The sequence below is a fragment of the Pseudonocardia sp. CA-142604 genome (assembly GCF_050948475.1).
Lineage (GTDB): Bacteria > Actinomycetota > Actinomycetes > Mycobacteriales > Pseudonocardiaceae > Pseudonocardia > Pseudonocardia alaniniphila.
This window is the reverse complement of the sequence record NZ_CP192045.1, coordinates 5,570,754-5,796,032: the sequence shown is the minus strand read 5'-3', so window position 1 is coordinate 5,796,032 and position 225,279 is coordinate 5,570,754. Positions and strand designations below refer to the sequence as shown.

Sequence of the window (225,279 nt, the reverse complement as noted above, 5' to 3'; positions counted from 1 at the left end):
CCTCCTCGTCGGCGAAGTTGTGCAGCGCGACGATCGTGACGCCGTCGGCATCGCACCGATGGGCGAGCACCGGGCGCGCATCCTGACCGGGATCGAGAATCGTGTACCGACCCCACGCGAGCTCCGGGCAGGCCCGGTAGCACTCGACGAGCATCCGCATCCAGGACAGCAGCGATCCGGGGTCGGACTGCTGCTCCCGTGCCGCCGCCCAGTCCATGTCCGAGCGCACCGCGAACCGGCCGGGAAGGCTGAGGTCCTCGGCCATGCCGATCTCCTCGCCGTAGTAGAGCACCGGGGTTCCGGGCAGGGAGAACAGCAGGCTGTAGACCATCCGGATCCGCCGCTGGTCGTCGTCGAGCATCGGGGGCAGCCGCCGGCGCAGCCCGCGGCCGTAGAGCTGCATGTCCTCGTCCGGCCCGAAGGCGTCGAAGACCTCCTTGCGCTGGGCGTCGGTGAGCTTGTCGAGGGTCAGCTCGTCGTGGTTGCGCACGAACGTCGCCCAGTGCCCGTCCTCGGGCGGGGTGGGCCGCTGCCGCAGCGTCTCGGCGAGCGGCTCGGCGTCGGCCCGGGCCAGCGACAGGTACATCTGCTGCATCCCGATGAAGTCGAAGCACATCGTGAGCTCGTCGGTGGAGCCGCCGCCGTCGCTCGCGCCGAAGAACGTCATCGTGTCGGGGTAGGGCAGGTTGACCTCGCCGAGCAGTACGGCCTCGCCGTTTCGCCTGCGCAAGAACGCGCTGAGGTCGGCGAGGTAGTCGTGCGGGTCGGGAAGGGCGGTCGCGTCGTCCTGGCCGTCGGTCTCCAGCAGGAAGGGCACGGCGTCGACCCGGAACCCGGACAGGCCGAGCTCCATCCAGAAGCCCATGATCCGGGCGATCTCGTCGCGCACCTCGGGGTTGGCGACGTCGAGGTCGGGCTGGTGCTTGTAGAACCGGTGCAGGTAGTACTGCTTCGCCTTCTCGTCGTACTCCCAGACGCTCGTCTCCTGGTCGGGGAACACCACTCCCTGCGGCCCGTCTGCCGGCGGTTCGTCCTGCCAGACGTACCAGTCGCGGTAGGGGGAGTCGGGGCTGCTCCGGGCGCTCTGGAACCAGGGGTGCTGTGCCGAGGTGTGGTTGACGACGAGGTCCGCGATCACCCGCATTCCGCGGTCACGGGCGGTGCGGATCAGCTCCACCATGTCTCCGAGGGAGCCGAGCCGCTCGTCGACGCCGTAGAAGTCGGTGATGTCGTAGCCGTCGTCGCGGTCGGGCGTGGGGAAGAAGGGCATCAGCCAGAGGCAGGTGACGCCGAGCCGGTCGAGGTGGTCGATGTTCTGGATCAGGCCGGGGATGTCACCGCACCCGTCGCCGTTGCCGTCGGCGTAGGTCTCGATGTCGAGGCAGTAGATGACTGCGGTCTTCCACCACAGGTCCGAGGTGCGGGTGAGTCTCACATCGCCTCCCGCAGCTGGGGGAGGACCTTGGCGCCGAACGCGTCGACGAACGCGTCCTGCTCCTGACCGACGTGGTGCAACGCGATCTCGTCGAAGCCCAGCGCGGCGTACTCGGCGAGCCGTGCGGTGTGCCGCCCGAGGTCGCTGCTGATGTGCACCGACCTGCTGACCAGTTCCAGCGGGACGTGCTCGGAGACGGCGTCGAACACCTCGGCGGAGTCGATGTCCCAGCAGACCGGCGGTGGGAAGACGTTGCTGCGCCACTGATCCAAGGCGATCGCCTCGGCCGTGCTCTCGTCGGGGTCCCAGCAGAGGTGGACCTGCAGGTGCAGCCGCCCGCGTCCGCCCGCATCGCGGTAGGCGTGGATGATCTCGCGCAGCATCTCGACGGGCTGGTTGATCGTGATGAGGCCGTCGGCCCACTCGGCGCACCATCGCGCGGTCGCGACGCTCACGGCGGCCCCGACGAGTGGCGGGGGCTTCTCGGGCAGCGTCCAGACGCGGGCCCTGTCCACGGTGACGAGTCCGTCGTGGCTCACCTCCTCGCCGCGGAGCAGGGCCCTGATCACGTCGACGCACTCGCGCAGCCGGGCGTTCCGCACGTCCTTGCGTGGCCAGCCGCCACCGGTGATGTGCTCGTTGCTCGCCTCGCCGGTGCCCAGCGCCGCCCAGAACCGGCCCGGGTACATCGCCGCGAGCGTGCCGATGGCCTGCGCGATGATCGCCGGGTGGTAGCGCTGGCCGGGCGCGTTGACCACGCCGAACGGTAACGACGTGGCCTGCATCGCGGCCCCCAGCCAGGACCAGGCGAACGCGGACTGGCCCTGCCGCGCGCTCCACGGGGAGATGTGGTCCGACGACATCGCGGCGTCGAACCCCGCGTCCTCGGCTCGGCGTACCGCTGCTAGCAGGACGCTCGGATGTATCTGCTCGTGCGAGGCGTGGAAGCCGAAAAGGGTCATTCCGACCTCTACCCGCCACAGCGGGCCGTGGAATCGCGCAGTTCGTCCGGTTCAGCTCGGAGCTGGTCGCGGAGAAGCGATTTTTCTGGACTTGCGGGTCCAATTTCTGCGCTGAACGATGACTGGACCGCTCGATCAAGGGCGGTTTCCACAGCAACGGAAGCGAGCTTGATCGTGAGTCTGGACGCGTACTACCTGCTCGGCCGCTCGGGTCTGCGGGTGAGTCGGCTCGCCCTCGGCACGATGAACTTCGGCACGAGCGGTTTCCACGCGCCGTACGGGAAGTCGGAGGACGACTCCCGGGCCATTTTCCAGCGCTACGTCGAGGCAGGCGGCAACTTCATCGACACCGCCGACTTCTACACGGCGGGGGAGAGCGAGACGCTCCTCGGCAGGTTCATCGCCGACGCCGGGATCCGCGAGCGGATCGTGCTCACCACCAAGTTCACCAACAGTGTCGAACCGGGCAACCCCAACGCCGGTGGCAACGGCCGCAAGCACATCATGCGGGCGGTGGAGGACTCACTTCGCCGGTTGGGCACCGACTACATCGATCTCTATCTGCTCCACACATGGGATCGGATGACCCCCGTCGAGGAGGTCGTCCGCACGCTCGACGATCTGGTGCGCTCCGGCAAGGTCCGCTACACCGGCCTGTCGGACGTCCCGGCGTGGTACGCCGCACGGGCCCAGACGTACGCCGAGGCGCACGGGATGAGCCCGATCATCACGGTGCAGCTGCCGTACTCGCTGCTCGCCCGTGGCATCGAACCCGAGTTCGTGCCGATGGCACAGGCCCTCGGCATCGGCATCACCGGTTTCATGCCCGTCGCCAGTGGCCTGCTCAGCGGGAAGTACCGCAGGGACGGGTCGGGCGAAGGCCGCCTCACCCTCGGCGCGGCCGGCTCCACCGGCCCGCGCGACGATCGGGAGTGGGGCGTGATCGCCGCACTGGAGGACGTCGCGAAGGAACTCGGCCGCAGCATGGCGCAGGTGGCGATCAACTGGGTGGCGAACCGGCCCGGGGTGGGGGCCACGATCATCGGGGCGAGCAGCAGTGCGCAGCTCGATGGCAACCTCGCCGCGCTCGACTTCGAGATCCCGGCGAAGGCCCAGCAGCAGCTCGAGGAGGCCGGCGCGGTGCCGCTGCCGATGCCCTACTCGATGTTCGGACCGCAGTACCAGGGCTGGCTGGTCCATCCCGGGGTCAGCCTCGGTGACAAGCCTGCCGGGTACGCGCCGCCGATCTGGCACGGGCAGCGGCAGAGCGCCGGCTGAGCAGCGGCCCGGTCCGGCTCCGGCCGATGCTCCCCATCGGCCGGAGCCTCCCGGCGGGGACTATGCGGGCGTGCCCTGCTGCGGGGTGACCTCCTCGACGCGGACCCTCGCCACGCGTCTGCCGTCCATCTCGGTCACCGTGAACCGGTGCGGCCCGAACCGCACCGCGTCGCCCGTCCGGGGAACCTGGCCCAGCCGTGCCTGCACGAACCCGCCGAGCGTCTCGTAGGGGCCGGTGGGGAGCGCGATCCCCGTCCGGTCGGCCACCTCATCGCGGTGCAGCAGCCCGTCGAGCTCCGACTTGTCGGCGCTGGGGCTCCGCTGGGGGTCGTACTCGTCCTCGATCTCGCCCACCAGCTCCTCGAGGATGTCCTCGAGCGTGACGATCCCCGCGGTGCCGCCGTACTCGTCGACCACGACGGCCAGGTGCGCACGCTGGGCGCGCAGCTCCGAGAGCGCTTCGAGCAGCGGTTTCCCGCTCGGGAGCAGCGGCACGGGACGCGCGATCTGGCGCAGCTTCCGACTCTCCGCGTCGGGGTCGGTGAGCAGCACGGTCAGCAGGTCACGGACGTGGACGACACCCAGCACGTCGTCCACGTCCGCGCTGATGACGGGGTAGCGGGAGTGGGAACCGCGCAACACGGCACGCGCGGCGTCGCCGACGGTCATGTCGGCCTCGCTGAAGTCGACCTCGGTGCGCGGCACCATCACGGTGCCGACCGAGCGGTGGGCGGCGGCGAAGACATCGCCGAGCACGCGCCGCTCCTCCGGGCCGAGGCTGCGGTGCGTGCGCACCATGTCGCGCAGTTCCTCGGTGCTCACACCGCCGTCGCTCGCCTTCGGGTCGAGGCCGAGCAGGCGCACGACGGCGTTGGTGGAGACGCCGAGGACCCAGATCAGTGGGCGGCTCAGCCTGGCGACGCGGTCGAGGATGGGGGCGACGGTCCGCGCGACGATCTCCGGCCGCTGCAGCGCGAGGCGCTTCGGGACCAGCTCGCCGAGGACGAGTGACAGGTAGGAGATCGCGATCGTCACGACGATGAACGCGATCGTGCCCGCGAGTCCCGGAGGAAGCCCCCATCCGCTCAGCACGGTCGCGAGCGGCTCGGACAGCGTCGAGCCGCCGTAGGCCGCGGAGAAGAACCCGGCGAGGGTCACGCCGATCTGCACGGCGGACAGGAACCGGTTGGAGTCCTCGCGCAGATGCGCGACCCGCTCGCCGCGCCGGTCCTCCGCCGCCATGCGGCGCACCTGGGCGTCGCGCAGCGAGACCAGCGCCAGTTCCGACGCCGAGAAGAACCCGCCGATCAGTACGAACAGCAGGACGAGCGCCAGGCTGAGCAGGATGTCGTTCACAACGTACAAGTTTCCCAACCAGGCTCGTTCGACGCGCACACCGGGATAGAGCGGGTGGGTCAGCGGCGCCGGTTCGCCGCCGCCGCGACGGGGCTCGCCATCAGCTTCTCCAGCAGCGCCGTGAGCTGGGCGGCCTCGTCGTCGGTGAGCGCGGAGGCCCAGGTCTGCTCGCGTTCGTTGTGCGCGGCGAACGCGTCGGCGAACACCTGCCCACCGTGTGTGGTGAGCGAGAGCTCGACCGAGCGGCGGTCGCGGCCCGCCTTGCGCCGGGCCACCAGGCCGTCCCGTTCGAGGGTGTTGACCAGCGCCGACACCGCCGCCCGGCTCATCCCGGCCAGCTGTGCCACGCGCTTGGCCTCCAGCGGTCCGGCGAGCCAGAGCACGAACAGCACCCGGAAGCCCGCAAACGACCAGCCACGTGGCCGGTGCACCGCCGACTCGAGGTCGTAGACCATCGCGTTCGAGGCGCGGTAGAGACTCAGCATCAGCCGCATCGCACGCGCATCCACCGCCGGCAGCGCGCGAGTGGTCCGCTCCACCGCGATGGCGACGAACGACCAGTAGTCCACGCCGTCGGGAGCGAGGTCCTCGTGCGCCGGCTCGCTGGGCAGGGGAGCGTCGGACACAGGCGCAGCGTATGCGCGACGGAGGGCTGTGACCCGAGGTCAGCGGCGGACGTTCATTCCACCGCGACGATCGTGCGCCCGGTGCGGTCCGGCACCCCGAGCGCGAACGCCGCCGCGAGGACCGGCCCGACCAGACCGAGCGCGAGAGCCAACGGCACCGTGCCTGCGACGCTGAGCGCGACCAGCGGGAAGAGCCCCGCGCCGATCCCGCGTCCGGCGTAGTAGCTGGTGTTGGATCCGGCCGAGCGGATCCGGGTGGGGAAGTACTCGGCCATCCACACCCCGAGCACGCCGAACCCGCCGCTGCCTGCCGCGCACAGCAGCACGGCCCAGAAGGTCTGGTCGGTCCAGAACTGTGAGCTCACGTGCGCCGACCCGGTGGCCACCAGGAGCAGCAGCCAGCCGAACCCGGCCACCCCGACGAGGGAGGCGACGAAGAAGGCGTACCGGCGCTTGATCACGTCCGACAGCGCGCCGGTGAGCGGATAGGTGACGGCCGTGATCACCAGCGCGATCAGCACGATCACGCTGGCCGTGCCCAGCGGCACCTTCTCGACCTGCACGAGGAACGTGGTGAGGTAGGCGATCATCGAGTTGGTGCTGATGAACATGGCACTCGCCAGCACGATGAACAGCACGGTGCCGCGCACGTGCTCGCGGCGGAAGAGGTCGCTCAACGGCACCTTGGCCGGCCGCATGCGTTCGGGCACCCGGCCGGCCGCGAGCTCGCGCCGGTAGTGGCGCCACTGTTCCGACTCGGGCAGCGTGATCGCGGACAGCAGGCCGATCACGAGCGTGATGGCGCCGATCACGATGTAACCGCCGCGCCATCCGTCGGACTCGCCGAACTGCACGGTGCAGAAGTACACGACGCCCTCGGTGATGATCTGACCGGCGAAGTACATCGCCTGGATCGACCCACCCATCGCCCCGCGCTTGCTGGTCTTCCAGCTCTCGGTGAACATCGAGTACGCCAGCCCGAACAGCCCGCCCATGCCCACGCCTGCGACGAGGCGCGTGACCAGGAACAGGCCGTAGGTGGGCGCGAGCCCCCCGAGCACGGCCGCCACGCCGAAGATCAGCACGGAGCCCGTGTACGTCCAGCGCCTGCCGTATCGGTCGCCCAGCCAGCCGCAGACCAGTCCGCCGAGGATCGAGGCGAACCCCTGCAAGGTGGTGACCTGCACGATCTGGATCGTGCTGACGTGGAGGGTGCCGGCGATGTATGCCATCGGGTAGCCGACGAGGTTCAGCTCGGCCCCGTCGAAGAGGGTGCCCAGGAAGGCGAACGCGAGGACCACCCCGGCTCCGCGGGGGATCGCACGTGTTGCGGTCTCGGAGGTGGATGCGGCATTGACGGTCGACATCTGGTTCCTCGGTGCGCGGGGAGGCACGGACGTGGTGGGGAGGAGCGGAGCGTCACTCGGGGAGCGGACGCCCTCGGGTCTCGGGGCAGAACGGGGCGACGAGCAGTCCCACGATGTAGATCAGGCCGACCACGGTGGCGGCGACGCCGTAGCCGCCGAGCCTCGAGATGATCGCGCCCGAGAGCAACGGTCCGAGGAACGCGACGAACCGGGCGGCGTTGAAGACGAACGCCACGCCCGTCGCCCGTAGGTGCGTGGGATAGAACTCCGGGAGCCACACCGGCATCCAGGTGTACTGGCCGAGGGTGAAGAAACCGTTCACGACGAGGACGACGGCGATGATCCGCAGGTCGTGCGTCCAGAGGAACAGCACCGGCGTGAGCACCAGCGATGCCGCGAAGTACAGCAGCACGGCCGGCTTGCGGCCGAACCGGTCGGCGAGGAAGCCGAACGCCACGTACCCGGCGATCGCGCCGACGTTGTAGATCATTCCGGCACCGCTGGCCCAGCTCGAGGCGCTGTGCCCGGCCTTCGCCGCCACGTCGGAGACGTAGAGCGGCACCCAGGTCGAGATGCCCCACCAGCCCAGCGTCGTCACCAGCGACATCACCGAGCCGAGGATCGTCAGCCTGCGTAGCTTCGGGTCGAGGAAGATCTGGCGCAGGGTGAGCCGCGTGTAGGCCTGCTCGCGCTCGGTCAGCTCGCCGGGCGCCCGGTCGCGCAGCTTCTTGCGGTGGTGTTGCGCCTTCGTCCACTGCTCCGACTCCGGTACCGACCGGCGCAGCCAGAGCGCGAACAGGGCGGGCAGCACGCCGACCAGGTACATCAGGCGCCAGGAGTCGGGGCCGATCGGTGCGATGAAGTACCAGCAGAACGAGGCGATGAAGAAGCCGAGGCCGAGGCCGCACTGCATCAACCCGGCGGCCTTCGCCCTGGCGTTGCTCGGCCACATCTCGGCCACCAGCGACGTGCCGGTTCCCCACTCCGAGCCGAGCGCGAACCCGGTGATGAACCGCAGTACCAGGAAGGACTCCCACGACCAGGACAGCGCGCTGAGCCCGGTGAACGCCGCGTAGAGCACGATCGCGGTGATCAGCGTGCGGCGCCTGCCGAAGTAGTCGGCGAAGACGCCGCCGAGGATGCCGCCCATGCCCCAGCCGAGCAGCGTCACCGCGATGGTGGCGCCGGTGAGGAAGGCGACGGAGCTGGCGGGCTCGCCCGGCGCGAGCCGGTGCAGCACGGTGCTGGCGGTCAGGATGAGCGCGTAGGTCTCGAACCCGTCGAAGAGCCATCCGAGGTTGGCGGCGAACAGCGAGCGCCATTGGGAGCGCCCCAGTCCGCTGAGCCAGGTTGTCCGTGCGACAGCGATGTCGTGCACCGAGGTCCTTCCTCCGGTCGCCCGCGGCATAATGCGCCTGTCCGCTGGACGAGTTGTCCTACATGCAGGACATCTGATCTGTGGTCGGACGGTATGACAGAGCGAGAGTGCCGTCAAGGCGCGCGCAGCCTCGCCGGGGCGCGGCGGGAACGGGGAGGGGTGCGGTGGGTGGGGCCTGGTCAGCGAGGCGGGAGGGTGCCGCCGGTGCGCTCCGTGATGCGCGCGGCGCACTCACGGATCAGCTCGCCGGCCTCTGCGACCGTCGAGTGGTCGAGCTCGGAGGAGAACGCCAGCGAGCACAGCGCCATGGTCACGCGGCCGCGCTCGTCGAACACCGGTGCGGACACGCCGGACTGTCCGAGGTCGTACTCGCGGATGCTGATCCCGTAGCCGCGTCGCCTGGTCTCGGCGAGCTCGGTGCGCAGCTCGTCCCGGTCGGTCACCGTCTCCGCCGTGAAGGCGATGAGCTCGTTCTTGTCGATCACCCGGTCCGCCTCGGCGGGGTCCGACCAGGCGAGGAAGGCGCGCATGATCGCGGGTGCGGAGAACGGGAAGCTGTCGCCCAGGCCGACGGTGATCCGTACGCCCTGTCCGCGGTCGGCCTTGGCCACCACGGCGTACTCGGCGGAGCCGTGCCGGCGCACGGCGAAGACCAGGTAGCCGAGGCGCTTGCTGAGGTCGTCGAGCTCCTGCTGTACGACCTCGCGCATCCAGTCCTGGGACGCGTCGACGATGGCCAGCAGGCGTGGGCCCAGCCACCATCCGGAGCGGTCGCCCCTCGTGGCGGCCCAACCGGCCCGCTGCAGGGTGCCCAGGATGTTGTAACAGGTGCTGCGGTTGAGATCGAGGTCGTCGATCAGCACGCCGGACGGGACGGGTTCGGGCCAGTCGCGGGCGATCCGCTCCAGCAGCCGTACGGCGTTCATGACCGCGGGCACATCGCTCGCCATGACGCTCTCCTGTCTCCGATTCGTGGGCGCGCCGACCGTGTCGATCGCGCCGAATGCGCCGACCGGGCGGCGGCCACGCTCTGCGACGAGACGGTAGCTGAGGCGTTCGGTGCGACCGCGGGTCGGGTTGACGGCCCTTCCGGGCCCGGCCTAGTGTCCTGCATGCGAGATAACTAGTCCAGTATGGTGGTCAAATGAAGCTCAGCTCCTCGTTCTGGGTGCCTGCCGCCCCGGAGCGCGTGTTCGCCCACTTCCTCGATCCGGACTCGATGCGGGCCTGCGTGCCGGGCTGCCAGGAGCTCGAGAAGGTCGACGACACGCACTACCGCGGCACGTTGGTCAACGAGGTCGCGCATGTCCGGTTCAGCGCCGGATTCACGGCCGAGATCACCGAGCAGGCAGGGCCCGGACAGGTCAAGGCGTTGCTCCGCGGTGAGGACCGCCGGCTGGGCAGCTCGATCAAGATCGAGGCCGCTCTGGCGGTCAACGAGGACGGGTCGGCGGACAGTTCGCGCGTCGAGTTCGGCCTGGACGTGGCCCTCTGGGGCAAGATCGGGCGCCTCGGCGAGTCGATCGTGCGGCGGCGCACCGAAGAGGTGGAGCGCCAGTTCGCCGCCGACTTCTCCCGGGTGTGCGCCGCGGGGCCGCCGGGACCGGGCAACGCCGTGGCGCGCGAGCTGCTCGATGCCCGCGGCGCGGACCAGCGAGCGAAGGCGCCGGTAGCCGTCGGCGCGGCCGGCGCCTCGGCGTCCCGGCCGGCCGTGGCTCTGGCAGGCGACGGGGCCACTCCCGGTCGCATCTCGTGGTGCCGCCACCTCGGCGGCCTGCTCACCGGCCGCAGGGTGCTCGTTCTCGCTGCGATCGCCGTCGCGGCCACCGGTGGTGTGATCGCCGGGTTGTCGCGGATCGCGGCGGCCCGGCGATGACCGCCGACGCCTTCGTGGCGGCGGCTCCCACCCTGCACCGGCCGCGGAGCCTCGAGGAGGCCTGCGCCCTGCTGGGGAGCCTCGACCAGCCCATGGTCTACGGCGGCGGCACCGCCGTGCAGATCCTCATCAAGCAGGGCGTCCTCTTCGCCTCGGACCTCGTCGACCTCTCGCTGGTGCCGGATCTCTCCGGGCTCGAGCGGACCAGCAGCGGCCTGCGCGTGGGCGCGATGGTCACGCTGCGCCGGATGGAGACCGACCCGCTGGTACGGCGCGTGACCCCGCTCGCGGCCCACGTCTACGGGCACGTCGCCAACCCGCGGGTGCGCAACACCGCTAGCGTCGGCGGCAACCTCGCCCACGGCGACTACCGGCTGGACCCGCCGACCGCGCTCATGGTGCTGGACGCCAGGGTCGAGCTCCGCAGCAGCGAGGGCACCCGTCAGGTGGCGCTGCGGGACTTCTTCGTCGCCTTCCAGGAGACGGACCTGCGCCGCGGTGAGCTCGTGACCGCGGTCGAGATCCCCGGTCAGGCCGGATCCACGTGCGGTTTCGCCAAGCTGAGCAGCCAGTCGGTCAACGACTGGCCGTGCGCGTCGGCGGCTGTGCTCGTCACCTCGCCGGTGCGTGGACAGCGGGAGATCCGGATCGGGCTCGGCGCCCTCGCCGAGGTGCCCAAGTACGTGAGCGTCGAGGTGCCGAGCGACGCGCCGGTGGACGACGTCGTACGGGCCGGGCGGTCCGCCGCCGACCCGGTGATCGACCCCATCCCGGACATCCGCGGCTCCGCGGACTTCAAACGCCGACTCGGCCTCGTAGCGGTCGAGGACGCGATCCGGGCGGCCTGGGGCCCGGCGGGCAGCGTGCCCGCCGAGGCTGCGGCCGCCCCTGCAGGACCGACAGGAAAGGAGGGCTCGGATGCTCGGCGAGAGTCCCGCAGGCGCTGGTGGCGCCGTCGGTGAGCGGTGGACCCGCACCGATGCTCGGGCGAAGGTACGCGGTGAGCTGCTCTACGCGGCCGACGAGCCGTTGCGCCCGTGCCTCGACGTCGTCGTGCACCGCAGCACCCGTCCGCACGCCCTGATCGACTCGATCGACACGCGGCAGGCCCTGGCGGTGGACGGCGTGGTGGCCGTGGTGACCGGCGCGGAGCTGCACGCCCGCTTCGGTGACAAGCTGTTCACCGGCCCGGCGTTCTCCGACCAGCCCTGCCTCGCGGTCGAGCGGGTGCGCTACATCGGCGAGCCGGTGGCCGCGGTGCTCGCGCACGGTCTCGCCCCGGCACGGATGGCGGCCGACGAGGTCGTGGTCGAGTACAGCGAGCTCGACCCGGTGCACGACGTCGACAAGGCCGTCGCCGGCGCCCCCTTCGTGCACGACGTGTTGCGGCCCTCGATCGTCTTCGGCGACCTCAAGCACCTGCGCGGCAAGCGGGACACGAACGTCAACTACGAGTTCAACCTCCGCCGCGGCGACGTGGAGGAGGTGGCGGGGACACCGGACGGCACCACGGTGCGCGAGGAGTTCTGGTGCCCGCCCACCCACCACGTGCCGATCGAGCTGCCGTTCACGGCGGCGTGGCGCGACGGGGACCGGCTGGAGATCCTCTCCACCACACAGACGCCGTCCTACGTCCGCCAGTCGGTCGCCGACCTGCTCGGCCTGCCGTTGAACAAGGTGCGGGTGCGCAGCGCCCCGCTCGGCGGCGGCTTCGGCGCCAAGATGTACGACCGGCTGGAGCCGCTGGCCGCCGTGCTCGCCTGGACGCAGCGCACCGCCGTGCGCGTCACCGCGTCGCGTGAGGAGGCGTTCCTGCTCACCACGCGCCACGGCGCCGCGGTGACGGGCAGCATGACCGCCGACAAGGACGGCCGGATCGTCGCAGCGACGGCCGACGTCCGCTACGACACCGGCGCGTACGCCGACGTCGGGCCCCGGATCACCGCCAAGTCGGGCATGGTGGCCACGGGCCCGTACCGCATCGAGAACGTCTCGGTCCGCTCGCGCTGCGTCTACACCAACAAGCCGTCGGCGGGCCCGTTCCGCGGCTTCGGCGTGCCTCAGGTGACGTGGTCGCACGAGTCGCTGGTGGACGAGCTGGCTCGCGTGCGCGGGGAGGATCCGGCCGAGTTCCGGCGCCGCAACCTGCTGCGCGAGGGTGACGTCGCCCCGGTCGGCACCCCGATGCACAGCGCCGACTTCGTGGGCTGTCTCGACGCGGTGACCGATGCCATCGGCTGGGACACGCCGCTGCAGCGAACGGAGGGCCGGCTGCGCCGTGGCCGCGGTGTGGCCGTCGGCATCAAGGCCGTGCTCACGCCGACGATCTCCAACGCCGTGCTCCAGCTCAACCAGGACGCGTCGGCAACTCTGATGATCAGCACGGTGGACATGGGCCAGGGCAGCGACACGATCATGGCGCAGATCGCCGCCGAGTCGCTGTGCCTCGGCGAGGGTCAGGTCCGGGTGGTGGCCACGGACACCGACGTCACCCCCTACGACACGATCACCGCAGGCAGCCGCTCCACCTACCACACCGGCAACGCGGTGCGCCGCGCGTCGGACGCGATGCGCGACAAGCTGGTGGAGATCGCGGCGGAGCGCTTCGGCGTGCCCGTCACCGATGTGAAGCTGACCGGCGACGGCCTGGTCAGCACCCAGAGCCAGGAGCGCGCCTCGATCTCCGAGTTGCTGCACGGTCACTTCGGGGCGCGCGGCACGACGCTGACCACCGAGGCCGAGTTCACCACCACGTGGATGCCCTACGACCACGAGACCGGGCAGTCGGAGAAGGTCACCGAGCACTGGTTCGCCGGTGCGGTGGCAGTGCAGCTCACGGTCGACACCGCGACGGGCCGCGTGCACGTGGAGCACCTTGCCGCGGCGGGTGACGTGGGCCGCGCGATCAACCCGAAGCTGGTGGAGCAGCAGCTCACCGGAGCGGCGATCATGGGTGTCGGCCACGCCCTCTTCGACCGGCTGGTGTTCGACGAGGGGCAGATCGTGAACGGCACGTTGCTGGACTACCAGCTGCCCTCGGTGCTCGACGTGCCCGACAAGATCACGCCGATCATCGTGGAGAACCCGCACCGCACCGGTCCGTACGGCGCCAAGGGCGTGGGCGAGACCACGATCATCCCGCTGGCCCCGGCGGTGGCGAACGCCGTGCGCGACGCCATCGGCATCCGCTTCCCGGAGCTTCCGCTGACGCCGGAGCGGATCCTCACCGCACTCGCAGAGCAGGAGGAGGCCGGGTCATGAGTAGCGACGTCGTGCTTCAGGTGAACGGGGTGCGCCACCGCGTCACGGTGGCGGACGACGATCTGCTGCTGGAGGTGCTGCGACGCACCGGTTACACCAGCGTGCGCGAGGGATGCGGGGTGGGGGCGTGCGGTGCGTGCACCGTGCTGGCCGACGGGCACAGCGTGAGCAGCTGCCTCGCCCGTGCCGTGCGGTACGACGGCGTCCCGCTCACCACCGCCGACGGCCTGCCCCAGGACGACGACGTCGTCGACGAGTTCGTCTCAGCCGGAGCGATGCAGTGCGGCTACTGCATCCCCGGGTTCGTGCTGATGGGCCACGAGCTGCTGGCGGAGAACCCCGACCCGACGCGCGAGGAGATCGCGGCGCATCTGGAGGGGAACATCTGCCGCTGCGGCACCTACGAGGAGATCTGCGCGGCGATCGAGGCCACGGCCCGGCGCCGCAAGGCTGAGCAGGAGCGGAGGAGCGCGTGAAGGTCGACACCGCACGAGGCGGTTTCGAGGTGGCCCGCACCGGAGACGGTGGCCGCCCGCTGGTGGCGTTGCACGCGCTGGCGCTGTCCGGTCGGGTGTGGGACCCGATGGCCGCGGCGCTCGCCGGGAGCCACCAGGTCTTCGCCCCGGACGCGCGCGGGCACGGTGGCTCGGACTGGGACGGCGGCCCGTTCAGCATCGCCGACCTCGCCGACGACGTGGCCGCGATCGTCGAGACGGTGGCCGACGAGCCGGTCGACGTGGTGGGCCTGTCCATGGGCGGCAGCACGGCGATCCTGCTCGCCCAGCGCCACCCCGACCTCGTCGCGCGGCTGGTGCTGGCCGACACCACCGCTGACTACGGTCCCGACCGGGTGGCGCAGTGGACCGAGCGCGCCGAGAAGGCCGTCGGCGTGCCGCGTGAGAAGCAGGTGACCTTCCAGGTGGACCGCTGGTTCTCGCCGTCGTTCGTCGAGGCGCACCCCGACGAGGTCCGCCGCGTCAGCGACATCTTCGTGGCCACGAACTCCCAGGCGCACGCCGCCGCGTGCCATGCGTTCGCGGGCCTGGAGGCCGAGGCCGGGCTGGGCGACATCCAGGCCCCGACGCTCGTGCTCGTGGGCCGTGAGGACTACGCCACGCCGCCCGCCATGGCCGAGACGCTGGCGTCCCGCATCCCGCACGCCCACCTCGAGGTGCTCGACGACACCCGGCACCTGAGCCTGATCGAGCGGCCCGACATCTGGCCGGTCGTCGAGAAGCACCTGAGCTGAGGTGGGCACAGCCAGGATGACCACACCCGGTGACGAACCACTGTTGAGCCTACGAAGCCACATCGACGCGGTGCAGAAGATGGGCGAGCTGCGTCACGTCCACGGCGCGCATTGGGATCTGGAGCTCGGCGGTATCGCCGAGGTGAGCTACCACCTTCCGCATCCGCCTGCCGTCCTGTTCGACGAGATCACCGGCTATCCCGCCGGCATGCGGGTGCTCACCGGCAGCACGGGTTCGTCCCGCCGCTTCGGGCACACCCTGCGTCTCGGCGACGACCTGGACGACGCGGGCCTGGTGGACGCGCTCCGCGGCAAACCGTCGCAATGGACGACCCGCGCGCGCGACTTCCCGGTCGTGCCGGTGGACAGTGCACCCCTGCTCGCCAACGAGGTCCCTGGCGACCAGGTCGACCTACTGGCGTTCCCCGTCCCGCGCTGGCACGAGCACGACGGGGGCCGGTTCGTCGGCACCGGGTGCTTCGTGGTGACGAGCAACCCGGAGACCGGCGTGCACAACGGCGGCTGCTACCGCATGGAGGTGCAGGACGACGGCCGCAGCACCACGATCGCGGCCGTCCCCGGCAAGCACGGGGCGCAGAACATCGAGCGGTGGATCGCGCGCGAGGGCCGCGCCCCGGTGACGGTGTCCTTCGGGCACGACCCGCTGCTGCTGGCGCTCGGCGGCACCGAGGTGCCGGGCGGGGTGTCCGAACTGGAGTACGCGGGCGCGGTGCTCGGGGAACGGGTCCCGGTGGTCATCGCCCCGGACACCGGCCTGCCGATCCCGGCGGGCAGCGAGATCGCCGTGGAGGGCTGGCTCACCCCCGGCAACATGCGCGACGAGGGCCCGTTCGGCGAGTGGACCGGCTACTACTCGGGCCGCCGCAGGCCGTGCCTGAACCTGGAGATCACGCGGCTGTACCACCGGGACGACCCGATCCTGCTCGGAGCGCCCCCCGGTCGTCCGCCGCACGACTACTCCTACATGCGCACCGTGATGAAGTCGGCGATGATCCACGACGAGCTCGTGTCGATGGGCGTGCCCGGCGTCACGGCGGCGTGGGCGCACGAGTCCGGCGGCGGACGGCTCTTCATCGCTGTCTCGCTGGAGCAGCGCTACCCGGGCCACGCGCGGCAGGTTGCGCACCTCGCCGCACAGTGCCCGGCCGCGGCCTACATGAACCGGTACGTGGTGGTGGTCGACGACGACATCGACTGCTCCGACCTGGAGCAGGTGATCTGGGCGATGTCCACCCGCAGCGACCCGGACCGCGACATCGAGATCATGCGCTACGGCTGGGGCAGCAAGCTCGACCCGATGCTCCCGGAGGGCGCGCCGGCCTACAACAGCCGGGCGATCATCGACGCGTGCCGCCCCTTCGAGCGTCGCGCCGACTTCCCCCGGGTGGCGGAGAGCAGCCCGGAGTACCTGCGCGGAGTGCGTGAGAAATGGGAGCACGCGCTGCGCTGACGGCCCCCGTGCCGGACGAGCGGCACGTTCGTGCGTACCCGGTGGACGAGGGGGACGCTCGTCCGGCGCGGGGGTGTTCCGGGGGCGGGAGGTAGGCAGTTCACGCCGGGCGGCACAGTCGTGCGGATCTGTCGGACCGGCGTGCCGTCCGTTGCGCTGCGCTCAGGCGTGCTCGGCCAGCACATCGCGGAGGATCGAGAGGCCCGCGTGGACCTCGGTGAAGCTCGTGCTGAGCGGGGCCAGGCCGAGGCGGATGCCGTCCGGCTCGCGGAAATCGGGGATCACGCCGCGCTCCCACAAGTGGGGGAGCAGGTCGCGGAAACCGGGCCGGCGAATTGTCACGTGGCCGCCGCGGCGTGCCGGGTCGCGGGGTGAGGCCACCTCGACGCCGTGGGGCACGAGCCAGGCGTCCACCAGTTCGAGTGCGAACTCCGTGAGCGCCACGGACTTGGCCCGCACGGCGGCGATCCCGGCCTCCTCCAGCTGCTCCAGAGCGGCCAGCAGCGGCACCATCGCCAGGATCGGCGGCGTTCCGCTCACCACGCCACGGACGCCGTCGGCCGGCACGTAGCCGGGCCCCATCAGGAACGGGTCACGCCTGCCCATCCAGCCCTGGATCGGCTGACGCAGCACGTCCTGCAGATCGCGGCGGACATAGCCGAACGCGGGGGAGCCGGGGCCGCCGTTCAGATACTTGTAGGTGCATCCGGCGGCGAGGTCCACGCCCCACGCGTCGAGCTCCAGCTCCACCGAACCCGCGGAGTGGCAGAGGTCCCACAGCACGAGCCCGCCGGCGTCGTGCACGACGCGGGTGACGGCGGCGGCGTCGGCGAGCCATCCCGACCGGTACGCCACGTGGCTGAACAGCACGAGCCCCGTGGCCGGGCCGACGACGGCCGCGACCTGCTCGGCGGTGACGCCCTCGGCGGGGTCGGTCTCGATCCAGCGCAGGACGCAGCCGCGCTCAGCTGCGATGCCCTCCAGCACGTAGCGGTCGGTCGGGAAGTTGTCGGTGTCGAGGACGATCTCGCGACGCCCGACGCGGGCCTGCGCGTCGACCGCGGCCCGTGCCAGCTTGTAGAGCAGCACCGTCGTCGAGTCGGCGACGACGGTCTGACCGGGGGCCGCACCGAGCGCGGCGGCGGCGATCCGGTCGCCGACCCATCCCGGCCAGTCCATCCACGGCCGGGCCGAGCGCGAATCAGCGGGCCCGTCGCCGGTCCAGCCCCGGATGAGCCCGCCGCCCCACTCCTGCGTGACGAACCGGTCGAGCCGTTCGGCCATGCCGGCCAGCGGACGGCCGAGGGAGTTGCCGTCGAAGTAGGCGACGACGTCGGGGCTGGGCACGAAGCGGTCGCGGTGGGCGGCCAGCGGGTCGGTGGCGTCCAGCTCGGCGGCGCGTGAGGCCAGGCCGACGGTCTCGGCGGTCATGCTCCGATCTCCGTACGGACGGCGTACAGCTCGGGGAAGAAGGTGAGCTCCAGCGCCGCCCGCAGGAACTTCACGCCGCTCGACCCGCCCGTGCCGCGCTTCACCCCGATCGTCCGCTCGACGGTCTTCAGGTGCCGGAACCGCCAGAGCTGGAAGTTCTCCTCGAGGTCGACGAGCTCCTCGCAGGTCTCGTAGGCCTCCCAGCACTCGTGGGAGTGCTCGTAGATGCGGCGGAACACCGGCAGGAGCTCCGGGCAGAACGTATGCGGCTGCCGGACGTCGCGCTCCAGGATCGATCGCGGAACGTCATGGCCGTGGCGGGCCAGATAGCGCAGGAACTCGTCGTAGACGCTCGGCTGGTCCAGCAGTTCGGTGAGCTGCGCGCGGGCCCGCTCGTCGTGGCCGAACAGCTCGATCATCGCGGAGTTCTTGTTGCCCAGCACGAACTCCACGGCCCGGTACTGGTCGGACTGGAAGCCCGACGACGTACCCAGGAAGCTGCGGAACTCCGCGTACTCGGACGGTGTGAGCGTGGCCAGCACCGACCACTGGTCGGTCAGGGTGCGCTGGATGTGCTTCACCCGGGCCAGGCCCTTGAGCGCGGGCCGCAGGTCGTCGGCCGCGAGGTGGGCCTGCACCGCACGCAGCTCGTGCAGCACCAGCTTGAGCCACAGCTCGGACGTCTGGTGCTGCACGATGAACAGCAGCTCGTCATGGTGCACCGGCGTGCTCACGGGGTGCTGCGCCGACAGCAGCTCGTCCAGGTGCAGGTAGGCGCCGTAGGACAGGTTCACCCGGCCCGGACGAGAGCTGTCCTCGCCGAACTCCCGGACGATCCCGTCCTCGAGCGGACGCAGCCCACCGGTCTCGCTCATACGGAAACTGTAGGGCTCGCCCCGGAGGGGAAGCCCGTGGTGCCACCCGCATGCGGCCCGCCTGCCGGTCAGAACCCCGTGCCGTGCTGCGGGAGGCACTCGGCCTGGAACGCGAGGTCGACGCTGTGCAGGGCGGTCTTGTCCTCCGTGGCGAGCAGCCCGGCGCGCGCGAGGGTGGTGGCACGCTCCCCGCCGAACAGGAGTGGGCCCAGCGCGGCGACCTCGATGGCCACGGTCGGCCCGCCCATGTCGACGCGCACGCACTCTGCGCCGTCCGGGCCACCGCGCAGGCGGAACCGGCCGCCGCGGCCGAGGAACGGGTCGTGCACGTCGAGCACGACGTCGACCTCCGAGGCGTATCGGCGCGCGGACAGTGCTGCGGGCACGTCCAGGACCCGGGCCCACATCCCGTCGCGGATGCCGGTGGTACGCACCTGCCTCGGGTCGGTGAGCAGGTACTGCAGGGGGTCGTCGAGCGGATGGGACCACACGGTCACCGTCTCCAGGAGATCCATGGCGAGCAGCACCCGCCACAGCGCGGCGTGCGCCTCCTCGGTGACGGTCACCATGTCCACGACCCGGCACGTCCGTTCGCCCTGGTCGATGCGGTAGGAGGCGTATCCGTCGGCGTGCACGAGGTGGAAGAGCGCGGTGCCGCCGTTGCGCTGCCATTCGCGGTCGAGCAGGACGTTGTCCCACCAGGCGTCGCTGCGGCTGAGCGCCCCCGGGACGGTTGCCACCCACCTCCGGTGGATCTCGGGGAAGAGCTGCCGCGCCTCGGTGGTGTCGATCTCACGGACGCCGCCGGGGTCTGGTGCTCCGCGGCGGAACGTCGCGCGTCGGCGGGTGATCTCCACGGATCGGTGCAGAGTGGCGATTCCGTAGCCGAAGCGGCCGTAGATCGAGCCCTCGCTCGCGGTCAGCAGCGACACGGCGGAGCCCTCGGCCACGAAACCGCGGTGCTGCTCCTCCATCAGCGCCCGCAGGATGCCGCGGCGGCGGTGGGTGACCGCCACGGAGACCCAGGTGACGCCGGGTGCGGGCAGCGTGGCGCCCCCGGGGAGCGTGACGTGGAACGGGAACGATCCGGTGACCCCGACGATCCGCCCGTCGTCCTCGGCGAGCAGGAACCGGTCCGGCTCGAACAGGGGACGGAAGGCCTCGATGTCCTCGTCGCGGTAGTGGAAGCCGAAGCCACGCCCGTCCACCGTGGCGATGGCGGGGAGGTCCTCGGCCCTGGAGCGGCGCAGGGCGGCAGGTGGGGGATGGTCACCGGGCTCGGATTGCTGCAGCACGATGGCGGATTCTCGCTGCCCGGACCGCGTGGCGTCGACGGGTTTGCGCGGATCCGTTCAGGATGCGGGTGGCCGCACGGGCGTGGCCCGGCCCGGCACCAGCACGTCGCGGTAGAGGTCGTGCAGCCGCCGGGCCCAGCCGACGGCCTCGTACTCGGCGAGGAACCGGGCGCGCGCCGCGGCTCCGAGCCGCTGCCGGCGCGCGTCGTCGTGGGTGAGCGCGACGAGCGCGTCGGCGATGGCGGCGGGGTGCAGCGACACGAGCATTCCGGTGTCGTTGGTGACGATCTCCGGAACGCCACCGACCCGGCTGGCGACGGCGGGTACGCCGGCCGCCATGGCCCGCAGCAGCGCGGTGGGGGCGGCCCCGGAGCGGGCGTTGTGCAGGACCAGGTCGGCCACCCGGAGCAGGGCGGCGGGCTCCTGGTGGCGGTGGACGAACCGGACGTGCCGCATCAGGTCGTCGCTTCCGTCCACACGCGACTCCAGCCACGGACGCAGCGGTCCGTCGCCCGCCATGGCGACCACCAGCGGCAGCCCGTCGGGCAGCGAGTCGAGGGCGTCGAGCAGGAGTTCGTGGCCCTGGTCCCGGCGCATCGGTGCCGTGCTCACGGCGAGCACCTCGCCGTCGGCCACACCCAGGGCGGCGCGGCGGCGCTCCCGCTCGGCCTGGTCGACCGGGCCGGGATCGGTGACGCCGTTCGGGAGGAGCACGAGGTCCTGCGGGGTGTCGGAGCCCAGGCTCCGGTACCACTCCACCTGCGCCTGTGAGATCGCGATCGTCCGGGACATGAACCGCTGCCGGGCGAGGATCTTGGCCGTGCGCTTCAGCCGGTCGACCCGGTCGGCCGGCAGGTTCTCGATCCGGTGCAGGGTGGACACGGCCGGGATGCGGTTGCGCACGGCCGCCGCCGCTCCCACCACGTCGGCGGCCGGCAGGTGGGTGTGCACGAGCTGCACGCCCTGCTGGCGCATCAGCTGGGCGGTACGGGTGACCGCGCGCGGATCCCAGGGGCCGAGCCCGAGCTCCTTGACCGGGACGCCGAGCCGGTGCAGCGCGCTGACCTGGCTGGTCTCGGAGGTGGACGCCAACGCGATCACCACGATCTCGAGATCGATCTCCCGCGCCGCCCCGGCGAGGTCGACCAGCCCGATCTCCGGGGCGTCGGGATGCAGGGTCTGGACGAGATGCGCGATCTTCACGGGCCCTCAGGGTACTGACGCGCGCCCGTTCCGCCCTCGGGGACACGGGTGGTTGTTCAGATGACCCCGAATCAGCCACGACCGACCACGTCCCGGCCGCAGCGGGGCAGGATGGGCCATCGACGGAAGGTGGGCGGATGGACGTGCACGACGGGGCCCCGCTGATCCTGCTGGTGGACGCGACGACCGGTGTGGAACGCAGGCTCGTCGAGGACTGGGTGCGGCAGGAGGGGCTGCATCCGGTGGCTGTGCTGCCCGTCGAGGGTGCGGCGCTGGCCCCGTCGGTGGCGCAGCACGGTGACGAGGCGGTCGTCGCCGCGGTGCGCGTGGCGTGGCTGCCGCGGGAGCGGGGCGGGCAGCGTCGCGTGCGGTGGGCCGACGTGGCGGCGCTGCGCAACCCGCGTCATCCCCTCCCGGTCGAGCAGGCCCGCATCGTCAGGCGGGAGCCGGACCGGGTGGCGGTGGTGGTGGCCGAGCCGGCCACCGTCGGCGACCTGGAGGAGCGGTTCACCGGCAGCCGCCCGTCGCTCCGTACGGGCGCCTTCGGTGACTTCGTCGCCCGGCAGGCCTCGCTGGCGCTGGACCGGGCCGAACGCGCGCTGGTCGGGCACCGGTACAAGGTTCCGCGCCAGGTCGCCGAGGCGATCGAGGAGAGCCCCGAGTTCCGCCGCGAGATCGCCGAGCTGGCCGCGAAGCTCGGCCGGCCCGAGGCGGACGTCGCCGCGAAGGCGAGGGCCGACCTGGACGGCCTCGTCGCCTCGATGAGCCCCGTGGCCGTCGACCTGCTGACGTCCGCACTGCGCCCGCTGCACGCGAGGGCATGGGACGTGCAGGTGGACAGCGCCGGGCTGGAGAAGCTGCGCGAGCTGAACCGGCGCTACCCCCTGGTGTTCCTGCCGAGCCACCGCTCCTACGCCGACCCGCTGCTGCTCGCCGACGTACTCGCCGAGAACGACTTCCCGCGCAACCACGTGCTCGGGGGCGACAACCTCAGGTTCTGGCCGGTCGGGCCACTGGCCAAGCGGTCAGGAGTCATCTTCATCCGGCGAAGCTTCGGCGACGACGAGATCTACAAGCTCGCGGTCCGCGAGTACTTCGCGTTCCTCCTGGCCAAGCGGTTCAACCTGGAGTGGTACATGGAGGGCGGCCGCTCCCGCACCGGGAAGCTGCGCCCGCCCCGCTACGGACTGCTCGCCAACGTGGCGGAGGCCGTGGAAACCGGCCGTGTGGAGGACGTCCACCTCGTGCCGGTCTCGATCACCTACGACCAGCTGCGCGAGGTGTCGGCGATGGCGGCCGAGCAGGCGGGGGTGCCGAAGAAGGGGGAGGGGCTGGCCTGGCTCGCGCGATACGCGAAGGCCCAGTTGCACCCCATCGGCACCGCGTACGTGCGGTTCGCCGAGCCGATCTCGCTGCGTGCGGCGCTGGGCACCCCGCAGGACGAGGCGGCCCACCGGCTGGCCCTGCAGAAGGTCGCCTTCGAGGTCGCCGTGGGGATCAACCGGGTCACGCCGGTGGTCGCGACGGCGCTCGTCACCCTGGCGCTGCTCGGCGTGCGCGACCGGGCGCTGACGCTCGGGCAGGTGCAGCGCGTGCTCGAGCCGGTGCGCAGCTACGTCAAAGCCCGCGGCTGTGCCGTCGACCCCGACCGGCCCGACCCGCTGGACACGGAGGCCGGCCTGAGCCTGGTGCTCGCCGCCCTGGCCGACTCCAAGGTCGTCACGGTGTACCGCGGCGGTGAGGAGCCGGTCTACGCGATCGAGCGCGGACAGCACCTGATCGCCGCCTTCTACCGCAACAGCGCCATCCACCATTTCATCGACCGGGCGATCGCCGAACTCATGCTGCTCAGCGCTCCGGGCGGTCGCTGGGACGAAGCGATGCAACTGCGCGACCTGCTGAAGTTCGAGTTCTTCTTCCCCGACCGTGACAGCTACCGGGCGCAGCTGTCGGCCGAGCTACGCGGGCTCGACCCGGCGTGGGAGAACGCCGAGGGCGAGCGGGTTCTCGCGGGTGCCGAGTTCCTCATCGCGCACCGGGTGCTGCGGTCGTTCCTGGACGCTCAGCTGGTGGTGGCCGAGCGGCTGGCCGCCCGGCCGCCGGGAGAGCCGATCGTGGAGAAGGCGTTCCTCGACGAGTGCAGCGGCGTCGGGCAGCAGATGCTGCTCCAAGGACGGCTGCACGGTCCGGAGTCGCTGTCCCGTGAGCTCTTCGGAAGCGCTCTGAAGCTGGCAGGCAACCGGGACCTGCTGCGTCAGGCGGACAGCCCTGCGGAGCAGGAGGCGGTCGCACAGCAGCGGCAGGCGTTCGCTGCCCAGCTGGGCGACGTCGTCCGCCGGGTGATCCGGATCGACGAGATCGATGCCGCGTCGCGGCGAGAGGCGGTAGGTGTCGAGCCATGACCCAGGCGAGCACGGGCACAGCGGGATCCGCTGCCCAGGTCTGGAGCGAGGAGCAGCTGATCGCCGACGTCGAGGCGGGTCCACAGGGACCTCGCGTCGGCGCCTTCTTCGACTTCGACGGCACCTTGATCGACGGCTACTCCCTCGCTGCATTCGCGCGCCACCACCTGCGTTCGGGGCACGTCACCCCCGCCGACATCGGACGGATGCTGCTCCTGGGCATGCGCGGGCTCACCGTGATGTTCTCGGAAGAGGACTTCGAGGACTTCTTCCTGCTCGGCATGCGGGCGTGGGCGGGTCGCCACGAGGACGAGCTGACGCAGCTCGGTGAGCGGCTGTGGATGCAAGGCGTCGCCGGGTCGCTCTATCCCGAGGCGTGGCGGCTGGTGGAGGCGCACCGCCGGGCCGGGCACACCGTGGTGCTGGCGTCGTCGGCCACGAGGTTCCAGGTGGAGCCCGCGGCGCGTGCGATGGGCGTCGACCACGTGCTCGTGACACCCGTGGAGTTCGAGAACGGGCTCGCGACCGGCCGTCCGGGTGGCCCGCCGCTGTGGCGTGCGGGCAAGGCCACCGCCGTGCGGACGTTCGCGCAGGCCCACGACATCGATCTGGCCGCGAGCTACGCCTACTCCAACGGCGACGAGGACGTGCCGTTCCTCGGCATGGCCGGGCGGGCGCGGGCGCTGAACCCCGGACCGGGGCTGGCGGCCGAGGCGATGCGGCGAAACTGGCCGATCGCCCGCTTCCGTCACCGCGGCCGTCCGGGCGCCCGGGAGATCGCCCGCACGGTGGGGGCCGTCGGCGGCACGCTCGGCGGGTTCGCCGCGGGTCTCGCGCTCGGGGCGCTCAACAGCATTGCCGGGGAGGGCACGCGGCGCGAGGCCGTCGATCTCGGGCTGACGCTCGCGGGCGAGCTGGGCACCGCGCTGGGCGGGGTGCGGCTCGACGTCCGCGGCGCCGAACACCTCGTCTCCGCCCGTCCCGCCGTGTTCCTGTTCAACCACCAGAGCCAGCTCGACGTCCTGATCCTGACGAAGCTGCTGCGCACCCGATTCACCGCCGTCGTGAAGAAGGAGGCCGCGAGCGTGCCCGGGTTCGGGCTGGCGTTCCGGCTCGCCGACGTGGCGTTCGTCGACCGCGCCGACACCGGCGCGGCGCGGGCGGCACTGGAGCCCGCGGTGCAACGGCTGCGTGAGGGGATCTCGCTCGTCGTCGCACCGGAGGGCACACGGTCGGCCACCCCGGCGCTGGGCCGGTTCAAGAAGGGCGCGTTCCACGTCGCGATGCAGGCGGGCGTCCCGATCGTGCCCATCGTCATCCGCAACGCCGGCGAGCTGATGTGGCGCGGGGCGTCGACCCTGCGTGAGGGCACGGTGCAGGTCACCGTGCTCCCGCCGATCCCGACCGGCGGGTGGACGGTGGAGGAGCTGGACCGCCACATCGCGGAGGTCCGTGACCAGTACATCGACACCCTCGCGCACTGGGACGGCCGCAGCGGTCCGTCCCGCGTGCCGAACGGGGAGGTCACCGTGACGGCCGGCCCGTCCGGTCCCGTGGGCGCGCCGCTCGACGCGCGCCCACTGCGATGGGGAACCGCGCGCGAGATGAACGCGCTGGAGACGGCCATGTGGCGCGGCGAGGCGGGGGACCCGCGACTGCGCTCCAACGTGACGCTGCTGGAGCTGCTCGACCCGGCGCCGGACTGGGAACGGCTCGTCGCCGCGCACGAGTGGGCCTCGCGGATGGTGCCCCGGATGCGCCAGCGGGTGGTGGAGCCCGCGCTGGGAATCGGCACGCCGACCTGGGAGGCGGTCGACCATCTCGACCTCGTCCATCATCTGTCCCGGGTGCGGCTGCGGCGCCCGGGTTCGACGCGCCAGCTGCTCGACGTGGTGCAGGAGTTCGCTGCGGCCCAGTTCGACCGCGACCGGCCGCTGTGGCGGGCGTTGCTGGTGGAGGGCCTCCAGGGCGGTCGCGCCGCCTACGTCGTGACCACGCACCACAGCGCGACCGACGGCCTCGGTGCCGTGCAGCTCATGGGCATGTTGCACAGCCGCTCACCGGAGCACGACCCGCACCGGCCCGAGCCGCCGGAGCCGCACCCCGAGCCGCCCGTGTCCCCGGTCGAGCTGCTGACCGAGCAGGTGGGGCGAGCGGCCCGCGGGGTGCCGGGTGAGGTGGTGCGCCGCGGTGCCGAGGTACTCGGCGCGCTGGCCAGGCCGGAGGCGGTCGCCACGCGGGCCGTCGAGACCGTCCGCTCGCTCGGCAAGACCGTCGCGCCCCCGACGACGGGCCACTCCCCGCTGCTCGCGGAGCGCAGCGGTCAGTGGCACTTCGAGGTGATCGACGTCGGTCTCGACGAGCTGAAGGCGGGGGCGAAGGCCGCAGGCGGGTCGCTGAACGACGGGTACCTGGCCGCGGTGCTCGGCGCCTTGCGCCACTACCACCAGCACTTCGGCGCCGAGCTGGGCACGATTCCGATCGGCATCCCGATCAGCCTCCGTACGCAGGACGACCCGCAGGGCGGCAACCGGTTCACCGGCGCCCGTCTTCCCGGGCCGCTCGACGAGCCCGACGCCGTCGCCCGGATCCGGGCGGTGCGGGAGTTCGTGCTCACCGCGCGGTCGGGCGCCGGCGTGGACGTGGTGGGCCTGCTCGCCCCCGCGCTGCCGTGGCTGCCCGGAGCCGTGCTCGGCCCCGCATCGGCCCGGCTGACCTCGGCCAACGACGTGCAGGTCAGCAACCTTCCGGGGGTGAGCCACCCGGTGTACATCGCCGGTGCCCGGATCACGCGCATGTACCCGTTCGGCCCGCTGCCGGGCGTGGCGGCGACGATCACCCTGCTCTCCCACGACGGGACGTGCTGCATCGGCGTCAACCTCGACCCGGCGGCGATCACGGAGCCTGCCGTGCTGATGGCGGGGTTGCGGGCCGGCCTGGACGAGGTGGTGGCGCTGGCGGGCTGACGGCGACGCCGGAGGCCGGGCCTACTCCGCGAAGGTGGTGGCCACGGGCTGATGGTCCGATGCCTCGGTGTCGGTCAGGACCTCGGCGCTCTTGACGTGTTGGGCGAGGTCGGGCGTGGCGAGGATGTAGTCGATCCGAATGCCGCGCTTGGTGTCCATGTCGCGGTAGAGGGTGGGCCCGTCCTCCTCGCGGTTGCCCGCCACGGTCCAGGTGTCCACGAATCCGTCGGGCCGAACGAGCCGCCCGTATCCCGAGCTCCGCGGTCCGGCCAGAAGCGAGTACGGGGGGTCGTCGGGGGTGAAGTTGAGGTCGCCCATCAGGATCGCGCTCGGGGGCACGGCGGGCGGCGGGGATTCGTTCCACGACGGGTCGATCCGGGCGTTGTCCGTGATGGCCGTACCGGAGTTCACGGTTCCGTCGGCCGCTGCGCGCCGATGAATGTCGAGCGAGAGCTGGGCGTGCTGTATGCGTTCCTCTGTGCACAGGTGCGAGAAATGGCTGGTGTACACGCGGACGACACCCAGTGGCGTCTCGATCGTCGCCTCGGTGAGCCCACGTTGAATGGAATGGGCGTTGAGCGGACTGAGCTTCGGAAAGAGGAATGTCCGAGTCGTCAGGATCGGCCACCGCGACAGGACCGCATTCCCGAACTGACGACGACGATGCACTCCGGCCACCGTCTTGTGGATGTCGATGGTGGCGCCGTAGACGAAGTGGTAGTCACCGAGAGCGCCGGCGATGTGCTCGACCTGGTGGATGTTGCCCGACCTGTCCCAGTACGCCTCGGCCTCCTGGAGACCGACGATGTCGGCACCTTCCAGCGCCTGCGCAGTGCGGTCGATGTCGTAGCGGCCGTCGCGGCCTCTGCCGAACTGAATGTTGTACGTGACGACACGCATTGCGGCTGCATCCCCCGTCTGTCGGCGCGGAGCTCCCACGACAAGAGGTAGGCCGATGACCTTGCACAGGCGTGTCGGGCGTGTGGCCGGCTCGCGGCGCCTCGGCCAACGTCGACGGGCGCGCCGGGGGTGTGGCGTGGGCCATGCGCCCGACTCGTCAGCAGGCCGCCGGCTGCGGCGGCGGGGGATGATGCGGTTGTGCTGCCCCTGGACGGAATCCTCGTCGTGTCCTGCGAGCAGGCCGTGGCCGCGCCGTTCGCCACCCGCCAGCTCGCCGAGCTCGGAGCCCGCGTGATCAAGGTCGAGCGGCCGGGCGACGGCGACTTCGCCCGTGCCTACGACACCACGGTGCGAGGCCTGTCCAGCCACTTCGTCTGGCTCAACCGGTCGAAGGAGAGCCTGGCGCTCGACCTGAAGGCCGACGCGGGGGCGGGCACGGACGCAGTGCTGCCCCGGCTGCTCGCCCGCGCGGACGTCTTCGTGCAGAACTTCGCGCCCGGCGCGGCGGAGCGGCTCGGGCTGGGTCATGAGGAGCTGCGGGCGAGGTTCCCACGGCTGATCACGTGCTCGATCTCCGGGTACGGCCCGTCGGGCCCGTACCGTGACGCGAAGGCCTACGACCTGCTGATCCAGTCCGAGGCGGGTCTCGTCTCCGTCACCGGCACGCCCGACGAGCCCGCGAAGAGCGGGATTCCCGCCGCGGACATCGGCGCGGGCATGTACGCGTTCTCCGGGATCCTTGCGGCCCTCTACGACCGTGAGCGCACGGGCGTGGGCACGCATCTGGAGATCAGCCTGTTCGACACACTGGTCGAGTGGATGGGGTTCCCGCTGCAGTACACGGCGGGTAGCGGCACACCGCCGCGGCGGGCAGGGACCAGCCACTCCGCGATCGCGCCCTACGGCACGTTCGCGGTGGGAGACGGCACCGAGGTCGTGCTCGGGATCCAGAACGAGCGGGAGTGGGTGGCGTTCTGCGGGGTCGTGCTGCAGCGACCGGGGCTGGCCGCCGACGAGCGGTTCCGTAGCGGCTCACTGCGGGTGGAGCACCGCCCGGCGCTGCACGCCGAGATCGATGCCGTGTTCGCCCACCTCACCGGCGCCGAGGTGACGCAACGGCTCACCGAGGCCCGGATCGCCCATGCCCGTCGTCGCGAGGTGGCGGAGGTGCTCGAACACCCCCAGCTCGCCGCACGGGAGCGCTGGACCGAGGTCGGCTCTCCGGTCGGTCCGCTTCGCACGCTCCTGCCACCGATCACGCTGCCGGGCCGCCCGCCCCGCATGGACCCGATCCCGGAGGTGGGCGAGCACACGGCGGCAATCCTGCGCTGGCTGGAGGAATGAGCCGGTGTCAGCGCCGGCCCGTCACTCCAGGCCGGCCGCCGCGCGCAGTCGCGCGAGCTTCGGTTCCATCTCCTGGTCCGGTACCTCCGCCATGACCTCGGCCCCCACCGGCACGGACGTGGTCAGCAGGCCGTCGGCGAACAGGTCGATCCGGCTCACCGACGGCGCCGCGACCGTGCGGAGCGCGGTCCCGGGCGTGGAGACGTCGATGGTGGTGGCGATCGGCCCGCCGGTCCAGACGGGGATTCCGCGGAGCGTCCCCGCGCTGGCGACGTGCGTGTGGCCGGCGAGCACCACGCGGACGTCGGTGCCGGCGATCGCGTCCCCGAGCTCCTCACGGTTCAGCAGGGGAATGGACGCGGCGAGCGGAGAGGCGCTGGGCAGGGGCGGGTGGTGCAGGGCGAGCACCGTGCCTGCGGGGACGGGTTCGGCCAGCTCGGCGCGCAGCCAGGCCAGCTGGCCCGGGCGCAGGGATCCGTGGGCCTGGCCGGGCACCGTGCTGTCCAGCACGATGATCCGCAGCGTTCCCACGCGAACGACCTGGTCGAGCGGTTCCCGGGACGGCGCCTCACCCAGGAGATGCGCGCGGAACGCCTCGCGGTCGTCGTGGTTGCCGGCGGCGTAGACCACCGGTATCCCGAGGCGGTCGGCGACCGGTTCCACGAGCGCGCGCACCCGCCGGTACTCCTCGGGGCGTCCGTGCTCGGCGAGGTCGCCGGTGACCACGAGCGCACCGGCCGCGGCTCCCACATCGAGGACGGTCCGCAGAGCACGCTCGAGGAGGGCCGCGGTGTCGACCCCACCGGGGAAGTCGTCACCCTCGCCCACGAGATGCAGGTCGGTGAGCTGTATCAACGTATGGGTAGCGGTCGTCACACCCCCATCGTGGTCCGGGGCTACGGACGGCGCCACGTCACACCGAACCCGGCTGATCCACCCGGCGCGAACGACGGACCCGGCCGCCCCGGGATCGGGACGGCCGGGCCACGGCCTGGCTCACGACACCCGCTACTTCCTGCGGGTCACCTCGCCACCAGGTAGATGCCGTAGGCGACGATCGCCACCGACGCCAGCACGCACACGCAGGCCATCGTCATGCCGATGGCGGGACTGATCGCGCCCGCACCGCCTTGTGGACGCGTCACGTCGCTGCGCGCGGCGGATACGCCGACGAGCGCCAGCGCCACGAGCACCACCACGGCGACCGCCGCCGCCAGCGACACGAGAGCCACCAGCAGCAGGGATCCCCAGTCGATGTTCACGTCCGTTACTCCTTCGTAGGACCGTCAGGCACGAGCCGCAACGGGCTCGGGAACGCTCGGTACGTCGTTGACGTTGTGGGCGGTGACCGGGCGGCGGCGCGAGGCGACGTAGATGCCGGCCGCGACGCCGACGCCCACCACCGCTACGACCACGGTGCCGACCGTGCCGCCGTCGTTGACGGCCCATGCTGCGACCGCTCCGACCACAGCGGCGGCCGGCAGCGTCACGATCCAGGCGATGGCCATCTGTCCGGCGACACCCCACTGGACCGACGCGAGGCGACGACCCGCCCCGGCCCCGAAGATCGATCCTGTGGCGACGTGGGTGGTGGAGAGAGCGAAGCCCATGTGCGACGAGGTGAGGATGACAGCAGCGCTGCTGACCTCGGCGGCGAATCCCTGCGGGGTCTGGATGTCGCTCACCCGCTTGCCGAGGGTCTGGATGATCCGCCAGCCGCCGAAGTACGTTCCGAGTCCGATGGCGAGGCCGCAGGTCAGGATGACCCAGACGGGCGGGCCGGCGGAGGAGGGCAGTGCACCCGCGGTGATCAGCGTGAGGGTGATGACGCCCATGGTCTTCTGTGCGTCGCTCGTGCCGTGGGCGAGCGAGACCAATGACGCCGACACGATCTGGCCGACCCGGAACCCGCCGCTGGTGGTGCTCTGGTCCACCCGCGCCGTGATCTTGTATGCGAGATAGGTCGCGATCAGCGCGATGATCCCGGCGACGAGCGGGGACGCCACCGCAGGCAGGATCACCTTGCTGAACAGCGCTCCGAAGTTGATCGCTCCGGTTCCGGCGGCCGCCCACGTCGCTCCGATCAGCCCGCCGAACAACGCGTGCGAGGAGCTCGACGGCAGGCTGAGCAGCCAGGTGATCAAGTTCCAGAGAATTGCGCCGACGAGGCCGGCGAATATCACGACCGGTGTGATGCGGGCCTCATCCACCAGTCCGTTGGAGATCGTCTTGGCCACCTCGACGGAGAGGAAGGCGCCGACGACGTTGAGTACTCCTGAGATCAAGACCGCGATCTTCGGGGGAAGGGCGCGGGTGGCGATCGAGGTCGCCATGGCGTTGGCCGTGTCGTGGAAGCCGTTCGTGAAGTCGAACGCCAGGGCGGTTATTACCACCACCACGACGATGACCGAGTAGTTCATATGCGCAGGTCCCTTCGGGTTACGGCCACGCGCACCACGCTACGGACCCGTACGTGAACGGCACATGAACCATTAAGAAAACATACACGTGGTCCCGTCGGAGTTGATGGCGGATAGCATCCATCCGCGTTGTCCGAAATGTCAAACGCTACCAATGCGTCGGGAAATAATCCTTCAAGAAACAGCCGTGCAGATCTTCGCCGGCCTCGCCGCGAATGATCGGGTCATACACCCGTGCCGCCCCGTCGACAAGGTCCAGCGGGGCGTGGAAGCCCTCGTCGGCCAATCGCAGCTTCAGCGGGTGCGGTCGCTCGTCGGTGATCCAGCCCGTGTCCACGGCCGTCATCAAGATGCCGTCTGTTGCGAGCATCTCACCCGCACTCGTGCGGGTGAGCATGTTGAGGGCGGCCTTGGCCATATTGGTGTGGGGATGGCCGGGGCCCTTGTAGGCGCGGGTGAACTGGCCCTCCATCGCGCTGACGTTCACCACGTACTTGCGCCGGGCGGTCGAGGCAGCCAATGCCGGCCGCAACCTGCTCACCAGAAGGAACGGTGCCGTCTGGTTGCACAGCTGCACTTCGAGCAGCTCGAGCGGATCGATCTCCTGCACGTGCTGGGTCCAGCTGTTCACCGGTGCGGTGTCCGGTAGCAGTCCGCCTGCGTCGATCGCGGTGCCGGCTGCGATCCGCTCGGGCGAGGCACTGCCTGCGGTGAGGGCCAGTTCGGTGAGGGCGGCCGGGGTGCGCTGCAGCCCGCCTGTGATGGCGGCCGGACGCTCGCCGCGCACGTGGTCGAAGGTGAGGATCTCGACCAGCTCGGCGGTGGCGCCCGGACCGGCCTGCTCCGCCTCGAGCAGCGCGGCGTAGGAGCCGGGGGAGCGCCGCACGGTCTGTGCGGCGTTGTTCACCAGGATGTCGAGCGATCCCTCGGCGGCCACCGTGTCGGCGAGGCCGATGACCTGGGCCGGGTCGCGCAGGTCGATGCCGACGACCCGCAGCCGGTGCAGCCAGTCGGCGCTGTCGGGCATGGCGGTGAACCGGCGCACGGCGTCGTTCGGGAACCGGGTGGTGATCGTCGTGTGCGCCCCGTCGCGCAGCAGCCGGAGTGCGATGTACATGCCGATCTTCGCCCGCCCGCCGGTGAGCAGGGCGCGACGGCCCGTGAGGTCGGTGCGGGCGTCCCGCTTGCTCCGGTTCAGCGCTGCGCAGGACGGGCAGAGCTGGTGGTAGAAGGCGTCGACCACGTGGTAGCGGTTCTTGCACGTGTAGCAGGCCCGGGAGCGCAGCAGCGTGCCCGCTGTGGCGTCGGGGGCGGTGGAGACGAGCGGGATGCCGCGCGTCTCGTCGTCGATCCGGCCGGGAGAGCCTGTGGCCGTGGCTGCGGTGACCGCGTTGTCGGCGGCGAGGACGGCCTCGCGCTTCGCTGCCCGGCGCCGCAGCCGTACCGACTTGTAGATGCCGGCGGTGGCCCGCCGGATTCGGACCGCGTCCGGGTGCTCGGGAGGCAGCTCGTCGACCTCGGCGAGCACCCGGAGGCAGGTCTGCAGGTCGGCGGGGTCGATACCGGACACGCCCGAAGGGTACGGGTGTCAGTCGGTGATCTCTGCCAGTGCCTTGCGCGCCTGCTCCAGCTCTGCCTCGAGAGCCGCGACGCGGGCGGCGCGCTGCTCCCGGGCTGCGCCGATCACGGCCTCGATGGGCCCGGCCAGCTCCTCGTGCAGCTCCTGTGCGGCGCGGGTGACCGCCGCGGCGGTGACCGGGAGGCCGCGGCTGAGCCACGTGGTGCCCTGCTTGAGCTCCGCCTGCCAGTCGCCGTCGGCGGTGCCGCTGACCGTGAGGGTGAGCTCGATCGTGCGGGTGGTGCGCGCGCTGGAGCCCTTCGGACGGCCGCGGCGGGGCTTCTCGCCCCCGGCGTCGGCGTCGGCGGGCTCCGGAGCTGCCGGGGCGTCGGACGGCGCCGATGCCGATTCCGTGGGTGCCGACTCGGATGCCGGGCCCGCAGCAGACTCGTCGGATGCGGTTTCCGGGGCGCTGGAACCGGCGGGTCGCCGGGGGGCGGTAGTGGCCTGGGGCGTGCTCATCGGTGTGGCGTGCTCCCTCTCGTGATAGTGCGGCGAACCAGGTTGATCGTAGAACATCCGTTCGAAATGTCCGGGGGGTGGGGTTGCCCACGCCCTGTACAACTGATTAGCAAAGCTATATAAACTGGGCCCGTGAAGATCAGGTCGTATCGGCCGCGAGGAACAATCCGATGAAGAACCGCTTCGAGCTCGGATGCGACGGCCCGATGACGCTGGTCGTCGGGGTGGACGGCTCGGACACCGGATGGCGTGCCTTCCATTACGCCCTCGGTCAGGCCCGCCGCCAGGGCGCACGGGTTGTCGCCGTGTTCGCGGAGAGCTTCCCGGCGGCGTCGTTCGCCGGCGCAGGGGCGCTCGCGCTCCCGATCGCCGAGGACTCGGCCGACGAGCTCCGCGAGGAGTTGCGCACCGACATCGAGAAGCTGGGACGCGAGCACGGGGTGGACGTCCGCTTCGTCGTCGCCACCGCCGACCCGGTGCTGGCGCTCACGCAGGTGGCCGAGGAGGTCCGCGCCGACGCCATCCTGGTCGGCGCGAGCACCCACGCGGCCCACAAGCTGTTCGGGTCGGTTGCCGTGCGTGCGGTGCGGAGCGGACGCTGGCCGGTCACCGTCGTGCCGTAGGGGTCGGCCCCAGGTCACCCCGCCGCGCGGGAGACGGCGGACGGTTCCTCCTCGCCGAGAATCGACCCGATCCGGCCCACCGCCTCGGGCCTGCTGACGCGCAGGAGGCCGAGGGCGAGGAAGCCGAGGACGATCGCGGCCAGCGTGATGTACGGCGTCATGTCCAGCGGCTCGGGCGGTGTCGGGTAGACGGAGCCGTACAGCGCCGCGGCGAAGATGATCACGCCGACCGCGGGTACCACGAGGTGGCGGACGAGGCAGTAGCGCTCGACGGTGCGCCGGAAGAACACCGCGCCGCCGATGCACAGCCCGATGTAGACGAGGATCACGCACAGCGTGCCCAGCGTCGCGAAGAAGTAGTAGACCGTGGTGGGTTCGCCGCCGAGATCCTTCGTGCCCAGCCCGAATCCGACCAGCGCGGCCAGCACGGTGGCCACCGCCGCCACGGTGAGTGCGGCGTTCGCGGGCGTCCGGAAGCGGGAGTGCGTGCGCCCCAGCCACGGCGGAAGTGCACCCTCGCGTCCCATCGAGAAAAGGGTGCGGGTGGCAGCGGTGGCGCACCCGACGCAGACGAAGAAGGCCGACAGCAATGCGCCGATCTCCACGAGAGACGCCAGCGTGTCACCCACGAATTGGGCCGCGATCGTCTTGAGCGCGAACGAGTCCGCGCCGAACGCCGCTCCGTTTTCCACGCCGAATCCGATGGACATGCTGTACGTCGTCCAGAGATAGAAGATGGTGGCCAGGCCGACTGCCGCGATGACGGCGATCGGAATGGAACGGCGCGGGTTCTTGGTTTCCTCGCCGAAGTCGGCGGCGCTCTCGAAGCCGATGTAGGACGTGATACCGAGAATGATTCCGTAGAAGACCCCGGAGAAGCCGCCCTTCTCGGTGTGGGCGAATGTGAACGGCTCGGCGGTGTTCCCCTGGGCGCCGCCCTTTGCTGTGACCGTGATGTCGACGACGAGGATCACGATGATCGTGATGGCCGCAACCGCCAGTTGCAGTCGGCTGGTCACCGCGATCCGGATGATCGACAACCCCACCAGAAGGGCCATTCCGAGCAGGAAGATCGGGAACCACCAGACCTGACCCAGGCCCAAGAGATCCGACGTGAGGTAGGCGACCGCGGCCATCGTCATCGGCACGAAGCAGACCAGGCCGAACGTGTACAGCCATCCGGCCATGAAGCCCATCGTCGGGCCGAGGCTGCGGCTGACGTAGGTGTAGGCGTAGCCGGCGGCGGCCATCCGGCGGGTGAATCCGATCACCACGGCGGCGAGGGCGAGGCAGGCGATGCCACCGAGCACGAATGCCAGTGGCGTGGAGCCGCCGGCGATCACCGCGACGCCGGGGACGTTGAGCAGCATCGCCATCCCGGGCGCCAGGATCGTCACCGAGATCGCGATCACGTCCCTCGTCGAGAGCGAGGCGGTTGCGAGGCCGGGGGACGGGATGAATGGGTCGCGTTGCGTGCTGTTCATCAGTAGAACTCGAAGTACTCGCGCTGCTGCCAGTGGGCGGCAGCTGTGTCGGGGTCGTCAGCGGTGTCACGGGCCGACTCGAAGCGGGCGTACTCGGCGCGTTTCATCAGCAGGTAGGAGTCGACGACCTCGGGGCCGAACTGCTCGCGGTAGAGCGGGTCCTTGTCCAATTCGCCGATCGCGTCGAGCAGGGTGGTGGGCAGGGGCGGGGCCGGGTTGGCGTAGGGATCGCTGATGACCGCCGGTGGGGGTTGCAGCCCTCGGGCGATGCCGTCGCGGCCTGCGGCGAGGTCGGCGGCGAGCAGGAAGTAGGGGTTGGCCGCCGGTTCGGCGAGGCGGTTCTCCAGGTGCGTGCCGGGATCGCCGGGGGCGCCTTGGACGCGCACGAGGACGCCGCGGTTCTCCACGCCCCAGGAGATCCGGTCAGGGGCGAACGAGTAGGGGGCCAGCCGGGAGTAGCCGTTCACGGTGGGGATGGCGAACGCGGCCATGGCGGGGGCGTGGGCGAGCTGTCCGGCCAGATAGCCCATCCCGGTCGGGGACAGGACGGCGTCGGAGGAGCGGAAGACGTTCTCGCCCGCGGCATCGGTCAGCGAGGCGTGCAGGTGCCATCCGCTCGCGAAGAAGTTGGGCAGCAGCGGCCGGCACATGAACGTGGCGTGCAGCCCCTGCCGGGCGCTGATCTGTTTCACCGCCGAGCGGAACAGGATCATGGCGTCGGCGGAGTCCAGACCGGTCATCGGGCTGAAGCTGATCTCGAGCTGTCCTGGCCCCCACTCGTCCTCGATCGCCCGGGGCGGTAGACCGATCGCGGCCAGCCCGTCGCGCAGTGCGGTGATCGGGTCGTGCAGGGAGTCCAGGCGAACCTCGGAGAGGTACTGGTAGCCGAGCTGGACCGGTTCCACCGCGAGCGCCGCGGGGGGCTGCGTGGTGTCGTGCATGCCGATCGCCGGGGAGTGCCTGCGGGTGAGGTAGAACTCGACCTCCAGCCCGGTGGTGTAGGTCAGGCCCTGCTCGGCCAGTCGCTTCAGTTGCGTGCGCAGGACGTGCCGCGGGTCGAGCGGTACGGGGCTCCCGGTGGAGAAGTAGGCGTCGCACAGCATCCAGGCCGTGCTGTCGGCCCAGGGCAGCACCCGGAACGTCGTGGGGTCCGGGACGATGACCACGTCCGGAAACCCGGTGAGCTCGTCGATCCCCAGCCCGCCGCCGGCCGCGAACGCCGCGGGGTAGACGAAGTTCGCCGTGTCCATGCTGTAGATCGCGCCCGAAAAGTCCACTCCACTGCTCAGTGCACTGATCGCCGCGTGGGGGGACAGGAACTTCGCCCGCGGCGTCCCGTGCTGATCCACCACCACTGCCCGGATGGTTTTGATTCCCAACCGGTCGATCTGCTCAGCCACGGCAGCGGCCGCGGCCTGCTGGTCGGCGGTGTGCAGGCCATGCTCGGCGACGAATCCCTGCCGGCCGATACCGGAGGCAGCCGACACGAAATTCGCTGCAGTCATTCGAATTGTCCACCTTTCCCCTGGGGTCACCCAGTGCCGTGTGGCGTGGCCATTCTTCCGAGGCCGTGTGAAATCCGTGTGAGTTGTCAGAACGGCGCCGAAAGTAAGGAAAGAGAAAAGAGTAGTAATAGTGCGGGGAATCAGTGCCGGCGGGGCCGGCGGGTCGGTGTGGCGGTCAGCGGGTCCTCCGGCCAGTCGTGTTTCGGGTACCGGCCCCGCAGCTCGGCCCTGACCTGGGGATAGCCGGTGGCCCAGAACGAGGCCAGGTCGGTGGTGACCGCGGCCGGTCGGCCTGCGGGCGAGAGCAGGTGCAGCACCACCGGCAGCCGCCCCGCGGCAACGGTCGGGCCGGCGGTCCAGCCGAGCGCCTCTTGCACCCGCACCGCCAGTACCGGTCGCTCGCCGGAGTAGTCGAGCGCGATCCTGGAGCCGGACGGCACTGTGATCCGTTCGGGAGCGAGCTCGTCGAGGACGGCGGCCTGCCGCCAGTCCAGCATCGAGCGCAGGATCGCGCCGGCGTCGATCCGGCCGAGGTCCGCGCGGTTGCGAGCAGTGGTGAACGGACCGGTCCACCACCGGTCTGGGTCGGAGAGAATCGCCCCGTCCGATACGTCAGGCCAGTCGTCGGGCAGCACGCGGTGCAGGGTGTCGAGACGGTCACGCAGCCGCCTCGCGGCGTCGGTCCAGCGAAGCAGTCCGGTGCCCTCGACCCGCAGGCCCTCGAGCAGCGCCTCGCGGAGGGCCGCCGGATCGGGACGGGCCACCCGGTGCTCGTCCAGGACGATCGCGCCGAGCCGGCGGGCGTGCCGGGCCACGACGTCCCCGCCCGTCCGGCCGGACGCGTGCCAGACCACCTCGTCGGCCTCGGAGAGCAGCGCGGGTGCGGCGAGCTCGGCCAGCTCCCGGTCGGCGGGGGCGGCCAGCCGCACCCGGCCGTTCTGAGCGCCGGGCGTGCGGTCGGCGACGGCGACGGCGAGCCATTCGTGACCGTCGAGGCCACTGCCGGGGGCTAGCTCGACGGCGGTGCCGCCCGCCATCAGGTAGAGCGACGAGCCCGCCGCCCGTCGGCGGGCCAGCCGCTCCGGGTGGGCGAGAGCCACGACGAGCGCGGCTCGCCGGGCGCGTTCCTGCGGGCCGTCATCAGCGCCACCGCTTCCGCTCCTCGCGTCGGGCAGCAGGCGGGCCAGGCGTGTCACCTCCGCGCGCCAGCGGCGCGAGCCCGGCGCCTCACCCGAGCGCAGGCGGGGCAGCTCGCCGTCGACCTCGGCCCCGGAGGCGAGAGTGTCGTCGTCGAGCAGGGCCACCACCTCGGCCGCGTTGCGTGCGCCGACGAGCGCGGCACCGTCGAGCAGGGCCCGGGCCAGGCGAGGGTGCAGGCCCAGCTCGGCCATTCGTCGCCCACGCTCGGTGGCGCCCGTCCCGTCGAGGGCGCCGAGCGCACGCAGCACGTTCTGGCCGGCGAGCAGCGGACCTTCCGGCGGCGCGTCCCACCACCGCAGGGCGGAGCCGTCCGGGGTGCCCCAGCAGGCCAGGTCGAGCGCGAGACGGCTGAGGTCGGCGGTGCGGATCTCGGGTTCGGGGTAGCGCGCCAGCAGCTCCCCCTCGGGCCAGCAGCGATGCACGCTTCCGGGCGCCTCCCGGCCCGCCCGGCCGGCCCGTTGCTCGGCAACGGCGGCTGACACGCGCACGGTGACGAGCCCCGCCAGGCCGCGGCGGTGGTCCACGCGGGGCACCCTGGCCCGCCCGGCGTCCACGACGATCCGGACCCCGGGCACGGTCAGGCTGGACTCGGCCACCGCCGTCGCGAGCACCACCCGGCGCCGGGGACCGGGGCGAAGCGCCGCGTCCTGGTCGGCGGCCGGCATCCTCCCGTGCAGCGGCAGCACGTCGGCGTCCACATCGGAGAGAGCGGATGCCGTGCGCCGGATCTCGGCGACGCCGGGCAGGAACGCGAGGACATCGCCGTCGTCCCCGGCGAGCGCGTCGCGCACCGCCCTGGCCACGCACGCCTCGATCCGCTCCCCACGCACCGGCGGCGTGTGCCGCACCACGACGGGGAAGGTCCGCGCCTGCACCTCCAGCACCGGGGCAGGCGCGCCGGAAGCGCCGAGCAACTCGGCGAGCCTGCCGGTGGCGACCGTGGCCGATGTGGCGAGCAGACGCAGGTCGGGCCGCAGCCCGTCGCGGGCGTCGAGGAGCAGGGCGAGCAACAGGTCGGCGTCGAGGTGCCGTTCGTGGGCCTCGTCGAGCACGACCGCGTCCACCCCGGCGAGCTCCGGGTCGCCGATCAGCCTGCGCAGCAGCAGGCCCGACGTGACGACCTCGATGCGCGTGGCCGCCGACCGGCGTGCGTCGCCGCGCACCGCGTAACCGACGGTCTCGCCGACCGCCTCGCCCAGCAGCGCCGCCATCCGGGCGGCGGCGGCCCGAGCCGCGAGCCTGCGCGGCTCGGCGACCAGGACCTTCCCCTCCGTACCCGCCGCGAGCGCCAGCGGCACGAGCGTGGTCTTGCCCGTGCCGGGCGGCGCCACGAGCACCGTGCTGCCCTGCGTGGCCAGCGTGGCCGTGACCTCGTCGAGCACGCTGCGGACGGGTAGGTCGGGTAGGTCGAGCGGCAGGATCATCCCCGCCAGTCTGCCGGGGCCGCTGTCCCGGTGGGCGGGTGCTCGTTCTATGACGCTCTATCCAGCGCGGGGGCGTCGGGGAGGGGGTGGAGCAGCGCGGAGCGGTCCTGCGCCCAGCGCTCCAGCAGCAGGTCGCCGAACCGGTCGGCGAGGAGGCTGCTCGCCCGGATTCCGAAGACGATGTCCGCGGCCAGGGTGGGTTCGGCCGCCAGGAGCGGGGCGATCACGCCTCGCCGCACGGTCTGTTCGTGCACGGCGTCGGCCTCGACGTGCTCGGCGTAGAACTCGACCGCCGCGTCCGGCAGTTCGAGCCGGCGCATGGCGCGGACGAGCCGGTCGGAACCGGGGGAGGAGGTGAGCTCCACGGTGGCGAACTGGCCGACGAGCGCGCCGCGCAGCGCCCGGTGCAGCCCGCACACCGACATGAGGTTCACCTCGGCCAGCGTCTGGGCGGGCGCCGCGTCCAGGTACGCGCCGTACGAGGCGTCGAGTTCGAGCGCGCGCATCATCTCGGCGAACAGGTACGCGTGCATCCGGTCCGGATCGCCCGCGCCGTACTCGTCGTGCTCGACGCTCACCAGCGCGGCCTTCGCCGGCCCGTCCAGCCGCGGGATCACCCAGGCCTGCGGGTCGGCCTCCTTGAGGTGATAGAGCGACCGGTGGGCGACGTACTCCCGCACCTGCCACCGCTCGCCGTCGCGGCGCAGGTGGTGGGAGACGCCGTGCGCGTCCACCGGTTCGACGAGCAGTGACTCCAGTTCGGCATCGACCGCGTCGATCGAGCCGTCGGATGGAGCGACGTCCGCGCGCAGTGCGCCGAGGAAGATCCGTTCCATCTCCGCCCGGACCGTGAGCAGCGCAGGGTCCCACTCGAGGTCGTCCTCCACTCCTGCGAACCCGCGGTAGTGCAGCTCGTAGAGGCAGTACAGCGCGAGCTGCAGGTCCTCGCCGTAGGGATCGGCCGGGTCGACGGGCGGCAGGATCTCCGGCCCGCGGCGCAGCGATCCGATCACCGCCGCCGACAGTGGGCCGCGCGGCTCCGGCAGCGCGGGCGGCTCAACGAGCGTCGGTCGGCTTCTGCTGAGCACGGTCCTCCCCTTCGTCGTGGCGCACCTTGCGCCGGTGGCTGGTGTCGCAGAACGGCTGACGGCGGCTGCGCCGGCACATGCACAGCGCGGTGACCGGACGATCGGAACGCACCCGCCGCCCGTCCGGCAGCACCACCTCGACGGGTCCGGACACGAGGAGCGGGCCCTCGTCGGTGAGCACGACCTCCCGTGCGGCGTCACGCATGGCGCGCCCCGACGACCACGAGCTCTTCGAACCTCTGCCCCGGGTGGATCAGGCCGCGGGACTCCAGGAGCGCTGCCCGGGAGCGCATGACCGGGCCGAACGGGACGGTGGCCCGGGCGAGCAGGCCGGACGAGAGCCCCGCCCGCTGCAGCGCCTCGACGGTCGCGTCGGCGTCGCACACCGCCGAGTGCACGATCAGCACGTGACCGTCGGGCGCGAGGACATCGGGCACGCCCGCGCAGATCCGATCGAGCAGCGCCCGCCCGTCCGGCCCGGCGTCCCAGCAACGGGCCTTGCGGTGGCGCGGCAGGACGGCGGTCGGTGCGGGGACGTAGGGCGGGTTGGCCACGACCAGCCCGAAACGCCGTCCGGCCACTGGGGCGAAGAGGTCACCCCGGTGGACCGAGACGGGCGCTCCGTGCAACCTGCTGTTGAGCCAGGTCGCGATCACCGAGCGCATCGACAGATCGACCGCCGTGACGGAGGCGGCGCCCGCGCGGGCCGCCGCCACCGCCAACGCCCCGCTTCCCGTCCCGATGTCCAGAACGTGGCGACCGTCGACGAAATCGCCCTGGCACATGACGTCGATCAGCAGTCGGGAGTCACCCTCGGCCCGGTACACCCCGGGTGGCCGCAGCAGCATCACGTCGGATCTGTGCCCGCTGACGGGAATGCCAAACGCGGCTCATTCCGCGCCGGTCACGTCCTTCGCGAGCGCGGCGTAGCGCGTCTGCGCTGCTGAGATGACGCCCGAGCGGTTCTTGTGGCCCTTCTCGAACACGATCATGACGTTCACGTCGGACGGGGTGGTCAGCTCGCGCAGCGCTGCGATCGCGGCCTGCGCCGTCATCTCCTCGTAGTGCGGGATGGGCAGCTCGGAGGCCTTGCGGCCGCCCAGCTCCGCTCGCGTCCCGTGCACCACGCCGGCCACGGCGTCCGCGCCTTCGCGTGCTGCCACACGCTCGGCCCGCCGGAGGGCCGCGTCCCGGCCCGCGGCGGCGACCTCGCGGGTGCCGTTGCCGAGCCGAACGACCTTTCCGGCCACGTCGCCGACGACGTCGAGCGCCTGCTCGCCCGTGCGGTAGGCGATGTCGACGGCGCGGTTGACCCGGTCCATCGCGAACCGCGCCGGCATGCCGACCACGTGGACCATGCCTCCGGCCACCCGCTGCAGCGGTGTGGGGGCGAGCGCGGCGGGCCCGCCGAGTGCCTCCTCGGCGAGCACGGTGGTCAGCCATTCGACGGTGGCGGTGTGGGCGGCGACCAGGTCGTCGGCGAGCTTCTCGACGGCAGGCAGATCGGCCCGGTCGGCGAGCACGCGCAGGTAGCGGGCGCGGTCGAGCAGTTGGTGTTCGAGAGCGAGGTCGCCGAGCAGCGCCTCGTCGATCGGCTGGACCTGCTCCATCGTGCTCGTGATGAACGCGAGCACCCGGCCGAGGGCGGGGGTCACCACGTCGGGCACGGCGTCGAGCGCGCGGAGCTGGTCGGCGATGCGGCGGGCGCGCCGCACCGCGTCGTCACCGTTCTGCCGGAGCTCGCGCCTGACCGCGTCGGTACGGGCCTGGGCGATGCGAAACCTTGCGACCTGGGCTTCGGTGTTCGTGAGCTGATCGAGTGCGCGCAGCTGCGAGACGATCGTGTCGATCACGATGTTCTGGGTGGTGGGGTTCGGGGCCGTCGCGGTGCTGGGGCGTGCCATGGCGGCGATCAGTCCTCTCCGTGTCGGGGCGGTATGTCGGGGGTGCCCGCCTGCCGGAGTGCTCATCCGTCGCCACCGCGTGAGCACGCTCTCGGGTGGGTTCGGTGATCGGCCGATCGCCTGCGATCAGAGCTCGTCGAGCCGGGCCCGGGCCCGCGCGGTCCGCGTGGCGGCGGCGCCCGCTGCTCTGGCGGAGGCCCGTGCCGCGGTCTCGGCGTCGCGCGCCGAGGCCGTGGCGGTGCGCTCCCGGTCGCGTGCCGCGTCCAGCTCCGTGATCAGCTCGGCAACCCGGTCGCGGGCGGTGTCGCGGGCTTCCACCGCCGCGTCGCGGGCGTCTTCGTCGGCGTGCTGCTGTGCCCGCGCCGCGTCCTCCTCGGCCTCGGCCTCGGCGACGGCCCGTTCCCGCCGTTCCCGCTCGGCGCGCGCCCGTTCGGCCTGTTCGCGTTCGGCGCGCTCGATCTCGGCAGGGTCTGCCTCCACAGCGGGCGCCGGAGCCTGCGGAGAGGGCGTGATCCCGGCAGGGGGCGCCTCACGTCCCGCGGGCATGGGCCGGGCGTCGGGATCGGCTTCGGGCCCGAAGCCGGTGTAGCTGAGGGTGCGCGTGAGCCTGCCCGAGCGCACCTGTTCCGCGATCTCGGGCCGGGCCAGCGCGGCGTCGAGGATGCCTTGCAGCTCCCGCAGCACGCTCTCGGCGGCCGGGTCGCCCGCTTCCATCGCGAGCCTGCCCGCTTCCCGGGCCATGGCCGCGACGAGCTGATTGCGCGTGCTCGACAGCCGGCGCAGCGCCGCACCGTCGAGCGTGCGCTGCGCATCGGCGAGCCCGGCGGCGAGCGAGAGCAACCCGTCGAGCTGCTCGCGGCGGTGCCGTGCGAGCAGGTTGGCCAGCCACGCGGCGCGGGTGGGCCGGCGCAACCGGCCGATCGCCTTGGCGAGCTCGCGATCGCCCCGTTCCCGGGCGCGGGCCGCGGCCGCGTCGCGCTCGGCGACGAAGTCGTCGGGCAGCACGCCGTAGAGGTTCTCGGCGACGGCGTCGAGATCGGCGTCGGTGGCCACGGTGGCCTCATCCGGATCATCCGGCACGAGACGACCTTAGTGTGTGGCGAACGCGACATCAGACGACTCGGGCGATCCCGATCTCCACGGTTGCAGGCGCAACGGTTACCGTGGGGTAGCGCGAAGACGAGGCGGAACCCCGAGCCGCCTCTCGCGCCCGGCGGCCGCTTCCCCACCCCTCGAGAAGCGGCCGCCGGACCAGCACGAACGCGCTACCGTTCGCGAATGAGCGGGTCGGAACCGCAACCCGAACTACCGCAGCCCGTGGCCCCGATGCTGGCCACGCCGGGCCGGCCACCCGCGGGTCCGGGCTGGGCCTTCGAGTTCAAGTGGGATGGCGTCCGCGCCGTCACCGCCGTGGCGGGCAGCCGCGTCCGCGCCCACAGCCGCCGCGGCAACGAGATCACCGGCGCCTACCCGGAGCTCACCGATCTTCCGGGGCTTCTCGACGGCCGCCCGGTGTTGCTCGACGGAGAGGTCGTCGCTCTCGACGCCGCGGGACGGCCGGACTTCGGGCTGTTGCAGCACCGGATGCACGTCCGCTCGCCGGCGCCCGAGCTCGTCGAGCGGATTCCGGTGTCGTACGTGGTGTTCGACCTCTTGCACCTCGACGGGCGGCCGCTGCTGCGCGAGAGCTACGACCGGCGCCGCGCCCTTCTGGAGGAGCTGGGGCTCGCCGGTGGGCGGGTGCAGGTGCCCCCGGCCACCTCGGGCGTCGACGGCGAGCATCTCCTGGAGGTGGCCCGCTCCCACGGGCTCGAGGGCGTGATCGGCAAACGGCGCACGGCGCAGTACGAGCAGGGCCGCCGGTCGCCCGCGTGGATCAAGACCGCCCTCCTGACCACGCAGGAGGTCGTCATCGGCGGCTACACGGCGGGGGAGGGGCGGCGCAGTGCCAGCCTCGGCGCGCTCCTGCTCGGCGCGTACGACGACGACGGCAGGCTGCGCTACCTCGGCCATGTCGGCACCGGGTTCACGGAGGCGGCGTTGCAGCGCCTCCTGGGAGAGCTGCGCCCGCTCGAACGTCCCTCCAGTCCGTTCGACGAGGAGGTGCCGCGCGACGAGGCCCGCAAGGCGCGCTGGGTGCATCCCCATCTCGTGGGCGAGGTGGTCTACCGGGTGCTCACGGCCGAGGGCAGGCTGCGTCACGCCGCATGGCGCGGGCTGCGCACCGACAAGACCCCGGAGGAAGCCCGCCTGCCCTGAATGCGGCGGGGGTCACCGGTCGGGCGAGGACACCTGCCGGTCGGGCGCGAGCTGCCGCCCTGCCGCGAGCAGCGCGGGCGCTGTCACGAGCTCCAGCACCGTCAGCGCCCGGAAGAGCGGGTGGGGCGGGCCGCTGTGCCGGGCGGCGAGGAGCCGGGCGAGGCCACCCACGAACGTCGCGGCGGCGACCGCCCGCACCGCTGCCGGGTGCCGTTCGGGCGCAGCCGCGAGCCGCCACATGAGAACACCCGACCCGGCCCACCAGGTGGCGTAGAAACGCAGCACGCTGTCGGTGCTGGGCGAGACGGTGCCGCCATCGGGCACGGCGGCACTTCCGCGGGCCACCACCCAGGTCCCGGTGGCGACCGCGATCAGGCCGGACGCGCGCAGCACTGCCTGCACCGCACGCCGGGCCGTCGCCGGGGGGAGAGTGATCACCGCGCCACCCTGCCAGGCGAACCGCTGGTTGGCGACGGGCCACGGATCTCACGCCGCGATCTCGTGACCACCCTCCGACGTGCACCCGTGGTGCACCGGGTACGCCCGGCCCTCGGCCGCCGAGGCACCCGACCGGTCAGGCCATGTCCTCGCGCTTCCAGTCGTTCGCGACAGCCATGTCGTGCTGGGCCCGGCGCATCTCGTCCTCGTCCGGGACGGCCCCGGCCGCGGGTGACCCGGTGTCCGACGAAAGGTCGACGCGAGACGGCGGGTCGTCGTCAGCCGGGGGCTCCGGATCGACCCACTCCTCGCGGTTGGAGCCGCCCGGACCGAGCTGCCCGGCCAGCTCCTCGGCGAGCGCGTCGTCTTCCCGGGGGCTGTGCTTGGAGCTACCGCGTTCCATTTTCGTCCCTCCCGATCACTGGGATGTCCGCTTCGGCGCGTGCGGCCTTACGCCGCTGCTTGCGCCGGCGCATCCGGCTGACCAGCAGGTAGCTCAGCACGAGCGTGATCACGGCGATGAGCGTCCGCTGGTCGCGGACCGCGGCGTCCACCGTAGGCGCCTTCTCCGCGAGCACGGCCCTCGCCTGCGTGACCTGTTCATGCACCCGGGCCGTGGTCTCCTCGCGCTTGGCGCGCACCCGGGAGGGGACGTCGACGCGGTGCGCGAGTTCTTCGACGGTGTCACCGAGCTCGGCGCGCAACGTGCCGAGGTCCTGGCGCAGCTCTTCCGGAGTGCGTGAAGCGCCGGACGTCGCCCGGTGCGGCGGGTCGGCGGAGTGTGGGCCTGTCATCGCTGCACCGCCTGCCTCACGGTCTGGACGTCCTGTTGGACGCTGTCGACGACGTCCTTGGGAACGGGCGGGGCGGCCTGGCGGAGCTCCTTGCGGCCGACGAGCGCGAGCACCCCGGCCACGATCAGCAGCACCACCCCGATCACCAACGCTGCCAGCCACAGGGCCAGCACGATGTCCAGCGCAGCGATCGCGGCCGCGATGAGGGCACCGATGCCGTAGAGGGCCACCACCCCGCCGGCTCCGGCGAGGCCTGCGCCCGCCCCGGCGCGCTTGCCCTTCTCGGTGAGCTCTGCGCGGGCGAGCTCCAGCTCGCCCCGGACCAGTTCGGAGACCTGCGTCGACATCCGTTTGACGAGCTCGCTGGTCGACGCGGCGGCGGGGTCGGTGGCGTGCGCGTCGCTCCGGATACTCTGCGCGTGCTCGGATCCGGCCTCGCTGCCGCCCTGCCCAACAATCTGCGGGGTCATGCACCGGGCTACCCGCAGACCGAGCGGGCCTAACGCCCGCCCGCCGAACCCCGGGCAGCAGCGCAGCGGTGGATGTCTATCCGGATGTTTCGGAACGATTCGGACGTATTGGACGGACCGCAACCGGTGGCCGCAGGCGTGTACGCCGAGTGGTCTGCTCTGCGCGTCGGGTGAGCGGGCGGGATTGCCGCGACGACGATACGGTCACCTTGTCATCTGTGCCGGCAGAACGGGCCAACCTCGCCGGGCGCTCCGCAGGCGAGCTGCGGGGCGCGGGCGGAGCTGGAGAGCGAGGATCATGGATCAGGACGTCCCCGGGCACGTGGAGTTCGTGCACCGGAGCTGGCCTGCCGACCCGGACCAGCTCGTTCTGATCCGCCGTGAGCTGGGGAGTTGGCTCGCCCCGCTGGCGCTGACCGAGGACGAAGTGGCCGACGTCGTGCTCGCCGTCGACGAGGCGGCGGCCAACGCGGTGCGGCACGCCTACGGGCCCGATGAGTCCGGCGCCGTCGAGCTGACCCTCTGGACCGAGCCGGGCACACTCAGCATCGAGGTGGTCGACCACGGCAGCTGGCGCCCGCCCGTGGAGGAGCCCACGCATGGCGGCCACGGCATCCCGCTGATGAGCAGGATGTCCGAGTCGGTCCTCATCCATTTCGACGGCCGCGGGAGCCGGGTGCTCCTCCGCCACCGCATCGCCGCGCCGGAGGATGCCGCACCACAGGGAGCCGCAGCGCAGGCGGAGCCGGGGGCACCGAAGCACCATTTGCCGGACGAAACCGAGCACGGCGATCCGTGAGTCCGGCAGGCGTGCGGGGTACCCGTGCGCATGGCCGCCAGTGAGGACCCGGGTCGCCGGAAGCGTTCCGACTACGAGCGCGGGCTGCCCGGATACCACGATCCGACCGCCGGGTACGGCGGTGCCACGCCCGCGCGCAGCGCACTGACACTGCGCGCGGTGCTCGCCACGTTCGGTGTCGCGTTCGCGGCGGGTGCGGCGTGGCTCGGCTTCGCCGCCGGACTGCCGGTGCTGGGCTGGGTGATGGTGGTGATCGCCGTGATCGCCCTCGCCGACCTGGGTGTGGTGCTGTACCGCAAGCGCCGGGGCGAGCCCGGCTAGCAACGGCGTCCGGCGAGCAGCGTCTGGTCGAGACGTTGCAGCAGGTCCTCGGGCGAGTCGAACACGTCCTCGGCGCCGGCCGCGCACAGCTCCTCCACGGAGAACCCGCCGCTGCGCACGGCGTAGCCCGGTGCCCCGAACGCCGCCGCTGCACGGAAGTCCCACACCGAGTCGCCCACCAGCACACCCGCGGTTCCGTGGACCGCTCGCAGCGCTGCTTCCAGCAGGTCGGGCGCGGGCTTGGTGCGTCGCACGTCGTCGGAGGTGGTCCAGGCGTCGGCGAGCTCCTTGCCGTTGAAGAGGCTGAGGTAGTGCTCGACGTGCTCCTGTTTGCCCGAGCTGGCCAGGGCGATCCGGAAGCCGCGTTCGCGCACCTCGCTGAGCAACGCCTCCACGCCCGCGAACGCCTGCACCTCCTCCAGCATCGGCGCGAACTCCTCCGCCCATGCGCCGCGAAGGTCGTCCCCGTGGCTGGTCTCCACGTCGTCGTCGGTCACGGCGGCGACGAGCTGGTCGCCTCCCATCCCGATCGCCCGGTGCAGCCGCCACACGGGCACCGTGATCCCGTAGCGCCGGAACGCCCGGAACCATGCGAGTGCGTGCTGGTAGTTCGTGTCGACGAGCGTGCCGTCCACATCGAACACGGCCGTATCGAACACAGCTGTGTCGAGGTCATGGTCGTGGGTCACGCGAGCCGAGTACCCGATGGGCGACGGAAGCACCGGCCGCGACGGCTCGGATGTCGGGTGCGGCCGACCGGCGGCGCGTCAGGCGGTGGGGTGTGAGGTGAGGTAGCCGCCCATCCTCGTGAAGTACTCCGCGGCCGCGTGCTCGTGGCCGTCGTCGGTGCGGACGCGGCGGATCACGAGACCCGGGTTGCGGCCGCGGCGGGCGTCGGCCCCGGCCACCACCACAACGCCACCGGCGCCGTCACGGATGAAGATGCGTCCGGGCGTGCCGCCGTAGGGCGTGTCGGTGACGCCGGCGGCGAGCACCCGCAGCCTGGTCGAGCCGTGGAAGCAGTAGGCGTTGGGATAGGGGTCGACCTGCGCGCGCACCAGATTGGCGATGTCCCGGGCCGGCCAGCTCCAGTCGATCCGGTTGTCCTCCTCGCTGCGCCGGTGGAAGTAGCTCGCCCGGCTGCGGTCCTGCGGCTCCCAGTCGGTGCGTCCCGAGGCCAGGAGCTCCAGTGCGTCCACGGTGATCGGCCCGAACATGGCCAGAGTGCGGTCGAACAGCTCGACGATCGTGTCCTCGTCGCCGACCGGGGTGGCGCGCTGGAGCACGATGTCGCCGGCGTCGAAGTCGCCGTCCATCATGTGGGCGGTGACCCCGACCTCGGGCTCCCCGTTGATCAGCGCCCAGTTGAGGGGCGCGAAGCCCGCGTAGGCGGGCAACAGGGCGTCGTGCACGTTGAGCGTGCCGAGCCGGGGGAGGGAGAAGACGGCGGGCGGCAGCCACGTGCGCCAGTTCGACACGACCATCACGTCCGCGTCAGCGGCGCCGATTCGCTCCGCCACCTCCGCGTCGTCGGCCCGGGTGCGCACCAGCACGGGGATGCCGTGCTTGGCCGCGAGCTCGGCCACGGAGTCGTTGAAGATCGTCTCGTACGGGTTGTCGCTCTCCGGGTGTGTGACGACCAAGGGGACCTCGTGCCCGGCCGCGAGTACCGCGTCCAACGTCCGATGGCCCCACGTCATGTAGCCGAACACGACGACGCGCATGCAGCACTCCTCCCCGCCCGATGTGTGATCGAAAAGGAGGATAGCTGCTTGTTAGGTTTGCCTGTCCAACGTCGCCGGGATCGGGATGCTCAATCCGAGCTGCAGGCGGAGGCCCCCGTGCCGAGAGCCAGGTCGCCCACGACCCCGAGGGGATCGTGGTCGCGCGGGTCGGGCGTCGGCACCCACCGCCCGTCGACACGTCCGTAGGTCCAGTCCGGGCCCTGCGTGACGAGCTGCCGGAGCGCCTCCACCAGCCGATCCACGTGTTCCTCGGTGGTGCCGATCCCGATGCTCGCGCGCAGCGCCTCGCCGTTCTCCCCGCAGAGCCTGAGCAGCAGCGGGTGGGCGCAGAAGCGGCCGTCCCGGACGCCGATCCCGTGCTCGGCGGACAGGTACGCGGCCACCCGTCCCGATGGGTGCTGCGCCGGGAGGGAGAAGCTCTGCACGGCGACGCGTTCGGTGCTGTCCGACCAGATCCGCAACGTCCGCACCTCCAGCACGGTGGCGAGACCCGCCGCGAGCCGGTCCGAGAGCGCGCGCTCGTGCGCGAGCGCCGCTCCGTCGAGTACCGGGGCGAGCGTGCGGCAGGCCTGTGCAAGCGCCGCCGCGCCGAGCACGTTCGGCGTGCCGCCCTCGTGCCGGTGCGGGGCGGAGGCCCAGATCGTGTGGTCCACCTCGACCTCCCGCACCGCGCCACCACCCGCGAGGTACGGCGTGCCCACGTCGAGCCAGTCACGCCGGCCGACGATCACGCCCGCACCGTAGGGGGCGTAGAGCTTGTGGCCGGAGAGAGCCACGTAGTCGATGCCTGTTTCGGCGATGTCGATGCTGCGGTGCGGCGCGAGTTGGGCGGCGTCGACCACCACCCGAGCGCCCCACCGGTGGGCGATCTCGACGATCCGGTCCAGCGGCAGGACCTCACCGGTGACGTTGGATGCGCCCGTCACGGCGACCAGGGCCACGGACGTCGATGCAAGGGCGGCCTCGAGGCCCGCGAGGGTCTCCTCCACGGTGTCGGCGGCCCGCAGCACCTGGTGGGCGCCGGTCTGCCAGGGGAGCAGGTTCGCGTGGTGCTCCACGTCCAGGCACAGGACGGTGCCCGGCACGCACCCGGCGAGCAGGTTCAGCGAGTCGGTGGTGTTGCGGGTGAACACCACCACGTCGTCCTCGGGCCGGGCGCCGACGAACTCGCCGACCGTGGCGCGCGCTGCTTCGAGGAGCGCGGTGCTGACCTGGGAGGCGTAGCCCGCGCCGCGGTGCACCGACGCGTAGTAGGGCAGCAAGTCGGCGACGTGGGCGGCCACGGAGCGCAGGGCAGGCGCGCTGGCGGCGAGATCGAGGTTGGCGTACGCCACGTTCCCGCCCGTGACCAGCGGCACCCGGAGGTCGTTGCCCACCACCGGGGGAAGCTCGCGTGACGTGGTGGACGAGATGTCGGAGGGAGCAAGAACGAGCGACAACATGGTCTCCTCATGAGGGGACCCGGCGACGCAGGCGGGTCCGCGCTTGCCACCGGACACCCCGCCCGGCGGCCTGGTCGTCACCCGGAGCACCCCACCGCGGAGGAGGGTTGCCGGCCAGCGAGCCGGGGCTTGGTGCTGGCACTCATGACCTGTCACCGACGCTACGTCGGCGTTCGATCGATCGTCAAGCCGCCCGTTGCCGCCGCCACAGGAGGATGGCGGCAACGGGGACGCGGCCCGCTAGACGTGCGTCGATTCGGAGTGGCCGGGATCGCGACGATCGTCCGGATCGTTCGCGAGGACCTTCGCCGCCTCATCGCGAAGTGACTCCCACAACGCGTCGACGTGCGAGGACTCCGTGAGCAGCGATCCGATGGCGACCCGGATGACATAGCGGCCGCCCACCGTGGTGTGGGTGAGGAACGCGCTGCCCGAGGCGTTGACGCGCTCGAGCACGGTGCGGGTGGCGCGATCGTCCGCCTCCGGCCCGTCGCCCGTGACGACACGCAGGCACACCAGTGCGAGCGACGGCTCGGCCGCGAGCTCGAACGTGGGGTCCTCGCGCACCTGGCCGGCGAGCTTCTCGGCCAGTGCGAGGTGCGAGCGGATGTGCGCCCGAAGACCGGACAGCCCGTGGCCGTGCACGACCGCCCACAGCTTCAGCGCACGGAAGCGGCGACCGAGCGGCACCTGCCAGTCGCGGTAGTCCACGACGAAGCCCGACTCCGAGGCGGCGTTGCGGAGGAACTCGGGAGTGATCGAGAGCGCGGCCGGGAGCGCGGCGGCGTCCCGCACCCAGAACAGCGACGCGTCGAACGCCGTGAGCAGCCATTTGTGGGCGTTCGTGCAGAACGAGTCGACGAGTTCGACGCCGTCGAGCAGGTGGCGGAGTTCGGGACACAGCGCCGCCACACCGGCCCACGCGGCGTCGACGTGCACCCAGGCTCCGTGCTCGGCTGCCGCGTGCGCGATCTCCCGCACCGGGTCGATCGCGCCGGTTCCCGTCGTGCCGATGGTGGCGCAGACCAGAACCGGCCGCAGCCCTGCCTCGGAGTCGGCCCGGAGCGCGGCGGCCAGGGCGTCGGGCGACATCGCGAGCGAGCCCGGCGACGGCTCGATGATCCGCAGCGCTTGTTTGCCCAGCCCGACGACCCGCACGGCCTTCGCGAGTGCGGAGTGCGTCTCGGCCGTGGCGTAGACGCGCTCCGTGCCGTCGACGCCGCGTTCCCGCCAGTCCGGGTTGCTGCGGTGCAGGGCCGCGAGGAGCGCCACGAGCGCAGCCGACGACGCGGAGTCCTGGATCGACCCGCCCCCGCCGCCTGCGAACGTGAAGGACGGGTCCAGTCCGAGCGCGGCCGCCATGGCGTCGAGCAGCACCTGCTCCACCTCGGTGGCAGCGGGCGAGGTGGCCCAGAGCATCCCCTGTACACCGAGACCGGTGGAGAGCATGTCGCCGAGCAGCGAGTGCAGCGAGGCGTTGGCCGGGAAGTAGCCGAAGAAGCCGGGGTGCTGCCAGTGGGTGGTGGCAGGCACCACCACGCGGTCGATCTCGTCGAGCAGGCCGGCGAGCGGCTGCGGCTCCTCGGGCAGGCCTGCGGCCAGCAGCGTGGGTGTCAGCTGCTCGCGCACCCATCCCGGCTGGACGTCGGGTAGCACGGGCCGGTCGGCGACGCCGGCTCGGTAGTCCGCGATCCAGTCGACGACGGCGTGACCGAGCCTGCGGAACTCCTCAGGGTCGACGTCGGGCATCAGAACCTCTCGCTCATCCAGTTGGTGACCAGGTTGAGCACCTCGGAGTCGATCGTCGTATCGATCGTCGGGTACTCGGTGATGGCGCCCGTGGTGGCCGGCTGCATCAGATGGTTGAGCTCGGCGAAGGTGCGGATCGTCACGTCCGGTTTGCCGGCGAGCAGCGTCCGCAGCGCGGGTTCACTCTGGGTCGGTGGCACCTGGAGGTCCTTTGCGCCGAAGATGGCGAGCACCGGCACCTGCAGCGCCCGCAGGGCCGGCGCGGGGTCGTAGGTGAGCACAGCGCGGTACGCGGGCGTTGCCGGGAGCTGGGCCTCGAGCTCCGCGGCGCTCGGACGCTGGTCCTCGGGCAGCGCAGAGGTCTGCTGGGCGATGCGGTCGCGGGACAGCTGCCGGGCGGCGTCGTAGTTCTGCGCCCGCAGCAGCCCACTGAGATTGCGTACGTAGTCGATCTGGGCCTGGACCTGCTCCGGGGGCGCGCCTGCCTGCTGGAAGAGCAACCGGTTCTGCAGGACGAGCACCTCCTCCCCGGTGACGGCCGGGGCAGCCATGAGCACGACGAACGCTACCCCGCCCGCGCCGGCACGCTGGGCGACGAGCGGCGCGAGGTAGCCGCCCTCGCTGTGGCCGAGCAGCCCGATCTTCGCGGGGTCGATCTCGGCACGGGTCTTCAAGAACGCGAGCCCGGCCAGTGCGTCGCCGGTGAGGTCGTCGTAGCTCGACTGCTGAAGATCGCCGGTCGAGCCCCCGACGCCGCGGTCGTCCACCCGCAGGACGGCGTAGCCGGCGCGGGTGATCGCGTCGGCGAGCACCAGGAACGGCTTGTGTCCCGCGATCGTCTCGTCGCGGTCCTGCGCGCCGCTGCCGGTGATCAGCATGACCGCGGGAAACGGTCCTTCCCCCTCGGGGAGAGTCAGCGTCCCGGCCACGGTCAGCGGACCGCTCGGGTACGTCACGTCCTCGCTGCGGTACGGGAAGGGCGGCTGCGGCTCCTGCGGTCGTCCGACATCGGGCAATGCGCCTGCGGACAGCGTGAACGGGGCGGTCTGCCCGCCTTGGCTGTAGCTCCCGGCGATCGTGCCGTCCTGGTTCAGGGTGCCGTCGAAGGTGGCGCCGCCCGGGACGTCGGGCAGGTGGAACGAGACGGCGTCGCCGTCGAGGCGCACGTCCTTCAGCGCGAGCGCACGCAGCCCCTGGGCCGGGAGGTCGAAGGTGCCGGTGGTGCCGGCGATGCGTACGCCGATCTGCAGCGGGTTCCCCGGGGTGTTGATGCTGCCGTGCCAGTCGCCGCTGAGATCCCGCGGTGTGTCAGCTCCCGGTCCAGTACACGCGCTCAGGAGCAGCAGCGCGATGAGCCCGAAGATCGTCCGTCGCATTGGCACACCGTAGTGAGTCGGTTTTGTGGCCCTTGACCGGCGCGGAGGTGTCGTTCGCACCCCGTGCGCGTCTCGGCCGGATGGTCGGTAGTGACCGTTCTCACCCCGTTTCCATGCAGCGTGAGCGGCCATGACGGACGATGGTCGTCGGGTGACCACGGAGGTGCGCCCCAGCGTGGGGGAGCGAGGGAGGCTGCGGCTGCTGCAGCTGGCCGCCCTGACCAGTACCTGTGACCGCTTCGCGATCGCCCCGCTGCTCGTGGTGATCGGTCTCGACATGGACGCACCCCTGTCGGCCGTCGCAGCCGTGGCGAGCGCGTACTTCCTGGCCTACGGCCTGATGCAACCGGTGTGGGGGATGATCAGCGACCGCATCGGCCGCGTCCGCGTGATGCGCCTGTCGCTGCTCGGTGCGGCGGTCGCCGGGATCGGGTCGGTGCTCGCCCCGAACCTGCTGGCTCTTGGGATCTGCCGCACGGTGGCGGGCGGTTGTTTCGCCGCGCTCATCCCGTCCACGCTCGTCTACGTCGGTGACATGTGGCCTGCCGCGGTGCGTCAGCGTCCGTTGGCGGACGTACTGGCAGCGTCGTCGCTCGGCATCGCGGTCGCGACAGCGGGCGCGGGCCTGCTCGCCGACCTGATCCACTGGCGCGTGGTCCCTGGTGTGACGGCCGTGGCAGCGGCCCTGCTCTGGGTCGCCCTGTCCCGGCTGCCGGAGCCGGACCGCAGCCCCGCCACGGGCAACCCGCTGCGGTCGGTCGTGCGGGTGCTGCGCGATCGGTGGGCACTGGTGGTGTTCGCGCTGGTGTTCGTCGAGGGCATGACGGTGCTCGGTGTGCTCACCTACCTGGCCCCGGCCGTGCAGGCGCTGGGGTCCTCGGCCGCCCTCGCCGGCCTGGTGGCCGCGTCGTTCGGCGTCGGGGCGCTCGGCTGGTCGCGCCTGGTCCGCATGCTGGTCGGGCGGACCTCCCCGGGCGGGCTCGCCTGCATCGGCGGCGTGCTGCTGATCGTCGGCTGGTCCGTCCCCGCGATCACGGTCAACGTCGCGACCGTCGCAGCGGCAGGCCTGTTGCTCGGCGGCTCATGGGCGTTCCTGCACACGACGTTGCAGGGCTGGGCCACCGAGGTGGTGCCCACGGAGCGGGCCACCGCCGTGGCGCTGTTCGCCGCCCTGCTCTTCCTGGGCAGCTCGGCCGGCACCGCTGCGGCCGGCCCGCTGGCCGACACGGGCGCCTTCGGGACGCTGTTCCGGGTGGCCCTCTGCGTTGCGGTGCCACTCGCGGTGGCGGCCGGAATCGCCCGCATCCGCTACAGCGCAGCCCGGGGCAGCAACCAGCCGGACGCGGCAGCCACCACCCCGACCCCGGACTGACCGCGAATCGCCGCGTCTCATCGGCAGCCGGGCAGAATCGCGGCGTGCACACGGCCTCGGACGAGCTCGGTCGCGGCCCGGTCGTGCTGCGGCGGTGGCGACGCGGGGACGCCGAGGAGCTCTACCGCGCCGTGCGCGAGTCGATCGAGCACCTCGCGCCGTGGATGGCGTGGGCGGCACACGGCTACGCCACGGCGGCCGCCGCAGCGCTCACGTCGGAGGCGTTCCGCATCGGCGCCGACCGGGTCGAGATCGTCCACGACCTCGCCAACGTCGCGAGCGGTGCGAACCCGCGGCGCCTGGGATTCCGGGAGGTGGACCGGCGGGCGCCGCAGGAGGAACGCACGGCGGGCGAGGTGGGCGTCGACGTGGTGTGGCGCCTGTGCGCCGCCCGATCAGGCGATGGTATGACGGTTCCCGGCATGAACAGTCACCTCTGACGGTTCGGACGGGAGCAGGATCTGTGGACATCTCCGACAGCGTCGCGGTCGTCACCGGGGGCGCATCCGGCCTCGGGCTCGCCACGACGAAGGCGCTGGTGGCCGCCGGAGCGAAGGTCGTGATCATCGACCTGCCGGGCTCGCCCGGGAAGGAGCGGGCCGCCGAGCTCGGAGACGCGGTGCGGTTCGCGCCCGCGGATGTCCGCAGCGAGAGTGAGGTGGCGGCGGCGCTCGACGTCGCCGACGCCCTGGGCCCGCTGCGGGTGGCCGTCAACTGTGCCGGCACCGCCAATGCGATCCGGGTGATCGGGAAGAAGGGTGTCTTCCCGCTCGCCGACTTCACGCGGATCATCGAGATCAACCTGATCGGCACGTTCAACGTGCTGCGGCTCGCCGCCGAACGCATGGTGGCTCACGATCCCGTGGGTGAGGAGCGCGGCGTCATCATCAACACGGCGTCGGCGGCCGCGTTCGACGGCCAGATCGGCCAGGCGGCCTACTCCGCGTCGAAAGGCGGGGTGGTGGGAATGACCCTGCCGATCGCCCGTGATCTCGCCTCGATGTACATCCGGGTGGTCACCATCGCGCCGGGCCTGTTCGACACACCGTTGATGGCCGGCCTTCCCGAGGAGGCCAGGGCGTCGCTCGGCGCGCAGGTGCCGCACCCGTCCCGGTTGGGCGACCCTGCCGAGTTCGGGGCACTCGCGGCGCACATCGTCGCCAATCCGATGCTCAACGGCGAGGTCATCCGGCTCGACGGCGCGATCCGGATGGGCCCGCGCTGACAGCGGTTCCGGCCGGCGGGGACGGGCCGGCATCCTGTGCCGAGTGCCGGCCCGTCCGGGTCGATCACGCGGGTACGCGGTCCAGGAAACCGTGCACGGTGGTGACCCTGCCGTCCGCCGCCACCGCCACGACGTCGAAGCCGATCACGAGCGGCTCGGCCCCGGCCGGACCGAGGCCCCACTGAAAGCGGCACACGTCGTGGTGTGAGTCGACATCCCCGATCTGCCGGAATTCCATCCCGGGGAATTGTTGCTGTACTCCGGCGATCAGGGCATCGAGCCCGTCGGTGCCGCTGACGTCGGCGAGCGGGTCGACATAGCGTGCGTCAGGCGTGAATGCGGCATCGATCGCGGCCTTGCGGGCCGCAGGGTCGGTCTCGTTCCACGCGGCCAGGTAGGCCTGGACCAGATCGGTGCCGGGAGTAATGGTGGCGGGCATCGGGAGCCTCCGGTGTTCACGGTCGGACATGACACGAAGACCTTCGCCCGGCCACGGTGGGCCGGTCGATCACCTCGGAGGTAATGCTCGCGGTCAGAGCACCTGAATTCGCTTACCGCCGGTGCGGACCACGATGTCGCGGAATGTGGCCCGGCCGGTGCCGTGACCGAAGTGGCTCACCGCGACGAGTCGCAGCGACCGGATGCGGGCCGGGGCAGGACCGATGAACCGCTCGTGGTCGGCCTGCACCGCGCGCGACTCCCGTCGCCACCGGCCGAGCCCTGCCGGCCCACGGCGCACGGGAACATGCGTCTCGGTCCAACCGGGGACGGGGCAGTCGAAGGCGTCGTCCTCGGGCTGCAGGGAGGTGCTCCAGAACCAGTTGATGCTGGGTTCGGGTCGGCCCTTCGCCGCGGGCCCTGCAGCGAAGACCGCCGCGATGCCGAGGAGGTCGTGGGTCCAGACCGTGTTCTCCGGGACCCTGCCGGGCAGTGCCTCGACCCGCCAGCTCCACTCGATGATCGTGTCGTCGCCCAGGACGACGTCGACGTCCTTCTCGATGACGCCGGCGTCGTCATCGCAGACGACCTCGATCATCGGCCTGCCCTCGGCGACGGCGTGCCGGTAGATGTCGGCCGGTCCGGTGGCCAGGAGGTAGGACCAGCCGGCCGGTGGTACGACGGGGTGGAGCAGCCGCCGCCGCTCCGCCTCGGCGAGCCGGGGATCGGTGATGCCGGGCGGTAGTGCGGCGAGGCCGTCGACCGGATCGACACCCCGCGGCCAGCGCAGCACTGTGACCGCCAACGACCCTGGGTCGCATCCAGGGGAGCCGCAACCGTCGGCGCACGTCATCGGGGTGAGCGTGCCGGACCGGTCGGCCCAGGCGCCGAGGTGGACACAGAGCTGCAACGGCCCCGAGTGGTCGACCACGACGGTGGTGGTGTCCTGGGTGCAGCCGAAAACGTCTCCACCCGGGACACGGCCCCAGAGGTGATACTTGGGGCCGCCCCAGTGGCTTGCCGACCACGTGATGCGACCCGACCCGAGCAACGTGACGCGGTCGCCACGATCTACATGGATGCCGGTGCCGGTCCAGGATGGATCGTTTCCCGGCAGCACCATGTGCACGGCAGCCGGTTGGATCATCGACCCAGCCTGGCATACCGCGACGCCCGAAGGGCGCTAACAGATGTTCAGCTTCTGTGTCAGTGGCTCTGGTGGTAGGCCTCGAGCACGTTGGACGGGATGCGGCCCCGCTCCGAGATCTTCATGCCCTGCGTCTGGGCCCATTCCCGAATGGCCTGGTTCTGCTCACGGTCGGTGCTCGGGCGGGCCGGAGCCGCACTGCCGCCCGAACGACGGCGGCCACCGGTGCGGCGGGCAGCGGAAACGAACGGCTCCAGCGCCTCACGCAATCTGGCGCTATTGGCCGCCGAGAGGTCGATCTCGTAGGACCTTCCATCCATCGCGAACTCGATCTGCTCCTCGGCCTCGGTGCCATCGAGGTCGTCGACGAGCGTGACCGTCGTCTGCTTGGCCATGTGCGCTGCCTTTCAGGGGGCTCCGGGTACACCGAGGTGCCCTCGATGTCCTACGAGGGTTCCACGGTTCCGAACAGGGGTGGGTGTCAATTGCGAGCACGATAATAAAGGAGTGAGGTGCCCATTGTCGATCGGGGTCGGAAGGTTCCTTGGCGACCGGGTCCATCCTCGCCCGGGCCGCCGGGCCATTCCGGCCGAATGGGATCGCCGGGTGCCGGAAAAGGCCCGGTCAGGGCCACTACTGCCGAGGTGTGGGTCGACGTGACTAGGCTCGAGGCGTGGCTGTGACGGTCGAGCGACGAGCACGAATCCTGCTGGTACGGATGGAGCGCGCGGCCAAGCGCAACGCGATCGACGCGGGTATGACGGCCGCACTCGACGCGGCGCTCAACGAGCTCGACGACGATCCGGAGCTGTGGGCCGGTGTGCTCGCCGGATCGCCGGAAGCCTTTTCCGCAGGTACTGATCTTGTGGCCGGAGCGGGTGGCCCAACTGCTCGGGGCGGCAACTACGGCGTCGTCCGGCGTGATCGTTCGACCCCTCTGGTCGCTGCTGTGGAGGGCATCGCCTACGGCGGCGGATTCGAGCTCGTTCTGGCCTGCGACCTCGTGGTGGCCGCGCGGACCGCACGATTCGCGCTGCCGGAAACCGCACGCGGACTCGTGGCCAACTGCGGTGCCCTGTTCCGGGCGCCCCGGGCCCTGCCGCGCAACGTCGCCAACGAGATGCTGCTGACCGGCGAGCCGCTGGGCGCGGAGCGGGCGTGGTCGCTGGGGCTGGTGAACGCGCTGGTCGAGCCCGGTGAGGCGGAGGCCGCGGCGCTGGCCCTCGCGGAGCGGGTGTGCGCCAACGCCCCCGTCGCCCAGCGCGCCACGCTCGGAGCGGTCTCCGAGGTGGTGGCCGATGAGGAATCGCGCGGATGGTCTGCCACGGAACGGGCCCAGATCATGGTGAACATGTCGCAGGATGCCGGCGAAGGGGTGGCCGCGTTCCGTGAGAAGCGCGCGCCCCGCTGGAACGGGCGGTGAGAGGACTGATGCAAATAGTGCGCCCGATGATGGCGTGGCGTCGAACCATGGGGACCGTCGGAAGATGACCGTCTCGGGATGACGGTCCCGAGAAGACGGTGTGCGTGGCACTCCTCTGCTGCGTCGGCGGCGAGAACTGATGTCCCGAGATGTGGTGTCGGAGTGCGGTGTCGAGCCTGTTACCGGCCCGGGTCCGGGTGGGCGGTAGGGGGCGGTCAATGGGAGTCACGCTCTCGTTTGTCACAGGAGATTCACAACCGCCCGACCCGGATGAGCAGATGCCGGGAGAGTTGCGACCCGGCCCCGCCGCCCCGGCAACCGGACACCGTTACGGGACGGTGACCCAGCCGAGACGGCAAGGATGCGGGATGTGGGAGCGGGCATGGCAGTGGGCCGAGCCGGAATGCCCGTCGCCCGGCCGCTATCGACGGGCGGAATGGGTGGAGGGCGCAGCAGAACCACCGGGGCTTTCCCGTTCTCGGGTGCCGACCCGACGCTCGAACCCGCCCCGGCCGGAGCTCCTTCGACGATCATTCCCGCCGGATCAGCCGGGCAAGCACGGTATGTACCTCGTCCGCTTCCGGCGGATCGGGTGCGCAGAAACAACGCAGGAAGAGTCCGTCGACAGCCGCGGCGACCCCGGCACGCTCGATCGGGTCCGCCACGTACGGAGCCAGGAATGCGTCCAGACCCTCGGTCCACCGCACCGCCTCCGGCTGGAGGGCCGGTCGCCGCCCGGCCATGAGGAACAGTTCGTACTCGGCCGCGACGTGGGCCCGGCGCGAGCCGGTGCTCTCGGAGATCAGGTGGGCGAGCTGTGCCAGAGGGTCGGCGGCCGCAGCGCACTCCTCGAGCCGCTGTATGTAGTCGTCGTTGGAGGCGGTGAGCGCCGCGACGAGCAGATCGTCGACGGCGGGGAAGTAGTAGGTGACGGTGCTGGGCGGTACGTCGGCCTCCTGCGCCACCACGCGCTGGCTCGCCGCCGCCAGCCCGTCGCGCTCGATCACCCGCATCGTCGCGTCGATGAGCAGGCGCCGCCTGCGCTCGCCCTTGCGTCGTCGGCCGTCGGTGGACTCGGGGAGGGTCATTGCTGAGCTTGCGGATGGTGGGCGCCGAGCTCGAGGGCGAGTACTCCGGCGATGACGAGTGCGATCCCTGCAACCTGCACCCACGTCATGCTCTCACCGAGGAACACGGCGCCGATGATCGCCACGAGCGCGACGCCCACGGCCGCCCACACGCCGTAGGCCACGCCGATCCCCATGCCGCGGGTGAGTGCCTGGGACAGCATCGCGAACGCCGTGATGTAGCCGATCACCACGACGATCGACGGCACGAGGCGCGTGAACCCCTCGGACAGCTTGAGCGCCGTGGTGGCGGCGACCTCCGTGAGGATCGCGCCGGCGAGGAACAGCCACGGCACCGCCATCACCTCCATGAGAACCCTGAGCGTCCAGGCTAGCAGAAACCTGATCGAACGCTCAGGTTGTTGCTCGGCGTGCGGCGGAAGCGGGAGGGCACTGGCGGGCACGCGATCGCCGCCGAGCGGTGCTCTTCTCGCCGGACCTCAGGCCCTCGGCCGTCGCCCGAGCCGGCGGGCCGGTCGCCGGGTGGCCTCGGCCGGGACGCGCGGGGCGGGCGGCAGCGTCACCGCGATCTCCCCGCCGAGCCGGAAACCGGGTGCGAGATCCAGCTCGTCACCGCTCCAGAAGCGCCCGGGGTCGTACCAGCTGGGACTGCGCGGCTCGGCCAGGAGCCCCATCTCCTCGTAGGTGACGGCGACGACCTCCGCGCAGTAGGCGGTCTCCAGGCCCGGCGACGGGTCCCGGCCGTCGCGCCGCCGGAGCAGGTGCGGTGCCCGGCCGCGCAACCAGCGGCCGGCGAGGCGTGCCATCGAGGGGAACGGTGTGCCGTCGAGCCGCGCGACCGTGCGCAGCGCCGCGTCCTCCATCTCGCGGGTCAGCGGGCCGTCGAGCTGCCGCAACCAGGCGCGCTGGCCGTAACGGTGGCCCCAGACCAGCACTGCGTCACGGAGGTCGTGCAGCTGTACCCCGCGCTGGTGCGTGCCCGACCACAGGTCCGGCAGCGAACGGCCGAGCTCGGCGTGCCACATGAGGGGCGGCAGGTCGTCGACGACGATGGCCATGCCCACATGGTTGACCGGGGCATTCGTCAGTCCTCGGATGGCGCGGTCGGCCGGACTGCTGCCCCGGAAGATCCAGACGTCCCCGGTCCGCGCCAGCTCGCACGCCCGGTCGAGAGTGATCACGCTGGCCGGCACGGCCGGTAGGTTATCCGGATGCGGTGGTGGAAGTGGCTGGGCCTGGCCGGGCTCGCGGGAGTTGCGGCCACCGGGGTGGTCACGGTGCGGGCCGAGCGGCGCCGGCGGGCCTACTCGCCGGAGGAGATCAGGTCACGGCTGCACGAGCGAGTGGCTGCGGCCGCCGACGTACGCTCCGACCATGGAGAAGAGGAACGCGCGACGACTCGGTCGTGAGGTCGGCATCGTCGGGCTCGGTTGCTGGCAGCTCGGCGCCGACTGGGGCCGGGTGGACGAGTCCGATGCCCTCGCGGTACTGCATGCGGCGGCCGACACCGGCGTCACCTTCTTCGACACCGCCGACGTCTATGGGGACGGTCGCAGCGAGACGCTGGTCGGCCGGTTCCTGCGGGAGCGCGACGACGAGCGGTTCGTGGTGGCCACCAAGATGGGCCGGCGCGTCGAGCAGGTGCCGGAGAACTACACGCGCGAGAACTTCCGGGCCTGGAACGACCGTTCGCGGGCCAACCTCGGCGTCGACACGCTGGACCTGGTGCAGCTGCACTGCCCGCCCACGCCCGTCTACTCGCGCGACGAGGTCTTCGACGCGCTCGACGAGCTCGTGGCCGACAAGCGGATCGCGGCATACGGCGTGAGCGTCGAGCGGGTGGACGAGGCTCTCACGGCGATCGCGCGGCCCGGCGTGGCGAGCGTGCAGATCATCCTCAACGCGCTGCGACAGAAGCCGCTGGACCAGGTGCTTCCCGCGGCGGACGAGGCCGGCGTCGCGATCATCGCCCGGGTGCCGCTCGCGTCCGGCCTGCTCTCGGGGCGCTACACCGCGGCCACCACCTTCGGTCCCGACGACCACCGCACCTTCAACCGGCGCGGCGAGGCGTTCGACGTGGGTGAGACGTTCGCCGGGGTGCCCTACGAGGTCGGGCTCGAGGCCGTCGAGCGGCTGCGGCCGCTGGTGCCCGCGGGGGCGACGATGGCGCAGTTCGCGCTGCGCTGGATCGTCGATCTCCCGCAGGTGACCGTCGTGATCCCCGGCGCGCGGAACGCGGAGCAGGCGCGCGGCAACGCCGCCGCGGCCGACCTCGCCCCGCTGGACGAGCAGGCGCGCACGGCGATCCGCGAGGTCTACGACGAGCTGATCCGCCCGCACGTCCACGACCGCTGGTAGGTCGGCGCCCGGGCTGCCGACGCACAGGAAAGCGTGTGCGGCTGCCTGCGACGACCGGGACCGGCCGTCGCAGGCAGGGTGCCGGGGATTCGGGGTGGACGGGCCGGACAGCGCTACGTTCCGTTCCTCAGGGATCGGTCGGGCTGATCAGGCGGCGTCGTCGCAGGCCGTGGCGGCGGATTTCCGGTCTGCGCCGGGAAGAACTCGCCCGGCTGGCCGGGGTGAGCGTGGACTACTACACGCGCCTCGAACAAGGCCGCAGCCGCAGCGCCTCCGCGGAGGTCCTCGACGCGCTCGCCACCGCCCTGCGCCTGGACGACGCCGAGCGCAGCCACCTGCATACCCTCGCCCGACCCCGGCCCGCCCAGCGCCGCCGTCCCCGCCCTCAGCGCGTCCACCCCGCCACCTGGGACCTGCTGGACACCCTCCAGCAGACCTGCCGCCCCGGCTTCGTCCTCGGGCGGCGTCTCGACGTGCTGGCCAACAACCCGCTCGCCGGACGGCTGATCACCGACTTCCGCGCGCTCCCCGCCGCCGAGCGGAACCAGGCCCGCTTCGTCTTCCTCGACCCGCACGCCCGCGAGCTGTACCGGGACTGGACCCGCGTCGCCACGGAGACGGCCGCCATGCTCCACCTCGACGCGGGCCGCCACCCCGACGACCCGGCATTGAGCGCCCTGATCGGTGACCTGTCCATACGCAGCGAGGAATTCCGAAGCTTCTGGTCGGACAACAAAGTGCACCGGCGCACGACCGGCACCAAGGACTACCACCACCCGCTCGTCGGTGACCTCACCGTCACCTACCAGGCCCTCACCCCCGGAGACGATCCGGACCAGATCCTCATCGTCTACGGCACCGAACCCGGCAGCCCGCCCGAGACCTCCCTGCGCTTGCTCGCCCAATGGAACAGAGCGGCAGCAGGTACCGGCAGTGTCACAGCGCAAGCCCCGGTAGCGCACGACTGACGCGAGCCTGCTCGGGTCGGGGTGCGCTACAGGTTCGCGGTTGCTTCCTCCAGGTACTGGGCGAACTTCTTCCGGGCCGCTTCGGTGCGGGTGGGGACGTGCTCGGTGGGCACGTCGGTGGGGGTGTAGCCGCGCAGGATCCGGCGCGCCACCGTGCTCTTGTGCACCTCGTCGGGGCCGTCATAGATCCGGGCGGCGCGGGCCGCGCGGTACATCCCCTCCAGCGGCAGGTCGCCGGAGAAGCCCAGTGAGCCGTGCACCTGGATCGCGCGGTCGATCACGTCGTGGAGCACCTTCGCGCCCCAGTACTTGATCATGGCGATCTCGACGCGGGCGTTCGACGCGCCCACCTGGTCCATCGTCCACGCGGCGTGCAAGGTCATCAGGCGCGCGGCCTGCATCTCCGCCGCGGACGTGGCGACCCAGTCCTGCACCATCTGCTTCTCGGCGAGGACGGAGCCGTGGGTGTACCGGCTCACCGCCCGCTCGCACAGCATGTCGAACGCGCGCTTCGACTGGCCCAGCCAGCGCATCGCGTGGTGGATGCGGCCGGGGCCGAGGCGCTGCTGAGCGAGCCGGAAGCCGTCGCCCGGGTTGCCGACCAGGTTCTCCTTCGGCACGCGCACGTCCGTGTAGAGGATCTCGGCGTGTCCGCCGTAGAGGTCACCGCCGACCGCCGGGTGGTCCATCACCGGGATGTCGCGGACGATCTGCACGCCTGGCGTCTCGACCGGCACGATGATCATCGACGAGCCCTGGTAGGCCGACACGTCGGGGTCGGTCACCGCCATGACGATCAGGAAGTCGGCGTGCGAGGCGTTCGACGAGAACCACTTGTGCCCGTTGATCACGTAGTCGTCGCCGTCGAGCACCGCTCGCGTCGAGAGCAGCGTCGGGTCGGCCCCGGCCCCTGGTTCGGTCATCGAGAAGCAACTGCGCAGCTCTCCGCGCAGCAGCGGGTGCATCCAGCGCTCCTTCTGCTCGGGGCTCCCGCCGATGGCCAGCAGCTCCGCGTTGCCGGAGTCGGGCGCCTGGTTGCCGAAGATCCCCGGTGCGTAGCGGCATTGGCCGAGGATCTCGTGCATCAGCCCGAGCCTGACCTGTCCGAACCCGCCGCCGCCGAGCTCGGGCGGCAGGTGAGCCGCCCACAGGCCGCGCTCCTTCACCTGCTCCTTGAGTGGTGCGGTGATCCGCGCATAGGTCTCGCGGTCCAGATCGAGGGTCTCCAACGGAATGATCTCCTCGCGGACGAAGCCGCGCATCCATTCGAGCTGTGCCTCGAACTCCGGTTCCGTCGAGAAGTCCCACGCCATCGTCCGCGCCTCCGCATCGTCGCCGGGGGATCGGCTCGTCCCCTCCAGGGCCATCGTGCCCCGGGGCCCCGGCCCGGCGATAGAACTGTTTTGGAGCGGTGCTCTAGAGCCGGGCGTCAGTGGGCCGCGCGATGGCCGAGGGGTGTACGGGCGGTGGATACGGTGATCAGGCAGCGCGGGTCCGCCCGGCCGTCGACGTCAGGACGCGCCTGCACGCCAGGCGCGCACCCGGTCCTCGGCCCGCCGTGCACTCCGCGCCGCCGCCACACGGTCGGCCTGCTCCGGTGAGGCTGCGTGCTGGGCGACGGCGCGCTCGGCCTCGGCGAGCTCCCGGGCGGCGACCACGTCCGCCGCGTCCCGGAAGACGGTGGGCAGGGGCACCTCCGGCTCACTGCGGGGATGGCGTTCCGCGTAGTACGGGTTGTCGTCGGGCAGCCCGCCCGTGTACCGGCCGTACGCGCCGAGGAACAGCAGGAGCGCGCCCGCGATCAGGCTGAAGATCACGTTGGGCATCCGGAACGCGAGCAGGTTCATCGGGGTGTTCAGCACGAGCACGTTGCCCAGGCCGGAGAGGATGAACGCCACCCCCACGATGACGGTCACCGTGGAGGCCGTGCGGCCGCCGCGCATGGCCGCCGCGATCAGGATCGCGCCCACGACCAGCGAGATCACCGAGAGCAGACCGTTGGACGAGAGCCCGAGCACGGGGGTGCCGTTGGTGGTGAACGGATCCAGCCGGTTGACGAGGCCGAGGATGCCGAACACCCACAGCCCGAGACCGAACAGCACCGCGCCGACGCGGTGCACGGCGTCGAGACTCCCGTGAGATTCGCGCCATACCCTGTTCATGACGAAATGGTGCGACGACCCGGACGCGGGCGCGAGTCGATCTCGCCCTGGCGTGGTCCGAGCGCTGCAGGGTCGGCCGGGACGTCGTGCGCAGCGCCTCCTCAGGAGGCTCAGTGACGGACGCGGCTGCGCACCGAGCTGGAGATGAGCGCGATCCCGCCGATCAGCACCAGCAGCCCGATCACGAACCACGTGCGGGACCCGGTCATGAAGCTGCCGCCCAGCAGGTCGGCCCCCTGCAGAGTCCACACCCCGCCGATGACGAACAGGAGCACGCCGAGCGCGCCGAGCACCACAGGAAGCCACCGGGTCATGACGCTGATACTCCACCTGATGTACGTGCGAGGGGATAGGTGTTGTCCGGCTCACGGTCGCCTCGGCCGGACGGCAGCAGGTCGAACAGGTTCCACACGGGCGTGAGCAGGTCCATGCCACGCGGGGTGCCGTCAGGGAAATCGGCGGCCTGGGTGAGGACATGACGCACTGAACCGGCGTCCCGGTCGCGGACGTGCACGCTGAACGCCGGGAACAGCGCCCCACGGGAGCCGGCCACCCCGAGGTCGTCGAGGAATGTGGTGCCGGCAGCGGAGACCAGTCGCACCCGTGACCAGCCCCGGACGCGCGCCCAGCCGCGAAGGGCGGGGAGCGGGGCGGGAGCCATCACGGCGAAGGCGGTGCGCTGGGCGATGTGCCGCTCCACCCCGTCGAGGCCGTCGACGAACATCGAGCACGCCGCGCAGGCGGCGTTGTCCTCGGGATGCAGCATCAGGTGGTAGATGACCAGCTCGTCGTGGTCGCCGAAGAGCTCGTCGAGCGTGACGGGGCGCTCGGGCCCGTCGGCGGCGAGGTCGGCCGGGCCTTCGAGGAACCGGTGGTTCTGCACGGCGGCCCCGAGTGGCAGCGCGCGGCGCATCGCGGCCACGGCCTCGATCCGGTCCCGCAGCTCGGCCTCGGCCCGGCGCAGCTCCGATCGTGCCCGGCGGTACTCCTCGCTCGCGCCGGCCGGCCAGAGCCCGGGCGCCTCGCCCTCGACGTGCAGGGTGATGCTCTTGAGCTCGGTCCACCACGGAGCGGGGGTGCCCGATGTCGCCGTGTTGCTCGATGTCGCCGTTTCGCTCGGTGTCACTGATCCTCCTCGGCGATCGCCTTGATGTCGGCCAGCCGGGCGTCCCAGAAATCCTCGACGAACGCGCGCAGCTCGGCGAGAGCATCCGGGCGGGCGCGGTAGAACCGCCGGGTGCCTTCACGTCGTTCGACGAGCAGTCCGGCACCGCGCAGTACCCGCAGGTGCTGCGAGACGGTGGGTCGGGCTACGTCGGGGAACTGCTCGGCGATCGCGCCCGCCGGGAGTTCCCCGTCGCGCACGAGCCGGAGGATCTCGCGCCGTCGCGGTTCGACGAGGGCTTCGAGGACGGCCTGCATTCGAGGAGCGTAGACCATCACTTACGTAAGCGCCAGGCTACTTTCTGGCTAGGCCTTGTCCTCGTCGGTGGCCGGGCGACCGGGTTCGGGATCGGTCGTCGCAGGCGCGGTGCCGGCCCGCAGTTCCGCCTGCAGGATGCGGGCGGAGCGGCCGAGGCCGCGCGCCGCGTCGGGCAGCTTCTTGGCCCCGAAGAGGAGAACCACCACGCCGATCACGATGAGCCAGTGCCAGGGGCTGAGTTCGCCCATTTCTCCACCCTTTCGCAACGCTGTTTCCGCAGTGCCGTCCTGTGGTGCACTGGAGGGACCTCTCGAGTGTGCTCCTGTCGGGAAGCCGGGGAATGTTCCGCACGCCGATTTGTCGAACAATCCCGCGCGTCCCTCCGGTCGCTTTTCTCCGATATGTGTACTGATCATCCGGATTCTGCGTGGAGGTGGGCGCACTGGTAGATGTGTTGCGTGGTGGTTCTCCGTAAGTGCGCGCGGCTGGCGGTGCTGGGGCTGGTGGCGGCCGTGGTGCTGGCAGTGATGAGCTTTCCGGTGGTCGGTGGCATCGGAGCGTTGGCTGCGCAGGTCAGCAACGGGGCGGTCAACGTCGCGCCGGCCTCCCTGCTCGCGGGGAACACCCCCGACGTCACCACTGTGACCGACTCCACCGGGAAACCGATCGCGTTCCTCTACGACCAGTTCCGGACCCCCGTCCCGAGCGCCCAGATATCGGCGGCGATGAAGGCGGCGATCGTCGCCATCGAGGACCGGCGGTTCTTCGAACACGGCGGCGTCGACCCGGTCGGCACCATTCGCGCCCTGGTGAACGACGCGGGCGGCGGGGCTCAGCAGGGTGGTTCGACCCTGACCCAGCAGTACGTGAAGAACTACGAGCTCTATGTGGCGGCCACCAACGACGCGCAGCGTCAGGCGGCAGTGGCGCCCAGCCTCGCCCGCAAGATCCACGAGGCCGAGCTGGCGGTCACGGTCGACCACAACCTGAGCAAGGAAGACATCCTCACCCGCTACCTCAACATCGTCTACTTCGGGCACGGTGCGTACGGCGTGGCCGCCGCGGCGCGGGTCTACTTCAACACCACCGCCTCGGCGCTGACCGTCCCGCAGGCGGCTCTGCTCGCCGGGATGGTGCAGAGCCCCACCCAGTTCGACCCGATCGAGCATCCCGAGGCCGCCAAGGCGCGCCGCGACGTGGTGATCGCGCAGCTGCGCCAGCTCGGCTCGATCACCCCCGCGGATGCCGCGACCGCCACCGCCGCGCCGCTGGGTGTGGTGGACGAGACGTCCGTGCCGCCCGAGGGCTGCACGGGTGCGGGGGACGACGGCTACTTCTGTGCCTACGTGGTGCGCTACCTGGAGCAGGCCGGCTTCACCGGCGAGCAGCTCCTGTCGGGTGGCTACACGATCCGCACCACGCTCGACCCGATCGCGCAGGAGAAGGCCAAGTCCGCGGTGGACAGTCAGGTGCCGCCGAGGACGCCGCACGTCGCTGACGTGCTCTCGTTCGTGCAGCCCGGCCAGACCCTGCACCCGATCACGGCGATGGTGGCCAACCGCACGTACGGCAACAAGCCGGGCCAGTCCAGCTACGGGCTGCCCTACCAGCCGGAGAATCTCGGTGCCGGTTCGGTGTACAAGATCTTCACCGCCGCCACGGCCATGGAGCAGGGCCTGATCGGTATCGACTCGGTGATCGACGTGCCGCCGAGCGGGTACCTGAGCCCGATCTACAAGGACGCTTCGGGCCATGACATCCCGGTGCACAACGCCGAGGAGACACTCGCGCCGCAGCTGACCCTCACCGAGGCGCTCGCCGAGTCGCCGAACACCGCCTTCGTGAAGCTCGAGGAGAGCACCGGGATCCCACCCATCGTGGACATGGCGCAGCGGCTCGGCATGACCTCGCTCTCCAACCCGGTGAGCGACAAGCCGGGAGCCATGTCGATCGCCGACACGGTGAAGGCGGAGCGGCAGGCGTCCTTCACCCTCGGTGTGACCCCGACGAGCGACCTCGAACTGGCCAACGTCGACGCGACGCTGCAGAGCCACGGCATGTGGTGCCCGCCCACGCCGATCCTGTCGGTGACCGACCAGAGCGGCAAACCGGTGCCCGTGAACCAGGCCCCGTGCCGGCAGGCGGTCGCTCCCGCTCTGGCGGACAGCCTGGTCAACGGCCTCAGCCAAGACGACCAGCCGGGTGGTACGTCAGCGGCTGCGGCGTCCGCCGAGGGCTGGTCACGACCCGCCTCGGCCAAGACCGGAACCACTCAGATCTTCCAGTCCGCGGCGTTCGTGGGCGCCACGCCGCAGCTCTCCGGAGCGGCGATCGTGTTCGACGACTCCCGGAACCCGCGGCCGATCTGCGACGGGTCGCCGCCCAGCACCTGCTCGAGCGGCACGCTCTTCGGTGGTGGGGCGCCGGCGCGAACGTTCTACAAAGCGGCCAACGACATCCTCGGGGACGCCCCGGTGGTGCCGCTGGCCCCGCCGTCACCCCGGTATCTCCGGGGCCGGCTGTCGTAGGCGGGTTACTTTCGACACCCGGTAGAAGCTACGGAACGATGGTCGGGCAGAGTGGCGCACATGGCTGCCTTCCCCTCCCCGACCACGGCTGCTCTGGTGTTCCGCACCATCGCGATCGCTGAGGCCTGCTCCTGGGCCGGCCTGCTGATCGGGATGTTCTTCAAGTACGTCGTGGTGCGCAACGACATCGGCGTCACCGTGTTCGGGCCGATCCACGGGGTGCTCTTCATCATCTACGTCGTCGTCACGCTGGTGGTGGCGCGTGATTTCCGGTGGAGCGTCGGAACGACCGTGGTGGCACTCGTGGCCAGCATCCCGCCGCTCGCCACGTTGTGGTTCGAGCGCCGCGCCCGCCGCACCGGGTTGTTCTCCGGCGTTCCCGCGGCGGCCGACCAGGCGGCGTGAACGGCCCGGTCAGCTGCTGAGCTCGGCCTCCAGTCCGGTGATCTCGGCGGTGAACTGGTCGAGGAACCCGCGCCAGGAGGGGATCGTCCCGGCGGGGCGGACGACGAACTTCGTCAGCCCGACGTCGACGAAGCGGCGCACCTGCTCGCGCGCGGCGTCCCAGCCGTGGGCCACCAGCAGCTTCGGGTCGAGGTCCGGGCGGCGCCGCGCGATACGGGCGATCGCGGCGTCGGTGACGGTGGCGCCGGGCGGGATCACGGCGATGTTCGTGCCGTAGTGGTCGGGTTCGATCTCGCGGCCCGCGTCCTTGGCCGTCTCCTCGATGAGCGACCTGGCGACGCCGGCCTCCTCCGGGGTGACGGCGCTGCCGAGCCAGCCGTCGGCCAGCCGTCCGATCCGGCGTAGTCCGGCCGGCGCGCGGCCACCGAGCCACAGATCGAGCGGCCGCGCAGGTAGCGGCGCCACCGACGCGTCGTCGAGGTGGAAGAACCGGCCGTGGTGGGTCACGCTCGGCTCGGACAGCAACCGGCGCACCACGACGAGGGACTCGTCGAACAGAGCGGCCCGCGCGCCGTCGGGTGCCGGGAACAGATCGCGCTCCGCGGGCGTGACCGACCGCACCCCGAACGCGGGCAGGATCCGCCGGGGAGCCAGCGCGGCCAGCGACGCAAGCTGCGCGGCGACGAGCGCGGGGTTGCGGCCGGGGAGCACCAGGACGCCCGTGCCGAGCTTCAGCTCACGGGTACGGCCCGCGGCGAACGCCATTCCGACGACGGGATCGATCGTCGGGGCCGACGCCGTGTCGGCCAGCCAGAGCGAGTCGATGTGGCGGGCCTCGAGCTCGTCGATCAGTTCTGCGAGCTCGGGCCCGGGGCCCGGACCGGAGGCGAGAGGCACAGATCCGATACCGATACGAACCTTCACACCTCGACGCTACCCCCGCGTGCCGCGCGTCCGGCCGCCAACGGGTGGCGTCAGGAACCGACGGCGTCGAGGGCGCGGGACAGGTCGGCGATCAGGTCTCGGGGATCCTCCAGGCCCACCGAGAACCGCAGATGGCCGTAGCGGCGGAACTTCTCGGGGTAGTACCGGGCCCGCTCGTCGTCGCCGGAGACGTGCACGATCAGCGACTCGTCGTGCCCGAGCGAGACCGCCGAGGTGATCAGCCGCAGCGCCGCAACGAACCGGTTCTGCGCAGCGGAGTCGCCGTCCACCGCGAACGCGAGCATCCCGCCGAACCCGCCGTCGAGCGTGCGGACGGCCAGCGCGTGCTGCGGGTGGGACGGCAGCCCCGGGTAGGCGACGTAGGCGATCCGCGGGTGCTCCTCCAGGAACCGGGCCACGGCCATCGCCCCGGCGCAGTGGGCCCGCATCCGCATCGGCAGGGTCACCGAGCCGCGCATGATCAACCAGGCGTTGAACGGGCTGATCACGCCGCCCACGTTGACCATGGCCTCGCGCCGGATGTCGGCCACGAGTGCACTGCCCGCCTCCCCACCGCCGATCACGGCGCCGCCCATCGCATCGCCGTGGCCGTTGATGTACTTCGTGAGCGAGTGCACGACGACGTCGGCACCCAGGTCGAGCGGGCGCTGCAGCACCGGCGTGGCGAACGTGGCGTCCACCGACAGCAGCGCGCCTGCGCCGTGCGCGATGTCCGCGACCGCGGCGACGTCGGTGATCCGGGTGGTGGGGTTGGCCGGCGTCTCGATGTGCACCAGCCGGGTCTCCGGGCGAACAGCGGCGGCCACGGCGTCGAGGTCGGAGGAGTCGACGAGGGTGGCCGTGATCCCGTACTTCGCCGGGAGCAGGTCGTGGAGCAGTCGATAGGTGCCGACGTAGGTGGTGTCGGAGCAGACCACGTGGTCGCCGGAGCGCAGCGCGGCGAAGAACACCGCGTGCTGTGCGGCCATCCCGCTCGCGAGAGCCACCGCCGCCGTACCCTCGTCGAGGGCGGCGAGCTTGTCCTCCAACCATCCCTGGTTGGCGCCGCCGTTGCGGGTGTAGAGCGGGGTGTCGGTGCCCGACCAGGACAGCTCGGACGGGTCGTCGGGCAGCGCGTAGGAGTTCGCCATGACGAGCGGGCGGCGGATCGCTCCGCTGCCGGAGTCGACGGCGTTGCCGGCGTGAACGGCGAGCGTGGCGAGATGAGGGATGTCGGGCACCCCGTCTTCGTACCCGCCGCGCACCGCCAGGGGGGATCTGGCCCAGGGGCGGTACGGATCAGCCTGTCGTGTCGATGTCCACGCGGCGGCGACCGGTCGCCCACGCGTACCGTTTCGACTCATGATCCGTACGGCGGATGAGGTGGCCGCGGGAGTGCGGGCGGGAACGCTGGACCCGGTGCGGATCACCGAGGAGGCGTTGGAACGGATCTCGGCCCGTGACGACACGATCGGTGCGTTCCGGCGGGTCCGCGCGCAGGAGGCGCTGGCCGAGGCCCGAGCGATCGGTGCGCGTCCCGACCGCGCTGATCTCCCGCTCGCCGGCGTGCCGATCGCCGTCAAGGACGTCGTTGCGGTCGCCGGCGAGTTCGCGGAGTGGGGATCGCGAGCGGGGTCGCGGCAGGTCGCGAGCGCTGACGGCGAGATCGTCGCCCGGCTGCGCGCGGCCGGTGCGGTGGTGGTCGGGCTGAGCCGGGTGCCCGAGCTGTGCTCCTGGCCGTCGACCGACACGGCCGAGGGGATCTCCCGCAACCCGGCGGCGCCGGAATACGTGGCCGGTGGATCGTCCGGGGGGAGTGCGGCGGCGGTGGCGGCGGGCATGGTGCCGCTCGCCCACGGCACGGACGCCCTCGGCTCGATCCGGGGTCCCGCCGCGATCTGCGGCGTGCTCGGCATCATGCCGGGCGCGGGCGTCGTCCCCGCGTCCGACTCCGGCCTGTTCTGCGGGCTCTACCGGCACGGTGCACTCGCGACGACCGCGGCCGACGCGGCTCTGCTCCTCGCCGTGCTCGCCCAGCGGCCCGACCTGAGCCGGATCACCGAGCCGGGCCCGCTGCGGGTGGCCGTGTCCACGCGGGTGCCGGTCACGGGGGCATCGGTGCCGAAGGCGATGACGGCGGCGGTCACGCAGGTGGCGAAGCAGCTTCGCGACGCCGGGCACAGCATCACGGCGGCCACGCCCCGGTACGGAACGGCCGTACTGACCGGAGCCGCGGCCCGCTGGTTCGCCGGGCCGGCGGAGCACGCCACGGAGTTCGCCCCGAGCCGCCTGCAGCCGCGGACGCGCACCCATGTGCGGATCGGGCGGTTCGTGACCAGGGCAGGGCTCGTCCGTGAAGGCCCCCGGCGGGAGTGGATCTCCCGCGCAGGCGAGTTCTTCGCGGACCACGACGTGCTCCTCACACCCGCGCAAGCGGCGCTGCCGGCGAAGGCGCAGCTGTGGAGCCGGAAGTCGTGGCTCGCCAACCTGCCGCAGGCGCGGGCCAACGGGTTTCTCACGCCCTGGAACCTCGCGGGCTACCCGGCGCTCTCCGTGCCTGCCGGCCGGCATCCTTCGGGGGTGCCGATCGGCGTGCAGCTGGTGGCCCCGCCCGGCGGTGAGCCGCGGTTGCTCGCCCTCGCCGGGCAGCTGGAGAAGCTCAGGGCCCGGTGATGAGCTCGGCGTCCTCTCCGGCCATGGCGCGGTAGGCGGGTCGCAGCAGGTCGGTGACCTGCTCGCCCCGAACATCGATCGCGAAACGCGGCACCTGGTCGAGCAGCGCGTCGGGCGGCGTGTGGGCACCGGCCAGCCGTTCGGGGAGACCGGGGCCGGCGTGCCAGTAGGTGTCCATGACGTCGGCGAGGGCGCCGCTGCTCGCCGCCGGGTCGCTCGGGAGTGCCGCGGTGCGGCGGGCGCGCAGATCCTCCAGGAGCGTCTCGCGGTCGCGGCCGCGCAGGGCGAGGATCTGGAAGGGATCAGCGTCGAACCACTCGGCGAGCACGTAGAACACCGCGGCGAGGTGCTTGCACGGGACGGCGAAGTCGGGGCAGGTGCAGTCCATCGAGAGGTCGCGGTTGCTCGCCGGGAAGAGCGACAGACCGACTGCCTCGAAGACACGCTCGATGTCGCGCGGCATCTCGCCACCCAGCAGCACGGCGGCGTAGGAGGCGTCGTCGACGAGCGCCTGCGCCACCGCGGCCCACTCCGCCTTGCCGAACGCCGGGACGCCGATCCGCACCTTGTACGGCTGCGGCCGCGAGCCCTGCACCTGCGCGACGGCGCCGCCGGCGTCGACGTCGAGGGAGACGATCTGGCCCGCACGCGCGTAGCTGCGCCCCCGCGAGAGCCGCCCGCCGACGCCGAGCGACTCCAGAACCGAGAGGAACCGCTGCGACCACCACGACCGCGCCACCGGGCCGCGGGTGCTGTTGATCTGGATGCCGCCCTCGACCTTGCGAGCCTTCGCGGGTTCGGCGTCGCGCCACCAGAAGGGATCGGGATCAGGCATTCTCGCCCCCCTCGATCGTCTCCTCGAGGGCCTCCGAGCTCAGGGTGAACAGCTCGCGCAAGGAGTCGGTGGACAGTTCGGTGAGCCAGCCCTCGCCGTCGCCCACCACCATCTCCGACAGCGCACGCTTCTTGGTGATCATCTCGTCGATGCGCTCCTCGACGGTGCCCGGGCAGACGAACTTGCGCACCTGGACGTTGCGCCGCTGCCCGATGCGGAACGCCCGGTCGGTGGCCTGGTTCTCGACGGCGGGGTTCCACCACCGGTCCAGATGCACCACGTGGTTGGCTGTGGTGAGGGTGAGGCCGGTGCCACCCGCCTTGAGCGAGAGCAGCATGATCGGTGGCCCCTCACCTGCCTGGAACCGCGTGACCATCTCGTCGCGGCGCTTCTTGGGCGTGCCACCGTGGAGGAACGCGACGTCGGTGTCGAAGCGCGCTGAGAGATGCGGCACGAGCATGTGGCCGAACTCGGCGAACTGCGTGAAGCACAGCACGCGGTCGCCCTCGTCGAGGATCTCGGAGAGGATCTCCTCGAGCCGGAGGATCTTGCCGGAGCGGCGGCCGACCGGTGAGCCGTCGTGCAGCAGCTGGGCCGGGTGGTTGCAGATCTGCTTGAGCTTGGCCATCGCGGCGAGAACGTTGCCGCGGCGCTCGATGCCCTGCGAGTCGGCGATCTTCTCCATCATGTCGTCGACGACCGTGCGGTAGAGCGAGGCCTGCTCGCGGGTGAGCCGGTAGTGCTGCGTGATCTCGATCTTGTCGGGCAGGTCGTCGATGATCGTGGGATCCGTCTTCACCCGCCGCAGCAGGTACGGGCGCGTGACGCGGCGCAGCAACGCGGCGGCCTCGGTGTTGCCGTGGCGCTCCACCGGGATGGCGTAGCGGGCGCGGAACCTGTCGGCCGAGCCGAGCAGCCCGGGGTTGAGCACGTCCATGATCGACCACAGCTCGGCGAGCCGGTTCTCTACTGGCGTGCCGGTGAGCGCCACGCGGTGCTCGGCGTCGAAGCGCCGCACAGCGCGTGCGTGCGAGGCCCGGCTGTTCTTCACGGCCTGTGCCTCGTCGAGCACGAGCCGGCGCCAGGCGAACCGGGCCAGCTCGTCGCCGTCGCGGGTGGCCGTGGCGTAGGTGGTGACGACGAGGTCGGACTCGCGGACCCGCTCTGCGAGCTCCTCGTCGTGCAACCGCCCGGGGCCGTGGTGCGCGAGCACCCTCAGATGGGGAGCGAAGCGCGCGGCCTCCCGCTGCCAGGTGCCCACGAGCGACATGGGGCAGATCAGCAGGGTGGGGCCCTGCTCCTGCTGAGCCCGCTCGTGCGTCTCCAGGGCCAGCATCTGCACCGTCTTGCCCAGCCCCATGTCGTCGGCGAGGCAGGCGCCGAGCCCGAGCGCCGAGAGGAAGGCGAGCCACGAGACGCCGCGCTCCTGGTAGGGGCGAAGCTGCGCCTGGAAGCCCGGAGGCGGGGGGATCGGCGTGATCGCGCGCTCGGCCTCACCGGAGAGCAGCTGGCCGATCCAGCCCTCGGCGTGGATGGCGGTGACGGGGAGCGGGACGCCGTCCTCCTCGCCGCCGGCCGCCCAGTCGTCGGGATGGCGGTGGGCCAGTGCGAGCACCTCGGCGGCGGTCGGGGCGCCCGCGGCACGCCGCTGGCGGGCACGGCGCAGGAACTCCAGACCTTTCTGCAACCGCTCGGCGTCGACGCTGACCCACCGGCCCCGCAGCCGGACCAGCGGCGCCTTGGTGGCCACCAGGTCGGTGAGCTCCTCCTCGGAGAGCTCCTCGTCGCCCACCGCGATGGACCAGCGGAAATCGGCCAGCTCCTCGCGGCCCAGTCCGCTGCGGGTGAGCACGCGGTCGGCCGGCGTGCTGCGCGCGCTCAGGGCGAGCCCGACGCGGCGCGCGCCGTCCCACCCGGACGGCAACTGCACGCCGAACCCGGCCTCGACGAGCAGCGCCGCGCCCGCCGTGAGGAAGTGGTGGGCGCCGTCGAGGTCGAGATCGAGCGAGGACGGGTGGGCCTGCCGCAATGCCGGGGCGAGCGCCGGGAGCACCAGCGACGCGCGGCCGAGCTCGGCGAGCAGCAGCTCCTGCGGCTCCGTGATCAGCCGGGCGGCCCCGCCGGCCCAGACCTGTTCCGCCGGGACGAGCAGGCTCGGGTCGGCGGTGGACTGCAGGAGGAACTCGAGCACCCAGCGCGTGCCGTCGCCGGTCTGGTCGAGAGCGTCAGGGGCCGGGTCGGCGGGGTCGTGCAGGGTGCTGATCTCGGAGAGCCGGAAGCAGGCACGGCCGGCGCCGGTGGGGGCCGTGCCGAACTCGTCCCATTGCGCCACCGCGTCGGCGAGCGCCGCCAGCTCGGTGGCGGGCAGCTCGGAGGAGTCGCCCCCGATCCGTCCGTCGGGCGTGAGCAGAGCGGCGAGCCACGCCTCGGTGGCCGCGAGCCTGTGCGGCGTGCCCGTGCGCGGCGGGAGCACGGTGACCGGCTCGGGCGCGCGGGCGAGCAGGTCGCGGACGGCGGCGTCGGTGAGTCCGGCGAGCGCGTCGGTGACCAGCTCCTGGGCGTCGGTGCCGGTCTGCGGGCCACGCGCGGGCCCCACGGCCTCCGCCCGCCCGACCGGCGGAAGCGCGGCCACCAGCGCGTCGAACGTGACGGCGTCGAGGCCCTGGACGATCGGGCGCCATCGCGCGGTCGCGAGCGCACCGGTGCGGACCAGGGTGGGCAGCACACGGCCGCGGGCGGCGAGGTCGGCCGCCAGCTCGGCCACGGCGCGCAGGTGGGCCACCGACGCGCCGTAGCGCACCTCGTCGACGGGGTCGTCGAGCTCCGCGACGTCGACCAGCAGCGCAGGCACCGACCACGGCCGCAGCGTGGGCCCGCCCCGGGGCGGTGCGGCGCGCCCGCCGCTCCGCACCAGCTCCGGAGAGGCGAGCGGGCCGCCCGGCCTGGACGGAAGCAGCAGCGTGAGGGTGGCGGGCTTGCCGGGGTGCAGCGCCACGAGCGCCGATGCGGGGGCCGCGAACGGGTGGGGTCGGGCGGAGCGCAGCGAGCGGCTCGAGGAGGTGGCAGGCCGCTCGCCGTCCTCGGCCCAGAGCAGCACACCGCGGCCGGGCGACCAGACGGCGTGGACGGCAAGCACAGGTCAAGGCTACGGAGCCGCCCCGACACGCCGCCCCGCGGCTGCGGGACGAACGGGCCGGACGTGCACGCTCGCGGCCTCGGCCCCGCGCTCTCCGTTGCCGGAGCGGCGTCAGGGCTTCGGGGGGCGGCTCTCCAGCGCGCCCAGGCGGCCCTCGTCCCAGCGCACGAGTGTCATCCGGTGGCCCACCTGGCTGCCGTCCTCGGCTGCGACGGCGAAGTCGCCGAACATGGTCGACGTCCGCAGGTGGGTGGCTGCCGCCCACAAGGCCTCTCGGTCGCGGCTACCGGCGGCCTCGGCGCAGTGCACAGCCAGCGCGGCCGCGGCGGCGGCCTGAACGGCCGGGTAGTCGGGCGTTGTGCCGCGGGTGAACGTCGCCAGGAAGTCGTTCTCGGACGGGCCGATCTCCGCCCGGCGGTGCCCGCCCGGGAACCACTGGGCGACCCCCAGGACCCCGTTGCTGTCCGGAACCGCGTCGGCGAACTCCCGTACCCCGGCGGCGACCGCCCCGATGATCCTGGGCCTGCCGGGCGCGGTGCGGGCGGCCGTGACGGTGTCCACGTCCTCCTCGAAGGTGCCGGCGGTGAAGAGGTCCCACGGCCGGTCGCGCGTGAACGGGGCGTCGGCGCGGACGGTCGTGATGCCCATGTGCTCGGCGTGCCGCTGCGCCCCGGCGATGACCTGGCGTGCGAAGCGACCCCGCCCCTGGGCCAGCAGGAGCGGAACCTTCTCCTCACGGTCGGCGAGATGGCGGACGAACGGCTCGGCGTAACGGCTCGTGGGCGACAGGACGGAGATGACATGGCCGGGTGCCGCCGCCTGCACGTCGTCGCCGGAGCCGCCGTGGTTCCAGATCAGCAGGTCCTCGGCGGACGCCACCTCTGCCGCGCCGCGTGCGAGCAGCGTGGAGTACGGCCCGAGCAGGAGATCACAACGGGCGGCGAGCCCGTGCAGCCGAGCGCGCAGCGTCCGCGGATCGCTCTCGTCGTCCTCGACGACGACCTCGACGCCGTCGGTCAACTCCCGCCAGCTGTGCAGACCCTCCGCGGCCTGCGCGCCGAAGCGTGCGAACCGGCCCGTGACCGACAGCGCGACTCCGACCCGCAGGCAGCTCATCAGAGGCCGATGTGGGCGCGCTCCGCCTCGGGCACCAGGTCCAGGTAGTCCTCGTGCTTCTGGATCCAGCCGCGCACGAACGGGCACAGGGGGATGACCGCGAGGCCTCGGGTCCGGGCGGCGTCGAGCGCTGCCCGGACGAGCGTGCCGCCCAGGCCCTGCCCCGCGAACGCGTCGTCGATCTCGGTGTGGATGAAGCTGATCCGGCCGTGCCCGAGCCGGTAGACGGCGAAGCCTGCGAGCTTGTCGTCGACGTGGATCTCGAATCGGGACGACTCGGCGGCGTCGAGGATCTGCGGCTCTGTCATGACTCCGCCTCCGCGGGAGAAAGTACGTCGGCGGTCATGCGTTTCCTCCTGCGGACCCGTGCGGGATATACGTGGCGGGGACGACTCCCAGCTTGCCCTTCTGGTAGTCGTCGAACGCCTGCAACACCTCCGCCCGGGTGTTCATGACGAACGGACCGGCCCAGGCGACGGGCTCCTGGATCGGCTGTCCCCCGAGGATGATCACATCCAGGCCCGACAGACGCGACTCCTGCTTCTCGTTGCCCGAGACGGTGATCGTGTCGCCCGGTCCGAAGAGGGCGGCCTGTCCGGTGCGCACCGGGCGCTTCTCGGCGCCGACCGATCCGGCCCCGGAGAGGACGTAGACGAGCGCGTTGAAATCGCGGCGCCACGGCAGCCGGACGGTGGCGCCGGGCGCCACGGTGGCGTGCATCATCGCCATCGGGGTGTGGGTCGATCCCGGGCCGGTGTGCCCGGCGAGCTCACCGGCGATCACCCGGATCAGCGCCCCGCCGTCCGGAGTGGTGACCAGAGCCGACTCGCCGGCCCGCAGGTCCTGGTACTTCGGCTCGAGCCACTTGTCGGCCTTCGGCAGGTTCACCCACAGCTGCAGGCCGTGGAAGAGCCCGCCGCTCATGACGAGCGACTCCGGCGGGCGCTCGATGTGCAGCAGCCCGCCGCCCGCGGTCATCCACTGGGTGTCGCCGTTGGTGATCACTCCGCCGCCGCCGTGCGAGTCGGCGTGCTCGAACGTGCCGTCCATGATGTAGGTGACGGTCTCGAAGCCCCGGTGCGGGTGCCAGGCCGTGCCCTTCGGCTCGCCGGGCGCGTACTCGACCTCGCCCATCTGGTCCATCATCAGGAACGGGTCGAGGTCGCGCAGGTCGATCCCCGCGAAGGCGCGGCGCACCGGAAAGCCCTCGCCCTCGAACCCGGACGGAGCCGTGGTGACGGAGCGGACGGGCCGGTCCTGGGCAGCCGCTCCCGGTTCGGGGACGCGGGGGAGCAACGTGACATCGGCGACGGTGACGGCGGGCATGTGAGGCCTCCGGAAGTTGATTCTGCAACTACCGGTCCGAACGGTACCGGGGGTCGTTCTCTTCCCCGGTACGGGTGTCCGATTCGCGTGGCCCTACCGGGCCCGCTGCCCCTGCATGGAGAGTGCCGCGGCTCAGGAAGCCGTCGGGTGCGGTTGCGTCACCCGCGGGAGCAACACCGGCGAGTCGGTGCCGGGCGCGGGCTCGATCTCGCCGCCGCGGTACTCCGCGACCGACCGCCGGACGTCCTCGGCGAGGTCCTCGAGCCGCACGACGACGCGCTGCTGCTCGGGGGTGAGGCGATCGAGGTCTAGCTCGCTCACCAGCAGGCTCACCGCGTCGAGAATGCGGCTCAGCTGCAACCCGTAACTGCCGACGTTGCCGAGCACGTGCTCTTCGAGCTCGGCGTCGTTGGAGTTGAGGTTGATCGTGAAGTTGTCGAACCAGCTGGTCACCGGCCGGTAGTCCCACGTGCGCAGGAAGTTCCCGAACGGGTTCACCAGCCAGCCGACAAGGCTGCGGGATGCGTCGACGGCCATGCGCCCCTCCCAGGTCGCGCGATCCGATCACCATCGACGCTACCCGCGGGTCGTGCCCCTTCCGGGTTACTGATGGCGAGGGTCACCAGACCCACATCGTGAACGTTCCGCCGCCCCGGAGGCTCGGGTCACTCGCCTCCCGCCGGGACCGGCGCGGCGCCCGCGATGCGGACGTCCGGCCCGGATCCGTCGTCGGCCACCAGGTGGCAGGCCACCCGGCCGATCGGGGTCTGCCGCAGCAGCGGCACCTCGGTGCGGCACCGGTCCTCCGCAACCGGGCATCGGGTGTGGAACCGGCAGCCCGGGGGAGGGGCGGTCGGCGACGGGATGTCACCGGTGAGCAGCACGCGCCGGCGCGCCCGCTGTTCGCGCGGGTTCGCCAGCGGCGCGGCCGAGAGCAGCGCCTGCGTGTAGGGGTGCGCGGGCGAGCCGAACACCGCGTCCCGCGACCCCTGCTCCACCAGTGTGCCCAGGTACATCACGGCCACCTCGTCGGCCAGGTACTCGACGGCCGAGAGGTCGTGCGTGATGAACAGGCAGGCGAACCCGAGGTCGCGCTGGAGGTCGGCGAGCAGGTTCAGCACCGACGCCTGCACCGAGACGTCGAGTGCGCTGGTGGGCTCGTCGGCCACCAGCAGCCGCGGTGAGGAGACCAGTGCCCGTGCGATGCTCACCCGCTGCCGCTGGCCGCCGGACATCTCGTGGGGGTAGCGCTGTGCGACCTGGCGGCGCAGCCCCACCTGCTCCAGCACATCTCCGACGCGCTGTTCGCGGTCGCGCCGTGACTGTGCCAGGCCGAGCAGCCGCAGCGGCTCGCCCACGATCTCGCCGACCGGCAGCCGCGGATCCAGCGAGCTCGCGGGGTCCTGGAACACGATCGAGACCTCGCGCCGGTGCGGCCGCAGCCGCCGCCTGCTCAGCGTCGTGACGTCGGTGCCGGCGAGGCGCACCGTGCCGGACGTCGGCTGGAGCAGCCGCACCACACACCGGCCGACGGTCGACTTGCCCGATCCGCTCTCGCCCACGAGGGCGAGCACGCGGCCACGCTCGATCCGCAGGCTCACCCCGTCGACGGCTCGCACCGGGCCGAAATGCATCACGAGGTCGTCCAGCTCCAGAGCCGCCTGCGGGGCCTGGGAGGCGGACTCCTCCATGAGACCAGTGATAGTCCTACCGTCCCTTCACGAGGAGTGCTTCGGCCGGATGCCAGCAGGCGGCCCGGTGCAGGGACCGTTCGTCGTCGGGGTCGGCCGGGGAGTCGGATTCCTGCACCACCAGCGCCGGGGCCGACGCGCGGCAGCGCTCGTCCGCGGCGGGGCAGCGCTCGGCGAACGTGCAGGAGTCGGGCTGCTCCTGCAGCACCGGCACCAGCCCGGGGATCTCCTGCAGCCGCCCGCCTGCCGCGCGCCTGCCCGCGGTCGGGACCGCGCCGAGCAGGCCCAGCGTGTAGTGGTGGCGGGGAGCGTCGAACAGCTCCTGTGTGGGAGCGGTCTCGACGACCCGGCCCGCGTACATGACGAGCACCCGGTCGGCGATGTCAGCCACCACACCGAGGTCGTGCGTGATGAGCACGATCGCCGTGCCGAGCCGCTTGCCGAGGTCGCGCAGCAGGTCGAGCACGGCGGCCTGCACGGTGACGTCGAGAGCGGTGGTCGGCTCGTCGGCCACCAGCACCGCGGGGTCGCAGGCCAGCGCCATCGCGATCATGACGCGCTGACGCATGCCGCCGGAGAACTGGTGCGGATAGGCCCCCACGCGGGCGGCGGGCGACGGGATCCCGACCAGCCCGAGCAGCTCGACGGCCCGCGCGAGCGCCTGCTTGCGCGAGAGCCCTTGGTGGATGCGCAGCGTCTCGGCGATCTGGCTGCCGACGGTGAACACGGGGTTCAGCGAGGTCATCGGCTCCTGGAAGATGTAGGCCACCTCCGCGCCGCGCACCGTGCGCAGCATGGGCTCGGGGGCCCCGACGAGCTCGCGGCCGCGGAGCTGGACCGAGCCGGTGACGGTCGCCGAGCCGGGCAGCAGCCCGGCGATGCTCATCGCGGTGACGCTCTTCCCGCACCCCGACTCACCGACCACCGCGAGCACCTCGCCCGGACGGACGTCGAACGACACCCCGTCGACGGCGGACACCCGCCCGTCGTCGGTCCGGAACGTGACCCTCAGGTCGCGCACGTCGAGCACGGCGTCGCCTGCCTGGGCCGTCACCGGGAGCTCCTCGGGTCCAGGGCGTCGCGCAGCGCGTCGCCGAACAGGTTGAAGGCGAGCGCCACGAGCATGATCGCCAGGCCGGGGATCACCGCCGTCCACGGTGCTTTCGCGGCGTACTGCTGGGCCTCGGAGAGCATCGTGCCGAGGCTCGGGGAGGGCGGCTGGATACCGAGCCCGAGGAACGACAGCACCGACTCGCCGATGATCACCTGCGGCATCGCCACCGTGGCCTGCACGATCACGGCGGAGAGCGCGTTGGGGAGCACGTGGCGGCCGAGCACCCACACGTCGCCCGCCCCGTCCACGAGCGACGCGGAGACGAAGTCGAGGTTCTTGAGCCGGAGCGTCTCCGACCGGACGACGCGGATCATGCTCGGGATCTGGGAGATGCCCAGCGCGAGTGCCGCGTTGCCGAGGCTCGGGCCGCGGATGGCGGCGAGCCCGACGGCCAGCAGCAGGAACGGGAAGGCGAGCATCAGGTCGGTGAAGCGGGAGATCACCGCGTCGAGCGCCCGGAAGTAGCCTGCCGCAAGACCCAGCGGTACCCCGACGGCCAGGATGAGCGCGACGGCGAGCACACCCACCTCCAGCGAGGCCCGCAGCCCGTACAGGATGCGCGACAGGATGTCGCGGCCGAGGTCGTCGGTGCCGAGGGCGAAGCCCACGGTGCCGGGGATCTGGAACGGGGCGTCGAAGTGCACCTGTGCGGGGGCGTAGGGCGCGAGCACGGGGGCCAGCACCGCGGCCACGACGGCCACGGCCAATACGGTGAACCCCGCGATGCCCAGTGGGCTCCGGCGGAGCCTGCGCAGGGCCGCGCGGCGCCGCGGCGGTTCGACGCCCGGCTCCGGTGCCGGAGGGGTGACGATCTCGGTGGCGGTCATGCCGGCGCTCCTGCCACGCGGATCCGCGGGTCGATCAGCGAGTACGCGAGGTCGACCAGGAAGTTGATGACGATGTAGGCCGTGGCCGTCACGAGCACCACCCCTTGCAGCACGGGATAGTCACGCTGGAACACCGCGTCGATCGTCATCTTCCCGAAGCCGGGCAGGCTGAAGATCCCCTCCGTGACGACGGCACCGGAGATGAGGATGCCCAGCTGGAGCCCGACGATGGTGATCACCACGACGAGGCTGTTGCGCAGCGCGTGCCGCCCGATCACCCCGCGCGGCGAGACGCCTTTGGCCCGCGCGGTACGGATGTAGTCGGCCCCGAGCGAGTCGAGCATCGCCGAGCGGGTCTGACGCATCACGACCGCCGCGATGCCCGTGCCGAGTACGAGCGCGGGCAGCACGAGGTGGTGCAGGTTGTCGATCGGATTCTGCGTGAGCGGTACGAAACCGGAGGCGGGGAAGGCGCCCAGGCCGACCGACAGGTAGAGGATCGCGATCAGGCCGAGCCAGAAGTTCGGCACGGAGAGCCCGAGCAGCGCGAGCCCGTTGGCGAACCACTCCGCGGGACGGCCGCGCCGGACGGCCGCCACCACGCCGGTGGAGACGCCCAGCACGACCGCCACCAGCATGGCGAGCAGCGACAGCTCGATCGTGACCGGCAGCGCGGTGGCGATCATCGTCGAGACCGGGATGCCGGTCCGCGTGGAGCTGCCGAAGTCGCCCTGCAGCGCGCCGAGCACGAACTTCCCGTACTGCACGATGATCGAGTCGTCGAGCCCGAGCCGCTCGCGCAGTGCCGCGAGCGACGCCGGGTCGCGTTCTTCCCCGGCGAACGCGAGCGCCGGGTCGCCGGGCAGGGCGCGGACGCCGAGGAACACCACGATCGTGGCGAGCACCAGCGTCAGCGCCGACTGCCACAGCCGGTTCAACAGGTAGGACCGCATGCCTTCGGCGTCCCGTCAGACCCGGGTGAGTCCCGCGAAGGCGACCCGCACGATCCCGTCCGGGAAGACCTGCACGCCCGACACCGAGTCGGTGACGCCGGTGAGGTTGCGCTGGCGGTACAGGTAGACGATCGGGTCGGCCTCGTGGATCTTCGTGACGATCTCGCCGTAGAGCCGGACCCGCTCGGCCTGGTCCGTGCTGGTGCGGGCCTGGGTGAGCAATGCGTCGAGCGCCGGGTCGCTGTAGCCGGCCACGTTCTGGCCGCCGCCGGTGCTGAGGTAGTTGGCGATGTTGTTGTCCGGGTCGATCCGGCCCGACCAGCCCAGCTGCAGCATCTCGAAGTCACCGCGGTCCTGCTGGTCGAGCAGGGCCGAGTACTCCACCGGCTGGATCTCCAGGTCGAAGCCGCCGGTGGCCACCGTGGCCTGCAGCGCCTGCGCCAGCCTCAGCGAGTCGGGGTTGTTCGACGTGATCATCGCGATCTTGTAGGGAACCGTGACGCCGGCCTCCTCCAGAAGCTTGCGAGCGGCGTCCGGATCGTGCGGCGTGCAGGCCTGCGCGGCCTCACTGGTGAAGGCGGTGTCCGGGCTGATCGGTGAGCACGCCGACGCGTAGAGCCCGCCGAACACAGCCTGTACGAGGCCCTGGCGGTCCACCGCGAGCTCGAACGCCCGGCGCACCCGGGGGTCGTTCGCCACCGGCGTGCCCTTGTCCCCGAGCGGGTTGTCGAGCCCGGCCACGTTGCCGATGTTGAAGGTGATGCCCTGGTAGCCGAGGGAGTTCGACTCCAGAACCTGGATGCCCGGCGTGGTGCGCAGGGCGGGCGTGTCCTGTGTGGAGAGTGTGTCGGCCACCTGGGCGTCGCCCGAGCGCAGGTTTGCGGCCCGGATGCTGGCGTCGGTGATGATCCGGTAGGTGATCCGGTCGAGATGCACCTTGTCCGCGTCGTAGTAGTTCGGATCGCGCACGACGTCGATCGAGTTCTGTGCCACGCGCTTCTCGAACTTGAACGGCCCGACGCACACCGGCGCCGTCCCGAACTTGTCCCCGAGCTGCTGCAGAGCCGCGGGGCTCATGATCATTCCGGCTCGGTCGGCGAGCACCGACGTCAGCGGGGCGAACGGCGTCGACAGGTGGACGACCACGGTGCTCGCGTCGGTCGCCTCGACCGAGGTGACCGGTCCGAGCTCGCTCTTGCGCCCGGATCCCGCCATCGTGAGGTTGCGCTGGAACGTGGTGACCACCGACTGCGCGTCCATCGGGGTGCCGTCGGCGAACTTCACCCCCTGACGCAGCGGGATCGTGACGCTCAGGCCGTCAGCGGAGACCGTGGGGAGCGCGGTGGCCAGCTGCGGAACGATCTGCGTGTGCTCGTCGAGGTCGTAGAGCTTCTCGCACATCGTGTGGAACACGTAGCGCGAGTAGAGCGAGCGGGACTGCGTGGGGTCGAGCATGTCGGGCTCTGCCGACAGCGCCATCACGAGCGTGCCGCCCTGCTGCACCGCGGCGGGGTCGGCCGGGGTACCGAACGAGTCGGTGGCGGGTGCCGCGGCGGGCCCGCTGCTCTGCTGCACGGGTGCGCAGCCGACGGCGACCGCCGCTGCCAGTGCGATCGCGAGCGCTCCCGCGCCGCGCCCCCGGATCCGTCGTGATACCAGGCTGCGCTTCATCGTCGTGCGTTCTCCCTTGAGCCGTAATTCGGTCGGGTGAACGTAATGTGCTTCTAGAAGCCGCGGCCATGGTGTAGAGGCAGTCTTGATCTAGCTGAAACACGACGTGCACACGACGGGCCGGGCCGGGTGCCCGGCACACTGGGATGCATGACCCGCCGGCTCGGGGCGCCCTGAAATGCCCGCGCTCGACGCGGCGCAACAGCGCGAGAGGTTCGCCGCCGCCAGGGTGGCCCGCCTCGCCACGCTGCGCGCCGATGGCACACCGCGCCTGGTACCGATCACGTTCGCGCTCGTGGACGGGCTCGTGTGCTCCGCCGTCGACGAGGTCAAGCCCAAGCGGACCACCCGCCTCGCGCGGCTCGACGACGTCCGGCGCGACCCGCGGGTGGGCGTGATCGTCGACCGCTACGAGGACGACTGGTCCGCGTTGTGGTGGGTGCGCGTGGACGGCACCGCGGAGATCCACGAGGGCGGCCCGCTGCGCGAGCGAGCGCTCGCCGACCTGCAGGCGAAGTACCCGCCCTACGCCGCCGAGCCGCCGTCGGGCGCGGTGCTCGTGATCACGCCGCTGCGCTGGAGCGGGTGGACGGCGACGTAGCTACTCGGTGAAGTAGTGACCTTCTTCGAGGTCTGCGATGAGCGTGGCCTGTACCGGGTGCCATCCCAGCTGCTTCTGGGTGAGAGTGCTCGAGACCGGGACGTCCATCGACAGGAAGGCTCCGAGCCAGCCGAAATGGGCCTCGGCCTGTTCCCGGGGGATGGCGGTCACCGGTAGTTTCAGGTGCCGGCCGATGGCGTCGGCGATGTCACGAACCGGCACGCTCTCCTCGTCGACCCCGTGCAGCCGTGCGCCTGCGGGCGCTGCTTCCAGGGCCAACCGAAACAGGTGCGCGGCGTCGAGCCGGTGCACGGCGGCCCAGCGGTTGGAACCATCGCCCGGATAGGCCGAGACGCCGGTGGCCCGGGCGATGCTGATGAGGCGGGGGACGAACCCGTGATCGCCCTCGCCGTGCACTGACGGAGGGAGCCGCACCACCGAGGCACGCACGCCGCGCGCGGCCGTCGAGAGTGCTGCCTGTTCCGCGGGCATCCGGGCCGCGGCAGGCGACCCGGCATCAGGCGTGTCGTCTTCGGTCACGACGCGGCCAGGCGTGAGCCCGGCGGTCCCTGAGGTGATGACGAAGGGGCGATCGGATCCCGCGAGCGCCTCGCCGAGCGTCTCGACGGCGCGAAGATCCGTACGTACGGCGCCCGCGTAGTCGGAGAAGTCGTGGACGAACGCGGTGTGGATCACGCCGTCCGAGGCGGCCGCTCCTCTGCGGAGGCTGTCGAGGTCGTCGAGGGTGCCGCGGTGCACCTCGGTACCGGCGGCCGCCAGTGACGCGGCGGCCTCATCCGAGCGGGCGAGCCCGAGGATCTGATGTCCGGCGCTCTTCAGTTCGCGGACGATGGCGCTACCGATGAATCCGGTCGCGCCGGTGACGAAAACGCGCATGGTGCATTCCTTCGACGAAGCAACGTGGTCGGACCCGAGCGGCACCGGGGCGGTGCGGTGCTCGTGATTCGACCTTGCGGCCGGGGAGCGCTCCGGGTCCAAGGCCCGTTCCGTACTGGGCAATACACATGAGGCATCACCGCATGTCAGTGGCGTTCTGTGAGCACGAGACGCCCAACGCGAGAGGCTACGATGCCGAAATGCCAGAATCGGCGCCGGTGGACCTCGATCTGCGGCTGGTGCGGTACTTCACCGTCGTCGCCGACCACCGGCACTTCGGCCGTGCGGCCGCTGCGTTGCGCATCGCCCAGCCCTCCCTGAGCCGGCAGATCCGCCGCCTCGAACAGGAGCTGGGTGCCCGTCTGCTGGACCGCACACCCCAGGGCAGCCGGCTCACCGAGGCCGGAGAGGTCTTCCTGCCCCGCGCCAAGGCGCTGCTGCGCTCCGCAGCCCAGGCCGCGGCGCAGACCCGTGCTGCCGCCCGGCCCAGCCGTATCACCATCGGCTACACCACGAACCTGATCGTCACCCCGGCGGTGCGCGAGCTTCGGCGTCAACACCCCGAGGCCGACGTGCGCAGCCTGCACCTGCCCTGGAACGAACCGCGCGACGCCCTGCTCGACCACCGCGTGGACGCGGTGGTGACCAGGCTGCCGATCGGTACCGACCAGCTGAACGTCACGATCCTCTACGACGAGCCCCGGGTTCTGCTCGTACCTCTCGACCACCGCCTGGCCGGCAAGGAGTCCGTCACCCTCGACGACATCGCCGGAGAACCCGTGCCCCGGGTGTCGGACAACCCGGCCTGGAACGCCTACTGGCGTATCGACCCCCGGCCCGACGGGAGCCGGGCGCCCGACGGTCCCCTCGTGGCGGACGTCGAGGACAAGTTCGAACTCATCGCCTCCGGGCAGGCCGTGGCGATCGTCCCGGCCGGCGACAGCCTCCGCAGCTTCCGCCCCGACCTCACCACGGTCGCCCTGGACGGCGTCGAGCCGAGCCACGTCGTGGTGGCCACCCGCGCCGGCGACCGCAGTCGTCTCGTGGCGGCCTTCCGCAGATGCGCCGACGCCCTCCTCACCGGTCCGAGGTCACTGATCGCCCCCGGCGGCTGACCCGGGGGTTCTCACCACGCCCAGGACGGGGGCCATCCGTCGCGGACCGGGGGCGTACCTCCTGGAACGGCATGACCGGGGAACCGATCCTGAACCGGTCTGAACCAGTACGCGTTTCCTGGCTATCGACAAGCACAAGGGAGCATCTCGATGTCCGCCGAACTCAGCTGGATCCTCGTCATCGTCTTCATGCTCATCGGGGTCACAGCGATCCTGCGAAGGCGACTCTCCGGGGGAACCGTGATGATGACCGCTGCCGTGCTGGTCATGGCAGGTCAACTGATCACGATGTCCGGCACCTTCACCTGAGCCGGCGGCGCCCGTCCGTCACGTGCTCACCTGGACGACGGCCTCGATCTCCACGGCGATGTCGAACGGCAGCTCGGCCATCCCCACCGCGGACCGGGCACCGCGCCCGGCGTCACCCAGAACCTCGACCAGCAGGTCGGAGCAACCGTCGATCACCGCGGGCGTCCGGTTGAACCCGGGTGCGCAGTTGACCATGCCGAAGATCCGCGCCACCCGCCGGACCCGGCCGAGGTCGCCGATCTCGGCCCGGAGGGCCGCGAGGAGCTGCAGGCCGGTGAGCCGAGCGGCCTCCCGCGCGGCGTCGAGGTCCAGACCGCCGTCGCCGACCTTGCCGCGGACCATGCTCCCGTCCGACCGCACCGGGCCCGCCCCGGAGAGATACACCAGGTCACCCACCGTCGCGGCCGGCACGTAGTTCCCGGCCGGGGTCATCGGGGTCGGGAGCTCGAGGCCCAGTTCCCGCAGTCGCGCGTCGACATCCACTCCCTGACCGTACGGTGCAGCGGCCCGCCGCGGATCTTCCTGTCTGCCGGGCCGCGATGAAAGATCGTCAAGGGCTGGCCCTTGCCCGGAACCTCGGGCTCAATGTGCACATGACGTCGAGCACGCCCGAGCCGGCGGCGACGATCGGTGACGTCGCCGTCCGCTTCGGACTGCCGCAGCACGTACTGCGGCACTGGGAGAGCGTCGGGCTCCTCACACCGGCCCGGGACTCGTCCGGGCACCGCCGGTACGGCCCGGCCGAGCTGGCGCGGATCGCGATGATCCTGATGGGCAAGGAGGCGGGGTTCGGCCTCGGCGAGCTGCAGGTGCTGCTCTCCGGGCCCGATCCGATGCGGCACGCCGACCGGCTCCGCCGCCACGTCGCGGTGCTGGACCGGCGGATCGCCGAGGCCACCGCGGCCAAGGAGCTGATCGAGCACGCCCTCGCGTGCCCGCTGCCCTTCGACGAGTGCCCGCACGCGCGTGAGCAGATCGACGCGCGCATTCCGGTCGAGCCCGCCTGACCGGCTACATCGGGTCCTGCGGGCCGAACACGGTGTCGAGCTGAGCGTCGAGCACCGCAAGGGCGTGCTCCGGGGAGTAGTGACCGCCGAGCACGTGGACGCCGAGCCCGTCGACGAGTGCGAGCAGGGTCGTTGCGGCGAGCTCCGGATCGCTCACCCGGCCTGCCGCTCGGATCTGGTCGGCGAAGAACGCCCTGAGGACCGCGGTGTTCTCGCGCAGCTCGGCGGCGACGTGCGGCCGGACCGCCGCGTGAGCGAAGAATGCCAGGGCCACCCGGCCCTCCGCGGCACGCTCCTCGTCGAGCGGGAGCATCTGCACCAGTAGCGCCCGCACCAGACCTCGCGGGCCCGGGACGTCGTCCGGGGCGGCCGTGGCCAGGCGGGCCTGGACGCTGCGACCCACCATCTCCAGGGCGAAGACCATCATCTCGTCCTTGGTGTGGAAGTAGTGCTGCACCATGCCGGTCGAGACCCCGGCCTCGGCTGCGACGTGCCGCAGGCTCACGGCCTCGAGGCCCTGCTGGGCTGCCACCCGCATGAGGGCGTCGGCTATCCGGGCGCGCTGCGCCTGATGATCGACCCGCTTCGGCACTCGCACACCCTTTCACAGTGCAGTCGTATTGACTCGTTCGCCGAGTGTCTTTACATTGCAGTCGTAATGCAAAACTCACCCAGGGAGAGCCCGATGCCGACCACCACGCGGACCCTGCCCTTCGAGCGCCCCGGCGTCCTGGAGCCGCCGCCGGCCTACGCCGAGCTGCGGCGCACCGCCCCCGTCGCCCGTGTGATCACGCCCGACGGCACGCAGGCGTGGCTCGTCACCTCCTATGACGCAGTCACGGCCGTGCTCGCGGACCCACGGTTCGGCGTGGCGCCACTCGGCGGCGGCGACCCGGGAAACCACACCCTGTTCCAGGACGGCGACGCCCACGCCCGGCTCCGCCGCCTGGTGTCAGCGGTCTTCACGCCGCGGCACGTGGAGTCGATGCGAGCCCGCATCGGGGAGCTCGCCGGCGATCACGTCGCCGCGATGGCTGCGGCGGGCCCGCCTGCCGACCTGGTCGACGCCCTCGCGGCCCCGTTGTCGATCACGACGATCGGCGAGCTGCTGGGCATCCCCGCCGACGACCGCGCTCAGCTGCGACGATGGGCCGACACCGTGCTCACGGTGGACGTGTCGGTGCCCACCGGGGAGCTCGACGGAGCCGCGATGGAGCAGGCGTGGGAGTCACTGAGCGGCTATGCCGCCGAGCTGGTGGCGACCCGCCGATCCGAGCCCGGTGGCGACCTCATGAGCGCACTGATCGGCGTGCACGACGCGCAGGACGGACGGCTCAGTGGGGACGAGCTCACCGCGATGGTCACGACGCTCGTCAGCGCTGGCTATCTGAGCGCCTGCAACGTGATGTCCGTGGCGGTGATCCATCTCGTCGGCACCGGCCGGTTGGCACGTCTCGCCGGCGCTCCCGAGGAGCTGGACGCCACCGTCGAGGAGGTGTTGCGGCACCAGTCCGGTATCACCGGCGAGGTACTGCCGCGGTGGGCCCACGAGGACGTCGAGCTGGGGGAGACGCGCATCGCGGCAGGCGACATGGTGCTCGCCCGGCTCGAGGCCGCCAACCGCGATCCCGACCGGTTCCCGGACCCCGACCGTTTCGTGCCCGAGCGGCCCAACCCGCACCTCGCGTTCGGCCGGGGACCGCACCACTGCCTCGGCGCGGCCCTGGCCCGTACGGAGATCCGGGCCGCCCTGCACGCACTCGCGGTGCGGCTGCCCGGCCTGCGTCTGCGTGATCGGGTCGAGGACATTCCCTGGATCCACGGGTTCGTCGACTCCGGACCGGCCGCCTTGCACGTCACGTGGTGACGCGGCCGGGACGCCTTGCTAAGGGAGCCGGAGCAGGAAGTCGGTGACCGCTCGCTGGGTGACGTCCGGCCGTTCCAGGTGGGGTGCGTGGCCGCAGTCGAGTACCAGCAGCTCGACCGGACCGGTGGCGGTGTCCCGCACCGCCTCGACGTGGGCGACGGTGCCGTACGGGTCGGCCGTGCCCTGGATCGCGAGCACCGGACAGGTGATCGCGGACAGCTCGGGCCGGATGTCCCAGTCGCGGAACGCGTCGTCGAGCCACACGTCGTTCCAGTTCCAGAACGTGACGTCGGGGTCGCGGTGGTGGCGGGCCATGCGGGTGCGCAGGTCGCCCTCCGTGTAGGCGCGGCGGGCCTGCTCGACCCCGCCGAGACCCACGTCCTCCACGAACGCATGAGGGGCCAGCACGACCACGCCGGTGGCGTCGCTGCCGGCCGCGGCCGCCCGCAGCAGCGCGATCGACGCACCGTCACTGTGCCCGACCAGCACCGGGCGCTCCAACCCGAGCGCGGAGCACAGTGCCGGGACGACGGTGGCGGCCTCGTCGTGCATGAACCGCGGCGTCCGCTTCTCCCGTGGCAGGTCGGAGAACCCGTGTCCGAAGCGGGAGTAGGCAAGGGCCCGGCGTCCGGTGGCGGCCGCGATGCGCTGGTGGAAGCCGCGCCACAGCCCTACCGACCCGAGGCCCTCGTGGAGGAACAGCAGGGGTGCGAGCTCGCCGCGGGCAGTATCGGCCGGCACGTCGTCGTACTCGATCCGTCCACCGGGCAACTCGACGCTCGGGAGATCCGGCACCCGCTGACCCTAGTCGAGCAGCGCCGTGAGCTTCCGCGGGGCGATGACCCGATAGGCGTCCAGGACGATCTCGCCGATCTCGTCCCAGTCCACGTCGTCGACGTCGAGGTAGACCCCCAGCCAGCCGCGGCCACCGACATAGGGCGGCCGGAAGAACCGGGTGGGGGCCGTGGTGACGAGCTCCTCCTGCACGCCCGCCGGTGCTGCGCACCAGAACGCGACCCGGTCGTCGTGGTGCCGGTCGGCGTACATCACGAATGTCTTGCGGACGAACCACGTGGGCTCGCCGTGCTGAGCGGAGCTTGCGGAGCGAACATCAGCGCTGACCTTCTCGGTCACCTCGGGCAGCGCCAGGCACAGGACCCGCAGGCGGTCGAGCGGGTCGGTCATGCGCGCGCCGCCGGCTTGATCACGGGGCGGTAGCTGCCCATCGTCCAGACGTTGCCCTCCGGGTCGAGCACCGCGAACTCCCGGGAGCCATAAGGCTGGTCGGTGAGCTCCAGCACCACCTCGGCCCCGGCGGCGACGGCCCGGTCGTGATGTGTGTCGACGGCGTCGGCGTTGTCGGCGACGAGGTAGATCACCGCGCGGCCGGTGTCGAACCGGTCGTCCCCGCCCGTCCGCGTGCCGAGCATGACGACCCCGTCGCCGAAGCTCAGTTCCGCGTGCGCGACGGCGCCCTTGTCGTCGGTGTGCACCTGCTGCTCGACGAGGCCGAGCGCACGCGTCAGGAACGCGATCGCGGCACGCGGGTCGTCGTAACGAAGAGTGGGGTGAACGCTCATGAAGCGGACAGTAGGCCCGGTCCGCAGGGCGTGGCTTGAACGAATGGGAACTGTTTGCCCTGTTCGTGGCGGCGTGGAGCGGGGCCGGAGCGGGACCTACGCTGGAGAACCGTGCCGGACGACCTCCTCGCAGAGCTGGTCGGACTGCTCCCCGTCGGCGTCTTCGCCCTCGACGACGACGGCCGCGTGGCGCTGTGGAACCCTGCCGCGGAGCGCCTCACCGGCTGGTCCGCCGGCGAGATGGTGGGACGGTCCGTGATCCCCCACGGGCCCGCCGATCAGACCTCCATGATGTTCGACGTGTACACCGCCGCCCGGATCGTCGAGGAGATCCGATCCGGTGGCACCGTGAGCGGGAAGCTGACGGCCGTGGGCGGGAGTGGCGCCCGGCTCCACTTCCGCGTGGCGCCCGGTCCCGGATCCACCACGCTCGGCGTGCTGCACGACGTCGGCGACAAGGAGGCGTCCGACGAGGCGTTCGCGCTGCTCGACGCCCTCTGGGAGACCGCACCCGTCGGCCTCGCGTACTTCGACACCGAGCTGCGGTACCGGCGCATGAACGGCGTCGTCTTCGAGACCGTCGGCGGCAGTGCCGAGGACCGGGTGGGCCGCACACCGGCGGAGGTGCACGGGCCCGTCGGTGCCACGTTCTCGGAGGGGCTGCGGGCGGTACTCGCCGATGGGAGGCCGCGATCCGCCGTCCCCGTGGAGGGCCGGTTGTGGCACGGACGGGGGCCGTTCCAGGAATGGCGGGTGCACTACTACCCGGTGCGGATAGCGGACGGAGCGGTCTGCGGGGTCGGTGTGGTGATGGAGGAGGTCACCGCAGCCGAACGCACCCGCCGCGCACTGGAGGAGTCGGCTGCGGAGCGCGAGCATGCGCTCAACCGCTACCAGAGCCTCGTGGAGGCCACGAGCGCCGCGGTCTGGATCCGCGAGGCCGACGGCAGCGCCCGGCGCGACGCTCCCGGGCTGCGGTCGATCACGGGCCAGACGGAGGCGGAGCACCGAGGGTGGGGGTTCCTCGACGCCGTCCACCGCCGGCACCGCCACGAGCTCGAAGCGGCGTGGCGGGCCGCCGCCACAGCGGAACCCGCCACGGTCTTCATCCGCACCTATCGGCTGCGGACGGCCGACGGTGGCTACCGCTGGTTCCGCACGCGCGCCGTCCCCGTCCACTCGGGGGGTCGGGTCGTCGAATGGGTGGGCACCGAGACCGACGTCGACGACCAGATGCGTATCCGCGAACGGCTGTATGTGCTGGCGGAGGCGACGCACGCGATGAATGCCGCACTCGATCCCGAGGGGGAGCTGGTGGCGCTGGCCGAAGCGACGGTCCCGCAGTTCGCCGATGTCTGCCGGGTGTTCCTGGTCGACCCCGACCCGTTGCCGCCCCAGGGGCAGGTCGCCGACGGGGCGCCGGCCGAGGGGCCGCTCTCCGGGCGCAGGGCGGTCACCCGCAGGGCCGCCGGGGTTCCCCCCATCCCGGCCAGCGCCGAACGCTTCACCTTCCCCCCGGAGCACCCGCTCGTCCGCTGCGTCCGTTCCGGTTCGCCCAGCTTGGCCACCATGCCCGACACGTCGGGACAGTGGCGGGTCCCGCAGGAACAGCTCCAGTGGGGGAACGACGTCGCGATCAACTCCCTGCTGATCGCGCCGGTGTTCTCCGGCGGCGCCGTCGTGGCGGCTCTGATGTTCCTCGCAGGGGGCGACCGGTCGACCTACACCGCGGACGACCTTGCACTCGTCCGGGAGCTCGCGTCGCGCGCGTCGGCAGCCGTGGAGAACGCGATGGCGTTCCAGCAGAGCCGCGAGGTGTCGCTGGCGCTGCAGAAGGCGATGCTCACCGAGCCCCCGCGCTATCCCGGTGTGGAGATCGAGGCCCGCTACCGTCCCGCCGCGGCGCAGCTGCAGGTCGGTGGCGACTGGTACGACGCGTTCACGCTGCCCGGCGGCGACCTCGCGGTCGGTGTCGGCGACGTCGAGGGCCACGACCTGCCCGCCGCGGCCACGATGGGCCAGCTGCGCAGCATGCTCCGGGGACTCGCCCACGACAGCCACGCCGCGCCGTCCGTGGTGCTCGCCAGGCTCGACCGGGTGCTCTCCGGGCTGGAGGTCACCCGGTTCACCACGCTCGTCTACGGACGGCTCGGCATCTCCGGGGGTCGCGCGGTGTTCCGCTGGTCCAATGCGGGCCACCCCGCGCCGATCCTCGTCGGCCCGGACGGGGAGGCGCGGCTGCTCACCAGCCGCGTCGACCTCGTGCTCGGGCTCTATCCCGGCACGCGCCGCCACGACGGCGTCGCCGAGATCCCGCCGGGATCGACGCTGTTGCTCTACACCGACGGGCTGTTCGAGCGGCGACGCGACCACGCCGACGCGGCGGGCAGTGCTCTGCTCGACCTCGTGCGCCGCGGCGTCCCCCTGCCGCTGCCGGAGTTCTGCGACCACCTCGTGCGGGGCACCATCGCCGACACCGGTGACGACATCGCGGTGCTCGCGCTGCGGGTGGCGGAGTCCGGATGATCCTCGACGACCTCGTCCGGCGGGCCGCCGCGCTCGCCGCCGGACCCCGGCGCGCGATCCTCGGGATCACCGGAAGCCCGGGTGCCGGCAAGTCCACCCTCGTGGCAGCGCTGCTGGCGCGGTTGGCCGGTCACTCCGTGGCCCACGTCCCGATGGACGGGTTCCACCTCGCCGACGTGGCGCTCGAGTCGATCGGGCGCCGGGACGCCAAGGGGGCGCCCGACACCTTCGACGTCGGCGGCTACGTCGCGCTGCTGCGCAGGCTGCGCGCCGTGGACGAGACCGGCGCTCCTGCGGAGGACGTGATCTACGCGCCCGCGTTCGAGCGTGACCTCGAACAACCCCTCGCCGCCGCCATCCCCGTGCCCGGCACGGCACGGCTGGTGCTGACCGAGGGCAACTATCTGCTGCTCGATCAGGGGCAATGGGCCCAGGTCCGTCCCGAGCTCGACGAGGTGTGGTTCTGCGACCCGCACCCGGACGTCCGGCTCGCGCAGCTCACCGCCCGCCACGTCGCGTTCGGGAAGGAACCCGCCCGCGCCGCGGCGTGGGTGGCCGCGGTGGACGAACCGAACGCCGTGCTCGTGGAGGCCACCAGGCACCGGGCCGACCTGATCGTGCCGGCCACGGTGCTGGAGTCGCTGCCCGCGGTCAGCTGAGCCGCCCGCCGGAGGCCCCAGACGGCCTCAGCGGTGGTGGGCCGATCGGTGCGCCGCGAGCACGTCGAGGCCGAAGTCGGACTCCGGGTCGCGCCACACCGAGTGGGCGTGGTTGACCTGGCGCTGCGTGTTGTCCCACTCCGTCAGCAGCCGCGGGCCCTGCAGCCGGTAGTAGTGCGGTTCGCCGTGATTCGTGGAACCGGCCCAGGCGAGATGCACCTCGTCGAGCGCCGCGGCTTCGCGGTAGTTCGGGAGCGGGGAGATCTGGTCCGGTACGCGGCCGAGGTAGGTGCCGAGCAGCTGCAGCAGGAGCTCCCGCTGTCCGGCGTCGAGCTCGGAGGCGGGCACACCCTTCGGGGTGCTGGTCAGCGCCAGTGCCCGGTGGCCGTCGCGGTCGACGCCCGAGTCGGTTTCGGACTGGGCGCTGCGTCGGCGCAGGTTCTCCTGCTGCTGCGGGTCGGGGAAGCGGCCCCGCCAGACGTCGACGAGCGGCTTGGCCTCGTCGCCCTCGCCGATGCGGGACCGGTTGGCCCCGACGATGTCGGTGGGGGCGTGGGGGAGCAGCAACGCGCGCTCGGCGAGCTCGGGCCGCAGCGAGCGCACGAGCTCGCGTGCGAGATCCTCCGGTGCCCCGAGAGGGCGCAGCGTCGCCCCGCCGAGCAGCGCCGATGTGGCAGGGTCGGCGCCCAGGAAGCACGGCGTGGTCGCGGCGACGCGGCCGTCGACGACCAGGTTGTTGAGCGACACGTGGTGGCCGCCGAACCGCCATCCCCACGGCGCCGCCCCGCCGGGCTCCCCGAACACCCGCAGGTAGTACATGCCCGGGTCGCGGCCCCGCTCCCTGCCGAACGTCGCGCTGAAGCCCTCGACGTGGTCGAGCACGTTCTCCAGACCCATCACGGTGGCCGCCGTGACATACCCGGCGGTGGACAGCCCCGTGGCGACCAGCCGCATCGCGAGCCGCTGCTGAGCGGGGCGTTGCTGGTGGAGCGTGAGACCGCCGTGGTCGGTCGGTGTGTAGAACCAGCGGAGCCGTTCGGCGTCGGACGGGTCGTCCGCGCCCGGCGTGGCACCGCAACCCACCCCCCGCTGTTCCGCGTCGAGGGACTCCAGCCACTCGCCCGCCGCCTCGGCCATCCGGTCCGCGACGTCTCGGGTCGCGTCGGTCGCTGCCAGCACCATGCCGCGACAGTACGTCGTCAGGCGCCGTCGAACATCGTGATCGGGGCAGGCGTCAGCGGCTCAGCCGAACGACGCCGGGCCGCTGTACCCGCGGGGGCGCCCAGGGCGGATGTCGCACCGGATGGCGGACGGGTCGAGCCCGGTCAGGTCGGCGATGAGCGACCGGACGGCGACGTCGGCGTCGGGCATCGCCGGAACGGTCGTGGAGGCCTCGATCTCGGGTACGTACAGCACCACGCCCCGCTCGGAGAGCCAGGTCAGCACCTCGAACGTGCGCTCGCCACCCCCCGCGGCCACAGCGTCAAGGTTAGGCCTACCGGCTGCTCTCGTCGCAGGCGGACGCCGAGCAGTCCGGATCGGTACCGGACTCCGCGGGCGCCCGTTGCCACAACAAGCCCGCGCGGGGTGGCGGGCTCGTGGCGTCCGACGCGGCACGAGGATCGGGCTCCGGCGCGGGGTCGGGGCCGCCGAACAGACCCCCACCGGGAGAGTCGTCCTCCTCACCGGGCGGGACGGGGGCGGTGCCCGACGGGGCGACGCCGGTGGGTGTCGGCGTTGCGCCGGCCGCCGGCGTCGGCGACGTGGACGTCTCCGCGCCCCGTTCCGCGGTGGAGGGCGCCTCGCCGATGGGCCGGAACGGGGCGAACGGCTCCACCGGTTCGTCGTCCAGCGCCTCCGCCATGAACTGGTGCCACACCTCGCCCGGCAGCGTCGCGCCCTCGATCGGCGTGCCCCGCGCGGTACGGATGGGGGAGTTCATGTCCGTGCCCATCCACACCGCCGAGGCGATCGACGGGGTGAAGCCCGCCATCCACGCATCGTTGTTCTGTCCCTCGAACCGGGACTGCACCGTGCCCGTCTTCGCCGCCACCGGTCGTCCGCCCGGGAGGGCCAGATCGTCGTGCGCGGCCACGTCCATCATCGACTCGGCGACGTTGCGGGCCACTCGCTCCGGGAACCGGCGCTCCCCGTCGGTGGCGGCCTGGTAGAGCACACGGTCATCGGCGGTGACGACCGACGTCACGAGGTGCGGCTGGCGCCAGACCCCGCCGGCCGCGATCGTCGCGTACGCCGAGGCCAGCTCGATCGGGCTGACCTCCTTGTTGCCCAGCGCGATGCCCTCGGTCGGATCGTCGAGGGGAGCGGTGATGCCGGCAGAGCGGGCGGCGGCCGCAACCGCCTCGGGACCGACGCGCTTCGCGAGGGTCGTGAAGACGACGTTGTTCGAGACCGTCATGGCCTGCTTGAGGTCGCACTGGTCGCAGTCGGCACCCTCGGCGTTGCGCAGCCCGGGCAGCTCCTGGCCGTCGAACGTCTCGCCGAGCCCGACCGGCGGGTCACGCTGCAGGCCCGCGAGCACCACGAACGGTTTGAACGTCGACCCGGCCAGGCGGCGGACCTTCGTGTAGTCCAGGCCGAGCCCGTTGTCGCCGCCGTAGTAGGCGAGCACCCCGCCGGTCTGCGGGTCGATCGCCACCATCGCGCTGCGCAGGTTGACGGGTTGGCCGCTGAGTACGTCGTGGGCGGCGGTGACGGCCTGCTCCTGGCGTCGCCGGTCGATCGTCGTCGTGATGCGCAGGCCCTCCTGGGCGAGGTCCTCCTCGGAGATCCCCAGCGACTCGAGCTCCGCCTTCACCGCGGACACGATGTGCCCCCGGTTGTCGGACGGAACGCCGCCCGACGAGGTCTTACGGGGCACGGTGTGCGGGAACTGGGCGGCCTGTCGGTCGGGCGGTTCGAGCCAGCCCTCGGCGACCATGCCGTCGAGCACGAAGTTCCAGCGATCCACCGAGTGCTCCGGGTTGACCGCGGGATCCCAGCGCGACGGGGACTGGATCACCGCGGCGAGCAGGGCTCCCTCGCTGGGTGTCAGGTCCTGCACGTTCTTGCCGAAGTAGGACTGTGCCGCGGACTGGATGCCGTAGGCGCCGCGTCCGAAGTAGATCGTGTTGAGGTAGTCGGAGAGGATCTGATCCTTGCTGCGCTCCTGGGAGATCTTGATCGCGAGGATCACCTCCTTGTACTTGCGCCAGAGCGTCTGCTCGTCACCTACCAGCGCCTTCTTCACGAACTGCTGGGTGATGGTCGAGCCACCACCGACGCCGCCGCGCAGCTGGTTCCACACCGCTCGCAGGATGCCGGTGACGTCGAAGCCCGGGTTGGAGTAGAAGGAACGGTCCTCCGCGGAGAGCACCGCGTGCCGGACGTGCAGCGGCACCTGCTCGATCGGGACCTTCGTGCGGTTGCCCTCCTCCGGCACGAGGCGGGTGAGCTGCTCTCCGTCGACGAACGACACGGTGGCGACCTGGTTGTTCACCGCCTCGTCCGGGTTCGGCACCGAGAACACGGCGAAGCCGATGGCGAGCAGGAGCACCGGCCCGAGCACCACGGCGGCGGCCGCGCCGATCAGCAGGTATCGCGGGCGGCGCCACCACGGCGTCGGCGTCCCTCCGCGCTCACCACGGGGTCTCCACGGGTGGGGCCACCGGATGCCGGGGCGTGCGCGGCCGGGAGCGCCGACGACGGGAATGACGTCCGTGGGCCCGGGGACGCGGTGGTCGGCGAGGACGTCGGGAAGTGGCGGCCGATGCGGTGGGTGCTGCCGCCGGCCCACACCTGCGGGTTCGGTCGCTTGCCGGGACCGCTGCGGCGGCATGCCCGGGGGGCGCGCGGGACGGCGCTCGGTGGGGCCTGTCGAACGCTGGGGTCGCGGGGTGCCTGCTCCGCCCAAACGTCCGACCGTCCTTCCGAGCCGCCGCGCTCGTCTGCGGCGACCGAGGGGTCCAACGGAGGGCGGCCGGGATGGATGTGCGGAGAGTACGGAGATCACTCGTACGAGTGACGCTCGAATTGCGCGATCAGCTCACCTCCGCGTACCGACCGTGACCGGATCACGGCCGCCGCGGCGGTGGCTCAGACCGTGGCGGGCATCACCGCCGCGGCGAGCAGCTCGTACGAGCGCAGCCGGTCGGCGCCGTCGTGTGTGCTGGTCACGACCATCAGCTCGTCCACACCCGTGCGCTCCACGAGTGCGTGCACGCCGTCGCGGACGGTGTCGGGGGAGCCGATGATCTGGCCGCCGAGCCGGTCCTCGACGAACGCCCGCTCCTGCTCGGAGTACGGGTAGGAGCTCGCCTCCTCCGGGGTCGGCACCGGCCCGGGCCGACCGAGCCGCAGCCGCAGGAACTGCAGCGCGCTCGGCAGGGCGAGCCGGCGGGCCTCCTCGTCCGTGCCCGCTGCCAGCACCGACGCGGCGATCATGGAGTAGGGCTCCGCGAGCATCGGTGACGGCCGGAACGTCTCGCGGTAGAGGGCCAGCGCGGGGAGCGTGTTCTCGGCACTGAAGTGGTGGGCGAACGCGAACGGCAGCCCCAGCAGCCCGGCCAGCTGGGCGCTGTATCCGCTGGAGCCGAGCAGCCACATCGCGGGCTGCTGGCCGTGCGCCGGCACGGCCACGACCGGTCCCTCGCCGCGGAAGTACGACGCCAGTTCCGTGAGCTCCTGGGGGAAGTCGTCGGCCCCCAGCGCTACCGCGCCCCGGCGCAGGGCGCGGGCGGTGCGCTGGTCGGTGCCGGGCGCGCGTCCGATGCCGAGGTCGATCCGGCCGGGGTGCAGCGCGTCGAGCGTGCCGAACTGCTCGGCGATGACCAGCGGCTGGTGGTTGGGCAGCATCACGCCGCCGGAGCCGACGCGGATGCGGGAGGTGACACCGGCGAGGTGGGCGATCAGCACGGCGGGTGACGAGCTCGCGATCCCGGGCATCCCGTGGTGCTCGGCCACCCAGTACCGGTGAAAGCCCAGCTCCTCGACCCGCCGGATCAGCGCGGTGCTGTGCTTCAGCGCCACGGTGGCCGTGGAGCCGGCGCCGATGGGGACCAGGTCGAGCACGGAGAGAGGCAGCACGACACCGTGCAACCGCTCCGGTCGATCTGTTCTTCCCCTCCGGAGTACACCGCCGAACGGCCCAGCCGGGGTGCGGCCAGGCGGGTGGAACGAAGCTGCTCCGGAGCGTCACGACAGGGTGAGGTATGCGTCCCCCCGCCGATCCGTATGACACGGGTCCGCTCGAGATCGACCCGCTTCGCGCCGTGCTCGCCGGTCTGCTCCGGACGCCGGGTGCCAGGGCGGCCCACGCGGTGGACAGCCGCCGGGGGGTGATCGTCGCCGAGCTCGGGCTGACGGCGGAATCGGACGGCGCGGCCATCGTGCAGCTCGCGCGGGCCGCCGCTCCGGTCGCGTCCGGGGCGGACGGGCTCGACGACATGGTCGTCAGCACCCGCGGGTCGGTGCACCTGCTGCGGGAGTGCGACGAGCCGGGGACTTTCCTGCACGTCCGGCTGGACCGCGATAACGCAGACGTGGAGGCCGCCCGGCGAGCGCTGCGCGTGGCCGGTCTGCAGCAGGTGGTCCAGGCGGTCCGGATGCGGGTGGAGGCGGCGGCCGCACCGGTGGCGCCCCCTGCACCCCGGCCGTCGCCGACTCCGCGCCCCGTGGGGAACGGCAGGCCCGGGCCGCCGCGGCCGTCGCCGGCTCCGATGCAGTTCCGTGTGCCCAGCTACGTTCCCGCGCCTACTCCTGCTCCCGCCGCGCCGACCGCGTCGACCGGTGCCGCGTGGCCCCCCGCGCCGGTGCCGGTACATGCGCCCGGTGCATCGCAGGCCTGGGCCCCTGCCTCTGCCTCTGCCCTGCAGTCCGGTGGCACGCCGCAGCCGCTGACCGGCAGCGCACCGGTCCCGTCGGCCGATGGTGCCCCGGCTCCGCTGCCTGGCGGTGTGAGTGGGCAGCCACCGGTCACGCAGGCCCCGACGCCCGAGTGGCCCGGTAGTCCACCGGTGGCGCTGCCCGCCGGTGCATCAGCTCCGCTGCCCGGCCATGCGCCGGAGCCACCCCATCCACTGGCCCCTGCACCCGGTCACGCGTCGGAGCAGCCGCCAGGTGCTGAGCGGGGGTGGCTGCCCGCCGGCGCATCGGCGCTGTTGTCCAGCGCCTGGATGGAGCCGGTGCCGGACGCGCGGGCGCCGGAACTCGGCGGTGTGCCGGAGCCGCAGCCGGCTGTCGCGGTCGTTGCGGGGCCGTTGCCCGTGCCGCTGCCACGGCGGGTGCCCGGACGCCCGCCTGCCGAGCAGCAGCCCGCGCTCGTGACGCTCACCGGTCTGCGGCCGGTGACCAGCACAGGGGCGCTCGCGGTGCTGGCGCTGCAGGAGGTCGAGCAGCGGGACGCGGAGACACGGAACCCCGGGCCACGGACGGAGCGACCACGCCGCGTCCCGTCGCCCCGTCCCCGCCCGCCGAACGTTGCTGCAGACGGTGTCTTGAAACAGGCATGGGCCGAGGACCTCGACGCGTTGAAGAGGGTGCTCGCCGGACTGCGCCGGCTCGCCTGACGAGCAGCCCGGCGACGCTGCCGAAAACCACCTGGCGGGCCACCTCTAGCATCGAAGGCACACCAACCGACCGATGGAGGCCCTTCGTGTCCGCGCCCGTATCCCCTGCCGCGTCCGCTCCCGTCCGGGTGCAGGCGGGGACGACTGCGGGTGCCGCCGTGCGTGAGGCGGGCCTGCCCACGAGCGGGCCGAGCACCGTGGTCGTCGTCCGTGATCCCGAGGGGCGCCTGCGCGACCTCGCCTGGGTGCCCGACGGTGACGTGGAGGTCGAGCCCGTCGGCGCCGACACCGAGGACGGCCGCAGCGTCATCCGGCACTCCGCCGCGCACGTGCTGGCCCAGGCGGTGCAGCAGCTGTACCCGGAGGCGAAGCTCGGGATCGGCCCGCCGATCACCGACGGCTTCTACTACGACTTCGACGTCGAGAAGCCCTTCACTCCCGACGACCTGACCAAGCTCGAGTCCGCGATGAAGAAGATCATCAAGGCCGGGCAGCGGTTCTCCCGGCGGCGCTTCGACTCGCTCGAGGACGCCCGCAAGGAGCTCGCCGACGAGCCGTACAAGCTGGAGCTGATCGAGCTCAAGGGCGGCCCGGAGTCCGAGGCGGCCGAGGACGGCGAGGTCATGGAGGTCGACGCCTCCGGCGAGCTCACCATCTACGACAACGTGCACGCCCACACCGGCGAGACGGTCTGGTCCGACCTGTGCCGCGGGCCGCACATCCCGACCACGCGCTTCATCCCCGCCTTCAAGCTCACCCGCACCGCGGCGGCGTACTGGCGGGGCAGCGAGAAGAACCCGCAGTTGCAGCGCATCTACGGCACCGCGTGGGAGAGCCAGGAGGCCCTCGACGCCCACCTCGAGCGCATCGCCGAGGCCGAGCGCCGTGACCACCGCCGCCTCGGCGCGGAGCTCGACCTGTTCTCCTTCCCCGACGAGATCGGTTCGGGGCTCGCAGTGTTCCACCCCAAGGGCGGGGTGATCCGCAAGGAGCTGGAGGACTACTCGCGCCGCCGCCACGAGGAGGCGGGCTACGAGTTCGTCAACACCCCGCACATCACCAAGGGGCAGCTTTTCGAGATCTCCGGCCATCTCGGCTGGTACCACGAGGGTATGTACCCGCCCATGCACCTCGACGAGGAGCTGAACGCCGACGGCAGCGTTCGCAAGCCGGGGCAGGACTACTACCTCAAGCCGATGAACTGCCCGATGCACAACCTGATCTACCGGTCGCGCGGGCGCAGCTACCGCGAGCTGCCGCTGCGGCTCTTCGAGTTCGGCACTGTCTACCGGCACGAGAAGTCGGGCGTGGTCCACGGGCTCACCCGTGCCCGTGGCTTCACCCAGGACGACGCGCACATCTACTGCACCCAGGAGCAGATGCAGGACGAGATCCGCTCGCTGCTGCAGTTCGTTCTCGATCTGCTGCGCGACTACGGCCTCGACGACTTCTACCTCGAGCTGTCCACCCGCAACCCGGAGAAGTCGATCGGGAGCGACGAGGACTGGGAGCGCGCCACCAACGAGCTGCGCGCGGCCGCCGAGGCGAGCGGTCTCGAGCTCGTGCTCGACCCAGGTGGTGCCGCGTTCTACGCGCCCAAGATCAGCGTGCAGGCCAAGGACGCCATCGGACGCACCTGGCAGATGTCCACCATCCAGGTCGACCTGATGCTCCCGGACCGGTTCGATCTGGAGTACACCGCACCTGACGGCTCGCGGAAGCGTCCCGTCATGATCCACCGGGCGCTGTTCGGCTCGATGGAGCGGTTCTTCGGCGTGCTCACCGAGCACTACGCCGGGGCGTTCCCCGCGTGGCTCTCGCCGGTGCAGGTCGTGGCCATCCCGGTCACCGACGAGCAGGTCCCCTACGCCGAGGACGTCGCGGCCCAGCTGCGCAAGCACGGCGTGCGCGTCGAGGTGGACGCGGGCGACGACCGGATGCAGAAGAAGATCCGCACCCACACGATGCAGAAGGTGCCGTTCATGCTTCTCGCGGGCGCCCGCGACGCCGAGGCGGGAGCGGTGAGCTTCCGGTTCCGCGACGGCTCCCAGCTCAACGGGATTCCGGTGGCAGACGCCGTCGCCACGGTGGTCGACTGGATCTCGAGCCGGAACAACACGTCCCCCACGGGCGACGTCATCGCGGCGGCGCGCTCCTAGGAGGGTGCTGATCAACTCCGCCCGTAGCGAGCGGTGATCCGGGTGCAGTGTCCTTGCGGGACACCCGCACCCGGGCGATCGCAAGGCGGAGGAGGGGCCGATACCGCTGTTGTATCGAGCCCGACGACAACGCCGCGAGGGCGCCGCCTGGGCGCCGCGCAGTAGGGCCGAGTTGTTCAGCGCGCTCCTCGGGGTGCGGGTCCCGCCCGGCGCCGTCGTCGCCGGTGCCGTCGGCGCGCCTAGGATCGCGACATGAGCGACGCGGCCCTGCCGGGGGCGACGGACGGCCCGGTCGAGCCGGTGGCCGAACTGCAGGACGGGGTGGGCACGCCCGACGGCTTCCGCAGGCTCTGGACGCCGCACCGGCTGGCCTACATCAAGGACGCCGGGGGCAACGGCTGCCCGTTCTGCCGCATCCCCGCCCTGTCCGACGAAGAGGGTCTCGTCGTCGCCCGCGGGCGCACGGTCTACGCGGTGCTCAACCTGCATCCCTACAACCCGGGGCACCTCATGGTGCTGCCCTACCGGCACGTCGCCGAGCTCGAGGACCTCACGCCCGACGAGGCGGTCGAGCTCATGACCTTCACGCAGGCGGCGGTCCAGGCACTGAAGCAGGTGGCTGCGCCGCACGCGTTCAACGTCGGGATCAACCTCGGCACCGTCGCAGGTGGATCGCTTGCCGAGCACCTGCACCAGCACGTCGTGCCGCGGTGGGGCGGCGACGCCAACTTCATCGCGGTCGTCGGGCAGACCAAGGTGATCCCGCAGCTGCTGTCGGAGACCAGGGCGTTACTCGCGGCGGCCTGGCCGTCGACCGGACAACCGCCGGGAGGCGCCGCGGGCGACCGGCGCTAGGCTGCCTCTGGTCCAGGCGGCGGCCGGCGCGCTGTGGCCGGTCACCATGGGCCCCGGCCGACCAAGCAGGAGTCCATGCTCAACGTCCTCGCCCGTGTGCGCGTCAACCGCGTGACCGATCCCATCGGTCGATGGCTCGTCGGGCACGGAGTCGCACCCGACGTCGTCACAGTGGTCGGCACCGTCGGCTCGGTCGCCGCGGCGCTCTGGTTCCTGCCCCGTGGCCAGCTCTTCATCGGCACGCTCGTGATCACGCTGTTCGTGCTGTTCGACCTCATCGACGGCGCCATGGCACGGGCGAGGGGCAACGGCACACCGTTCGGCGCGGTGCTCGACTCCACGTGCGACCGGGTGGCGGACGGGGCGCTGTTCGCCGGGCTCACCTGGTGGTGCCTCGGGGTGGGGGATCAGCGGCTCCTGGGTGTCGCGGCGCTGGTCTGCCTGGTCGCGGGCCAGCTCATCTCCTACATCAAGGCCCGGGCCGAGGGCGCCGGGCTCTCCGCCGACGGCGGGCTCGTCGAGCGTGCCGAGCGGTTGATCGTCGCGCTGGTCGGCACGGGCCTGCACGGGCTGGGGGTGCCCTACGCGCTCCCGGTCGCGCTCTGGCTCCTGGCCGCGGCGTCGGTGTGGACCGTCGGGCAGCGCATCCTGCTCGTCTACCGGAGCGCGCAAGCGAGCGTGTCCACCACCGGCCCTTCCGGACCCACCGACTCGGCGCCGAGCCCGTGACCGCCCGGCTCGACCCGCCGCACGCGCCGGACCGATCCCGCGCCCAACCGGCAGGCGGCGCCCGGAGCGGACGGACGTCGCGCGCGGCGCGGCTCGCCGAGCGCGTCGCCGACGCCGAGTACGCGGCGGCATGGCGGCTGGTGCGCGGGCTCCCGCCCGGCCCGGCCTTCGGGGCGTTCCGGATCGGCGCCGACCTCGCAACACGCCAGGACGGGGCGGGTGTGCGCCAGCTTCGGGCGAACCTGGCGCGGGTGGTGCCGTCGGCGTCCGCGGCGCAGCTCGACGTGCTCGTCCGAGACGGGATGCGCAGCTACGCCCGCTACTGGTGCGAGACGTTCCGGCTGCCGACGATGGACCTCGCCGACGTCCACGCCAGTGTCGATCCGTTCCTCACCGGGCGCGAGCCGTTCCTCGAGGCGCTGGAGGCCGGTCGCGGCGTGGTCTTCGCGGTGCCGCACAGCGGCAACTGGGACGTCGCAGGCGTGTGGCTGGTGGAGACGCTGCGCAGGCTCGGCAGGCCGCCCGCGTTCACCACGGTGGCACAGCGGTTGCGCCCGGAGTCGCTCTACCGGCGGTTCGTCGCCTACCGCGAATCGCTCGGGTTCGAGGTCGTGGCCGCGGAGGACGGATCGGCCGCGCACAGGGCGCTGATCCGGCGGCTGCGCGCGGGTGGGATCGTCTGCCTCGTGGCCGACCGGGACATCACTGGCACCGGCGTGGAGGTGCAGTTCCTCGGCGAGCAGGCGCGCTTCCCCGCCGGCCCGGCCCGGCTGGCCGCACTGACGGGTGCGTTGCTGATGCCGGCCTACCCGCACTTCAGCCCCGACGGCTGGCAGGTGCCGATCGCGGAGCCGGTGACGGTCGGTGACGGTTCGCGGCTGCGCACGGGCGAGTCGCGTGCCGCGGTGGCCGAGGCGACGCAGGCGATCGCCGACGAGTTCGGCCGGTTGATCGCGCGCGCCCCGGCCGACTGGCACGCGTTGCAGCCGATCTGGACCGCGGACCACGTCCGCGGGGAAGTGGTGCGATGACCGACTCCGACGGTGCGTCACCCGCCCGGCGACGGTTGCGGGTGGGCATCGTCTGCCCGTACTCGCTCGACGTCCCGGGCGGCGTGCAGGCCCATGTCGTCGGCCTCGCCGGGGCGCTCGAAGATCTCGGGCACACCGTCAGCGTCCTGGCCCCGGCCGCCGAGCACACCCCCGTGCCCACGTTCGTCACGCCGGCCGGGCGCGCGATGGGAGTGCCGTACAACGGCTCGGTGGCGCGTGTGACGTTCGGTCCGGTGACCTACGCCCGCGCTCGTCGCTGGCTCGCCGAGAGCTCCTTCGACGTGCTGCATCTGCACGAGCCCACGACGTTCAGCCTGTCGGTGCTGGCCCTGCTCGCGGCGGAGGGCCCGATCGTCGCGACGTTCCACACCTCGACCGAGCGCTCCCGCGCGCTGAGCGCGTTCGGTGGCGTGCTGCGCCCGCTGATGGAGAAGGTCACGGCTCGGATCGCGGTGTCGCCGCTCGCCCGTCGCGTGCAGGTCGAGCATCTGGGCGGTGACGCCGTCGAGATCCCCAACGGGGTCGACATCCCCGCCTTCGCCGACGGGCCACTGCTGCCCGGTTACCCCCGGCCGGGGACCGTCGGCTTCCTGGGCCGGTTCGACGAGCCCCGCAAGGGCATGACCGTGCTGCTCGACGCGCTGCGCGCACTGGCGCCGTCGCGGCCCGACCTGCGTCTGCTGGTCGTCGGCCGGGGCGATGCGGGCGCGCTGCGGCGTGCGGCCGGACCGGTCGCCGCCCGCCTCGACGTCCTCGGCCCCGTCGACGACGCCACGAAGGCCGCCGCGCTGCGGTCGGTCGACGTGTTCTGCGCGCCCAACCTCGGCGGCGAGAGCTTCGGCATCGTCCTGACGGAGGCGATGGCGGCCGGCGCGCCCGTGCTGGCGAGCGACCTCGACGCCTTCCGCGCCGTCGTGGGCGGCTCCGGGGCGGGTGTCCTGTTCCCGACGGGCGACGGAGGCGCGCTCGCCGCCGCGCTCTCCCCCCTGCTGGACGACCCGTCCGCGCGAGCCGCCATGTCCGCAGCGGGCCGGATGCGCGCGGCCGACTTCGGCTGGCCAGCCGTCGCGGCCTCCGTGGTGCGGGTCTACCGGGCCGCGGTGGCGGCCGACCCCCGTCGTGTCGTCGGTGCATCGTGAGTCCCGAGATGTGGACTCTGGTCGTCGCCGTCGTCCTCGTGCTGGTCTGGGCCACCGTGCTGTGCTTCGCGAGGGTGCGCAGGCTGGACCGCCTCCACGTCCGCACCGACGCCGCGCGCGCGGGGCTCGAGGCCGCGCTCGATCGGCGCGCCGCTGCGGCGCTCTCCGCGGCTGAGGTGACGGAGGGTGACGGTGCGGACCGGTTGCGGGCCGCCGTCGCGGCCGCGCACTCCGCCCGCGCCTGCGCAGGCGACAGGGAAGCGGCCGAGAACGTGCTCGGACGTGCGCTCGGGACGCTCGACCGGTCGGTGCTTCCACCGGCGCTGCTCGCGGAGCTCATCGACGCCGAACAGCTGCTCATCCTGGCGCGCCGCGTGCACAACGACGCCGTGCGTGACACCCTCGGTCTACGGTCCCGAAGGCTGGTGCGCTGGCTGCATCTCGCGGGTACCGCACCGCTGCCGGCCTACTTCGAGATCGCCGACCCCGAGACCGGCGTGACGACCACCGCGCCGCCTGCCGGGCCCGGCTTACCGATCGTTGCACTGACGTACGATCGGGTGTCCGCAGATCGTAGAACTGAGGGGTAGAAGCCGTGTCGTCCGAAACGTCCGAGACCACCACCGGCCCAGCGCTGGGCACCGCACGCGTCAAGCGCGGGATGGCGGAGATGCTCAAGGGCGGCGTGATCATGGACGTGGTCGACGCCGACCAGGCCAAGATCGCCGAGGACGCGGGAGCGGTCGCGGTCATGGCGCTCGAGCGCGTGCCTGCCGACATCCGCGCCCAGGGTGGCGTGGCCCGCATGAGCGACCCGGACATGATCCAGGGCATCATCGACGCCGTCTCCATCCCGGTGATGGCCAAGGCCCGCATCGGCCACTTCGTCGAGGCTCAGGTGCTGCAGTCGCTCGGGGTCGACTACGTCGACGAGTCCGAGGTGCTCACCCCGGCCGACGAGGCCCACCACATCGACAAGTGGGCGTTCACCGTGCCCTTCGTCTGTGGTGCCACCAACCTCGGTGAGGCGCTCCGGCGCATCTCCGAGGGCGCCGCGATGATCCGCTCGAAGGGCGAGGCGGGCACGGGCAACGTCGTCGAGGCCACCCGCCACATGCGCTCGATCCGCGGTGAGATCCGCCGGCTCGCAGGCCTCGACGAGGCCGAGCTCTACGACGCCGCCAAGGAGCTGCGGGCCCCGATCGAACTGGTCACCGAGGTCGCCCGCGCGGGCAAGCTCCCGGTGGTGCTCTTCACCGCGGGCGGTATCGCCACTCCCGCCGACGCCGCGATGATGCGTCAGCTCGGCGCCGAGGGTGTGTTCGTCGGCTCGGGCATCTTCAAGTCCGGCGACCCCGCGCAGCGGGCCACGGCCATCGTCAAGGCCACCACGTTCTTCGACGACCCCGACGTGATCGCGAAGGTCTCGCGGGGTCTGGGTGAGGCCATGGTCGGGATCAACGTAGCCGAGCTGCCTGCCGAGCAGCGGTACGCCTCGCGGGGCTGGTAGCCCCGTCACACCTCGGGGGTGGCACTGCCACCCAGAAGTGCACACTGCTCCGTTTGTCGCCGCCGTGTCACCGGTCACCGTAACCGGGGCACAGCGGCGACGACGTTCTGTGCCGATATCGGCGCCCCGAAGTGGTGGGAACACCCACACGGTCTGGTGAACCAGCGTTCCTGAGTAATCGTCCGCGCCTAGTGTGCCTCATGTCCGATCTGTGACTTGAGGGACACGAGGGGCAGGCGAGGTAGATGAGGCGATATGCGACCGTTGTGGGCATCGTCGTCACCACGATGCTCACCGGATCGCTGGCGGCGATTGCGCAGCCGACCCCGCCGCCGACCTGTGTGCCGACGACGCCACCGACCACCACTCCGACGGTTCCGCCGACCCAGCCCCCGGGCAAGGGCACGCCTGAATCCCCGGGCAAGGGGGTGTCGGATCCGTCGGGCAAGGGCCTGGTGGACACGTCGGGGAAGGGACTGACCGACACGTCCGGCAAGGGACTGGTCGATACGTCCGGCAAGGGACTGACCGACGCGTCGGGCAAGGGGCTTGCGGACCCTTCCGGCAAGACGCTCGCGGATGCGTCGGGGAAGGGGCTGACCGACTCGTCCGGCAAGGGTTTGGCCGACGCCTCCGGCAAGGGTCTGGTGGATACGTCGGGCAAGGAGCAGGTGGGCGCGATCAAGGAGGGCGCGCCCGAGCCGCCGAAGCCCGGCGTGCCCGGCTCCGAGGCGGGGAAGCCGGCACCTCCCGTGGTCGGCCTGGCGAAGCCCGACGCTCCGGGCGTTGGTGCGGCGAAGCCCGAGGCGCCGCCGGTGCCGTTGCCCAAGCCGCTGGATCAGCCGGTCCCGCTGCCCAAGCCGCAGATCCCCGTCGCCCAGCCGACGGTCCTGCCCACGCCGCCCACTCTGCCTCCGGTGCTGCCGACGCCGCCGACGCTTCCCCCGGTGTTCCCGACGCCCCCGACGCTTCCGCCGGTGTTCCCGACGCTGCCGCCGCCGACCGCCGTGCCGCCCCCGGCCTCGCCCGGCGGGACGGTGGTGCTGCCAGTGCCGTACCCCGTGCCCTTCCCGATGCCGTTCCCGGTACCGATGCCGTTCCCGGTGCCGATCGTGCTGACGCCGCTGTTCCCCCCGGTCGTTCCGCCGACGACTCCTCCCACGCTTCCGCCGACGACTCCGCCGACGCTTCCCCCGACGACTCCGCCGACGCTTCCACCCACGACCCCACCGACGACGCCGCCCACGACTCCGCCGACGACCCCACCCAACTGCCCCCCTGGAGGTGACGGGACCACCGCGGCCGACCGGTTCGGGTGGGGCACGCCCAACCGGACGGACGAGTTCACCTCAGGCCTCGGCCCCGACTGGGATCTCTACGACGGACCGGGTCACGGCGGCAACGGCCGGCGCACGCCCGATGCGGTCAGCGTCCAGAACGGCGTGATGACCATCACCGGTGACTCCCAGGGCAACACCGAGGGCATGGCGTGGAACCCGGGGCAGATGTACGGCCGCTGGGAGGGCAGGGTGCGGGCGCCCGCGTCCGACGAGACCTACAACGCGCTGATGCTGCTCTGGCCCGACGCCGAGAACTTCCCGGTGGGCGGAGAGATCGACTTCATGGAGATGATGGACGAAACCCGCCAGACCACCGACTTCTTCCTGCACTACGGGCCGAACAACAACCAGGTGCACGGCCAGGTGCGGATCGACGCGACGCAGTGGCACAACTGGGCGGTCGAGTGGACGCCCACACACGTCGCCGCCTTCGTCGACGGCAGGGAGTGGTACCGCACCACGGACGTGAGCATCCTGCCTCCGGGCCCGATGCACCTGTGCGTCCAGCTCGACTGGTTCCCGAACAGTGGTTCCGGGGCCGTGCAGGAGTCCTACATGCACGTCGACTGGGTCAAGCAGTACTCGCTGCCGCTCGGTGAGCTGGTGAGTGGCCTCGTCACCGACCTCAGGCACACGCTCGGGCAGCGGAACCTGGACCAGCTCAGGCCCGTGACTCCGCCTCCCGGAGGCCTGGTGGCCCGAGTGACCAGTTCGACGCGGGCTCAGTCCGACATTCGCTTGCGGGAGGCCTGGCCGCTCGGGCGGCGGCTCGCCGAGGGCAGCCCGGATGCGAACCCACCCGGAGGTGCCCCGGCCGCAGTTCCCGGGGGCTGATCACATCCCCGGACCCGGTTCCGGTCGCGGTGCTGGTGGGGGGGCTACACGTACTCCATCACCAGCACCGCGACCGAGCCGGGTTCGACGGCTTCGTAGGTGTGCGGGCGGTCGCCGGGGAAGCGAAGGTAGTCACCGGGGCCGAGATCGACCTCGTCGTCGGCCGGGCCCGCACGCCATCGTCCCGATGTGACGATCATGTGCTCGACCGTGCCGGGGATGTGGGCGTGCGCGGCGCGAGCCGGGCCCGGTTCGGCGGCGATGACGTGTAGGTCGCGGCGGGCGCCTGGAGGGCAGGCCGCGAGCAGCGTGCCGGTGAACCGGGCGTGCTCCGACGGGATCGCCACCCCTTCGCCTGCCCGCACCACCTGCACGGGGGAGACCGGCGGCTCCACCAGACGTGCGAACGGCACCTCGAGCACCACGGCGAGTGCCCACAGGGTCTCGACGCTCGGGTTGCCCGCACCGGACTCGAGCTGGGAGAGCGTCGACTTGGCCACGCCGGCTCGCCGGGCGAGCTCGGTGAGGGAGATGCCGTGGCGTTCGCGCTCCCTGCGGAGCGCGGCGGCGATGGTCGCCAACGGCGCCGTTCGATCCATCGGACTCCTTGTTCGGCTTGACGAACAGATTACGTGCCGTTCACTCTATGGGACATGCGTTCACTCAACCGAACACTAGACCGGGAGGACCTGCGGGACGCGGTGGCGCTCGCCGCGGCGAGCGCCCTGGTCGGCGCCTCGTTCGGTGCCCTGGCCGCCACTGCGCAGGTGCCGATGGCACTCACGATGGCGCTGTCGTTGCTCGTGTTCGCAGGCGGAGCGCAGTTCCTCGCGGTCGCCGTGGTCGCGGCGGGGGGCGGTGCGATCGCGGCAGTGGCTGCCGGCCTGCTGCTCAACGCTCGGCACGTGCCGTTCGGGCTGGCCGTGGGCGGCAACATCGCCGACCGCTGGCCCGCTCGACTGCTCGGCACGCACCTCATGGTCGACGAGAGCGTGGCGTTCTCGCGGGCCCGGGGCGGCGGCACTCGGTCGCGCACGGCGTACTGGCTGTGCGGGGCCTTGCTGTTCGTCGCGTGGAACCTGGGGACGGTGGCGGGGATGCTGGCGGGTTCCGCCGTGCCGGATCCCGACGCCTTCGGGGTGGACGCGGCATTTCCCGCCGCGCTGCTGGCCCTCCTGCTGCCCTCGCTGCGCAGGGCCGACGCCCGCAGGGTCGGGCTCCTGGCTGCGGCAGCGGCACTCGTGGCCACGCCCTGGCTGCCCGCCGGACTGCCGGTGCTGGTGGGCCTGGCCGGTCTTTTCGCCGCGCAGGTACCGGCGAGGAGCGACGCGTGAACTGGCCCGCCGTGCTGACCCTCGCGGGCGGCACCTACCTGCTGCGGCTGACCGGCGTCGTCCTGCGCGACCGCGTGCGCCTGCCCGGTCGGGTGGAGCGCTATGTCGACCTCGGCGCCACCGCCCTGCTGGTCGCGCTCGTGGCCACCGCGGCGTTCACCGACGGCTCCGGGTTCGCGGGATGGGCCCGGCCGGCAGGTGTGGCCGTCGGCGCGCTCGCCGCCTGGCGGAAGGTGCCGTTCGTGCTGGTCGTCGTGCTGGCGGCGGCCACGACCGCAGGGCTGCGCCACCTCGGTGTGCCCTGACGGGCGTCTGCGTGCACGCGGTGGCGAAGGCCCGTCAGGTCGGTGCCACGTCGTAGCGGGCGAACTCGCGCTCGAACGTCGCCGCACCGCTGGTCATCGCGCGCAGGTCCACGGCATAGCGACGCAGTTCGGTGCACGGCACCTCGGCGCGCACCAGCGAGCGCCCCGGTCCGGCGACGTCGGTGCCGAGTACCCGCCCGCGCCGGCCCGACAGGTCCCCGAGCACGGATCCGAGGTGCTCGTCGGGGACGCGCACCGTGACCTCGTCGTACGGCTCGAGGATCTGCACGCCGCACGCCTCGGCCGCCTCCCGCAGGGCGAGCGCGCCTGCCGTCTGGAATGCGGCGTCCGAGGAGTCGACGCTGTGCGCCTTGCCGTCCACGAGCGTGGCACGGAAGTCGACCACCGGGTGATGGTCGTCGGTCAGCCCGCGCGCGGCCTGGGCCCGCACCCCCTTCTCCACGCTCGGGATGAACTGCGTGGGTACCGATCCACCGAAGATCTTGACGACGAAGTCGATGCCCGACCCGCGCGGCAGCGGCTCGAACTCGATGTGGCACACGGCGTACTGGCCGTGCCCGCCGGACTGCTTGACGTGGCGTCCGGTGACCCGCGCGGGCCGGGCGAGGGCGGCGCGCAGCGGGATGCGCACCGGTTCGGTGTCGACCTCGGCGCCGCCGGCGCGCAGCCGCGACAGCACGACGTCGGCGTGGGCCTCACCCATGCACCACAGCACTGTCTGGTGCGTCTCCTGGTTGCGTTCCAGCCGCAGCGTCGGGTCGGCCGCGACGATCTTCCCCAGGGTCTTGACCAGCGCGTCCTCGTCTCCCCGCGTGCGGGTGGCCACCGCGACGGGCAGCAACGGCCGGGGGAGGTCCCAGCAGGAGAGCAGCAGCGGGTGCTCGCTGGCCGAGACGGTGTCGCCGGTCTCGGCGGTGCCGAGCTTCGTGAGGGCGCAGATGTCACCCGCGACGCAGGCGTCGATCTCGCGCAGCGTGGCGCCGAGCGGGGCGTAGATGTGGGCGAGACGCTCGTCGGCGTCGTGGCCGTCGGGCTCGGAGCCGTCCGGCTCGCCGTTCCGCTGGGCGGGGATGACCACGTGGTGCCCGCTGATGTGCACGGTCGACTCGGGGCGCAGCGTGCCGGAGAACACCCGCACCACGGACACGCGCCCGACGTAGGCATCGGCCGACGTGCGCACGACCTCGGCGGCGAGCGGACCCTCCGGGTCGGCCGTGAGCGGCGGATGCGGGGTCCCGTCGACGCCGGTGACAGGCGGGAGTTCACGCTCCAGCGGTGAGGGGAACCCACCGACGAGCACCTCCAGCAGCGCGTCGAGCCCGATCCCGCTGCTTGCGCAGACGGGGATCACGGGGTGGAAGGCCCCCTGGGCGACGGCCGTCTCGAGGTCGTCGATGAGCGTGGAGACGTCCAGGTCCTCTCCCCCGAGGTAGCGCTCCATGAGCGTCTCGTCCTCGGACTGCTCGATGATGCCCTCGACCAGTTCGCTGCGGGCGTCGTCCGCGCCGGGCGGTGCCTGCCCGGCAGGCGACTGGGTGAGCAGGCCGTAGAGGCCCGCGAGCCGGTCGCCCTCGCGGATGGGGAGATAGAGCGGCGCGACACCGCTGCCGAACGCGTCCTGGCAGGCGGCGATCGTGGCCTCGAGGTCGGCGCGCGCGTGGTCGCAGCGCGCCACCACCACGGCGCGTGGCATGCCGACCGCGGCACACTCCTCCCACTGCGCGACGGTGGCGGGATCGATCTGACCCTCGCGCCCCTCGTTCGCCGGCACGACGAACAGCGCGGCGTCGGCGGCGCGCAGACCGGCGCGGAGCTCACCGACGAAGTCCCCGTAACCGGGGGTGTCGATGAGGTTGATCTTCGTGTTCTCGTGGAGCAGGGGGGCGACGGACAGCGCGACCGACCGTTGCTGCCGGACCGCAGCCGGATCGTGGTCGCAGACGGTGGTGCCCTCGACCACCGCCCCGGCCCGGGGAATCGCTGCTGTGTGCGCGAGCAGCGCCTCCACCAGCGTCGTCTTCCCCGAGCCCGACGGCCCCACGAGGACCACGTTGCGCACTCGGGACGGGTCGCCGGCGGTCGGAACCTGAGATCGGTTCCCCGTCCGCTGCCCGGCTTCTGCTCTGACGGCCATGGAAGACCACCTCCGCAGCACTGCGTCGATGTCGAAGAGGACGTGTGCGCCATCCCACACCCGGGATCCAGCGGTCACAACCCTTGGAGAGCATTCGGGTTCATCGAATGTTCACCGGAGGGGACGTGAGCAGGGCCGCACGACCCGGGCCGGCAGGTCGTGCAATCGCCGACGGTAATGTCTTGGTGTGCCAGTTCCGGGTCCCGGTTATGCCATCACCGCGCGGGTCGAGGTGCCCGCCTCCGCCAGCGCCGCGGGTGACCTCACGATGGCCATCGGCCGCGTCGGGGGCGTCGTCACCGCGTTCGACGTGGTGGAGGCCGCCCACAACGAGATCCTCGTCATCGACATCAGCTGCAACGCGCTCAACGAGGCCCACGCGGAGGAGATCACCGCCGCGCTGGAGGCGCTACCCGGCGTGCGCGTGCGCAAGGTCTCCGACCGCACGTTCCTGCTCCACCTCGGGGGCAAGCTGAGCGTCGAGTCCAAGGTCAGCCTGCGCAACCGCGACGACCTCTCGCGGGCCTACACCCCCGGCGTCGCCCGGGTCTGCCAGGCCATCGCGGCCAACCCGGCCGACGCGCGGCGCCTCACGATCAAGCGCAACACGGTGGCCGTGGTCACCGACGGGTCTGCCGTGCTCGGCCTCGGCAACCTCGGTGCCGCCGCCGCGATGCCGGTGATGGAGGGCAAGGCGGCGCTGTTCAAGCGATTCGCCGGGGTGGACGCCTGGCCGGTGTGCCTGGACACCCAGGACACCGAGGAGATCATCCGCACCGTCCAGATCCTCGCCCCCGCCTACGGCGGCATCAACCTCGAGGACATCGCGGCCCCGCGCTGCTTCGAGATCGAGGCACGGCTGCGTGAACTGCTCGACATCCCGGTCTTCCACGACGATCAGCACGGCACGGCGGTGGTCGTCCTCGGCGCGCTGCGCAACGCGCTGCGGGTGGTCGGCAAGAAGCTCTCCGACTGCAAGGTCGTGGTGTGCGGGGTCGGTGCCGCGGGCTCGGCGGTCATCCGGCTGCTGCGCTCCAGCGCGCCCGGCGACGTGCTGGCCGTCGACATCAACGGGATCGTCCACCCGGGTCGTCCCGGCCTCGACGACAACCTGAGCTGGATCGCCGAGCACACCAACGTGGCGCAGGTGTCCGGCACGCTCGCCGACGCGCTGGTCGACGCCGACGTGTTCATCGGGGTGTCGGCGCCCAACCTGTTCGGGGCCGAGGAGCTCGCCACGATGGCGCCCGACGCCATCGTGTTCGCCCTGGCCAACCCCGACCCGGAGATCGACCCGGCGATCGCGATGGCCAAGGCCGCCGTGGTGGCCACCGGCCGCTCGGACTACCCCAACCAGATCAACAACGTGCTCGCGTTCCCCGGGGTGTTCCGCGGCCTGCTGGACGCCCAGGCGCGCGACATCACCGACGCGATGCTGCTCGCCGCCTCTGCCGCCATCGCCGACGTCGTCACCGAGCCGAACCCGTCGTTCATCGTGCCGAGCGTCTTCGACTCCGCGGTCGCCCCGGCCGTGGCCGAGGCGGTCCGCAATGCCACGGGCCGGAGCGACGTCGCCCCGATCTGACGTCCGGCGCCCGCCGAAGGGGTCGTCAACGGGTGGTCCTGGTGCCGGCTGCCACCGCTGTGGTGTGCGGCTCGGCGCCCGGCTCCGACATGCGGCGGGCGGCGAGCAGCGCCACCACGGGCAGCAACGCGAGGGCGAGCAGCGCGTACTGCAGTGAGAATGCGGTGGCCAGGGCTGCAACGCCCGGGGCCGCGAGACCGCCGACGCTGACCGCGAGACCGAGCGTGACACCGCTGGCCGTGCCGAGCCTGTTCGGCAGGTAGTCCTGTCCGAGGGTGACATGGAGCGAGAACGGGACGTACGTGGCGACGGCGGTCAACGCCACCAGCAGGTACACGGCCGGTCCGGGAACGAGCGCGAGGCCGATCAGCGCGGGCACGGCGACCGCGTACGACACGCGGATCGTCCGGATGCGGCCCCACCGCGCCGCCAGCACCCCACCGAGCAGCGTGCCGGCCGCGCCGACCCCGAACAGGACCACGAGGGCGACCTCACCGGCCACCGGCCCACCGCCCACCCGCCCCGCGACCCAGATCGCGAGGAACGTGCTGAGCCCGAATGTCACGATCGACCGGCTGATGACCACGATCGTCAGGCGGCCGAACTGTCGCCAGTCGTCCCTGCCGCTCCTGATCGTGCCCGTTCTCGGTGCTTGTGTGCGGATGCCGGAACGGCCCAGGGCCGAGACCGTGAGGGCGCAGCCGACCGCGGCCGGGATGACGAGCAGTGGGCTGGCGCTCAGCCCGCCCAGTTGCAGCACCGGGGTGACGACCACGGGCCCGAGCGCGAACCCGATGTTGCCGCCGACGGAGAACCAGCTCATCGCGACGTGACTGCCGCCGCTGGCCGTGCGGGCGAGCCGTGCGGACTCCGGGTGGTAGGCGGCGACCCCGAGGCCCGAGAGGGCGATCGCCGCCCACGTCATCAGATAGGAGTCGCTCACGCCCGAGAGTCCGATTCCCGCGCCGGCGAGCGTCATTCCCAGCGGGACCAGCCACGGCATCTGACGGCGGTCGGTGAGCACGCCGAACAACGGCTGCACGACGGACGACAGCAGGGTCGCGGCCAACGTGATGCCGGACGCCGCGAGATATCCGTACGACCGCTCGGCGACCAGAAACGGAACGATTGCGGGAACGGCTCCCTGGTAGAGGTCATCGACCGCGTGCCCGATGACGAGCACGATCATGGGCCGGGACAGTGAGCGTTTCCCTGTCGTCATGCAGCGATCATCGGATCGGGCCGGGCTGCGCGATTCCGATAACGGGCCTGATTGTGTCGAGTACTCGCCACCTGCCGCAGGCGCTGCTGCGCGTCTCCGGCGGCACCTGGGGTTTCCTCTGCCTCGTCCTGCGCGCGACGGCCGACTGACCACGGCCGGTCCGTGGCGACACAGCATCGATCATCGACTCGGGCCGGGGGCGCGCGATCCCGATAATCTCGCCGACTGTGTCGAGCACTCGCCACCTTCCGCACGCGCCGACCGACAGCCGCGACCTCGCGGCCACCGCAGGGGTGGACGCGCACTGGCACGACGAGAACCAGGTGGCGTACGCGAGCCAGGGGGTGCTTGCCGTGCACACCGAGGCCTCGCGCTGGATCGTGCCCGCGCATCGCGCGATCTGGGTGCCGGCGGGCACGGTCCACTCCCATCGGGCATACGGCGAGACCCGCCTGCACCTGCTCGGGCTGCCCGCCGAGCGCAACCCGCTCGGTCTCGTCGAACCGACGGTCCTCGCGGTGTCCCCGCTCCTGCGTGAGCTGCTCATCGCCTACACCGCGTCGGACGAGTCGCAGGACGTCCGAGCGCGTCGGCGGATGCTCGGCGTATTGCTCGACCAGCTGGCCGCGGCACGTGAGCGGCCCGTCAGGATCCCCGCCGCCCGCGACGCCCGGCTCGCGGCCGTCACCGCGATCCTCGAGGCCGACCCGTCGGACTCCCGCAGCCTCGAAGCCCTCGGGCGTGAGGTCGGTGCGAGCGGTCGGACGCTGACCAGGCTGTTCCGCCAGGACGTGGGGATGACCTTCCCGCAGTGGCGTACCCAGCTGCGGCTCTACCAGGCGCTTCGGCTGCTCGCTGAGGGCCGGTCCGTGACAACGGTGGGGCGCTGCTGCGGGTTTGCGACCACCAGCGCCTTCATCGACGTCTTCCGGCGCTCCCTGGGGCACACCCCGGGCGCCTACGTCCGCAACAGATCGGCGAGCCCGGGCGCCAGCGGATGAGGCCGCCGCCGCATCGCACCGCAGGTCTCGGCGGTGCCCGCTGTGTCGCAGGGCACGGACTACCCTGGACATGTGCTTCCCGTGATCGGTGTGCTCGCTCTGCAAGGCGATGTCCGCGAGCATCTTGCGGCCGTATCGGCCTGCGGCGATGTCCGCGGAGTGCCGGTGCGCCGCCCCTCCGAGCTCGATGCGGTGGACGCGTTGGTGATCCCCGGCGGGGAGTCCACCACGATGAGCCGGCTGCTCGAGGTCTTCGAACTGCTCGACCCGCTGCGCGCGCGGATCGCTGCCGGGATGCCGGCCTACGGGTCCTGTGCCGGGATGATCCTGCTCGCCCGCGAGGTGCTCGACGGCCGCCCCGACCAGAAGCAGATCGGCGGTCTCGACGTCGTGGTCCGGCGCAACGCGTTCGGCCGCCAGGTCGATTCGTTCGAGACCGACCTGCGTTTCCGCGGGATGCTCGGTGGTCCGGTCCGCGCGGTGTTCATCCGCGCGCCGTGGGTCGAGTCGGCAGGCCCCGGAGTGGAGGTGCTCGCCACCGTCCCGCAGTCGACGATCACCGGCGCCGACGCGGGCGCTGCGGCCGGTCGAGCGGTCGCCGTGCGTCAGGGCGCGGTGATCGCCACGGCGTTCCATCCCGAGCTCACGGGTGATCTGCGGGTGCACGGGCTCTTCTGCGACCTCGTGAAGGAAGCCGCCCGCGCCGCCTGAGCAATGGGCGTGAGGCCGCACGACCGGTGGCCCCCTTCCCGGCCGCTCGTCCTCCGAACGGGTCGGTAGAATCGACAGTTCAAGCAGACGTCGGTGCTATCCGGTCCGCGCGGCAGGAGGCCGGTGGCGGACGTCCGGATCCCGGCGGGTGGGCAAGAGCTGGGAAAGGACGGCGACACCGATGAGCGGCCACTCCAAGTGGGCGACGACGAAGCACAAGAAGGCCGTCATCGACGCCCGGCGCGGCAAGATGTTCGCCAAGCTGATCAAGAACATCGAGGTGGCCGCGCGCACGGGCGGCGGTGACCCGGATGGCAACCCCACGCTGTACGACGCCATCCAGAAGGCCAAGAAGAGCTCGGTCCCCAACGACAACATCGACCGTGCCGTCAAGCGCGGGTCCGGTGCCGACGCGGGGGGTGCCGACTACCAGACGATCACGTACGAGGGCTACGGGCCCAACGGCGTCGCGGTGCTCATCGAGTGCCTCACCGACAACCGCAACCGGGCCGCCACCGAGGTCCGCACGGCGATGACCCGCAACGGCGGCGCGATGGCCGACCCCGGTTCCGTGGCGTACCTCTTCACGCGCAAGGGCGTGGTGATCGTTCCGAAGGCAGGCGAGCTCACCGAGGACGACCTGCTGCTCGCCGTGCTCGACGCCGGCGCCGAGGAGGTCAACGATCTCGGCGAGAGTTTCGAGATCGTCTCCGAGGCCGGTGACCTCATTCCAGTGCGCACGGCATTGCAGGACGCCGGTATCGACTACGACTCGGCCGACCCCACCTTCCTGCCGTCGATGAGCGTGCCGCTCGACGCCGAGGCGGCGAAGAAGGTGTTCCGCTTGATCGACGCGCTCGAGGACAGCGACGAGGTGCAGAACGTCTACGCCAACTTCGACGTCTCCGACGAGGTCCTCGAAGAGGTCAACGCGTAGCCGTCGGCGATTCGACGAGCTGAGGGCGGAGGTCTGCTGAGTTCCGCCGCACACGTATCCGTCAGTCCGGGCATTCAGGGCGTATCGGACGAAGATCCACTGGGCTACGGTGGCTCCGCGCGTGGTCGCCGGCTGCCGTGGCCGGTGGTTCCCGAGATCCTCGCCGGCCACTCACCGCGTGGTCGTGCTCCCTCCCCGGCAATGACGAATGGAGTACGTGTGTCGATCAGCCTGACCAAAGGTCAGAAGGTCTCTCTCGCGAAGCGCGACGGCGGAAGCCTGAGCGTGGTCCGCATGGGACTCGGCTGGGACGCAGTGAAGAAGCGTGGGCTCTTCGGCTCGAAGTCGCAGCAGGTCGACCTGGATGCGTCCGCGCTGCTGTTCGACGTGAGCGACAACCTGATCGACGCGGTGTGGTTCCGGCAGCTGCGCAGCCAGGACGGCTCCGTGCAGCACACGGGCGACAACCTCACGGGAGCGGGTGAGGGCGACGACGAGACGATCCTCGTGGACCTCACACGGCTCTCGCCCGCGATCGGCCAGATCGTCTTCGTCGTCAACTCGTTCACCGGCCAGGACTTCTCCCAGGTCGAGAACGCGTTCTGCCGGCTCGTCGACCAGACCACGGGCGACGAGCTCGCCCGCTACGTCCTGTCGGGCTCGGGCCGCCACAACGCCCAGATCATGGCCAAGGTGGCCCGTGACGAGGGCGGAGGCTGGACGATGACGGCCATCGGCGCCGTCGCGTCCGGCCGCACGTTCCAGGAGCTGCTGCCGGTGACCGCCGGTCACCTCTGACGCGCTTCGCGCAGGGCCTGGCCGCCGGGACCGGGCCGGGTGGCCGCCGCGACCCGGTCGGAGAGCCACGCGAGCAGCTCGGCGCCCGCCGCCACTCCGGTGGCGACGGTGACGGCCAGGTGCGGGCGGGCGAAACCGGTGGCCGCGAGCTCGCCGTGTGCCGGGCGGATGGCGAGGTGGGCCGCGTCGAGGAGGTCGGCGTCGAGCAGCGAGTCGCCGGCGGCGAGCAACGTCGTGCCGCCACAGCGGTCGAGCACCTCGGCCGCTGCCGCCGACTTCGTGAGGCCGGCGGGCACGGCGTAGACCTTGCGGCCCTGCAGCGACACCGTCCAGCCACGGGGAGCGCACCACGCGCTGAGCTCCTCGACCCAGCCGGAAGGCAGCGCCGCCCGCTCCACCACCGCGTAGCAGAAGAGCCCGGCGGCCGTGCGCAGCCGCAGGACGAACGCCCCGCTGTGGGCGCGCATGTGCGTCTCGACCTCGGCGGGTGGCGCGCAGCCCGCGAGCCGGCTGCGCACGGTGGCGCTCCACCCGGCGTCGATCTCCCCGTCGACGAGCACGTGCCCGCCGTTGCTGGCGATCGCGTACCGCGCGGGCGACCCGGGCAGGTGCACGCGGGCGAGCTGCGCGGGCGTGCGGGTGGTGGTCGGGACGACGACGGCGGTGTCCTGCAGCGCGCGGAAGGCATCGGCCGCGGCCTCGGTCATGAACGACCGTGGCGCGCCGTCGTGGATCTCGACGCAGAGCAGCCGGGGGGCGTCGCTGTCGGGGCAGCGCAGGTCGAGCGCGGCCGGCGAGTAGATCGTGGTGCGGTCGAGGTCGAGACAGACCACGGGACTCCCGGCATCGGTCGCGAGGCCGGGTCGGGGTGCTGTCTCTGCCGTCACGGTGCTGCCGCCGTGGCATCGGCACCGGCCGGGGACCGGGTGTAGCCGGGATGGATCAGCCCGACGCACGTATAGGGCAGGTCCGCCACCTCCTCGATGGGCACGTCGCGCTGCTGCGCGAGTAGCCGGATGTGGGCGACGTCGGCGGCGGGCGCACCGGCGCGCACCAACACCCGCCACGGCACCCGGCGCAACAGCACCCTGGTGGTCTCGCCGACCCCGGGCTTGACGAGGTTGACGTCGCCGATGCCGTAGGCCTCGACGATGCTGTCGACGGCCCGGCGGCCAGCGTGGTCGGCGACCCGGTCTGCGGGCGCCGTCGTGTCGCCGACGTGCGGGAACTGCGCGCTGACGGCGTCGAGGAAGCCGGCGGAAACGTCCGAGCAGGCGAGCTCCGCGTAGAACTTGGCCCCGTGGTAGCGCTGGGGTCCCACCAGGCCCGGGTGCAGCACGGTGCGGGAGACGAGCCCGGACACCGTCGAGTTCAGGCAGGCCGAGGCGATCAGCCAGTCCTCCCGGGTGCCGAAGGTGGTGGCGCAGCGCCCGGGGTCGGCCAGCACGGCGAGGCGCGGGTCGAACCGCACGCCGGTGTCGTACTCGTGCTCGGCCACGGACGCCGCGAGCTCACGGGCGATCGCGCCCTTGCCCGTCCAGCCGTCCACGAAGACCACCCGGGACGAGTGGTGATGTTCGGCGAGGTGGCGCAACGCGAGCCGGTCGATGCCGCGGCCACGCACGATCGACACGGCGTAGTGGCGCAGGTCGAGCCCGTGGGCCCACGCGGCCCAGCGCCGCATCAGCACACCGATCGGAGTGCCGGCGCGGGCGAGCGACGCGAGCACGACGTCGGGGCCACGCTCGCGGAGCACCAGTTCGGTGACCGTGCCGACGGCCTGCGCCAGCCGGGGCGCGGTCGCGGCGAGCACCGACCGGTACAGCGCGAGATAGCCCGCATCCGGGCGGTACTCGTGCGGGAGCGACTCCGCGTAGTGCGCACCACCGCTCTGAACGGCCTCCTCGCGCTCCTCCGTGGGCGCCTCGAGCGGCACTCCGGAGAGATCGGTGAGCAGCCAGCCCACCTCGTCCGGTGCGTAGCTGCCGAACGTCGGGCCGCGCAGCGGGGCGGGGGTCATGGCGTTACCACCACGCTCGTGCGCCGGGCGTGCGGGGCGAGTGCCGCGAGCAGCCCGGTTCGCAGAGCGGGGGTGTCCGCGGGCGGGTCGACGACGACGAGGACGTGGTCCCACGGGGGATCCTGCGCGCCGCCGACGTTGTAGGCGAAGCGGGGGCCGGGCCCGTCGGCGGGGTCGTCGTGGGCGGGGAAGGCGATGCCGCTCGTGAGCGCGTACCCCGGCGAATCGACCACCACCGCGGGCGAGCGCGTGGTGCTGGAGAACGCGACGTCGTGGCCCGCATCGGCGAGGGTCTGGGCCAGCCGTAATGGCAGATGCATCAGCTCCTCGGTGCCGAGCACGAGGATGCGCTCGCCGGCATCGAGCCGGGCAGCACGCTCGAGACCTGCGGCGACGTGGGGGAGTGCGGCTGCGAGGTGCCGGTGGTGAGCGGGTCCGACCCCGTGTCGTGCCCCCGTCGGCAGCCCGACCGGCCACCCGAGCTCGCCGAGCGTCACCCGGGAGGCGCGCCCGTTCGGGGCGGTGTGGGGAGTGGGGCCGTCGCCGACCTCGGCGCGAAGAGCGGCAGCGCGTTCGGCGAGGTCGGCGGGCAGCTCGATCGCGGCCTGCGCCAGTGCGACGACGTCGAGCTGCGCACCCAGCGCAGCGACGGCGTCGACGAGGTCGCTGCCGGGCGGACGCACGTCCACGAGGGCCGCCACGACATAGCGCTCCCGCGGCGCCGTGCGGTGCAGCGCCGTGATGGTGTTCAGCGCGGTGCGCCCGGTGCTGAGCTCGTCGTCCACCAGCACGAGCGGCCGTCCGTCACGGAGCAGCGCGGAGTCGGCGGGGAGCAGCAGGTGGTCGGTGGCGTGCGAATGCTCCTCCGTGAAGCCGCCCGCCACGGCGAACCCGGGCACGGGCCGCCGGGTGGAGTGCAGGTACGTGACGCCGCCCAGGCCTTCGGCCACACAGTGCCCCAGCGCTGTGGCCGTCTCCGCGAAGCCGATCACCAGGGCGTCCGATGCCGCAGCGACCGCCCGCTCGGCGTCGGTGTGCAGCGCGGCGGCCGCACCATGGTCACCTCGGACGGCCGCGTGCAGCGTCTGCGCCGGTAGGGCCCTCGCCGGGCGTCCGGCCAGCGCGTCGGCCACCAGAGCGCCCAGCAGCAGCCCCGCGGCACGGACCAGCCGGGGATCGGCGGGCACGTGCTTGCCGAGCACCCGGGACACGAGCAGCTGAGCACGGCGCGGGTTGCGACGCAGCGCCAGGCCCAGCAGCACGGTGGGGTCGACACCCGGGCCGACGGGCCGCAACCGGATGCCGAGCCGTTCGGCCGGAGCGCTTGCGATGCCGGTCATCGGGGCAGGCTCGCGGCGAGCAGATCGACGAAGGAGACGTCGTCAGCGGCCACGCCGAACGCCCGCGCGCGCAGCATCGTGAGCCGGGCCCATGCCGTGTGCGGGCCGGTCTCGTTCATCTTGTTGCCATGGCCGGACGCCAGCACGCCGCCCGCCCGACCGGCCCGCAGGACGTCGGACGCGTCGCGGTGCTCCTCCGCGGAGACGACCGACAGCGCGTTGACGACGGCGACGTGGCTCGGGTGGATGGCCGTCTTGCCGATCAGCCCGTTGGCCCTGTCGAGCGAGACCTCGCGGATGAGCCCGTCGATCGCCCGGTCGAGGAGCCGCCCGCGCAGCTCCGGTTCGTTGTGCTCGGTGAACGGTGACGACCGCAGCAGCGGCTTGAAGATCCGTTCGACGCCTGCGTAGTACTCCCACACGGGTCCGGTGACGGTGAACCCGCTGCCGTCAGCGCGGCCCAGCACGTTCACGACGTCGGCGATCAGGCTGCTCACCACCTTGACGTCGTAGATCGACAGATCCGGCGAGCGGCGCAACCCGTAGAGAGCGCAGAGGTCGGTGGCCCCGAGCCGCACAGCGAGGATCCGGCGCCGGTCGCGGTGCAGGAGGGCGCGCAGCCTGGTCAGCTCGTCGACGCGCGTCTCGGCATAGAGCACGGCGCCCGACTCGATCACGGGCATGGCCAGCAGCGCTGTGCCTGCCATGGCGTCGGCCTCGTCGAGGGCGTGCAGGTACTCGGTGCCGCTCGTGGCGGTGAACTTCGGCATGACGAACCCGTCCAGCACCGCTGCGGCCGGTCCGAGGCGGGCCACCAGCCGCGGGATCTGCGCCGCGTGCCGGACCCGGACGAACAGGATCGGCGGCTCGGCCGCGGGCTCGTCGTGCAGGTCCGTCAGCGCTGCCACCAGGTTGGCCTCACCCTCGGCCACCTGATCGTCCGCGATCGCGTCCTCCAGGCAGACGACCACCGACGTGACGCCGGCGGTCGCCTGCTTGACGATGTCGGCGGCGAGCGCCGGCCGGGTGGCCGGCATGTAGAGCGTGGCGCCGAGAGCCACCGAGAGCAGCTCCCGGCCGCTGCGGCGGTGGAACGTCTCCGGTGGTGACGCGAACAGTGCGCCCGTCTCGGACGCGCTCAAGTACCCGAAGTGCCGCACGCGACGGACCCTTTCCGACATCGCTCGGTTGAGGCACGTACTCCCGGGAGGCGGTGATCGACGGTGCCCGATCCGGGCGCGGGTGGAGCTCGCTGCTGCGTGTCAGACGTTGACGCCGTAGTCGCGGGCGATGCCCGCGAGCCCCGATGCGTACCCCTGGCCGACTGCGCGGAACTTCCACTCCGCCCCGTTGCGGTAGAGCTCCCCGAAGACCATCGCCGTCTCGGTGGAGGCGTCCTCGCTGAGGTCGTAGCGGGCGATCTCGGCTCCGCCGTCCTGGTTGACGACCCGGATGTAGGCGTTGCGGACCTGGCCGAAGCTCTGTGAGCGCGCGTCGGCGTCGTAGATGCTGACGGCGAAGACGACCTTGTCGGCCTGCGGGGCCATCGCGGCCAGGTTGACCTTGACCTGCTCGTCGTCGCCCGCGCCCTCACCGGTGACGTTGTCGCCGGTGTGCTCGACCGTGCCGTCAGGGGTGGTGAGGTTGTTGAAGAACACGAAGTGCTTGTCGGAGAGCACCTTGTCGCCTGCGCCGGCCACGATCGCCGAGGTGTCGAGATCGAAGTCGGTGCCCGTGGTGCTGCGCACGTCCCACCCGAGGCCGACGATCACGGCCGTGAGGTCGGGGGCCTGCTTGGTGAGGCTGACGTTTCCACCCTTGGTGAGGCTGACGCTCACGTCACTGCTCCACATCTGGTTGTCGAGAGGCCGGATGATCTCGGTGGGACCCTATCGGGACGAACAGGACGTACGGCACGTCCAACATCAGCAACGGTGAAATCGCGGGCCGGGTTCCCCGCTGCCCGCGACCTGCTGTGTCGCAGGCCCGTCCGGTGCGGAACTGTCGGGCGACGGTCCTACACTCGCCGTCGATGAGCCCCGCCACACGCACCCCACAGAAGCCGGCCGCGCCGGCGCCGGCCTCGCCGTCGTCCACCGGGCGACGGCTCCTGCTGCTCGATGGCCACTCGCTGGCCTACCGCGCGTTCTTCGCGCTGCCTGCGGAGAACTTCCGCACGGGCACGGGGCAGACCACCAACGCGGTCTACGGCTTCACGTCGATGCTCATCAACCTGCTGCGCGACGAGCAGCCCACCCACCTCGCGGTGTGCTTCGACGTCTCCCGCGCCACGTTCCGGTCCGAGCGCTACACGGAGTACAAGGCCAACCGCACCACCACTCCCGACGACTTCCGGGGCCAGGTCGACCTCATCAAGGAGGTGCTGCGGGCGCTGGGCATCCCCGATTTCGGTGTGGAGGGCTTCGAGGCCGACGACCTGATCGCCACGCTGGCCACCCAGGCGGAGGCCGACGGCTTCCAGGTGCTCATCACCACGGGCGACCGCGATGCGTTCCAGCTGGTCAGCGACGACGTCACGGTGCTCTACCCGAAGCGCGGGGTGTCCGATCTCGGCCGCATCGACCCGGGCGAGGTGATGAACCGCTACGGCCTCACCCCTGCCCAGTACCCGGATTTCGCGGCGCTGCGGGGCGACCCCAGCGACAACCTGCCGAGCATCCCGGGCGTAGGGGAGAAGACGGCTGCGAAGTGGATCCGCGAGTTCGGTTCGCTCGCCGAGCTCACCGACCGCGTCGACGAGGTCAAGGGCAAGGCGGGCGACGCCCTGCGGGCCCACCTGGCCGGTGTGTTGCTCAACCGGCAGCTCACGGAGCTGATCCGCGACGTGCCGCTCGATGCGGCGCCGGCCGATCTCGAGCTGCGGCCGTGGGATCGCGACGCCGTGCACCGGCTGTTCGACGAACTGGAGTTCCGCGTGCTGCGCGAGCGGCTGTTCGCCACGCTGCAGAGCGCGGAGCCGGAGGCCGAGGGCGGCATCGAGGTGCAGGGCGGGGCCATCGAGCCAGGTGGCGTCCGGGCCTGGCTCCAGAGCCATGCGCGCGACGGCCGCCGCGTCGGCCTCACGTTCCACGGCATCACCGGTGGGGCCACCGCGGGCGACCTTGCCGGCATCGGGCTCGCGGCGGGCGAGCCCACCGTGGAGGCGCGCGCGGAGGGTGCGCTCGCCGGCGTGCCGCAGGCCGCCTACCTCGACGTCGTCAAGCTCACGCCCGACGACGAGGCCGCGCTGGGGGAGTGGCTCGCCGACCCGTCGGTGCCCAAGGCGGCCCACGACGCCAAGTCCGCGCTCCACGCGCTGCGCGGGCGCGGCTGGAGCCTCGCCGGGCTCACCAGCGACACGGCGCTCGCCGCCTACCTCGCCCGGCCGGGGCAGCGCAGCTTCGACCTCGCCGACCTGGCGCTGCGCTACCTGCGCCGCGAGCTGCGGGCCGACGGTGAGGCCGAGGACGGTCAGCTCTCGCTGCTCGGCGGCGAGGAGGAGGCCGACGCGGCCCGTGCGCAGACGCAGATGATCGCGGCCTCCGCCGTCGCGGAACTGGCCGACGCCCTCGACGCCGAGTTGGCCGAGCGCGGCGGCACCGAACTGCTGGCGGAGCTCGAGCTGCCGCTGGAGTTCGTGCTCGCCGACCTGGAGAAGGCCGGCATCGCCGTCGACGGCGAGGCCCTCGCTGCCCTGGAGGCCGAGTTCGCCGCTCAGGTGAAGCAGGCCGCGCAGGACTGCTACTCCGTGATCGGCAAGGAGATCAACCTCGGCTCGCCGAAGCAGCTGCAAGCCGTGCTGTTCGACGAGCTCAACATGCCGAAGACCAAGCGCACCAAGACCGGCTACACCACCGATGCCGACGCGCTGCAGACGCTCTACGAGCAGACGGGCCACGAGTTCCTCTCCCACCTGCTGCTGCACCGCGATGCCACCCGGCTCAAGGTCACCGTGGACGGCCTGCTCAAGTCCGTGGCCGACGACGGGCGGATCCACACCACCTACAGCCAGACGATCGCGGCCACCGGTCGCCTGAGCTCCACCGAGCCCAACCTGCAGAACGTGCCGATCCGCACCGCGGCGGGCCGGCGGATCCGCGAGACGTTCGTGGTCGGCCCCGGCTATGCCGAGCTGATGACGGCCGACTACAGCCAGATCGAGATGCGGATCATGGCCCACCTGTCGGAGGACGCCGCGCTGATCGAGGCCTTCCGCTCGCGCCACGACTTCCACGCACAGACGGCCGGCCGGGTCTTCGGCTGCGAACCCACCGAGGTCTCGGGGGAGCAGCGCGCCAAGATCAAGGCGATGAACTACGGGCTGGCCTACGGGCTCTCCTCGTTCGGCCTGGCCGGGCAGCTGCGGATCTCCACCGAGGAGGCCCGCGGGCTCATGGACGAGTACTTCAACGTCTTCGGCGGAGTGCGCGACTACCTGCGCAGCATCGTCGACGTCGCCCGCAAGGACGGCTTCACCGCCACCATCCTCGGCCGCCGCCGCTACCTGCCCGACCTCACCAGCGACAACCGCCAACGCCGGGAGATGGCCGAGCGGATGGCGCTGAACGCCCCCATCCAGGGCAGCGCCGCCGACATCATCAAGGTCGCCATGCTGGGCGTGCACAGGGCTCTCACCAGCGAGGGGCTGCGCAGCCGGATGCTGCTGCAGGTGCACGACGAACTCGTGCTCGAGGTGGCCGAAGGCGAGCGCGAGGCCGTGGAGACCTTGGTGCGGCGCGAGATGGGTGCGGCGGCGCAGCTGAGCGTGCCGCTCGAGGTGTCGGTCGGCTACGGCCGCAGCTGGGACGACGCGGCCCACTGACCGGGCGTGGTCGGCGGCGAGGTCTCCATCCGCAGCAGGGCCGGCCGGTGGGGGCAGTGCGCCGTCGTCGGGTGTCGGTCGGCTACGGCCGTAGCTGGGAGGACGTGGCCCATTGACCGGGCGTGGTCGGCGGCGAGGTCTCCATTCGCAGCAGGGTCGGCCCGTGGGGGCAGTGCGCCGTCGTCGGGTGTTGGTCGGCTACGGCCGCGGCTGGGAGGACGTGGCCCATTGACCGGGCGTGGTCGGCGGTGAGGTCTCCATTCGCAGCAGGGTCGGCCGGTGGGGCAGTGCGCCGTCGTCGGGTGTTGGTCGGCTACGGCCGTAGCTGGGAGGACGTGGCCCATTGACCGGGCGTGGTCGGCGGTGAGGTCTCCATTCGCAGCAGGGTCGGCCGGTGGGGCAGTGCGCCGTCGTCGGGTGTCGGTCGGCTACGGCCGCAGCTGCTACGACGCGGCCCACCGACCGGGCGTGGCCGGCAGCGAGGTCTCCACCCGCAGCAACGCCGGCCCGCGGCGCAATACGCCGTCGTCGAGCGGTTCGCAGCGCACCCCGCCCCGGCCGCGCATCCCGCGGAACGCGCCCGGGGCGAGCACCACGTCCATCCAGCGGCAGGGGTTGGCGGGGCGGTGCGCGCGGAACCGCACCGGCCCGTCGCCCGAGTCGATGCTGAAGACGGCCCCCTCGGTGCCGCGCCCGGCCGCCAGTCGGTCCACCGGGAAGCCGCGCACCACCACGTTCCGGCGCGTCAGGCCCGCATCGGGCACGGCCGCCAGCCCCAGCTCGCGGGCAACCTCGTCGAGTGACTCCGCCGCGAAGAACGTGACCGCCGCCCGGCGGTGGGCCGCGTGCCCGAAGTAGCGGTCCCCGACGAGTCCGAGACCGGCCCTGACCTCGACGTACTCGGGGTGCGTCCCGCTCGCCTCGGGTCGAGGTCCGTCCTGCGGCCGCCCCTCGAAGGCATGCACGGGGGAGACGAGCAGGTCGACGATCTCCACGGGCACTTCGAGCCCCTGTTCCCCGATCGTCACGACACCGACGCTACCTCCGACCAACCACCGGAGGCCGGCTCGCTGCACCCGGCTACTGGACGGCCGCTCCCCGGGGCACTGCCACGGCCCGAGTGGGCGCGGGTGGTACGCCGAGGCCTCCCGCCCCGGGCGGTGATCATCATTTGGGGACGCGGAGCTGTGTATAGCGCGGTTACCGACCCCCGTTTGGTGATCATGACCCGGCATCGGCCGTGGGGGCTGGTTGGCGTGGCCGCCAGGGGCGGTGATCGCTGTTTCGGGACGGAGCGGTGTGCGCTGCGGTTCCCGGTCGCCGTTTGGTGATCACAAGTTGGCGTCGGCCGCGGGGGCTGGTTGGCGTGGTCGCCTCGGGTGATGATCATCGTTTGGGGACGCGGAGCTGTGTATAGCGCGGTTGCCGACCCCCGTTTGGTGATCATGACCTGGCATCCGCCGCCGAGCACGGGTTGGCGTGGCCGCCACGGCTGGTGAGGTGTGTGTGGCGCGGTTGCCGGTCCCCGAGCGATGATGATCTTGGCTTGCACGGGCCTGGTGCCCCTGGGGCTGTTGCAGGTGCGGCCGACCCCGGCCTTGGTCACCCTTCGAGACGCGGCGATTAACTACTGGTCGAGCGCCGGCTGGGCTTTCCCGCGGCGCCGCGCCCCCGAGCCGTTGGATGTGACCCACCGTTCCGCGCCGTGGGCTGGAACTGCGCTCGAAGGAGGCGGTGCGGCCGGTGTCCGGCTGGCGATCACGACCGACGCGCGGGGGCTGGCGGCGCAGGGACTGTGCCGGCGGGCCGCCGGTGTTGATCGCCGCTTCAGGACCCGGAGCTGCGCGTAGGGCGGTTGCCGACCCCGGTTTGGGATCATGAGCTGGCATCGGCCACGGGGGGCTGGTTGGCGTGGTCGCCTCGGGCGATGATCGCCGTTTGGGGACGCGGAGACGTGTATAGCGCGGTTGCCGACCCCCGTTCGGTGATCATGACCGGTCATCCGCCGCCGAGCACAGGTTGGCGTCGCCGCGACGGGTGTTGATCGCCATTTCGGGACGTGGAGCCGTGTGTCTCGCGGTTGCTGGTCCCCAATCGGAGATCTTGACGGGCACGGGCTGGTGCCCCAGGAACCGTTGCAGGCCCACCCCGGCCCTGGCTCTGATCCCCGCTGGGGACCTGCTGGTCAGCCGCTGGCCGACCCATCCCACGGCGCCGGGCGGCGATCCGGTCGCCACTGTCCGGGCCGCCCGCCGACACCGCGCTCGGCGGAGCCGTGTGGAGCGCGGTCGCCGGCCTCCGGCTGGTGTGCCCAGGGTTCTGTGCCTGCACGGCGGCCTCCGGCGTTGATCGTCATTTCGGGCCCTGGGGCCGTGTGTGGCGCGGTTGCCGACCCCCGTTTGGTGATCATGACCGGGTATCCGCCGCGGAGCGCTGGTTGGCGTGGCCGCCACGGGCGGTGATCGCTGTTTCGGGACGTGGAGCGGTGTGCGCTGCGGTTCGCGGCCCCGTTTGGGGGTCACGATCTGGCCTCGGCCGCGGCACTGGCCGGCGGGCTACTCCGGGTGGTGATCACCATTTCGAGACGCGGAGCAGTGCGTGGCACGGTTGCCCGTCCCCGTCCGGTGATCATGGGCTTGCGCTGAGCATTGTGTCCGGCTGGGCCGCCCGACCCGCGCCCGGGAGCGCCGGTGCCGCGCGTGCCGAGCCTGTCGGCCGCCGTTGCGCGCGCCGGGTGCCGGGGCGCGGCGGGCCTCTACGGCTTCCTCAGGTTCTCGGGCGCCGTCCGGCGAGGACGCGGGCCGGGGGGAGGTTGCGCCAGACCGGCGGGCTCACGGTGAGTTCGGCGAAGGCCGCCCGGAGGTCGCGTTCCTGGCGGCGGGCCGGGGGCAGCAGGTGGGTCACCAGCAGCGAGACCTGGGTGAACGTGCCGGTCGGGGCGAGGGCCGCGGCGGAGATCGCGGGGATCGGCGCGGATGCGTAGGCGGCCCAGGGCAGGAGGCTGCAGATCGAGTCGGCCTTCGTGACCCCGTGGGTCCGCAACACGTCGGGGAGTTCGGCGGCGTCGGCGCACACGACGGTGACAGCGGGGTGGCGGGCGGCGAGCCTGCGCGCCAGCGTCGGGTTGATCTCGATGGCGATGTGGCGGCCGCGCCCGGCAAGCCTGCGCTGCAGAGTGTCGGTGACGTGACCCGTTCCGGCCCCGAGTTCGACGACCACGGATCCGTCGCCGATCACGTGCGGTGCGAGCATCGTGGCGACGAGCGCCTCCGAGCTCGCCGTCACGGTGGCGACCTGAGTGGGGGCGCGCAGGAACTCACACAGCAGGATCCGGCCGTCACGCATCGTCGGAGCGTACGGCGGCAGCGCGCGGGTGAACCCGGATCAGCGGCTGGGCACCCGGCATGCCACCAGCGGGTTTCCGTTCGGTGTCGCACAGGGGACGGCGACGAAAGTACGGGAGAATGCGGAGGTGAATGGTCCTGTTGTGCCGGCGGTGTTCCACCTGCGGCGAGCGCGCGACCTGATCGATCGCCATTACGCCGAGCCGCTCGATCTCGATGACATGGCCCGTGCCGCGGGCTTCTCCCGGTACCACTTCGCCCGCGGGTTCCGCGCAGCCTACGGCGAGACGCCCGGCCAGTACCTCACACGCAGACGGGTGGAGCGGGCGCAGGACCTCCTGCGTTCGGCCGACCTCACCGTCACCGAGATCTGCCACCTCGTCGGGTTCACGAGCCTCGGCTCGTTCAGCACCCGCTTCTCCGAGCTCGTGGGCGCGTCCCCCACGGCGTACCGCAGGGTGCACGCCGAGCGGGCAGCTCCGCGGGTGCCGGACTGCTTCGTCATGGCATGGGGGAGGCCCGGGGCCACCACCGCAAGCACGGAGAAGCCCGCACCGGTGGAGCGGCCCTAGCGTCTGCGGCACCACCACAGTGATCGACCCGGAGGGCCAGATGATCAGCAGGATGTCGCACACCACCGTGTACGTGCTCGACCAGGACTCGGCCAAGGAGTTCTACACCGAGAAGCTCGGCTTCGAGGTGCGCAATGACGTGACGATGGGGGCGGAGTTCGAAGGTGCGGGCGAGGGCTTCCGGTGGCTGACCGTCGGCCCGCCCGACCAGCCCGACATGGAAATCATCCTCGCCGCCGTCGGAATGGGCCACGATCCGGGCACCGCGGACCAGATCCGCGCCCTCGTCGCGAAGGGCGCGCTGGGCGCGGGCGTGATGAACACCGATGACTGCCAGAAGACCTACGAGGAGCTCTCCGCTCGTGGTGTCGTGTTCACGCAGGAGCCCGCGCGGCGCCCGTACGGGATCGAGGCCCTGTTCCGCGACGACTCCGGCAACTGGTTCAGCCTGTCCCAGACCACGGCCTGACCCAAGATTCGGAAGGGGTTTGGGACGTCCGGTCAGACATCCCATGTGCTGCGGGGTCAAGCAGCGGCGTGTTGGTGGGCCCAGGCGGTGGCTTCGTTGTAGCGGGTTCGGGTTTTGAGGCAGCCGTGGAGGATGCCGACGAGGCGGTTGCCGAGTTGGCGTAGTGCGGCGTGGTGGCTGGTGCCGCGGGCGCGGAGGGTGTCGTAGTAGGCGCGGGCGCCGGGCGAGTTGGTGAGTGTGCAGAAGGCCCATTGGTGCACGGCGTCGCCGAGGCGGTGGTTGCGGGCGTAGCGGGCCAGCACAACGGTCTTGCGGCCCGAGGCGCGGGTGATCGGGGAGGTGCCGGCGTAGTTCTTGCGGGCTTTGGCGTCGGTGTATCGGTGGGGGTCGTCTCCGAACTCGGCGAGCACCCGGGCGCCCAGGATCGGCCCGAGGCCGGGCTGGCTGGTGTAGATCTCAGCGTCCGGGTGCTGGCCAAAACCCTGCTCCACCACCGCCTCCAGCTGGGGGATCTGGGTGATCAGCCCGGTCAGCAGCCGCACCTGGGAGACCACGATCGTGGCGTAGGCCTGCTCCACCAGGGCGGGTTGCCGCAGCGCCGGAGCCCGTAGCAGTGTCTGGATGGTGTCGGCCTTGGCTTCGGGGTCGCGGCGGCGGGCCCGCTTCAACGTTGCGGTGATCTTCGAGCGGGACAACCGGGCAGCTCGGTCCGGGTCAGGGGCCTGGCCCAGTAACTCCAGCGCGTCCGATGCCCCCAGGTCGATTCCGGCGGCGGCGAACGCGTCCAGGGCGGCGGGAAAGAACTCACGCAACGCCGAGCGCAGCCGTTGCAGATGCCGGGTTCGCTCCCAGATCAACGACTGGTGGGTCCGGGCGACGAGCTTGAGCCCCTCGACGGCGGGGGAGTCTCCGGCCACCGGCCGGTGATGCGCCCGATCCAGCCGGACGATCTCGGCCAGCACGTGCGCATCCCCCGCATCAGACTTGGCCCCCGAACTCGAGTGCCGCTCCCGATACCGCGCCACCGACATCGGGTTGATCGCGAACACCCGGTAGCCGGCCGCGAGCAGGGCCTGCACCCACGGCCCCCGATCGGTCTCGATCCCCACCACCACCGCGCCCTCAACCAGCGTCCCGGTCAGCGGATCGATCGACTCCTCAGACAGATGCCGCGCCAGCAACTCATGCAGCCGACCGATGCCGACCACACCCTCAGGCAATCTGGCCCGACCCAGCCGCTGCCCGGTCTGATCGACCACCTCGACATCGTGGTGGTCCTCGGCCCAGTCATCCCCCACGAACAGCACGCCAACGCCCTCCCGGCAACCCTGCGATGACACGATCGGCAGCGCGGAGGAGACAGCCGCGGACTAATGGTCAAGTGCTCACCCCACCCGCCGATCCACACTCGAGGGCCGCGGGGCACGTCATCCCATCAGCGGTCACGCTCCTCACGACCGGCGGGCGCACGATCTGACCTTAGAGCTCAACCGCTCTGTCGTCGCGAGTGCTGACCCACCGGCCGCTACCGGAATCGAGCCTGCCAGAACCACGGCCCGACGAACCCATTAGTCGTCGGAGGTGAAAGCGGCGCGGGCGGCGCCGAGCCGGGCGATCTCCAGGCGGCGCCGCTGGTCCCGGGCCCGTTCCGCCAGTGCCGCCAGGTCGACGGTGGTGAGCTGCGGGTGGGCGGGGACCACCTCCATCAGTGCCAGCCAGAGCGCGAGTTTGCCCTCCACGCCGAGCCCGAGGCTCTCGGCCTGCAGCAGCAGCGACAGGTCCCGGCTGCCGGCCATCCGCTCGTGGACACCGATCCGATGCGCCTTCTCCACGACCCAACCGACGGCCTGCTTCACGGGGTTCTGGCCGACCCCCACCTCGTCGACGAGGCCACGCAGCGTCTGGAGGTCCTCCTCGATGTCCTTCGCGATCGGCCCGAGCGCGGCCGCGTACGGAGTGCCCCGGACGGCCTCCTCGAGCTGGCGGGCCATCTCGACGCCCGCGTTGGCGCCGCCGAGGTGATCGTTGAGGTACGTGCCGAGATGATCGACTGCTGACATGCTCGCTCCCTGCGTCGAGGAGTGTCGTCCCACACGGGCGTGCGGTGGCCACGGTCGCACGGACTGCTGAGGAAGTACCCGGCCTGCGGACGGCGCGCCCCCGCGAGCACCCGATCGCACGCCGGTAGCCTGCCCCCTCGAACGGCTGTTCGCGCGTGAGGAGATGGTGTGCGGGTGCTCGGCGTCGACCCGGGGCTCACCCGGTGTGGGCTCGGCGTCGTCGACGGTGCCGGTGGGCGCACCGTGCGCTGCGTGGCTGTCGACGTCGTGCGCACGCCTGCGGACGCCCCGATCGCGGAGCGGCTGCTGGCGGTCGGTGCGGTGGTCGAGGGATGGATCGAGCGGTACCGGCCCGACGTGGTGGCGATCGAGCGCGTGTTCAGCCAGCACAACGTCCGCACGGTGATGGGCACTGCGCAGGCCAGTGGGGTCGTCGCGCTGCTCGCGGCCCGGGCCGGACTGCCGGTCGCGTTCCACACGCCCAGTGAGGTGAAGGCTGCCGTCACGGGCGAGGGCCGAGCGGGCAAGGAGCAGGTCACCACGATGGTCACCCGCCTGCTCAAGCTCGCCGAGGCACCGCGGCCCGCCGACGCGGCCGACGCGCTGGCCCTCGCGATCTGCCACTGCTGGCGGGCGCCCATGCTGGACCGGATGGCCCAGGCGCAGGCTCGGTCGGCCGAGTTGGCGCGGGCCCACAAGGCACGAGTGGCGGCGGCAGCGGCGAAGGCGGCAGCGGCGAAGGCCGCAGGGGAGGCGTCGTGATCAGTTCGGTGCGCGGTGAGGTGCTGGAGATCGGCCTGGACCACGCCGTCGTCGAGGTGGGGGGCGTCGGCCTGGCCGTGCACGCCACCCCCACCACCCTGGCCGGGCTGCGACGGGGGCAGCCCAGCCGGCTCGCCACGGCGCTCGTGGTGCGGGAGGAATCCCTCACCCTGTTCGGTTTCGCCAACGACGAGGAACGCGAGCTCTTCGGGCTGCTACAGACGGTCAGCGGCATCGGGCCGCGCACGGCGCTCGCCACTCTCGCCGTGCTCGCGCCGGACGTGCTGCGCCGCGCACTCGTCGACGGTGACCTGGCGACGATCACCCGCGTGCCGGGCATCGGGCGCAAGGGTGCGGAACGACTGGTGCTGGAGCTGCGCGACAAGGTGGTGGCGTCGGCAGCCGCGCCGGCCGCAGTGCCGTCGGCGGCGCTGAACGGCGCGAACCCGCGTCGTGACCAGGTGGTGGAGGCCCTCGTCGGGCTCGGCTTCACCGCGAAGCCCGCGGAGCAGGCGGTGGACGCGGTGCTGGCCGGTGAGGCCGACGCGGACGCCAGCACGCTCCTGCGTGCGGCGCTGACGCGCCTGGGCAGGTCCCGATGAAGACAACGATATGGACACATATCGCTGATCGCGTCGCGCTCCGAGCAGTGACATGTGTCCATGTCGCGCTGTTGGGCAGGGGGCTTCGGTGAGCGACATCGCGCTCACCCCGGGACCTGAGCCCGAGGACCTCGAGGTCGACGCCAGCCTGCGGCCTCGCTCGCTCACCGAGTTCATCGGGCAGCCGCGGGTCCGCGAGCAGCTGGAGCTGGTGCTGGAGGGGGCGCGGCGGCGTGGTGATCCACCCGACCACATCCTGCTGTCGGGCCCGCCGGGGCTGGGCAAGACGAGCCTCGCGCTGATCGTCGCCGCCGAGATGGGTGCCGCGATCCGGCTGACGTCGGGCCCGGCGCTGGAACGCGCAGGCGACCTCGCCGCGATGCTGTCCAACCTCGAGGCAGGCGACGTCCTCTTCATCGACGAGATCCACCGGATCGCCCGTCCCGCCGAGGAGATGCTCTACCTCGCGATGGAGGACTTCCGGGTGGACGTGGTGGTGGGGAAAGGCCCGGGCGCCACGTCCATCCCGCTGGAGATCGCACCGTTCACGCTGGTCGGGGCCACCACCCGGTCGGGGGCGCTCACCGGTCCGCTGCGTGACAGGTTCGGTTTCACCGCCCATATGGAGTTCTACGAGCCGGCGGAACTCGAGCTCGTGCTGCGCCGTGCCGCGGTGATCCTCGATGTCGATCTGCGCCGTGACGGTGCCCACGAGATCGCGGGCAGGTCCCGGGGCACCCCGCGTATCGCCAACCGACTCCTACGCCGCGTGCGGGACTTCGCCCAGGTGCGCGCCGACGGCGCCGTCACCAGGGAGGTGGCCCGGGACGCCCTGGCCGTCTACGACGTCGACGAGCTGGGCCTCGACCGGCTGGACCGCGCGGTCCTGGGGGCGCTGGTCCGGTCGTTCGGCGGCGGGCCCGTGGGCGTTTCGACGCTTGCTGTCGCAGTCGGCGAGGAACCCGGTACGGTCGAAGAGGTCTGCGAGCCGTACCTGGTAAGGGCCGGAATGCTGGCCCGCACCCCCCGGGGCCGGGTAGCCACGGCGGCGGCCTGGTCACATCTGGGCATCGCTGCGCCGCCGGACGTCACCCCGGGTGGCCCTCCCGCGTTGTTCTGAGCGGGGGCTGGCAGACTCTGGTGGCTCTCGACGTGCGGAGATACGGAGACCATGGACCTCTCGCTGCTGTTCCCACTACTCATCCTGCTGCTGTTCATCCCGATCTTCCTGTCCGGCCGGCGTCAGCGCCGGCAGATGGCGGAGACGCAGGCGCTTCAGCAGTCGCTGGAGAACGGCGACGTGGTCGTGACCACGTCCGGTCTCCGCGGCACGGTCATCGACGCCTCCTACGAGGACACGGTCGACCTCGAGATCGCGGACGGCGTGGTCACCACCTGGCTGCGGGCCGCGATCCGGGAGAAGGTGACCCACCACGACCCGGTGGAGGAGCCGACCGTGATCGACTCGTCGCCCGCTCCGGTGGCCCCGGCCGACCCGACGCCCGACGCGTCGCCGTCACTGGACAAGGCGCCATCGTTGGAGAAGGACGACTCCGCGAACGGCTCCTCCCGCAACTGACGATGCGGGCGTACTGACAGGAAGAGATCTGTAGCAGTGGCAACCACCCCGGGTCGGATCCGTCCCTGGCGCTACCTCGCGGCGTTCCTCGGCATCGTCGTCGTGCTCTACGCACTGGTGTTCTTCACCGGGGACGGCCGGGCCACACCAAAGCTCGGCATCGACCTGCAGGGTGGCACGCGTGTCACCCTGCAGGCGCGCACCGAGACCGGCGCCGAGCCGCCTCGGGAGCAACTCCTGCAGGCCCAGGAGATCATCGAGGATCGGGTCAACGGCCTCGGCGTCAGCGGCGCCGAGGTGGTGCTCGACGGCAGCAACCTCACCATCACGGTCCCCGGCCAGGAGGGGGACCAGGCCCGCGACCTCGGTCAGACCGCGCAGCTGAGGTTCCGCGAGGTCATCGGTGGCCCGGTGGCGGCCACACCGCCTGCCCCGCCCGGTGGAGCTCCCGCCGCGCCGGGTGGAGTCGCCCCCGCGCCGGGCGCCCCCGCTCCCGGGGCTCCCGGAGCTCCGGCACCCCCGCCGGGTGCCCCTGCTGCTCCTCCGCCAGCCGCACCCGCGAACCCCGCCGAGCAGCCGCAGGGCGCGGCCGACCCGTCGGCGCCCGTCGAGCGTGGCGTCGCCCCGGTTGCCTTCACTCAGCCGCTGCAGAACCCCACGCCTCCGCCCACACCTGCTCCGCCTCCGCCCCCTCCGCCGGCCGCGGGATCCGGCACGCCTGCGGGCCCGGCCGATCCGCAGCTCGCCGCCGAGATCAACCAAGCCCGCCAGCTCCGCCAGAGCACCGACCCGGCCGTCCAGCAGACCGCGCTGGCCACCCTGAACTGCAACGTGCGTGACCCGCTGAAGGGCTACGACGACCCGACGCTCCCGCTGGTCGCCTGCAGTCAGGACCGCACTGAGAAGTACGTCCTCGGCCCCGCCTTCCTCGAGGGCACGCAGATCGACAACGCCATCGCGCAGCAGAACACCCAGGGCGCCGGGTGGGTCATCAGCCTCACGTTCAAGAGCCAGGGTGCCGCGACCTGGGGCCAGTACACCTCGCAGAACATCGGCAAGAGCGCTGCGTTCGTGCTCGACGGCGAGGTCGTCTCGGCGCCCACGATCCAGAGCGCGATCTACGGACCCACCGAGATCTCCGGGCAGTTCAACCAGGAGTCGGCACAACGCCTCGCGGGCGTCCTGCGGTACGGCTCGTTGCCGCTGTCGTTCTCGTCGTCCGAGGCCCAGACGGTCTCGGCCACGCTCGGGCTGGCCTCACTGGAGGCGGGCCTGATCGCGGGCGCGCTGGGGCTCGCCCTGGTGTTCGTGTACTGCCTCTTCTACTACCGGATCCTCGGGGTGCTGACGATCCTGTCGCTGGTGCTCTCCGGCGTGATCGTCTACGGGGTCCTGGTGCTGCTCGGGCGGTGGATCGGGTTCACGCTCGACCTCGCCGGCGTGGCCGGGTTCATCGTCGCCATCGGCATCACCGCCGACTCGTTCGTGATCTTCTTCGAACGGCTCAAGGACGAGATGCGTGAGGGCCGCACGTTCCGGTCGGCGGTCCCGCGCGGCTGGGTCCGGGCCCGGCGGACGATCCTGTCCGCCGACGCGGTCAGCTTCCTCGCCTCCGCCGTGCTGTACCTGCTCGCGCTGGGCCAGGTGAAGGGCTTCGCGTTCACCCTGGGTCTGTCCACCGTGCTCGACCTGGTCGTCGTGTTCCTGGTGACCCATCCGCTGGTGGCGCTCGCGTCCAGCTCCCGGTTGTTCAGCAGCCCAACGCTGTCCGGCCTGGGTGCGGTGGCGCGGATCGGTGCCGATCGCAAGCGGGCCGCAGCCGCGGCCGGCGCATCGAAGGGAGCCTGAGGGATGGCCACCACCCCTTCCCGGAAGACGGGCCGCCTCTCCGGCCTCTACACCGGCACCGGCTCGTTCGACATCGTCGGGCGCAGGCGCGTCTGGTACGTCGTGTTCGGGCTCTTCGTGCTCATCTGCATCGGGTCGATCGTCTTCCGGGGCTTCAACCTCGGCATCGACTTCACCGGTGGCACACAGCTTCAGTTCTCCGCGTCCGGCACTGCCGTGCCGGCCGACGTGGAAGCCGTCGGCAGCGTCTATGAGCACGTCACCGGGCATGAGGCCGCCGCCGTGCAGACGGTCGGCACCGGCAACTCGGCCTCGGTGCTCATCCGCTCCGAGCCGCTGAACCCCACCCAGCTCGTGCAGCTCAAGCAGGCGCTGTTCGACACGTTCAAACCGATCGGGACCACCGGGGCGCCCTCGCTGCAGGCGATCAGTGACAGCGACGTGAGCGGGAGCTGGGGCGGGCAGATCACCCGCCAGGCGATCATCGCGCTCGCGGTGTTCCTCGTGCTGGTGACGGTCTTCCTGGCGTTCTACTTCGAACGCGCGATGGCGATCGCAGCGCTGATCGCCCTCGCCCACGACGTGATCGTCACGGCGGGCGTCTACTCGATCGTCGGGTTCGAGGTCAGCCCGGCCACGGTGATCGGCCTGCTGACGATCCTGGGCTTCTCGCTCTACGACACGGTGGTCGTGTTCGACAAGGTCAAGGAGAACACCCGCGGCCTGCTCGGGCTGACGCGGCGCACCTACGCCGAGGCGGCGAACCTCGCGCTCAACCAGACGCTGATGCGGTCGATCAACACGTCGCTGATCGCGGTGCTGCCGGTGGTCGGGCTGATGGTGGTCGGAGTCGGCCTGCTCGGCGTCGGTACCTTGGCAGACCTCGCGCTGGTGCAGATGGTCGGCATCATCGCGGGCGCGCTGTCGTCGCTGTTGCTCGCCACCCCGCTGCTGGTCGACCTCAAGATGCGCGACCGCAGGTTCCAGCAGCAGGCGGCGCGGGTGGTGGCCCGTCGCCAGCGGGCCGCGGCCGCACTCGCCGGTGAGCCGGAGGGGGAGCCCGACGGCGACCCGGATCTGTCCGACGACGGGGTGCTCGCCACCGAGCTACGCCGGGAGCGGGCGATGGCCGCGGCGGCGAGCCGCCCGGCCCGGCCCGGCAAGTCGGTGGAGCAACGCGGCGGGCGCACGGCCCGGCCCACGGGCAAGGCGTCGCGGCCCGCCGGCAAGCGTCGGGGATGAGCGAGCTCGCGAGCGAATCATCGACAGTGAGCGAGCTCGCGAGTGCACCATCGAAAATGCGCGAGCCCGTCGGCGGATCATTGATACAGCGCGAGCGTGGCGGTACAGCGCCTTCGCGCAGCGCTGACCGAGCGTAGCGAGGAATGACGATGAGCGAGCTGGACGTGTCCGACGCGGAGGCGGAGGCCGCGCTCGAGCGCGTGGCGGCGCTCATCCGTGACGTTCCTGATTACCCGGCGCCCGGCGTTCTCTTCCGGGACATCACGCCGGTGCTGGCCGACCCGGAGGCGTTCGCGACGGTCACCACCGAGCTGGCGTCGCTGGTCGGTGATGCCGATGTCGTGGTCGGGGTGGAAGCTCGTGGGTTCCTGATCGGTGCGGCGGTGGCCGTCGTCGCCGGCACCGGCGTGGTGCCCGTCCGCAAGGCCGGCAAGCTCCCCCGGGTGGCGGCCTCACGCACCTACGACCTCGAGTACGGCAGCGCCACTCTCGAGCTGTCGGCCGACACGGTGGCGCCGGGGGCGAAGGTGTTCATCGTCGACGACGTGCTGGCCACCGGGGGCACAGGGGTTGCGGCGTACAAGCTGCTGGCCGATGTGGGCGCCGACGTGATCGGCTTCGCCGTCCTGCTGGAGCTGGCGGCGCTCGGGGGTCGCGAGCAGCTCGCCCCGATCCCGGTGCACGCTTTGCTCCGCCTCTGAGCGGGCACCTGGTTCGAGCGCTACCGCCAGCAGGGGGATCAGCCCAGCCACTCCGCCGGCACGGGACTATCCTCCATCGGGTGGAGCGCGATATCGCATGACGGACCTACAGCCGGTCGCGCCGCCGCTCCCTGGTCCGGAGAGCCCGGTGGCCACCACGTCGAGGCCGTCGGCCACGCGCAGGGTGCGCGCCCGGATCGCCCGCCGGATGACGCCGCAGCGCGTTGCCGTCGTCGCCCCCGTCCTCGAGCCGCTCGCCAGCGTGCACCGCGCGCTGCACCCCAAGGCCGACCTCGCTCTGCTGCAGCGCGCCTATGACGTGGCCGAATCGAAGCACGACGGCCAGAAGCGCAAGTCCGGTGACCCGTACATCACCCACCCGCTGGCCGTTGCCACCATCCTGGCCGAGCTGGGCATGGACACCACCACTCTCGTGGCGGCGCTGTTGCACGACACGGTGGAGGACACCGACTACCCGCTCGACCGGTTGCGCGCCGACTTCGGCGAAGAGGTGGCGCATCTCGTCGACGGGGTGACGAAGCTCGACAGGGTCGAGCTGGGCACCGCCGCCGAGGCGGAGACGATCCGCAAGATGGTCGTCGCGATGGCCCGTGACCCGCGGGTGCTCGTGATCAAGCTGTCCGACCGGTTGCACAACATGCGCACGATGCGCTTCCTGCCACCGGAGAAGCAGGCCAAGAAGGCCCGCGAGACGCTCGAGGTGCTCGCGCCGCTGGCTCACCGGCTCGGGATGGCCACGGTCAAGTGGGAGCTCGAGGACCTGTCCTTCGCGATCCTGCACCCGAAGAAGTACTCCGAGATCGTCCGGCTGGTCGCCACCCGGGCGCCGTCCCGCGACACCTATCTCAAGCAGGTCATCGACGAGGTGATGCAGCAGCTCGACGCCGCCCGCATCGCCGCCACCGTCGAGGGCAGGCCGAAGCACTACTACTCGATCTACCGGAAGATGATCGTCAAGGGCCGCGACTTCGACGACATCCACGACCTGGTGGGCGTGCGTGTCCTGGTCGACGAGGTGCGCGACTGCTATGCCGCGATGGGCATGGTGCACGCGCTGTGGCAGCCGATGCCGGGGCGGTTCAAGGACTACATCGCCCAGCCCCGGTTCGGCGTGTACCAGTCGCTGCACACCACGGTGATCGGGCCGGACGGCAAGCCCCTCGAGGTGCAGATCCGCACCCACGACATGCACCGCACTGCGGAGTACGGCATCGCGGCGCACTGGCGCTACAAGGAGAGCCCCCGCAGCCAGAACGGCGCGAACTGGTCCACGGCCGCCGTCGAGGTCGACGAGATGTCCTGGATGCGCCAGCTGCTCGACTGGCAACGAGAGGCGGCGGACCCCGGCGACTTCCTGGAGTCGCTGCGCTTCGACCTCGCCTCGCAGGAGATCTTCGTCTTCACCCCCAAGGGCGACGTCATCACGCTGCCCACCGGGTCCACCCCCGTCGACCTGGCGTACGCGGTGCACACCGAGGTCGGCAACCGGTGCATCGGGTCGCGCGTCAACGGCCGGCTGGTCGCGCTGGAGCGCAAGCTCGAGTCGGGCGACGTCGTCGAGATCTTCACGTCCAAGGCCGAGGGCGCGGGCCCGAGCCGCGACTGGCTCGCGTTCGTCGCGTCCCCGCGCGCCAAGACCAAGATCAAGCAGTGGTTCGCCAAGGAGCGCCGCGAAGAGGCGATCGAGGCGGGCAAGGAGGCGATCGCCCGGGAGGCGCGGCGCACCTCGATGCCGCTGCAGCGGCTCGTCTCCGCCGACGCGATGGCGGCGCTGTCGCGCGAGCTGCACTTCCCCGACCTGTCCGGGCTCTACGCCGCGGTCGGTGAGGGCCACGCGAGCGCACGTCACGTCGTCCAGCGTCTCGTCGCGCTGCTCGGCGGTGTGGAGCAGGCAGAGGAGGATCTCGCCGAGCGCGCCACGCCGTCCACCGTGCGGCAGCGGCGCACCGGTGGTGACGCAGGCGTGGTGGTGCGCGGCGACGGCAGCATCACCGGCGGGGACCTCTCCGACCTGTACACCAAGCTCGCGCGCTGCTGCACCCCCGTGCCCGGCGACGACATCCTCGGATTCGTCACGCGGGGCGGCGGCATCTCCGTGCACCGCACCGACTGCACCAACGCCTCCGACCTGCAGAACCGCTCGGAACGGCTGGTCGAGGTCACGTGGGCGGTCTCGCCGGGCTCGGTGTTCCTCGTGGCGATCCAGGTGGAGGCGCTGGACCGCCACCGCCTGCTCTCCGACATCACGAAGGTGCTGGCCGACGAGAAGGTCAACATCCTGTCGGCCTCGGTCACGACGTCGCGCGACCGCGTGGCGGTGTCGCGCTTCAGCTTCGAGATGGGCGACCCGAAGCATCTGGGCCACGTGCTGCGCGCGGTGCGCAACGTGGAGGGCGTCTACGACGTGTACCGGGTCACGAGCGCGAGCTAGCCGACTCGCATGCGGTGTCACCCGGCGAGCCCACGCCGGGGATCAGCTCAGGTCCCAGAGGCCGCAGTTGTGTGCGGCAGCGAACTCGGCGGCAGGGCGCACTTCGGTGCCGTGTCCGGCGCCGGTGATCGTCAGCACCGAACCCGCACCTGCCCACCGGGGCCAGACCGGGCCGCCCCCGCCGTTGGGGTTGCCGGTTGCGGCGAACCGCGCCCACGCGGCCACCATCTCCTTGGCCAGCGCCTGCTGTTCGGGTGTGAGCGCGCGCTGAGCGGGCACGAGGTCGAACAGGTAGGGCATTTCGGCCCCGTGGGTGACGCCGGCGGCGAGGTGGGGCGGAAGCGTCACGAACGGGGAGGGCGCCGTGGGGTCCGCGAACTCGTAGGCGTAGAGCGGCGCCCGGGTCCCGAGAATGCGCTGGGTGGCAAGCATGGTGCACGCATAGCCGCGGTCGGTGATGACGTCCGACCAGACCCGGCCCGGTGACCGGCCGGTGAGCGGGTAGGTGAGCATCGCGGCCTGGGTGCGCGTTCCGGCCGCCGCAGTGAGCAGGGTGCGGAAGCCGGCTGCGGTGAGCGGGGCGCCCGCCTGGTCGAAGAACACGGCGCTGAAGAGGGTGCCCTCGTCGCGCGTGATCCCGGCGAGCACCGGTACGGCACGCAGGTCGCGGTCCACCACGATGTCCGACGGGCGGCGCGGCAGCGCCGGGGTGCCCGTCGCAGGGCTCCAGTACACGCCGGCCCCCGCCACGAGCCGGTCGGTGGACACGGCACGCAGGCACGCGACGGTCGGGGCAGGGGTCCGGCCGCGGTCGGGGCAGCCGAACTGGCTCGCGACGGCCTCCCCGGCCGCCTCCACCAGGGGAAGCGGCTTCCAGGTGTCGCCACCGGGCCCGCTGCCGGGCCGGATGACGTCGACGATGTTCGCGGTGCTGCAGCCGCCGCTCTGCAGGATCACGCGGTGGAACAGACCCACCGCACCGGGCGACGCGAGCTGCGCGCAGACGCTGTCGGCACCTGCCGACTCACCGGCCAGCGTGACCGAACCGGGGTTGCCGCCGAACGCGGCGATGTTGCGTCGCACCCAATGCATGGCCGCCTGCTGGTCGAGGATCCCGAACGTTCCGGAGCCGCTCAGTCCGGGCAGGCCGAAGAAGCCTAAGATGCCCAGCCGGTAGTTGACCGTGACGACCACCAGCGGCCCGGCCTTGACGAGGCGACGGGGGTCGACGTCGGAGCCGGCACCGGCGTTGAAGCCGCCGCCGTGGATCCAGACGAGCACCGGCAGCTGCGATCTCGGCGTGGTGCCTGCCGGGACCGTGACGTCGAGCGTGAGGCAGTCCTCGCTCGTGCTGCCTGCCGTCGCGAGGGGGGTGGCCGGGGCCGCGGCGAGCTGGGCGCACCGGCTGCCCGGGCTGGTGGCGTTCCGCGTGCCGGTCCAGGACGGCGGCGGCTGCGGGGGCTCCCAGCGCAGCTCTCCGACGGGTGGCTCCGCGTAGGGGATGCCCTGGTAGCGCAGCACGTCGCCGTCGGTGTTGCCGAGGAGCTCGCCCTGCTCGATCCTGACCTGGTCGCCGAGCGGGGCAGCCGAGGGTTCAGGGGCCGCGGAACAACCGGTCAGCACGGCCGCCGCGGCCAGCACGACGACCGCTACGCGGCCCCCTCCGAACACCCGCCGGCTCAGCCGACGGTGACGGTCTGGATCTGGACGGGAGTGACGGGCTTGCCGTCACCGGTGCCGTTCGAGTTGTCCGACCCTGCCTTGGCCACGTTGTCCAGCGTGGCGAGGCCAGGGGCGCCGATCGTGCCGAAGACGGTGTAGTCCGGCGGGAGGGTGGAGTCGGCGTAGACGAGGAAGAACTGGCTGCCCCCGGAGTTTGGAGCGGAGGTCTTCGCCATCGCCACGGTGCCCCGCGGGTAGACCACGGAGCCGTTGGCAGCCGGGGCCAGTCCGGTGGGCGGCTCGTCGTTGATCGTGTAACCGGGCCCGCCAGAGCCGGTGCCGGTGGGGTCACCGCACTGCAGCACCTTCAGGCCCTCGGTGGTGGTGAGCCGGTGGCACGGCGTGTTGTTGTAGAAGCCCGCCTTCGCGAGGCTCATGAAGTTCTCCACGGCGCACGGACCGGTGGCGCGGTCCAGCGTCAGCGGGATCGGGCCCTTGTCGGTCTGGATCGTGGCAGGCACGGTGCCGCTGGTGCTCGCCTCGGTCACGGTCGGGACGGGGGCGGGCTTCGCGGCGGGATCCTGCGGCGTGGGCGTGAACGCGCAGTGGCCCAGTGCGGCGGGTGTGGCGGGAGCCGGCGTCGGAGTCGGAGGGGCGGCGGCCGGGGACGGTGCGGAATCGCGGCCCACGGTGGAGAGCAGCACCACACCCACGACGACCACCACGACGACGGCGACCGATGTGATGATGGCGATCCGCTGGCGACGTTTGGCCCGCGCGGCCCGTCGCTGCTGCTGGTTCGCCAGCTTCCGCTTGGCCGCATCGCGCCGCATCTGGTTCGTCGCCACTCGGTACTCCCTCGCCCTCGTTACCCGGGCCGCAGGATAACGACTGTTCCTGTGAGGTTTCGGAGTGGTCACCAGCGCGTACGGGGAGTGAGGCTCCGTGCGGGGTAAACCGCGCGACCTGCGGTGTGGGGCAGGTCCTAGTCTGGTGGGGTGCTCGTCGCAGGATTTCCCGCCGGTTCGTTCCAGACCAACTGCTATGTCGTGGCAGCGGCTGCCGGCGAGGCGTGCGTGGTGGTCGATCCCGGCCAGGACGCCGTCGAGCCCCTGGAGGAGCTGCTCGCCGAGCACCGCCTCACGCCGGTGGCGGTGCTGCTGACCCATGGCCACTTCGACCACACGTACAGCGTCGCCCCCGTGTGCGACGGCCATGACATCCCGGCCTGGATCCACCCGGAGGACCGGGAGATGCTCGCCGACCCGATGAAGGGCATCTCGGCGGAGTCGGCGGCGTTCTTCGGCGGCCGGATGGAGCTGCGCGAACCCCGCGAGGTCCGCGAGCTCACCGACGGCAGTGCCCTCGACATCGCCGGGCTCACGCTGCGCGTCGACCACACACCGGGCCACACCCGTGGCTCCGTCGTCTTCACCACACCCACCGAGGAGGGGATCGAGGTGATCCTTGCCGGCGACACGCTGTTCGCGGGCTCGATCGGCCGCACCGATCTCCCCGGAGGGGACCACGCGCAGATGATGACGAGCCTGCGCGACAAGCTCCTCACCCGCGACGACTCCGCGGTCGTGCTGCCCGGGCACGGGCCCACCACCACCGTCGGGCGGGAGCGGGCATCCAACCCGTTCCTGCAGGGGCTGGACCTGCCGACCACGGGGCGTGGGCTGTGACGGCCGCACGCAGCGAGGAGCGGGCCGACACCGTGGAACAGCGCCCTGCTGCCTTCGCCGCACCCAAGGGCATCCCGGAGTACGTGCCCCCGGACTCGGCGGGTTTCGAGCACGTCCGCAACACGCTCGTCGCCGCGGCCGACCGTGCCGGGTACGGGCTCATCGAGCTTCCGGTGTTCGAGGAGACCGGCCTGTACGCCCGCGGGGTCGGCGAGTCGACCGATGTCGTGAGCAAGGAGATGTACACCTTCGCCGACCGCGGTGACCGGTCGGTGACGCTGCGTCCGGAGGGCACGGCCGGTGTCGTGCGCTCGGTGATCGAGCACGGCCTCGACCGCGCCGGGCTGCCGGTGAAGCTGCGCTACGCGGGCCCGTTCTTCCGCTACGAGCGTCCGCAGGCCGGGCGCTACCGGCAGCTGCAGCAGGTGGGCATCGAGGCCATCGGCGTGGACGACCCGGCGCTCGACGCCGAGGTCATCGCCATCGCCGACGAGGGGTTCCGCGCGCTCGGCCTCACCGGCTACCGCCTGGAGATCACCTCGCTCGGCGACGCCGAGTCGCGCCCCGCCTACCGGGCGCTGCTGCAGGAGTTCCTGGCCGGGATCGCGCTCGACGAGGCCACCCGCAAGCGAGCGGCGATCAACCCGCTGCGAGTGCTCGACGACAAGCGCCCCGACGTGCGCGCGCTGCTGGCCGACGCCCCGCTGCTCGTCGACCACCTCTCGGCCGCCTCCGCCGAGCACCACGCCGCGGTGAAGCAGCACCTCGACGACCTTGGCGTGGCCTACGTCGAGAACCCGCGGATGGTGCGGGGCCTGGACTACTACACGAAGACGACCTTCGAGTTCGTGCACGACGGTCTCGGCGCGCAGTCCGGGATCGGCGGCGGCGGGCGCTACGACGGTCTGATGGCCACGCTCGGCGGCCAGCCGCTGTCGGGCGTCGGCTACGGCATCGGCGTGGACCGCACACTCCTCGCCTGCCGGGCGGAGGGCGTCGCGCCGTGGTCCGAGGCACGCTGTGAGGTCTTCGGCGTGCCGCTGGGCGAGGCGGCGAAGCGACGGCTCGTGGTGCTGGCCGCGCAGCTGCGCCGCGCCGGAGTCCGGGTCGACCTGGCCTACGGTGGCCGTGGGCTCAAGGGTGCGATGAAGGCCGCCGACCGGTCCGGTGCCCGTTTTGCGCTGGTGCTCGGCGAACGCGACCTCGAGGCCGGCACGGTGGGTCTCAAGGACCTCGTGTCGGGGGAGCAGCAGGACGTCGAGCTGGCGGGCGCGACCGACGAGGTGCTCGCCCGGCTGCGCGCCTAGGCTCGCGTCCGTGGCCCGGGAAGATCGCGAGCGGTGGGACGCGCGGCACCGGGCTGTCGCAGCAGCGGGTGCGCCGGCCGTCCCCACGCCGCCGGATGCGCTGCGCGGCCGTGAGCACCTGCTTCCGGCCGGACGACGCGCGCTCGATGTGGCCTGCGGTCGCGGCACGGTGGCCGTGTGGCTGGCGGAGCGCGGGTTCGGCGTCGACGCGGTCGACGTCTCGGAGCCCGCTCTGGCGGCGGGCGCTGCGCTCGCGGCCGATCGCGCCGTCGGCGAGCAGGTGCGCTGGTGGCCCCACGACCTCGACGAGGGGCTGCCCGACGAGTGCGCCGGGCCGTACGACGTGGTCGTGTGCCAGCGGTTCCGCGATCCCGCCCTGTACCCGGTGCTCGCGCACCGCCTAGCCCCCGGCGGGCTGCTCGTCGTGACGGTGCTGTCGGTGGTCGGGGACGAGGGTGGGCCGTTTCGTGCCGCCCCCGGTGAGCTGCTCGCCGCCTTCGACGGCCTGACCAGGCTGGATCACACCGAGCGCGACGGCGAGGCGAGCCTGCTGGCGCGCCGCCCCTGAGCTGCGCGGTCAGCGCGGGGGGTCACGGCTCGACGTCGACCTCGCGGCTGGCCACCACCGCCGCCAACGCCGTGGTGATCGGGACGGATGCCACCAGCCCGATGCTGCCCACCAGCGTGCGCACCACCTCGGTGGCCACGTCCTGCGTGGTCACCACGTCGCTGAGCGCGCGGCCCGACAACGTGAACAGCAGCAGCAGCGGCAGTGACGCCCCCGCGTAGGCCAGCACCAGCGTGTTGACGGCCGACGACACGTGGTCGCGCCCGATTCGCATCGCCGCCGCGAAGAGGCCGGGTGCCCCCAGCTCCGGGTTGGCGCGGCGCAGTTCCCACACCGCGCTGGTCTGCGTGACGGTGACGTCGTCGAGCACGCCGAGTGCGCCGATGACCACACCGGCGAGCAGGAGACCGCGCGCGTCGACGCCCGTGCCGAGCGTGGCGATCAGGTTGCTCGTCTGATCGTCGAGCCCGGTGAGCCGGGCGGCCACCGAGAACGCGGCGCCCAGCCCGCCGATCAGCGCGAGTGACAGCAACGTGCCGAGGACGGCCGTGGATGTGCGCGCCGACGGCCCGTGGGTCAGGTAGAGCACCACGAACATGATCAGGCAGGAACCGACAACGGCCACGGCGAGCGGATTGTGGCCGTCCAGGATCGCAGGCAGGACGAACATCAGCAGCACCACGAAGCTCAGCGCGAGAGCCACGAGCGCGGCGAGGCCACGCCAGCGCCCGAGCAGGAGCACTGCGCCCGCGAAGATCACGGCGAGCCAGCCGAGCGGCGTTCCGCGCTGGAAGTCGACGACCTGGTAGGAGCCGGGATCGTTCGGGTCGCCCCCCGAGAAGCCCAGCACCACCGGGTCGCCGACCGCGAACGTCGGCGACCCGGGTTCGACCGGAACCACCTGCACGAGGTCGCGCCCGGGCAACGGTCCGTCGGCCATCTTGAGAACGAGCCCGAGGCACTGGGCGTCGCCCGAGCCCGGGCTGCAGTCGGCCTTGCTGGTGGCGGTGACCTCGGCGTGCACGGGCTGCTGGGCGACGGGCTGGGCGGTGGGCGGCGGTCCGCCGCTCGGCCACAGCAGCACGATGCCGACGAGCGTGGCCAGTGCGCAGGGGACGAGCAGCGCAGCGATGAAGATGCGCACCCGGCGTCCTGCGGGCGGGGCGGGCGAGTGGCCGTGTCCGTGGCCGTGCCCATGGTCCACGGGCGCCGCACGGCGCCGCGCGCGCCGTGTCGGGGCGCGGCCGGAGTGCTCGTCCGGGCCCTCGCCATCCCGCCGGTGCTCCACCGCCGGAATGCCGATGGGCGAGGTCGGGGCGTCGTCGTCGACCGGCTCCTCGCGCTCCTGCGGCGCAGCGCGCCTGGTGGATCGGGACCTGTGGTCCGTGCGCTCCGACGGTCGGCGTCCGCCGGGCTCCGGGCGCGGGGAGCCAGGCGGACGGCTGATCAACGGCGCGGGCTGCTGTGCGATCGGGACGCTGGAGCGCCCGTGCCGGTGCGGCCCCTGCGGCTGCTGCGGACCGCGCGCCCCGGGCTCGTCGATCGGCACGCGATCATCCTGTCTACGGTTCGGCGACTGGTGTGGACCCATTCACGCACATCACGAAGATGGGGCCGGGTGGTCCGGCTCGTCGCCGGAGGGCCGATCGGCGGGCAGCACGATCTCGTCGCCCAGTTGCTCCAGCACTCGTTCGGCGACGGCCGCGGGATCGCCCGTGGTCTCGACCTCGATCCCCTGCTCGTCGGGCTGGAGTGGCTCCAGTGTCGCGAGCTGGCTCTCGAGCAGGGACGGCGGCATGTAGTGGTTGCGGCGGGCGGTGATCCTGGCCGAGATCAGCTCCGGCGGCGCGAGCAGGTGCACGAAGCGCTCGGACGGGTGGCCGTCGCGCAGCAGGTCGCGGTACGAGCGCTTGAGGGCCGAGCAGGTGACCACGGCGTTGCGGCCCGCGGCCTCCTGCTCCCCGATCCACGCGGCCACCCGGCGTAGCCACGGCCAGCGGTCGTCGTCGTCGAGGGGAATGCCGCTGGCCATCTTCGCGCGGTTGCTCTCGGGATGCAGGTCGTCGCCCTCGACGAACGCCCATCCCGTACGGCTGACGAGCTCGGCAGCCACGGAGCTCTTGCCGACGCCCGACACACCCATCACCACCAGCGTCACCGTCATGAGCAGGTCCCGGTCATGGAGCCAGACTGGCGTATGCCCCCGACCCCGCCTTGCCCTGGGTGTCGAACACGTGTTCGAATGATGGCATGCGCTGGAGCGGACAGCAGGTGCTCGACGACGGGATCGGTGCGGAGGCGGCGCTTCCGGGGATGCGCGGCCTCCTGCGATCGGTGCGCACCCCGGAGTTCGCCGGCACGGTCTTCCACGAGGTCGAGGCCAAGTCGGTGCTCAACCGCGTGCCGGGCAGCTCGCCGGTTCCGTTCCGATGGACGGTCAACCCGTACCGCGGCTGCTCCCATGCCTGCGTGTACTGCCTGGCGGGCTCCACCCGCGTCCTGCTGGCCGACGGGCGCGTCCGGCCGATCGCGCAACTGCGCGTGGGCGACGCCGTGATGGGCACGGAGGTCGTCGGCGGGCAGCGGCGATACGTGCCCACCACCGTGCTGGCGCACTGGTCCACCAGCAAGCCCGCCTATCGGGTCCGCCTCGCGGGAGGCACCGAGCTGGTCGCCAGCGGGGAGCACAGGTTCCTCAGTGACCGCGGCTGGCGCCACGTGAGCGGCGGCTGGTGCCGCTCCGGATGGCGGCCGCGGCTGCGTCCGGGTGCGGGCCTGCTCGGCCCCGGTCCCGAGGCGATGGCCGGGTGGGAGCAGCGCCCGCACACCGCCGCTTACCGGCAGGGTTACCTGTGCGGGCTGGTCCGGGCCGACAGCCCGGTGGTCGGCGATGTCCCAGGGCGCGGGGCGGACCACCATGGTGTGGATCACTGCGGGCTGGATCACCGAGAGGTGGGTCACCGCGGGGTCGGCCACTCCGGTGGCTTCCCGTCCGACCACCTGGAGCTCGAGGCGCTGGGCCGGGCCCACCACTTCCTTGCCGAGGCGGCCCAGCGCGTCGTGGAGCTTCCGGTGGCGGTGCCTGCCGGAGCCTGGGAGCCGGGCCGCATCCCCGCACCCGCAGGCCGCGGCGGAATCGCGCCGATCACCGACGTGGTGCGCTGGCCCGAGAACCCTGGCGTCGACTGGAATGCCGGGTTCCTCGCAGGGGTGGTCGATGCCCGCGGCGCGGTCGAGGGCGGGGAACTGCGGATCCGCCACACCGCCCCCGAGATCGTCGGGCGGGTCACGAGCGCACTGCGCCGCCTGGGTCTGCGGCACACGGTCCACACCGAGCGCCACGCGGAAGGCGGGCGGCGTGCGGTCCGGACGGTCCGGCTGCTCGGTGGCGCCGGTGCATTGCTGCGGCTGGTGCGCCTTGCCGATCCCGCGGTCGGCAAGCTGCGCGACCTGGGCGGCGCGCCCGTCACCGGCGGGGCGGAACTGGTGGTGGAGTCGGTGCAGTCGCTCGGTATGGAGATGCCGATGTACGACATCACCACCGGCACGGGCGACTTCGTGGCGGAGGGAGTGATCAGCCACAACTGCTTCGCCCGCAACACCCACACGTATCTCGAATTCGACGCCGGCGCCGACTTCGACAGCCAGATCGTCGTGAAGGTCAACGTCGCGCGTGTGCTGGAGCGTGAGCTGCGGTCGCCACGGTGGGGCCGGGAGCCCGTCGCGATGGGCACCAACACCGACCCCTACCAGCGCGCCGAAGGGCGCTACCAGCTCATGCCCGGTGTGATCCGGGCGCTGGCCGGCTCCGGCACCCCGTTCTCGCTGCTCACCAAGGGCACGGTGCTCACCCGCGACCTTCCGCTCATCGCGGCGGCGGCAGCCGACGTCCCGGTGGGGCTCGGCGTGTCCATCGCCCTCGTCGACCGCTCCCTGCAATCCCGGCTCGAGCCGGGCACCCCGTCACCGGTCGCGCGGCTCGACCTCGTCCGGCGGATCACCGACGCCGGACTGTCCTGCGGCGTGATGGTGGCGCCCGTGCTGCCGTTGCTCACCGACTCGGCGGAGGCGCTCGACGCGCTGCTCACGCAGGTGAAGGAGGCCGGGGCCACCGGCGCCACGGTGCTGGCCCTTCATCTGCGGCCAGGCACTCGCGAGTGGTTCCTGGGCTGGTTGGCGCGCGAGCACCCGAAGCTGGTGGAGCCCTATGCGCGGTTGTATCGCCGGGGCGCCTACGTCGACCCGGCGTACCGCCACGCCCTCGCAGAGCGCGTCGCGCCGTTGCTGCGCCGCCACGGCCTGTCCGGCGCCGCCACCACCGCGCGCGGGCACGCGCAGTCCGCGGAGCACGCCACAGCCACCCCGCCGCCCTCCGGGGAACAGCTCCGACTGCTGTGACAGCGTCGTCGTCGTGGTCATCCATTGCGCAGAGCGAACTCAACCAGGGCTTACGTGGCCTGATTACTGGTGCGCTCAACAATATTGCTGCCGGTTTTTGGAGCGGCGACCCGAAACATTTACGCCGGTGAAACAATTTCTGTGACGACGCGTTGGGTGCCGGTCGGGAGGAACTCATGGCACCCCGATTGGTTCGGCGTCGACGATCGCACCAGTAGGTAAAGAAAGCGTAGCGCTGCGGTATGTCATTCCCCTGACATCGCGTCGAGGCACTTCAGAGGAGCACGTACGGGAGGCCGTTCGGGTTGAACCCGAACGGCATGACGCTTGCCTCAGTGCTCTGGTTGACCACGCCGCCCGATCCCGGCCGTGTTTGAACCACAAGGCCAGTTTCAGGAGAGCGACGGCTCTCGGTCGGGAGGACGGAATGAGTCGCATCATGGGCCGGTGGGTGCTGGGCGGCGCCGCTGCCGGTATGGCGGTCATCGGTTTGGTATTTGTCGGTACGAACGGCGATGCGATCGCAGCTCCGCCCGCCGTTGTCGCCGCTACGCCGAACGGCGGCACAACGGCATCCCCGCCGATGCCGATGCCGATGCCGATGCCGATGCCGATGAACATGGCGATGCCGACGGACTCGATCGGCAAATACGACGTCAAAAACGAGAGCGATGCGATGTTCTTCGGCACCGTTCTGCGAGGGAGTAACGAGGTTCCGAGCAAGATGCAGCCGGCAGGTGGCGACAAGGACGGCAGCGGCACCTCCCTGGTTCGCATCCAGGGCAACCAGGTGTCGTACGCCTTCACCTGGACGGGCATCGGCGCGCCGACCTCGGGGCACATCCACCAAGGCCCTGCCGGTGTGAACGGCGCCGTCAAGATCCCGTTCTTCGGCACGAAGCTGCCGGACGGCCGCACCTCCGTGGTCGGCACCGTGACGGTGAACGACCCCGATCTCCTGGCGAACATCAAGAGCCACCCGGAGCAGTTCTACGTCAACCTGCACACCGCGGACTTCCCGGACGGAGCCATGCGCGGACAGCTGCACGCGATGCCGGTGCAGCTCAACCTGCAGAAGGCGATCAACCAGGACCAGAACCACCCGGTCGTCGAAGGTGATCAGATCTATTCCTGCACCCGGCAGGAAGCCGACGGTTCGTTCAAGTTCACGCCGGTCAACGTCGACACCATGCTCACCGGCGGTATCCAGCACACGTTCGTCAAGCCCGGCCCGGGTGGGCCGCCGCAGTGGGTCGCGCCCGACAACTCGGCGGTGACCGGCAAGGCCGTCGACACGATCTACAACGGCGCCAACAACATCCCTGAGCTCGTCCTCGCCGCAACGCAGTCGGGCGCACCCGACGGCCAGCTGTCGTCGACCCACGCCATCCTGCGCCTGGACACCATCGGTGGTGTCGCCCCGGCGGGCACCTGTGACCCGATGACCCAGGCCGTCACCGCGGTGCCCTACTCGGCCGACTACCTGTTCATCAACTCGTAGGGGTGGGCTTCGAAACCGCTCTGGATCGACGCGCTCCTGATGGCGGCCCGAACGGGCGCGCTCAGGAGCGCATCGGTGTGAGCAGCGCCGATCGGCGGGGAAACCTGCTGGCAGGCCGACCGGGGTCGGCCGATAGCCTCGACACGTGATGCGTACCCACCCCGCCGGCACTCTGCGTGCCGAGCACGCCGGACAGTCCGTGACCCTCTCCGGGTGGGTGGCGCGCCGCCGTGATCACGGCGGGGTGATCTTCATCGACCTCCGCGACGCCTCCGGCTCCGCCCAGGTGGTGTTCCGCGAGGGAGAGATGGCCGAGCGCGCCCACCGGCTGCGCGGCGAGTTCTGCGTCCTGGTCACCGGTGATGTGGTCCGTCGCCCGGCAGGCAACGAGAACCCCGAGCTCGCCACGGGCGAGATCGAGGTGACCGCCACCGAGCTCACCGTGCTGTCCGAGTCGGCGCCGCTGCCGTTCCCGCTCGACGAGCACACGGAGGTCGGCGAGGAGGTCCGGCTCAAGTACCGCTACCTCGATCTGCGTCGCAGCGGCCCGGCGGCGGCGCTGCGGCTGCGCAGCGAGGCCAACCGCATCGCGCGCACCGTGCTCCACGACCGCGAGTTCGTGGAGGTCGAGACGCCCACACTCACCCGCTCGACCCCCGAGGGGGCGCGCGACTTCCTCGTGCCCGCCCGGCTGCGGCCGGGTTCGTGGTACGCCCTGCCGCAGAGCCCGCAGCTGTTCAAGCAGCTCCTGATGGTGGCAGGCGCGGAGCGCTACTACCAGATCGCGCGGTGCTACCGCGACGAGGACTTCCGGGCCGACCGCCAGCCCGAGTTCACCCAGCTCGACATCGAGATGAGCTTCGTCGAGCAGGACGACGTGATCGAGCTGGGCGAGACGATCATCTCGGCCCTGTGGTCGGAGCTCGCCGACTACGAGATCCCGCGCCCGATCGCGCGCCTCACCTACGCCGACGCGATGGCCCGCTTCGGCTCCGACAAGCCGGACATGCGGTTCGGCGTCGAGCTCACCGACCTCACCGAGTACTTCGCCGACACGTCGTTCCGCGTGTTCCAGGCTCCCTACGTCGGCGCGGTCGTGATGCCCGGCGGGGCGAGCCAGCCGCGCAAGCAGCTCGACGCCTGGCAGGAGTGGGCGAAGCAGCGCGGGGCCCGCGGTCTCGCGTACGTGCTGGTGGACGAGGACGGCTCGGTGAGCGAGCGGGGCCCGGTCGTCAAGAACCTCTCCGAGGTCGAGCGCGACGGCCTGGCGAAGGCGGTGGGCGCCGAGCCGGGCGACGCCATCTTCTTCGCCGCCGGACACCCGTCCGACGCGCGCGAGCTGCTCGGCGCCGCCCGCGGCGAGATCGCGCGGCGCTGCGGCCTGGTGGACGAGAACGCGTGGTCGTTCGTCTGGGTCGTCGACGCGCCGATGTTCGAGCGCGTCCGCGACGACAAGGGCAACGAGATCGGCTGGACCGCGGTGCACCACCCGTTCACCTCGCCCAACGCGGAATGGATGGATCGCTTCGAGGAGGCGCCCGACCAGGCGCTCGCCTACGCCTACGACATCGTCTGCAACGGCAACGAGATCGGCGGCGGCTCGATCCGTATCCACCGCTCCGACGTCCAGGAGCGGGTGTTCGCCCTGCTCGGCATGGACGAGGAGGAGCAGCGGGAGAAGTTCGGCTTCCTGCTCGACGCGTTCCAGTTCGGCCCGCCGCCGCACGGCGGCATCGCGTTCGGCTGGGACCGCACCTGCATGCTGCTCTCGCACACCGACTCGATCCGTGACGTCATCGCCTTCCCGAAGTCGGGTGGCGGATTCGACCCGCTCACGGCGGCGCCCGCACCGATCACGCCCGAGCAGCGCAAGGAAGCGGGGATCGACGCGAAGCCACCGGCAGCGCCCGCGGCCGCCTCACCGGTCGCCGACGAGCCGCCCACGAAGTCCTGAACGCGCAGCCGGTCCATCCGGTCGATCGCGGGAGCAGGCTGTCGTTGTGCTGCACATGAGAGTGATCTCGCCGGTGGAGCACACCGAGGCGGTGCGGGATCTGCTGCTCGGTGAACCGGGTGCCGCCCATGTCACGGTCCTACCCGGGATCGCGCTGAAGCCCCCGGGTGATGTCGTCGAGGCCGACGTGACTCGGGAATCGGTCGACGCGGTGCTCGGCGCGTTGTGCGAGCTGGGTGTCGACCGCTCCGGCGGCGTGACGCTGGAGGCGATCGACACCACGCTCTCCAAAGCGGCCGACGCTGCGGAGGAGGCCGCCCCCGGAGACCCCGCCGATGCCGTGATCTGGGACGAGCTGGTCGCGCGCACCGGTGAGGAGTCGCGGCTGTCGGTGAGCTTCCAGGCGTTCCTGACCATCGCCTGCCTGCTGGCGGCGATCGGTGTCGTCACGGACTCGGCGGTGACGGTGGTGGGGGCGATGGTGCTCGGCCCTGAGTTCGGGCCGCTCGCTGCGATCGCGGTCGGCGCGGTACTGCGTCGGGGGGATCTGGTGCGCCGGGGGGCGATGGCGCTCGCCGTCGGTTTTCCGCTCGCCATGCTGATCACGGCGCTCGCCGCCGTGGCACTCGACGTGACCGGACTGCTTTCGACCACGACCCTCGACAACGTCGGTCAGGTCGACTTCATCTACAAGGTGGGTCCGTTCTCCTTCATCGTGGCGCTGCTCGCCGGGGCGGCCGGGATGCTTGCGCTGACGTCCGCGAAGTCCGCCTCGCTGGTTGGTGTGTTCATCTCCGTGACCACCGTTCCGGCCGCAGCGTTCGCGTCGACCGCCCTCGTGGAGGGGCGCTATGCCCAGGCGGGCGGCTCCGCGCTTCAGCTGTTGGTGAACCTGGTGGGCATCGTCGTTGCCGCGATCGCCGTGCTGATCGTGTCGCGGCGGACGGGTATGAGTGAGGGGCGGCTTCGTTGGTTGTCGGCGAGGTAGGGTCACAGACGATGGTTCAGGACCTGGGTAGCTTCCCCAGGCCGGTACTTGCTGCGCTCACCGCTGCCGAGCGGCTCCTCACCCGCCGGTCGGGAGCCGGCATCGTACTGGCCGACCCCGAGGATCTCGGGGGCAGTGACCGGTCGGTGGTGGCCCGGGCGCGAGTGGCTCGCAACCCGTTCTCGCTGCCGCGCACGCTCGTCGTCAAGCACTACCTCGGACGGCCGGATCCCGACCGGCCCGACCCGTTCCACTACGAGGTGGCGAGCTGCCAGCTGTTCACGGCGCTGCCGACGGATGCGCGGCCCAGTCCGGTGCTGATCGCGCACGACCCCCAGAGCCGGTTGCTGGTGATGGAGGACCTCGGCCGCAGCTCGACGCTCGCCGACAAGCTGTTCGGTCCCGACCCCGCCGCCGCGCAGCGCTGCCTACTGAGCTGGGCCCGGGCGCTCGGGCGGATGCAGGCCGCCACGGCGGGCCGCGAGAACGACTTCGGGGCCCTGTTGCGCAGGCTGGGGGAGCGGGCCTGGCGCGACCCGATGGCCGAGGACGCGCGTGTCGCGCTGGCCGGCGTCGCGGGGCTGCTGGAGCAGGAGCTCGGGGTCACGGTGCCGCCCGCGGCCGTACATGAGGCCCACGAGACCGCGCGGCTGCTGGGGGGCACCCGCTACCGCGCGTTCAGCCCGTCGGACACCTGCCCGGACAACAACCTCGTCACCAGCCGGGGGGTCCGGTTCGTCGACTTCGAATGGGGCTGCTTCCGCGACGTCGCGCTCGACGCGGCCTATTTCCGTGTCCCCTTCCCCGGCTGTGAGGCGAGTTTCGCCCTGCCTCCGGGGCTGGCCGACACGATGCTCGAGGCGTGGCGCAACGAGATCGCCGCGGTCTGGCCGGATCTCGACGAGCCCGATCGGCTCGAGCACAGGCTGCTGCACGCACAGCTGCTGTGGGTGTGGCTGTGCACGTGGTGGCTGCTGCCCCGCATCCGCGTGCGTGACATGCCCGTCGGACAGGACCCCACCCGGTCCCCGCGGATCAGCACCGCGATCGCCCACTACTGGCGGGAGATGTCCCGCACCGCTGCTGTCGGTGGGCTGCCGGCCACGGCCGAACTCGGCACGCTGGTGGCGGATGCGCTGGTGAAGCGCTTCCCCGACGCCCCCGGCTCGCTGCCGGTGTACCCGGCATTCCGGTCGGTGGCCTGAGACCCTGCTGGTCAGAGCACCGATCGTTCCTTAATCCGCCCACAGCCGGTCATCCGACGCACACCCGAGGTGAGTCGACGTCGGTGATGGTGTCGGCGTGACCTTGCAGCCGCTGCTCGCGTCCGCCACGTCCGTGTCGATCATACCGCCGGTGCCAGGCCCAAGGTCGGTTGCAACCTTGGTGACGCTCGGCGACTCCACAGCTGTGGGGCTGGGCGATCCACTGCCCGGCGGGGGCTGGCGGGGCTTCCCGATGCTGCTGCGCGATGCCCTCGGCGCCTCGACCCTGCTCAACCTCGGGTGCACCGGGGCCCGCATGTCCTGGGTGCGCGACGACCAGCTTCCCGGGGCGCTGACCGCGAGCCCGGACGTCGCGGTGTTGTCGGTCGGGATGAACGACACGCTGCGCTCCGACTTCGACCCCCAGCAACTGCACGACGACTGCGCCGCGATCGTGGGCGCGCTGCGGGCCGAGGGCACATACGTCCTGATGGTGCGCTACCACGACCACACCCGGGTGTTCCGGCTGCCGGCGCCGCTGCGGCGGGCCCTGTACCGGCGGATCGTGGCGCTCAACGGCGTGATCGACGCGGTGGCGGCCACCGACCCGGCGGGAATCGGTGTGCTGGATCTGGACCTGCTGCCTGGTGGCTACGAGCGCTCGGCGTGGTCGGTCGACCGGCTGCACCCCTCGGAGCGCGGGCACCGGATGCTCGCGGCGGGGTTTGCGGAGTTGCTCTCCGGCGCGGGGTTCGCCGTGCCGCATCCGGTGAGCCTGGAGTGCGCGGGCGGGCGTGAGGTGACGGCTGTGCAGCGGACGGCCTGGCTGGTGGTGAAGGGCGTGCCCTGGCTGGCCCGGCGTGGACGCGACCTCGGCCCGGTGATCGTGCAGAGCCTGGTGGGCGAGTTGGTGCGCCGGCCCGCCACCGTCGCCATCCGCCGCGGTCCGACACCCGATTGCTGACCTGCACATTATTCGCATTGTTCGTTCAGCCCGGATTCGTTCGAGCGCGATCAGCGTCACTCATCGTCGACCAGGTGCGCGATTAGGCTCGAATTTCGTCGGCGTCAGGCGCTGCCGACTCGGGAGTCCTCTGTGCGGCCCCGCTCACGAGGAAGGGGCTGTGATGACGTCCCACGTCGCCGTCCCGTCGAACGCCCGCGCGCGGCACCGATGGGTCACCCTGGTCGTCGTGCTGGTGGGCCAGTTCATGGCGTCGCTGGACACCACCGTCGGCAACGTCGCGGCCCCGGACATCGGCACGGAGCTGCAGGTATCGGCGGGAACGGTCCGGCTCGCGATCGTGGCCTACACCCTGCTGTACGCGAGTCTGCTGATCACCGGTGCCCGCATCGGTGCCGATCGTGGCAGGCGGCCGATGTTCCTCGCGGGGGTTGTCGTCTTCACGGTTGCGTCGGCAGCGGCGGGCGCGGCTCCCTCTGCCGCTGTGCTGGTGGGGGCGCGGGCGGTGCAAGGAATCGGCGCCGCACTGATGATTCCGCAGATCGTGTCGGTCATCCAGATCAGTTTCACCGGTTCTGCGCGGGCCCGCGCATTGTCGGCTTTCAGCGCGATGATCTCGATCGGAGGAGCCGTCGGGCTGGCCGCCGGAGGTGGCCTGATCGACCTCGATCTCCTGGGACTGGGCTGGCGCTCGGTGTTCCTCGTCAACGTGCCCATCGGCATCGTGCTCTTCGTTGTGGCAGCGCTGGTGCTGCCGCGCGTCCCGGTGGTCGAGCGGCGCCTCGACGTTCCGGGTGTGGTGCTGCTGACCTGCGGCGGAATCCTCATGACCTCGGCGTTGACGCTCGGCACCGACAGCGGCTGGCCGCCGTGGAGCATCGCTGCCGTGGTGGCAGGCGTCGCCGTGCTCGCGGTGTTCGCCGCTCACCAGCGGCGTACCAGCCGCCGAGGCCGGCCGGTGCTGGTGGAACCTGCCCTGTTCACCACCAGGGGCGTCCGTCCCGGCCTGCTCGGGCTGCTTCTCGTCGGCACCCCCTACACCGGCATCTTGTTCTGCGTCGCGGCGGACCTCCAGGTCCGGCACGGAAGCACGGCCGGGGTCGCGGGATACGCGCTCCTGCCGCTCGCGGTCGGCTTCGGCATCGGCGGGGTGATCCCGTCGCTCGTCCGGCCCGGGTATCAGCGAGCGCTCCTCATCGGCGGAGTGGCCGTCGCCGGTACAGCGCTCCTCCTTCTGGCCTGGCTCACCAGAGGCGAGCGCTGGCCCGTGGCAGCCGCCGAGGTAGTGCTCGGCGTGTGCGGCCTGGGCTACGGGGCGTCGTTCTCCCCGCTGTTCGCGCTCACGGTGGCCCACGTCCGGCCCGCCAACATCCCCGACGCCAGCGGGATGGCGACGACGGTGATCCAGTTCAGCTTCGTGGTCGGGGTGGCGGTCTTCGGCACCGTCTACCAGGCGAGCGGGCACATCGCCACGGCCTTCGTCGTGATGGCGGTCGTGGTGCTGGTGGCTCCGATCATCGCGCGCCTGCACACGTTGCGCGAGGCCGGTTCACCGGAGTGAACGTCCCGGTCAGGCCGCGGGGCGCAGCGGAAGCGGGGCGAGCGGCGCGGTCGGCGAGGCCACGGCGAGCATCGCCTCGATCCGCCACAGCTGCGCACGGGTGCACGTGGGGCAGATGAAGGTGATCGAGCCGTCGGCCTCGTGCTGACTGCTCCAGGCGAGACCGGCGGCATCGGCCGGTGTCCGTGGGCGGCTGCACAAGGGGCAAGGGCGTGTATCCATGCCACTGGAGTCTGGTGGTGCGGCTTTGCGGGGCTGTGAACCCGACGCAAAGGTTACGGTGCGTGGACGTCCGACTACCGGAGGTCCGTCAGAGCGAGCCGAGGAAGCGGTCGATCCGTACGAGAGCCTCCTCGAGCAGGGGCAACGCGGTGGCGTAGGAGCAGCGCACGTGTCCCTCTCCGGACGGGCCGAACACGCTGCCGGGCACCACGGCCACGTGCTCGGCACGCAACAGCTGCTCGGCGAAGGCCTCCGAGTCGAGACCGGAGCGGCGGATCGACGGGAACGCGTAGAAGGCGCCCTGCGGCTCGGGAGTGTCGAGGCCGATCTCCCGCAGGCCCTTCACGAACACCCGACGCCGCCGGTCGTAGTCCGCGACCATCGACTGCACCGCGTCGTCCGGCCCCGACAGTGCCTCCACCGCCGCGAGCTGCGAGACGTGCGGCGCGCACAGCATCGTGTACTGGTGCACGCGCACACACAACTCGGCGACGGGCCGGGGCGCGCAGATCCAGCCGACCCGCCAGCCCGTCATCGCGTAGGCCTTCGAGAACCCCCCGAGCAGCACCGTGCGGTCGCGCGCGCCGGGCACCGTGCCCAGGCAGGTGTGGGTGCCGGTGTAGGTGAGGCGGTCGTAGATCTCGTCGGAGACGATGTAGAGGTCGTGCTGCTCGGCGAGCCGGACGAGGGCTTCGAGCGCGCTGCGGGGCTGCACGGCACCGGTGGGGTTGGCGGGGGAGCCGAGAACGATCGCCTTCGTGCGGGGTGTGATCGCCGCGGCGACGACCTCGGCGTCGATCGCGAAGTCGTCCTCCCAGCGGGTCGGCACCCGCACCGGCACGCCGCCGGCGAAGGCGACGCACGGCTCGTAGGCGACGTAGCAGGGCTCGGGAACGATCACCTCGTCGCCGGGGTTGAGCAGCACGCGCAGTGCGAGGTCGAGCCCTTCGGAGACGCCGGTGGTGATGAGGCACTCGCCGTCGGGGGTGTAGTCGGCGCCGTAGCGCGACGCGAGATCGGCACAGATCAGCTCGCGCAGGCGCGGCAGCCCGGCGTTCGACGTGTAGGTGGTGTAGCCGTTCTCCAGCGCGTAGATCCCCGCCTCGCGCACGTGCCAGGGCGTCACGAAGTCGGGCTCGCCCACTCCGAGTGAGATCACGTCGTCCATCTCGGCGGCAATGTCGAAGAACCGCCGGATCCCCGACGGGGGACAGGCGGCGATGACGGCGTTGAGCTCCTTCATCAGGGGGTCACCGGGAGCCGATGGTCCTGCTCGGCAGGGGTGAAGGAGTCACCGTCGCGCTTGTAGGTCTTCAGCACGAAGTACGTGGCGGTGGCCCGCACGCGGTCGATCGTGGAGAGCTTCTGGGAGACGAAGTCCGACACGGCCCGGATGCTGCGCCCGGTGACGGTGCAGCGCAGGTCGTGGCCGCCGGAGACGAGGTGGACGCTGCGCACCTCGTCGAAGCGGGCGATCCGGGCGGCGACGTCGTCGAAGCCGACGCCTCGGGCCGGAGCGAGGGACACATCGATGAACGCGATGACGATCTCGCTCGTCGGGTCATCGTCCACGGCGTCCCAGTCGATGACCGCCTTGTAGCGCCGGATCGCGCCGGACGCCTCCCATTCCGCGATCGCCTTGCTCACCTCGGCCACGGGCAGGCCGGTCATGGTCGCGATGGTGTCATGGGAGAGCTGGGCGTCACGCTCCAGCAGTTCGAGGATTTGCCGCACGACTCGACATTACGTCGCAACTGTCGGTGCTCGCGCCACGCGGTGGCCAGCCGGTGCACAGCCGTGCGCAGTACCGCGGCCGGGTTCGACGCGAAGCAGAGGCGTGCCGCGTCGTCGAGCGGCCGGTTCACGGCGAAAGCGTCGCCCGGCACGAACCCGACGCCGTTCCGGAGGGCGTGGGGGAGCAGTTCGGCGGGGCGCGTCCCGTCGGTGAACTCCAGCCAGCAGAACATGCCGCCTGCGGGAACGGAGCAGGTGACGGCGTCCCCGAACGCCTCGCGGACGGCCTCGGTGAGCGTGCCTGCCCGGTCGCGCAGCGCGGCACGCAGCATGCCCAGGTGCCCCTCGAACCAGGGCACGTCGGACAGTAGTTCGGCGGCGACGGCCTGGTTGAGCGTGGAGCCGCAGAGGTCGCTGCACTGCTTGAGCCGCTCCACCGCGGCCAGCAGCGGGGCGGGCCCGGTCAGCCAACCGACCCGCAGAGCGGGCGCGACGACCTTCGACACGCTCCCCAGGCGGACGACGCGATCGCCGTGGGCGGCCACCGGCACCGGCGGTGGCCCCTCGAAGGAGAGCAGACCGTACGGGTCGTCCTCCACCACGACGAAGCCGTACCGGTCGGCGAGCGCGGCGAGCATGGCCCGCCGCCGGTCGTCGAGCGTCGCCCCGCGCGGGTTGTGGAAGCTGCTGACGGTGTGGACGAGCCGGGGGCGCAGGCCTCCGGCCAGCAGGTCGGCGAGCGCGTCGACGTCCATGCCGTCGGCGTCGACCGGCACCGCGTGCAGCGCTGCGCCTGCGGCCTGGAACACCTGGAGAGCGCCGACGTACACCGGGTCCTCGACGACCACGACGTCACCCGCGTCGATCATCGTGCGGGCGACGAGGTCGAGGGCCTGCTGCGAGCCGCTGGTCACCACCACGTCGGTGGCGGTGAGGGTTCGCCCGAGCCGCGCGCCCTCCGTCGCCGCGAGGACCTCCCGCAGCTGTCGTAGCCCGATGGTCTCGCCGTACTGGAGGTTCGCCGGGTCTGCGGCCGCGGTCGCGAGCGCGGTGGCGATCCGCTCGCGGGGCAGCAGTTCGGTGCCGGGCAAGCCGCCCGCGAGAGAGATGACGTCGTCGCGAGCGGTGAGAGCCAGTAGGTCGCGGATCGCCGAACCGCGCACGTCGCGCAGCCGGCTGGAGAGGTGGACGGTCACGGAGATCTCGCCTTCGGACGTCGATGCAGGGACGAATCTGGTCGTCCTGGATCGACAGGGCGAGACGGTGCCGGACCTCGGTTGGGGATCCGACCTTTCACAGCATGCCTCACGTTCCTGCGATGCGGAACCTGGTTCCCAGGAAATGGGAGGAGAGTCGGGCGATCGCCCTGAAGCTGCCGGGATACGGTCAAACGCATGCTGCTGTGGATCAACGGCCCGTTCGGCGGTGGCAAGACCCAAACGGCGTACGAGCTGCGCCGGCGGCTGCCGGGCAGCATCGTGTGCGATCCCGAGCACGTCGGTTTCGGGCTGCACCGCACGATGCCGCCCGTGCTGCGTGGTGACTTCCAGGATCTCTCCGCGTGGCGCCAGGGCGTGCACGAGGTGCTCGACATCGTGCTCCGCAAGCACGACGGCCCGGTCATCGCGCCGATGACCCTCGTGCACCCGCTCTACTTCGACGAGATCGTCGGGCGGCTGCGCGAGGACGGGCACGAGGTGCGCCATTTCGCGCTCCTCGCCGAGCGGGGCACCGTGCTGAGGCGCCTGCGGGAGCGGGGGTTCGGCCGCGGCCTGAAGCGCGAGAGCTTCGCGGTGAAGCGGCTCGACGACTGTCTGGAGCGGCTCCGAGAGCCGGAGTTCGCGGAGCACATCCGCACCGACCACCTCCCGATTCCGCAGGTGGCCGAGCACATCGCGCGCTCGGTTGGCCTGTCGATCGGCCCGAACACCGACAGCCTGCTGCGCGGGCGGCTCCGTCGGTACGCCACGGGATTGCGGCACATCCGCTTCGACTGACGGCGCCGGTGCTCCCGGTTCCGCTGCGTGAGCCCGGCTCAGCGGTCGAGACGCTCGCGCAGGTCGGCGAGGGCGTCGAGCGTGGCCTCGGGTGGTGCGGCGACCTGCAGCACGATCTGGCTGACCCCCAGCTCCGCCACCCGGCGGGCGTCCTGCGCCCATTGCTCGACGGTGCCGCGGAACAGCGGACGGCCCTCGCCGGCGTCCTGGTCGGGTACGGCGTCGCCGCGCAGCACGACCGGCAATGCGGTGGGATCCCGGCCGGCCTCGGCTGCTGCGGCCCGGAAGACGGCGAGGTCGGCGGCCAGCTCGTCGAGGTCGGTGCGGTAGGGGTGGAGCCCGTCGGCGACACGGGCCGCCCGCCGAATCCCCGCTGTGGTGCTGTAGCCGAGGAGGATCGGGATCGCCGCGCGGCGGAAGGGCTTCGGGCCGATGTCCGACGGCGGCACCGGGTGCGAGCCCGTGGGGATCTCGACGGGGTCCGGGCCCCAGACGGCGCGCAGTGCCGCGAGATGCTCGTCGAGGCGCAGTCCTGTGTTGCCGGCGGGTGTGCCGGCGGCGCCGAACTCCTCGCGCATCCACCCGGCGGCGAGGCCGGCGACGACCCGCCCGTGGGAGAGCTGGTCGACGGTTGCGAGCCGGCGGCCGAGCAGCACCGGCGGCTGCAGCAGCGCCAGCACCGCGCTCGTGCCGAGCAGGACGTGGCGGGTGAGCGCGGCGAGGTGGGCGAGGACGTCGAGGGGATCGAGGACGCACGCGTAGCTGTCCGCCGGCAGTTCGACCGGCACGGGCACGCCGGGAATCGTGACGGGGCTGCGCGGGCGTAGCCAGCGGTCCATCACCCAGACCGAGTGCAGACCTGCCGCCTCCGCACCCGTCGCCAGCCGGACGAGATCGTCTGCGACCACAGTGGCGCCACCGTTGGGCAGCGCGATGCCGAGTTCCATGACCTGTTGACGAACGGGACCGGCTGCGATCGACATCGGTCAGCGCTGGGTGAGTGCGGCGAGGTCGACGGTGACGCGATGTCCGGAGACGTCGAGGTCGGCGATGCCGGTGTGCTCGCCGGAGAGCTCGTAGTCGCCGTCGACAAGCACATACGCGGTGAGGCTGTTCGGCCGGCCCAGGTCGATGATCCAGTACTGCGAGATCCCCGCCTCGGCGTACTCGGAGAACTTCAGGACCCGATCGACCCGACGCGTCCCATCCGAGAGCACTTCGACGGCGAGCAGCAGGTCGGCCGCGGACAGCCGGGGCGGGTTCGCCTCGCACAATGCGGTGGCTGTGACAACGACATCGGGGACCCGGATCGTGAGTGGGTCGCGAGTGACGAGAGCCTCGACCCTGGGCAGGGCTGTGATGTCGGATGGCAGCTGCTCGTCGAGTCGGTAGCCGAGACGCATCGCCGCCTTCTGATGCCAGGACGACGGCCTGGGCGACATCACGAGCGCCCCTTCCGCGAGCTCGAGCCGGAACCCTTCGTCGCAGGGGAGCGCTTCCCACTCGTCGAGCGTGAGCAGGTGGTTCGGCCACGACAGGGTCATCGCCGTCTCCTTCCGACCGCGGCATGATTCCACGCCGCCCCGACATCTCGGGCGGATTCCGAACTCGTCGTACCGGGATGGCAGGCTGCATGCGATGAGCACGGAGATGAGCGAGGGGGCGGAGGGTCTCTTCGAGCTGCACGAGCCGGAGCCGGCCAGCCCCACGGAGGACGTCGGCGGCGATCCGGCGCGTACCACCGCGCCCCTGGCCGTGCGGATGCGCCCGCGCTCGCTCGACGAGGTGGTCGGCCAGGCCCACCTGCTGCGGCCCGGCGCCCCGTTGCGGCGGCTCGTCGAAGGCGGCGCAGCCGCGTCCGTGCTGCTCTACGGCCCTCCCGGCACCGGCAAGACCACCATCGCGCGGCTCCTGGCCGGCGTGGGCAGCCGGCATTTCGTCGCGCTCTCGGCGCTCTCGTCCGGGGTCAAGGAGCTGCGCGCCGTGATCGACGACGCCCGCAGGCGCCGCGACCGGCTCGACCAGCAGACGGTGCTGTTCATCGACGAGGTGCACCGGTTCTCCAAGACCCAGCAGGATGCGCTGCTCGGTGCCGTGGAGGACCGGCTGGTGCTGCTCGTCGCCGCCACCACGGAGAACCCGTCGTTCTCGGTCGTGTCACCGCTGCTCTCCCGCTCGCTGGTGCTGCAGCTGCAGTCGCTCACCGAGGACGACGTGCGGTCGCTCCTGCGCCGGGCCGTCGCCGATCCGCGCGGGCTCGGCGGCGCCGTCGAGCTCACGTCCGACGCCGAGAACGCGCTGGTACGGCTCGCGTCCGGCGACGCCCGCCGCGCCCTCACCGCGCTCGAGGCGGCCGCCGACGGCGTCACAGGCACCGGCGCCACCGAGATCGACGTGCCCGCCGTCGAACGGGCGGTCACCGAGGCGACCGTCCGCTACGACCGCCAGGGCGACCAGCACTACGACGTGATCAGCGCGTTCATCAAGTCGATCCGCGGCTCCGACGCCGACGCCGCGCTCCACTACCTCGCCCGGATGCTGGTGGCGGGGGAGGACCCACGGTTCATCGCGCGGCGGCTCATGGTGCACGCGAGCGAGGACATCGGGCTCGCCGACCCCACCGCCTTGCAGGCGGCCGTCGCCGCGGCGCAGGTGGTGCAGCTCGTGGGGCTCCCGGAGTGCCGCATCGCGCTGGCCCAGGTCACCGTGCACCTGGCCACCGCCCCGAAGTCCAATGCGGTGATCACCAGCATCGACGAGGCGATGGCCGACGTGCGTGCCGGGGCCACCGGCGCCGTGCCGCCGCATCTGCGCGACGGCCACTACGCCGGGGCGGAGAAGCTCGGCAACGCCGTGGGCTACCGCTACCCCCACAACACTCCCGAGGGGGTGCTGGAGCAGCAGTACCCGCCCGACGCCCTGGTCGGCCGCGACTACTACCGCCCCACCGGCCGGGGCGGCGAGCGGCTGCTGGCCGAGCGTCTCCCGAAGCTGCGCCGGGCGATCCGCGGCGAGAACTGAGCCCCGGATTCGCTGCGCGGGTTCCGGGTTCGCCGCTGATCGAACGAGCAGGTCGGTGGTGCGGTCCTCGTGGATGGGTGGGCCGATCGTCCACTTCCTGGAGCTGCTCTGCGGGGGCTGGCTCGCTGCTGCTTGAACGAGGCTCGGTGGTGCGGTCCTGTCGGGCGGACGGGCCGTTCGTCGCGGGTTGCCCTGACTGAGCCGGGTTGCCCTGTGGTGCGTCCGTCGGTGATCGTGCGAGATGCCCCCTCGTGCGTACGGGCCGGCCGTTCGCGCGGTGCGCTGCGCCGGGGGGCGGCTACCGGGTGGGGGTGGCGGTCGGGCGGGTGGGGGTCCAGTGCGGGTCTCGTCCCAGCAGGGTCAGGGCGCGCTCCCATGGGTCTGATCCCGTTGCCTCCAGGGCCGGGGCGAACGGTGATCCGGGCTGTTCCCGAAAGCCGCCGGTCGGGACCTGTTCGGCGACCGTGAGACCGGCGGCGACGAGGTCGTCGTCGTAGTCGACGGCGAGCCCGAGCGTGACGGCGACGTCCCAGCCGTGGACGAGCGTGTCGATCAGGTGGAAGCCGGCGACCTGTCCCAGCGGGAGCCGGCTCTGGAACTCGGCCAGCCAGACCGTGCGGGCCGGGTCGGTGGCGGCTTCGGCGAAGGCGGCCCCGGCCGCGGCCGACGATGCAGTGGCGGCCGCGGCCGGGTCGTCCCCGAGCGAACGCGGGGCGAATGCGTCGATGTCGATGTCGGTCTCGTTCCCCGCGCGCACGGCCGCCGCGAAGCCGTGGTCCTGCCCGGTCATGTGTTCCAGCAGCGCGCGCAGGTCCCAGCCGGCGCAGGGGGTGGGAAGTCCGAGATCGACCGGGCGGACCCGGGTGAGGACCGGCGCGACGGAGGCGACGGCCCGTCGGTGCAATTCAATGATATCCATGAGGAGACTATCTACTTCGGTAGACGATTGGTCAAGCACTATCGTCGCGCCACATGGAGCAGCGTCACGACCTCGGGGCCGCGTTCGCCCGCCTGACGCGGATGATGATCGAGGCGGAGACGCCGGTGTTGCAGGCTCACGACGTCGAGATGTGGGACTACGCCGTGCTCAGCGCCCTCGAGGAGGGGGCGGCGCCGACGCAGTCGGAGCTCGCGGCCGCCGTCGGGAGGGACAAGACGCGGCTGATCCCGATCCTCGATCGCTTGGAAGCGCGCGGCCTGCTCCGTCGCACCCCGGACCCGGCGGACCGTCGTAACCGGATCGTCGCGCTCACCGACGATGGCCGTGACCTGGTGCGGTCCTGCCGGGCGGGGATACGTGGGGTGGAGGCCGAGATGCTCGCTGCCATCGATCCCACGGAGCGGGCCGTGTTCGTGGCCGTGCTCGATCGCCTGGCCGACACCGCTCGCTGAGGACATGTCTGCCGCTGGACCCGCTGTCCGGTGGAGCGTCCGAGGCTGCCGTTGACCGCTATTAACTTTTGTCGTAAAACATATCCGCGATCAGCACTACGACGACGTCCGGAGCGGCCATGCCCCCCACCCCTGCCGGCCCCGTCCACCTCAGGGCAGCGGGGGTGAGCGTGGTCCTCGGCACGGACGGGCTGTGCCTGCCTGCCGTGCTGCACTGGGGCCCCGACCTCGGTGAGCTGGACGCCTCCGACCTCGCGGGGCTCGCCGCGGCGGCGGTCCCCGGCACCGTGCCCAACGATGTCGACGAGGGGGCGCGCGTCGGCGTCGTGCCCGAGCAGGCGAGTGGGTGGCTCGGCAGGCCGGGGCTCGCGGGGCACCGTGCGGGTGGCGCCTGGTCGCCGCTCATCACCCTCGTCGCGCTCGACGTCGAGCCCGGTCCGCACGGTGGTGGACAGGTCCGCGCGGTCGGCCGCGACGACGAGGCAGGTCTCGAGGTCCGGCTCGACATCGAGTTGCTGGCGTCCGGGCTGCTGCGCCAGCGGGCCACGGTCGCCGTTCCGGAGGGAGCGGCCCCGGAGCCGTTCGTCGTCGACGGTCTCGCCGTCGCGCTCCCGGTGCCGCCGGAGGCCACCGAGCTGTTCGACATGGCCGGGCGTTGGGGCAAGGAGCGGGCTCCGCAGCGCGCGCCGTTCGTCGTCGGGGTGCACGCGCGGGAGAACAGGCGCGGTCGCACCGGACCGGACGCGCCGCTGATCCTCGCAGCCGGCACCGCGGGCTTCGGCTTCCGTGACGGTGACGTGTGGGCGGTGCACGTCGCGTGGAGCGGCAACCACGTCTCCTACGCCGAGCGACTGTCGACCGGGCACGCCGTGCTCGGCGGCGGCGAACTGCTGCTCCCCGGTGAGATGGCGCTGGCTCCCGGCGAGCACTACGCGGGCCCGTGGGTCTACGCCGCGTACGGCCGGGGCCTCGACGGCGTCGCCGCGCGCTTCCACACGCACCTGCGCTCGCGCCCGCAGCACCCGCGCACCCCGCGCCCGGTCGTGCTCAACACCTGGGAGGCCGTCTACTTCGACCACGACCTGGACCGGCTCGTCGAGCTCGCCAGGGCCGGCGCCGAGGTCGGTGCCGAGCGCTACGTGCTCGACGACGGCTGGTTCCGCCACCGCCGCGACGACACGGCGGGTCTGGGCGACTGGTACGTCGACGAGGGCGTCTGGCCCCGGGGCCTGCACCCGCTGGTCGAAGAGGTGCGGCGGCTCGGCATGCAGTTCGGGTTGTGGGTGGAGCCCGAGATGGTCAACCCCGACTCCGATCTCGCGCGTGCCCACCCGGAGTGGATCCTCGCGACCGGTGGGCGTCAGCCTCTGCTCTCCCGGTCGCAGCAGGTGCTCGACCTCAGCCGGCCCGAGGCGTTCGCCTACGTCCTGGAGCGGCTCGACGCGCTGCTCACCGAGTACCCGATCGCCTACCTCAAGTGGGACCACAACCGCGACCTGCTCGACGCCGGCCACGGACCGCTCGGCACGCCGGGCGTCCACGCGCAGACCCGTGCTGTGTACCGGCTGATCGACGAGCTGCGCGCCCGGCATCCGGACGTCGAGATCGAGTCCTGCTCGTCGGGGGGCCTGCGCGTCGACATGGAGATCCTGGAGCGCACCGATCGGATCTGGGCCAGCGACAACATCGACCCCCTCGAACGCCAGCAGATCCAGCGCTACACCGCTCAGCTGCTGCCGCCCGAGCTCGTCGGATCGCACGTCGGATCGCCACGCTCGCACTCCACGGCCCGCACCCACGACCTGTCGTTCCGGGCCGGGACGGCTCTCTTCGGCTCGTTCGGCATCGAGTGGGACATCACCACCGCGAGCCCGGAGGAGCGCAAGGAGCTGGCCGCGTGGGTGCAGCTCTACAAGGACGTCCGCGGTCTGCTGCACACCGGCACTGTGGTGCGAGCCGACCAGCACGACCCGTCGTTCGCGCTGCACGGAGTGGTGGCGGCCGATCGGTCCGCCGCCCTGTTCGCGCTGGTCCAGCTGGCCACGCCGGTGACCGCCGTGCCCGGCGCCCTGCGCTTGCCCGGCCTCGACCCCGAGCGGCGCTACCGGGTGCGGACGCAGCCACCGGGCGATTCGCCCGCGCTGCGGCAGCGTCGGCCCCCCGCATGGCTCGCCGACGGGGTGGAGCTGCCCGGCCGGGTGCTGGGTGCGGTCGGGCTGCGGGCTCCGGCGCTCAACCCGGAGCAGCTGCTGTTGCTGCGGGCGGAGGCAGTGGACACCCGCTGACGGCGCGGCTTCACACGGGCGCGGCAGGCCCCAGCACGTGCGCCTGCACCGCCACCGCGGCCGCCCCGCGTGCCCACTCCGTGAACGGGAACGGCTGCACGTCCACCCGGATCTGCGGTCCCGCCGGGTCGCGGCTCTCCTCCAGAGCAGCGGCCAGCTCGGCCCTGGCGATGTCGACCGCGCCGACGCCCTCACCGGTGAGAATCACGAGGTCCGGGTCGACGAGGCCGGCGATGTCGGCCACGAGTAGGCCGAGGGCCCGGCCGGCGTCCGCGACGGCGCGGCGGGCCGCGGGCTGCCCCGCGCCGGCGAGCTCCAGCACCTCGTCGTAGGTCACGGACCTGCCCAGCGCCTGGCCGACGGCGGCGGTGATCGCCCCGGACGTCAGCACGGCCTCGGCACATCCGCGGTGCCCCTGAGCGCACATCGCCCAGCCCGGCAGCGGCCGGTGCCCGACCGACCCGCCTGCCCCGTGTGCGCCCTCGACCAGCCGGTCGTGGACGACGATCCCACATCCCACGCCGACGCCGATCGTCACGACCACCAGCGACTGCAGCCCCCGACCGGCGCCGAACCAGTGCTCGGCCACGGTGAGCGCCCGGACGTCGTTCTCGACGACGGTGGGCAGGCCGGTGGCCGACTGCAGCCGCGCCGCCAGCGGCACCGTCTCCTGCCAGCCGAGGAACTGCGCCTTCGTGACGTCGCGGCGCTCCGAGACCCGCCCGCCGATGCCGACGCCGAGCCCGGCCACCTCGCCGTGCTCCCCGCGCATCCGGGCGACAGCATCGGTGACCGCGTCCACCACGGCTTCCGGCCCACGCCCTGGGAGCGGCGCCTCGTGCTCGGCGAGGACGGCGGCGCGCAGGTCGGTGACCACGGCGAACAAGGCGTCGCCGGTGATCTTGACGCCGATGAACCGGCGGGACGAGGGCTGCACGTCCAAGGGGAGCGAGGGTCGTCCGGTACGGGTGTGGATGTCGCTGGTGCCCTCGACCAGCAGGCCGGAGTCGACCAGCGGGCGGGTGAGCCGCGTGAGCGAGCCGGGGGAGAGCCCGAGCCGGCGCGCGAGCTCGGCGCGGGGGAGCGGGCCGTGGCGCAGCACCTCCACCGCGACGCGCTGCTGGCTGCCGTCGAGCGTGGTCCAGTCGCCGGCCACCCCAGTTTCTTCCGCGACGGAACTCACGCGCGAACACTACCGCTCGTGCTCTCGTCAGACCGTCGATGTCACCGGGTCGCGTACGTCGAGCAGCAGGTCGGCGAGCCGGTCGAGGTGGTCCCGCTGCCCGTCGAGGCCGGGCGCCGCGATGCGCAGGACGATGTGACGGGCCCCGGCCTCGACGAACCGGCGGAGTCCCGCGGCCACGTGCTCGGGCGGTCCCGCCACGATCGTCTGGATCCGCTCGACCACCTCGAGCGGAAGGCCGTAGTTGTCCCGGCAGAACTCGTCGACGGCGCGGAGCCCCGACGGCACGTCGGATGCCAGCAGCACCGTGGCGAACAGCGCCGGCGTGATGGCGTCATCCGGCCGCCCCGCCATGGCGGCGGTGGTGCGGATGTCGGCGAGACCGGCGGCGTAGGTCGCCGGCTCCGGCGGGTAGGGCAGCCAGCCGTCGTACTGGCGCCCGGTCCGGGCCAGCGCGGCGGGGGTGGCCCCGGCGAGCCAGATGGGCGGGCCACCGCTGCGGTACGGGCGGGTGCCCGCCGGGACGTCGGAGAAGCGCAGCACGTCTCCGGTGAACGAGGTGGGTCCCTCCGCGGCCCACAGCTGCCGCCAGAGCGCCACCGTGTCGTCGAGCCGGGCGAAGCGGCGCGGCCACGGCACCTCCGACGCCGCGTACTCCGGCTCGGAGCGCCCGGGGAAACCGGCTCCGACGCCGAGCACCAGGCGTCCGCCCGCCAGGAGGTCGAGCGAGGCGATCTCCTTGGCGGCCTGCACGGGCCGTCGGAACGCGGGCAGCAGCGCCGCGGTGCCGAGAGTCATCCGTTCGGTCACCGCCGCGACCGCGGCGAGGACCGTCAGCGGGTCGATGTGGGCGCCGAGCAGCGTGTCGTTGGCCCAGACCGAGTCGTAGCCTGCCCGCTCCGCCCGGACCGCCAGATCCACCAGCTCCCGCGGGTCCGCACCCGCCCACTGCTCCGCCTTGAGCGGCAGCAGCACACCTGTCCGAACGAGATCCATGCCGCAGAGGCTCGTTCGGCCGGTGCGCAGCGGCAATTCCCCCGGGGGAATGGCGGACGGCGCACCCGAGGGCTAGGAACACCCCGTGAACTTTCCGGCCGCGCTCCGCGGGCGCCGTACCCGGCTGCGGGTCAGCCAACTGGAACTGGCTCTGCGCGCAGGCACGACGCAACGGCACGTCAGCTTCATGGAGAGCGGTCGCTCGGCGCCCGGCCGGGCGATGGTCGTGCGGCTCGCGGAGTCGATGGAACTGCCCCTGCGCGACCGCAACGCGCTGCTGCTCGCCGCCGGATTCGCACCCGCCTACCCCGAGACCGGCCTCGACGAGCCCGGCCTCGCCCCGGTGCGCGACGCCCTGCGGTCCGTGCTCGACGGCCACCGGCCCTATCCGGCGATCGTCGTGGACCGCCACGGCGACCTGGTCGCGGCGAACGCGCCGTTCGGGCTGCTCACCGAGGGGGTCTCCGCCGACCTGCTGGCTGCGCCCGCCAACGCCTATCGCGTTGCCCTGCACCCCGAGGGGCTCGCCCCACGGATCGTCAATCTCGCCGAATGGGCTCGTCACGTCCTCGAGCGGCTGGACCAGGCACTCGAACGCGGCCCGGACGAGCGGCTGGCCGCACTGCGCGCCGAGCTCGAGTCGTACGTGCCGCCTGCCGCTGTCGGGCCGGACCACCTGGGCTTCGCCGTACCGCTGCGGTTGCGGTCCGAACGGGGCGAGCTGCGGCTCATCACGACCGTGACGACCTTCGCGACCGCTGTGGACGTCACGCTCGCGGAGCTGAAGCTCGAGGCGTTCCTGCCCGCGGACGCGGCGACCGCGCAGGCCCTCGCCGCGTGGGGGCCGCTGCCCGGCTGAGCGGCACGGTCGTCCGCCCGCGTCGCGCGGCGATCATGCGCCGTCGCGCACGATCGGGCAGCTCATGCACCGCGGCCCGCCCCGTCCCCGGCCCAGCTCGCCGCCGGGGATGTCGAGCACCTCGATCCCGTGCTTGCGCAGGAAGGTATTCGTGGTGACGTTGCGCTCGTAGGTCACCACGACGCCGGGCGCCACGGCCAATGCGTTGCACCCGTCGTCCCACTGCTCGCGGGCTGCGGCGTGCACGTCCTGCTCGGGGGTCAGGACCCGGACCGACGAGAGCCCGAGCACCGCGGCGATCGCCTCGTGCATCTGCTCCGGCGGGTGGTCGGTGACGTCGAGCTCCTTCTCCGAGTCGCCGGGTCGCACGGTGTAAGCGGGCAGCTCGCCCAGCCCCGCGTACTCCACGAACGTCTCCGGGTCGACCATCGTCATCACGGTGTCCAGGTGCATGAACGCCCGCTGCTGCGGCATCCGCAGCGCGACGATCCGGTCGATCTCGCCGCCGCCGAACAGCCGCGTGGCCAGCCGCTCGACGCCTGCGGGGGTGGTGCGCTCCGACAGCCCGATCAGCACGGCCCCTCCGCCGAGCACGTGCATGTCGCCGCCCTCGGTGGTCGCGGGCCCGTTCGCCGAGCCTTCGGACCAGATCGCGTAGTCGGAGCGGGCGAAGAGCGGGTGCCAGCGGTAGACGGCCTCGTAATGCACGGTCTCGCGCATCCTGGCCTTCTTGCGCATGCTGTTGATCGCCACACCGCCGTAGAGCCAGGCCGACGTGTCGCGGGTGTAGAGGTGGTTGGGGAGCGGTTCCAGCACGAAGTCGTCGGGAGCGAGCACGTGGAAGGCGATCGAGCGCGGCTCCGGGATGCGGTCCATCACCTCGCGCTTCGTGATCCCGCCGATGAGGTGGTCGGTGAGGGTGTCGACGTCCATCGCGTCGAAGCAGTTGCGCAGCGCGTCGATGGCGAGCGGCCCGTAGACGCGGTCGTCGAAGATCCGGTCGAGGATGTACTTGTGCGCCTCGGGGATCTCCACCGTGGTCCGCAGCAGCTCGCCGAACAGGTGCACGGTGATCCCGCGCTCCCGCAACAGTGCCGCAAAACGGTCGTGCTCCTCCTGCGCCCTGGCCACCCACAGCACGTCGTCGAACAGCAGGCGGTCCTTGTTGCCTGGGGTCAGCCGCTTCAGCTCGAGCCCGGGGCGGTGCAGGATCACCTGGCGGAGCGGCCCGACCTCCGAATCCACGCGGTACATGCCGGACATCCTGCACGTGCCAGGCCCGCTCGGCGTGCAGGATGAGCGCGTGCAACTCGATCGGCTCGACGAGGACCTCATCGCGCTGCTCGTGGACGACGCGCGCCGGAGCTACGCCGACCTCGGCGCGAGCGTCGGACTCTCGGCGTCAGCGGTGAAGCGGCGGGTCGACCGCCTGCGGGCAGGTGGGGCGATCACCGGGTTCACCGTGCGGCTCGACCCCGGTGCGCTGGGCTGGTCGGTGGAGGGCTACGTGGAGCTCTACTGCCGCATCAGCACCGCGCCCGCCACCATCCGCTCCGCCGTCGCCAAGTTCCCCGAGGTCGTGGACGCCAGCACCGTCTCGGGCGACGCCGATGCCGTGCTGCGCATCCTCGCCGCCGACATGCGCCACTTCGAGCAGGTGCTCGAACAGATCGGTGCCCAGCCCTTCGTGGCGCGTACCCGTTCGGTGCTCGTGCTCTCCCCGCTGCTCCGCCGCCCCGTCGCGCCGCTCCCGCACTGATCCCTCCGCCGGGCAGCGTCCGGCTGACCGGATCGGAGCCCGACGCACCGCTCGAGATCCAGCCGAACATGCTCGCCCACCCCGACGACGTGTCAGTGCTGGTCGCCGGTGTGGAACTCGGACTCGAACTCGCCGACCGGGCCGCGTTCGCGAAGCTGATCAGCTCCTATGCCGACCACCACCTCGGCCCACACCCACGCACCGACGGTCATGATCGCCGAGCGGGCCGCACAGCTTCTCGTCGCCTGAGCCGGCCGGGCGTCCGCCAGGCGCAACGAACCTGCATCTGGCGCGATCATTGCGCAACGATTCCGCGCAAGCGGGCAACACATCGCAATTGTCCGCCACCCGGCCCGTTCCTAACCTGGTGAACGTCCCGGTCCCGACGCCGCGGCCACCCCCGTACACCTCGTGGAGCGAGCCCGTGACCAGCGTCCTGCCCCGCGCGAGCGAACCCGCCGAGCGCACCGCCACCCGCCGCCACTACCTCATGTGCGCGCCGGTGCACTTCGCCGTCGAGTACGCGATCAACCCGTGGATGAAGCCCGGCGTCCCGGTCGACCGTGACCTGGCGATGGCCCAGTGGGACGCCTTGCGTCGCACCTACCTCGACCTCGGCCACCGGGTCGACCTGCGCGATCCGGTCCCGGGCCTGCCCGACATGGTCTACGCGGCCAACGGCGCCACCGTCGTCGGCGGTGTCGTGCTCGGCGCACGGTTTCGCCACCGTGAGCGGGCCGCGGAGGCCGTTGCGCATCGCGAGTGGTTCCGGGCCGCCGGTTTCACGCGGGTCGTCGAGCCGGAGTTCGTGAACGAGGGGGAGGGCGATCTGCTCGTGCTGGGCGGCCGGGCAGGTGCGGTGGTGTTCGCCGGCACCGGGTTCCGCACCGACCCGCGAGCCCATGCCGAGGCGGCAGCCGTGCTGGGCAGGCCCGTGGTGTCGCTCGAGCTGGTCGATCCCTGCTACTACCACCTCGACACGGCGATGGCGGTGCTCGACGAGGACACGATCGCCTGGCTGCCGGAGGCGTTCACCGCGGAGTCCCAGGCGGTGCTGCGCGAGCGGTTCCCCGGTGCGCTCGTCGCCGGCCCGGCCGACGCCGCCGTGCTCGGGCTCAACGCCGTGAGCGACGGTCGGCACGTCGTCCTGCCCGCTGAGGCGACCCAGCTCGCCGCCGAGCTCGCCGCGCGCGGGTTCGTCCCTGTCCCGGTCGAGATGTCCGAGCTGCGGAAGGGCGGCGGCGGACCGAAGTGCTGCACGCTGGAGGTACGGCCATGACGATCATCGAGGACGGCACGGCAACCGGCGCTGCGGGCGGGAACGCCACCGCACACCACGAGATGCTCATGGAGGAGCACTCGGCGCACAACTACCACCCCCTGCCGGTGGTGGTCGCGCACGCCGAAGGCGCCTGGGTCACCGACGTGGAGGGCCGCCGGTATCTCGACTGCCTGGCCGGCTACTCCGCACTGAACTTCGGCCACCGCCACCCCGCGCTGGTCGCAGCAGCCCATCGCCAGCTCGACCGCGTGACCCTCACCAGCCGCGCGTTCGGCAGCGACCAGATCGGCCCGTTCTGCGCGGAGCTCGCCGCGCTCGTCGGCAAGCAGCTCGTCCTGCCGATGAACACCGGCGCCGAGGCGGTCGAGAGCGGGCTCAAGGTCGCGCGCAAGTGGGGCTACGAGGTGAAGGGCGTACCTCCCGGACGCGCGCGGATCGTCGTCGCGGACGGCGGCTTCCACGGGCGCACCATCAGCATCGTCAGCTTCTCCACCGACCCGGACGCACGCGGCGGGTTCGGGCCGTTCACTCCCGGCTTCGACATCGTCCCCTACGGCGATCCGGACGCGCTGAGCGCGGCGATCACGCCCGACACGGTCGCGGTGCTGATCGAGCCCGTGCAGGGCGAGGCGGGCGTGGTCGTCCCACCTGCCGGATATCTGGCGGCGGTCCGAGAGATCTGCGACGAAACGGGCGTCCTGTTCATCGCCGACGAGGTGCAGTCCGGGCTCGGGCGCACCGGGCACGTGCTGGCCACCCGCGGTGCGGGAACCGACGCCGACGTCTACCTGCTCGGCAAGGCCCTCGGCGGCGGGATCGTGCCGCTGTCGGCCGTGGTCGCGGACTCCGCGGTGCTCGGGGTGCTGCGGCCGGGGCAGCACGGCAGCACGTTCGGCGGCAACCCTCTCGCGTGCGCGGTCGGCCGAGCCGTGATCGAGCTGCTGACCGACACCGGCCCGGAGGGGATGCTCGCCAGGGCGGCCCACCTGGGCGATGTGTTGCAGGGTCGGTTGGCGGGGCTCGTGGGCGATGGCGTGGTCGCCGTGCGCGGGTGCGGGCTCTGGGCCGGTGTCGACGTCGACCCGCGGCTGGGGAGTGGGCGGGACGTCGGCGAGGCGCTCCTCCGGCGCGGTGTCCTGGTCAAGGACACACACGGTTCCACGATCCGGCTCTCGCCGCCCCTGGTGATCACCCAGGACGAAGTGGCGTTCGCGGTCGACGCGCTGGCCGGTGCGCTGGCCGAGCTGCGCTGAGTCCGTCCCGATCGCCGCGCCACAGGAGTGATCTTCTCGCCGAACCGGCGGTAGGAGACGACACGGGCAAGCCGGGCGCCGGACGTGAGTCACATCCGGCGACCCGGTGCGACGTTAAGATCAGCAAGCGTGGGTCGGCGCGCTCGGGGAAGGCGGCTGGACCCCTGGCGTGCCGACGAGCTTCCCGGACGGCGCCGGTCCTCGGCGTGGCCAGTGCGCCGGTGCCGCGGACGAGGAGAAGCCTGGTGAGATTGACGTTGACGGGGTACCTCTCGCTGGATGGTGTCTCGCAGAGCCCTGGGTCTCCCGACGAGGACAGCAGCGACGGGTTCACACGCGGCGGCTGGCTCATGCCCTACCTGGACGAGGATTTCTTCCAGATGGCCGGGTCGTGGTTCGACGAAGCGGATGCGTGCTTGTTCGGCGCTCGTACCTACGCCGGCTTCTCGAGCTTCTGGCCGCTCTCCGATCCGGACGACCCGTTCGCCGGCAAGATGAACAGCATGCCCAAGTACGTGGCGTCCCAGAGCCTGCGCCATGCCGATTGGGCGCATACGACGATCCTGTCCGGAGATGTCGTGGCGCAGGTCGCCGAGCTGAAGCGGCAGCCCGGCCGGGAGCTCCAGATCCACGGCAGCGCGCGGCTTGCCCAGTCGCTGCTGGGCGCCGGGCTGATCGACATGATCCGGTTGATGATCGCCCCCCTGGTGGTGGGCTCCGGCAGGCGGCTGTTCCCGGACGGCGCGGCGCGCACCGGCCTGCGACTGGTCAGCAACGGCACCACAGCGGCGGGGCTCACCGTGCACACGTACGAATCGGCGGAGCTGCCCGACTACGGCACGTACCGAACCGCGGAGTAGGCGCACCCTCGGCCCCGGCTGGCTACGGCAGGGAGAATCGCTCAACGGAACCGCGCCGTCGCCGAGCGGCGCGCGAGGATGTAATCACGGTCGGAGCCGGTTGCGGAACGGCCGCCCGTCGTCGCCCGCATCGACGAGCAGTTCCGGTCGGAGCATGCCGAACATTACGGTCAGTAACATCTCGCAGGTGAACTCCGGCGACTCCTGCGGCCGGTTGACGCTGCGGATCAATGCCATGTTGACAATCAGTCCACTCACTTCGATGGCGCTCGGGAATGGTCGCAGCTCTCCGGTTCCCTGCCCGTGCTCGATGAGCATCTGAATAGGGACCGGGACGGGCGCCAGGATTCGGGGATCGATCTCGTCGGCGGGGTCGGCGGGCCCGGCCACCCTGATCGTGTACTCCTGCACGGCCGACCAGAACGACGCGGTGAGGGACCGGAACCGGAAGGTGATCCGGGTCAGGCTGCTGACCTGGTCACACAGGGCGTCGACCATGGATCTGGCCGTCGCGACGTCCTGCTCCGCCTGCGTCAGGAGCGGCAGGACGACCGGCCGGAAGATGTGTCCCACGAGCGCATGTTTCGTCGGAAAATGGTTATAGGCGGTGGCCGCGCTCACACCCGCAGCGGCAGCGATGTCTTCCATCCTCGCGTTCGCCCAGCCGTGTGAAGCGAACGCCGCGTCGGCGGCATCGAGTAACGCTCGGCGTGTTCGATCGCGCTTCGTTTGTGCCGCTCGGGCGCGGGGATCGCGCGGATGGGGTTGATCGATCGCAGACATTGACCGGAGAGTAACTAACCGTCCGTCGAACTTCTCTTGACTCCAACTTGGGGTGTCACCCAAACTGCGTACTTGAAGGTAGAACGACTTCGATCACCTTGCTGGGCACGGCAGGTGTGCGAAGGCACGAGGGGACATCGGACGCCGGCCCTGCCGTCGGGGGATCGCAGGTATCTGTCGGCTGTCCGGTTTCTCCTGAGTACGACGGCACGACCCGCCACCACGCCCAACGGAGGGCAGGCGGCAGACGCGTCACACCGGTGAGGCGCCGGTGCAGGGAGGGGACCCAGCATGTTGTCTGTTGAGCGCCACGTCGTTGCAATCACAGGTGAAGCCCGATGAGCGCCCTCGCGGTGGCGGTCGACACGGGGGGATCATCCGGCCTGGTCCCGGCCCAGCGCGGGCCGGCAGAGCCGTATCGCGCCGTCCGACTACGGGCGGCAACGGAAAGCTCCACACAGGACGCGCAGGAGGAGGCCGCCGAGCCGGCACTGCTGGACCTCCTGGTTGCAGAGGCCGTGGCAGGAGAGCCGCGGGCGAAGGACAGGCTGCTCACGGCCATCCATCCGCTCGTGCTGCGCTACTGCCGCGGACGGCTCGGCCGCCAGGAGACCGTCATCGGGTCGGCCGACGACATCGCCCAGGAGGTCTGCCTGGCCGTCGTCAACGCGCTGCCCGGCTACACGATCAGAGGGCTGTCGTTCCGGGCGTTCGTCTACGGAATCGCAGCGCACAAGGTCACCGACGCGTTCCGGGCCATCAGCCGCAACCGCTCGGAGCCCATGGCCGACCTGCCGGACGTTCCGGCCGTGCACGACGGCCCGGAGCAGCACCTGCTCGCAGTCGAGCTCACCGAGCGTCTCGTGGGGCTGCTGTGCCATCTCACACCGCGCCAGCGCGAGGTACTGGTGCTGCGCATCGCGGTGGGGATGAGCGCCGAGGAGACGGCCCACGCCGTCGGCTCGACGCCGGGGGCCGTGCGCGTCACCCAGCACCGCGCGCTCAACCGCCTGCGCCGGATCCTGGCCGGCTTCTTCGTGGAGGACGGGGAGGAGGAACCGGACGAGGAGTGAGCCGCGGGAGATGCCGGGCCTCCAGCTCGTCCGTGACGGCCGGGGAGTAGCCTGTCCGCGATCAACTTCCGGTCGGACGGGTATGGGGGAGGCGTCGTGTCAGCAGGCCAGATCGCGGCACTGATCGCGGCTGGGGCCTTCGTGGTGCTCGTCCTGCTGCTGGCGATTCCGTTGCTGAAGCTGTCCCGCACGCTCGACGAGGCCACGATCGCCATCCGCAAGGCCCACGAGGGCAGCGCCCCGCTGCTGGACAACGCGCAGACCACACTGCACCAGGTCAACACGCAGCTCGAGCGCGTCGACGGCATCACCTCCAGCGCACGCACGGTCACGAGCAACATCTCCGTGCTCACGTCGTTGTTCACCGCCACTCTGGGCGGTCCGCTGGTCCGCGCCGCCGCGTTTTCCTACGGCCTGAACAAGGCCGTCAAGGCGCGGCGGGCGGGCCGCGATGCCGGCGCCCACTCGCGGCGCGGCCGCCTCGGACGTCGGAGGGGACGCCGGTGAGCAGGCTGTTCTGGCTCGGGCTCGGGATCGCCGCAGGCGCGTACGTCACGCGGCGGGCCACCGCCGCGGCCCACAGCCTCACCCCCGCCGGAGTCGGGGCCAACATCGCCGACGGGCTGCGCGAGGTCGGTGCCGGCCTCGGCGCGTTCGGCGCGGAGGTGCGGGCCGGGATGGTCGCGCGCGAGCAGGAGCTCACCGACCTCGTCGAACGCCGCACCGGTGGCGGCCTGCCGACGATGAGAGAAGCCATCTACGAGCCGTATCCTGTGGTGCGGCCGGGCGCGCGAGCGCGCAGGGCAGGGGAGTAGCGGCGCCGCTGCGCCCTCCCCTGCCGATCCGCGTCCCCGCCCCTGAGGGAGACTGGAGACGGCCTCCCTCGTCGTACCCACCAGGAAGCACCGCCGTGCAGACCCACGAGATCACCCGTCGCTTCACCGACCACTTCGTCGCCGCCGGGCACACCAAGGTGTCCAGCGCGTCGTTGATCCTCGACGACCCCAACCTGCTGTTCGTCAACGCGGGCATGGTGCAGTTCAAGCCGTACTTCCTCGGCGAGGTGCCGCCGCCCTACGCGCGCGCCACCTCTATCCAGAAGTGCGTGCGCACCGGCGACATCGATGAGGTCGGCCGCACCACCCGGCACAACACGTTCTTCCAGATGGCCGGCAACTTCTCGTTCGGCGACTACTTCAAGGCCGGCGCGATCGAGCACGCCTGGAACCTGATCACGAGCAGTCAGGACGCCGGGGGCTACGGCTTCGACCCCGACCGCATCTGGGTCACCGTGTACCGCGACGACGACGAGGCCGTCGAGCTCTGGCGGAAGATCGCCGGGCTGCCGCTGGAGCGCATCCAGCGCCGTGGCGGCAAGGACAACTACTGGGACATGGGCGTGCCCGGTCCGGGCGGTCCCTCGTCCGAGATCTACTACGACCGGGGGCCCGAGCACGGCCGCGAAGGCGGGCCCGAGGCCGACGAGGACCGGTACCTGGAGATCTGGAACCTCGTCTTCATGCAGGACGTCCGCGGCGAGCTCAGCCCGAAGGACGGGCATCCGCCCATCGGAACGCTGCCGCACAAGAACATCGACACGGGCATGGGAGTCGAGCGGGTCGCGTACCTGCTCCAGGGCGTCGACAACGTCTACGAGACCGACCTCGTGCGCCCCGTCATCACCCGCGCCGAGGAGTTCTCCGGCCGTCGCTACGGCGTCGACGCCACCGACGATGTCCGGTTCCGGGTGATCGCCGACCACGCCCGGTCCGGCGTGATGATCATCGGCGACGGTGTCACACCCTCCAACGAAGGCCGTGGCTACGTGCTGCGCCGGCTGCTGCGGCGCATCGTGCGCTCGTCGCGGCTGCTGGGGGTGAACGAGCCGGTGCTCCGGTCGTTCGCCGAGGTCGTGCGCGACGAGATGGCGCCGACCTACCCGGAGCTCGTCAGCGGCTTCGAGCGGATCTCCGCGGTCGTCGAGGCCGAGGAGGAGGCGTTCCTCGCCACGCTCAGCGCGGGCTCGCGCATCTTCGACACCGCCGTGGCGGAGACGAAGCGCAGCGGCGGGCTCGTGCTGCCCGGGGACCGGGCGTTCCAGCTGCACGACACCTACGGATTCCCGATCGACCTCACCCTCGAGATGGCTTCCGAGGCGGGCCTCGAGGTCGACCAGGACCGCTTCCGCACGCTGATGAACGAGCAGCGCTCCCGGGCCAAGGCCGACGCCGCCACGCGCAAGGTCGGCCACGGCGACGGGTCCATCTACCGCACTGTGCTCGACACCCACGGCGTCACCGAGTTCCTCGGCTACACCGAGCTCAGCGCCGAGGCCACGATCGTCGGCCTGCTCGTCGACGGCGTGCCGGTGGCGGCCGCGCGGGAGGGCGAGCACGTGGAGGTCGTGCTCGACCGCACCCCGTTCTACGCCGAGGCGGGCGGCCAGCAAGCCGACACCGGTGAGCTGCGCGGGGCGTCGTTCACCGTGCGCGTCGACGACGTGCAGTCGCCGGTCGCCGGGCTGCGGGTGCACCGCGGCGTCGTCGTCGCCGGTGAGGTGCCGCTCGACGCCGCCGTCGTGGCCGAGGTCGACCGGTCGCGGCGTGCGTCGGTGTCGCGGGCGCACACCGCCACGCACCTCGTGCACGCCGGCGTTCGTGGCGCGCTGGGCACCGCCGCCGCACAGGCCGGCTCGCTCAACGCCCCCGGCAGGCTGCGGTTCGACTTCACCTCGCCCACCGGTGCCGTCCAACCGGCCGCGCTCGCCGAGATCGAGGACGAGGTCAACACGGTTCTGCAGCAGAACCGTGAGGTCGAGGCCTACGAGACCACGATGGACGAGGCCAAGCGCCTCGGCGCGATGATGCTCTTCGGTGAGAAGTACGGCGACCGCGTTCGGGTGGTCGACATGGGCGACTACTCGCGCGAGCTGTGCGGTGGCACCCACGTCGGGCGCACCGGTGAGATCGGCATGATCAAGGTGCTGTCGGAGGCCTCGATCGGTTCCGGCGTGCGACGGGTGGAGGCGCTCGTCGGGCTCGACGCGTTCCGCCACCTGTCGAAGGAGCACCTGCTCGTCTCCACGCTGGCCGACCAGCTGAAGGCGCGTCCCGAGGAGCTCCCGGAGCGGATCAACGGCCTGATCGAGCGGCTGCGCACGGCCGAGCGCGACCTCGAGAAGGTGCGTGCCGACGCGGTGCTGGCCTCGGCCGGGGCTCTCGCCGCGGGCGCCGAGGACATCGACGGGGTCTCGCTCGTCGCGGTGGCTGCACCCGACGGGGTGGGCGGCAACGACCTCCGTGCGCTGGCCTCCGACGTCCGAGGACGGCTCGGTTCCCAGCCGGGGGTCGTCGCGTTGTTCTCCGGCGACGGCGAGAAGGTCTCGTTCGTGGTGGCCACCACGGCTGCCGCCCGCGACCGCGGTTTGGCTGCCGGCGCGCTGATCCCCACGTTCGCTGCGGCCGTCGGTGGCCGGGGCGGCGGCAAGGCGGACCTGGCGCAGGGCGGTGGCACCGACCCGTCCGGCATTCCGGACGCCGTGCGGGCTCTGCGTTCGGCCCTGCGTAACTGACCGGCGGACCCAGACGTGACGGTGGCGGTGTGAGGGGACGACGGCTCGGCATCGACGTCGGAGCGGTGCGCGTGGGGGTTGCTCTGTCCGATCCGGACGGAGTGCTGGCCACGCCGCTCGTCACCGTCCCGCGCGACGTCGCGGGCGGCAGCGACCTGACGGCGATCGCCGGGCTGGTCGCCGAACACGAGGTCGTCGGCATCGTCCTGGGGCTGCCACGCACGCTGGCCGGGCGCGAGGGGCCTGCTGCTGAGGCGGCGCGCGACTTCGCCGCCGGGCTGGCGTCCGTCGTGGATGTGCCGGTCGAGCTGTCCGACGAGCGGCTCACCACGGTCGTCGCCACCCAGCAGCTGCGTGAGCGTGGTGTGAAGGGCCGCAAGCAGCGCGCGGTGGTCGACCAGGCCGCTGCTGTGGCGATTCTGCAGGGCTGGCTGGACGCCGCGCGCCGTCGCTGACCCGGCTCTGCGGGCTCCTCGGAGCCATCGATACTGTCGGAACCGTGACCTCGGACGGTTGGGACCAGGGAGTACCGCCTCACCACAGTGGTGCAGCGGACGACTCGGTGGCAACCGGACCCATCGGTGTGTACCCGGGCCCCCAGGACGAGCCGCCGCCCCGACGGGGGCGGCAGCGGGCCGCCACCCGCCGACGGCGCCGGAGCGGCGGCGTCCTGCTGCTCGCGGTGCTCCTGCTGCTCGGCGCCATCGCGGGTGGCGGCTACTACGTGTTCTCGTCGGTGTTCTCCACACCCGACTTCGACGGTGACGGCACCGGTTCGGTCATCGTGCAGGTGAAATCGGGCGACTCGACCACCCAGATCGGCAGCACCCTGACCCAGCGCGGGGTGGTCGCGGGCGTCCAGGCGTTCAACGAGGCCGCAGCAGAGGACAGCCGGATCCGGTCGGTCCAGCCGGGCTACTACCAGATGCGGTCTCGGATGTCGGGGGCGTCGGCCGTGGCGCTGCTGCTCGACCCGGTGTCGCGGGTGGGGCAGCTGGAGATCCGGGGAGGGGTGCAGCTCGATGACACCCGCGCGCCCGACGGCACGGTCGCCCCTGGCGTGCTCAGCCTGATCTCGAAGGCCAGCTGCTACACGGTGGACGGCACCCAGCAGTGCGTCTCGGTCGACGCGCTGCGCGCAGCGATGGTCGACACCGACCCAGCGGCGCTCGGTGTTCCGGCGTGGGCGCTCGAAGGCGTCGAGAAGGCCGACCCCGCCCGCAGGCTGGAAGGCCTGCTGATGCCAGGCATCTACAGCGTCGAGCCCGGCGCCTCGGCCGTGGACGTACTGCGCAGCCTGCTCGCCACCTCGGACACGCGCCTCGAGGCCTCCGGCCTGGTGTCGGGTGCGCAAGCCATCGGATCTTCCCCGTACGACGTGCTGACCATCGCCTCGCTCGTGGAGAAGGAGGCCATCACCCCCGACATGCCCAGGGTGGCGCGGGTGATCTACAACCGGCTCGGGGCCGGTCAACGCCTCGAGCTCGACTCGATGGTGAACTACCCGCTCGACCTGCAGGCCCTGCGCACCACCCCCGAGGACAGGGCGCGCCCCGGCCCCTACAACAGCTACGTCGTGGCAGGCCTGCCGCCCACCCCGATCGCCGCGCCCGGCGCCGAAGCGATCAAGGCGGCCCTGGAGCCGACCCCGGGGCCGTGGCACTTCTTCGTCCGCTGCCAGAAGGACGGCACCTCGTGCTTCGCTGCGACCTTCGCCGAGCACGCGGCCAACGTGGCGGAGGCACGCGCCAACGGCGCGTTCTGACGCCGGATCGTCAGGCCGGCGGGCGGCCGAAGAACCCCGGCGGGGGGAGCGGTGACGGGGTTGCCGCGCGGTCGGAGGGCGGGCAGGCGTCCGCAGCGAACCGCCGGATGTCATCGCCGGCGAGCACCGTGGCGGGGAACGGGTCGCCCGCCGCTCGTCGCACCAGTCCGTCCACGGGGAGCTCGGCCGCGCTGCCGATGAGCACGAGGTTGCCGAAGCGCCGCCCGTGCAGCACGTCCGGCGAGGCGAGTACCGCCACGTCGGCGAACCGCGCGACGGCGGCGGCCACCTGGCTCCGCGCGAACCGGAGATCCCCGCCGTCGGCGACGTTGGCCGCGTACACGCCGTCGGGCGCGAGCGCGGCCGCTGCCGACTCGAGGAACTGCGTGGACGTCAGGTGGGCCGGGGTGCGGGCGCCGGCGAAGACGTCGAGCACGAGCAGGTCGACCGAGCCGGGAACGGCCCGGGTGAGCATGGCCCGCGCGTCGCCGACGACCACGTCGATCCCGAGCCCGTCGGCCGGCAGCCGGGAGGACACGAGGTCCACGAGGGCGGCGTCGACCTCGATGACCTGCTGCGTGGACCGCGGCCTCGTGGTGGCGACGTAGCGAGCCAGGGTCCACGCCCCGCCGCCGAGGTGCAGCACCCGCTGCGGCATCGCCTGCGGCGCCATCAGGTCGACGACGTGGCCGAGCCGGCGGACGTACTCGAACTCCAGGTGCGTCGGATCGTCGAGGTCGACGTGCGACTGCGCGGTGCCGTCGAGGAGCAGCGTCCAACCCTGCGGCCGGTCGGGGTCGCCCAGTAGTTGGGCATAGCCATGATCGACCTCGGCGTCCACTACCGCGCGCGCCACGCGCTCCCTTCGTTCCGGTCGCCCGCTCACCCCTCGATCCTGCTCCCTCGGCCCGTCAGCCGGTGGGCCGGGCCCAGCCGTAGACGTGGTCGAGCCGCAACGTGAGCATCACCCGGCCGTCGGCGACCATGGCCGCGCGGTACTCGTCCCAGTTGGAGTGCTCGCCGCGCAGATCGCGGTAGTAGCCCACCAGGGCCTCGACCGTGTCGTCGTGGGGTTCGGTGGCCACGGGGCTGAGCTCCGCAACGCCCTCGCCGACGACGTAGCCGCCGTAGTCGGCCCGGCTCACGTGATAGGTGGCGCGAGGGTCGCGGCGGAGGTTGCGCGTCTTCGCGCGGCCGTCGGTGATGGAGATGCGCAGCGTCCTCGATTCGAGGTCGAAGGCGTGGGTGACGACGGACGACTGTGGCCGGCCATCCCGTTTCAGGGTGATGAGGATGCCGTTGGGCTGCTGGGTGAACAGCTCGAGCAGGGCGGGGTCGATGGTCGTGCTCGCCGACATGCTTCTCCTCGGATCAGCGGACGTGACCACCGGATCATGCCAACGTTCCCGGACGCCGTGGTCGTGCCCGGAGCGTGGTTGTCCACCTCGTGAGCCAGTCATCCACAGATCCGGGCGGGCGGTGGTGGGCGCACCCGGCCGCCCCGACGATCACGGTGTGGTGAATGACGAGCGGTGCGGCAGCGGTGTGGCTAGCCGACCGATGGTGCGGGGCGTGAGACGGCGCTCGCGGCGGTGGCGGGGTTCTGGGCACCGGCCGCGTCCGGTTCGGTCCTGGGCGGTGCTGGGCGCTGTGAAGGCGGTGGCTCGCGCTGGGCACTGCGGGGGAGGGAGGGCCCCGGCATGTGGCGGTGCGGCGGTGCGGCGGTGCCGCGGGCGGCGTGGCCTGCGCCGCGGGCGGCGAGGGCGGTCGTTCGACGTGAGCGGTGTGGGGAAGGGCCGGCTCAGTCCCGGCCCGGCGGGTCTCAGGGCGAGGTCGCCTCGGTGCGCACCAGGTGAGGTCCGCGGTGTCGGGGGAGCGCCGGCGATGCCCGCGGCGGCCCGGTGGTGCTCGGGGGCAGCGTCGAGTGCATTCGACACGGAGGGTGTCACGGGCAAGGCCGCCCAGGTGTGTAGCGGTGTTGCGGGCGGCGCGGATGTGGTCGTTCGAGGAGCGCGGTGTCAGGGGCTGCTTGCTCACTCCCGTGGCGGCCCGCTGCGGTTCGAGGGGTGGCGTCGAGTGCATTCGACATGGCGGGTGTCACGGCGAGGTCGGCTCGGTGCCTGGCGCTGCTGGGGTGGTGTCGAGTGAGCGGTGTCAGGGAGCGCGGGCGCGCAGTCCGTGGCGGGCGGTCCGGTGCGGTCCCGGGGGCAGCATCGAGTGCGCTCCACCGGGAGGTAGCGGGGAAAGGCCGGCTCGGTGGGTGGCGGTGCCGGGACGGTCGTGGGCTCAGGTTGGGTCGTGGGAATGGAGGGCCGGTCCGGTGCGTGAGGGTGTCGGGGCGGTGAGTCGGCTGTCGGTGGGTGCATCGGTGGCCGGCCTAGCGGCGTTGGTGGTCGTGGTGTTCCGGGCGCTCGACGTGGCAACCGTGGGGGCTGCGGGGATCTGTGCCGGGGTTGCCGGTGCAGCGGCCGGCGGTGTCGCGCGGCATCTCCTGGGGCGGCTGCGGCGTGGCGCACGGATTCCGCCGCCATGGTGCGAGATTGCGGTGGGCGTGTTGTGGGCGGCCGTCGCCACGGCCTCGGCGGGCGGTGTCGTCCCGGCGGTGTGGGTGCCCGTGCTTCTCGGACTCGCGTGGTTCGGCGTCGCGGCCGGTGCGGTCGACCTGGCGCACCGCAGACTGCCCGACGCGCTGACGCTTCCGGCGCTCCCCGCCGCCTTGCTGCTCCTGCTTCCGTTGGGCCCCACAGCGGTCCTGCACGGGCTCGCCGGTGCCGCCTTGGCCGTGGGGGCACACGGTGCCGTCCATCTGGTGGTCCCGCGCGCGATGGGCGCGGGTGACGTGAAGCTCGCAGCCCCGCTCGGCGCCGTGCTGGCGGCCGCCGGATGGCCTGCGCTCGTTCTGGCGGCGCTCCTGGCCGCGGTGCTCACCGCGGTGCTGGGCATCGTCGGCATTGCCGCCCGCAGGCTGGGGCATCGAGCGGCGCTGCCGCACGGACCGTCGATGCTCGCGGCCACCTGGCTGGTCACCTCGTGGCTGGCAGCTGTGGGTGCGGCAACGGCTGCTGATGCAGGGGGGTGAGAGAATCGGCAGCGTGTTGCGTTGGATCACCGCAGGGGAGTCTCACGGTCCCGCGCTGGTCGCCGTGCTCGAGGGCATGGTCGCCGGTGTCGAGATCACCACCAAGGAGCTGGCCGCCGAGCTGGCCCGCCGCCGCCTGGGTTATGGCCGGGGGGCGCGGATGAAGTTCGAGGCCGACGAACTGGAGGTGATCGGCGGGCTGCGCCACGGGGTCACCCAGGGCGGCCCGGTCGCGGTGCGGATCGGCAACACCGAGTGGCCCAAGTGGGAGACGGTGATGGCCGCCGACCCCGTCGACCCCGAGCTGATCGCGGGCCGGGCCCGCAACGCGCCGCTCACCCGGCCGCGTCCCGGGCACGCCGACCTGGCCGGAATGATCAAGTACGGCTTCGACGACGCCCGTCCGGTGCTCGAGCGCGCCAGCGCCCGGGAGACGGCCTCGCGGGTGGTGCTGGGCACCGTGGCCAAGGCCTTCCTCGATCAAGCGTTCGGCGTCGCCATCGTCTCCCACGTCGTCGCGCTCGGGGCCGCCGAAGCGCCCGACGACGAGCAGCCCGGTCCCGACGACCTGGAGCGGGTGGACGCCAGCCCGGTCCGGGCGTACTCGGAGGCCGCCACCGCGGCGATGGTGGCCGAGGTCGACGCCGCGCAGCGCGACGGCGACACCCTCGGCGGCGTGGTGGAGGTCATCGCCTACGGCCTGCCCGTCGGGCTGGGCTCGTACGCGCAGTCCGACCGCCGGCTCGACGCCCGGCTCGCTGGTGCGCTCATGGGCATCCAGGCGATGAAGGGCGTCGAGATCGGCGACGGGTTCCGCACCGCTCGCCGCCGGGGCAGTGCGGCGCACGACGAGATGATCCCCGGCGACCCGGTGAAGCGGCTGTCGAACCGGGCCGGAGGCATCGAGGGCGGCATGTCCAACGGCGAGCCCGTCCGCGTGCGGGTGGCGATGAAGCCGATCTCCACGGTGCCCCGTGCCTTGCAGACGGTGGACATTGCGACCGGAGAGCCCGCTGAGGCGATCCACCAGCGCTCCGACGTGTGCGCGGTGCCCGCGGCGGGCGTGGTGGCCGAGGCGATGGTTGCTCTTGTGCTGGCCGACGCCGCGCTGGAGAAATTCGGCGGCGACTCGCTCGCCGAGACCCGCCGCAACCTCCGCGCCTACCGGGACGCCGACCACCACTGACCGCTGACGGGCTCGTGCCTGGGAGCCGGGGAGTCCCCCCGGCCCCCACAGCCCCGAGTGCCCGGCCTTGATCATTGGTTGGGGCGCGGCCACAGCGCGGTATGCGGCTGGCGGTCCTGAATTGGTGGTCTTGATCGGCGAGCAGCGCTGGATTGCGCCCGGTGGGTGGCGGGTGTGTGTCGCGGCTGTGGGAGGCCGGTTCCTGTCCGCAGCGTCAGGTGCCCGGCCTTGGTCATTGGTTGGGGACCGGCCATCGCGCGGTATACGGCCGGCGATCCCGAAGTGATGATCTTTGCTGGCGGGTGGCTCTGGATTGCGGCCCCGCGGGTGGCGGGGGTGTGCGGCGGCTGTGGAGGGTCGGTTCCTGTCCGCAGCGTCCGGTACCGGCCTTGATCATCGGCTGGGGGCCGGCAACCGTGCCATATGCGGCTGGCGGTCCCGAATTGGTGATCTTGATTGGCGGGTGGCGCTGGATTGCGCCCGGTGGGTGGCGGGTGTGTGTCGCGGCTGAGGGGGCTGGTTTCTGTCCGCAGCGTCAGGTGCCCGGCCTTGGTCATTGGTTGGGGACCGGCCACCCACGCAGTATGCGGCTGGCGGTCCCGAACTGATGATCTTGATGGCGGGCGGCTCGGGAATTGGCCCCGCGGGTGGCGGGCGTGTGCGGCGGCTGTGGAAGGTCGCTCCTGTCCATAGCTTCATGCGTCGGAGCATGATCATCGGCTGGGGAGCGGCCACGGCGCGATATGCGGCTGGCGGTCCTGATTTGGTGATCTTGACAGGCGGGCAGCGCTGAACCTGCGGGTTGAGGCGGTGTCCGTCCGCCGGAGCGATCGGGTGACCGAGCCAGGACTGGTCCCGGATCCCAGTTCGGCTCCGTGGTCCTGAATGGGACGCAGCTGGCGGCGGGCTGCTGGCCGTCCTGGGGCGGCGGGGGCCGTGTTGTGGGCGGGTCGTGGTGGCCCGGTCCCTCGCTGCAGACCTGCGAGCCCGGTTGATCATCAATTGCGGCCCGGCAACCGCCTCATAAGTGGCTGAGGGTCCCGAATTGATGATCTTCGTCGGCGGGTGGCCCCGGCTTCTGGTCCTGATCACCAGTTGTGGGCCGGCGACCGTGTTCAGTGCGGTTCTGCGTCCCGGTCCGGTGATCATGGATTGCTGCGGTGCCTGCTGGTTTGGTTCGCGGGCCGTGGCGCGGGTGTCCGGCCCTGAGCTCTGGGCACGCGGCGGGTCTCGCCGGCGGTGGGCTGCCAGGCTCGGTGTGGTTCGGCGCCCTGTGTGTCCGAGTACCGACCCCTGGCTGGTCCTGGTGGCCCCAGGTCCCCACCTCGGCCCGAGTGCCGGGCTTGATCATTGGTTGGGGACCGGCAACCGCGCCATAGGCGGCTGCGAGTCCCGAATTGATGATCTTCGCCTGGGGTTGGCCGCGTGACGGTCCTTGATCGCCAGTTGTGGACCGACGACCGTGGTCAATGCGGCGGTGCGTCCCCAATCAGCGATCATGGATATGCGCGCACCGGGCCCGGGACCGATGATCGTGCCAAAGCGGCCGCGGGTTCCGTCGCGACCGCCAGCCTCTCGATGTCGTGATTTCACTCGATCCGGTGATTATCAGGTCGCCGGCACCGCAGTAAACCGTACGCCGTACGGGCCCTCGATCGGCTTTACGACCGGGGACCTACCGTGCCGGGTCCTCCGGCGGCGGCGTCCGTCCGCCGCCCCTGCCCTCGAAGAACTGTGGGCGCCGGTGCAGCCGCCCGCGCCGGGTGGCGGAGTGGAATGCGGCAGCCACGTCGGAGCCGGAGGGTGGCGTGCGGGGCTCCGGCTCGGCGTCCTCCCGGGGGGCTGCCTCAGGAGGGGCAGGTGCCTGTGTGGTGAACGCGGCGAAGGGCGTGCCTGCCTCGTTGTTTCCCGGGTTGCGCAGCTGCGGCTCCAGATGGGCCTGTCGGCGCCGTCGGGGGAGGGGGAGCTGCTCGCGCGCCGGTGGTGGCGGGTCATCCCCGGTACGCAGCACGGGAGGCTTGTCCTGGTGATGGCTCAAACGGCGGTCCACCGGCCGCCGTGCTCCGCCGCCGGATGTCCCCCGACCGCCCTGTCCGCCCCCGACGTCGTTCATCCAGCACTCCGATCGCGCATCCCCACGTGCCGTTTCCGCACAATCCGGCAAAGCCGCAGAGATCGCAGGTATTCGCCGCAGTGATCGCAGGGTATCGGGCCCCCATGGTCGTTCTACCAAGGGCCTCCATGAACATCTGCGGCAGTCACTACCCTGAGGCCGGTGAGTCTCGATAGACGTCCCACGATGGTCATCGTCGGTCCGCCGGGCGCGGGCAAGACCACCGTCGGCCGGGTGCTTGCACGGCGGCTCGGTGTGGAGTTCACCGACGTCGACGCCCTCATCGTCGAGCGGGCCGGGAAGCCGATCGCCGACGTCTTCCTGCAGGACGGGGAGGACGTCTTCCGCGCCATGGAGCACGAGGTCGTCATCGAGGCTCTGGCCGGCACCGACGGCGTGCTCGCGCTGGGTGGTGGCTCTGTGCTCGCGGCAGCCACCCGCGAGAAGCTGCGGGACCACCGGGTCGTCTACCTCACCGTCGGGCTCGCGGACGGGCTGCGCCGCACGGGCATGTCCACCGCGCGCCCGCTGCTGGCCGGGGTCAACCCGCGGGCCACGTTCAAGGCGCTGCTCGACGCGCGTGCCCCGCTGTACCGGGAGGTTGCGACGGTCGAGGTCGAGACCGACCGGCGCAGCGCCAACCAGGTGGCGCGGGCGGTGCTGGTGGCGCTCGGGGAGCTGCCGGCGTCGGCGCCCGAGGAACCGGTCGACCCTGACGACCCGTTGGACCGGCCCACTCCGCACGAGAGCGCCATGCTTCCCGATCCCGGTGTGCTCCCAGGGGCCGGTCTGCAGCCCTGAGCGCGCCCGCCCGGTGCGTCAGTGTGGGGCCGGGCCCTCAGTAGGGTGGCGGCGTGAGCGAGCTTGCGAGCGAACTATCGGGCACGGCAGCTCTGCGAGCGTGGTCGGCGGGCGTCAGCGAGGTGGTGGCGTGAGCGGGCTTGTGAGCGATCCATCGGACACAGCAGCTCCGCGAACGCGGCCGGCGAGCGTCAGCGAGGTGGCGGCGTGAGTGAGACCGTACGGATCGAGGTGGCCGGCGAGCGGCCGTATCCCGTGCTCGTGGGCAGGGATGTGCGGGCCGAGCTCGCGGGCACCGTGGCGGGTCACGGCGCCACCGTCGCGGCGCTCGTGCACCAGCCGGCGCTCGCCGAGCTCGCCGAGGAGTTGCGCGGTGAGCTCGCCGCCGCCGGTGTCGACGCCCACCGTGTGGAGGTGCCCGACGCCGAGGACGGCAAGGCGCTCGCGGTGGCCGGGTTCTGCTGGGAGGTCTGCGCCCGCATCGGTCTCACGCGCACCGACATGGTCGTGTCCCTCGGCGGCGGGGCCGCCACCGACCTCGCCGGCTTCGTGGCCGCCACCTGGATGCGCGGGGTGCGGGTGATCCACGTGCCCACCACCCTCCTCGCCATGGTCGACGCGGCGGTGGGCGGCAAGACCGGTATCAACACCCCGGCCGGGAAGAACCTCGTCGGAGCGTTCCACGAGCCGTCGGCGGTGCTCGTGGACCTGGCCGTGCTCGACACGCTGCCGCCCTCCGAGCTGGCCGCGGGGAGCGCGGAGATCGTGAAGACCGGGTTCATCGCCGACCCGGTGATCCTGGACCTGTTCGAGGAGGATCCCGTCGCCGCGCTGGACCCTTCCGGTGACGTGCTGCCGCAGCTCGTGCGTCGCTCGATCCAGGTGAAGGCCGACGTCGTGGCGGCGGACCTGCGCGAGTCGCACCTGCGGGAGATCCTCAACTACGGCCACACGCTGGCCCACGCGATCGAGCGACGCGAGGACTACCGCTGGCGCCACGGGGCGGCGGTGAGCGTCGGGATGGTGTTCGCCGCGGAGCTCTCGCACGCGGCGGGCAGGCTCGACGACGCCACGGTGGCCCGGCACCGCGCGATCCTGCAGTCGATCGGCCTGCCGGTCGCCTACGTCTCCGGAGTGCTGCCCGAGCTGGTGCAGACGATGCGCGGGGACAAGAAGACGCGTGGGGGGAAGCTGCGGTTCGTCGTGCTGGACGGGGTCGCGGCACCCGGTCGCCTGGAGGGGCCGGCGCCCGAGCTGCTGGAGAAGGCGTACGCGGCGGTGTCCCAGTGAGCGATGTGCCAGTGAGCGATGTGCCCGTGAGCGACCTGCGGCCCGTGCTCGTGCTGAACGGGCCGAACATCGGCCGGCTCGGTACCCGGGAACCCGCCCTCTACGGCGCAACGACGTACGCCGACCTCGTGGCCCTGTGCAAGCGCACGGGCGGCGAGGTCGGCCTGGCCGTCGAGGTCAGGCAGACCGACCACGAGGGAGAGCTGCTCGGCTGGCTGCACGAGGCCGTCGACGCCGCCACCCCCGTGGTGCTCAACGCCGCGGCGTGGACCCACACCTCCGTGGCCGTGCGCGATGCGTGCGCCCAGCTCACGGCCCCGCTGGTGGAGGTGCACATCACCAACGTGCACGCCCGTGAGGAGTTCCGTCACCACTCCTACATCTCGGCGGTGGCGAGCGGAGTGATCGTCGGGCTCGGTGTCGACGGCTACGCGCTCGCGCTGCGCTGGATCGCGGGGGCCGCGCAGGCCTGACGGCCCGGCTACCGCACGGGCGCACCGGGCCCGAGCGGGATGCCGATCCACCACCAGGCCAGGAACAGCAGGGTCCACACCACGGTCATGGCGACGGCCAGCGGGAGCGTGTAGGACGCGAGCGTCCCGATGCCGGCGTTCTTGCGGTAGCGCTGCAGGAAGCCCAGCGCCATGACGAAGTAGGGGCTCATCGGCGTGATCGCGGTGGATCCCGAGTCGGCGATCCGGAACAGCGCCTGGGTGGTCTCCGGCGGGACGGCCACGAGCATCAGCATCGGGACGATCACCGGAGCCGACACGGCCCACATCGCCGAGCCGCTGGTGACCATGATGTTCACCAGCGTCAGAAGGACGAGGATCAGCAGGAACACGACCACGATGGGCGCGCCGCTGGCCTGCAGTGCCTCGGCCGCCTCCACCGCGATGACGTCGCCGATGTGGCTCCAGTCGAAGTAGGCGAGGAACTGGGCGATCGCGAAGAAGAGGACCAGCACCGGGGCCATCTGCTTGATGCCCTGCAGCATCAGGTTCGGCACGTCGCTCGCTTTGGTGATCGAGCCGGATCGCCTGCCGTACACGATGCCGACCAGGCCGAAGAGCAACGCCACCACGGCGGCGATCCCGTCGAGCAGCGGGGAGTCCACGATGCTGCCGCCGTCGCCGCGCAGTGGCGACGAGACAGGCACCATCACGAGCGTCAGCACGATGAGCGCGGCCAGCAGGGCGGCCAGCGCCCGGCGCACGCCGGAACGTTCCGCGGCGCTGAGGCTGAGCGAGCCGATGTCCTCCAGGTCGGCGTCGGGGTCGGCGTCGAGGTCCGGCCGGCGGCTGAGCACGAACTTCGTCACCAGCGTGATCACCACGGCGAGCACGAGTGAGGAGGCGATGTTGAAGAACCAGTTGCTGAGCGGGGAGACGTACGCGTCGGGATCGACGATCCGGGCCGCCGCGGTGGTGATGCCGGCGAAGATCGCGTCGTTCGGGGTGGGAACGGGGCTGGCGTCGTATCCGGAGGCGATGGCGGTGTAGGCGACGACGATGCCGAGGATCGGGGACCGGCCCACGGCGCGGAAGGCGAGGCCCCCGAGCGGCACCAGGATGATGTACGCGGCCGCGGAGGCGACGTGGGCCACTGTGCCGGCGAAGGCGACGGCGAAGACCACCCACGACGCCGACACCCGCGAGACGCTCACCCGCATCAGCGCGGCCAGGAAGCCGCTGCGCTCGGCCACCGCGACGCCCATGATCACCACGACGATGGTGGCCATCGGGGGGAACGACGCGAAGTTGTCGACCATCGTGGAGACGGCCATGGCCAGACCGTCACCGCTCAGAAGGTTCCGAACGGTGACGGTCTCCCCGTCGCTCGGCGACACCACCGACACGCCGATACCGGCGAGCACGGCGCTGGCGACCGCGAGGATCCCGGACAGGATCCAGAACAGCCAGAACGGGTGGGGCAGGGCGTTGCCGACCCGCTCGATCCCGCCCATCGCGCGGATGATCAGTGGTAACCGGGGCTCTGCAACCTTCACAAGCGTTGCGGGGGCGCCGGAGTCCTCGGGGACTCGGGTGGTCATGGCGTCTCCTCGATCGATCACCGTCGGCGATGGGCGGGGTCGTGCGAGCGGGGTCAGCTCGCGGGCAGCCGGAACCGGCTGAAGAACTGCCAGATCAGTTCGTGCGCCTCGATGGTCTGGGTGGTGACGCCACCGCCGCTGTGGACGTCAGCGCCCGGCCAGGTGTGCCCGCCGCCCTTGACGGCGACGTGGCGGACCTCCGCCCCGCCCTTGCAGCCCGTCCAGCGCGACTCCGTGACGTCCGCCCCGAGGCTCTTCTCGACGGGCTTGGCGTTGCACCCGTCACGCTTGGCCCAGGCCGCGACCCAGTCCGTGATCGCCGGAAGGTCCCGGTCGGCGTCGCCGCCGTACGGGATGGTCGCGTCGGCGGTGCCGTGGAACTCGATCACCGGCACCGGGCGGGACGGATGGCAGAAGTTGCCGGTCTGTCCGTAGAAGGCCCCCGCGACCGGAGCGATGGCGGCGAACCGGTCGGCCATGCGGCAGGCGAGGATCCCGGTGAAACCGGAACCGTTGGACTTCCCGGTGGCGTAGACCCGCTGCTTGTCGACGCACAGCGTTTTCTCGAGCGAGTCCAGCAGGTCCCCGGTGAACGCGACGTCGTCCACTCCGGCCGCGGCGTAGGGCGCGCCCTGCCACGCCTGACGGTCTCCGCCCCCGGTGCCCACCACGCCGTTGGGGTAGGCGACGACGGCCGGGAGCGTCGAGAGCTTGGAGAACTCCTCCGTGCCCGCACCGGTGTTGCCGCGGCCGTGGAACGCGATGATCAGCGGCCACGAACTCTTCGCGCTGTAGTCCTTCGGCAGATGCAGCTGGTAGGTCCGGTCGCGCCCGCCGCTGTGGATCGTGTGCAGGACGCTGGTGCCGGGCTTCTGGTCCGGCGACGACCGGCACCCGGCGGCGTCACTCATCGCTGGTCGGGGTGGCGGCGACGCCATTGCGGGCGGGGCGAGAAAGCTCCCCATGAGGGCGAGTCCCGCCAGGGCGGCCCCCAGCACTCCGACGATACGAGTTGTCCTGCTTCCCATCGTTGCCTCCTTCGATCTCGGTGGTCAGCCACTCCTCGACGAAGGCGACGATCCGGCGCACGACGGCGTCGACGATCGCTGCCCCGTCATCGGAGGTGGCCCGCCGCGGATCGCCCAGCACGCCGTTCGCGCTGAGCAGGTCGTAGCGGGCGGTCAGGGTGGGAGCGCTGCCACGCAGCGCCAGCCCGGCGAGCGGACCGAGGCCGGCGCGGGAGTGGGCGCCCGCGACGAGTCGGTCCTTGTGCACCAGGTGGGGAGCCAGGAAGAGCATCTGGGCTGTCTCTGCCTCGCCGCTGTGCCCGTGCACCTCGCTGATCTGCATCCCCGCGATGACGTCGGAGGCGAGCGCTGTGATGGGAGTCCAGGCGAACTGCAGGTCGGGATGGGTGGTGAGCAGGTCCTGGGCGACGGTGGTGAGGGTGGCGTTGTTGCCGCCGTGCCCGGTGACCACGAGCACCTTCCGCCAGCCGTGGCGGTACAGGCTGTCGGCGTACTCGCGTACCAGCGCGGCGAAGGTCGTGGTGGTGAGGGTGACCGTGCCGGAGAAGCGGGCGTGGTGGGGGGAGACGCCGACGGGAAGCGGTGGCCCGATCACGGCCCGCCCGCCCAGTTCGGCGACCACGTTCTCGACCACCGCCTCGGCGCGGATCTGGTCGGTGGCGAGCGGCATCCCGGGCCCGTGCTGCTCGAAGGCCCCGGCCGGGATGATCACGACAGGGCTCGCGGTCACCGCCTCGGCCGCTTCCACCGTGGTCATGTCGCCCAGCCGCATCGGTCGGCTCACTCGCCCGACCGGGGGAGATCGGTGGCCGCGATGACGTCCCGGATCGCCATCAGGTGCTCGCGCGTGATGCGCTCCGCGGCCTCCTCGTTGCCGCTCCGGACGGCGTCGAGGATCTGGACGTGCTCGGCGTGGTCGCGCTCCCGGTCGTCGTACCGGTGCCGGATCTCGATCTGGTCCAGTGCCCGGACGTGCATCAGCGCTTCGAGCGTCTCGCGCAGCAGCGCGTTGCCGCTCGCGGTGGCGAGTGCGACGTGGAAGTGCACCGCAGGACGCACGTCGCGCACCGGGGGCTGCAGGGCGTTCGTGACAGCCGCTTCCAGCTGCCGCACGCCTTCCTCGGCGCGCGTGCGTGCGGCGGCCGCGGCGATGGCGGGCTCCAGCACGAGGCGCGCCTCGACGAGCTCGAGCACGGTCTCCCGGTCGATGCGCGGTCCGTGCGGATTGGCCAGCAGCCTGCGGTGGATGCCGGGGCCGACGTAGGTGCCCGAGCCGTGCCGGAACTGCACGACGTCGGTGGCTTCGAGCCGGCGCAGCGCCTCGCGAAGCGTCGGCGTGGTGACGTCGAGGCGGCGGGCGAGATCGCGCGAGGGGGCGAGCGCGTCGCCGGGGCCGAGGCGCTCGGCGCGGATGATCTCGACGATGTCGTCGGATAGTTGCTCGGACAGGGTCCGCTCGGCGCGAGGCATTAAGTGACTAAATCACTTAGCCGCTTCATGGTCAAGACGGCGAGCGGATCAGGCCGTGTGACGCCCGCCGGAGCGGGGCCGGTACTCCGAGGATCAGTACCGGTGGTCGTGGACGTGCGGCGGATGCACCTCGTCGCGTGTGATCACCGGGCGGCTCTGCCGGGCGATGAGCAGGCTGGCCACGAGTCCGACGATGCCGACCACGGCGAGGATCCAGCCGATGAGCTGAAGGTCGAGGCCCCCGAGGTCGACCCGGACGGCGAGGGCCAGAATCAGCCCGATCGCGATCAGGCCGATGCTCGTTCCGATTCTCATGGTCACCACGTACCCCGTGATCGCCGCGCGGACACATCCGCGGACGAGCGCAGCGGTGGTCGTAAAGTGCGGGGATGTCCTCCTCGTCGCGCCGCGCCGCCCTGCGCGAGCTGCTCCCTGCTGCCGGCGTCGACGCGGTGCTCCTGACCGACCTCGTGAACATCCGCTATCTCACCGGGTTCACCGGGTCCAATGCGGCGCTGCTCGTGCACGTGGACGGCGACTCCCACAGCCGCCTGTGCACCGACGGCCGGTACCGGGTGCAGGCCGCAGCGGAGGTGCCCGACCTGGAGACCGTGATCGACCGGCCCTGTGCCCTCGCGCTCGTCGCATGGTGTCGTGAGTGGGGCGTGGACCGGCTGGGGTTCGAGTCCGACTCGGTCACCGTCGACGGCCACGCGGCGCTGGTCGAGGCGGGCGGCGGCGTGGAGCTGCACCGAGCGCCCGGGCTCGTGCAGCGGCTGCGCACGGTCAAGGACGACGGGGAGATCGCCACGCTGCGGGCGGCCTGCGCCGCGGCTGACGCGGCCCTGGCCGACCTGATGGCCGCGGGCGGCCTGTGCCCGGGCCGCACCGAACGGCAGGTCGCGCTCGACCTGGAGAGCCGCATGCGCGACCACGGAGCCACCGGTCCGGCCTTCGAGACGATCGTGGCGGCGGGCGTCCACTCCGCGGTGCCCCACCACAGCCCCACGGACACCCAGCTGCGAGCCGGCGACCTGGTGACGCTCGACTTCGGGGCGCTCGTCGACGGCTACCACTCGGACATGACCCGCACCGTCGTGCTCGGCCCCGCCGCTGCCTGGCAACGGGAGATGTACGAACTCGTCGCGGCGGCGCAGGCCGCCGGTCGCGCGGCGCTCACCCCGGGCACCGCGACGTCCGATGTGGACGGTGCCGCGAGAAGCGTGGTGGACGCGGCCGGCCGGGGTGCCGAGTTCGTGCACGGCCTCGGCCACGGGGTGGGACTGCAGATCCACGAGGCGCCGGCACTGGCGAGAACCGGCACTGGCGCGCTGGCAGCGGGGATGGTGCTGACCGTCGAGCCCGGTGTGTACGTCGAGGGGCGAGGCGGGGTGCGGATCGAGGACACCCTCGTCGTCCGCGACGGCGAGCCGGACCTGCTCACCCGCACCAGCAAGGAACTGTTGGAGCTCTAGCGGTAGGCTTGCCGCGGACGACGGCGCGATCAGGCGCCGCTCACTTCAGCACACCCCGGCGCGTTCACGGCACTCCCGCACTGCGGAACCCTCGAGCCGACGACGCCCCCGTAGAGACGCAGGAGAATCCCGCACGTGGCCACCACGAACGACCTGAAGAACGGCTTGGTGCTCAACCTGGACGGCCAGCTGTGGTCGGTCACGGCGTTCCAGCACGTGAAGCCGGGCAAGGGCGGCGCCTTCGTGCGCACCACTCTGAAGAACGTGCTCACCGGGAAGGTCGTCGACAAGACCTTCAACGCCGGCACGAAGGTGGACACCGCCACCGTCGACCGGCGGGACATGACCTTCCTCTACCGCGACGGCGCCGACTTCGTCTTCATGGACGGCGACACCTTCGACCAGATCCCGATCCCCGAGGGCACCGTGGGCGACGCGGCGAACTACCTGCTGGAGAACCAGTCGGCGATGGTGGCGCTGCACGAGGGCGTCGCGCTGTACGTCGAGCTGCCCGCGTCGGTCGAGCTCGTGATCTCCCACACCGACCCGGGCCTGCAGGGCGACCGGTCCACCGGCGGCACCAAGCCCGCCACCGTGGAGACGGGCGCCGAGATCCAGGTGCCGCTGTTCGTCACCACCGGCGAGAAGGTCAAGGTGGACACCCGCGACGGGCGCTACCTCGGCCGCGTATCAAGCTGATGATCCGGGCGCGGACGAGGGCTCGTAAGCGGGCGCTCGACATCCTCTTCGAGTCGGAGGCGCGGGGCGACGACCCGCTCGCGGTGCTCACCCAGCGGCGCGAGACCGACGACGCGCCCCCCGTCTCCGACTACGCCGCGATGCTCGTGGAGGGCGTCGTGGAGCACCGGGATCGCATCGACCAGTTGCTGGCCGAGCACGCCGAGGGCTGGACGGTGGAGCGGATGCCCGCAGTGGACCGCACGCTGCTGCGCATCGGGGTGTTCGAGCTGCTGTGGGTGGACGAGATCGACGACCCGGTGGCGATCACGGAGGCCGTCGAGCTGGCCCGCACGCTGTCCACCGACGACAGCCCGCGATACCTGAACGGGGTGCTGGGGCGTATCGCCGACATCGCAGAGCACCTGCGCGCCACTCGCTGACCAGCGGCAGCGGACGAGCGCGTGGAGCCCCGCCCGGCGCACTACACAGTTGCGCCGGTGTGCATGCACCCGGAGCCGTGACGACCGCAGCCCATCGGCGCCCGCGCGCCGATGGGCATGGGGCGGGTTATGCGGTGGGACGGGCCTCGGGTGGGAGCACGCCCCACTCGATGAGCTGGTCGGTGAGCTCGCCCGGCGTCATGTCGTAGATGATCGACAGCGACCGCAGGTCCTCGGCACGGATCGAGAGCACCTTGCCGTTGTAGTCGCCGCGCTGGCTCTGGATGGCGGCTGCGTAGCGTGCCAGCGGCCCGACCTTGTCGGCAGGCAGCTGCTGCAACCGCTCCAGGTTGATGACGATCTTCGTGGCCGGCTCGGAACCGGAGGGAACACGGCCCTCAGGAAGCAGCTCGGCGACGGGCACGCCGTAGAAGTCGGCCAGTTCGGCCAGCTTCTGCACGGTGACCGCGCGGTCGCCGCGCTCGTAGGAGCCCACCACGACCGCCTTCCAGCGGCCACCGGACTTCTGCTCGACGCCGTGGAGCGACAACCCCTGCTGCTGCCGGATGGCCCGGAGCTTGCCGCCGAGCGCTTTGGCGTAGTCGCCCATCTGGCGACCTCCTCACTTGCTGGTTCATCGGCCGCGGGACCGAATTCGTACCGGTGGTGCGGGTGTCGTCCGACGCGTCGGTGGTGCGCCGGGTCCCGTCCCGAGGTGGTGCCCCCCGCAACCGCGGCCACCCTGGGAGCAATCAATCAATACGGAGAGTAATCATGCGCTCGCGTGGCCGATCGGTCAAGTTGCCTGCCCCCTCCCGGGGCCGTAGAGCGTGAGGACCACTCGAACGGCTGATCGAGGGTCCCCCGCCAGGCGTTACTCCGCGCTGGCTGCGTCGCTGCCTTCTCCCATGGTGACAGTTCACTGCACCGGCGGCGGCCGGTTCAGGGTGATGTCGCCAGTGGCGGATCCCACGCGGTGTGACGCTCATGATGCCGGGATGCGTTGCGGGGGTTCCCGGCGGGGCTCGCTGGTAGCGTTTCGATCGACCGGATTTCCTTTAAGACCCGTCCGGTGAGGCGGGGAAGGAGCGACTCGTGGCGGACGACCGCCGCGGGGACCCGGCTGGTGCGAGCGCTCCCTCCAGGGAGCTGCTGAGCGCTGCCGACGTCACCCGCACGATCGCGCGTATCGCGCATCAGATCATCGAGAAGACCGCGGGTGCCGAGGGCGTCGTGCTCATCGGCATCCCCACCCGCGGCACCGTGCTGGCCCGCAGGCTCGCCGACAAGATCGCCGAGTTCGAGGGCAGCGCCCCGCCCGTCGGCTCTGTCGACCCCACGCTCTATCGCGACGATCTGCGCAGGCGGCCGGCGCGTGCGCTGGAGGACACCGCCGTGCCCGACGGCGGCCTGGACGACGCCCTCGTGGTGCTCGTCGACGACGTACTGATGTCCGGACGCACCGTGCGGGCAGCGCTCGACGCGCTGTCCGACCACGGCCGTCCGCGCGCGGTACAGCTCGCGGTGCTGGTCGACCGGGGTCACCGGGAACTGCCGATCCGTGCCGACTATGTGGGGAAGAACGTGCCGACCGCTCGTGATGAGCAGATCCTTGTATTACTGGACGAGGTCGACGGCAGCGACGGCGTCCGCCTGCGTCGCACGGAGCAGGACGTATGAAGCACCTGCTGTCCGTCACCGATCTGGACGCCGCCGCGGCCACCGGCCTGCTCGACACCGCCGACCGGCTCCGGCAGGCGTTGCTGGGCCGCGAGGTGCGCAAGCTGCCGACGCTGCGCGGGCGCACGGTGATCACGATGTTCTACGAGGATTCCACGCGCACCCGCGTCTCGTTCGAGATCGCCGGGAAGTGGATGAGCGCCGACACCGTCAACGTGAGTGCCCGCGGCTCGTCGGTGTCGAAGGGGGAGTCGCTGCGCGACACCTCGCTCACCCTCTCGGCTATGGGTGCCGACTGCGTGATCGTCCGCCATCCCGCGTCCGGTGCTGCCCACCGGCTCGCGGGCTGGATCGACCGAGACCGGGAGACCACGGGCACACACACCTCGGTCGTCAACGCCGGTGACGGCACGCACGAGCACCCCACGCAGGCGCTGCTGGACGCGGCCACCCTGCGGGACCGGCTCGGCGGGATCGCCGGGCGCCGCATCGGCATCGTCGGGGACGTGCTCCACAGCCGTGTCGCGCGGTCGAACGTCCAGCTGCTGGCCACGCTGGGCGCCGAGGTGGTGCTCGTGGCGCCGCCCACACTGCTGCCCACCGGCGTCGGCGAATGGCCGTGCCGTGTCGGCACGGAGCTGGACGCGGAGCTCCCCGCGCTGGACGCGGTGATGATGCTGCGGGTGCAGGCCGAGCGGATGCACGGCGCGTTCTTCCCGTCCGCCCGCGAGTACGCGATCGGCTACGGCCTCTCTGCCGAGCGCGCCGCGCTGCTGCCCGAACATGCCGTGGTACTGCACCCGGGCCCGATGGTGCGCGGGATGGAGATCGCGCCGAGCGTTGCCGACAGCCCCAGCGCGGCGATCCTCGCGCAGGTGGCCAACGGCGTGCACGTCCGGATGGCCGTGCTGTACCACCTCTTGGCCGGAGCCCCGGAATGACGGCCCGCGGATGGAAGGAACACGTGAGCGACCTGCTGATCACCGGAGCCCGGCCCTACGGCGAGGACGCCGTCGACCTGCTCGTGCGCGACGGAGTCGTCACGGAGATGGGCCGCGACCTCGACGCGCCCGACGGCGTCGAGGTTCTCGACGCGGGCGGGAACGTCCTGCTCCCCGGGTTCGTCGACCTGCACACCCACCTGCGGGAACCCGGCGGTGAGGAGTCGGAGGACATCGCCACCGGGTCGGCTGCCGCCGCTCTCGGCGGCTACACCGCCGTCTTCGCGATGCCCAACACCGACCCGGTGGCCGACACGGCCGTGGTGGTCGAGCATGTGCGGCGCCGCGGCGAGGAGGTCGGGCTGGCCGACGTGCACCCGGTCGGCGCGGTCACGGTGGGGCTCGAGGGCGTCAAGATGGCCGAGCTCGGCACGATGGCCCGCTCGCGGGCCAGGGTGAAGATGTTCAGCGACGACGGCCGCTGCGTGCACGACCCGCTGATCATGCGCCGTGCGCTCGAGTACGCCTCCGCGCTCGACGTCGTCATCGCCCAGCACGCCGAGGACCACCGGCTCACGGGGGGCGCGCAGGCGCACGAGGGCGTGGTCGCGTCCCGGCTCGGGCTGGCAGGCTGGCCCGCCACCGCCGAGGAGACGATCGTCGCGCGTGACTGTGCGCTGGCCCGTGAGGCGGGCGCCGCGCTGCACGTGTGCCACGTGTCGTCGGCGCGCACGATCGACGTGCTGCGGGCCGCGAAGGCGGCGGGTGTGCGGGTGAGCGCCGAGGTCACCCCGCACCATCTGCTGCTCACCGATGCCACGCTCAGCAGCTACGACCCCGTGAACAAGGTCAACCCGCCGCTGCGCACCGGGGCCGACACCAAGGCGATGCGCGAGGCGCTGGCCGACGGCGCCATCGACGTCGTCGCCACCGACCACGCCCCGCACGCGGCCCAGTACAAGGACACGGAGTGGGAGGCGGCCCGGCCGGGCATGCTCGGCCTGCAGACCGCGCTGTCGGTGGTGGTTCACACGATGCTCGAGCCCGGGTTGCTGGACTGGCGCGGAGTCGCCCGGGTCCTGTCGGAACGGCCCGCGGAGATCGCCGGGCTGCCCGACCAGGGCCGTCCGATCGCCGTGGGCGAGCCCGCGAACTTCGCGCTCGTCGATCCCGACGAAGTCTGGACGGTGCGGGGCGCGAAGCTCGCGAGCCGGTCGTCCAACACACCGTACGAGGGCATGCGGTTACCGGCCACCGTCGCGGCCACTGTGCTGCGCGGCCGGATCACCACGAGGCAGGGGGAGGTGCAGGCATGACGGCGGTACTCGTGCTGGAGGACGGCCGGATCTTCCGCGGTGAGGCCTACGGGGCCACCGGACAGGGGCTCGGCGAGGCCGTGTTCACCACCGGGATGACCGGCTACCAGGAGACGCTGACCGACCCCTCCTACCACCGGCAGATCGTGGTGCAGACGGCTCCGCAGATCGGCAACACCGGCTGGAACGACGAGGACGACGAGTCGGCGCAGATCCAGGTGGCGGGCTACGTCGTGCGTGACCCGAGCCGCACGCCGTCGAGCTGGCGCTCCCGCCGGTCCGTCGACGACGCGCTCGCGGAGCAGGGGGTCGTCGGCGTGGCGGGCATCGACACCCGCGCGCTGGTCAGGCATCTGCGTGAGCGCGGGGCCATGCGGGCCGGGGTGTTCTCCGGCGATGCGCTGGCCCCTGCCGACGAGCTGGTCGGCCGCGTGCTCGCGAGCCCGCCGATGGTCGGCGCCGACCTCTACGGCGCCGTCACCACACCGGAGCCCTACGTCGTGGCTCCGACCGGCCCGCCCCGCCTGCGGGTGGCCGCGCTCGACGTCGGGATCAAGTCCAACACACCGCGGATGCTCGCCGCGCGCGGCATCGAGGTGCACGTACTGCCGGCGAACACGTCGATCGAAGCGATCGAGGCGCTGACCCCCGACGGGTTCTTCCTGTCCAACGGGCCGGGCGACCCCGCCACGGCGGACGGGCCGGTGGCGCTCACCCAGCAGGTTCTGGAGCGCCGGATCCCGCTCTTCGGGATCTGCTTCGGCAACCAGATCCTCGCCCGCGCGCTCGGCCGCGGCACCTACAAGCTGCGCTACGGCCACCGCGGCATCAACATCCCGGTCGTCGAACACGCCACCGGCCGCGTGGCGATCACCTCTCAGAACCACGGGTTCGCCGTGCAGGGCGAGGCGGGGGAACGGTTCGACACCCCGTTCGGGCCTGCCGAGATCACCCATACCTGCCCGAACGACGGCTGCGTCGAGGGCCTGCGGGCACTCGAGGTGCCCGCGTTCAGCGTGCAGTACCACCCGGAGGCCGCAGCCGGCCCGCACGACGCCGCCGACCTGTTCGACCGGTTCGTTGAGCTGATGGACGCAGGCGCGGCCTCCGGCCGGCACCGGCTGCGCATCGAGACGAGCCCTGCCGACCTTCCACAGGGGGAAGACGCCTGATGCCCAAGCGCGACGACATCCGGCACGTGATGGTGATCGGCTCCGGGCCGATCGTCATCGGCCAGGCGTGCGAGTTCGACTACTCCGGCACGCAGGCCTGCCGCGTGCTGCAGGCCGAGGGCGTGCGCGTCTCGCTCGTCAACTCCAACCCGGCCACGATCATGACCGACCCCGAGTTCGCCGACGCCACCTACATCGAGCCGATCACGCCGGAGTTCGTGGAGCAGGTCATCGCCGCCGAGCGCCCGGACGCGATCCTGGCCACGCTGGGCGGTCAGACCGCACTGAACACGGCGGTCGCACTCCACGAGCGCGGTGTGCTGGAGCGCTACGACGTCGAGCTGATCGGCGCCGACATCGACGCCATCCAGCGCGGCGAGGACCGGCTGAAGTTCAAGGAGATCGTGCAGTCGGTCGGGGGAGACGTCCCCCGGTCGTCGGTCTGCCACTCGATGGACGAGGTACGGGCCGCGGCCGCGGAGCTGGGCCTCCCGGTCGTCATCCGGCCGTCGTTCACGATGGGCGGGCTCGGGTCCGGCATGGCGCACTCCGCCGAGGACCTGGAGCGGCTCGCAGGCGCGGGACTCGCGGCGTCTCCGGTGACGGAGGTGCTGATCGAGGAGTCGGTGCTCGGGTGGAAGGAGTACGAGCTCGAGCTCATGCGCGACCACCACGACAACGTGGTCGTCGTCTGCTCGATCGAGAACCTCGACCCGATGGGCGTGCACACCGGCGACTCGATCACCGTCGCGCCCGCCATGACCCTCACCGACCGCGAGTACCAGCACATGCGGGACGTGGGCATCGCCGTGCTGCGGGCGGTCGGCGTCGACACCGGTGGGTGCAACATCCAGTTCGCGGTCAACCCCGCCACCGGGCGCCTGGTCGTGATCGAGATGAACCCGCGTGTCTCGCGTTCGTCGGCACTCGCGTCCAAGGCCACCGGTTTCCCGATCGCGAAGATCGCGGCGAAGCTCGCGATCGGCTACACCCTCGACGAGATCCGCAACGACATCACCGGCGAGACCCCCGCCGCGTTCGAGCCGACCCTCGACTACGTGGTGGTGAAGATCCCGCGGTTCGCGTTCGAGAAGTTCCCGGGCGCCGACCCCGAGCTCACCACCACCATGAAGAGCGTCGGCGAGGCGATGGCACTCGGCCGCTCGTTCCCCGAGGCGCTGGGCAAGGCGCTGCGCTCGATGGAGACGTCGGCCGCCGGGTTCTGGACCACGGCCGACCCGGACACCGAGCCTGACGTCCACACCGCGCTCGACGGGCGCATCTACGCCGTCGAGCGGGCCCTGCGCGGCGGGGCGAGCGTGGCCGAGGTGGCGGAGCGCTCTGGCATCGATCCCTGGTTCGTCGACCAGATCGCCGCGCTCACCGAGCTGCGCGGGGACATCATCGGCGCTCCCGTGCTCGACGAGCCGCTGCTGCGCCGGGCGAAGCGCGCCGGGATCTCGGACCGCCAGCTCGCCGCATTGCGCCCGGAGTTCGCGGGGGAGGACGGGGTGCGCACGCTGCGCCACAGCCTCGGGATCCGTCCGGTCTACAAGACGGTGGACACCTGCGCGGCCGAGTTCGCCGCGCGCACCCCGTACCACTACAGCGCCTACGAGACCGACCCCGCCGCGGAGTCGGAGATCGCGCCTCAGACCGAGAAGCCGAAGGTGCTGATCCTCGGATCCGGGCCGAACCGGATCGGCCAGGGCATCGAGTTCGACTACTCCTGCGTGCACGCGGTGATGGCGCTGCGGGAGGCCGGGTTCGAGACCGTGATGGTCAACTGCAACCCGGAGACCGTCTCCACCGACTACGACACGGCCGACCGGCTCTACTTCGAGCCGCTCACGTTCGAGGACGTGCTCGAGGTCGTCCACGCCGAGCAGAAGAGCGGCACCGTCGCGGGCGTCCTGGTGCAGCTGGGCGGCCAGACGCCGCTCGGGCTCGCCCAGCGGCTCACGGCGGCGGGCGTGCCCGTCGTCGGCACGTCGGCCGCGGCCATCGACCTGGCGGAGGACCGCGGGGCGTTCGGCGAGGTCCTGCGCAACGCGGGCCTCCCGGCGCCTGCCTTCGGCATGGCCACCTCCTTCGACGAGGCGCGCGAGATCGCCGAGCGGATCGGCTACCCGGTGCTCGTCCGGCCCTCGTACGTGCTGGGCGGACGCGGGATGGAGATCGTCTACGACGACGAGACGCTCGCCGCGTACATCTCCCGGGCCACCGAGATCAGCCCCGAACGTCCGGTCCTCGTCGACCGATTCCTCGACGACGCGGTCGAGATCGACGTCGACGCGCTGTGCGACGGCACCGAGGTCTTCCTCGGCGGCGTGATGGAGCACATCGAGGAGGCGGGCATCCACTCCGGCGACTCCTCCTGCGCCCTGCCGCCCATCACCCTGGGCCGCTCGGTGCTGGAGCAGGTGCGCCGCTCCACCGAGGCGATCGCGCACGGCGTGGGCGTGCGCGGGCTGCTGAACGTCCAGTACGCGCTGCACGGCGAGACCTTGTACGTGCTGGAGGCCAACCCGCGCGCGTCGCGCACCGTGCCGTTCGTGTCCAAGGCGACGGCCGTGCCGCTGGCCAAGGCCGCGGCGCGGATCATGCTCGGCGCGTCGATCGCCCAGCTCCGCGAGGAGGGGCTGCTCCCCGCCGAGGGCGACGGCGGCGAGTTGCCGCCCGATGCCCCGATCGCCGTCAAGGAGGCGGTGCTCCCGTTCCACCGCTTCCGCACCCGCGACGGCGAGGGCGTCGACTCGCTGCTCGGCCCGGAGATGAAGTCGACCGGCGAGGTGATGGGCTTCGACGCCGCCTTCGGTCCGGCGTTCGCCAAGTCGCAGGCCGCGGCCTACGGCTCGTTGCCGACCTCCGGCCGGGTGTTCGTCTCCATCGCCGACCGGGACAAGCGCGCCATGGTGTTCCCGGCGTTGCGGCTCGCGGCCCTCGGGTTCGAGCTACTGGCCACGGAAGGTACGGCCGACATCCTGCGCCGGAACGGGGTGGCCACCACCGTGGTGCGCAAGCACTTCGAGGGCGGGGAGACGATCATCGACAGGGTCCTCGCCGGCGAGGTCGACATGATCATCAACACCCCGTACGGCAACTCCGGCCCGCGGGTGGACGGCTACGAGATCCGCGCGGCCGCCGTGTCGCGCGGCGTCCCGTGCATCACCACCGTGCAGGGTGCAGCGGCCGCGGTGCAGGGGATCGAGGCGATGATCGGCGGCACGATCGGGGTGCGGTCGCTGCAGGACGCACATGCGGCCCTGCGGAAGGCGCGCTCATGACAGCCGACGTGCTCCTTCCCACGGAGGCGGAGTCATGACCGTCCAGAACGGCGCCAGATTCGGCGAACGGCTTGCCAAGGCTGTTTCCCGGTACGGCACGTTGTGCGTCGGGATCGACCCGCACCCGGGGCTCCTGGCCGAGTGGGGCCTCACCGACGACCCGGACGGGCTGGACCGGTTCGCGATGTCGTGCGTGGAGGCGCTCGCCGGGCACGTTGCCGTGGTCAAGCCCCAGTCGGCGTTCTTCGAGCGGCACGGTTCAGCCGGGATCGTGGTTCTGGAACGCGTGCTGATGGCGCTCGCGGAGAGCCCGACCCTCACGTTGCTCGACGCCAAACGCGGGGACATCGGTTCGACGATGGACGGGTACGCGGACGCTTACCTGACCATCGGTGCCCCGCTGGCCGCCGACGCCCTCACGCTCTCGCCCTACCTCGGTTTCGGCTCGCTCGCCCCGGCGCTCGACGCGGCTGTCGACGCCGGGCGGGGCGCGTTCGTGCTGGCCCGGACGTCCAACCCGGAGGGCGAGGAGGTGCAGCTCGCGGAACGGGCTGGTCGCAGCGTCGCCCAGGCCGTGGTGGACGCCGCAGGCGCGCGCAACGCCGAGGTCTCGCCGCTCGGCGACGTCGGCGTGGTGATCGGGGCCACGCACGACCACGGCCTCGACCTGTCACGGCTGAACGGCGCGGTGCTCGCACCCGGGCTCGGCGCGCAGGGGGCCGGTCCGGCAGACATCAGGGCCCGATTCGCCGCCGTGAGCGGGATCGTGCTGCCCGCGGCGGCCCGATCGGTGTTGTCGGCAGGGCCGGACCCCCTCGACGTACGCGCGGCAGCTGAGCGGTTGCGCGACGATCTGACGTGAGCGAGTGGGTTCCGGACAAAACGGACGCGTTCCGCCGAGATCACTTCACAAGCCAAGGGCGTTAGTTGCAGTTGACAGCATCTACGGTATTTCGACACCCGTCAGGGGGACGGTATCCACCGTGCGGTGAACGGGCGGGTCGTATACCCGTTCCCGCCCTTTCACGTGGTATCGGTGAGATGTGTGTCAGCCGAAAGAACCTCCAGGTGGCACCCCCCGTTTCCCCTTCCGTGGTAGGCGTGAGTACGTTCGGTGATAGCCGCGGCACGCCCGCGACGGTGGTGAGGATGCGCCCTGATTCCAGGCCGCACGAGGAAAGACGGAGGAGACCGTGGCCCTTCCCCAGCTGACCGAGGAACAGCGCGCAGCAGCCTTGGAGAAGGCGGCTGCGGCGCGCCGGGCCCGGGCCGAGCTGAAGGACCGGCTCAAGCGCGGGGGAACCACCCTTGGGGAGGTTCTCAAGCAGTCCGACACTGATGAGGTGCTGGGCAAGATGAAGGTCTCGGCGTTGCTCGAGGCCATGCCAGGCGTCGGCAAGGTCCGTGCCGCTCAGATCATGGAGCGGCTCGAGATTGCGCCGTCGCGTCGTCTGCGGGGTCTCGGCGACCGGCAGCGCAAAGCGCTGCTGGCCGACTTCGAGTCCTGAGCGAGCTTGCGAGCTCAGGATCAGTAGCCGCACGGGCCCGCACGGGCGGAGGGGCCGGCTGGTAGTTCTGGCCGGTCCCTCCGGCGTCGGCAAGAGCAGCGTGGTCACACGGCTGCGCGCACAGCTACCCGCGCTGTACTTCAGTGTTTCCGCCACCACCAGAGACCCACGCGCCGGTGAGATCGACGGCGTGCACTACCGCTTCGTCGGGCCGTCGGGCTTCGACGATCTGATCGAGCGCGGAGAGCTGCTCGAATGGGCCGAGATCCACGGCGGCCTTCAGCGCTCCGGCACCCCTCGCGAGCCCGTCGAGCAGGCGCTCGCCGCCGGACGCCCGGTGCTCGTCGAAGTCGACCTGCAAGGCGCACGGGCCATCAAGGCCGCCCTTCCTGAAGCCATCACGGTCTTCCTGGAGCCGCCCTCGTTCGAGGAATTGGCCCGGCGTCTGCGCGGGCGTGGCACCGAGTCGCAGCAGCAGTTCGAGCGTAGGCTCGAAACCGCGCGCGAGGAGATGGCCGCCCGCCGCGAGTTCGACGTGGTCGTGGTCAACGACGAGTTGAAGGACGTTGCGGCGCAGTTGGTAGAATTGTTGGTCGGCCCGTCTCATGTCGACCCGTCGCTCGCTCGACCCGTCCGTGACCCGGTCCCGACGCCCGACCACACCCAGGAGTCTTCTTCGTGAGCATGCCGCTGACCGCCGCCGTAGCCGGTGCCACCCCCGAGGGCATCACCAACCCGCCCATCGACGACCTGCTCGGCCAGGTCAGCTCCAAGTACGCGCTGGTGATCTACGCAGCCAAGCGCGCCCGTCAGATCAACGACTACTACTCGCAGCTGGGCGAGGGCCTGCTCGAGTACGTCGGCCCGCTCGTGGAGCCGGGCCCGCGCGAGAAGCCCCTCTCGATCGCCATGCGCGAGATCCAGGCCGGGCTGCTCGAGCACACCGAGGGCGAGCAGTAACCCTCGATCTCCTGTCGCGAGGTCGGACATGAACTCCCTGACTCCGCCCCGGGTGTTGCTCGGGGTGGCCGGCGGTATCGCGGCTTACAAGAGCGCCGAACTGCTGCGCCGGCTCACCGAGACCGGCCATTCGGTGCGGGTGCTCCCCACCGCCTCGGCGCTGGAGTTCGTCGGCGCCGCCACGTTCGAGGCGCTCTCGGGGCAGCCGGTGCACACGGGCGTGTTCACCGACGTGCCATCGGTGCCGCACGTGAAGCTCGGCCAGGAGGCCGACCTCGTGGTGGTGGCTCCGGCCACGGCCGACCTCATGGCCCGTGCCGCCGCAGGCCGCGCTGACGACCTGCTCACGGCCTCGCTGCTCACTGCCCGGTGCCCGGTGTTGTTCGCCCCGGCCATGCACACCGAGATGTGGGAGCACCCGGCCACACGGGCCAACGTCGAGCTGCTGCGCTCCCGCGGCGTCGTCGTCCTGGAGCCCGCGTCGGGCCGCCTGACCGGGAAGGACTCCGGCGCGGGACGGTTGCCCGATCCTGCCGAGATCGCCGAGTTCGCCCGCCTGCTCCTCGAGCGTGGCGACGCGCTGCCCCGCGACCTGGTCGGGCGTCGCGTCGTCGTGTCCGCAGGGGGCACCCGCGAGGCGCTCGACCCCGTGCGCTTCCTCGGCAACCGGTCCTCGGGCCGGCAGGGCTACGCGCTCGCCCGGGTGGCGGCGCAGCGCGGAGCGGCCGTCACGCTCGTGGCGGCACACACCGCCGATCTCGGTGATCCCGCCGGCGTCGACGTCGTCCGCGTGGGATCTGCGCTGGAGCTTCGCGACGCCATGCGCGCGGCGGCCAAGGGCGCCGACGCCGTGGTGATGAACGCGGCGGTGGCCGACTTCCGGCCCAGCGCCCTTGCCGGCCACAAGATCAAGAAGGACGGGAACGAGCCACCGCCCCTCGTGCTCACCCTCAATCCCGACATCCTCATCGAGCTCGTGGGCGCGCGTGAGCCCGGCCAGATCGTGGTCGGCTTCGCCGCCGAGACCGGTGACGCCACCGGGGACGCCTTGCACCACGGCCGGGCCAAGCTCGCCCGCAAGGGCTGTGACCTGCTCGTCGTCAACGCGGTGGGCGACGGCAAGGCCTTCGAGGTGGCCGATAACTCCGGGTGGCTGCTGGGTGCCGACGGCAGCGAGAGCGAGCTGGCGGCGGGCTCCAAGGCGCTGCTGGCCTCCCACCTCTGGGACGCGGTGGCGGCCCGCCTCTGACCCGGGGCGCGGCAGGCGTCAGCCGCGGACCTCGGTCTGCGGCCTGGGGTCCGGCGTGAGAGCCACGTCCTGGTCCGGGGTCTTCGGCAGGGGATCGGCCACAGTGGTCTCGGCTGTGGAGACGTACTGCAATGCGGCCCATCCACCCAGGTCCGTCAGCTCGACGTACCCGCCGCGCGTCGCGCCGAGCCGCGTCTCCGAGCGAGCCCGGCACAGCGCGACGACCGGCGCGGCGGCGTCCGGCTCGGCGCGGACGTTGAGGTTCTCGACGCACGTACCGGGCGCGGCCGCTGTGGCCGTTCCGGCGACCAGTCCCATGAGGCCGGCGACCCCCATCGCCACCACGGCGCCGACCGCCGCCGTCCGGCGCCCCGGCCGGTACTCGAATGTGGTGGGGGCCTTCATCATCGCGTTCCTCCCCAAAGTGGGCATGCGCTGCGGCGGTCGTCCACCGCTCCCAACGAGGAGTCGCGGAATCGATCCGGTCGGGGGACCGGATTCACCGGAAAGAGTGATCGCGCCGAAATATCGGCGATGCGACCACCGGGTGTCGGAGGGCGAGTCGAGGGCCACACCTCACAGGTCGCGCGCATCGGTCGACTAGGCTCGACGGTCGGAGATCACCTGAGCAGCGGTCGCGGAAGTGGCGATCGAGCGATAACGGACGGAGTACGGCGTGGCGAACGCAGGCCGGCGGTTGTTCACCAGCGAGTCGGTGACCGAGGGGCACCCGGACAAGATGTGCGACGCCATCAGCGACACGGTGCTCGACGCGCTCCTCGCTCAGGACCCCCGCAGCCGTGTGGCCGTGGAGACGCTCGTCACCACGGGCCAGGTGCACGTGGCCGGAGAGGTCACCACCAGCGCCTACGCCGACATCCCCACGCTGGTGCGGGAGAAGGTCCTCGAGATCGGCTACGACTCGTCGGCGAAGGGCTTCGACGGAGCGTCCTGCGGGGTGAACGTGGCGATCGGCGCGCAGTCGGCCGACATCGCCCAGGGCGTCGACACCGCCTACGAGAGCCGCGTCGAGGCGAGCGAGGACGAGATCGCCCGCCAGGGTGCCGGCGACCAGGGCCTCATGTTCGGCTACGCCAACACCGACACCCCGGAGCTGCTGCCGCTCCCGATCGCGCTCGCCCACCGGCTGGCCCGCCGGCTCACCGACGTCCGCAAGTCCGGCGTGCTGCCGTACCTGCGTCCCGACGGCAAGACCCAGGTCACCATCGAGTACGACGGCGACAAGGCCGTCCGCCTCGACACGGTCGTGGTATCGAGCCAGCACGCCGCCGACATCGACCTCGACGGCATGCTCTCCCCCGACATCCGCGAGTACGTCGTGGACCCGGAGATCCGGGAGCTCGGGCTCGATGTCGGGGACCTGCGCCTGCTGGTCAACCCGACCGGACGGTTCGTCGTCGGCGGCCCGATGGGTGACGCGGGCCTGACCGGCCGCAAGATCATCGTCGACACCTACGGCGGGTTCGCCCGTCACGGCGGCGGCGCCTTCTCCGGCAAGGACCCGTCGAAGGTCGACCGGTCCGCCGCGTACGCCATGCGCTGGGTCGCCAAGAACGCGGTGGCCGCGGGCCTCGCCGAGCGCATCGAGGTCCAGGTGGCGTACGCCATCGGGAAGGCGGCCCCCGTCGGCCTCTTCGTCGAGACCTTCGGCACCGAGCACGTCGACCCGCAGAAGATCCAGTCGGCGATCACCGAGGTGTTCGACCTGCGCCCGGCCGCGATCATCCGCGACCTCGACCTGCTGCGCCCGATCTACGCGCAGACGGCGGCGTACGGCCACTTCGGCCGCACCGACGTGGACCTGCCGTGGGAGAGCACCGCGCGTGCCGACGCGCTGAAGGCCGCGGCGGGCGCCTGACGCGGGGCCTGCAGCCGCTCATTTCGTTCGTCGCCGGTCCTGTGGACGGGCGGTCCGCCCGGGCCGCCTGTCCGCCGGGACTGTCGGATGCCGTCGTCACGATGGCGCCATGCACATGACACAGCGCCCGCGGGTGCTTGCCGCTCTTCACCCCGCCGGACTCGTGGTCGTCCCGGCGGCGGCCACGGGGGAGGAGGCGCCTGCCCGGCCTTCCGGCGGCGTGGGCACCGGCCCCGCGGCACCTGGGGTTTCCGGTTCCGAGCAGGTTGCCGACGCGGGGAGCGGTCTGTCGCGGGCCGGCCCGATGGCGTCTGGTAGACCGGTCGGCCGGCAGCGAGGAGGTTCCGTGGCTCGACCCGCCCGCAACCGCGGTGAGTGGCGCCCGGCCGCTCACCTGCCGGTGGCGCGCGTCGCGGTCGACGTCGCGCTCGCCCACCTGGACCGCCCGTTCGACTATTGCGTACCCGAGCATCTCGACGCGGTCGCTGTGCCGGGGGTGCGGCTTCGAGTGCGTTTCGCCGGGCGCCTGGTCGACGGCTTCCTGCTGGAGCGGGTGGCCGAGTCCGCCCACACCGGCAAGCTCGCCTGGGTGGAGAAGGTGGTCTCACCCGAGCCCGTGCTCAGCCCGGAGGTGGCCGCGCTCTGCCGCACGGTCGCCGACCGGTACGCGGGGGTGTTCGCCGACGTGCTGCGCCTCGCCGTGCCGCCCCGCCACGCCCGGGTGGAGAGCGAAGCACCCAAGGAGCGCGCGGAGCCGACCACCGAGCCGGTAGACGAACTCCGTGGTGAGCCTGCGCCGCAGCCGGCGGATTCCGCCGTCCCGGCTGTCGCGGAGCTCGCTCGGCGGCCCGGGAGCGATTCCGTAGCGGTCAATGCCGTTTCCGAACGCGATCCCACCGGCGGGCCCGCGGATTCCGCAGGCGCAACCGCGCATCGGCCGGCCGGCGAGTCCGACCGCCCCGGGGGTGGTGGTCCTGCGGCCGACTCCGGTGACGGGCCCGGGGAGCGGCCTGCAGATCCCGCCGATCTTCCGGTCCCCGAGCACCCGCAGCGGCCTGGAGCCGGGCCTGTGGGTCCGGCCGGTGGAGAGCGTGCCGACCGGCCCGGTGGCGAGCCGGCGGAGGGGGGCGGCGCGGGGTCCGCAGACCAGTCCGCGGGAGAGCGTGCCGATCAGCCTGGTGGCGAGCCGGCGGCGCGGAGCGGAGCGGGGTCCTCCGTAGACCAGTCCGGTGGAGAGCGTGCCGACCGGCCCGGTGGCGAGCCGGCGGCGCGGAGCGGAGCGGAGTCCGCAGACCAGTCCGGGGGTGGTTCCACGCCGCGACCCGGCGTCGTACCCGACGCGTGGCGGCGCTACCAGCGCGGGCCCGCCCTGCTCGACGCGCTCGCCGGTGGCCGGGCCGCCCACGCCGTCTGGCAGGCACTGCCCGGGGAGTGCTGGCCCGAGCGGCTCGCCGAGGTCGCCGCGGCCACGGTCGCCGCTGGGCGCGGGGCCGTGCTCGTGGTGCCCGACCAGCGCGACGTCGCGGCGCTCCACGACGCCTGCGCCGCGCGGCTCGGTGCCGGTGAGGTGGTCGCGCTCACCGCCGAGCTGGGTCCCGCGGAGCGGTATCGCCGGTGGCTCGCGGTGCGCCGCGGACAGGTCCGGGTCGTCGTGGGCACGCGGTCGGCGGCGTTCGCCCCGGTGGAGCGGCTCGGCCTGCTCGCCGTCTGGGACGACGGCGACGATCTGCACGCCGAACCCCGGGCTCCCTACCCGCATGTCCGCGACGTGCTCGTGCTGCGGGCCCACAGCGCGGGGGCGGCGCTGCTGGTGGGGGGCTTCGCCCGCACCGCGGAGGCCCACCTGCTCGTCGAGTCCGGGTGGGCCCGCGAGGTCGTCGCCGATCGGGCCACCGTCCGCGCCGCCATGCCCCGGATCACCGCGCTCGAGGAGACCGCGGGCCAGTTCGCCCGCGACCCCGACTCGCGTGCCGCCCGGCTGCCCCACATCGCGTTCGAGGCGGCCCGCTCGGCGCTCGGTTCCGGGCTGCCGGTGCTCGTCCAGGTCCCGCGGGCGGGGTATCTGCCCTGGCTTGCGTGCGGCGCCTGCCGGGAGACCGCCCGCTGCCGGCATTGCGCGGGCCCGCTCGGCCTCGTCCACCAGGGCGGACGTGCTGCGGCCGGAGATGACGCGCGCCCCACCGGTGTGGGACGCGCAGGCCCCTCGGACGCCGCGTCGGCCGGGCTTCCGCACTGCCGCTGGTGCGGCCGGGCCGACAGCGCCTTCCGCTGCCCGGCCTGCGGGTCACGGCGGCTGCGGGCCGGGGTCGTCGGGTCCGGGCGCACGGCCGAAGAGCTCGGGCGGGCGTTCCCCGGCATCACCGTTCGCTTGTCCGGCGGGGGTGCACCGGTGCACACCGAGGTGGCCGCCCGGCCGGAGCTCGTGGTCGCCACCCCCGGTGCCGAGCCGCGCGCCCCAGGGGGCTACGGCGCCGCGCTGCTGCTCGACGGGTGGGCGCTGCTGTCGCGGCCCGACCTCCGCGTGGCCGAGGAGACGCTCCGGCGCTGGATGGCCGCCGCGGCGCTCGTCGTCCCACATACCCGTGGCGGTCGGGTGGTCGTCATGGCCGACGCCGCGATTCCGGTGGTGCAGGCCCTGGTGCGCTGGGACCCCGCGGGCCACGCGGCGGCCGAGTACGCGTCGCGTGCCGAGGTCGGGTTCCCGCCCGCGATGCGGATGGCGGCTGTGGAGGGCAGCGCGGCGGCCGTCGCGGACGTCCTGGCGGAGCTGCCGAAGGCGGTCGAGGTGCTCGGTCCGGTCGAGGTCGACCCGATCGGCCCGGGCGCGGGCGGCCCCGGCGACGAGCCGCCCGAGATCCGCGAGCGTGCGCTGCTGCGCGTGCCACGCGCCGAGGGCCGGGCCATGGCCGCGGCCCTGCATGCCGCGCAGGCGGCGCGCACCGCTCGCAAGGTGCCCGATCCGGTGCGGGTGCGCCTGGATCCCGTCGAGATCGGCTGACCGCCTTCGGTGGCGGTCGGTCCGGTCGGGGCACCGATGCCCGCGTGGCAGAATTGAGGGCTGCGCCTGCCCGCTCCGTTCGTCTGCCCGCCGTTCGTTTCTCGCTGTAGCTGCAAGGAGATCTGTGTCCGTCCAGCCGATCAGGCTCTTCGGCGATCCCGTACTGCGCACCCCGGCCGTCGAGGTCACCACCTTCGACGCCGAGCTGCGCAAACTGGTCGCCGACCTCACCGACACGATGCACGACGAGGGTGGCGCGGGCCTGGCGGCGCCGCAGCTGGGCGTCGGCCTCCGGGTGTTCACCTACGACTGCGACGACTTCGCCGGGCACCTGATCAACCCGACCTTCGACGTCGTGGGCGACGAGGAGCAGATGGGGCCGGAAGGGTGCCTGTCGATCCCCGGGCTGCGCTGGGACTGTCGCCGGCACCTGCACGTGGTGGCCCACGGCTGGAACGAGCACGGTGAGCCGGTCACGGTCGAGGGGAGTGAGCGGCTCGCCCGCTGCATCCAGCACGAGACCGATCATCTCGACGGCGTGCTGTTCGTCGACCGGCTCGACGCCGAGACCCGCAAGCAGGCCATGGCCGAGATCCGGGCCGCCGAGTGGTTCGGCGCCCCCGTGCCGCGCGTCGAGGTCAGCCCGCATCCCCTCTTCGGCAAGGCCAGGTAGCTCCCGTGAAGCTCGTGTTCGCCGGCACCCCGGAACCCGCGGTGCCGTCCCTACGGGCGCTGCTCGAGTCGACGCGGCACGAGGTGGCCGCGGTGGTCACCCGTCCCGATGCGCCCGCCGGTCGGGGCCGCAAGCTCCTGCGGTCGCCGGTGGGAGCTCTCGCCGACGAGGCCGGCATCCCCGTGCTCACTCCCCGCCGGCCCTCGGAGCCCGATTTCCTCGCTCAGCTCAGCGAGCTCGCGCCGGACTGCTGCCCGGTCGTCGCCTACGGGGCTCTCGTACCTCGTGCCGCGCTGGACATCCCGTGCAGCGGCTGGGTCAACCTCCACTTCTCGCTCCTCCCGGCCTGGCGCGGTGCCGCACCGGTGCAGGCGGCGGTGCGCCACGGCGACGAGGTCACCGGCGCCACCACGTTCCTGCTCGAGGAGGGACTCGACACCGGGCCGACGTTCGGCGTGGTCACCGAGACCGTGCGCCCGGCCGACACCGCGGGTGACCTGCTGGGCAGGTTGGCCACCTCCGGAGCGGCGCTGCTGCTCGCCACCATGGACGGCATCGCCGACGGCACCCTGCGCCCGCAGCCTCAGCCCACAGACGGCGTGTCGCACGCACCGAAGGTGACCACCGCCGACGCCCGCGTCGAGTGGGTGCTGCCGCCACTGGCGGTCGACCGCCTGATCAGGTCGGTCACCCCGGAACCCGGTGCGTGGAGCACGTTCCGCGGCGACCGGCTCGGGCTCGGGCCGGTCGCACCCGTGACGGACGGCGCGACACCCGTCCTCAAACCGGGAGAGCTGCACGTGGAGAAACGCCGGGTTCTGGTCGGCACGGCCACGGCGCCCCTGCAGCTGGGTGAGGTGCTCCCGGTCGGTAAGCGCGCGATGCCGGCGCCGGACTGGGCACGCGGGGCACGGATCGAGCCGGGGGAGCTGCTGACATGACCCCACGGCCCCGACCTTCCGAT

At 71.9% G+C, this 225,279-nt stretch carries 211 protein-coding genes, 1 pseudogene and 1 riboswitch (1 of these 213 cut by a window edge); of the genes and pseudogenes, 106 read left to right on the top strand and 106 right to left on the bottom strand.

The genetic code is table 11. The annotated features are described in order from the left end of the window. Both ACQPZQ_RS26275 and ACQPZQ_RS26270 read right to left on the bottom strand, forming a co-directional pair. On the bottom strand, positions 1-1,435 hold the 5' portion of the coding sequence (locus tag ACQPZQ_RS26275; protein WP_433284940.1) for an alpha-amylase family protein. It extends 158 nt beyond the left edge of the window; the window shows 1,435 of its 1,593 coding nt (coding positions 1-1,435); the start codon lies at positions 1,433-1,435; its stop codon lies beyond the left edge, outside the window. Beyond that, complete coding sequence (locus ACQPZQ_RS26270) at positions 1,432-2,397, bottom strand: TIGR03885 family FMN-dependent LLM class oxidoreductase (protein ID WP_433284938.1); 966 nt, start codon at positions 2,395-2,397, stop codon at positions 1,432-1,434. Before ACQPZQ_RS26270 ends, ACQPZQ_RS26275 begins: the two co-directional genes overlap by 4 nt. 174 nt (positions 2,398-2,571) lie before the next feature. Here ACQPZQ_RS26270 and ACQPZQ_RS26265 point away from each other — a divergent pair, with 174 nt between their 5' ends. After that, positions 2,572-3,675: an aldo/keto reductase gene (locus tag ACQPZQ_RS26265; RefSeq protein ID WP_433284937.1), complete on the top strand. Its 1,104-nt coding sequence runs from the start codon at positions 2,572-2,574 to the stop codon at positions 3,673-3,675. Between the two features lie 60 nt (positions 3,676-3,735). Here the strand turns inward: ACQPZQ_RS26265 and ACQPZQ_RS26260 are convergent, their stop codons facing one another. From ACQPZQ_RS26260 to ACQPZQ_RS26240, 5 genes are all read right to left on the bottom strand, one after another. After that, complete coding sequence (locus ACQPZQ_RS26260) at positions 3,736-5,031, bottom strand: hemolysin family protein (protein WP_433284935.1); 1,296 nt, start codon at positions 5,029-5,031, stop codon at positions 3,736-3,738. Between the two features lie 59 nt (positions 5,032-5,090). Continuing rightward, positions 5,091-5,642, bottom strand: a complete 552-nt coding sequence (locus tag ACQPZQ_RS26255) for a MarR family winged helix-turn-helix transcriptional regulator (protein WP_433299370.1) — start codon at positions 5,640-5,642, stop codon at positions 5,091-5,093. Positions 5,643-5,710: 68 nt separating this feature from the next. Beyond that, positions 5,711-7,024, bottom strand: coding sequence for an MFS transporter (locus tag ACQPZQ_RS26250; protein ID WP_433284934.1), 1,314 nt, complete (start codon positions 7,022-7,024; stop codon positions 5,711-5,713). 52 nt (positions 7,025-7,076) lie between these two features. After that, the gene (locus tag ACQPZQ_RS26245; protein ID WP_433284932.1) at positions 7,077-8,402 is read right to left on the bottom strand and encodes an MFS transporter; all 1,326 of its coding nucleotides are present in this window, start codon (positions 8,400-8,402) and stop codon (positions 7,077-7,079) included. Positions 8,403-8,581: 179 nt separating this feature from the next. Next, positions 8,582-9,352, bottom strand: a complete 771-nt coding sequence (locus tag ACQPZQ_RS26240) for an IclR family transcriptional regulator (protein WP_433284930.1) — start codon at positions 9,350-9,352, stop codon at positions 8,582-8,584. Between the two features lie 194 nt (positions 9,353-9,546). On the opposite strand from ACQPZQ_RS26240, the gene ACQPZQ_RS26235 reads away from it, so the two are divergent. The 6 genes from ACQPZQ_RS26235 to ACQPZQ_RS26210 are packed head-to-tail and all read left to right on the top strand — an operon-like array spanning position 9,547 to position 16,259. Next, positions 9,547-10,278, top strand: coding sequence for a CoxG family protein (locus tag ACQPZQ_RS26235; protein WP_433284929.1), 732 nt, complete (start codon positions 9,547-9,549; stop codon positions 10,276-10,278). Next, positions 10,275-11,240, top strand: a complete 966-nt coding sequence (locus ACQPZQ_RS26230; protein WP_433284927.1) for an FAD binding domain-containing protein — start codon at positions 10,275-10,277, stop codon at positions 11,238-11,240. The genes ACQPZQ_RS26235 and ACQPZQ_RS26230 overlap by 4 nt, the downstream gene beginning before the upstream one ends. Beyond that, positions 11,197-13,539 (top strand): xanthine dehydrogenase family protein molybdopterin-binding subunit, encoded by a 2,343-nt coding sequence (locus ACQPZQ_RS26225; protein WP_433284925.1) that lies wholly within the window; start codon positions 11,197-11,199, stop codon positions 13,537-13,539. Before ACQPZQ_RS26230 ends, ACQPZQ_RS26225 begins: the two co-directional genes overlap by 44 nt. Continuing rightward, positions 13,536-14,015 (top strand): (2Fe-2S)-binding protein, encoded by a 480-nt coding sequence (locus ACQPZQ_RS26220; RefSeq protein ID WP_433284923.1) that lies wholly within the window; start codon positions 13,536-13,538, stop codon positions 14,013-14,015. Before ACQPZQ_RS26225 ends, ACQPZQ_RS26220 begins: the two co-directional genes overlap by 4 nt. Continuing rightward, a complete protein-coding gene (locus ACQPZQ_RS26215) occupies positions 14,012-14,788 on the top strand; it encodes an alpha/beta fold hydrolase (RefSeq protein WP_433284922.1) in 777 nt (258 codons plus the stop codon). The genes ACQPZQ_RS26220 and ACQPZQ_RS26215 overlap by 4 nt, the downstream gene beginning before the upstream one ends. Positions 14,789-14,804: 16 nt before the next feature. Then, positions 14,805-16,259, top strand: coding sequence for a UbiD family decarboxylase (locus tag ACQPZQ_RS26210; RefSeq protein WP_433284920.1), 1,455 nt, complete (start codon positions 14,805-14,807; stop codon positions 16,257-16,259). Between the two features lie 162 nt (positions 16,260-16,421). Here ACQPZQ_RS26210 and ACQPZQ_RS26205 read toward each other — a convergent pair whose 3' ends face one another. The 4 genes from ACQPZQ_RS26205 to ACQPZQ_RS26190 all read right to left on the bottom strand — a co-directional run bounded on the left by ACQPZQ_RS26205 (position 16,422) and on the right by ACQPZQ_RS26190 (position 21,063). After that, complete coding sequence (locus tag ACQPZQ_RS26205) at positions 16,422-17,690, bottom strand: kynureninase (protein WP_433284918.1); 1,269 nt, start codon at positions 17,688-17,690, stop codon at positions 16,422-16,424. Beyond that, on the bottom strand, positions 17,687-18,565 hold the full coding sequence (locus ACQPZQ_RS26200; protein ID WP_433284916.1) for a tryptophan 2,3-dioxygenase: 879 nt from the start codon (positions 18,563-18,565) through the stop codon (positions 17,687-17,689). Before ACQPZQ_RS26200 ends, ACQPZQ_RS26205 begins: the two co-directional genes overlap by 4 nt. 68 nt (positions 18,566-18,633) lie before the next feature. Continuing rightward, positions 18,634-19,860, bottom strand: a complete 1,227-nt coding sequence (locus ACQPZQ_RS26195) for a GNAT family N-acetyltransferase (protein ID WP_433284914.1) — start codon at positions 19,858-19,860, stop codon at positions 18,634-18,636. Between the two features lie 57 nt (positions 19,861-19,917). Then, positions 19,918-21,063, bottom strand: a complete 1,146-nt coding sequence (locus ACQPZQ_RS26190) for a glycosyltransferase family 4 protein (RefSeq protein ID WP_433284912.1) — start codon at positions 21,061-21,063, stop codon at positions 19,918-19,920. Between the two features lie 137 nt (positions 21,064-21,200). On the opposite strand from ACQPZQ_RS26190, the gene ACQPZQ_RS26185 reads away from it, so the two are divergent. Then, a complete protein-coding gene (locus tag ACQPZQ_RS26185; protein WP_433284910.1) occupies positions 21,201-23,465 on the top strand; it encodes a glycerol-3-phosphate 1-O-acyltransferase in 2,265 nt (754 codons plus the stop codon). After that, positions 23,462-26,431 (top strand): HAD-IB family hydrolase, encoded by a 2,970-nt coding sequence (locus ACQPZQ_RS26180; RefSeq protein WP_433284908.1) that lies wholly within the window; start codon positions 23,462-23,464, stop codon positions 26,429-26,431. The genes ACQPZQ_RS26185 and ACQPZQ_RS26180 overlap by 4 nt, the downstream gene beginning before the upstream one ends. Before the next feature lie 21 nt (positions 26,432-26,452). Here the strand turns inward: ACQPZQ_RS26180 and ACQPZQ_RS26175 are convergent, their stop codons facing one another. After that, positions 26,453-27,331 carry an endonuclease/exonuclease/phosphatase family protein gene (locus ACQPZQ_RS26175; protein ID WP_433284906.1) on the bottom strand — a complete coding sequence of 293 codons (879 nt, stop codon included), beginning with the start codon at positions 27,329-27,331 and terminating at the stop codon, positions 26,453-26,455. 198 nt (positions 27,332-27,529) lie between these two features. On the opposite strand from ACQPZQ_RS26175, the gene ACQPZQ_RS26170 reads away from it, so the two are divergent. Continuing rightward, positions 27,530-28,675 carry a CaiB/BaiF CoA transferase family protein gene (locus ACQPZQ_RS26170; RefSeq protein WP_433284905.1) on the top strand — a complete coding sequence of 382 codons (1,146 nt, stop codon included), beginning with the start codon at positions 27,530-27,532 and terminating at the stop codon, positions 28,673-28,675. Between the two features lie 21 nt (positions 28,676-28,696). Here ACQPZQ_RS26170 and ACQPZQ_RS26165 read toward each other — a convergent pair whose 3' ends face one another. From ACQPZQ_RS26165 to ACQPZQ_RS26145, 5 genes are all read right to left on the bottom strand, one after another. Further along, positions 28,697-29,551, bottom strand: a complete 855-nt coding sequence (locus tag ACQPZQ_RS26165; RefSeq protein WP_433284903.1) for a metallophosphoesterase — start codon at positions 29,549-29,551, stop codon at positions 28,697-28,699. Between the two features lie 146 nt (positions 29,552-29,697). Further along, positions 29,698-29,937: a hypothetical protein gene (locus tag ACQPZQ_RS26160; protein WP_433284901.1), complete on the bottom strand. Its 240-nt coding sequence runs from the start codon at positions 29,935-29,937 to the stop codon at positions 29,698-29,700. Positions 29,938-29,961: 24 nt separating this feature from the next. Then, positions 29,962-31,095, bottom strand: coding sequence for an anion permease (locus tag ACQPZQ_RS26155; protein WP_433284899.1), 1,134 nt, complete (start codon positions 31,093-31,095; stop codon positions 29,962-29,964). A 148-nt stretch (positions 31,096-31,243) separates the two neighbouring features. Continuing rightward, positions 31,244-32,665 carry an SDR family NAD(P)-dependent oxidoreductase gene (locus ACQPZQ_RS26150; protein WP_433284897.1) on the bottom strand — a complete coding sequence of 474 codons (1,422 nt, stop codon included), beginning with the start codon at positions 32,663-32,665 and terminating at the stop codon, positions 31,244-31,246. An 18-nt stretch (positions 32,666-32,683) separates the two neighbouring features. After that, positions 32,684-33,175, bottom strand: coding sequence for a DUF6319 family protein (locus ACQPZQ_RS26145; protein ID WP_433284895.1), 492 nt, complete (start codon positions 33,173-33,175; stop codon positions 32,684-32,686). Positions 33,176-33,345: 170 nt separating this feature from the next. On the opposite strand from ACQPZQ_RS26145, the gene ACQPZQ_RS26140 reads away from it, so the two are divergent. Next, the gene (locus tag ACQPZQ_RS26140) at positions 33,346-33,798 is read left to right on the top strand and encodes a universal stress protein (RefSeq protein WP_241039107.1); all 453 of its coding nucleotides are present in this window, start codon (positions 33,346-33,348) and stop codon (positions 33,796-33,798) included. Between the two features lie 14 nt (positions 33,799-33,812). On the opposite strand, the gene ACQPZQ_RS26135 is transcribed toward ACQPZQ_RS26140, so the two are convergent. The 8 genes from ACQPZQ_RS26135 to ACQPZQ_RS26100 all read right to left on the bottom strand — a co-directional run bounded on the left by ACQPZQ_RS26135 (position 33,813) and on the right by ACQPZQ_RS26100 (position 43,483). After that, positions 33,813-35,282: an APC family permease gene (locus tag ACQPZQ_RS26135; RefSeq protein ID WP_433284892.1), complete on the bottom strand. Its 1,470-nt coding sequence runs from the start codon at positions 35,280-35,282 to the stop codon at positions 33,813-33,815. After that, positions 35,282-36,787 (bottom strand): glutamine synthetase family protein, encoded by a 1,506-nt coding sequence (locus ACQPZQ_RS26130; RefSeq protein ID WP_433284891.1) that lies wholly within the window; start codon positions 36,785-36,787, stop codon positions 35,282-35,284. Before ACQPZQ_RS26130 ends, ACQPZQ_RS26135 begins: the two co-directional genes overlap by 1 nt. A gap of 140 nt (positions 36,788-36,927) precedes the next feature. Further along, the gene (gene hrpB / locus ACQPZQ_RS26125; RefSeq protein WP_433284889.1) at positions 36,928-39,411 is read right to left on the bottom strand and encodes an ATP-dependent helicase HrpB; all 2,484 of its coding nucleotides are present in this window, start codon (positions 39,409-39,411) and stop codon (positions 36,928-36,930) included. A gap of 47 nt (positions 39,412-39,458) precedes the next feature. Further along, positions 39,459-40,499: an iron-containing redox enzyme family protein gene (locus ACQPZQ_RS26120; RefSeq protein WP_433284887.1), complete on the bottom strand. Its 1,041-nt coding sequence runs from the start codon at positions 40,497-40,499 to the stop codon at positions 39,459-39,461. Beyond that, positions 40,468-40,704, bottom strand: coding sequence for a CDGSH iron-sulfur domain-containing protein (locus tag ACQPZQ_RS26115; RefSeq protein WP_433284885.1), 237 nt, complete (start codon positions 40,702-40,704; stop codon positions 40,468-40,470). Before ACQPZQ_RS26115 ends, ACQPZQ_RS26120 begins: the two co-directional genes overlap by 32 nt. Further along, positions 40,697-41,347, bottom strand: a complete 651-nt coding sequence (locus ACQPZQ_RS26110; protein WP_433299368.1) for a HemK2/MTQ2 family protein methyltransferase — start codon at positions 41,345-41,347, stop codon at positions 40,697-40,699. Before ACQPZQ_RS26110 ends, ACQPZQ_RS26115 begins: the two co-directional genes overlap by 8 nt. A gap of 42 nt (positions 41,348-41,389) precedes the next feature. After that, the gene (locus ACQPZQ_RS26105) at positions 41,390-42,403 is read right to left on the bottom strand and encodes a ferritin-like domain-containing protein (protein ID WP_433284884.1); all 1,014 of its coding nucleotides are present in this window, start codon (positions 42,401-42,403) and stop codon (positions 41,390-41,392) included. Positions 42,404-42,529: 126 nt separating this feature from the next. Continuing rightward, positions 42,530-43,483 (bottom strand): hypothetical protein, encoded by a 954-nt coding sequence (locus ACQPZQ_RS26100; RefSeq protein WP_433284882.1) that lies wholly within the window; start codon positions 43,481-43,483, stop codon positions 42,530-42,532. Between the two features lie 198 nt (positions 43,484-43,681). Between ACQPZQ_RS26100 and ligD the strand changes: the two genes are divergently transcribed. Continuing rightward, positions 43,682-44,662 (top strand): non-homologous end-joining DNA ligase, encoded by a 981-nt coding sequence (gene ligD / locus ACQPZQ_RS26095; protein ID WP_433284881.1) that lies wholly within the window; start codon positions 43,682-43,684, stop codon positions 44,660-44,662. Between the two features lie 12 nt (positions 44,663-44,674). Here the strand turns inward: ligD and ACQPZQ_RS26090 are convergent, their stop codons facing one another. The 4 genes from ACQPZQ_RS26090 to ACQPZQ_RS26075 all read right to left on the bottom strand — a co-directional run bounded on the left by ACQPZQ_RS26090 (position 44,675) and on the right by ACQPZQ_RS26075 (position 46,364). Beyond that, complete coding sequence (locus ACQPZQ_RS26090; protein WP_433284879.1) at positions 44,675-45,100, bottom strand: DUF4345 domain-containing protein; 426 nt, start codon at positions 45,098-45,100, stop codon at positions 44,675-44,677. A gap of 136 nt (positions 45,101-45,236) precedes the next feature. Next, positions 45,237-45,503, bottom strand: coding sequence for a hypothetical protein (locus tag ACQPZQ_RS26085; RefSeq protein WP_433299716.1), 267 nt, complete (start codon positions 45,501-45,503; stop codon positions 45,237-45,239). Beyond that, on the bottom strand, positions 45,490-45,894 hold the full coding sequence (locus tag ACQPZQ_RS26080) for a DUF3618 domain-containing protein (RefSeq protein ID WP_433284877.1): 405 nt from the start codon (positions 45,892-45,894) through the stop codon (positions 45,490-45,492). Before ACQPZQ_RS26080 ends, ACQPZQ_RS26085 begins: the two co-directional genes overlap by 14 nt. Beyond that, entirely contained in the window at positions 45,891-46,364 is a 474-nt protein-coding gene (locus ACQPZQ_RS26075) for a phage holin family protein (RefSeq protein WP_433284876.1), read from the bottom strand. The genes ACQPZQ_RS26080 and ACQPZQ_RS26075 overlap by 4 nt, the downstream gene beginning before the upstream one ends. Positions 46,365-46,662: 298 nt before the next feature. Between ACQPZQ_RS26075 and ACQPZQ_RS26070 the strand changes: the two genes are divergently transcribed. Next, entirely contained in the window at positions 46,663-47,163 is a 501-nt protein-coding gene (locus ACQPZQ_RS26070; protein ID WP_433284875.1) for an ATP-binding protein, read from the top strand. A gap of 30 nt (positions 47,164-47,193) precedes the next feature. Next, complete coding sequence (locus ACQPZQ_RS26065) at positions 47,194-47,484, top strand: DUF6343 family protein (RefSeq protein WP_433284873.1); 291 nt, start codon at positions 47,194-47,196, stop codon at positions 47,482-47,484. Here ACQPZQ_RS26065 and ACQPZQ_RS26060 read toward each other — a convergent pair. The 5 genes from ACQPZQ_RS26060 to ACQPZQ_RS26040 form a co-directional block, all read right to left on the bottom strand. Continuing rightward, positions 47,481-48,173 (bottom strand): HAD family hydrolase, encoded by a 693-nt coding sequence (locus ACQPZQ_RS26060; protein ID WP_433284871.1) that lies wholly within the window; start codon positions 48,171-48,173, stop codon positions 47,481-47,483. The genes ACQPZQ_RS26065 and ACQPZQ_RS26060 overlap by 4 nt on opposite strands. A gap of 78 nt (positions 48,174-48,251) precedes the next feature. Beyond that, positions 48,252-49,208, bottom strand: a complete 957-nt coding sequence (locus ACQPZQ_RS26055; RefSeq protein WP_433284869.1) for a methionyl-tRNA formyltransferase — start codon at positions 49,206-49,208, stop codon at positions 48,252-48,254. An 89-nt stretch (positions 49,209-49,297) separates the two neighbouring features. Continuing rightward, positions 49,298-50,671, bottom strand: a complete 1,374-nt coding sequence (locus ACQPZQ_RS26050) for an aminotransferase class V-fold PLP-dependent enzyme (protein ID WP_433284868.1) — start codon at positions 50,669-50,671, stop codon at positions 49,298-49,300. A gap of 34 nt (positions 50,672-50,705) precedes the next feature. Continuing rightward, positions 50,706-50,821: riboswitch (SAM riboswitch) on the bottom strand. Between the two features lie 90 nt (positions 50,822-50,911). Further along, positions 50,912-52,420, bottom strand: a complete 1,509-nt coding sequence (locus tag ACQPZQ_RS26045) for an aminotransferase class V-fold PLP-dependent enzyme (protein ID WP_433284866.1) — start codon at positions 52,418-52,420, stop codon at positions 50,912-50,914. Then, on the bottom strand, positions 52,420-53,796 hold the full coding sequence (locus ACQPZQ_RS26040; RefSeq protein ID WP_433284864.1) for an alpha/beta hydrolase family protein: 1,377 nt from the start codon (positions 53,794-53,796) through the stop codon (positions 52,420-52,422). The genes ACQPZQ_RS26045 and ACQPZQ_RS26040 overlap by 1 nt, the downstream gene beginning before the upstream one ends. A 151-nt stretch (positions 53,797-53,947) precedes the next feature. On the opposite strand from ACQPZQ_RS26040, the gene ACQPZQ_RS26035 reads away from it, so the two are divergent. From ACQPZQ_RS26035 to ACQPZQ_RS26025, 3 genes are read left to right on the top strand one after another with little or no spacing between them, the layout of a single operon-like run. After that, positions 53,948-55,168: an MFS transporter gene (locus tag ACQPZQ_RS26035; RefSeq protein WP_433284862.1), complete on the top strand. Its 1,221-nt coding sequence runs from the start codon at positions 53,948-53,950 to the stop codon at positions 55,166-55,168. Positions 55,169-55,212: 44 nt separating this feature from the next. Then, entirely contained in the window at positions 55,213-55,608 is a 396-nt protein-coding gene (locus tag ACQPZQ_RS26030) for a hypothetical protein (protein ID WP_433284860.1), read from the top strand. A gap of 23 nt (positions 55,609-55,631) precedes the next feature. Beyond that, complete coding sequence (locus ACQPZQ_RS26025; protein ID WP_433284859.1) at positions 55,632-56,393, top strand: 3-hydroxyacyl-CoA dehydrogenase; 762 nt, start codon at positions 55,632-55,634, stop codon at positions 56,391-56,393. Between the two features lie 64 nt (positions 56,394-56,457). Here ACQPZQ_RS26025 and ACQPZQ_RS26020 read toward each other — a convergent pair whose 3' ends face one another. From ACQPZQ_RS26020 to ACQPZQ_RS26010, 3 genes are all read right to left on the bottom strand, one after another. After that, entirely contained in the window at positions 56,458-56,832 is a 375-nt protein-coding gene (locus ACQPZQ_RS26020) for a nuclear transport factor 2 family protein (RefSeq protein WP_433284857.1), read from the bottom strand. A gap of 93 nt (positions 56,833-56,925) precedes the next feature. Continuing rightward, positions 56,926-57,978, bottom strand: a complete 1,053-nt coding sequence (locus ACQPZQ_RS26015; protein ID WP_433284855.1) for a DUF3047 domain-containing protein — start codon at positions 57,976-57,978, stop codon at positions 56,926-56,928. A gap of 59 nt (positions 57,979-58,037) precedes the next feature. Next, complete coding sequence (locus ACQPZQ_RS26010; protein WP_241039082.1) at positions 58,038-58,373, bottom strand: histone-like nucleoid-structuring protein Lsr2; 336 nt, start codon at positions 58,371-58,373, stop codon at positions 58,038-58,040. Positions 58,374-58,651: 278 nt separating this feature from the next. Between ACQPZQ_RS26010 and ACQPZQ_RS26005 the strand changes: the two genes are divergently transcribed. Then, entirely contained in the window at positions 58,652-59,401 is a 750-nt protein-coding gene (locus tag ACQPZQ_RS26005) for an enoyl-CoA hydratase-related protein (RefSeq protein WP_433284853.1), read from the top strand. Positions 59,402-59,931: 530 nt separating this feature from the next. Here ACQPZQ_RS26005 and ACQPZQ_RS26000 read toward each other — a convergent pair. The 3 genes from ACQPZQ_RS26000 to ACQPZQ_RS25990 all read right to left on the bottom strand — a co-directional run bounded on the left by ACQPZQ_RS26000 (position 59,932) and on the right by ACQPZQ_RS25990 (position 61,682). Continuing rightward, on the bottom strand, positions 59,932-60,489 hold the full coding sequence (locus tag ACQPZQ_RS26000; RefSeq protein WP_433284851.1) for a TetR/AcrR family transcriptional regulator: 558 nt from the start codon (positions 60,487-60,489) through the stop codon (positions 59,932-59,934). Continuing rightward, on the bottom strand, positions 60,486-60,830 hold the full coding sequence (locus ACQPZQ_RS25995; RefSeq protein WP_433284849.1) for a DMT family transporter: 345 nt from the start codon (positions 60,828-60,830) through the stop codon (positions 60,486-60,488). The genes ACQPZQ_RS26000 and ACQPZQ_RS25995 overlap by 4 nt, the downstream gene beginning before the upstream one ends. 138 nt (positions 60,831-60,968) lie before the next feature. Then, positions 60,969-61,682, bottom strand: a complete 714-nt coding sequence (locus tag ACQPZQ_RS25990) for a hypothetical protein (RefSeq protein WP_433284847.1) — start codon at positions 61,680-61,682, stop codon at positions 60,969-60,971. A gap of 18 nt (positions 61,683-61,700) precedes the next feature. Between ACQPZQ_RS25990 and ACQPZQ_RS25985 the strand changes: the two genes are divergently transcribed. From ACQPZQ_RS25985 to ACQPZQ_RS25975, 3 genes are read left to right on the top strand one after another with little or no spacing between them, the layout of a single operon-like run. Continuing rightward, positions 61,701-61,898 carry a hypothetical protein gene (locus ACQPZQ_RS25985; protein ID WP_241039077.1) on the top strand — a complete coding sequence of 66 codons (198 nt, stop codon included), beginning with the start codon at positions 61,701-61,703 and terminating at the stop codon, positions 61,896-61,898. After that, positions 61,864-62,847, top strand: coding sequence for an aldo/keto reductase (locus ACQPZQ_RS25980; protein WP_433284845.1), 984 nt, complete (start codon positions 61,864-61,866; stop codon positions 62,845-62,847). Before ACQPZQ_RS25985 ends, ACQPZQ_RS25980 begins: the two co-directional genes overlap by 35 nt. 35 nt (positions 62,848-62,882) lie before the next feature. After that, entirely contained in the window at positions 62,883-63,815 is a 933-nt protein-coding gene (locus ACQPZQ_RS25975; RefSeq protein WP_433284843.1) for a helix-turn-helix transcriptional regulator, read from the top strand. Positions 63,816-63,841: 26 nt separating this feature from the next. On the opposite strand, the gene ACQPZQ_RS25970 is transcribed toward ACQPZQ_RS25975, so the two are convergent. The 6 genes from ACQPZQ_RS25970 to tatA all read right to left on the bottom strand — a co-directional run bounded on the left by ACQPZQ_RS25970 (position 63,842) and on the right by tatA (position 67,648). Further along, positions 63,842-65,128 (bottom strand): acyl-CoA dehydrogenase family protein, encoded by a 1,287-nt coding sequence (locus ACQPZQ_RS25970; RefSeq protein WP_433284841.1) that lies wholly within the window; start codon positions 65,126-65,128, stop codon positions 63,842-63,844. 198 nt (positions 65,129-65,326) lie between these two features. Further along, complete coding sequence (locus tag ACQPZQ_RS25965; RefSeq protein WP_433284839.1) at positions 65,327-65,977, bottom strand: DUF4383 domain-containing protein; 651 nt, start codon at positions 65,975-65,977, stop codon at positions 65,327-65,329. 110 nt (positions 65,978-66,087) lie between these two features. Continuing rightward, complete coding sequence (locus ACQPZQ_RS25960; protein WP_433284837.1) at positions 66,088-66,291, bottom strand: hypothetical protein; 204 nt, start codon at positions 66,289-66,291, stop codon at positions 66,088-66,090. Continuing rightward, entirely contained in the window at positions 66,288-67,103 is an 816-nt protein-coding gene (locus ACQPZQ_RS25955) for a DUF899 family protein (RefSeq protein ID WP_433284836.1), read from the bottom strand. The genes ACQPZQ_RS25960 and ACQPZQ_RS25955 overlap by 4 nt, the downstream gene beginning before the upstream one ends. Next, the gene (locus tag ACQPZQ_RS25950) at positions 67,100-67,399 is read right to left on the bottom strand and encodes an ArsR/SmtB family transcription factor (protein ID WP_433284834.1); all 300 of its coding nucleotides are present in this window, start codon (positions 67,397-67,399) and stop codon (positions 67,100-67,102) included. The genes ACQPZQ_RS25955 and ACQPZQ_RS25950 overlap by 4 nt, the downstream gene beginning before the upstream one ends. A 48-nt stretch (positions 67,400-67,447) precedes the next feature. Further along, positions 67,448-67,648, bottom strand: coding sequence for a Sec-independent protein translocase subunit TatA (gene tatA, locus ACQPZQ_RS25945; RefSeq protein ID WP_241039070.1), 201 nt, complete (start codon positions 67,646-67,648; stop codon positions 67,448-67,450). A gap of 210 nt (positions 67,649-67,858) precedes the next feature. On the opposite strand from tatA, the gene ACQPZQ_RS25940 reads away from it, so the two are divergent. Together ACQPZQ_RS25940 and ACQPZQ_RS25935 are read left to right on the top strand one after the other, a co-directional pair. Further along, entirely contained in the window at positions 67,859-69,928 is a 2,070-nt protein-coding gene (locus ACQPZQ_RS25940) for a transglycosylase domain-containing protein (RefSeq protein ID WP_433284831.1), read from the top strand. A gap of 60 nt (positions 69,929-69,988) precedes the next feature. Continuing rightward, entirely contained in the window at positions 69,989-70,333 is a 345-nt protein-coding gene (locus ACQPZQ_RS25935; protein ID WP_433284829.1) for a DUF3817 domain-containing protein, read from the top strand. A 9-nt stretch (positions 70,334-70,342) separates the two neighbouring features. Here the strand turns inward: ACQPZQ_RS25935 and ACQPZQ_RS25930 are convergent, their stop codons facing one another. Both ACQPZQ_RS25930 and ACQPZQ_RS25925 read right to left on the bottom strand, forming a co-directional pair. Further along, complete coding sequence (locus ACQPZQ_RS25930) at positions 70,343-71,257, bottom strand: TIGR03854 family LLM class F420-dependent oxidoreductase (RefSeq protein ID WP_433284827.1); 915 nt, start codon at positions 71,255-71,257, stop codon at positions 70,343-70,345. Between the two features lie 50 nt (positions 71,258-71,307). Next, entirely contained in the window at positions 71,308-72,498 is a 1,191-nt protein-coding gene (locus ACQPZQ_RS25925; protein WP_433284825.1) for a trans-sulfuration enzyme family protein, read from the bottom strand. Positions 72,499-72,619: 121 nt separating this feature from the next. Here ACQPZQ_RS25925 and ACQPZQ_RS25920 point away from each other — a divergent pair, with 121 nt between their 5' ends. After that, entirely contained in the window at positions 72,620-73,930 is a 1,311-nt protein-coding gene (locus tag ACQPZQ_RS25920; protein ID WP_433284823.1) for an amidase, read from the top strand. Here ACQPZQ_RS25920 and ACQPZQ_RS25915 read toward each other — a convergent pair. The 11 genes from ACQPZQ_RS25915 to ACQPZQ_RS25865 all read right to left on the bottom strand — a co-directional run bounded on the left by ACQPZQ_RS25915 (position 73,917) and on the right by ACQPZQ_RS25865 (position 86,599). After that, positions 73,917-74,765, bottom strand: a complete 849-nt coding sequence (locus tag ACQPZQ_RS25915) for an SWIM zinc finger family protein (protein ID WP_433284821.1) — start codon at positions 74,763-74,765, stop codon at positions 73,917-73,919. The genes ACQPZQ_RS25920 and ACQPZQ_RS25915 overlap by 14 nt on opposite strands. Next, complete coding sequence (locus tag ACQPZQ_RS25910) at positions 74,758-77,901, bottom strand: SNF2-related protein (RefSeq protein WP_433284819.1); 3,144 nt, start codon at positions 77,899-77,901, stop codon at positions 74,758-74,760. Before ACQPZQ_RS25910 ends, ACQPZQ_RS25915 begins: the two co-directional genes overlap by 8 nt. Positions 77,902-78,012: 111 nt before the next feature. After that, positions 78,013-79,017 carry an ABC transporter substrate-binding protein gene (locus ACQPZQ_RS25905; RefSeq protein ID WP_433284817.1) on the bottom strand — a complete coding sequence of 335 codons (1,005 nt, stop codon included), beginning with the start codon at positions 79,015-79,017 and terminating at the stop codon, positions 78,013-78,015. Then, positions 79,017-79,325: a GNAT family N-acetyltransferase gene (locus tag ACQPZQ_RS25900; RefSeq protein WP_433284815.1), complete on the bottom strand. Its 309-nt coding sequence runs from the start codon at positions 79,323-79,325 to the stop codon at positions 79,017-79,019. Before ACQPZQ_RS25900 ends, ACQPZQ_RS25905 begins: the two co-directional genes overlap by 1 nt. A 34-nt stretch (positions 79,326-79,359) precedes the next feature. Further along, complete coding sequence (locus ACQPZQ_RS25895) at positions 79,360-80,343, bottom strand: pirin family protein (protein ID WP_433284813.1); 984 nt, start codon at positions 80,341-80,343, stop codon at positions 79,360-79,362. A gap of 132 nt (positions 80,344-80,475) precedes the next feature. After that, the gene (locus tag ACQPZQ_RS25890; RefSeq protein ID WP_433284812.1) at positions 80,476-80,880 is read right to left on the bottom strand and encodes a hypothetical protein; all 405 of its coding nucleotides are present in this window, start codon (positions 80,878-80,880) and stop codon (positions 80,476-80,478) included. Positions 80,881-81,008: 128 nt separating this feature from the next. Next, positions 81,009-82,034 carry an ABC transporter ATP-binding protein gene (locus tag ACQPZQ_RS25885; RefSeq protein ID WP_433284810.1) on the bottom strand — a complete coding sequence of 342 codons (1,026 nt, stop codon included), beginning with the start codon at positions 82,032-82,034 and terminating at the stop codon, positions 81,009-81,011. A 16-nt stretch (positions 82,035-82,050) separates the two neighbouring features. Continuing rightward, on the bottom strand, positions 82,051-83,088 hold the full coding sequence (locus ACQPZQ_RS25880; RefSeq protein ID WP_433284808.1) for an ABC transporter ATP-binding protein: 1,038 nt from the start codon (positions 83,086-83,088) through the stop codon (positions 82,051-82,053). Then, a complete protein-coding gene (locus ACQPZQ_RS25875) occupies positions 83,085-83,975 on the bottom strand; it encodes an ABC transporter permease (protein ID WP_433284806.1) in 891 nt (296 codons plus the stop codon). Before ACQPZQ_RS25875 ends, ACQPZQ_RS25880 begins: the two co-directional genes overlap by 4 nt. Then, on the bottom strand, positions 83,972-84,928 hold the full coding sequence (locus ACQPZQ_RS25870) for an ABC transporter permease (RefSeq protein WP_433284804.1): 957 nt from the start codon (positions 84,926-84,928) through the stop codon (positions 83,972-83,974). The genes ACQPZQ_RS25875 and ACQPZQ_RS25870 overlap by 4 nt, the downstream gene beginning before the upstream one ends. A 15-nt stretch (positions 84,929-84,943) precedes the next feature. Then, positions 84,944-86,599 carry an ABC transporter substrate-binding protein gene (locus tag ACQPZQ_RS25865; protein ID WP_433284802.1) on the bottom strand — a complete coding sequence of 552 codons (1,656 nt, stop codon included), beginning with the start codon at positions 86,597-86,599 and terminating at the stop codon, positions 84,944-84,946. A gap of 178 nt (positions 86,600-86,777) precedes the next feature. On the opposite strand from ACQPZQ_RS25865, the gene ACQPZQ_RS25860 reads away from it, so the two are divergent. Then, entirely contained in the window at positions 86,778-87,200 is a 423-nt protein-coding gene (locus tag ACQPZQ_RS25860; RefSeq protein WP_433284800.1) for a TIGR03668 family PPOX class F420-dependent oxidoreductase, read from the top strand. Here ACQPZQ_RS25860 and ACQPZQ_RS25855 read toward each other — a convergent pair whose 3' ends face one another. Then, a complete protein-coding gene (locus ACQPZQ_RS25855) occupies positions 87,201-88,097 on the bottom strand; it encodes an SDR family oxidoreductase (RefSeq protein WP_433284799.1) in 897 nt (298 codons plus the stop codon). It abuts the gene before it with no gap. Positions 88,098-88,297: 200 nt separating this feature from the next. Here ACQPZQ_RS25855 and ACQPZQ_RS25850 point away from each other — a divergent pair, with 200 nt between their 5' ends. After that, positions 88,298-89,212 carry a LysR family transcriptional regulator gene (locus tag ACQPZQ_RS25850; protein WP_433284797.1) on the top strand — a complete coding sequence of 305 codons (915 nt, stop codon included), beginning with the start codon at positions 88,298-88,300 and terminating at the stop codon, positions 89,210-89,212. Positions 89,213-89,362: 150 nt separating this feature from the next. Next, the gene (locus ACQPZQ_RS25845) at positions 89,363-89,521 is read left to right on the top strand and encodes a hypothetical protein (protein ID WP_433284795.1); all 159 of its coding nucleotides are present in this window, start codon (positions 89,363-89,365) and stop codon (positions 89,519-89,521) included. Positions 89,522-89,539: 18 nt separating this feature from the next. Here ACQPZQ_RS25845 and ACQPZQ_RS25840 read toward each other — a convergent pair whose 3' ends face one another. Further along, positions 89,540-90,004, bottom strand: coding sequence for a RidA family protein (locus ACQPZQ_RS25840; protein WP_433284793.1), 465 nt, complete (start codon positions 90,002-90,004; stop codon positions 89,540-89,542). Between the two features lie 110 nt (positions 90,005-90,114). Here ACQPZQ_RS25840 and ACQPZQ_RS25835 point away from each other — a divergent pair, with 110 nt between their 5' ends. Further along, a complete protein-coding gene (locus tag ACQPZQ_RS25835; protein ID WP_433284791.1) occupies positions 90,115-90,528 on the top strand; it encodes a MerR family transcriptional regulator in 414 nt (137 codons plus the stop codon). A gap of 4 nt (positions 90,529-90,532) precedes the next feature. On the opposite strand, the gene ACQPZQ_RS25830 is transcribed toward ACQPZQ_RS25835, so the two are convergent. Further along, positions 90,533-91,120, bottom strand: coding sequence for a TetR/AcrR family transcriptional regulator (locus ACQPZQ_RS25830; protein WP_433284789.1), 588 nt, complete (start codon positions 91,118-91,120; stop codon positions 90,533-90,535). A 93-nt stretch (positions 91,121-91,213) separates the two neighbouring features. Between ACQPZQ_RS25830 and ACQPZQ_RS25825 the strand changes: the two genes are divergently transcribed. Then, on the top strand, positions 91,214-92,395 hold the full coding sequence (locus tag ACQPZQ_RS25825) for a cytochrome P450 (RefSeq protein WP_433284787.1): 1,182 nt from the start codon (positions 91,214-91,216) through the stop codon (positions 92,393-92,395). A gap of 18 nt (positions 92,396-92,413) precedes the next feature. On the opposite strand, the gene ACQPZQ_RS25820 is transcribed toward ACQPZQ_RS25825, so the two are convergent. Genes ACQPZQ_RS25820 through ACQPZQ_RS25810 form a run of 3 tightly spaced genes read right to left on the bottom strand, consistent with a single transcriptional unit; the run spans position 92,414 to position 93,975 of the window. Next, positions 92,414-93,190, bottom strand: coding sequence for an alpha/beta fold hydrolase (locus tag ACQPZQ_RS25820; protein ID WP_433284785.1), 777 nt, complete (start codon positions 93,188-93,190; stop codon positions 92,414-92,416). A gap of 9 nt (positions 93,191-93,199) precedes the next feature. After that, complete coding sequence (locus ACQPZQ_RS25815) at positions 93,200-93,580, bottom strand: MmcQ/YjbR family DNA-binding protein (RefSeq protein ID WP_433284783.1); 381 nt, start codon at positions 93,578-93,580, stop codon at positions 93,200-93,202. Next, a complete protein-coding gene (locus ACQPZQ_RS25810; RefSeq protein ID WP_433284781.1) occupies positions 93,577-93,975 on the bottom strand; it encodes a VOC family protein in 399 nt (132 codons plus the stop codon). Before ACQPZQ_RS25810 ends, ACQPZQ_RS25815 begins: the two co-directional genes overlap by 4 nt. 111 nt (positions 93,976-94,086) lie before the next feature. On the opposite strand from ACQPZQ_RS25810, the gene ACQPZQ_RS25805 reads away from it, so the two are divergent. Together ACQPZQ_RS25805 and ACQPZQ_RS25800 are read left to right on the top strand one after the other, a co-directional pair. Then, positions 94,087-96,501, top strand: a complete 2,415-nt coding sequence (locus tag ACQPZQ_RS25805) for a SpoIIE family protein phosphatase (protein ID WP_433284779.1) — start codon at positions 94,087-94,089, stop codon at positions 96,499-96,501. Continuing rightward, a complete protein-coding gene (locus ACQPZQ_RS25800; RefSeq protein ID WP_433284777.1) occupies positions 96,498-97,160 on the top strand; it encodes a nucleoside/nucleotide kinase family protein in 663 nt (220 codons plus the stop codon). The genes ACQPZQ_RS25805 and ACQPZQ_RS25800 overlap by 4 nt, the downstream gene beginning before the upstream one ends. Before the next feature lie 27 nt (positions 97,161-97,187). On the opposite strand, the gene ACQPZQ_RS25795 is transcribed toward ACQPZQ_RS25800, so the two are convergent. From ACQPZQ_RS25795 to ACQPZQ_RS25780, 4 genes are all read right to left on the bottom strand, one after another. Continuing rightward, positions 97,188-98,342, bottom strand: a complete 1,155-nt coding sequence (locus ACQPZQ_RS25795; RefSeq protein ID WP_433284775.1) for a DUF3500 domain-containing protein — start codon at positions 98,340-98,342, stop codon at positions 97,188-97,190. Positions 98,343-98,402: 60 nt separating this feature from the next. Beyond that, positions 98,403-98,639: a hypothetical protein gene (locus ACQPZQ_RS25790; RefSeq protein WP_433284774.1), complete on the bottom strand. Its 237-nt coding sequence runs from the start codon at positions 98,637-98,639 to the stop codon at positions 98,403-98,405. Positions 98,640-98,655: 16 nt separating this feature from the next. Next, positions 98,656-100,956 (bottom strand): transglycosylase domain-containing protein, encoded by a 2,301-nt coding sequence (locus ACQPZQ_RS25785; protein ID WP_433284772.1) that lies wholly within the window; start codon positions 100,954-100,956, stop codon positions 98,656-98,658. A 299-nt stretch (positions 100,957-101,255) separates the two neighbouring features. After that, positions 101,256-102,245, bottom strand: coding sequence for an LLM class flavin-dependent oxidoreductase (locus ACQPZQ_RS25780; RefSeq protein ID WP_433284771.1), 990 nt, complete (start codon positions 102,243-102,245; stop codon positions 101,256-101,258). 125 nt (positions 102,246-102,370) lie between these two features. Between ACQPZQ_RS25780 and ACQPZQ_RS25775 the strand changes: the two genes are divergently transcribed. The 9 genes from ACQPZQ_RS25775 (at position 102,371) to ACQPZQ_RS25735 (ending at position 113,344) form a co-directional block, all read left to right on the top strand. Beyond that, positions 102,371-103,726 carry a hypothetical protein gene (locus tag ACQPZQ_RS25775; RefSeq protein ID WP_433284769.1) on the top strand — a complete coding sequence of 452 codons (1,356 nt, stop codon included), beginning with the start codon at positions 102,371-102,373 and terminating at the stop codon, positions 103,724-103,726. A gap of 86 nt (positions 103,727-103,812) precedes the next feature. Then, positions 103,813-105,885, top strand: coding sequence for a threonine--tRNA ligase (thrS, locus tag ACQPZQ_RS25770; RefSeq protein ID WP_433284768.1), 2,073 nt, complete (start codon positions 103,813-103,815; stop codon positions 105,883-105,885). 252 nt (positions 105,886-106,137) lie between these two features. Next, complete coding sequence (locus ACQPZQ_RS25765) at positions 106,138-106,740, top strand: HIT family protein (RefSeq protein WP_433284766.1); 603 nt, start codon at positions 106,138-106,140, stop codon at positions 106,738-106,740. Between the two features lie 75 nt (positions 106,741-106,815). Continuing rightward, positions 106,816-107,469: a phosphatidylinositol phosphate synthase gene (gene pgsA, locus ACQPZQ_RS25760; RefSeq protein ID WP_433284764.1), complete on the top strand. Its 654-nt coding sequence runs from the start codon at positions 106,816-106,818 to the stop codon at positions 107,467-107,469. Then, entirely contained in the window at positions 107,466-108,500 is a 1,035-nt protein-coding gene (locus ACQPZQ_RS25755) for a phosphatidylinositol mannoside acyltransferase (RefSeq protein WP_433284763.1), read from the top strand. The genes pgsA and ACQPZQ_RS25755 overlap by 4 nt, the downstream gene beginning before the upstream one ends. A 35-nt stretch (positions 108,501-108,535) precedes the next feature. Then, a complete protein-coding gene (locus tag ACQPZQ_RS25750) occupies positions 108,536-109,660 on the top strand; it encodes a glycosyltransferase family 4 protein (RefSeq protein ID WP_433299366.1) in 1,125 nt (374 codons plus the stop codon). Continuing rightward, positions 109,657-110,250 (top strand): NUDIX hydrolase, encoded by a 594-nt coding sequence (locus ACQPZQ_RS25745; RefSeq protein ID WP_433284761.1) that lies wholly within the window; start codon positions 109,657-109,659, stop codon positions 110,248-110,250. The genes ACQPZQ_RS25750 and ACQPZQ_RS25745 overlap by 4 nt, the downstream gene beginning before the upstream one ends. 5 nt (positions 110,251-110,255) lie before the next feature. Next, positions 110,256-111,170, top strand: a complete 915-nt coding sequence (pdxS, locus tag ACQPZQ_RS25740; RefSeq protein WP_277398793.1) for a pyridoxal 5'-phosphate synthase lyase subunit PdxS — start codon at positions 110,256-110,258, stop codon at positions 111,168-111,170. Positions 111,171-111,415: 245 nt separating this feature from the next. Next, positions 111,416-113,344: a family 16 glycosylhydrolase gene (locus tag ACQPZQ_RS25735; protein ID WP_433284759.1), complete on the top strand. Its 1,929-nt coding sequence runs from the start codon at positions 111,416-111,418 to the stop codon at positions 113,342-113,344. 44 nt (positions 113,345-113,388) lie between these two features. On the opposite strand, the gene ACQPZQ_RS25730 is transcribed toward ACQPZQ_RS25735, so the two are convergent. Continuing rightward, on the bottom strand, positions 113,389-113,943 hold the full coding sequence (locus ACQPZQ_RS25730; protein ID WP_433284757.1) for a helix-turn-helix domain-containing protein: 555 nt from the start codon (positions 113,941-113,943) through the stop codon (positions 113,389-113,391). 54 nt (positions 113,944-113,997) lie between these two features. Here ACQPZQ_RS25730 and ACQPZQ_RS25725 point away from each other — a divergent pair, with 54 nt between their 5' ends. Next, positions 113,998-114,678 carry an AzlC family ABC transporter permease gene (locus ACQPZQ_RS25725; RefSeq protein WP_433284755.1) on the top strand — a complete coding sequence of 227 codons (681 nt, stop codon included), beginning with the start codon at positions 113,998-114,000 and terminating at the stop codon, positions 114,676-114,678. Further along, positions 114,675-114,983, top strand: a complete 309-nt coding sequence (locus ACQPZQ_RS25720; RefSeq protein WP_433284753.1) for an AzlD domain-containing protein — start codon at positions 114,675-114,677, stop codon at positions 114,981-114,983. Before ACQPZQ_RS25725 ends, ACQPZQ_RS25720 begins: the two co-directional genes overlap by 4 nt. Positions 114,984-115,017: 34 nt before the next feature. Here ACQPZQ_RS25720 and ACQPZQ_RS25715 read toward each other — a convergent pair whose 3' ends face one another. After that, positions 115,018-117,138: an elongation factor G-like protein EF-G2 gene (locus ACQPZQ_RS25715; protein ID WP_433284751.1), complete on the bottom strand. Its 2,121-nt coding sequence runs from the start codon at positions 117,136-117,138 to the stop codon at positions 115,018-115,020. Positions 117,139-117,325: 187 nt separating this feature from the next. Here ACQPZQ_RS25715 and ACQPZQ_RS25710 point away from each other — a divergent pair, with 187 nt between their 5' ends. Beyond that, positions 117,326-118,723 carry an NAD-dependent malic enzyme gene (locus tag ACQPZQ_RS25710; RefSeq protein ID WP_241039026.1) on the top strand — a complete coding sequence of 466 codons (1,398 nt, stop codon included), beginning with the start codon at positions 117,326-117,328 and terminating at the stop codon, positions 118,721-118,723. A 25-nt stretch (positions 118,724-118,748) separates the two neighbouring features. On the opposite strand, the gene ACQPZQ_RS25705 is transcribed toward ACQPZQ_RS25710, so the two are convergent. Further along, complete coding sequence (locus tag ACQPZQ_RS25705) at positions 118,749-119,945, bottom strand: MFS transporter (protein ID WP_433284749.1); 1,197 nt, start codon at positions 119,943-119,945, stop codon at positions 118,749-118,751. 227 nt (positions 119,946-120,172) lie between these two features. On the opposite strand from ACQPZQ_RS25705, the gene ACQPZQ_RS25700 reads away from it, so the two are divergent. From ACQPZQ_RS25700 to ACQPZQ_RS25685, 4 genes are all read left to right on the top strand, one after another. Continuing rightward, on the top strand, positions 120,173-120,946 hold the full coding sequence (locus ACQPZQ_RS25700; RefSeq protein WP_433284747.1) for an AraC family transcriptional regulator: 774 nt from the start codon (positions 120,173-120,175) through the stop codon (positions 120,944-120,946). Between the two features lie 72 nt (positions 120,947-121,018). After that, positions 121,019-121,657, top strand: a complete 639-nt coding sequence (pdxT, locus tag ACQPZQ_RS25695; protein ID WP_241039023.1) for a pyridoxal 5'-phosphate synthase glutaminase subunit PdxT — start codon at positions 121,019-121,021, stop codon at positions 121,655-121,657. A 181-nt stretch (positions 121,658-121,838) separates the two neighbouring features. Next, positions 121,839-122,594 (top strand): YebC/PmpR family DNA-binding transcriptional regulator, encoded by a 756-nt coding sequence (locus tag ACQPZQ_RS25690; protein WP_433284745.1) that lies wholly within the window; start codon positions 121,839-121,841, stop codon positions 122,592-122,594. A 219-nt stretch (positions 122,595-122,813) separates the two neighbouring features. After that, complete coding sequence (locus tag ACQPZQ_RS25685) at positions 122,814-123,392, top strand: TerD family protein (RefSeq protein ID WP_433284743.1); 579 nt, start codon at positions 122,814-122,816, stop codon at positions 123,390-123,392. Here ACQPZQ_RS25685 and ACQPZQ_RS25680 read toward each other — a convergent pair. From ACQPZQ_RS25680 to ACQPZQ_RS25660, 5 genes are all read right to left on the bottom strand, one after another. Further along, positions 123,383-124,225, bottom strand: a complete 843-nt coding sequence (locus tag ACQPZQ_RS25680; protein ID WP_433284742.1) for an HAD family hydrolase — start codon at positions 124,223-124,225, stop codon at positions 123,383-123,385. The genes ACQPZQ_RS25685 and ACQPZQ_RS25680 overlap by 10 nt on opposite strands. Positions 124,226-124,275: 50 nt before the next feature. Beyond that, a complete protein-coding gene (locus ACQPZQ_RS25675; protein WP_433284741.1) occupies positions 124,276-125,412 on the bottom strand; it encodes a cysteine protease StiP family protein in 1,137 nt (378 codons plus the stop codon). Continuing rightward, positions 125,409-126,752, bottom strand: a complete 1,344-nt coding sequence (locus ACQPZQ_RS25670; RefSeq protein WP_433284739.1) for a phosphoribosyltransferase family protein — start codon at positions 126,750-126,752, stop codon at positions 125,409-125,411. Before ACQPZQ_RS25670 ends, ACQPZQ_RS25675 begins: the two co-directional genes overlap by 4 nt. Beyond that, positions 126,749-127,912: an HpcH/HpaI aldolase/citrate lyase family protein gene (locus tag ACQPZQ_RS25665; protein ID WP_433284738.1), complete on the bottom strand. Its 1,164-nt coding sequence runs from the start codon at positions 127,910-127,912 to the stop codon at positions 126,749-126,751. The genes ACQPZQ_RS25670 and ACQPZQ_RS25665 overlap by 4 nt, the downstream gene beginning before the upstream one ends. Positions 127,913-128,014: 102 nt before the next feature. Further along, positions 128,015-128,590: a TerD family protein gene (locus tag ACQPZQ_RS25660; RefSeq protein ID WP_344728052.1), complete on the bottom strand. Its 576-nt coding sequence runs from the start codon at positions 128,588-128,590 to the stop codon at positions 128,015-128,017. Positions 128,591-128,784: 194 nt separating this feature from the next. Here ACQPZQ_RS25660 and polA point away from each other — a divergent pair, with 194 nt between their 5' ends. After that, positions 128,785-131,574, top strand: a complete 2,790-nt coding sequence (polA, locus tag ACQPZQ_RS25655) for a DNA polymerase I (protein WP_433284736.1) — start codon at positions 128,785-128,787, stop codon at positions 131,572-131,574. Between the two features lie 443 nt (positions 131,575-132,017). On the opposite strand, the gene ACQPZQ_RS25650 is transcribed toward polA, so the two are convergent. Further along, the gene (locus tag ACQPZQ_RS25650; protein ID WP_433284734.1) at positions 132,018-132,602 is read right to left on the bottom strand and encodes an MOSC domain-containing protein; all 585 of its coding nucleotides are present in this window, start codon (positions 132,600-132,602) and stop codon (positions 132,018-132,020) included. A 1,738-nt stretch (positions 132,603-134,340) separates the two neighbouring features. After that, the gene (locus ACQPZQ_RS25645) at positions 134,341-134,919 is read right to left on the bottom strand and encodes a class I SAM-dependent methyltransferase (protein ID WP_433284732.1); all 579 of its coding nucleotides are present in this window, start codon (positions 134,917-134,919) and stop codon (positions 134,341-134,343) included. A gap of 127 nt (positions 134,920-135,046) precedes the next feature. Here ACQPZQ_RS25645 and ACQPZQ_RS25640 point away from each other — a divergent pair, with 127 nt between their 5' ends. Both ACQPZQ_RS25640 and ACQPZQ_RS25635 read left to right on the top strand, forming a co-directional pair. Continuing rightward, the gene (locus ACQPZQ_RS25640) at positions 135,047-135,490 is read left to right on the top strand and encodes a helix-turn-helix domain-containing protein (protein WP_433284730.1); all 444 of its coding nucleotides are present in this window, start codon (positions 135,047-135,049) and stop codon (positions 135,488-135,490) included. A gap of 52 nt (positions 135,491-135,542) precedes the next feature. Then, positions 135,543-135,959, top strand: a complete 417-nt coding sequence (locus tag ACQPZQ_RS25635; RefSeq protein WP_433284728.1) for a VOC family protein — start codon at positions 135,543-135,545, stop codon at positions 135,957-135,959. A 56-nt stretch (positions 135,960-136,015) separates the two neighbouring features. On the opposite strand, the gene ACQPZQ_RS25630 is transcribed toward ACQPZQ_RS25635, so the two are convergent. Then, positions 136,016-137,266: an IS110 family transposase gene (locus ACQPZQ_RS25630; protein WP_433284727.1), complete on the bottom strand. Its 1,251-nt coding sequence runs from the start codon at positions 137,264-137,266 to the stop codon at positions 136,016-136,018. Between the two features lie 261 nt (positions 137,267-137,527). Beyond that, positions 137,528-138,019 carry a hypothetical protein gene (locus tag ACQPZQ_RS25625; protein WP_433284725.1) on the bottom strand — a complete coding sequence of 164 codons (492 nt, stop codon included), beginning with the start codon at positions 138,017-138,019 and terminating at the stop codon, positions 137,528-137,530. Between the two features lie 168 nt (positions 138,020-138,187). Here ACQPZQ_RS25625 and ruvC point away from each other — a divergent pair, with 168 nt between their 5' ends. The 8 genes from ruvC (at position 138,188) to ACQPZQ_RS25585 (ending at position 147,205) form a co-directional block, all read left to right on the top strand. Next, positions 138,188-138,781 (top strand): crossover junction endodeoxyribonuclease RuvC, encoded by a 594-nt coding sequence (gene ruvC / locus ACQPZQ_RS25620; protein WP_433284723.1) that lies wholly within the window; start codon positions 138,188-138,190, stop codon positions 138,779-138,781. Then, positions 138,778-139,383, top strand: coding sequence for a Holliday junction branch migration protein RuvA (gene ruvA / locus ACQPZQ_RS25615; RefSeq protein ID WP_433284721.1), 606 nt, complete (start codon positions 138,778-138,780; stop codon positions 139,381-139,383). Before ruvC ends, ruvA begins: the two co-directional genes overlap by 4 nt. A gap of 88 nt (positions 139,384-139,471) precedes the next feature. Further along, positions 139,472-140,503: a Holliday junction branch migration DNA helicase RuvB gene (ruvB, locus tag ACQPZQ_RS25610; protein WP_433284719.1), complete on the top strand. Its 1,032-nt coding sequence runs from the start codon at positions 139,472-139,474 to the stop codon at positions 140,501-140,503. 51 nt (positions 140,504-140,554) lie between these two features. Beyond that, the gene (yajC, locus tag ACQPZQ_RS25605; protein WP_433284717.1) at positions 140,555-140,962 is read left to right on the top strand and encodes a preprotein translocase subunit YajC; all 408 of its coding nucleotides are present in this window, start codon (positions 140,555-140,557) and stop codon (positions 140,960-140,962) included. Between the two features lie 36 nt (positions 140,963-140,998). After that, positions 140,999-142,810, top strand: a complete 1,812-nt coding sequence (gene secD / locus ACQPZQ_RS25600; protein ID WP_433284715.1) for a protein translocase subunit SecD — start codon at positions 140,999-141,001, stop codon at positions 142,808-142,810. Between the two features lie 3 nt (positions 142,811-142,813). Further along, positions 142,814-144,052, top strand: a complete 1,239-nt coding sequence (secF, locus tag ACQPZQ_RS25595; protein WP_433284714.1) for a protein translocase subunit SecF — start codon at positions 142,814-142,816, stop codon at positions 144,050-144,052. Between the two features lie 149 nt (positions 144,053-144,201). Continuing rightward, positions 144,202-144,753, top strand: coding sequence for an adenine phosphoribosyltransferase (locus ACQPZQ_RS25590; RefSeq protein ID WP_433284712.1), 552 nt, complete (start codon positions 144,202-144,204; stop codon positions 144,751-144,753). A 97-nt stretch (positions 144,754-144,850) separates the two neighbouring features. After that, entirely contained in the window at positions 144,851-147,205 is a 2,355-nt protein-coding gene (locus tag ACQPZQ_RS25585) for a RelA/SpoT family protein (protein WP_433284710.1), read from the top strand. Positions 147,206-147,247: 42 nt separating this feature from the next. On the opposite strand, the gene ACQPZQ_RS25580 is transcribed toward ACQPZQ_RS25585, so the two are convergent. Next, the gene (locus tag ACQPZQ_RS25580) at positions 147,248-148,876 is read right to left on the bottom strand and encodes a carboxylesterase/lipase family protein (protein WP_433284708.1); all 1,629 of its coding nucleotides are present in this window, start codon (positions 148,874-148,876) and stop codon (positions 147,248-147,250) included. 8 nt (positions 148,877-148,884) lie between these two features. Continuing rightward, complete coding sequence (locus ACQPZQ_RS25575; protein ID WP_433284706.1) at positions 148,885-149,715, bottom strand: peptidylprolyl isomerase; 831 nt, start codon at positions 149,713-149,715, stop codon at positions 148,885-148,887. A 150-nt stretch (positions 149,716-149,865) separates the two neighbouring features. Here ACQPZQ_RS25575 and ACQPZQ_RS25570 point away from each other — a divergent pair, with 150 nt between their 5' ends. From ACQPZQ_RS25570 to ACQPZQ_RS25560, 3 genes are read left to right on the top strand one after another with little or no spacing between them, the layout of a single operon-like run. Beyond that, entirely contained in the window at positions 149,866-150,555 is a 690-nt protein-coding gene (locus tag ACQPZQ_RS25570; RefSeq protein ID WP_433284705.1) for an MBL fold metallo-hydrolase, read from the top strand. A gap of 32 nt (positions 150,556-150,587) precedes the next feature. After that, positions 150,588-151,862, top strand: coding sequence for a histidine--tRNA ligase (gene hisS, locus ACQPZQ_RS25565; protein ID WP_433299364.1), 1,275 nt, complete (start codon positions 150,588-150,590; stop codon positions 151,860-151,862). A gap of 10 nt (positions 151,863-151,872) precedes the next feature. Then, positions 151,873-152,430, top strand: coding sequence for a class I SAM-dependent methyltransferase (locus ACQPZQ_RS25560; RefSeq protein WP_433284703.1), 558 nt, complete (start codon positions 151,873-151,875; stop codon positions 152,428-152,430). 22 nt (positions 152,431-152,452) lie between these two features. On the opposite strand, the gene ACQPZQ_RS25555 is transcribed toward ACQPZQ_RS25560, so the two are convergent. Both ACQPZQ_RS25555 and ACQPZQ_RS25550 read right to left on the bottom strand, forming a co-directional pair. Next, positions 152,453-153,979 (bottom strand): YibE/F family protein, encoded by a 1,527-nt coding sequence (locus ACQPZQ_RS25555; protein ID WP_433284701.1) that lies wholly within the window; start codon positions 153,977-153,979, stop codon positions 152,453-152,455. A 51-nt stretch (positions 153,980-154,030) separates the two neighbouring features. Further along, positions 154,031-154,594 (bottom strand): gluconokinase, encoded by a 564-nt coding sequence (locus ACQPZQ_RS25550; protein ID WP_433284699.1) that lies wholly within the window; start codon positions 154,592-154,594, stop codon positions 154,031-154,033. A gap of 86 nt (positions 154,595-154,680) precedes the next feature. On the opposite strand from ACQPZQ_RS25550, the gene ACQPZQ_RS25545 reads away from it, so the two are divergent. From ACQPZQ_RS25545 to ACQPZQ_RS25515, 7 genes are all read left to right on the top strand, one after another. Continuing rightward, positions 154,681-156,828 carry an intein-containing Rv2578c family radical SAM protein gene (locus tag ACQPZQ_RS25545; RefSeq protein WP_433284697.1) on the top strand — a complete coding sequence of 716 codons (2,148 nt, stop codon included), beginning with the start codon at positions 154,681-154,683 and terminating at the stop codon, positions 156,826-156,828. 427 nt (positions 156,829-157,255) lie between these two features. Further along, on the top strand, positions 157,256-158,329 hold the full coding sequence (locus tag ACQPZQ_RS25540; RefSeq protein ID WP_433284695.1) for a CHRD domain-containing protein: 1,074 nt from the start codon (positions 157,256-157,258) through the stop codon (positions 158,327-158,329). A gap of 145 nt (positions 158,330-158,474) precedes the next feature. Next, positions 158,475-160,283 carry an aspartate--tRNA ligase gene (gene aspS / locus ACQPZQ_RS25535; protein WP_433284693.1) on the top strand — a complete coding sequence of 603 codons (1,809 nt, stop codon included), beginning with the start codon at positions 158,475-158,477 and terminating at the stop codon, positions 160,281-160,283. Between the two features lie 46 nt (positions 160,284-160,329). Then, on the top strand, positions 160,330-161,271 hold the full coding sequence (locus tag ACQPZQ_RS25530; protein ID WP_433284692.1) for a DUF389 domain-containing protein: 942 nt from the start codon (positions 160,330-160,332) through the stop codon (positions 161,269-161,271). A gap of 11 nt (positions 161,272-161,282) precedes the next feature. Further along, positions 161,283-162,476: a hypothetical protein gene (locus ACQPZQ_RS25525; RefSeq protein WP_433284690.1), complete on the top strand. Its 1,194-nt coding sequence runs from the start codon at positions 161,283-161,285 to the stop codon at positions 162,474-162,476. 151 nt (positions 162,477-162,627) lie between these two features. Next, positions 162,628-163,440 carry an SGNH/GDSL hydrolase family protein gene (locus ACQPZQ_RS25520; RefSeq protein ID WP_433284688.1) on the top strand — a complete coding sequence of 271 codons (813 nt, stop codon included), beginning with the start codon at positions 162,628-162,630 and terminating at the stop codon, positions 163,438-163,440. 163 nt (positions 163,441-163,603) lie between these two features. After that, a complete protein-coding gene (locus tag ACQPZQ_RS25515; protein ID WP_433284687.1) occupies positions 163,604-165,001 on the top strand; it encodes an MFS transporter in 1,398 nt (465 codons plus the stop codon). 9 nt (positions 165,002-165,010) lie between these two features. Here the strand turns inward: ACQPZQ_RS25515 and ACQPZQ_RS25510 are convergent, their stop codons facing one another. The 4 genes from ACQPZQ_RS25510 to ACQPZQ_RS25495 all read right to left on the bottom strand — a co-directional run bounded on the left by ACQPZQ_RS25510 (position 165,011) and on the right by ACQPZQ_RS25495 (position 168,153). Beyond that, complete coding sequence (locus tag ACQPZQ_RS25510) at positions 165,011-165,223, bottom strand: hypothetical protein (RefSeq protein WP_241038990.1); 213 nt, start codon at positions 165,221-165,223, stop codon at positions 165,011-165,013. An 88-nt stretch (positions 165,224-165,311) separates the two neighbouring features. Then, positions 165,312-166,466: an aminotransferase class I/II-fold pyridoxal phosphate-dependent enzyme gene (locus ACQPZQ_RS25505; RefSeq protein WP_433284685.1), complete on the bottom strand. Its 1,155-nt coding sequence runs from the start codon at positions 166,464-166,466 to the stop codon at positions 165,312-165,314. Then, positions 166,466-166,894, bottom strand: a complete 429-nt coding sequence (locus ACQPZQ_RS25500; RefSeq protein ID WP_241038988.1) for an Lrp/AsnC family transcriptional regulator — start codon at positions 166,892-166,894, stop codon at positions 166,466-166,468. Before ACQPZQ_RS25500 ends, ACQPZQ_RS25505 begins: the two co-directional genes overlap by 1 nt. After that, a complete protein-coding gene (locus ACQPZQ_RS25495) occupies positions 166,891-168,153 on the bottom strand; it encodes a PLP-dependent aminotransferase family protein (protein WP_433284683.1) in 1,263 nt (420 codons plus the stop codon). The genes ACQPZQ_RS25500 and ACQPZQ_RS25495 overlap by 4 nt, the downstream gene beginning before the upstream one ends. A 198-nt stretch (positions 168,154-168,351) precedes the next feature. Here ACQPZQ_RS25495 and ACQPZQ_RS25490 point away from each other — a divergent pair, with 198 nt between their 5' ends. Next, complete coding sequence (locus tag ACQPZQ_RS25490; RefSeq protein WP_433284681.1) at positions 168,352-168,954, top strand: AAA family ATPase; 603 nt, start codon at positions 168,352-168,354, stop codon at positions 168,952-168,954. Positions 168,955-168,992: 38 nt separating this feature from the next. Here the strand turns inward: ACQPZQ_RS25490 and ACQPZQ_RS25485 are convergent, their stop codons facing one another. Next, on the bottom strand, positions 168,993-169,901 hold the full coding sequence (locus ACQPZQ_RS25485) for a TIGR03619 family F420-dependent LLM class oxidoreductase (RefSeq protein ID WP_433284679.1): 909 nt from the start codon (positions 169,899-169,901) through the stop codon (positions 168,993-168,995). Positions 169,902-169,940: 39 nt separating this feature from the next. Further along, positions 169,941-170,498 carry a Uma2 family endonuclease gene (locus ACQPZQ_RS25480; protein ID WP_433284677.1) on the bottom strand — a complete coding sequence of 186 codons (558 nt, stop codon included), beginning with the start codon at positions 170,496-170,498 and terminating at the stop codon, positions 169,941-169,943. 94 nt (positions 170,499-170,592) lie between these two features. Between ACQPZQ_RS25480 and ACQPZQ_RS25475 the strand changes: the two genes are divergently transcribed. Then, entirely contained in the window at positions 170,593-171,975 is a 1,383-nt protein-coding gene (locus ACQPZQ_RS25475) for a replication-associated recombination protein A (protein WP_433284675.1), read from the top strand. Positions 171,976-172,273: 298 nt separating this feature from the next. On the opposite strand, the gene ACQPZQ_RS25470 is transcribed toward ACQPZQ_RS25475, so the two are convergent. Next, positions 172,274-172,894 (bottom strand): TIGR03086 family metal-binding protein, encoded by a 621-nt coding sequence (locus tag ACQPZQ_RS25470; protein ID WP_433284673.1) that lies wholly within the window; start codon positions 172,892-172,894, stop codon positions 172,274-172,276. A gap of 53 nt (positions 172,895-172,947) precedes the next feature. On the opposite strand from ACQPZQ_RS25470, the gene ACQPZQ_RS25465 reads away from it, so the two are divergent. Further along, on the top strand, positions 172,948-173,367 hold the full coding sequence (locus ACQPZQ_RS25465) for a MarR family winged helix-turn-helix transcriptional regulator (protein ID WP_433284671.1): 420 nt from the start codon (positions 172,948-172,950) through the stop codon (positions 173,365-173,367). A 119-nt stretch (positions 173,368-173,486) separates the two neighbouring features. After that, positions 173,487-175,652: an alpha-galactosidase gene (locus ACQPZQ_RS25460; RefSeq protein WP_433284669.1), complete on the top strand. Its 2,166-nt coding sequence runs from the start codon at positions 173,487-173,489 to the stop codon at positions 175,650-175,652. Positions 175,653-175,662: 10 nt separating this feature from the next. Here the strand turns inward: ACQPZQ_RS25460 and ACQPZQ_RS25455 are convergent, their stop codons facing one another. Both ACQPZQ_RS25455 and ACQPZQ_RS25450 read right to left on the bottom strand, forming a co-directional pair. Beyond that, complete coding sequence (locus tag ACQPZQ_RS25455; protein ID WP_433284667.1) at positions 175,663-176,835, bottom strand: ROK family protein; 1,173 nt, start codon at positions 176,833-176,835, stop codon at positions 175,663-175,665. Between the two features lie 27 nt (positions 176,836-176,862). After that, entirely contained in the window at positions 176,863-177,831 is a 969-nt protein-coding gene (locus ACQPZQ_RS25450; protein ID WP_433284665.1) for an LLM class flavin-dependent oxidoreductase, read from the bottom strand. A gap of 85 nt (positions 177,832-177,916) precedes the next feature. Between ACQPZQ_RS25450 and ACQPZQ_RS25445 the strand changes: the two genes are divergently transcribed. Continuing rightward, positions 177,917-178,690, top strand: coding sequence for a helix-turn-helix domain-containing protein (locus ACQPZQ_RS25445; RefSeq protein WP_433284663.1), 774 nt, complete (start codon positions 177,917-177,919; stop codon positions 178,688-178,690). A gap of 33 nt (positions 178,691-178,723) precedes the next feature. Here the strand turns inward: ACQPZQ_RS25445 and ACQPZQ_RS25440 are convergent, their stop codons facing one another. Continuing rightward, positions 178,724-179,944 (bottom strand): arginine deiminase, encoded by a 1,221-nt coding sequence (locus tag ACQPZQ_RS25440; RefSeq protein ID WP_433284661.1) that lies wholly within the window; start codon positions 179,942-179,944, stop codon positions 178,724-178,726. Between the two features lie 49 nt (positions 179,945-179,993). Here ACQPZQ_RS25440 and ACQPZQ_RS25435 point away from each other — a divergent pair, with 49 nt between their 5' ends. From ACQPZQ_RS25435 to ACQPZQ_RS25415, 5 genes are all read left to right on the top strand, one after another. Then, complete coding sequence (locus ACQPZQ_RS25435; protein WP_433284659.1) at positions 179,994-180,449, top strand: Lrp/AsnC family transcriptional regulator; 456 nt, start codon at positions 179,994-179,996, stop codon at positions 180,447-180,449. Between the two features lie 68 nt (positions 180,450-180,517). Then, the gene (locus tag ACQPZQ_RS25430; protein ID WP_433284657.1) at positions 180,518-180,820 is read left to right on the top strand and encodes a hypothetical protein; all 303 of its coding nucleotides are present in this window, start codon (positions 180,518-180,520) and stop codon (positions 180,818-180,820) included. 119 nt (positions 180,821-180,939) lie between these two features. Beyond that, positions 180,940-181,728: a dimethylargininase gene (gene ddaH / locus ACQPZQ_RS25425; protein ID WP_433299362.1), complete on the top strand. Its 789-nt coding sequence runs from the start codon at positions 180,940-180,942 to the stop codon at positions 181,726-181,728. After that, positions 181,725-182,984 (top strand): ornithine--oxo-acid transaminase, encoded by a 1,260-nt coding sequence (gene rocD / locus ACQPZQ_RS25420; RefSeq protein ID WP_433284655.1) that lies wholly within the window; start codon positions 181,725-181,727, stop codon positions 182,982-182,984. Before ddaH ends, rocD begins: the two co-directional genes overlap by 4 nt. A gap of 245 nt (positions 182,985-183,229) precedes the next feature. Beyond that, positions 183,230-183,844, top strand: a complete 615-nt coding sequence (locus ACQPZQ_RS25415; RefSeq protein WP_433284653.1) for a dihydrofolate reductase family protein — start codon at positions 183,230-183,232, stop codon at positions 183,842-183,844. A gap of 84 nt (positions 183,845-183,928) precedes the next feature. On the opposite strand, the gene ACQPZQ_RS25410 is transcribed toward ACQPZQ_RS25415, so the two are convergent. Further along, positions 183,929-184,627 (bottom strand): TetR family transcriptional regulator, encoded by a 699-nt coding sequence (locus ACQPZQ_RS25410; protein WP_433284651.1) that lies wholly within the window; start codon positions 184,625-184,627, stop codon positions 183,929-183,931. Positions 184,628-184,965: 338 nt separating this feature from the next. Between ACQPZQ_RS25410 and shbA the strand changes: the two genes are divergently transcribed. The 6 genes from shbA to ACQPZQ_RS25380 all read left to right on the top strand — a co-directional run bounded on the left by shbA (position 184,966) and on the right by ACQPZQ_RS25380 (position 191,036). After that, the gene (shbA, locus tag ACQPZQ_RS25405; RefSeq protein WP_433284649.1) at positions 184,966-185,700 is read left to right on the top strand and encodes an RNA polymerase sigma factor ShbA; all 735 of its coding nucleotides are present in this window, start codon (positions 184,966-184,968) and stop codon (positions 185,698-185,700) included. A gap of 96 nt (positions 185,701-185,796) precedes the next feature. Next, entirely contained in the window at positions 185,797-186,207 is a 411-nt protein-coding gene (locus ACQPZQ_RS25400) for a DUF948 domain-containing protein (RefSeq protein WP_433284648.1), read from the top strand. Continuing rightward, positions 186,204-186,515 carry a hypothetical protein gene (locus ACQPZQ_RS25395; RefSeq protein WP_433284646.1) on the top strand — a complete coding sequence of 104 codons (312 nt, stop codon included), beginning with the start codon at positions 186,204-186,206 and terminating at the stop codon, positions 186,513-186,515. The genes ACQPZQ_RS25400 and ACQPZQ_RS25395 overlap by 4 nt, the downstream gene beginning before the upstream one ends. A gap of 95 nt (positions 186,516-186,610) precedes the next feature. Then, positions 186,611-189,271 carry an alanine--tRNA ligase gene (gene alaS, locus ACQPZQ_RS25390; protein WP_433284644.1) on the top strand — a complete coding sequence of 887 codons (2,661 nt, stop codon included), beginning with the start codon at positions 186,611-186,613 and terminating at the stop codon, positions 189,269-189,271. Positions 189,272-189,300: 29 nt separating this feature from the next. Next, on the top strand, positions 189,301-189,726 hold the full coding sequence (ruvX, locus tag ACQPZQ_RS25385) for a Holliday junction resolvase RuvX (RefSeq protein ID WP_433284643.1): 426 nt from the start codon (positions 189,301-189,303) through the stop codon (positions 189,724-189,726). A gap of 107 nt (positions 189,727-189,833) precedes the next feature. Next, a complete protein-coding gene (locus ACQPZQ_RS25380; protein ID WP_433284641.1) occupies positions 189,834-191,036 on the top strand; it encodes an endolytic transglycosylase MltG in 1,203 nt (400 codons plus the stop codon). Positions 191,037-191,046: 10 nt separating this feature from the next. On the opposite strand, the gene ACQPZQ_RS25375 is transcribed toward ACQPZQ_RS25380, so the two are convergent. Next, positions 191,047-191,892, bottom strand: a complete 846-nt coding sequence (locus tag ACQPZQ_RS25375; RefSeq protein ID WP_433284639.1) for a spermidine synthase — start codon at positions 191,890-191,892, stop codon at positions 191,047-191,049. 55 nt (positions 191,893-191,947) lie between these two features. Beyond that, a complete protein-coding gene (locus tag ACQPZQ_RS25370; RefSeq protein ID WP_433284637.1) occupies positions 191,948-192,394 on the bottom strand; it encodes a PPOX class F420-dependent oxidoreductase in 447 nt (148 codons plus the stop codon). Between the two features lie 983 nt (positions 192,395-193,377). Here ACQPZQ_RS25370 and ACQPZQ_RS25365 point away from each other — a divergent pair. Continuing rightward, on the top strand, positions 193,378-194,115 hold the full coding sequence (locus ACQPZQ_RS25365) for a prepilin peptidase (protein ID WP_433284636.1): 738 nt from the start codon (positions 193,378-193,380) through the stop codon (positions 194,113-194,115). Positions 194,116-194,128: 13 nt separating this feature from the next. After that, complete coding sequence (aroC, locus tag ACQPZQ_RS25360) at positions 194,129-195,301, top strand: chorismate synthase (RefSeq protein WP_433284634.1); 1,173 nt, start codon at positions 194,129-194,131, stop codon at positions 195,299-195,301. A gap of 1,675 nt (positions 195,302-196,976) precedes the next feature. On the opposite strand, the gene ACQPZQ_RS25355 is transcribed toward aroC, so the two are convergent. Continuing rightward, positions 196,977-197,351, bottom strand: coding sequence for a hypothetical protein (locus tag ACQPZQ_RS25355; RefSeq protein WP_433284633.1), 375 nt, complete (start codon positions 197,349-197,351; stop codon positions 196,977-196,979). 249 nt (positions 197,352-197,600) lie between these two features. Between ACQPZQ_RS25355 and ACQPZQ_RS25350 the strand changes: the two are divergent. From ACQPZQ_RS25350 to aroQ, 3 genes and pseudogenes are all read left to right on the top strand, one after another. Beyond that, a pseudogene (locus ACQPZQ_RS25350) lies at positions 197,601-198,077 on the top strand (shikimate kinase); the annotation flags it as partial. Positions 198,078-198,422: 345 nt separating this feature from the next. After that, positions 198,423-199,505 carry a 3-dehydroquinate synthase gene (aroB, locus tag ACQPZQ_RS25345; protein WP_433284631.1) on the top strand — a complete coding sequence of 361 codons (1,083 nt, stop codon included), beginning with the start codon at positions 198,423-198,425 and terminating at the stop codon, positions 199,503-199,505. Continuing rightward, complete coding sequence (gene aroQ / locus ACQPZQ_RS25340) at positions 199,502-199,978, top strand: type II 3-dehydroquinate dehydratase (protein WP_433284629.1); 477 nt, start codon at positions 199,502-199,504, stop codon at positions 199,976-199,978. Before aroB ends, aroQ begins: the two co-directional genes overlap by 4 nt. A gap of 8 nt (positions 199,979-199,986) precedes the next feature. Here aroQ and ACQPZQ_RS25335 read toward each other — a convergent pair whose 3' ends face one another. The 5 genes from ACQPZQ_RS25335 to ACQPZQ_RS25315 form a co-directional block, all read right to left on the bottom strand. Then, positions 199,987-201,471: an AbgT family transporter gene (locus ACQPZQ_RS25335; protein ID WP_433299360.1), complete on the bottom strand. Its 1,485-nt coding sequence runs from the start codon at positions 201,469-201,471 to the stop codon at positions 199,987-199,989. 140 nt (positions 201,472-201,611) lie between these two features. Continuing rightward, the gene (locus tag ACQPZQ_RS25330; RefSeq protein WP_433284627.1) at positions 201,612-202,469 is read right to left on the bottom strand and encodes an alpha/beta hydrolase family esterase; all 858 of its coding nucleotides are present in this window, start codon (positions 202,467-202,469) and stop codon (positions 201,612-201,614) included. Continuing rightward, positions 202,462-203,370 carry a creatininase family protein gene (locus ACQPZQ_RS25325; RefSeq protein WP_433284625.1) on the bottom strand — a complete coding sequence of 303 codons (909 nt, stop codon included), beginning with the start codon at positions 203,368-203,370 and terminating at the stop codon, positions 202,462-202,464. The genes ACQPZQ_RS25330 and ACQPZQ_RS25325 overlap by 8 nt, the downstream gene beginning before the upstream one ends. After that, on the bottom strand, positions 203,367-204,056 hold the full coding sequence (locus ACQPZQ_RS25320; RefSeq protein WP_433284623.1) for a FadR/GntR family transcriptional regulator: 690 nt from the start codon (positions 204,054-204,056) through the stop codon (positions 203,367-203,369). The genes ACQPZQ_RS25325 and ACQPZQ_RS25320 overlap by 4 nt, the downstream gene beginning before the upstream one ends. 93 nt (positions 204,057-204,149) lie before the next feature. Beyond that, positions 204,150-204,371 (bottom strand): DUF6458 family protein, encoded by a 222-nt coding sequence (locus ACQPZQ_RS25315; RefSeq protein WP_433284621.1) that lies wholly within the window; start codon positions 204,369-204,371, stop codon positions 204,150-204,152. Between the two features lie 74 nt (positions 204,372-204,445). On the opposite strand from ACQPZQ_RS25315, the gene ACQPZQ_RS25310 reads away from it, so the two are divergent. From ACQPZQ_RS25310 to nusB, 3 genes are all read left to right on the top strand, one after another. Further along, on the top strand, positions 204,446-205,531 hold the full coding sequence (locus tag ACQPZQ_RS25310) for a M24 family metallopeptidase (RefSeq protein WP_433284619.1): 1,086 nt from the start codon (positions 204,446-204,448) through the stop codon (positions 205,529-205,531). A gap of 135 nt (positions 205,532-205,666) precedes the next feature. Further along, a complete protein-coding gene (efp, locus tag ACQPZQ_RS25305) occupies positions 205,667-206,230 on the top strand; it encodes an elongation factor P (RefSeq protein ID WP_241038955.1) in 564 nt (187 codons plus the stop codon). A gap of 2 nt (positions 206,231-206,232) precedes the next feature. Beyond that, positions 206,233-206,652, top strand: coding sequence for a transcription antitermination factor NusB (gene nusB, locus ACQPZQ_RS25300; RefSeq protein ID WP_241039138.1), 420 nt, complete (start codon positions 206,233-206,235; stop codon positions 206,650-206,652). A gap of 127 nt (positions 206,653-206,779) precedes the next feature. On the opposite strand, the gene bldD is transcribed toward nusB, so the two are convergent. Next, positions 206,780-207,262 carry a transcriptional regulator BldD gene (bldD, locus tag ACQPZQ_RS25295; protein ID WP_169397551.1) on the bottom strand — a complete coding sequence of 161 codons (483 nt, stop codon included), beginning with the start codon at positions 207,260-207,262 and terminating at the stop codon, positions 206,780-206,782. A gap of 485 nt (positions 207,263-207,747) precedes the next feature. Between bldD and pyrR the strand changes: the two genes are divergently transcribed. From pyrR to coaBC, 10 genes are all read left to right on the top strand, one after another. Then, positions 207,748-208,332: a bifunctional pyr operon transcriptional regulator/uracil phosphoribosyltransferase PyrR gene (gene pyrR / locus ACQPZQ_RS25290; RefSeq protein WP_344727959.1), complete on the top strand. Its 585-nt coding sequence runs from the start codon at positions 207,748-207,750 to the stop codon at positions 208,330-208,332. Then, entirely contained in the window at positions 208,329-209,273 is a 945-nt protein-coding gene (locus tag ACQPZQ_RS25285) for an aspartate carbamoyltransferase catalytic subunit (RefSeq protein ID WP_433284616.1), read from the top strand. Before pyrR ends, ACQPZQ_RS25285 begins: the two co-directional genes overlap by 4 nt. Before the next feature lie 23 nt (positions 209,274-209,296). After that, on the top strand, positions 209,297-210,589 hold the full coding sequence (locus ACQPZQ_RS25280) for a dihydroorotase (RefSeq protein ID WP_433284614.1): 1,293 nt from the start codon (positions 209,297-209,299) through the stop codon (positions 210,587-210,589). After that, positions 210,586-211,761, top strand: coding sequence for a glutamine-hydrolyzing carbamoyl-phosphate synthase small subunit (carA, locus tag ACQPZQ_RS25275; RefSeq protein ID WP_433284612.1), 1,176 nt, complete (start codon positions 210,586-210,588; stop codon positions 211,759-211,761). The genes ACQPZQ_RS25280 and carA overlap by 4 nt, the downstream gene beginning before the upstream one ends. Continuing rightward, positions 211,761-215,048: a carbamoyl-phosphate synthase large subunit gene (gene carB / locus ACQPZQ_RS25270; RefSeq protein WP_433284610.1), complete on the top strand. Its 3,288-nt coding sequence runs from the start codon at positions 211,761-211,763 to the stop codon at positions 215,046-215,048. The genes carA and carB overlap by 1 nt, the downstream gene beginning before the upstream one ends. 34 nt (positions 215,049-215,082) lie before the next feature. Then, positions 215,083-215,910, top strand: coding sequence for an orotidine-5'-phosphate decarboxylase (pyrF, locus tag ACQPZQ_RS25265; protein ID WP_433284608.1), 828 nt, complete (start codon positions 215,083-215,085; stop codon positions 215,908-215,910). 331 nt (positions 215,911-216,241) lie between these two features. Then, positions 216,242-216,556, top strand: coding sequence for an integration host factor, actinobacterial type (mihF, locus tag ACQPZQ_RS25260; protein ID WP_094928871.1), 315 nt, complete (start codon positions 216,242-216,244; stop codon positions 216,554-216,556). Further along, the gene (gmk, locus tag ACQPZQ_RS25255; RefSeq protein ID WP_433284606.1) at positions 216,453-217,238 is read left to right on the top strand and encodes a guanylate kinase; all 786 of its coding nucleotides are present in this window, start codon (positions 216,453-216,455) and stop codon (positions 217,236-217,238) included. Before mihF ends, gmk begins: the two co-directional genes overlap by 104 nt. A 2-nt stretch (positions 217,239-217,240) precedes the next feature. Continuing rightward, positions 217,241-217,516, top strand: coding sequence for a DNA-directed RNA polymerase subunit omega (rpoZ, locus tag ACQPZQ_RS25250; RefSeq protein WP_241039136.1), 276 nt, complete (start codon positions 217,241-217,243; stop codon positions 217,514-217,516). A 28-nt stretch (positions 217,517-217,544) separates the two neighbouring features. Beyond that, on the top strand, positions 217,545-218,765 hold the full coding sequence (coaBC, locus tag ACQPZQ_RS25245) for a bifunctional phosphopantothenoylcysteine decarboxylase/phosphopantothenate--cysteine ligase CoaBC (RefSeq protein WP_433284604.1): 1,221 nt from the start codon (positions 217,545-217,547) through the stop codon (positions 218,763-218,765). 18 nt (positions 218,766-218,783) lie between these two features. Here coaBC and ACQPZQ_RS25240 read toward each other — a convergent pair whose 3' ends face one another. Continuing rightward, positions 218,784-219,173 carry a hypothetical protein gene (locus tag ACQPZQ_RS25240; RefSeq protein WP_433284602.1) on the bottom strand — a complete coding sequence of 130 codons (390 nt, stop codon included), beginning with the start codon at positions 219,171-219,173 and terminating at the stop codon, positions 218,784-218,786. A gap of 268 nt (positions 219,174-219,441) precedes the next feature. Here ACQPZQ_RS25240 and metK point away from each other — a divergent pair, with 268 nt between their 5' ends. The 4 genes from metK (at position 219,442) to fmt (ending at position 225,256) form a co-directional block, all read left to right on the top strand. Beyond that, on the top strand, positions 219,442-220,644 hold the full coding sequence (gene metK, locus ACQPZQ_RS25235) for a methionine adenosyltransferase (RefSeq protein WP_433284600.1): 1,203 nt from the start codon (positions 219,442-219,444) through the stop codon (positions 220,642-220,644). A gap of 346 nt (positions 220,645-220,990) precedes the next feature. After that, positions 220,991-223,642 (top strand): hypothetical protein, encoded by a 2,652-nt coding sequence (locus tag ACQPZQ_RS25230; protein WP_433284598.1) that lies wholly within the window; start codon positions 220,991-220,993, stop codon positions 223,640-223,642. Between the two features lie 124 nt (positions 223,643-223,766). Beyond that, a complete protein-coding gene (gene def, locus ACQPZQ_RS25225) occupies positions 223,767-224,315 on the top strand; it encodes a peptide deformylase (protein ID WP_433284596.1) in 549 nt (182 codons plus the stop codon). 5 nt (positions 224,316-224,320) lie between these two features. After that, positions 224,321-225,256, top strand: a complete 936-nt coding sequence (fmt, locus tag ACQPZQ_RS25220; RefSeq protein WP_433284594.1) for a methionyl-tRNA formyltransferase — start codon at positions 224,321-224,323, stop codon at positions 225,254-225,256. Positions 225,257-225,279 lie beyond the last annotated feature (23 nt).

What these genes read in the sequence shown, in the direction of transcription:
- polA (WP_433284736.1), top strand. Translation starts at nt 128,785, where the DNA reads ATGAGCCCCGCCACACGCACCCCACAGAAGCCGGCCGCGCCGGCGCCG.
- ACQPZQ_RS25550 (WP_433284699.1), bottom strand. Translation starts at nt 154,594, where the DNA reads ATGACGGTGACGCTGGTGGTGATGGGTGTGTCGGGCGTCGGCAAGAGC.
- ACQPZQ_RS25540 (WP_433284695.1), top strand. Translation starts at nt 157,256, where the DNA reads ATGAGTCGCATCATGGGCCGGTGGGTGCTGGGCGGCGCCGCTGCCGGT.
- ACQPZQ_RS25470 (WP_433284673.1), bottom strand. Translation starts at nt 172,894, where the DNA reads ATGGATATCATTGAATTGCACCGACGGGCCGTCGCCTCCGTCGCGCCG.
- ACQPZQ_RS25735 (WP_433284759.1), top strand. Translation starts at nt 111,416, where the DNA reads ATGAGGCGATATGCGACCGTTGTGGGCATCGTCGTCACCACGATGCTC.
- ACQPZQ_RS25965 (WP_433284839.1), bottom strand. Translation starts at nt 65,977, where the DNA reads ATGAACAGGGTATGGCGCGAATCTCACGGGAGTCTCGACGCCGTGCAC.
- ACQPZQ_RS25585 (WP_433284710.1), top strand. Translation starts at nt 144,851, where the DNA reads ATGACGGACCTACAGCCGGTCGCGCCGCCGCTCCCTGGTCCGGAGAGC.
- ddaH (WP_433299362.1), top strand. Translation starts at nt 180,940, where the DNA reads ATGTGCGCGCCGGTGCACTTCGCCGTCGAGTACGCGATCAACCCGTGG.
- ACQPZQ_RS25510 (WP_241038990.1), bottom strand. Translation starts at nt 165,223, where the DNA reads ATGGATACACGCCCTTGCCCCTTGTGCAGCCGCCCACGGACACCGGCC.
- ACQPZQ_RS25370 (WP_433284637.1), bottom strand. Translation starts at nt 192,394, where the DNA reads ATGTCGGCGAGCACGACCATCGACCCCGCCCTGCTCGAGCTGTTCACC.
- ACQPZQ_RS26070 (WP_433284875.1), top strand. Translation starts at nt 46,663, where the DNA reads ATGGATCAGGACGTCCCCGGGCACGTGGAGTTCGTGCACCGGAGCTGG.
- ACQPZQ_RS26050 (WP_433284868.1), bottom strand. Translation starts at nt 50,671, where the DNA reads ATGTTGTCGCTCGTTCTTGCTCCCTCCGACATCTCGTCCACCACGTCA.
- ACQPZQ_RS25715 (WP_433284751.1), bottom strand. Translation starts at nt 117,138, where the DNA reads ATGGCCGTCAGAGCAGAAGCCGGGCAGCGGACGGGGAACCGATCTCAG.
- ACQPZQ_RS26155 (WP_433284899.1), bottom strand. Translation starts at nt 31,095, where the DNA reads ATGAACTACTCGGTCATCGTCGTGGTGGTGGTAATAACCGCCCTGGCG.
- ACQPZQ_RS25500 (WP_241038988.1), bottom strand. Translation starts at nt 166,894, where the DNA reads ATGACCGGCCTGCCCGTGGCCGAGGTGAGCAAGGCGATCGCGGAATGG.
- ACQPZQ_RS25995 (WP_433284849.1), bottom strand. Translation starts at nt 60,830, where the DNA reads ATGGCGGTGCCGTGGCTGTTCCTCGCCGGCGCGATCCTCACGGAGGTC.
- ACQPZQ_RS25920 (WP_433284823.1), top strand. Translation starts at nt 72,620, where the DNA reads ATGATCCGTACGGCGGATGAGGTGGCCGCGGGAGTGCGGGCGGGAACG.
- ACQPZQ_RS25895 (WP_433284813.1), bottom strand. Translation starts at nt 80,343, where the DNA reads ATGCCCGCCGTCACCGTCGCCGATGTCACGTTGCTCCCCCGCGTCCCC.
- ACQPZQ_RS26140 (WP_241039107.1), top strand. Translation starts at nt 33,346, where the DNA reads ATGAAGAACCGCTTCGAGCTCGGATGCGACGGCCCGATGACGCTGGTC.
- ACQPZQ_RS25825 (WP_433284787.1), top strand. Translation starts at nt 91,214, where the DNA reads ATGCCGACCACCACGCGGACCCTGCCCTTCGAGCGCCCCGGCGTCCTG.
- ACQPZQ_RS26065 (WP_433284873.1), top strand. Translation starts at nt 47,194, where the DNA reads ATGGCCGCCAGTGAGGACCCGGGTCGCCGGAAGCGTTCCGACTACGAG.
- ACQPZQ_RS25410 (WP_433284651.1), bottom strand. Translation starts at nt 184,627, where the DNA reads ATGTCTGCGATCGATCAACCCCATCCGCGCGATCCCCGCGCCCGAGCG.
- ACQPZQ_RS25730 (WP_433284757.1), bottom strand. Translation starts at nt 113,943, where the DNA reads ATGGATCGAACGGCGCCGTTGGCGACCATCGCCGCCGCGCTCCGCAGG.
- ACQPZQ_RS25705 (WP_433284749.1), bottom strand. Translation starts at nt 119,945, where the DNA reads ATGACGACAGGGAAACGCTCACTGTCCCGGCCCATGATCGTGCTCGTC.
- hrpB (WP_433284889.1), bottom strand. Translation starts at nt 39,411, where the DNA reads ATGATCCTGCCGCTCGACCTACCCGACCTACCCGTCCGCAGCGTGCTC.
- ACQPZQ_RS25330 (WP_433284627.1), bottom strand. Translation starts at nt 202,469, where the DNA reads ATGAGTGACGCCGCCGGGTGCCGGTCGTCGCCGGACCAGAAGCCCGGC.
- ACQPZQ_RS26205 (WP_433284918.1), bottom strand. Translation starts at nt 17,690, where the DNA reads ATGACCGCCGAGACCGTCGGCCTGGCCTCACGCGCCGCCGAGCTGGAC.
- ACQPZQ_RS25690 (WP_433284745.1), top strand. Translation starts at nt 121,839, where the DNA reads ATGAGCGGCCACTCCAAGTGGGCGACGACGAAGCACAAGAAGGCCGTC.
- ACQPZQ_RS25875 (WP_433284806.1), bottom strand. Translation starts at nt 83,975, where the DNA reads ATGACCGCCACCGAGATCGTCACCCCTCCGGCACCGGAGCCGGGCGTC.
- ACQPZQ_RS26105 (WP_433284884.1), bottom strand. Translation starts at nt 42,403, where the DNA reads ATGGCACGCCCCAGCACCGCGACGGCCCCGAACCCCACCACCCAGAAC.
- ACQPZQ_RS26230 (WP_433284927.1), top strand. Translation starts at nt 10,275, where the DNA reads ATGACCGCCGACGCCTTCGTGGCGGCGGCTCCCACCCTGCACCGGCCG.
- ACQPZQ_RS25980 (WP_433284845.1), top strand. Translation starts at nt 61,864, where the DNA reads ATGGAGAAGAGGAACGCGCGACGACTCGGTCGTGAGGTCGGCATCGTC.
- ACQPZQ_RS25950 (WP_433284834.1), bottom strand. Translation starts at nt 67,399, where the DNA reads ATGCAGGCCGTCCTCGAAGCCCTCGTCGAACCGCGACGGCGCGAGATC.
- ACQPZQ_RS25865 (WP_433284802.1), bottom strand. Translation starts at nt 86,599, where the DNA reads ATGAAGCGCAGCCTGGTATCACGACGGATCCGGGGGCGCGGCGCGGGA.
- ACQPZQ_RS25985 (WP_241039077.1), top strand. Translation starts at nt 61,701, where the DNA reads ATGCGGTGGTGGAAGTGGCTGGGCCTGGCCGGGCTCGCGGGAGTTGCG.
- ACQPZQ_RS25635 (WP_433284728.1), top strand. Translation starts at nt 135,543, where the DNA reads ATGTCGCACACCACCGTGTACGTGCTCGACCAGGACTCGGCCAAGGAG.
- ACQPZQ_RS25485 (WP_433284679.1), bottom strand. Translation starts at nt 169,901, where the DNA reads ATGGAACTCGGCATCGCGCTGCCCAACGGTGGCGCCACTGTGGTCGCA.
- ACQPZQ_RS26185 (WP_433284910.1), top strand. Translation starts at nt 21,201, where the DNA reads ATGGACGTGCACGACGGGGCCCCGCTGATCCTGCTGGTGGACGCGACG.
- ACQPZQ_RS26135 (WP_433284892.1), bottom strand. Translation starts at nt 35,282, where the DNA reads ATGAACAGCACGCAACGCGACCCATTCATCCCGTCCCCCGGCCTCGCA.
- bldD (WP_169397551.1), bottom strand. Translation starts at nt 207,262, where the DNA reads ATGGGCGACTACGCCAAAGCGCTCGGCGGCAAGCTCCGGGCCATCCGG.
- ACQPZQ_RS25915 (WP_433284821.1), bottom strand. Translation starts at nt 74,765, where the DNA reads ATGCCTGATCCCGATCCCTTCTGGTGGCGCGACGCCGAACCCGCGAAG.
- ACQPZQ_RS25855 (WP_433284799.1), bottom strand. Translation starts at nt 88,097, where the DNA reads ATGCGCGTTTTCGTCACCGGCGCGACCGGATTCATCGGTAGCGCCATC.
- ACQPZQ_RS25240 (WP_433284602.1), bottom strand. Translation starts at nt 219,173, where the DNA reads ATGATGAAGGCCCCCACCACATTCGAGTACCGGCCGGGGCGCCGGACG.
- ACQPZQ_RS25670 (WP_433284739.1), bottom strand. Translation starts at nt 126,752, where the DNA reads ATGACCGGCATCGCAAGCGCTCCGGCCGAACGGCTCGGCATCCGGTTG.
- ACQPZQ_RS25860 (WP_433284800.1), top strand. Translation starts at nt 86,778, where the DNA reads ATGCCCGCGCTCGACGCGGCGCAACAGCGCGAGAGGTTCGCCGCCGCC.
- ACQPZQ_RS26015 (WP_433284855.1), bottom strand. Translation starts at nt 57,978, where the DNA reads ATGATCCAACCGGCTGCCGTGCACATGGTGCTGCCGGGAAACGATCCA.
- ACQPZQ_RS26045 (WP_433284866.1), bottom strand. Translation starts at nt 52,420, where the DNA reads ATGCCCGACGTCGACCCTGAGGAGTTCCGCAGGCTCGGTCACGCCGTC.
- ligD (WP_433284881.1), top strand. Translation starts at nt 43,682, where the DNA reads ATGAGCGGGTCGGAACCGCAACCCGAACTACCGCAGCCCGTGGCCCCG.
- ACQPZQ_RS26000 (WP_433284851.1), bottom strand. Translation starts at nt 60,489, where the DNA reads ATGACCCTCCCCGAGTCCACCGACGGCCGACGACGCAAGGGCGAGCGC.
- ACQPZQ_RS26175 (WP_433284906.1), bottom strand. Translation starts at nt 27,331, where the DNA reads ATGCGTGTCGTCACGTACAACATTCAGTTCGGCAGAGGCCGCGACGGC.
- ACQPZQ_RS26130 (WP_433284891.1), bottom strand. Translation starts at nt 36,787, where the DNA reads ATGACTGCAGCGAATTTCGTGTCGGCTGCCTCCGGTATCGGCCGGCAG.
- ACQPZQ_RS25775 (WP_433284769.1), top strand. Translation starts at nt 102,371, where the DNA reads ATGCGTCCCCCCGCCGATCCGTATGACACGGGTCCGCTCGAGATCGAC.
- ACQPZQ_RS26075 (WP_433284876.1), bottom strand. Translation starts at nt 46,364, where the DNA reads ATGACCCCGCAGATTGTTGGGCAGGGCGGCAGCGAGGCCGGATCCGAG.
- ACQPZQ_RS25675 (WP_433284741.1), bottom strand. Translation starts at nt 125,412, where the DNA reads ATGACCCCCGCCCCGCTGCGCGGCCCGACGTTCGGCAGCTACGCACCG.
- ACQPZQ_RS25505 (WP_433284685.1), bottom strand. Translation starts at nt 166,466, where the DNA reads ATGAAGGAGCTCAACGCCGTCATCGCCGCCTGTCCCCCGTCGGGGATC.
- ACQPZQ_RS25870 (WP_433284804.1), bottom strand. Translation starts at nt 84,928, where the DNA reads ATGCGGTCCTACCTGTTGAACCGGCTGTGGCAGTCGGCGCTGACGCTG.
- ACQPZQ_RS25590 (WP_433284712.1), top strand. Translation starts at nt 144,202, where the DNA reads ATGAGCGAGCTGGACGTGTCCGACGCGGAGGCGGAGGCCGCGCTCGAG.
- ACQPZQ_RS25475 (WP_433284675.1), top strand. Translation starts at nt 170,593, where the DNA reads ATGAGCACGGAGATGAGCGAGGGGGCGGAGGGTCTCTTCGAGCTGCAC.
- ACQPZQ_RS25625 (WP_433284725.1), bottom strand. Translation starts at nt 138,019, where the DNA reads ATGTCAGCAGTCGATCATCTCGGCACGTACCTCAACGATCACCTCGGC.
- ACQPZQ_RS25480 (WP_433284677.1), bottom strand. Translation starts at nt 170,498, where the DNA reads ATGACCCTGTCGTGGCCGAACCACCTGCTCACGCTCGACGAGTGGGAA.
- ACQPZQ_RS25320 (WP_433284623.1), bottom strand. Translation starts at nt 204,056, where the DNA reads ATGCCTCGCGCCGAGCGGACCCTGTCCGAGCAACTATCCGACGACATC.
- ACQPZQ_RS25490 (WP_433284681.1), top strand. Translation starts at nt 168,352, where the DNA reads ATGCTGCTGTGGATCAACGGCCCGTTCGGCGGTGGCAAGACCCAAACG.
- ACQPZQ_RS25900 (WP_433284815.1), bottom strand. Translation starts at nt 79,325, where the DNA reads ATGACAGAGCCGCAGATCCTCGACGCCGCCGAGTCGTCCCGATTCGAG.
- ACQPZQ_RS25310 (WP_433284619.1), top strand. Translation starts at nt 204,446, where the DNA reads ATGTCCTCCTCGTCGCGCCGCGCCGCCCTGCGCGAGCTGCTCCCTGCT.
- ACQPZQ_RS26020 (WP_433284857.1), bottom strand. Translation starts at nt 56,832, where the DNA reads ATGCCCGCCACCATTACTCCCGGCACCGATCTGGTCCAGGCCTACCTG.
- pyrF (WP_433284608.1), top strand. Translation starts at nt 215,083, where the DNA reads ATGACCGTCCAGAACGGCGCCAGATTCGGCGAACGGCTTGCCAAGGCT.
- ACQPZQ_RS25845 (WP_433284795.1), top strand. Translation starts at nt 89,363, where the DNA reads ATGTCCGCCGAACTCAGCTGGATCCTCGTCATCGTCTTCATGCTCATC.
- ACQPZQ_RS26225 (WP_433284925.1), top strand. Translation starts at nt 11,197, where the DNA reads ATGCTCGGCGAGAGTCCCGCAGGCGCTGGTGGCGCCGTCGGTGAGCGG.
- carA (WP_433284612.1), top strand. Translation starts at nt 210,586, where the DNA reads ATGACGGCGGTACTCGTGCTGGAGGACGGCCGGATCTTCCGCGGTGAG.
- ACQPZQ_RS25810 (WP_433284781.1), bottom strand. Translation starts at nt 93,975, where the DNA reads ATGAGCGTTCACCCCACTCTTCGTTACGACGACCCGCGTGCCGCGATC.
- shbA (WP_433284649.1), top strand. Translation starts at nt 184,966, where the DNA reads ATGAGCGCCCTCGCGGTGGCGGTCGACACGGGGGGATCATCCGGCCTG.
- ACQPZQ_RS25960 (WP_433284837.1), bottom strand. Translation starts at nt 66,291, where the DNA reads ATGACCCGGTGGCTTCCTGTGGTGCTCGGCGCGCTCGGCGTGCTCCTG.
- ACQPZQ_RS25515 (WP_433284687.1), top strand. Translation starts at nt 163,604, where the DNA reads ATGACGTCCCACGTCGCCGTCCCGTCGAACGCCCGCGCGCGGCACCGA.
- ACQPZQ_RS25315 (WP_433284621.1), bottom strand. Translation starts at nt 204,371, where the DNA reads ATGAGAATCGGAACGAGCATCGGCCTGATCGCGATCGGGCTGATTCTG.
- ACQPZQ_RS25285 (WP_433284616.1), top strand. Translation starts at nt 208,329, where the DNA reads ATGAAGCACCTGCTGTCCGTCACCGATCTGGACGCCGCCGCGGCCACC.
- ACQPZQ_RS26250 (WP_433284934.1), bottom strand. Translation starts at nt 7,024, where the DNA reads ATGTCGACCGTCAATGCCGCATCCACCTCCGAGACCGCAACACGTGCG.
- carB (WP_433284610.1), top strand. Translation starts at nt 211,761, where the DNA reads ATGCCCAAGCGCGACGACATCCGGCACGTGATGGTGATCGGCTCCGGG.
- ACQPZQ_RS25545 (WP_433284697.1), top strand. Translation starts at nt 154,681, where the DNA reads ATGCGCTGGAGCGGACAGCAGGTGCTCGACGACGGGATCGGTGCGGAG.
- ACQPZQ_RS25935 (WP_433284829.1), top strand. Translation starts at nt 69,989, where the DNA reads ATGGCTGCCTTCCCCTCCCCGACCACGGCTGCTCTGGTGTTCCGCACC.
- pgsA (WP_433284764.1), top strand. Translation starts at nt 106,816, where the DNA reads ATGCTCAACGTCCTCGCCCGTGTGCGCGTCAACCGCGTGACCGATCCC.
- ACQPZQ_RS25850 (WP_433284797.1), top strand. Translation starts at nt 88,298, where the DNA reads ATGCCAGAATCGGCGCCGGTGGACCTCGATCTGCGGCTGGTGCGGTAC.
- ACQPZQ_RS25460 (WP_433284669.1), top strand. Translation starts at nt 173,487, where the DNA reads ATGCCCCCCACCCCTGCCGGCCCCGTCCACCTCAGGGCAGCGGGGGTG.
- ACQPZQ_RS25765 (WP_433284766.1), top strand. Translation starts at nt 106,138, where the DNA reads ATGAGCGACGCGGCCCTGCCGGGGGCGACGGACGGCCCGGTCGAGCCG.
- ACQPZQ_RS26235 (WP_433284929.1), top strand. Translation starts at nt 9,547, where the DNA reads ATGAAGCTCAGCTCCTCGTTCTGGGTGCCTGCCGCCCCGGAGCGCGTG.
- tatA (WP_241039070.1), bottom strand. Translation starts at nt 67,648, where the DNA reads ATGGGCGAACTCAGCCCCTGGCACTGGCTCATCGTGATCGGCGTGGTG.
- ACQPZQ_RS25725 (WP_433284755.1), top strand. Translation starts at nt 113,998, where the DNA reads ATGCGTTCACTCAACCGAACACTAGACCGGGAGGACCTGCGGGACGCG.
- ACQPZQ_RS25885 (WP_433284810.1), bottom strand. Translation starts at nt 82,034, where the DNA reads ATGGAGGAGTCCGCCTCCCAGGCCCCGCAGGCGGCTCTGGAGCTGGAC.
- ACQPZQ_RS25440 (WP_433284661.1), bottom strand. Translation starts at nt 179,944, where the DNA reads ATGTACCGCGTGGATTCGGAGGTCGGGCCGCTCCGCCAGGTGATCCTG.
- ACQPZQ_RS26115 (WP_433284885.1), bottom strand. Translation starts at nt 40,704, where the DNA reads ATGCGTGACGCCGCACGGGAGGTCGTGCTCACCGACGAGGGCCCGCTC.
- ACQPZQ_RS25835 (WP_433284791.1), top strand. Translation starts at nt 90,115, where the DNA reads ATGACGTCGAGCACGCCCGAGCCGGCGGCGACGATCGGTGACGTCGCC.
- ACQPZQ_RS26210 (WP_433284920.1), top strand. Translation starts at nt 14,805, where the DNA reads ATGACCACACCCGGTGACGAACCACTGTTGAGCCTACGAAGCCACATC.
- ACQPZQ_RS25890 (WP_433284812.1), bottom strand. Translation starts at nt 80,880, where the DNA reads ATGGCCGTCGACGCATCCCGCAGCCTTGTCGGCTGGCTGGTGAACCCG.
- ACQPZQ_RS25815 (WP_433284783.1), bottom strand. Translation starts at nt 93,580, where the DNA reads ATGACCGACCCGCTCGACCGCCTGCGGGTCCTGTGCCTGGCGCTGCCC.
- ACQPZQ_RS25335 (WP_433299360.1), bottom strand. Translation starts at nt 201,471, where the DNA reads ATGGGCGGGATCGAGCGGGTCGGCAACGCCCTGCCCCACCCGTTCTGG.
- ACQPZQ_RS25795 (WP_433284775.1), bottom strand. Translation starts at nt 98,342, where the DNA reads ATGGTGCTGGCAGCGACCGACGCGACCCGAGACGTCGCGGACCGGATG.
- ACQPZQ_RS26240 (WP_433284930.1), bottom strand. Translation starts at nt 9,352, where the DNA reads ATGGCGAGCGATGTGCCCGCGGTCATGAACGCCGTACGGCTGCTGGAG.
- ACQPZQ_RS25450 (WP_433284665.1), bottom strand. Translation starts at nt 177,831, where the DNA reads ATGGATCTCGTTCGGACAGGTGTGCTGCTGCCGCTCAAGGCGGAGCAG.
- secF (WP_433284714.1), top strand. Translation starts at nt 142,814, where the DNA reads ATGGCCACCACCCCTTCCCGGAAGACGGGCCGCCTCTCCGGCCTCTAC.
- ACQPZQ_RS25525 (WP_433284690.1), top strand. Translation starts at nt 161,283, where the DNA reads ATGGTTCAGGACCTGGGTAGCTTCCCCAGGCCGGTACTTGCTGCGCTC.
- ACQPZQ_RS25905 (WP_433284817.1), bottom strand. Translation starts at nt 79,017, where the DNA reads ATGAGCTGCCTGCGGGTCGGAGTCGCGCTGTCGGTCACGGGCCGGTTC.
- coaBC (WP_433284604.1), top strand. Translation starts at nt 217,545, where the DNA reads ATGAACTCCCTGACTCCGCCCCGGGTGTTGCTCGGGGTGGCCGGCGGT.
- rocD (WP_433284655.1), top strand. Translation starts at nt 181,725, where the DNA reads ATGACGATCATCGAGGACGGCACGGCAACCGGCGCTGCGGGCGGGAAC.
- ACQPZQ_RS26145 (WP_433284895.1), bottom strand. Translation starts at nt 33,175, where the DNA reads ATGAGCACGCCCCAGGCCACTACCGCCCCCCGGCGACCCGCCGGTTCC.
- ACQPZQ_RS25430 (WP_433284657.1), top strand. Translation starts at nt 180,518, where the DNA reads ATGCTCGCCCACCCCGACGACGTGTCAGTGCTGGTCGCCGGTGTGGAA.
- ACQPZQ_RS26200 (WP_433284916.1), bottom strand. Translation starts at nt 18,565, where the DNA reads ATGAGCGAGACCGGTGGGCTGCGTCCGCTCGAGGACGGGATCGTCCGG.
- ACQPZQ_RS25970 (WP_433284841.1), bottom strand. Translation starts at nt 65,128, where the DNA reads ATGGCGTGGGACTTCTCGACGGAACCGGAGTTCGAGGCACAGCTCGAA.
- ACQPZQ_RS26085 (WP_433299716.1), bottom strand. Translation starts at nt 45,503, where the DNA reads ATGGAACGCGGTAGCTCCAAGCACAGCCCCCGGGAAGACGACGCGCTC.
- ACQPZQ_RS26040 (WP_433284864.1), bottom strand. Translation starts at nt 53,796, where the DNA reads ATGCGACGGACGATCTTCGGGCTCATCGCGCTGCTGCTCCTGAGCGCG.
- ACQPZQ_RS25645 (WP_433284732.1), bottom strand. Translation starts at nt 134,919, where the DNA reads ATGCGTGACGGCCGGATCCTGCTGTGTGAGTTCCTGCGCGCCCCCACT.
- ACQPZQ_RS25465 (WP_433284671.1), top strand. Translation starts at nt 172,948, where the DNA reads ATGGAGCAGCGTCACGACCTCGGGGCCGCGTTCGCCCGCCTGACGCGG.
- ACQPZQ_RS26055 (WP_433284869.1), bottom strand. Translation starts at nt 49,208, where the DNA reads ATGCGCGTCGTCGTGTTCGGCTACATGACGTGGGGCCATCGGACGTTG.
- ACQPZQ_RS26110 (WP_433299368.1), bottom strand. Translation starts at nt 41,347, where the DNA reads ATGCTGCTGCGGCCACCCGGGGTGTACCGGGCCGAGGGTGACTCCCGA.
- ACQPZQ_RS26180 (WP_433284908.1), top strand. Translation starts at nt 23,462, where the DNA reads ATGACCCAGGCGAGCACGGGCACAGCGGGATCCGCTGCCCAGGTCTGG.
- yajC (WP_433284717.1), top strand. Translation starts at nt 140,555, where the DNA reads ATGGACCTCTCGCTGCTGTTCCCACTACTCATCCTGCTGCTGTTCATC.
- ACQPZQ_RS26080 (WP_433284877.1), bottom strand. Translation starts at nt 45,894, where the DNA reads ATGACAGGCCCACACTCCGCCGACCCGCCGCACCGGGCGACGTCCGGC.
- ACQPZQ_RS26010 (WP_241039082.1), bottom strand. Translation starts at nt 58,373, where the DNA reads ATGGCCAAGCAGACGACGGTCACGCTCGTCGACGACCTCGATGGCACC.
- ACQPZQ_RS26270 (WP_433284938.1), bottom strand. Translation starts at nt 2,397, where the DNA reads ATGACCCTTTTCGGCTTCCACGCCTCGCACGAGCAGATACATCCGAGC.
- rpoZ (WP_241039136.1), top strand. Translation starts at nt 217,241, where the DNA reads ATGCCGCTGACCGCCGCCGTAGCCGGTGCCACCCCCGAGGGCATCACC.
- ACQPZQ_RS25800 (WP_433284777.1), top strand. Translation starts at nt 96,498, where the DNA reads ATGATCCTCGACGACCTCGTCCGGCGGGCCGCCGCGCTCGCCGCCGGA.
- ACQPZQ_RS26220 (WP_433284923.1), top strand. Translation starts at nt 13,536, where the DNA reads ATGAGTAGCGACGTCGTGCTTCAGGTGAACGGGGTGCGCCACCGCGTC.